This window comes from Brachybacterium sp. AOP3-A1-3 (genome assembly GCF_052378285.1).
Classification (GTDB): domain Bacteria; phylum Actinomycetota; class Actinomycetes; order Actinomycetales; family Dermabacteraceae; genus Brachybacterium.
In genome coordinates, this window is sequence record NZ_JBQSXM010000001.1 from 113,156 (window position 1) to 341,217 (window position 228,062).

The following is a 228,062-nucleotide window of genomic DNA, read 5'->3' on the forward strand; positions in this document are numbered from 1 at the left end:
GCGGATCGGGCGGCTGCCGCTCAGGCCGCCGCCGATCAGGACTCTGCACGTCGGGCGCTCGACCAGGACCCCGAGGACCCGGACTCCCTGGGACCGGATTCCCCGGATCGGGACTCCCGGGAACCGACCTCCCCGGCATCGGGCGCGGGTGACTCCCCCGACGGCTCCGGGACCGGTGACATCATCGTGGTGATCTCCGGCGGCAACAACGATGTCTCCCGGTATCACGAGGTCATCGAGCGCTCCCTCGTGCACGAGGGCTTCAAGCACTACTTCCTGGTCACCTTCCGGCAGGAGCCCGGAGCGCTGCGCCGATTCCTGGACCGGGTGCTGGGGCCGAACGACGACATCGTCCTGTTCGACTACATCAAGCGCAACAACCGTGAGCAGGGCCCTGCTCTGGTGGGGCTCGAGATCGGTGATCGCGCGGATCTCGAACCGCTCATGTCCCGCATGGCGGCCTCGAACATGGAGATCGAACGGGTCGACCCCAGCGACCCCATCTATCGCTACCTCACCTGAGTGCATGACGGGGCCCACGGACCGCCCGCCGACGCACGAGCCCACGAGCCCACGAGCCCACGAGCCCACGAGCCCACGAGCCCACGAGCCCACGAGCCCACGAAAAGTGTGGCCTGAGGACCGATGCTGAACCGCGCATCGATCCACAAACCGCATCACTCGACAGCCCGATCCATGGGCGGGACCCGGATCAGGCCTCGGGGTAGGCCTCCACGTCCGGGGCGATGCTCTGCGCGCGGGCCTCGACGGCGGAGCGCACGATGTCGTCCAGGCCATGCTCGGACTTCCACCCCAGCTGCTGGGCGATGCGGTCACCGGAGCAGATCAGGCGGGCCGGGTCACCGGCGCGGCGCTCCCCGATCTCGGGGATGATCTCGGTCCCCTGAGCGCGGGCGATCGCGTCGATCACCTCGAGCACGCTGGAGCCCTCGCCGGTGCCGACGTTGAACACACGATGCGGGCGGTCCTCGCCCCGCAGGTAGTCCAGCGCCGCGATGTGCGCGTGGGCGAGGTCGAGCACGTGGACGTAGTCGCGGACGCACGTGCCGTCGGGGGTGTCGTAGTCGTCGCCGAAGACGATCGGAGCCTTGCCCTGCTCGAGGCGGTCCAGCACGATCGGCACGAGGTTCATCACGGCGGTATCCGCGAGCTCGGGCCAGCCGGCACCGGCCACGTTGAAGTAGCGCAGGGCGACGGTGCGCATGTCGTGGGCCCGCTCGGAATCGGCCAGCATCCACTCCCCGACGTACTTGGTCGCGCCGTAGGGGTTGATCGGCTGCGGGGTGAGGTCCTCGGTCACGAGGTCCACGTCCGGTACGCCGTAGACGGCCGCCGACGAGGAGAAGACCACGTCGCGCACCTCGGCGCTCGCGCAGGCGGCCAGCACGTTGGCCAGTCCTCCGATGTTGTCGTGCCAGTACATCTCGGGGTTCGCGACGGACTCGCCGACCTGCTTGTGCGCGGCGAAATGGATCACCGAATCGGCTCCGGACGCCCGCAGGTGGAAGGCGAGCTTCTCGCTCGCATCGGACCCGGTGATGTCGAGCTCGACCAGCTCGGCGCCCTTCGTGCGCTCCAGGATCCCCGTGGAGAGGTTGTCGACCACGACCACCTTCTGCCCCTGCTCCAGGAGGAGTCGCACCACGTGCGACCCGATGTATCCAGCGCCACCGATCACGAGAGTTGTCATACCCGGAATCCTACCGGGCCGGTGCAGGTCGGAGCCGCCGCGACCACGGCCCGCAGACGCCGACCGCGGTCGCTGTCCGCGGCCGCCGACCATGGTCGCTGACCGAGGTCCGCGACCGCGGCGGCTCCGAGAGGGATCTGCGTCCGTCAGCTCCAGGAGCTGGACACGGGCCGACCCTCGGCGTAGCCCGCTGCTCCCTGCAGGCCGATGACGGCCCGCTCGCGGAACTCGGGCGTGCTGCTCGCCCCGGCGTAGGTGTAGGACGAGCGCACGCCGGCCATGATCTCGTCGAGCAGGTCCTCGACGCCGCCCTTGCCCTCGGCGAGGAACATGCGTGAGGTGGAGATGCCCTCCTCGAACAGTCCCTTGCGGGCGCGCGCGAAAGCGTCCTCGTGCGCGGTGCGATGGGAGACGGCGCGCTTGGAGGCCATGCCGAAGTTCTCCTTGTAACGCCGCCCCTTCTCGTCCGTGCGCATCTGTCCCGGGGACTCGTAGGTGCCGGCGAACCAGGAGCCGATCATGACGTTGGAGGCCCCGGCGGCGAGCGCGAGCGCGACGTCGCGAGGATGGCGCACGCCGCCGTCGGCCCACACGTGGCCGCCCAGCCGGCGCGCCTCGGCGGCGCACTCCAGGACGGCGGAGAACTGGGGGCGGCCGACGCCCGTCATCATGCGGGTGGTGCACATGGCGCCCGGACCCACGCCGACCTTGACGATGTCGGCTCCGGCCTCGATGAGCTCGCGGGTGCCCTCTGCCGTGACGACGTTCCCGGCGGCCAGACGCACCGGCGTCGACGTGCGGTCCCCGATCACGCCGCGCGCGGTGCGCAGCGCCTCGATCATCTTGTCCTGGTGGCCGTGGGCGGTGTCGAGCACGATCACGTCGGCGCCCGCCCTGACCAGCTCCTCCACCCGGGCCGCGACGTCGGCGTTGATGCCGACCGCGACGGCGATCCGCAGGCCGCCGTCCGCGTCGACCGCGGGACGGTAGATGGTCGAGCGCAGCACGCCGGTGGCGGTCAGGACGCCCCGCAGGGCACCGCCCTCGCTCTCGTCGTCGACGACGATCGCGGCCTCGTGGTGGGTGGCGGCGATGCGGGCGTGCAGCTCAGCGGGGGTGACCTGCAGATCCGCAGGGCGCAGGACGGGCACATCGGCGCTCAGCACGTCACCGACGGCGGAGAAGGAGTCGCGTCCGGCGATCTCCTCGGCGGAGATCGTACCCAGCGGGCGGCGCTGGTCGTCGATCACGACGACGATGCCGTGGGGCCGCTTGGGCAGGAGGTCCGCGGCCTGGCCGAGGGTGCCGTCGGAGGTGAGGGTCAGCGGATGGTCGACGACGTGATCGCGCTGCTTCACGGATCGGATGATCGAGTCCAGTCGTTCCGGGGAGAGATCCTGGGGCAGGACGGCGAGGCCGCCCCGACGGGCCATGACCTCGGCCATACGTCGGCCGGAGACGGCCGTCATGTTCGCGGCGATCAGCGGGATCGTGGTGCCGGTGCCGTCATCGCTGGCGAGGTCGACATCGAATCGGGACGTGATCGCCGAGCGTGCGGGCAGGAAGAAGCAGTCGTCGTACGTGAGGTCCGTCGACGGAGTATGAATCAGGCGCATGGGTCCATGCTACGGATCTCCGGCAGCGGATCGACCTCCACGAGGTTCTCACAGGCGGATGGGGGACGATTCGTCCTCGAGAATCTAGAATGGAGCATATGACGGACCCTTCCTCGGCCTCTCGGCGACGACGCCGTCGATCCGGCAGACATCAGGAGCCGGTCCGACGCGTCCAGTCCACGCCCATGCCGCCAGATGAAGCACGCCGGAACCGCGAGAGCGCGTTCGGTGCTGCGAGCCCGAAGCGCACGTGGCCCGGTGGCGCGCCGTCGGCACCGTCAGCACAGTCGGCCTCGTCGGCAGAGCCTTCGGGGTCCGCCGCTCCCCTGCCGGCGGTCCCGCCGTCGGCCGGACGCTCCGCGACTTCTGCGCCTTCCGCATCCAGCACTCCTGCCGCACCTGCTGCACCTGCTGCACCTGCTGCCCCTAGCCGGACTGCTTCGCCTGGCTCGTCTGCCTCGCCTGGCGCACCCTCCGCGTCCGACATTCCCTCCGCGCGTCGTGACGACGCAGAGCCGGTCGTGCCTGCGCAGCCGCTGCAGCCTGCTCAGCCGCTGGAGCCCTCAGAGCCGGTGGGACCTGCCGCTCCGGTCGCGCCTGCAACAGCTGCCGCGCCTGTCGACCGACCGCCACGACGCCCGCGCGGCCGCCGTGCCGCGTTCCAGCTCCCCGAGGAGGGATCCGGGGCTGCATCTGCCCAGCACCCCTCGTTCGACGAGGACGCTGCACACCAGGATGCCTGGAGCACGCAGAGCCCCGCTCCTGCGAGTCCCGTGAGCCCTGCGGCGGCCCCGGAGCGCTCGTACTCCTTCTCCGAAGCGCGACCTTTCCCGTCGTCCGCACGTCGCGCCCGCCGGGCAGACCCTGCGCGGCCGACGGCGACCCCCGATTCACCCCCTTCCGGTACCCCAGCATCGGCGGCGAGCGGTCCCGACGACCATCGAGCACCGTCGGCCGCTGCGGCCGTCGGGGCAGCCGGCATGGTCGGAGCAGCTGGCGTGGCCGGGGCAACCGCGGCGTCCGGCGCCGAGGAATCGGCGCCCTCCGCGTCTGCGAGCAGGGGCGGCGAATCCTCTGGTCCCGATCCTGATCGCCGCGCCCCCGCAGGGGCTGAGGACGGCCCCACGGGTTCCGAGGTTCCCACCGGGCCCGACGACGCACTCGCTCCCACGGGATCCGGCGGCCCTGGCGGCCCCGGCGGCCCCGGCGGCCCCGGCGACGACGAGGATCGCCCCGACGGACCTGACGATGACGGCCACGTCCCGGAAGGCTCCGACGACGAGGGGTCGCTGCCGAAGGTGGCGATGTGGACCGTCCTGACGACGATCCTCCCGGGATCCGGACTGCTCACCACGCACCGTCGTCGCCTCGGCTGGATCCTGCTGGCCGTCCTCGTCCTCACCGTGGTGCTCGTGGCGGCGTTCCTCGTGATCGGCGACCCGCTGCGCACCGGCATGATGCTGCTGACCCATCGCACCGTCCTGATCGGGATCATGGCCACGATCGGCCTGGTCGGAGTGGTCTGGGCGCTGCAGATCGTGCTCGCGAACCTCGCGCACACCAAGCGGCAGCGGCTCGAGGGGACCAAGCGCTATATCGCCCTGGCGCTGGCCGCCCTGATGGTGGTCGCCGTGGCGATGCCGTTCGGTCGCGGGGTCCAGTCGCTCTGGGCCGCTCAAGGGCTGCTCGGCTCGAAGTCCGTGTTCGCGGGCGGCGAGGGTCGCGAACACCCCTTCGTCGAGGGCAAGGATCCCTGGGCGAACACGGAGCGCGTGAACATCCTGATGCTCGGCCAGGACTCCGGCGAGGACCGCACCGGCACCCGCCCGGACACGATCATGATGGCGTCGGTCGACACCGCCACCGGCAGGACCGCCCTGTTCTCCATCCCGCGCAACCTCGAGAAGGTCCGCTTCCCCAAGGGGACCACCGCGGCGAAGGAGTTCCCGGACGGTTTCGACTACTTCGGCAAGAACCAGGACCTCATCAACGCCGTATGGACCTGGGCGGAGGACCGCCCCGACCTCTTCCCGGGCGATCCCAATCCCGGACTGACCGCGACGACCTGGGCCGTCGAGGAGACCCTCGGGCTGGAGAGCGACTACTACGCGATGGTCAACCTCCAGGGCTTCGAGGACCTCGTCAACGCCATCGACGGGGTGGACCTCGTCGTGGAACGGCGGATCCCGATCGGCGGCGGCGTCAACCAGGCCACGGGCGGGAAGTACCCGGTGACGGGCTACATCGAACCCGGCGAGCAGAAGCTCGACGGATATCACGCCCTCTGGTACGCCCGTTCCCGCGAAGGATCCAACGACTTCAACCGCATGTGCCGCCAGCAGCGCATGGTGCGCGCGGTGACCGAGGAATCGGATCCCACGACCCTGGCCATGTCGATCCCCGGTCTGGTGACCGCCACCGAGGAGAACATCCAGACCGACATCCCGGTCGCGAACCTCAGTGCGTTCGTGGATCTCGCCCTGCGCATCAAGGATGGCGGCTTCGAGTCCTACCCGATCACCCCGGACGTGACGCCGTCCGGCAATCCGGACTGGGACTACCTCAAGGAGTGGACGGCCGCCTCGATCGAGGACTCCATGGCGAAGGACGAGCCGGAGTCCGTGCTCGGAGAGACGAAGCCCGGCTCGAGCGACCCCGCCGCGACGGCGGACGACCCCGAGGAGAGCAAGGTCGCAGACGGCGAGGGCGAGGCGCCGACCGAAGAGTCCCCGGACTCCTCGGCGACGACGGACGAAGCGGAGTCCGAGAAGGCGAAGCCCGGCAAGGGCCCCACGGTCGATCAGGACCCTCTGAAGTCCTGCCTGCCGGGCGCCGAGCAAGGCTGACCCGCAGCGCACGAGGACGGGGCCGGTTCCGCACCAGCGGATCCGGCCCCGTCCTCGTGCTCGTCAGTCCAGCAGCTGCAGCAGGGCGTTCTCGACCAGCTCCGGCATCGCCGGATGGATCCAGTACTGGGTGGTGGCGATGTCGCGGGCGGTCTGCCCGGTGCTCATCGCCTGGATCAGCAGCTGGACCAGCGTGGTGGCCTCGGGGCCGATCAGATGGGCGCCGAGGATCTCGGTCGTCTCCGCGTCCGCGATGATCTTCGCGAAGCCGCTGGTGTCCTCCATCGCCCAGCCGTAAGCGATCGAGGCGTACTCCTGGACGCCGACCTTCACCGTGCGTCCGCTCTCGCGGGCCGTGGCCTCGTCCATCCCCACCCATGCCACCTGTGGGTGGGTGAAGACGCCGCTGGGGATCGGCATCGTGTCGGAGCGCCGCAGATCCTCCGGGTGCAGGACGTTGTGGCGCACGATCCGCTGCTCGTGGTTGGCGACGTGCTTGAGCTGATGCGCGCTGGAGAGGTCCCCGAGCGCCCAGATGCCCTCGAGCGTCTCCCCGCCGCCCTGGACCCGCTGGAACTCGTCGACCACCACCCGGCCGTCCTCGGTGGTGTCGATCCCGGCGGCGTCGACGTCCAGCAGGTCGGAGTTGGGCCGACGGCCGACGGCCACCAGCAGCTCCTCGGCCTCCAGCACGACGTCCTCGCCGTCGCGACGGCCGCGCAGCTCCACCCCGGCCGCGGTGCGTCGCACGGAGGTCGTGCCGAATCCGGTCTCGAGGTGGAGGCGCTCGCCGAGGATCTCGGTGAGGCGGGCCGAGACGTCGGCGTCGGCCGCGCGCAGCACACGTTCGGAGCGGGCGATGAGCGTGACCTCGACCCCGAGGGAGGCGAACACGTGCGCCATCTCCACCGCGATCACGCCGGAGCCGAGGATGGCCAGAGACGCCGGCAGCTGGTCGATCCGCATGATCGTGTCCGAGGTGTGCGGGGCGGCGTCGGCCAGGCCGTCGATGGGTGGGAGGACGGGCCGGGAACCGGCACCGAGCACGATCGTGTCGGCGGTGATCGTGCGCTCGCCGCCGTCGGCGTCGAGCACGTGGAGCGTCTTCGCCCCGGTGAAGGAGGCGGTGCCGCGCACCAGTGTCAGGTTGGCGTTGTCCTCGTGATCACGGCGGTACTCCTCGCCGCCGTGGGTGATCGGGTCGATGCGGCCGAAGATGCGGTCGCGGATCGCCGGCCAGTCCACCGCCTGGAGCTGCTCGGTCAGGCCGAAGCGGCCGGACTCCGCCGGGGTCGCCGCCAGGTTCGCGGTGTGCACGAACATCTTGGTCGGGATGCAGCCGAGGTTCAGGCAGGTCCCGCCGAAGACATGGTCCGGGCCCACCCCTCGGTCGATCTGCACGATGCTGCGGTCGGAGAGGTCAGGGCCCGGGAACGAGTTCGAAGACCCGGAGCCGATCAGGGCGATGTCGTAATGCGTAGTGTCGGTCACCGCCCCAGGCTAGCCCTCCTCCAGGTCGATGCAGGCGGCCGGCGCCGAGGGTGCCCGCAGCAGCGTGAGGATATTATCGAGGACTGCAGGAACCGACCGGAAGCGATCCTCGGAGGACCGATGACCACCGTCACCCCTCGCAGCGCCCCCGCCGACGCCCACGACGTGATCCGCGTCCGGGGTGCTCGGGAGAACAACCTGCGCGGCATCTCCCTGGACATCCCCAAGCGACGCCTGACCGTGTTCACCGGCGTCTCGGGATCGGGCAAGAGCTCCCTGGTCTTCGGCACCATCGCCGCGGAGTCGCAGCGGATGATCAACGAGACCTACAGCTCGTTCATCCAAGGGTTCATGGCGTCGCTCGCCCGGCCCGACGTGGACGACCTGCAGGGTCTGACCACCGCGATCATCGTGGACCAGGAGCGGATGGGAGCGAACGTGCGCTCCACCGTCGGGACGGTCACCGACGCCAACGCCTACCTGCGCACCCTGTTCTCCACGCTCGCCGAGCCGCACGTCGGCGGTCCGGGCGCCTACTCCTTCAACGTCCCCAGCGTCACGGCCGCCGGAGCGATGACCGTGCAGAAGGGGGCGAAGACGATCGCGGAGAGGACGAGCTTCTCGCGGGTGGGCGGCATGTGCCCGCGCTGCGAGGGCATGGGACACATCTCCGACGTGGACCTCGCCGAGCTGTACGACGAGAACCTGTCGCTGGACGAGGGCCCCTTCACGATCCCCAACTACGCCGCCGGCGGCTGGTACGTGAAGATCTTCGCGTCCTCCGGGTTCTTCCCCTCCGACAAGCCCATCGCCTCCTTCACGAAGCGGCAGCTCCACGACTTCCTGTACAAGGAGCCCACGAAGGTCACGATCGACGGGGTGAACATGACCTATGAGGGCCTGATCCCGAAGATCCAGAAGTCGATCCTCAGCAAGGACCGCGACGCCCTCCAGCCCCATGTCCGGGCCTTCGTGGACCGTGCGGTGAAGTTCGTGACCTGCCCCGAGTGCGAAGGCTCCCGGCTCGCAGAGCATGCCCGCACGTCCCTGATCGACGGCGTCTCGATCGCGGACGTCACCGCCTGGCAGATCACCGATCTGGCCATCTGGGTCGAGGAGCTGCGCGAGCGTCATCAGGGGCCGACGGTCTCCCCGCTGCTGACGAACCTCTCCGCCCTGCTGTCCTCCTTCGTGACGATCGGGCTGGGCTACCTCTCCCTCGACCGCCCGTCGGGCACCCTGTCCGGCGGCGAGTCCCAGCGCACCAAGATGATCCGTCACCTCGGCTCCGCCCTGACCGACGTCACCTATGTCTTCGACGAGCCCACGATCGGGCTCCATCCCCATGACATCGCCACGATGAACCAGCTGCTGCTCGCACTGCGGGACAAGGGCAACACGGTGCTGGTGGTCGAGCACAAGCCCGAGACGATCGCGATCGCGGACCATGCCGTCGACCTCGGTCCGCGGGCGGGCTCCCACGGCGGCGAGCTCCAGTACGAGGGCGATGTGGCCGGGCTGCGCGCCTCGGACACCCTCACCGGACGCCACCTCGATCGCCGGGCGACCCTCAAGGAGCAGACCCGCGAGCGGACCGGTGCCCTCGAGATCCGGGGCGCGGACCAGCACAACCTCCGCGACGTCGACGTCGACATCCCGCTCGGCGTGCTCACCGTGATCACCGGCGTCGCCGGGTCCGGCAAGAGCTCTCTCGTGCACGGCTCGCTCCCCCGCGACGCGGAGGTCACCGTGGTCGACCAGGGGGCGATCCGCGGCTCCCGACGGTCCAACCCCGCGACCTACACGGGTCTGCTGGAGCCGATCCGCAAGGCCTTCGCGAAGGCCAATAGCGTGAAGCCCGCCCTGTTCTCGAACAACTCCGAGGGTGCCTGCCCGGTCTGCAAGGGCGCCGGGGTGATCTTCACGGAGCTGGGGTTCATGGAGACCGTCTCGACCCCCTGCGAGGAGTGCGAGGGCCGACGCTTCCAGGCGGCCGTGCTGCAGTACACGCTCGGCGACGCCCACGGCGGCGCGAGGAACATCGCCGATGTGCTGGAGATGTCCGTCGAACAGGCGCTCGCGTTCTTCTCCTCCCCGGGAGCGTCGGTGCCCGCGGCCGCGAAGATGCTGGGGCACCTGGACGAGGTGGGGCTCGGCTATCTGACCATCGGCCAGGCGCTGACCACGCTCTCGGGCGGGGAGCGCCAGCGTCTCAAGCTCGCCACCCACCTGGGTGAGAGGACCGGGATCCTCCTGCTCGACGAGCCGACGACGGGCCTGCATCTCGCGGACGTCGACGCCCTGCTCGCCCTGCTGGACCGACTCGTGGAGTCCGGGCGGAGCGTGATCGTCATCGAGCATCACCAGGCGGTGATGGCCCATGCGGACTGGATCATCGACCTCGGACCCGGGGCCGGGACCGAGGGCGGACGCATCGTGTTCGAGGGGACCCCGGCCCAGCTGGTCGAGTCCGGGAGCACCGTGACCGGTGAGCACCTGGCGCGCGCCGTGAGCGAGGCAGATCACCTCTGAGGCCCCTGCGTGGGCGGGGTGACGAAGCAGGTCGATGGGTGCTGGTAGGTTCCGAGGCGACCCATCGGTCGACGCCTGCGGCCTCGGCCTGCGTCGACCCGCACGCCGAACGCTCCGCGGACGTACGGCGACGATCATCTGAAGTCCAACTCATCGAAGAGGCACTCCATGACCGACACCACGCTCACCGGGACCTGGGACATCGACCCGTCCCACACCCGCATCGGGTTCGCCACCCGCCATGCGATGGTCACCCGCGTGCGGGGCGCCTTCAACGACGTCACCGGACAGATCGAGATCAATCTCGAGGATCCCTCCCTCAGCCGCGCTGAGCTCACCGTACAGATGACCAGCGTCGATACTCGCAGCCAGCAGCGCGACGACCACCTGCGCAGCACGGACTTCTTCGACACCGAGACCTACCCCGAGATGGCCTTCTCCTCGACCCGCATCGAGGAGGTCGACGAGGACAGCTTCATCGTCACCGGGGATCTGACGATCAAGGACCGGACCCGCAGCATCGGGGTCCCGCTGCGCTTCATGGGCATCGACACCGATCCCTTCGGCAACGTGCGCGCCGGCTTCGAGGGCTCGCGCCGTATCGATCGCCGCGACTGGGGCATCTCCTGGAACACCCCGCTGGATTCCGGCGGACTCCTGGTCAGCGACCGCATCCAGCTCGAGTTCGAACTCTCCCTGATCAAGCAGGTCTGACCCTCAGGGCCGGACGGAGATGGCCTGACGAACCGCCCCGGCCGACAGGACCGGGCGAAGCGTAGCCCGCCCGCGGGAGAACGTACCCTTCTGAGATGTCCTCCCCCGTACCCCCGGCCCTGCTCGACGCCCTCGACGTGCTGCGCTGTCCCCAATGCGGTGACGGCCTCGAGCCGGCGGAGCACGCGCTGCGCTGCCCGCGACGGCACACCTTCGACGTGGCGCGCGCCGGGTACGTCTCGCTGCTCGGCGGCGGCGGGGCCATCAGCGGGGACGACGACGAGATGGCTCGCGCCCGGCAGCGCTTCCTCGACTCCGGAGCCTACGAACCGCTGCTCGCGGGGATCACGGACCTCGCCGCCGAGACCGTCCCGGCGCTCGAGGACAGCTCGACGATCCTCGACGCAGGCTGCGGGACGGGCTACTACCTCGGTGGATCGCTGGACCGTTTCCCGGCCGCACGGGGCCTCGGCTTCGACACGTCCTCGAGATCCCTGCGCTTCGCCGCCCGCGCCCACGAGCGCGCCGCCGCGTACAGCGGCGACGTCTTCGCCCGCTTCCCCCTCGCGGACGGCAGCGTGGACCTCCTCCTGGACGCCTTCGCGCCCCGCAACCCCGCCGAGTTCGCCCGGGTCCTGCGCCCGCAGGGCCGGCTCGTCGTCGTCCGCCCCACAGGCGCGCACCTCGCCGAGCTGCGCGAGATCGTCCCGCAGATGGTGACCGTGGACCCGCGCAAGGAGGAGCGCCTGCACGCCGCCCTGGACCCGCTCTTCGCCACCGCGGCGCAGCGCGAGGTGACCTACCAGGTGAGCGTGGACGAGGCGAGGATCCGCGATCTGATCGCCATGACGCCGAGCGCCCGTCACGTGGAGGAGGCGCAGCTGGCCGCAGCACTGGCCGCGGCTCTGGACGGGGCCCCCGGCGACACCCTCGACGAAGCCCTCGACGAAGCCCCTGACGCACAGCACTCCCCCGTGTTCTCGGTCACGGTCTCCGTCCTGGTCAGCGCGCACCGTCGGCTCTGATCCCACGGGGCACCGACTAGGCTGGTCTCTCCACATCACGACGTTCCTGAGGAGACCTCTGTGGCCGACCGCCGCTGCGTGTTCATCGATTTCGACGGCACCTTCGCCGACCAGGGCGTCGCCCCTCTCGAGCACGCCGAGGCAGTCGCCCGGGCGCGCGCGAACGGGCACCTCATCCTGCTCAGCACGGGCCGGCCGGCCTCGATCGTGGCCCCCGAGGTCGCCGCGCTCTTCGACGGCGTGATCTCCTCCGCCGGCGGCCACGTCCGCGTCGGGGACGAGGTGCTGCACGACGAGCGCTTCCCGGCCGCCCTGGGCCGACGCGCCGCCGAGGTGCTGGAGCGCCATGACGTGGCCTTCGCGCTCGAGGCCCCTGAGGCGCTGTGGTGCTCGTCGTCGGCCTCGAGGCGCATCCGTGCCCGGATGGCGGATCCCGCGCCTCACGCCGCTGCCGGCATCGGCAACGGCCCCCGCGACATCGTCGACGCCGTCCGTGTCCCCGAGGATCTCGGGGCCTGCTCCTTCGCGAAGATCTCACTGTGGGAGTCCCGGGTGCCCGTCGAGCAGCTGGCGGCGGAGATCGGTCCGGAGATCGGCGCCCTGCCCAACTCCACCACGTCCGAGGACACCAGCTCCGGTGAGCTGCATCTGCTCACGGTCGACAAGGCCGACGGGCTGCGCCGCACGGTCGAGCACCTCGGCCTGGACCTCGCCGCGACCGTCGCGATCGGGGACGGGCTGAACGACCTGGGCATGCTGCGTGCGGCCGGGACCGGGATCTCGATCGCGGGCGCCCGCGACGAGGTCCGCGACGCCGCCCTCTTCGAGGTCCCCGGCCCGTCGGAGCACGGGATCGTCACGGCCTTCGAGCGGCTCGGCCTCCTCTGACCCGACTCGTCTGACCCGGGCCCTCTGACGCGAGCTCTGGCGACCCCGCCCGAGGTGACCCGGCCCAAGGCGACCCGGCCCCTGGGACGGGAGGTGCGGGTATCGCCGCCCCTGGGACGGGAGGTGCGGGTGTCGCCGCCCCTGCTCGGCGGCACCTGTCCGTCCCTGCTCGTCCCGTCGGTCCCGCTCGTCCCCCTAGTCCCGGCGGTGCACGCCCACCAGCACGAGCCCGACGGTCGCGATGAGTGCGCCGACGCCGAGGATGATCACGCCCTGCGGCATCACGTCGGCGGCGAACTGCGTCTCGAAGGCCTGCACGATCGGCCCGAGGAAGTCCGCCTGATCGATGGAGTTCGGCACCAGCGTGCCGATCGTGCCGGCGAGCAGGCAGGTGAGCGCGCCGGCGATGATCCCCGCCACGCCGGCCAGCGCGAGCATTGCCCGACGATGGGCGGCGACGAGCAGCGCGAGCGCCGCGAGGACCAGCGCTGCGGGGCCGGCCCAGGAGAACCAGGGCGCGACCGTGTGCGCCGTGGTGAGCACGGGGACATCCGGGATCGTGGTCAGGGTGATGGTGGCGTTCTCGGGTCGAGGGATCTTGACCGGGAGCGACCCGTCGACGGCGTCGAGCATCTGCTCGATGACCGGGGAGAGATCCACCTCGAGGTCGCTCGCTCCGGGAGTGAACAGGCCCTCGTGCAGGTCTCGCATGGTGCCGTCCCACAGCGTCGCGTATCCCTGCGTGCCCGTGAGCTTCGGGGCCTGGTCCTGGATCAGCGGCGCGACCTGGTCCGCGACCCAGCCGGGGATCCTGTCGTCGTCCAGGACCTTCTCGACGGCGCTGTCGGAGATGTCGCGCTGGATCGCCTCATCGGCGGCGAGAGGCTCGGTGATGGCGAGGAAGCCGCTCTGCTCGACGACGTTCCGGTCGATCCAGGCACCGGGGAGCCAGAGGGCACCCAGGAGCAGGGCTCCGGTCAGCAGGAGGGCGGCGAGGAGATCACGGGCAGAAGACACCCTGACACGGTACCGGCGCCCTATGGGAGCGCACAGCATCCGGCCCGGAAATGGGAGCGACCCCGCACCACCTCAGTGGCACGGGGTCGCGATCAGTGCTGAACGGGTCAGCTGCCGACGCGGACGAAGGTCCAGCTGCCCGAGTAGATGTTGCGCTCGGTGGTGTCGACGCGGGAGTTCCCGGCGTCGACGAACTTGTTGCCGCCGGCGTAGATGCCGATGTGACCCGGCTTGTACACGAGGTCGCCGGGCTTCGCCTCGGAGCGCGGGATGACGGTGCCCGACGCGCCCTGGGCGTTGGCCCCGCGCGGCAGGTCGATGCCGTGCTGCGCGTAGACCCACTGCACGAAGCCGGAGCAGTCCCAGCCCGAGGTGGACGTGCCGCCGAAGACGTACGGCGTCCCGATGCCCGAACGGGCGGTGGCGAGGATGGAGCTGCCCTTGCTGGCGGAGGGTGCCGGAGCGGACTTCTCCTTCTTCTTCTCGGAGGAGCTATCGCTGGAGCTGCTGGACTCGCGGGAGCTGCTGGACTCGCCGGAGTTGTTCGAGCTGCTGGAGTCATTCGACTCGGTGGAGTCGTTCGAGGTGCCCGTGCGCTCGTTCGAGCGGTCGGCGCTGTCGTCCTCGTCGCGGGTCTCGGTCTGCTGCTGGTCCTGCGCCTCGGCTTCAGCGGCCTCGGCCTGAGCGGCTTCCTCAGCGGCGCGCTCCTCCTCGGCGGCTGCCTCAGCAGCGGCGATCTCCGCTTCCGTGGGACCGACCTCGACGGAGATCGATCCGCCGGCCGGGGCGAAGGAGGGAGCATCGGCCGTGGTCGTGGTCGTGGGCGCGGCCTCGGTCGTGGCGTCAGCGGTCGTGACGTCCGCAGCGACACCGGCGACGGGGATCTCGACGGCGGGAGCGGCCACGGGAGCGATGACGGCGGGGCCGGCCTGCGGGGCGACCGGGGCCTCGGCCTGCGGCTCGGCGGTGGCTGCAGCTGCGCCGCCGAAGAGCATCGCGGCGGTCATCGCAGCACCGGCGGTCGCGCGACCGGCGCGGACCACGGGGGTCACCGTCCGCATGCTGCGGCGGTGAGTGTTGTTCACAGTGTTCGACACGTTTCGGCTCCCAGCCCCTGGGCAGATGCCCCCGCGCTCAGCAGCGTCCCACTCCGAACCTGGTGCGCGGTGGGGCTCTCCAGGAGGAATGCCGCGGCTCGGACGCCTCGGCACGACTACGAGCGTAGGGGGAGCATGGCGGCCCGGTCAGCTCGACAGAAAGGTCTGGGGAAGAGCTTGACGCGCCCTTTACCCGGCGTCGAGCGGGGTCACATGGAGCTGACCGGCCACGATCTCGGAGACCGCCACCTCGCCTCCCGACGTGCCCCGCAGCACCACGGTCCCCGCGAGTCGCTCGGCATGCATCCGAGCTCCTGGAATCATGCCATGACGTGCAAGTTCTCCGAGCAGCTCGACGTCGCTCTGCACCCGTTCACCGATCCGTCGCAGCACGACCTCGACCGTCTCCCCGTCGGCCACCGACTCGATCAGCTCGCGGGGAGGATTGGTCGGCTCTTTACTGTCCGGGGTGTCCTGCGTCTCCTTGATGCCGAGCGCGGCGAGACCGGGGATCGGGTTCCCGTACGGGTCGATGTAGGGAGGCTCGAGCTGCTCCGCGAGCCGGCGCTCCACCTCGATGCTCATCACGTGCTCCCACCGACAGGCCTCCTCGTGGACCAGGGCGTAGTCGAGCCCGATCACGTCGAGGAGGTGCCGCTCGGCCAGTCGGTGCTTGCGCATCACGTCGGTCGCGACCTCGGTGCCCTCGGCGGTGAGCCGGATGCGGCGCTGCCCGTCGAGGTGGAGGAGCCCGTCGCGCTCCATGCGGGCCACCGTCTGGGACACCGTGGGACCGGAGTGCCCGAGTCGCTCGGCGATCCGAGCCCGCATCGGCGCGATCCCCGCCTCATGGAGCTCGAACACCGTCTTCAGATACATCTCGGTGGTGTCGATGAGATCTCCACTCACGGGGTCCCCTCCTTCGTAGGCATACGGCAGACTCCGACCAGCTTAGTCGGCGCGGCGAGGGTTCCGGGCCCTGGTCGCCGGACAGCCCCGGAATGCACAGCGCCCCGGACCCTGTGAGGGATCCGGGGCGCTGCATCAGACGGTGCGACCTCGGTCGACGTCGTCCGGGGCTCGATCTCTCAGGCCAGGCCCTTGACGATCTCGCGCATCAGGTCGGCGGTCTCGGTCGGCGTCTTGCCGACCTTGACGCCGGCGGCCTCGAGGGCCTCCTTCTTCGCCTGGGCGGTGCCCGCGGAGCCGGAGACGATGGCGCCGGCGTGTCCCATGGTCTTGCCCTCGGGGGCGGTGAAGCCCGCGACGTAGCCGACGACCGGCTTCGTCATGTTGTCCTTGATGTACGCGGCCGCGCGCTCCTCGGCGTCGCCGCCGATCTCACCGATCATCACGACGCCCACGGTCTCGGGATCGTTCTCGAACGCCTCGAGCGCATCGATGTGGGTGGTGCCGATGATCGGGTCGCCGCCGATGCCGATGGCGGTGGTGAAGCCGATGTCGGCCAGCTCGTACATCATCTGGTAGGTCAGCGTGCCGGACTTGGAGACCAGGCCCAGCTTGCCGGTGCCGGTGATGTTCGACGGGGTGATGCCCGCGTTCGAGACACCGGGGGTGATGACGCCCGGGCAGTTCGGACCGATGATCCGGGTCTCGCCCTTGGACTGCGCGTAGTTAAAGAACTCCGCGGCGTCCTTGACCGGGATGCCCTCGGTGATGATCACCAGGAGCTCGATCGCGGCGTCGATGGCCTCGAGCGCAGCATCCTTGGCGAACTTCGGCGGCACGAAGACCACGGAGACGTTCGCACCGGTGGCCTCCATGGCCTCCTTGACGGAGCCGAAGACGGGCACCTCGGTGCCACCCTCGAAGGAGACCGACTGGCCGGCCTTGCGGGGGTTCACGCCGCCCACGATGGCGGTGCCGGAGTCGAGCATGCGCTGGGAGTGCTTCATGCCCTCCGAGCCCGTCATGCCCTGGACGATGACCTTGCTGTTCTCATCGAGAAAGATAGACATGTCGGGTCCTGCTCACTTTCCTGCGGCGGCGAGCTCGGCAACCTTCGCGGCGCCGCCGTCCATGGTGTCGGCCTGGGTGACGAGGGGGTGGGCGAAGTCGGCGAGGATCTTGCGACCCTCCTCGACGTTGTTGCCGTCGAGACGGACCACGAGCGGCTTGGTCGCGGAGTCGCCGAGCTTCTTCAGCGCGCCGACGATGCCGTTGGCGACCGCATCGCATGCGGTGATGCCGCCGAAGACGTTCACGAACACTGCGGCGACCTGCTCGTCACCGAGGATCACGTCGAGGCCGTTGGCCATCACCTCGGCCGAGGCGCCACCACCGATGTCCAGGAAGTTGGCGGGCTTCACGCCGTGCGACTCACCGGCGTAGGCGACGACGTCGAGCGTGGACATGACCAGTCCCGCACCGTTGCCGATGATGCCGACCTCGCCGTCGAGCTTCACGTAGTTGAGGTCCAGTGCCTTCGCCTTGGTCTCCAGCGGGTCCTCGGAGGCGGTGTCCACGAGGGCCGCGTGGTCCTCATGACGGAAACCGGCGTTCTCGTCGATCGTGATCTTGCCGTCCAGCGCGACGATGTCTCCGGCGCCGGTCTTGACCAGCGGGTTGACCTCGACCAGGGAGGCGTCCTCCTCGCGGTAGACGTCCCAGAGCTTCTGCAGCACGGGGGCGACCTTCGCACCGGTCTCCGCGTCGAACTTCGCCGCGTCGACGATCTCCTTCGCCTTGGCCTCGTCGATCCCGACGTTGGGGTCGACAGCCACGCGGGCGAGCGCCTCGGGGCGCTCGACGGCGAGCTGCTCGATCTCCATGCCGCCCTCGACCGAGCACATGGCCAGGTAGTTGCGGTTGGCCCGGTCCAGCAGCAGCGAGAAGTAGTACTCCTCGGCGATGTCGGCGCCGGCGGCGACCATGACGCGATGCACGGTGTGGCCCTTGATGTCCATGCCGAGGATCTCGGAGGCCTTCTGCTCCGCCTCCTCAGGGGACTTGGCGATCTTCACGCCACCGGCCTTGCCGCGGCCACCGGTCTTCACCTGGGCCTTGACGACGACGACCGGGGTGCCGAGCTTCTCGGCTCCGGCCTTGGCAGTGGCAGGGTCCTCCGCGACGACTCCTCCGAGCACGGGCACGCCGTGCTTCTCGAAGAGATCGCGGGCCTGGTACTCATACAGGTCCACGGGGTTGCATTCCTCTCGATATCGGCAGAGGGCGGCAGGCCGTTGCGGCCACGATGCCACCCCTGGGAACGCAGTCAGGGTATCCCGTCCGCCACCGTTGTCGTCACCTGGCGACCTGGGTGCGCGCTGTCTCACGTCGCCGACCGGGGCGATGCGACATCCCACGGGTTGTTCAGCTCACACGGATAGGATGTCGGGATGAACCGACGATCCCGCAGCCTGGCCACGCGAGTGCGTGAGCACATCGGTTTCAGCGTCATCGCGATCGGGGTGCTGTTCATCGTGCTGCGTCTGCTCGGGGTGCGGTCCACGTTCGCCGGCTTCATGCTGTCGGTCGGGATCACCCTGGCTCTGAACGTGGGCCTGTCGTACTACAACGACCGGCGTGCTCGCAGCTCCCGCCCGCCCGCCGCCCCGCGAGGCGGCGGGGACATCCGTTGGCGCGAGGACGATCGTCCGCGCGACGACCGCTGAGGCGAGGAGACGCCATGGCCGATTGGAAGACCTACGCGAAGGCCGCTCGGAACACCGCGAAGAAGCAGGCCCCCGGTGCGCGGGAGGCCGCGCAGCGCGCCACGTCCCGCGCCGGCGGCTATGCCCGGGCCGCGGGCAGGGCTCTTGATCAGGGACGCTACGCCGACGATGCGTCCCCGTCCGACGAACGACGGGCCCCTGAGCGCCGGGGCTCCGCCCGACCGACCGAAGAACGACGGGCAGACGACCAGTTCTACGATGACGGGCCCCGTGAAGACCGCCCTCGCGACGAAGATCGCCGCCCGCCGTCGACAGCGCCCCGCTCGTCGCCCCAGTCCGCACCTCGTTCGACCACTCGTCCGGCGCCTCGGACCGAGACCCCCACCCGGTCCTTCCGCGACGAGGCCAAGATCTACGCGGTCGTCGCCAGCCGCACCGCCGAGCGTGCCGGCACCCGTGCCAAGAAGGCCGGCATCGGCGGCCGTATCGCCCGCGCCGTCCGCGATGCGCTGCTCATCGGCGGCTCGCTGCTCGTCATCTGGGGCGTCCTGTACGCGGCCGGTCTGCCGATCCCGTTCAGCGCCGTGCTCATCGTCGTGGGCATCATCGTGCTGATCGCTCTGGCGAGCGGCCTCTACGCCCAGTTCGCCCGGGACCGGAAGCACCCGGAGGCGGACCCGGCCGAGAGCTCGGACCCGCCCGAGGAGTGACCGGACTACAGGCGGCCTGGCACGGGACGCTGAACTCGGGTGACCCGGTCGGTGCCCACCGCCCTCGGGCACGCCGCCCCACCTAGACTTCCCGCATGCCCTCCACGATCCGGCCGCTGACCACGGACGATGCAGCTGCCGTCAACGCGCTGCTGCTCCGCTCACCCGAGTACACACGCACGGTGCGGGGGCGCGAGGTGGCTGAGGAGGACGCGCTGGAGATCCTCACGGCACTGCCGCCCCGGGTGGATGCTCCGGCCAAGAGCGTGATCGGTCTGATCGATCCCGAGGGGGTGCTGCGAGGCCTGTGCGACATCGTCACGCACTGGCCGGAGCCTGGCACCGCGCACATCGGTCTGCTGCTCGTGGATTCCACGGCGCACGGGCGCGGACTGGGCCGCCTGCTGCACGACAGCGTCCTCGCCCAGCTGCGTGCCGACGGAGGGGTCCGACGCCTGCGAGCCGGCGTGGTCGCCACGAACGAGGACCGGGCGCGTGGATTCTGGGAACACCTCGGCTACCGGCCGACGGGAGGGCCCGTTCCGTACTCGGCCGGGATCATCGAGTCGAGCACCACGATCCTCACCCGTGACCTGGAGCTCGCAGCCCCCGAGCTCCCGCATCTCGCGGCCTCGGCGACCGCCCCCGCTGTTCCCCCCGTGGCCGAACCGGCCGGGCACCACAGATCCGCCGTGCATCATCTGGAGCTGTGGACCGCGGACCTCATTGCTGCCGAGCCCGCCTGGCACTGGCTGCTGACGACTCTCGGCTGGGCGGCGGAGCACGTGGATGGGTGGGAGGCCGGTCGCATCTGGCGCCACGGCGACGGCTCGTACATCGTGCTCGAGCAGTCCCCGGATGTGGTGGGAGAGCGCTCCGAGCGCCGTGCCCCGGGGATGAACCACATCGCGCTCTCCGTGCAGACCCGGGCCGCGCTCGAGGCGATCCGGGACAGCGCGGCGGAGCACGGCTGGCGCGAGCTGTTCAGCGACGCCTTCCCGCATGCCGGAGGTCCGGACCACGCGGCCTGGTACGCCGAGGACCCGGAGGGGATCGAGGTCGAGCTGGTCGCGCCGTCCGCGCCTCCGAGCTCGTCGGACTCCCCTGACCCCCAAGGCAGCGCGGTGGCCCCGGTGGCCCCGGAAGCCCTGGGAGGCCCGGGAGGCCTGGGAGGCCTGTGAGCCCCGCCTAGAGCTTCGTGAGCGGGGCGTAGCGCAGCAGCAGCCTCTTCGTGCCGTGGGGCGGTTTGAACTGCACCTCCACCTGGGTCTTCTCCCCCTGGCCGGCGATCTCCGTGACTGAGCCCATTCCGAAGGAGTCATGCGTGACGCGGTCCCCGACGGTGAGCTGCGGGAGGTCCGATACCGCGGTGGGCTTGCGGCCGGATCCGAGGCTGGGCCGTTTCACATCGCTGCGGCCTCCGCCGATGCCACCGCTGAACGACGGACCGCGCTGGCTCCCGGAGCGGTAGCCGCCCCCGAAGCTGCTCCCGCCGGATCCGGCGCCGTGTCCGTATCCGCCCAGACCCGCACCGCTGAGGCTGGATCCCGCGCGGGCCACGTCGAGCACCTCCTCGGGGATCTCGTCGAGGAAACGACTCCCGGGCATGAACTGGGACTGCCCCCACATGGCGCGCATCTGGGCCCGTGTCAGGTAGAGCCGTTCGCGGGCACGGGTGATGCCCACGTAGGCCAGGCGTCGCTCCTCCTGCAGCTCATCCGGGTCCCCCAGGGTGCGGTTGTGGGGGAAGGTGCCGTCCTCCATACCGGTGAGGAAGACGACCGGGAACTCCAGTCCCTTCGCCGTGTGCAGGGTCATCAGCGTGACGAACTGGTCCTCGGAACCGGGGATCTGGTCGGCGTCGGCCACCAGGGCGACCTTCTCCAGGAACCGATCCACGAGGGTCGCCTCAGGATCCTCCGGGGCGGTGAGTGCCGCGTCCGGGGCGATGTCCCAGCCGGGGGGCGTCGGATCGGTCTCAGGAGCCGTGGCATCCTCGCCCGACGTGCCTGCTGGATCCTCCGCAGACTCTGCGTCGTCCGCGTCTTTCACACCCTCAGCGTCGTCCGCGTCGTCGGAGAGAGCCTCGAACTCGCTGGCCGCGGCGTCGGCCGCCTCGGTCTGCGCCTCGAACTCGGCGGCGACGCTGACCAGCTCGGCGAGGTTCTCCAGCCGGGACTCGTCCTGCGGGTCATCGCTCCCCTGCAGCTCGGCGTAATAGCCCGAGCTCTGCAGGATCGCTTCGAGGAGCTCCGCCGGCCCGTCGCCGCGCCGGGCCATCTCCTGCAGATCATCGAGCATCGCGACGAAGGTGCGCACCGCGTTCAGGGAGCGGGTGGCGATGCCCGGGGCGTCGTCCGCCCGGCGCAGCGCCTCGCCGAAGCTGAGGCGGTCGCGCTCGGCGAGCATGGCGATCGCGGCCTCGGCCCGGTCGCCGATGCCCCGCTTCGGGACGTTGAGGATCCGGCGCAGGTTGATCTCGTCGGCCGGATTGGCGAGCACCCGCAGGTACGCCATCGCGTCCTTGATCTCGCGGCGCTCGTAGAAGCGCGTGCCGCCCACCACCCGATAGGGCAGCCCGATCCGGATCAGCTGATCCTCGAGCGCCCGGGACTGGGCGTTGGCGCGGTAGAAGATCGCGATGTCCCCCGCGGAGCGGCCGTCATCGACCAGGGCATCGATCTGCCGGCCGATGTACCTGGCCTCGGCCTGCTCGTCGTCGGCGACGTAGAGGGTGATCTTGTCGCCCGCCCCCTGATCGGTCCACAGGTTCTTCTTGCGCCGCCCCTCGTTCTCCTCGATCACGGAGTTCGCCGCGCTGAGGATGTTCTGGGTGGAGCGGTAGTTCTGCTCGAGCACGATCGTCGCCGCCGAGGGGAAGTCCTTCTCGAACTCGACGATGTTGCGGATCGTCGCTCCGCGGAACGCATAGATCGACTGGTCGGAGTCGCCGACCACGGTGAGATCCGCCCGCGGGTCCTCCCCGATGAGCTCCCGCACCAGCTGGTACTGCGCGGTGTTGGTGTCCTGGTACTCGTCGACCAGGAGGTGGCGGAATCGGCGCCGGTAGCCCTCCCGGATCCCGGGATTGTCGCGCAGCAGCGTCACCGTCAGGCCGATCAGGTCGTCGAAGTCGACGGCGTTGGCCTGGCGCAGGCGCTCGGTGTAGTTCGTGTAGATCCGCGAGAGCGTCTTCTCGAAGGGGTTCTTCGAGCTCTCCGCCTGGTCGGCGAAGTCGATCGGATCGGTGAGGTCGTTCTTCAGCGAGGAGATGCGCGAGGCGATCCCCCGGGGCGCGTGCTTCTTCGTGTCGAGCTCGAGGTCCTTGGCGATCGTGGTGATCAGCCGGAGAGAATCGGCGCTGTCGTAGATCGTGAACGAGCTCTTCAGCCCGGCGGCCTGGGCGTCACGACGCAGGATCCGCACGCAGGCGCTGTGGAAGGTCGAGACCCACATGCTGCGGGCCACGGGGCCCACGAGCTCCTCCACGCGCTCGCGCATCTCGGCGGCCGCCTTGTTGGTGAAGGTGATCGCGAGGATCTCGCCGGGCATCGCCTCGCCGGCGCGCAGCAGATGCGCGATGCGACGGGTGAGCACTCGGGTCTTCCCCGATCCGGCGCCCGCGACGATCAGCAGCGGGCTTCCGCGATGCTCCACCGCCTCGCGCTGGGCGGGGTTGAGCCCGTCGGTCAGCTCGCTGAGCACCGCAGGATCCACGGCGGCCCATCCCCCGGTGCGCCGTGGCGCGACAGGTGGCTCGACCCGGTCGGCGGGATGCGGTGCGTCGTCGAGATCGGTCGGTGCCTGCGGCTCCCGCTGCGCGCCGTGGCCGGGCTCCTCCGCCGGTGGGGCGTCGTCCTCCTCCGGCGGGGCATCGTGGTCCTCCGGCGGGGCGTCGTGGTCCTCCGGCGGGGCATCACCGTCGAGCGGCGGGCGCAGCCCGTCGGGGTCCGTGCTCGTCGGCCCCGCGCCGGGGGTCGAGGGCGTGACCGACACACCGTCGAGGCGGCGGAAGGAGTCGGGCAGCGAGAGGTCGTCGAAGAGTGAACTCATGAGATCCCCAGGATAGGCACGGGACCCGACAGCGCGACTGCTGCCGGGCCCCGTGTGGACAACGGCCACGGTGGGGAGGAGGAGCGGCGAGGTGCACCGCCCGACCTCGACCAGGCGTGGATCAGACGAAGACGGCGATGATGACGTTCACGACGATCGTGGTCGGGATGCCGAACCAGACGAGGGAGGACGTCTCCGGCCCCTTCTTCTTCGCGATGTACGCGAAGACGGTGGCGACCACGGCGACCAGCAGCTTGATGCCGAGCTTCATGTGGTTCGCATCGCCGACGATGGAGACCAGGACGGCGAGGATGATGCCGATCACCAGAGCGCCGGCGACAGCGTGGGCCATCCCCGGGTTCGGGACGCGGGTGCGGGCGGCCGCGACCCAGGTGCCGAGCGCCACGGCCCAGCAGAGGAGGTGCAGGACGACGAGGAGCGAGATCAGGAAGGACATGCCCCCACGATACGTGGAAGGGCCTGAGAGGTCGCTCCAGGGGGCATGCGAGAATCACCGCATGTCAGCGGCTTCCGACGGCTCCCCGACCACCCCGGAACCGGTCCCCGGTCACTCCCCGGACCCGGGATCCGACGACTCGTCCGTCTGGATCCCCGCGGACGTCGACCTCGATGTCCGGCCCGGCATCCCGATCGGGAAGATCATCACCGGGGCCCTGTCGCTGCTGCTGGTCGTCGTCGTGCTCGCCCTGGCGCTCCCCTGGGCCAGCGGAGCGAGCTGGCCGCAGATCCTGCGCACCCTGACCGCGGCCCCCGCCTGGGCGCTCCCGGCCGTCACCCTGCTGGGGCTGGGCGCCCTCGCCCTCGAGGCGCTCACGGTGCGCACGGCAGTGGTCGGCTCCCGCTATTCCTCCGCGCTGCTCGGCCATACGGCCTCGAACGGGCTGGGGCTCGCCCTGCCGGGCGGCTCCGTGCTGGGCCTGGGGCTGCTGGGATGGATCATGCGCCGCGCAGGCCTGGCGGTCCCCGTGATCCTCACCGGCATCATCGCCGCGTCCCTCGTCGAGATGGTGATCACCTCGCTCCTCGTCCCGCTGGTCGGGCTCGGCGCCTATGCCGCCGGTTCCGCGACGGGCATGGCAGGCGTCCCTCTGCCCGGCGCGATCACGGCCGCAGTGATCGCACTGGTGGGCGCGTTGATCGCGCTGACTCTGCTGTCGATCCTGCTGCGCAGGTCGGTCCTCGCCCGCCTCATCACGCGGCTCGGCGACCTCGTGCCGGAACGCATCGCCACCATGGTCCTGGTGCAGCGCGATGCTCTGGTGACGATGCAGCGACGCCATCCGATCGCGCTGCTGGCTCCGACCTGCGCGGCGCGCGTGCTGCAGTGGGCGGCCCTGCTGCTGGCCATCCGGGCGGTGGGCGCCGAGATGCCGCTGCTGCTGACTGTGGCGGTGTTCGCGCTGGGCCGCCTGATCGCCCTGGTCCCGATCACGCCGGGGGGCGCGGGGATCTCGGAGACCGTCGGAGCGGCGGCGCTGGTGGCGCTCGGCGTCGGCGCGGCGGACGCCGCCGCAGCGATGCTCCTGATGCTGGTCACCACCTTGGTGGTGCCGCTGCTCGCCGGCGCCGTGTCCACCGTCGTGTCCTTCTTGCTCCCCGAGGCCGCTCGCCCCGGGCGCTGACGCGCACGCTCCCGTGCGCCCCGCGCCCCGGCGCGCGGCCGCGGCTGCCCGGGTCAGTCCTCCCTGGGTCAGCTTTCCCCGGGTCAGTCCTCGTCGTCGTAGGCAGGGGTCTCGAGGCCGAGGGTGTGCGACGGGTGCGCAGGCGCCGCCTCGGCGAGCCCCGGCACCAGGGGGAAGCCCCCGATGCTGGCGCCGTGCGTCGTCCCCACGAAGTCGGACACTGCCTCGACGTGCCGGTGAGCCTCGTCGCCACGACCCAGGAAGCCGGCCCCGGAGTATCCGCCCAGCCGACGGCCGCTGGTGCGCTCCCCCTTCACGGCGACCGCGTCGAGCAGCTTCGCGGCGGCGCGCAGGGCGGTCGCGAGACGTCCGAGCTCCGTGTACTCCCGCCGCGACCACTGCTCGTGGATCCCGGCGCCGATGCGTCGGACGCGAGGGTCCTCCGCCCGGGTGGTCTCGACGATCGCCGTCGCGAGTCGGAGCCGGAGCAGGGTGAGACGATCGGCCCCATGGCGCAGTTCGCCCGCCTGACCACGCAGCTGTCGTGGGTCCGAGATCATCCGGCAGCTCCTCCCCGACGGCTCCCGGTGCCGACGGCATCGTCCACCCGATGCCCAGGAGCGACCTCATCGTAGGCGCTCAGGAGCTGATCGTCTCCAGCCAGTCCTCCAGGTGGTGGAGGGAGCGTGCCCGGGCGTCGGCGTCGGAGAGGAAGACGTCGTGCCGGGCCCCGTCGATCGCTTCGATCCGCACGTCGGGCCCGATTCGGCGCGCGGCGTGCACGAGGGAGCGGACGTCCAGCACCGAGTCGGCGCGCCGCATCTCCTCGGTGAACTTCGCGCCGATCCGGGTGTGGGCGGAATGGAGCACGAGCACCGGGATCGCCAGCGGACCGGCAGCGCGAAGCCGCTTCTGCCCGTCGAGCACCGCCGCGAACGTGTCCGCCGGGAACCGATGCCCGCGCTCCGGCTTCCAGGCGAGGTCGTAGTCGTACAGGCCGCCGTACTTGCGATGGGTGGTGCGGGCGAAGTGGGTGGATCCCGGCGGCAGGATCGGCCGGTGCTGCAGCTTGTCCGCGAGCAGTCGCACCGGGCCGTCCGCGAGGGTCCGGGCGCTCGGACCCAGATGCATCTCGAGCCAGGGGGAGTTCAGGGCGAGGGCCCGGACCGTGCCCGGCCGACGCTGCGCCCACAGCGCGGCGATGAGTCCCCCGGTGGAATGGGCCAGGAGCACCGGCGGCGTGTCGGTCCCGATGATCCGCAGCGCCTGTCCGATCTCGCGGTCATAACGGCTGAGGTGATCGATCGAGGTGGGGGTCTGACCCGGCAGCAGGCTTCTGCCGTGCTTGCGCAGGTCCAGCGCCCAGACGTCGTGCCCCAGAGCGCCGAGGCGCTCGAGCAGACCGCGGTCGAAGACGTAGTCGGACCAGCCGTGCATCACGAGGATCGGCGGGCGGGGGGCCGAGCCGGTGGCACGCTCCGGACTGTCCGCGGCAGGCCGTTCGCGGTGGATCAGGGTGGCGATGACCGGTCCTTCGGAATCCGATCCCAGGTCGAGCTGTCGGGCTGTATAGCCGTCGCCCAGGACCTGGTCCGCGCTCACTCGCCCTCGGTGCTCTCCCGCAGCAGCTCGACGACCTCGTCACGGCTGTAGCGGCGGTGCCCGCCCAGGGTGCGCATGTACGTGAGCTTGCCGGCCTGGGCCCATCGCGTGACGGTCTTGGGGTCGACGTGGAACATCTTGGCGACCTGCGCAGGCGTCAACAGCTCAGCGCTCGGGGCAGCGCCCTCGTGCGTCTGATCCGGGGATCCATTCATGTGCGTGCGGCCTTTCCCAGCGGAACGTCGAGCAAATCGCACCTCAGGGTCTCGCCGATCTCATCCGCCCTCCCGCAGGGGGCCTCTGAGCTTCGATCTGGATTCCCAGGCACTGGATCATCAGCTTAGACGGTGACTATAGGTCAATGGCAAACTCTTGCCCTGCGCATGACCACCATCCGGAGCCGCGGAACCTACCGGACGGACACCGCAGAAGGGATGTCGGGCACGTCCGGGCCTCCAGGGTTCGCCGGAAGTGAGTGCATGCATGTACTCTTGGATTCCGAATGAATGCCATCTTCCGGGTCGACAAGAACACCCGGCAGCCGACGCACAGGGGGTCAGATCCATGGGTCGCGGCCGACAGAAAGCCAAGCACACCAAGGTGGCACGGGACCTGAAGTACTACAGCCCGCCGACGGACTTGACGGCACTGCAGCGCGAGCTGCAGTCCGAGCGGAGCGGAAGCTCCACCGACGGCGAGGACCGGGCCGAGGAGAGCGACGACTGGGCCGACGACGCCCCGTCCGCGCACCGACGCTGACAGCAGTTCGGCGAACGACGACCCTGCAGCATCCGGAGCACGTCGAACCGGCAGCGGGCCGAGAGCGCCGATACCGCATCCGGTTCGCACGGCATCAGCTGGAACCGTGACCACGATCGAGGGCCGACCCCATGGGGTCGGCCCTCGATCGTTCTGTGGCATCGTCGCACTGCGAGCCCCCAGCCTCCACAGCCACCGGGCCCGGCCGCCAGGGTCAGGCACGCAGGCCCCGCGGCCATGGCCCCGGCGTTGAGCGGAGCAGAAGGGCTCAGGCCCAGCCGGGGTGCTGGGAGGCCAGCAGCACGGCGCCGCCCTCGACGCCCTTGGCGCCCGTGATGACCTGCTCGAGCGGAGAGCCCGGTTCGGGCAGGTCCTCCTCGCCGACGACCTCGCCGATGGCCCGTGCCCCGAGACCGCGCTCCGCGAGCACTGCGAGGACGGCGTCCGCCTGGTCGGCGCTGACCAGCGCCACCATGCCGATCCCCATGTTCAGCGTGCCCTCGAGATCGAGCTGCGGCACTGATCCCCAGCGGGACATCTGGGCGAACACCGATGCCGGCTCCCAGGTCGAGCGGTCCACCCGTGCTGCGAGCCCGCGCGGCACCACCCGCGCCAGGTTGGCGGCGAGGCCGCCGCCGGTGACGTGGCTGAGCGCGTGGATCGCTCCCTGGCTCCGCGTATCGCCGAGCACGGCGAGGAGGTCGGCGGTGTAGATGCGGGTGGGCTCGAGGAGCTCCTGACCCAGCGAGCGGCCGAAGTCCTCGATATGGGTGTCCAGGGCGAGGCCCTGGGCGGCGATCACGGCCCGCACGAGCGAGTACCCGTTGGAGTGGAGCCCGGAGGCATCCATCCCGATCACGACGTCACCGTGCTGCACGCGGTCGGGGCCCAGCAGCTGATCGGCCTCGACGACGCCGACGGCGGCTCCGGCCACGTCATAGTCCTCCGGGGCCATCAGTCCGGGATGCTCGGCGGTCTCTCCGCCCACGAGCGCGCAGCCGGCGAGCTGGCAGCCCTCGGCGATGCCGCGCACGATGTCCGCGACCCGTTCGGGGACGACCTGGCCGCAGGCGATGTAGTCGGTCATGGCCAGAGGCGCCGCCCCGACCACGATGATGTCGTCGACGACCATGCCCACGAGGTCGCGGCCGATGGTGTCGTGGATATCCATCTCGCGGGCGATCGCGATCTTCGTGCCGACGCCGTCCGTCGAGGAGGCCAGCAGCGGCCGCCGGTAGTCCTTCAGCGCGCTGACGTCCACGAGGCCGGCGAAAGCGCCGATCCCGCCCAGCACCTGGGGGCCGTGCGTCGCGGCGACGGCCTCCTTCATGAGCTCCACCGCGCGATCTCCGGCAGCGGTGTCTACCCCGGAGTCGGCATAGGTGATGGCAGGGCCGGTGGAGCTGGCGGGGGCAGTGGGGTCCGTGGTGTTCATGCGTCCTTCCCGACGGCGGTGGTGTGGTGCTCACCCGAGGCGAGGATCCCCTGCGCGCGGGCGACGGGATCGGGCAGCGCCACCGGGTAGGTCCCGGAGAAGCAGGCGGTGCACAGCGCCGAGGCGGGCTGCTCGGTGGCGTCGACCATCCCCTTCTCGGAGATATAGCCCAGGGAGTCCGCTCCGAGCGAGCGGGCGATCTCCTCGGTGCCGAGCCCGTTGGCGATCAGCTCGGCTCGGGAGGCGAAGTCGATGCCGTAGAAGCAGGGCCAGCGCACCGGCGGCGAGGAGATCCGGACGTGGACCTCGGCGGCGCCGGCCTCGCGCAGCATCCGCACCACGGCGCGCTGGGTGTTGCCGCGCACGATCGAGTCGTCGACGACGACGAGCCGCTTCCCCTGGATGACCTCGCGCAGCGGATTGAGCTTCAGGCGGATGCCGAGCTGGCGGATGGTCTGACTGGGCTGGATGAAGGTCCGGCCGACGTAGGCGTTCTTGACCATTCCCTGGCCGTAGGGGATCCCCGACTGCTGGGCGTACCCGATCGCGGCGGGGGTTCCGGACTCCGGCGTCGGGATCACGAGATCCGCCTCGACGGGATGCTCCCGGGCCAGCTGGCGGCCCATCTCGGTGCGAGCCTCGTTGACGCTGCGGCCGGCGATGTTGGTGTCCGGGCGAGCCAGATACGCGTACTCGAAGACGCATCCCTTGGGCTTGGGCTCCATGACCTGCACGCTGTGCAGACCCTGCTCGTCGATGACGATCATCTCGCCGGGTGCGACCTCGCGCACGAAGCTCGCCCCACAGATGTCGAGGGCAGCGGTCTCGGAGGCGACGACCCAGCCGCGGTCCAGGCGACCGAGGACGAGCGGGCGGATCCCCTGGGGATCGCGCGCCGCGTAGAGGGTGGTCTCGGTCATCAGGGTGAAGCAGTAGGCACCGACGAGGCGCGGCATGAGCTCGCGCAGGGCCTCCTCGAGGCTGCCCTCGGTATCCAGGAGTGCGGTGACCAGAGCGGTGTCGGTGGTGTTGCCGCGGGCGAGCTCGCCGTTGCGCGGCTTGCCCTGGCGTTCCTCGACCAGGGCCAGGAGCTCCTCGGTGTTGACGAGATTCCCGTTGTGCGCGAGGGCGACCGTCCCCTCCGGCCGCGGACCGAGGGTGGGCTGGGCGTTGGACCAGACCGAGCCTCCGGTCGTGGAGTATCGGGTGTGCCCGATCGCGATATGCCCTTGGAGCGCCTCGAGCGAGGCTTCGTCGAACACCTGCGAGACCAGGCCCATGTCCTTGTAGACCAGGATCTGGGAGCCGTCGCTGGTCGCGATACCCGCCGATTCCTGTCCCCGGTGCTGCAGGGCGTAGAGACCGTAGTAGGTCAGTTTGGAGACATCCTCGCCGGGGGCGAATACGCCGAAGACCCCACAGGAATCCTGTGGGCCCTTCTCCCCGGGGAGCAGGTCATGGGAAAGTTTTCCATCGCCGCGTGCCACGTGGACATGATGCCACAGCGCGGGCTTCCCACGATCTTCCGTCCGGCGTCGGGAACCCGCGGTCCGTCGGCCCTGACGAGCCACTGGTCAGCAACGCAGAGCGCCCTGCTCAGCGACCGCGACGCTTCGAGCCGCGATGCCGGAAGGCATCGACCGCGGCGGCGACGGCCGCCAGCGGGATACCCACGAAGACCGCGGAGACCAGGACGAAGGTGAAGACTCCGCTCAGGTCGCCGAAATTCAGGAAGGGCGAGACCACGAGGGCCACCACGATCGGGATCACGAGCGCGAGCGCCACCCAGAACCCGAGGGTGGGGACCCGGCTGCGGCGCACGTAGAAGCTGGTGCTCCCGTCGCCCTCGTCGGCAGCGTCAGCGGTGTCGTCGGCGCTGCCCGCCGTGGGGGCTCCGACGTTGGTGTCCGTCGTGTCCGTGGTGTCCGTCGTGTCCGTGGTGTCCGTCGTGTCCGTGGTGTCCGTCGTGTCCGTGGTGTCCGTCGTGTCCGTGGTGTCCGGCGTGTCCGTCATGTCCGTGGTGTCCGGCGTGTCGATCGATGAATCCTGGATGTCGTCCGAGGTGTCCTGGTTGTCGTTCACAATGCTCCTGCAGCGTCGACCGCGGCGGTGACGATCGCCGGGTCCGTCGGGGTATCGGGGGCTCCGGCTTCGACCGGCGAGTCGGGGCGGCGGCGGGCGGAGAGGTGCACGTCGGCGACGCCGCTGCGCTGTGCGAGGTCCGCGATGTCCGCCGGGCGCACCCCTCCCCCGGCGCAGATGTCGAGGATGCCGTCGGCCGCCTCGACCATGGCGGCGAGGTCGTCGGGTCCGTCGAGTGCCTTCGCGGCCCCGCCCGAGGTGAGCACGCGATGGAATCCGAGACCGAGCAGGGTGCGCACGGCGTCCGCGCGCTCCTCGCGCCCGGCCAGGGCGTCGGCGGCACGATGGAAGGTGAGGGTCACTCCCCGCACGGCGGACTGCCCGGCCTGCAGCGCGGCGTCGCGGATCGTCTCGAGGGCGGGGACGTCGAGGGCGCCCTGCGGGGTGAGGGCACCGATCACGACGCCGGCGGCTCCGGCGGTGATCGTCTCCTCCGCCTGGCGGGCCATCAGCTCGATCTCGTCGGGCGAGAAGGCGAACTCCTCCGGCCGGCCCAGGAAGTCGTCCTCCCCGGCGCGGCAGCGGATCAGCACGTGGACCTCGAAGTGGGGCTTCGCGTCCCGTGCGGCGACGAGCGTCGCGGCGCGTCGGACGCAGTCCTCCACGAGCTCGGGCGGCGGGGTCAGCCCGCCCCGGGCGAGGTCCACGCAGAGCTCGACGCGGTCGGCGCCGCCGAGTGCGGCGACCTCGAGACCTGCGAGGTCCTGCACGGCGATCTCCACCTGGATGCTCATTCGGTCTCCTGTTCGCGGGCGGCGCGCACCGTGCGGCGAGGGCCGATCAGGGGCAGCAGCTCGGTGAGGTCGCTGCGCTCCCCGCTCGCCCGGACCCGACCGCCGCCGACGGCATCGGCCCAGGTCAGATCGCCGGTCACGAGGGCGAGCCAGGTCCCGGCATCGGTCTCGACGACGGCGGGCGGCGTGCCGCGGGTGTGCCGGGTCCCGGTGATCGCCTGGACGGCGGCGTAGGGCGGCACGCGCAGCTCGACGGCGCCGCCGGGATACTCCTCGGCGAAGAGCTCGAGGGTGTGCCGCACGGCCGGGGCGAGCACCGAGCGCGGGGCGTCCGGCGCAGCGGCCCATGAGGCGAGGGCTGCGCGACCGGCCTCCGGATCGGTACGACGGGTCACCACGTCAGCGGGTCGTCGCCGGCAGCAGATCGTGGACGACGATGGTGGCCGCGCGATCCGGGCCCACGCCGATGGCGCTGATGCGGCAACCGGCGAGCTCCTCGAGGCGCCGCACGTAGTTGCGGGCGTTCTCCGGCAGCTCCTCGAAGGTGCGCGCCTCGGAGAGGTCCTCGCTCCACCCCGGGAGGGTCTCGTAGACCGGCACGGCGTGGTGGAACTCGGTCTGGGTCATCGGCATGTCGCGGTGGATCACGCCGTCGACGTCGTAGCCGGTGCAGATCGGGACCTCGTCGATCCCGGTGAGCACGTCGAGCTTGGTCAGGACGATGTCGGTGAAGCCGTTGATGCGCACGGCGTGACGGATCATCAGCGCGTCGTACCAGCCGCAGCGACGGGGGCGACCGGTGTTCACGCCGACCTCGCCGCCGGTGGTCTGCAGGTACTCGCCCCACTTGTCCTCGAGCTCGGTGGGGAACGGCCCGGCGCCCACGCGGGTGGTGTACGCCTTGACGATGCCGATCACCCGGTCGATGCGGGTGGGGCCGACGCCGGTGCCGGTGCACGCGCCGCCCGCGGTCGGGTTCGAGCTGGTCACGAACGGGTAGGTGCCGTGGTCCACATCCAGGAAGGTGGCCTGGCCGCCTTCCATGAGCACGACCTCGTCGCGGTCGAGCGCGGAGTTCAGCAGCTCGGTGGTGTCCACGACCATCGGGCGCAGGCGCTCGGCGTAGGAGAGCAGCTCCTCCATGATCAGGTCGACCTCGACGGCCCGACGGTTGTACAGCTTGACCAGCAGTTCGTTCTTCTGGCGCAGGGCGCCCTCGATCTTCTGGCGCAGGATCGACTCGTCGTAGAGGTCCTGGACACGGATGCCGAGGCGGCCGATCTTGTCCATGTACGCCGGGCCGATGCCGCGGCCGGTGGTGCCGATGGCGCGCTTGCCGAGGAAGCGCTCGGTGACCTTGTCGAGGGTCTGGTGGTAGGACGCGACGATGTGGGCGTTGGCGCTGATGCGCAGGCGGGACGTGCTGACCCCGCGCGCCTCGAGCATGCCGATCTCCTCGAACAGTGCTTCGAGGTTGACCACCACACCGTTGCCGATCACCGGTGTGACCTGGGGCGACAGGATTCCGGCGGGAAGGAGCTTCAGCTCGAACTTCTCACCGTCCACGACCACGGTGTGGCCGGCGTTGTTGCCGCCGTTGGGCTTGACGACATAGTCCACGTTCTCCCCGAGGAGATCGGTGGCCTTGCCCTTCCCCTCGTCTCCCCACTGGGCTCCGACGATCACGACGGCGGGCATGGCAACTCCTGGGCGAGCGGTATCTGGACGCGTGGATCGTACCAAGCGTCACCGGGGCGCCGCCTGGACACGTCCCCCACGGTGAGGTGTGCCATGCCGGGCAGCCCGGTCGGGGCTGTCCGGCATGGCACGGTTCTGGTCATCAGGCCTGGCGGCCGGTGTTGTTCAGCCCAGCAGGCTGGGGTCCGCCTCGCGCAGGAAGGCCGTGACCCGGTCCGCCTCCTCCTCGTCGCCGAGCCGGCGCGAGGTCTCCCCCAGCATCGCCAGGGCGCGGAGGAACCCGCGGTTCGGGGCATGGGAGGCGGGGATCGGTCCCTGGCCACGCCAGCCGGCACGGCGCAGGGCATCCAGGCCGCGGTGGTAGCCGGTGCGGGCGAAGGCGTAGGCGCTGACGTCATCCCCGTCCGAGAGCGCGTCCTGGGACAGGGTCGCCCAGACCATCGGGGACTCGGGGTGGCGGGCGGCGATGACCCGGGGGTCCTCCTCCGCGAGCTCCGCGGTCACCTGGACATCGATGAAATCGTCGGGAAGCAGGGTCTCCGGGATGCCCAGGAGGTTCCCGCTGGTGAGGTTATCGGTACGATCAGCCATGCACGCATCGTAGGCGCTGTCGCCTGATGACCTCTCGGACCAGATTGAAACCACCTATGTCACACACGCAGGACGGCTCGGAGCTTCTCACCGGGCCCGGCGCCGGAGGGCTGCTCCGCTCCGCCGTCGGCAACTCCGGCGGCGTGCTGCACAGCTGGCAGCTGGACCATGTCGATCACCGTCCCGGCCGCAGCACGAAGGCGCTCTACCGCACGATGGTCGCCTGGCCGGAGCTCGACGGGCCCCAGGCCCCGGCGCGCGAGGAGCTGTTCGGCGCGAGCGCCCACATCGGCGAGCGCGAGAAGAACCTCTACGTCGCCGAGCAGACGCTCGTGATGACCGATGGCGACATCAATGTGCGCGTGTGGCGCTACCCCCACGATCCCTGGCTGCCGATGCTGCCGCTGGTCTGCTATCCCGATGTCGTGGGCCGCACCCTGCATGACCTGGGAGTCACGCTCGGCCCCGACCCCACGACGCCGATCGCCATCGACGTCGTCTCCTACCGTCCGGGCCGTCGCGCCGTGCTGCGCGCGAGCCAGGACGGCCACGCCGTGTTCCTCAAGGTCATGCAGCCTCATCGCAGCGAGGAGATCGTGGACCGCCACCAGCGCCTGCTGGCCGCGGGCGTCCCCGTGCCCGCCGTGATCGCCCACCACAACGGTCTCGTGGTGCTCGAGGAGCTGCCCGGCAGGCCGCTGGCCCGCGCCGTCATCGACGAGGGCGTCGCCGCGTGCACCGCCGAGGACCTGGTGGCCCTGCTGGACCGGCTGCCGGCGTCGATGTACACCGTGCAGCTGCGACCGCCATGGACCGATTCGGTGGACTTCTACGCCGGGATCGTCAGCTCCTCCGTCCCTGCGCTGGGCCCCCGGCTGGATGCCCTCGTGCGCACCATCCGGGACGGTCTGGCCGCGCTCGAGCAGCGCATGGACATGCGTCCGCACGACGTGGTGCACGGCGACTTCTACGAGGCCCAGGTCTTCGTCTCCGGCGGCAAGGTGGTGGGGGTGCTCGACATCGACACCGTGGGACCGGGCCGACGGGCCGACGACCTCGCCTGCCTGCTCGCCCATCTCAGCGTGCTCGCCGACTACGGCAACGCCGGCCGCATCGATCGCGCCATGCAGGAGCGCGTCGAGGAGGCCATCCGCACCTGGCACAAGACCTTCGCCGATCGGGTCGATCCCACCGAGCTCGCTCTGCGCTCCGCCGGGGTCGTGCTCTCCCTCGCCACCGGTCCCCACCGCCAGCAGGAGGCGTCCTGGGAGGCCGCCACCGAGGCGATCGTGCGGGTGGCCGAGGAATGGGTGGGGCTGGCTCGCACCGCCGAGTCCCGTCGCCTCACCACCCAGCAGCAGGCGAGCCCGGCCGGCACCCCGGTCCGTCCGTCGGCGATGAGCGCTCCGAGCGGCCCGGCGCCCCAGGGGACGACGAGCGCGCAGGGGCCGACGAGCACGCAGGGGCCGACGAGCGCCCGGCATGCCCCGCCCGCAGGATCCTCCGCTCCCGCGCAGCAACCGCTGCAGCAGCCATCCCCTCCGCAGGCACCCCCGCAGCAGCACGCCCCGCCGATGCAGGCTCCGCAACAGCAGGCCCCGCAGCAGCAGGCTCCCCAGCAGCAGACCCCGCAGCAGCACGCTCCTCAGCAGGCACTGCAGCAGGTTGCCGATCAGCGGACGCACCAGCAGCCGCCTGCCCGGCAGCTCTACGACACGCAGCCGCACCCGACGGAGCCCGGCTCGACCCAGGCACCGCGCAGCGCCCAGGCTCCGACACTCGCACCGCAGGATCCGCCCACGACCTGGCCCGAGGACAGCCCACCGCAGTCGCCACCCTCGACACAGCCGGTCCCGATCCCTCGAAGCGGTGACAGCGGGGATGACTCCCCCACCCAGGAACGCCGCATCGACTCGACCCAGCCGCACTGAACCATCCCGCTGATCCATGGCGGTGATGCGTGGCACTGATCCACGGCGGTGATGCGTGGCACTGATCCACGGCGGTGATGCACGGCGCTGGCCCACGGCGCTGGCCCACGGCGCTGGCCCACGGCCCCACGCTGCAACGCCGCAGCTGTGCCACCATCGGGGCATGCGTGCAGTGCTTCAGAGAGTCGACAGCGCCCAAGTCGAGGTGGACGGCGAGGTCGTCGGCGCGATCGAGGGCGAAGGCCTGATGGCCCTGGTCGGGGTGACCCACGAGGACGGCCCGGAGCAGGTCGCCACGATCGCCCGCAAGATCTGCGAGCTGCGCATCCTCGAGGGCGAGCGCTCGGTGATCGACACGGGCGCACAGGTCCTCGTCGTCTCCCAGTTCACGCTCTACGCCGATGTGCGCAAGGGACGCCGCCCGTCCTGGGGCGCCGCCGCCCCGGCCGAGGTGGCCGAGCCCCTCGTGGAGCAGGTCGTCGCAGCGATCCGGGAACGCGGCGTGCAGGTTGCCACCGGCCGCTTCGGCGCCCACATGCGCGTGGGCATGGTGGGCGACGGGCCGGTGACGATCCTCGTCGAGGCCTGAGCGTGCTGCCCGTCAACCCGTCAGGGACGCAGCATCGCCGACAGCGCTTCCACGGTGCCGGCGCGCGGAAGATCGGCGGCACGCTCCACCTCCCCGCCATATCCCCAGTCCACGAGCACGGCCGGCAGAGAATGCTCGGCGGCGCCCTGCGCATCGTGGAGGCGATCACCGATCATGACCGCCGGGGCGACGTCGCCCCCGTCGACCGTCCGAGGAACGACCGACCGACGATCTGGCGACCGGTGATCGACAGGCTGGTGATCGGCAGTCCGGCGATCGGCGGTGACGCCGAGCCGCTCCAGGACGCTCCCGATGACCGCCGCCTTGCCCTCTCGCCCCGCCGCCCGGTCGGTGCCGCCGATGAGCGCGAAGGCGCCGCCCAGCCCCTGACGCGCGAGAAGCCTGTTCGCGCTGGTCTCCGGCTTGTTGGTCGCGACGGCGACCGTGCGGCCGTCTGCCACCAGGGCGCTGATCAGTTCCGGCATTCCGGGGTACGGGGCAGCGGAGAGCAGCCCGTGCTCCTGGTAGTGGGCGCTGTAGGCGATCCGCAACTGCTCCGCGCGCTCCGGGCTCAGCCCCAGCGCGCCGCAGAAGGAGTCCTCCAGCGGGGGCCCGATGAAGGTGCGCAGCACGGCCGGCGGCGGCAGGGGTTCGCCGCATCGGGCGAAGGCGTGACCCAGTGCGTCGAGGATCCCCGGCCCGGAGTCGACGATCGTGCCGTCCAGGTCGAGCAGCACAACAGGGACATCGGCGAAGCGGCCGGCCGCGGGAGCAGTCGGGGACCCGACACTATCGACACCGACGGCGCCGGCGGTGGGCACGATATGCGCCGCTCAGCGGCCCCGCGTACCCTGGCTCCATGACCTACACACTCGTGCTGCTCCGCCATGGCGAGAGCGATTGGAATGCGAAGAACCTGTTCACCGGCTGGGTCGATGTGGCCCTCACCGAGAAGGGTCGGGACGAGGCCGCCAACGGCGGCGCACTGCTGAAGGAGGCCGGCATCCTCCCCGATATCGTGCACACCTCCCTGCAGCGTCGCGCCATCATGACCGCGAACCTCGCGCTCGACACCGCGGACCGTCACTGGATCCCCGTCAAGCGTGACTGGCGCCTGAACGAGCGCCACTACGGCGCCCTGCAGGGCATGAACAAGTCCGAGATCCGTGAGAAGTACGGCGAGGAGAAGTTCATGGCGTGGCGTCGTTCCTACGACACCCCGCCGCCCGAGATCGAGTTCGGCACCGAGTTCAGCCAGGACCAGGACCCGCAGTACGCCGAGCTCGGCGACCAGCTGCCCAAGTCCGAGTGCCTCAAGGACGTCGTCGAGCGCTTCCTGCCGTACTGGGAGGAGGGCATCAAGCCCGACCTCGTCGACGGAAAGACGGTGCTGATCGCCGCCCACGGCAACTCGCTGCGCGCCCTGGTGAAGTACCTCGACGGCATCTCCGACGAGGAGATCTCCGGCCTGAACATCCCCACCGGTCAGCCGCTGGTGTACGAGCTGGACGAGGACTTCCAGCCCGTCGAGAAGGGTGGCCGCTACCTCGACCCCGTGGCCGCGAAGGCCGCCGCCGAGGCTGTCGCCAACCAGGGCAAGAAGTAGTCCTCCCCGTTCTCACGAACCGGTGACCCGACGGGCCCACGATCTGCGCAGATCGTGGGCCCGTCGTCCCCTCCCCACGCTTCGTCTCGTCGCGTCGGCCCTGTGCGACGCCAAGTGCTCAGAGGACGGTCCATGCCAGATGACACCGCGCCCGGCATCGAGCCGCCGCTTCGCCACGCCGACCGCTTCACATCCCTCTGGCGTCCCGAGGAGTATGCGGGGCAGACATGGCTCGACGTCCAGGCCACCCAGCTCGAGGACTCGGAGGCGCGCACGGCGACCCAGAAGCGTCGGGTGCTGGAAGGCTGGATCGACCTGCTGTCCTCGGGCGACACTGCGATCACCCACCTGAGCCTGGGATCCCGCACGCCCCAAGCGCTCCTGGAAGCGGTCGCAGGAGTCACGCACCTCCGGTACCTCCGAGTGAAATGGGGACCTTATGAGGACCTCTCCCCCCTCAGCGGGCTGTCCCAGCTCGAGGCAGTCAAGTTCGGGAACGCTGGCCGGGTCAGAACCCTCGAACCCCTGATCGCCCTTCCCCGACTCACGGAAGCACAGATCAACGGCGCCTTCCGCCTCGAGGACATCACGGAGCTGGGACGTCTGACCGGACTTCGCCACCTTCAGCTGGGAGTCGGGATTGGAACCGACAGGTCCCTGCACCTGCCGGATCTGGAATGGGTCCGTCCCCTGACGAAGCTCACTTGGCTGCGACTGCCGGGGACGATCATCGAGAGCGGCGACCTGTCGCCCGCCGCCTCGCTCCCGGAGCTCGCAGTGCTCAGCGCTCCGCTCCGCCGGCGGTGGCGAGATCAGGTGTTCTCCCTTGCCGCGACGAATCCGGCCTTCGCGGAGCTCGCCGCGGCCTACCTGTCCTACGACGAGTACCGACGCCAGTAGCTGCCGCGGGTCACTCCGAGCACCGGCGAAAAGGTCCTCTTCCCTTCTGCGCCGACGTCCCATAGCGTCGTGGTGCCGGTCACATCCGGCAGATCCGCAGCACGATGCATCGTGACGACGCACAGGGAAAGGGCTACCGATGACCATCTCCGCACCTGACCGCCGAACCTTCTTCCGAGCCCTCGGGCTCACCGCAGCCGCCGGGCTCGGCACCGCCGCGCTCGCCCCCGCCGCCACAGCCGCGGGCGAGAAGGTGCTGCCGACGACCTACCGGGAGCAGCCGAACTTCTTCTACTGCGGGCCCACCGCTGTCTCCATCGCCCTGAGCGCGAAGGTGACGCCGCCGAGCCTGGACACGCTCGCCGCGGAGCTCGGCACCACCGACAACGGCACGAACTTCGGCGCCGTCTCCCCCGTGCTCACGAACCGCCTGGCCGGGGCCACCTATCGCGATCAGTGGATGGATTCCTCCACGGCGAGCACCGCCGACGCGGACCTCCTGTGGGACCGCGCCACCACCAACGTCGACGACGGCTTCGCGACGGTGTGCAACTGGTGGGTGGTCGCCGGGGAGTACCCGAACTGGGGCGGGAACACCTCGGACATCTTCCACTTCGTGACGATCGACGGGTACGACGCCGACGCCCGCACCCTGCGCGTGGCGGACCCGGCCGGATCGACCCTCACCGCGTCCCTCCCCTCCCATCACTGGCTCTCGCCGAAGCAGGTCGCGACGTACTGCGCGGGACGCGGCTACTTCTGGTGAGCGTCAGCGGCGGCAGGTGAACCTCAGCGGCGGCGCTTCGTGCCGAACAGGCTGCGCGTGACCTCGCGACCCAGCACCGTGCCGGCGGAGCGCAGGAACGATTTCACAGCGGGGTTGCCGAACAGGCCTCCCTCGTCCTTCTTCGAGGTGCGGGAGGATTCCTTCGTGGAGCCTGCCTGCTTCGTCGCGGAGCCCGCAGATGTCGTCGCGGCCGGCGAGCCGGAGGCACCGTCCTCCTCCGCAGCGGCATCCTTCTCGGCTCGGGCGGTGAGGATCTCGTAGGCGGACTCGCGATCCACCAGGGTCCCGTACTCCTCGGCGAGCGGGGAGGCCGCCACCGCGGCGGAGATGGCCTCTGACCCGGCCGGTTCCATCGAGGATTCCGGCGCGCGCACGGCCGTGATCGCGACGGGTGTAGGGGTGCCGTCCTCGCTCATCACGGTCACGATGGCCTCGCCGGTGCCGAGCGCGGGGATCACCTGGACCAGGTCGTGCTCGGAGGTCGGGAAGGTGCTGGCGGTGGCCTTGAGTGCCTTCGCATCGTCGGGCGTGAAGGCGCGCAGCGCGTGCTGGACCCGGTTGCCGAGCTGGGCGAGCACGTCGCCGGGGACGTCCTTCGGGGTCTGGGTGATGAAGAAGATGCCCACGCCCTTGGAGCGGATCAGCCGCACGGTCTGGACGACCTGGTCGAGGAAGGCCTTGGACGCGTCCTTGAACAGCAGGTGCGCCTCGTCGAAGAAGAACACCAGCTTGGGCACCTCGGCGTCGCCCACCTCGGGCAGGTCCTGGTACAGCTCGGCGAGCATCCACATCATGAAGGTGGAGAACAGCGCGGGCCGCGAGGCGACGCCCGGCAGCTCGAGGCAGGAGATGATCCCGGTGCCGTCCTCGGCCTTGCGCAGCAGCTTCTCGGTGTCGAAGGCGGGCTCGCCGAAGAAGACGTCCGCTCCGGAGGCCTCGAAGGAGGTCAGGCTGCGCAGGATCACGCCGGCGGTCGAGGTGGAGATGCCGCCGATGCCCTTGAGCTCGCCCTTGCCCTCGTCCGAGGTGAGGAACTGGATCAGGGCGCGGAGGTCCTTGAGGTCCAGCAGACCCAGGCCCTGGGTGTCGGCGTAGTGGAAGATCAGGCCCAGCGAGCTCTCCTGGGTCTCGTTGAGCTCGAGCACCTTGGCCATCAGCACCGGCCCGAAGGTGCTCACCGTGGTGCGGATCGGCACGCCCTCGGCCTGACCGCCGAGGCTGAAGAACTCGGTGGGGGCGGCGCGGGAGACCCACTCCTGGCCCCGCGCCGCGGCACGTGCGGAGAGCTTGTCCGACGCCTCGCCCGGCACGGCGATGCCGGAGAGGTCGCCCTTCATGTCGGCGACGAAGACGGAGGCGCCGGCGTGCGCGGCCTGCTCGGCGATCACCTGCAGGGTGCGGGTCTTGCCGGTGCCGGTGGCGCCGGCGATCAGACCATGGCGGTTCAGCATCCCCACCGCCAGGTTCACGGCCACGTCGGGGTTCGGCTCCTCGCCCTCGATCATCGCGCCGAGATGGATCCGACCGCCCTCGAAGGCGTAGGCCTCGCGCACCGCGGTCGCCTCCGCGCTGAGCTGGGAGGCTGTCTGCTGGGCGGACTGCTCGCCGGCCTGCGTCTGCTCGTCGTCCTGGGTGGTCATCATGGCGCTCCTCCCCCGCCGGTTCGGTCCGACGGGTACGTGGTCTCGACCCTGAGATCGTAGCGGTCCAGATCACAGTCGGAGGCCGCTGGGCGATACTCTGGGCGCATGACAGAACGCCTCGACGCGCGCCCCCAGATCATCGGTGACCCGCCGACCTCCGTCCGAGCATCCGACGAGCTCTCCCCCGAGGCGGTCGCGACGATACTCACCGCCCCGTCGGCCCCTGACCTGCTGGAGCGGCTGGGGATCACCGGGCAGGACCACGAGGACCTCGCGGCGCTGATCCCGCAGGCGACAGCCGACGCGGAGGTCCTCACCGCGATCACCACCGCTGCGAACCTGTTGCGCGGAGCGGCCGGGCTGGAGGTCCCGACCGTCGACCTCGAGGGCCTCAAGGCCGCGCACACGGCCTTGCAGGAGCGTCTGGTCCCCGGCGAGGGCCTGATCCCGATCCTCGCCCTGGCCGTGAGCACGAGCACCGTGCGCACCTGGCACGAGGCCCGGGAGCTCACCACGGAGCAGTCCTGGGAGGTGCTCGCGGACCTCGGCCAGCAGATGCGCGTGCACCGTCTCAGCACCGGCCGTCTCGGTCTGCATCAGGTGGGCTGGATGGCGCTGAACTGGTGCGGACGTCTCGTGCACCTCGGCCGTCTGCAGTTCGACCTGCATCGTGCCGAGCAGGGCGGCGAGCGCGAACGCTGGGTGGTCGGCACCCACATCCCCGCCCGAGGGCCGCTCGACCCGGCCGCGGTCGAGGACTCCTTCGACCGGGCGACCGCATTCTTCACCGAGAACTTCGGGGATCTTGCGGGCACCGCGGACCGCGACCGGCCGCAGGATGCTCCCGCCTTCGGCCACGAGTTCCTCTGCGACTCATGGCTCATGAACCGCGTGCTCGTCGAGGAGCTCGGCACGGGCTCCAACATCGGCGCCTTCGTGGACCGCTGGGAGATCCTGTCGACCTCGCCGGGCGCCGACGGGGCCGCGTTCTTCGTCTTCCACGCGCTGCCCCCGTACGACGCCGCCATGCTCCCGCGCACCACTCGGCTCGAGCGGGTCGTCGGCGAGCGCCTGGCCGACGGCCGGGGCTGGGACAGCGGACTCGGCCGACTGGTGCGCTGACCCGCACCGATCCCGGGGCGCGGTCAGCAGTCCTGGAGCACGCTCGCCCTGGAGGTCAGGCGTCCTGGAGGCCCGCGTCGTAGAGCTCGATCACGCGGTCGTAGGCGGTGGGCAGATCCATGCCCGTGGACATGGAGAAGCCGAATGCGCTGCGCGTGAGGGCGAAGGCCACCTGCACGACGATGACCGCGCGCATGCGGGCGTCCTCACCGTCCATGGCCTCGCCGAGCACGTCGACCAGCTCGGACTGCACCTCGATGAGGTTGCCCGAGGAGATCGTGTGCAGCCGCGGCTCCTTGGCCATCACCTGCTTCTTCAGGTCGCGCAAGGCAGGGTCCGACGGGATGCCCGCGAGCACGTCCCGCAGCACATGTCGCAGGGCGTCGCGCGGCCCGCTCACCTCGAGCTGGACCCTGAGCTTCTCGGCGATCTCCCGTGACTCCCCCGGGACCACGCCGAGGACCGCTGCGTCCTTGGTGACCCAGTGGTTGAAGAACGTCCGGGTGGAGACACCGGCCTTCCGCGCGATCATCTCGACCGTCACCGGGGTGAAGCCGTGCTCGGCGACGAGCTCGACCGCGGACCGGTGCATCGCGAGGCGGGTCTGTCGCTTCTTCATCTCCCGCAGACCGGGCCTGTCCTCTCCGGCGTCGTCGAGATAATCCGCGAGCGGGTCGGCGGGGACGAAAGGGGTCGATGCGTCGTTCACACCCCCCATCGTAGGTCCGACACATCACAGAATCTGCACCCGATGAAATAGTGCAGTCAATGCAACACGTCGCTAGGATGGCACGGTCGAGGCTCAAGGATGCGCTGCGACCGTCGGACGAGTTCTTCCCGCCCGAGAACCTCCGCCCATCCTTCCTTCTGATCCTCCGAGGAGCTCAGTGAATACAGCATCGACCCCTGCGACGGCGCCCGTCGCCCCAGCACCCGGCCCCCAGGCATTCACCGGCCTCGACCGACAGGGCAAGCTCGTCTTCGTCGGCCTCATGCTCGGCATGTTCGTCGCCTCCATGTCCCAGACCATCGTCGGACCCGCGATGCCCCGCATCGTGGCCGAGCTCGGCGGCGTCGAGCACTACAGCTGGATCGCCACCGCGGCGATGCTGGTCTCCGCCGTCGCGGTGCCGATCGTCGGCAAGCTCTCGGATCTGTACGGACGCCGCTGGTTCTATCTCGGCGGCCTCGCCGTGTTCATGATCGGCTCGATCCTCGCGGGCATGGCCACCGACTTCTGGTTCCTGGTGTTCGCCCGCGCCGTGCAGGGCCTGGGCATGGGCACCCTGATGCCGCTGAGCCAGACGATCATCGGCGACATCATCCCGCCCCGTCAGCGCGGCAAGTACCAGGGCATCATGGGCGCCGTGTTCGGCGTGACCTCCGTGGTGGGTCCGCTCATCGGCGGAACCGTCACCGACAACTTCGGCTGGCGCTGGCTGTTCTACATGATGCTCCCCGTGGGCGTGGTCGCCTTCGCCTTCATCCTGAAGTTCCTGCACCTCAGCACGGAGACCCAGCACGGCAAGGTCGACTTCCTGGGGATGCTCACCCTGACGCCCGGCATGGTCATCGCCCTGCTCGCCACCACCTGGGGCGGCGGCGACTACGCCTGGGACTCCCCGGTCATCATCGGCATGTACGCGGTCGCCGCGGTCTTCCTCATCGCGTTCGTGATCATCGAGACCCGGGTCGCCGAGCCGCTGCTGCCGATGCACCTGCTGCTGCGCCCGATCGTGGCGCTCTCGGTGGCGGCGTCCTTCGCCATCGCGGTGGCGATGTTCGGCGCGATCATCTACATCCCCGTCTACGCCCAGGGCGTCATGGGGGTCTCCGCCACCAACTCCGGCGCGATCCTCATCCCGCTGTCGGTGGCCATGATCGTCACCTCGATCCTGGTGGGCCTGCTCATCTCCAAGACCGGCCGCTACAAGGAGTTCCTGGTCCTCGGCGGCGTCGTCCTGGCGGCCGGCTACTGGCTGCTCTCCCGCATGCAGTACGGCGATTCCCAGCTGAAGCTCACGGCGGCGATGATCGTCATCGGCCTGGGCCTGGGCCTGTCGATGCAGGTCTACACGCTGGTCGTGCAGAACGTCGTCGCCCAGCGCGAGCTGGGTGTCGCGACCGCGGCGATCCAGTTCTTCCGCAACATCGGCTCCACGATCGGCACCGCCGTGCTGGGCACCGTGATGACCGCACAGATGGCCACGTCCATCCAGGCGCAGCTCGAGAAGATCCCCGCCGAGCAGATGGCCGCGCTCCAGCAGTCCGGAGGGAACATCGACAGCTCGGGCCTCGAGTCCGCGGTGCTCGACCCCTCGGCCCTCGCGAAGCTCCCCGAATTCCTCGTGGACCCGATCCGGATGGGCATGGGCGACGCCATGCACATGGTGTTCCTGACCGCGCTGCCCTTCGTGCTCATCGCCCTGGTGCTGTCGCTGTTCATCAAGCAGGTGCCCCTGCGGGACACCCTGCACACGGCCGAGGAGACCGCGGCGCAGCCCGCCACGGACGCCGCAGCGAACTTCGCCGGCACCGGCACCGAGCCGCAGGAGTCTCACCCCCATACCGGTGAGCTCGTGGCCCTCACGGCCACGGACGGCACTCCGGACACTGGCGCCGGCACGGGCACGGATGGCGACACGGACATCGACGACCAGCTGGTGCGGTCCTCGGACCGCTGACGTCTCCCGACGGATCACTGCGTCGGCCCCTCGAAAAGCCCGTACCGGATCGCCGGTGCGGGCTTCTCGGCATCGGCCCGACGTGACCTTGCTCCGCTCCCGCTCTCCTAGCGCTCTGGTCACGCTCCCATCCCGCTCTGCTCCTGCTCCCATCCCGTTCTCGTCCCGCGCGGGAGGTCCAGAACCTCTCGATCGTGTATCCCTTCTCCCGCTCCCGCCCTCTTCTCCTGACCTGATGGGGCCTCGCGTGACACCATGAACCGGTGCTCTTCGTCGATCATTTCCCGCCCGTCCTCCCGCCGTCCCTCCAGGGACGGCTGACCACGCGACTGCCGCTCGAGACGGATGTCGAGCCCGTCGCCGCGCTCGTGACGGCGGGTATCCGTCGGCACACGCCGGACGGCGCGGCCGACGTCGAGGGGCTGCGCTCACGCATGGTGGGCCTGAAGTCGTGGTCCCGCCGCCAGCTGGTGGTGGTCGCGACGGCCGACGACGGCTCTCCCAGCCTGGATCCCGCCCCCGTCGCCTGGATCGCCCTCGAAGACCGCGCCTCCGGACGCACCAACGTGCAGTTCGTGATCGACGTCGAGGTCCCGGAGCGCGACGCCCTCGCCGCTGCGCTGCTCGACTGGGCCGTCGAGGTCGGCGGCTCCTTCGCCCGCCACCGTGGGCTGGAGACGACCCAGCTCTCCTGCGACGCCAACGAGCTGGATACCGACCGCAGCCGACTGCTCGCCGCCGCCGGCTACGACATGGTGCGCACCTGGCTCCACATGCGTCGGCCCGTCACCGCCGAGGAGGCGAGCTCCACCCCGGCACCACGGGAGGGCACCCGCGTGCGCCCCGTGCACCGCCACAGCTCCGGGCTGCCCGTCGCCCAGGACGTGCGCACCGTGCACCGGATGCTCGAGGAGTCCTTCGCCGACCACTTCAACTCCTACCGGGAGTCCTTCGCCGAGTTCGTCCAGCGCCTCATCGAGAGCCCCGACGAAGCCGCCTGGGATCACTGGTGGATCGCCGAGACCGAGCACGAGGGGCAGTGGCTCCCCGCCGGCGGACTCGTCGCGGCGAAGATGCCCGCGACTGCCACCCTCGGCGAGGGCACCTACCTGGAGTACCTCGGGGTGCACCGCAGCGCTCGCGGCCACGGCATCGCGAAGTCCCTGCTGCGCGCCGCGACCCGCGACGCCGCCGAGCGCGGCCGCACCCACGTGGACCTCGAGGTCGACAACGACTCCCCCACCGGGGCCGACGGCCTGTACGAGTCGATGGGCTGGGAGACCTACGAGCGCACGCAGTCCTGGCACTCCTCCGCCGCCGCGCATCCCTCGCGCCTCCTCGAGCCGCCGACGGCCTGACGCCGGGCGGGCTTCTCGCACGAGCCGTCGCCGCTGGCGATGGCGATGGCGATGGCGATGGCGATGGCGATGGCGATGGCGATGGCGATGGCGATGGCGCGAGCATTGCGGTTGCCGAGCGTGGCAAAGGTGGGGGAATCCGAGTCGGATTCCCCCACCTTTGCCACACTCGCACTCACGCTCGGGCTCACGCGCCCTGCAGTCCCAGCGGCCCTGGGCGGGGCTGCCTGGAAGGCGTCAGCAGGAGGTCACTCCCACTCGATCGTTCCCGGCGGCTTGCTCGTGATGTCGAGCGTGACGCGGTTGATCTCGCTGACCTCGTTGGTGATGCGGGTCGAGATGCGGCTGAGCACGTCGTAGGGCACCTTGGCCCAGTCGGCGGTCATCGCATCGTCGCTGGTGACGGGGCGCAGCACGACGGGGTGGCCGTAGGTGCGGCCGTCACCCTGCACGCCCACGGAGCGCACCTCCGCCAGCAGCACCACGGGGCACTGCCAGATGGTGCGGTCCAGGCCGGCGGCCGTGAGCTCGGCGCGCGCGATCGCGTCCGCCGTGCGCAGGATGTCCAGGCGCTCCTTGGTGACCTCGCCGATGATCCGGATGCCCAGGCCGGGGCCCGGGAACGGCTGGCGCCAGACGATCTCGTCAGGCAGGCCCAGCTCGGAGCCGACGGCACGCACCTCGTCCTTGAACAGCGCGCGCAGCGGCTCGACCAGCTCGAAGGAGAGATCCTCGGGCAGCCCGCCCACGTTGTGGTGGCTCTTGATGTTCGCCGCACCGTCGCCGCCGCCGGACTCCACGACGTCCGGGTACAGGGTGCCCTGGACCAGGAACGCGGTGGCCTCGGCATGATCGCCCTCGACAACGCCCTGCTCACGCAGGATGTCCGCCTGGGCCTGCTCGAAGGAGCGGATGAACTCGCGCCCGATGATCTTGCGCTTGGTCTCGGGGTCGGTGACCCCGGCGAGCGCGGTGAGGAACTGCTCCTCGGCGTCGACCATGATGAGCTTCGCCCCGCCGGTGGAGTCGCCGAAGGCCTTCTCGATCTGCTCGGACTCGTCCTGACGCATGAGGCCGTGGTTCACGTACACGCAGGTGAGGCGATCACCGATGGCGCGCTGCACGAGGGCTGCGGCCACGGCGGAGTCGACGCCGCCGGAGAGGCCGCAGATCGCGGCGCCGTCACCGACCTGGGAGCGGATCCGCTCGAGCTGCTCCTCGATGACGTTGCCGGTGGTCCAGGACGGCTCGATGCCCGCGCCGCGGTGCAGGAAGTTCTCGAGGACCTCCTGGCCGCGGTCGGAGTGGCCGACCTCGGGGTGCCACTGCACGCCGTAGAGCTGCTTCTCGACGTTCTCGAAGGCGGCGACCGGGCTGCCGGAGGAGGTCGCGATGACCTCGAAGCCCGCGGGGGCCGCGGTCACGGAGTCACCGTGGCTCATCCACACGTTCTGGTCGACGTCCTGTGCACCGAGCAGCTGCGAGGAGCCGTCGAGCGCCTCGAGCCGGGTGGCGCCGTACTCGCGCACTCCGGTCGGGGCAACGGTGCCGTCGAGGGCCGCGGCCATCGACTGGAAGCCGTAGCAGAGGCCGAGGACCGGGACGCCGGCCTCGAGCAGTGCCGGATCCAGCCGCGGGGCCCCCTCTGCATAGACGGAGCTGGGCCCGCCGGAGAGGATGATCGCACGCGGCTGCTTGGCCAGGATCTCCTGCGCCGGCATCGAATGCGGGACGACCTCGGAGTAGACCCGGGCCTCGCGCACACGGCGGGCGATGAGCTGTGCGTACTGGGCGCCGAAGTCGACGACAAGGACGGGACGCTGGTCGGTGTCATTCACCTGGCCGAGTCTACGGGCGCGCACAGCCCGGATGCATCATCGCCCGGCTCTCGGCGAGGAAATTCTCGTCACGCCCGACGGTACGACAGAGCACGTCGGCGGGGCTCAGCAGGAAAGGTCGGCGCCTCCGACGGGCCGGCCCTGCGCGCACTCAGGCGTCTCGGCTCCTGGCAGCGGCCTCGCCGTCCTGCACGGTGGGTCGGTGCTTCAGGTCGGACTCCACGGCCTGGTGCGTCCAGCGCTCCCCGAAGAAGGACAGCACGGGGATCACGCCGAAGAACATGAGCAGAGCCATGCGGGGCAGACGCCAGCGCATCTTCACCCACAGGTCGAAGCCGAGGACCACGTAGATCATGTAGATCAGGCCGTGGATCGGGGACCAGGACTTGGAGATCGAGGCCCAGGTATCGGACGTGCTGGTGAACGGGGCGTCGCCGCCGAACACGACGTACCGCATGATCATGATCGACACGAGCACGAGCAGGGCGATGCCCTCCACGATCGAGGCGACACGGAAGCGGGCGAAGGAGGTCCTCACGGCGACCTCATCCAGGGGGCGGGTAGTGGGCACGGGTCACACGTCCTTGTCGGAAGCAGGGGCGGCCTGCGAGGAGGCCGCGGTGGACGAGCTCATGCTGGACGAGCTCGAGGCGGAAGAGCTCGAAGCGGACGAGCTCGTGGTGGACGACGCCGGACTGGGCGGGGCAGTGGCTGCAGCCGTGGCCGTATCCGTGTCCGTGTCGGAGTCGGCGGTCGTATCCGAACTCTCCAGGGAATTCTGCATGGCCGCACGCTGATCCTCGAGCTCATCGAGGTACACGCTGCGCACGCTGCGCCACCACAGGTAGAGGAAGAACGCACCGAACAGGACCCACTGCATCGAATACCCGATGTTCTGCCAGTTCAGTCCCTTGGAGAAGGCGGACTGCGCCTCCGGCATCGGGTTCAGGCCGTCGATCGGGTCCACATCGGCGAGATAGCCGGAGTACATCGGCGAACCCCAGACGTTGACCAGCAGGGGCGTGGCGATCTCCCCGGCGACGCCGTCCTCGATGCCGCCCGCTGCCGACTCGCTGGCCTCCAGGCGCCCGGAGATCTCGACCTCGCCGTCCGGCACGGGCGGGGCGAGCGCGGGGTCCAGCTCGCCGTCGGGTCCGGTGACGGTGTCGGCCTCGACCCAGCCGCGCGCCACCGGCAGCAGGGCGTCGGTGCCGTCCTCGAGCGGGACGTGCAGCGCGGCGACGATGATCACGGCGTCCTGGCCGTCGATCGACCGGCCGGGCACGATGATCTGCTGATCGGCGTCGAACCGTCCGGTCGCGGTGACGATGTCGCCGACGATCTCGTTCGTGATGGCTCCACCGATATCGACCACGTCGCGGATGTCGCCCAGCTCCTGGGCGCCTGCGGCCTGCGAGGACATCGCCCGGTGCGCGCGGTCCCACTGCCAGGTGGCGAGCAGACCGCACACGAGGGTCGCCACCACCATCAGGGCGAGCAGCCCCAGGAAATAGGGGCGGAGGGCGACGCGGAGCATGCGGGCCATCGTACGAGCCGCACCTGGGATCCGGCCCGGAACCCCGGGCCGCCAGAACGAGATCTGTGCGACGTCGTCCAGGTGCGCCGTGCCTGCCGGCGCCTCTCGACCGGCTCCTCCCGGCCGACGCCGCGCGGTGCGCGGGCCGGAGGTCCTCACCCTGCACGTTCTCGCGCGCCTATGCTGAGGGACGTGACCCAGAGTGTGTATATCGCCAGTCCGGAGGGAATGACCGGGAAGTCGATGGTGGCTTTCGGTCTGCTCGAAGCCCTCGCCTCCCGTTCCGATCGCGTCGGGGTGTACCGCCCCATCGTCAAGGCCGACCGCGCGCGCGATTACGCCGTCGACCTCCTGACCAGCCATCCAGCAGTGGATCAGGACTACGACGATGCAATCGGCGTGGACCACCAGCTGGTGCTGTCGGACCCCGACACCGCCCACGAGCGCATCCTCAGCCGCTATCGCGAGCTGACCGAGCGCTTCTCGATGCTCGTGGTCCTCGGCAGCGATTACGACGATCTCGCCAACCCCACCGAGCTGGGCTTCAACGCCGAGGTGGCCGCCAACATGGGCGCCCCCGTCGTCATCGTGCTGTCCGGCCTGGACCGCAGCCCGGATCAGATCGCCGCCCTCGCCGCCGTCTCCCTCAGCGAGTTCGCCGGCCACCACGCCTCCCCCATCGCCGTGATCGTCAACCGGGCCGAGGCCGAGTCCCTCGAGGCGATCCGCACCGCCGTCTCCGCGAAGGCCGACGCCGCTCTCGCCCCCGGCGCCCTCGTGTCGGTGATCCCCGAGAACCCGGTGATCATGGCGCCGACGGTGCAGGAGGTGAAGGATGCCGTGGACGGCTCCCTCCTCCAGGGCAACCCGGAATGGATGGACCGCGTGGCCATCGGCACCGTCATCGCGGCGATGAGCCTGCCCAATGTGCTGAGCCGGCTCACCGAGAACTGCACCGTGATCGCCCCCGGAGATCGCTATGACCTGCTGCCCGGCCTGATCATGGCGCAGCAGTCCGGCACCTTCCCGGCGCTGTCCTCGATCGTGCTGACCGGCGGTTACGACGTGCCCGAGGAGGTGGGACGCCTGATCTCGGGCGTCCAGCAGGATCTGCCCGTGATCGCCACCGACCTGTCCACCTTCGACACGGCGGTGAGGGTCGCCCGGACGCGGGGCCGCCTGAGCGTCGGCAGCCCGCAGAAGATGGATGCCGCGCGTCGCGCCGTCGCCGAGCACCTTCCCACCGCCGACGTGCTGGCCGCGCTCGAGGTGAGCCGCAGCGAGGTGGTGACGCCGATGATGTTCGAGTTCGAGCTGCTGGCCCGGGCCCGCGGGGAGAAGAAGACCATCGTGCTGCCCGAGGGCGAGGAGGCGCGCATCATCGCCGCCGCCGAGGCGATCCTGGCGCGAGGCGTCGCCGACCTGATCCTCCTCGGCGACGAGAACCAGATCCGGGCCAGGGCGTCCCAGCTGGGCCACGACATCTCCGAGGCCACGATCGTGTCCCCGCAGTCCGAGGAGCACGTCGAGCGGTACGCCGCGGAGTACGCCCGGTTGCGGGCCAAGAAGGGCGTCACCCTGGAGCAGGCTCGCGAGAAGATCCAGGACGTCTCCTACTTCGGCACCATGATGGTGCAGCTCGGCGAGGCCGACGGCATGGTCTCCGGCGCCGCGCACTCCACCGCCCACACCATCCGGCCGTCCTTCGAGATCATCAAGACCAAGCCCGGTGCGCAGATCGTCTCCTCGGTGTTCCTGATGGCCCTCGAGGATCGAGTGCTGGTCTACGGGGACTGCGCCGTGAACCCCGATCCCACGGCCGCACAGCTCGCCGACATCGCCGCGCAATCCGCGGCGACTGCCGAACAGTTCGGGGTGGCGCCGCGTATCGCGATGCTCTCCTACTCGACCGGCACCTCGGGCACCGGGGCCGACGTGGACAAGGTGCGCGAGGCCACCGAGCTGGTCCGCACGGCGAACCCGCAGCTCGATGTCGAGGGACCGATCCAGTACGACGCCGCGGTGGACGCCTCGGTCGCCAAGACCAAGCTCCCGGACTCCTCCGTCGCCGGCCGCGCCACGGTGTTCGTGTTCCCCGACCTCAACACCGGCAACAACACCTACAAGGCGGTGCAGCGCTCCGCCGGGGCGATCGCCATCGGCCCCGTCCTGCAGGGCTTGAACAAGCCGGTCAACGACCTCTCCCGGGGAGCCCTGGTGGACGACATCATCAACACCGTCGTCATCACCGCCATCCAGGCCCAGGCGGACCCGTCGCCGAACGCCTCCCCCACCCGCTGACCACCGACCTCACCGCTGAGGAGCTGACCCACCTCATGACCGATTCCTTCCCTGTGGACTCTGCCGCCGGTACGTCCGCTGCGGCGGGCACGTCCGGTGCCGCCGGTGCTTCCGACACGTCCGGCACCGCCGATGACGCCCGCATCCTCGTGATCAACTCGGGCTCGTCGTCCTTGAAGTTCCAGCTGCTGGACCCCGTCTCGGGGATCGTCGATGCCGTCGGCATCGTCGAGCGCGTGGGCCAGGAGCAGGGCACCGCGTCCATCACCGCGGGTGAGAAGGAATCCCACTTCGCGGGGCCGGTCCCCGATCATGGCGCCGGCATGAAGATCGTCGAGTCGCTGTTCACCGATGTGGGCCTCCCGCTGGCCGACGACAACATCCGCGCCGTCGGCCACCGGGTGGTCCAGGGCGGCGCCCGCTATGCGGAGCCGGTGCTCATCGATGACCAGGTGCGCTGGGACATCGAGGACCTCGGCAAGCTCGCGCCGCTGCACAACTACGCGGCGGTCTCCGGGATCGACGGAGCGAAGGCGCTGCTCCCCGACGTCCCGCACATCGCCGTGTTCGACACCGCGTTCTTCACCGGGCTCCCCGAGGCCGCCGCGAACTACGCCCTGAACCGCGAGATCGCCGCGGAGTACAAGGTGCGTCGCTACGGTGCCCACGGCACCAGCCACCAGTACGTCTCCCGGGCCGTCTCGGAGCTCCTGGCCTCCCAGGGTCGCGACGTGAGCGGACTGCGGCAGATCGTGATGCATCTGGGCAACGGCGCCTCGGCCTCCGCCGTGCTCGGCGACCGTGCCGTGGAGACCTCCATGGGGCTGACCCCGCTCGAGGGCCTCGTGATGGGCACCCGCACCGGAGACATCGACCCGACCATCTACTTCCACCTGCACCGCCGCGCAGGCATCGGTCCCGCCGAGATCGACGACATCCTCAACAAGCGCTCCGGCATGCAGGGCATGTGCGGGATGAGCGACTTCCGCGACATCACCACGGCGGTCGAAGCGGGTGATGAGGCGGCGATCCTCGCGACCGACGTGTACGTGCACCGGCTGCGCAAGTACCTGGGCTCGTACACCTTCGTGCTCGGCGGGCTGGACGTGCTGACCTTCACCGCCGGCATCGGCGAGAACGTCCCGATGGTGCGCGAGCGCCTGCTGACGGGCCTCGAGGAGCTCGGCATCGAGCTCGACCTCGAGGCGAACGCGACCCGCAGCAAGGAGGCCCGGGTCATCTCCACGCCCGCCTCGAAGACGCTCGTGATGATCGTGCCGACGAACGAGGAGCTGTCCATCGCGCAGCAGGCCGCTGCCGTGGCCAGCGGCGACATCTGACGGGCTGAAGGCTCTCCTCCCGCGTTCTTCCCCGGATGGACAGTGCTCCTCCGCTTCCCCGGATGGGCAGTGCTCCCCATCTCGGGATCGCGGCGCTCCCCGTATCCTGCTGGGGATCGACCACACGAATTCAAGGGGGAACAGATGGCGTACCAGGCGCCCTACGGCACATACCAGGCACCGCGCAAGAAGCGTGGGCTGAAGAGGATCATCTTCGGGACCCTGGGGATCATCGCCAACGGCATCGGTCTGCTCGTGATGCCCCTCGTGGCCACGTTCGCCGTCGCACTCATCGCGGTGATGACCGCATCCCCGATCTCCCTCGGCGGGGCGACCGGCACGGTCGACGCCTCCTCGACCTCGCTGTACTACGTCTACGTCCCCACCTCCGAGCTCTCATCGGCCTCCTGCACGGTCGACGGCGGATCCGACGTCGAGTGGGATCCGGAAGCGAGCACGATGCCCGCCACGATCGACGGCACCGAGTACGAGGCGGTGGGCAGCATCCAGGTGACATCCGATCAGGAGGTCACGGTCACGTGCGACGGCGCCAGCGATGTCGCGGTCGCCGACGTCGGCATCGTGGGAACACTGGTCGGCTTCGGCGTCGGCCTGGTCATCCCGATCGGCCTCGGGTTCCTCGCGTTCGTGCTGCTGATCTGGGGGATCATCGCGCGGGTGCGGTCCTGAGCGTCGCTGGTCCCGCCACAGGGCCGGCCAGCTTCGATCTGCCGCCGGCACGACCTGCCGCCGGCATGACGAGGCTCCATCTGACAACTCCGCGCAGCCATGCGGAGCAGACGATCACGGGGGAAACATGATGTACCAGACGTCCTACGCCTATGCACCGCCGCCGCGCAGGCGCCGCGGCGTCAAGCGATTGGTGTTCGGGATACTCGGCATCCTCGCGAACGGGGTCGGGCTGTTCGTGATGCCTTTCGTCGCGGCGTTCATCGCGCTGATGATCTCCGGCATCGGCTCCATGGAGCTCACTGCACTCGACCCCGGCAGCGACTCCTTCGAGGCCTCCGCCTGGAGCTCGTACACCCTGGCCGTTCCCGCGGACGATCTCGACTCCGTCTCCTGCACGATCAACGGAACGGATGTCGACGTCGAAGCCGGCGACCGCACCTATTCGCCGGGCACCGTCGACGGTGTCGCCTACTACGAGGTGCACGAGATCATGGTGAGCTCGACCCAGGACGTCACGGTGAACTGCGAGGGCACCGACGCCGTCGCCCTGTCGGAGCTCGGATTCACGAGCACCGTCGTCAGCTTCGGCGTCGGCATCGTGCTCCCGATCATCCTCGGCCTGGTGGCGCTCGTGATGGCCATCTGGGGCCTCATCGCGCTGGTGGCGTCCTCGTCCCGCTGACCGCCCGCCGCACCGTGCTGCGGTGCGGGCATCGGCACCAGGCACCCGTCCCCGACGCCTACCGACCTGCCAACGTGCCGACGTGCCGACGTGCCGGGACGGTTCAGGACCCCGCCGGCTGATCTCTCTCGGTGGCGTCGCCGACCTCGCCCTCGGCCTCACCGGCAGCATCTGGGCCGTCTACGTGCTGTGCAGGCTCCCCGGAGTCCGGGCCGAGCGCCGAGGAGCTCGTGTAGACCGAGGTCGAGGTGTACACCGACCCGATCGATGAGTAGTCGTATCCCGAGGAGGTCGCGCCCACGGCACGGGGCGTCGTCCCGAGATCGACGTCCGCGGTCATTGCCGTGGGCGACGCCGCGGGGCGCTCCTGCTCGACAACCTCAGGCGTCCGGGCGCCGTGCTCCGAGGACGCGCTGGGGGCTTCAACCACGTTTCTCGGTGGCGAGTCAGACGCGGCGTGCGCTGCAGGCGAGGCACTCGACTCGGCGTCGTCCACATCGTCCTCCCGGTACTGCGCGTGCAGCTGCTCCCGGAGCTCCCCGCGCTTCTCCACGTCGTCCCGCAGGCCGCCGAACCGGAATTCCGGGACCACCGAGTCCCGGCCCGCCGGCCCGCGCCTCGACTCGCCACTCTTCGAGTAGCTCAGCGTCTCCCAGATCTCGGGGTCGCGGGCCTGCTGCTCGGAGTCCGACGGTTGCTGGGGAGGACTCGCCGGCGTCCCCTGGGTGGTGGTGGAGCGCTGGGAGGCGGAACTCGCAGCTGCCGCTCGCCGGGGCGCCGGCCACGAGTCCTTCCGCGTCTTGCCCGTGGGCGAGGGCCGGTCCGCGGGCTTCCGCGATTCTCCGCTGCCTAACCTGCTCACGATCGTGAAGATGACGATCACGATGATCATCAGGATGACGTACTCCATGCCCCTGCCCACTCCCCCTGCTCGTCGAGACCCGCACCGCAGACACCATGATGCTCGGCAACGGATCAGCCCGTGTCAACGGCGGAGGCGCTCGGCCTCCCGGTCGATGGCCTCGCGGCATGCCGTCTCCCAGGATTCGTGGTCGAGGATCAGCTCGTCCCGCCACGGGATCCCGAGCGCCTCAGCCATCTCCCACCGCTCACCAGAGCCCATCTCGCGCAGCGCCATGGACGGCACAGCGATCTCATCGTCGGAGGCATCGCTGCTGAAGATCGGCCCGCTGCTTCTCCCCGGTCCCGCGGGGTCCGCGGGGTCCGCGGCAGTGCTCCCTCGGCGACGGTCCGCTGCCGGGCGGCTGATCCGAGCGAGCAGGAAAGGGGCCGCGAACAGGACGAACAGCCCGATCAGCAAGCCGAGGAATCCGCTCTGCAGATCAAAGAGGAGATAGCGAAGGTCCTCCAGCACCCTGGGGCGGAGACGCAGCCCGTAGAGCGGGACGTAGGTGTACAGGGTGACCACTGCGGAGAGCAGGAACGCGAGCAGGATGATCGGGAACCGCCGCGTCGTCGGGGCCTCGCTGCGCGGAACGGGGACCTCTCCGCCGTACTCGCTCATCGGTCCTCCCCCTCGTTCTCGGGCTTCGCCGCGTCGTCCTGGGGGTCTGTCCCCAGCATCGCACGTTCCGCGCGCTCGGCGTCGTAGAGGGAGGTCGGGGTGTAGACCGACCCTGACGACGTGAACCCGCTGGACCATGAGGTGGTCGAGGTCGTCGACGAGCTGAACGGTGCGGAGGTGCTGGACGGCGTGGAGCTGCCGGACGGCGTGGAGCTGCCGGCGCCTGCGGATACCGAGGCGGTGCCTGGACCGGTCGATGCCGTCTCCGGCCACGTCGCCGATCCCTCGGAGAAGTCCCCGGACGGCGCCGCGAAATCCGCGGTGACCGAGCCCGGTGCCGAGACCGAGGCCGGTGCCGGTGCCGGTGCCGGTGCCGAAGTCGAGGCCGAAGTCGAGGCCGAAGTCGAGGCCGAAGTCGACGTCGAGGCCGAAGTCGACGTCGAGGCCGAGGCCGACGTCGAGGCCGGGCCAGCGTGCACGGCCCGGAGGAGTTCCAGGAAGGCTCGCGCACCGCCGTCGGTCTCGTAGGCAGTGCTCCACGGGATCCCGGAAGCGCTGGCCATCGACCTCAGGTCCGCGACGCTGTACCGGGCGGCGCCGCCCGCAGTAGCGCCCGACCGCTCGACGCGACCGTCCTCGGTGAACTCGACCGAGGTCTCCCGTCGCTCGTGCGTGATCCCGGCCGAGACCGAGAACCCCGAGCGCGACGTGGACCGCGGCCGGGAGGACGAGCTCGAGCGGGAGGAGGACGAGCGCGATGTGGCGGCCGACGTCGCTCCTGTGCTCCTCAGCCGCTGTTGCGTTCTCTGCCGGGCGTCGGCGATGTACCAGGGCACGAGCACGATCACGAGGGCGGAGACGAGCACCAGCGCGAGGAACGCGTGATCTCCCAACCACCACTGGAACCTGCTCGGAAGAAGTGTGCCAGGACCGTCCAGGATCGACCACACCAGCAGCTGACCGGGAGGGAAGTCGAATCGGTAGAACGGCCCGAACATCACCAGCAGGAACACCGCCGTGGCGAGCAGTCCGAGCGCCAGCACCACGGGCGGGTGGCGCGAGGTCAGACGCCGCCGGGCGTCGGTGCCGCGGGCGCTCCCCGAGTTGCTGCTCTCCGCGAACAGCATGCTCATCGCGCCACAGCCTGCGTGGTCACGCGGTGGTCACGACCTCGACCCGCTGGAACTCCTTGAGGTCCAGGTAGCCGGTGGTGGCCATCGCATGGCGCAGCGCCCCGACCAGGTTGGTGGTCCCGTCGGCCGCGATCGACGGGCCGAACAGGATCTGCTCGAGAGGTGCCACCGTGCTGACCTCGACGCGGTGGCCGCGGGTCAGGGTCGGGTGGTGCGCCTCGCTGCCCCAGTGGTGGCCACGACCAGGGGCCTCCTCGGCGCGGGCGAGGGCCGCCCCCACCATGAGACCGTCGGCGCCGCAGGCGATCGCCTTGACCAGGTCGCCGGAGCGGCCCAGGCCGCCGTCGGCGATGACGTGCACGTACCGGCCACCGGACTCGTCCATGTAGTCGCGGCGCGCGGCGGCGACATCCGCCACGGCGCTCGCGAGCGGCACGGAGATGCCGAGCGTCTCCTGGGTGGTCTGCGAGGCGCCGCCGCCGAAGCCGACGAGCACGCCGGCCGCACCGGTGCGCATGAGGTGCAGTGCGGCGGTGTAGGTCGCGCAGCCGCCCACGATGACCGGCACGTCGAGCTCGTAGATGAATCGCTTGAGGTTCAGGGGTTCGCGGCCCGTGGAGACGTGCTCCGCCGAGACGGTCGTGCCGCGGATGAAGAAGAGGTCCACCCCGGCGTCGACGACGGTCTTCCAGTGCTCCTGGGTGCGCTGCGGCGAGAGCGAACCGGCGGCGGTCACGCCGGCGTCGCGCAGCTGCTGGATGCGGTCATGGATCAGTTCGGGCTTGATCGGCTCCGCATAGATGTCGCGCATGACCTGCACGACCTCGTCGTCCGAGGCGCCGGCGACCTGGTCGAACTGCGCGGAGGGATCCTCGTACCGGGTCCACAGGCCCTCGAGGTCCAGCACACCCAGGCCGCCGGCCTCGCCGAGCTGGATCGCGGTCTCGGGGGACATCAGGGAGTCCATGGGGGCCGCGAAGATCGGGATGTCGAAGCGGTAGGCATCGACCTGCCAGGCGGTGGAGACGTCTTCAGGGTCTCGCGTACGACGGGACGGCACCACCGCCACGTCATCGAAGCTGTAGCTGCGGCGTCCCCGCTTGTTGCGGCCGATCTCGATCTCGTTCATCACACGGGCAGTCTACCGTCGGCCCGAGGTCTTCCGGGCCCGGGCTCCCGGCGCGACGCGGGGAACCGGGGACCGGCCCAGTGGCGCGCTCGGGCTCAGAGCGGCCAGCTGGTGTTGACGTCGGGCGTCTTGCCCTTCTTCTCGAGGAACTTGTTGAAGTTCTCCGCCCACGTGCGGTGCCAGCTGATCTGCTCACGGTGCAGGTCCGCGAGGGAGGACGCCGCCAGCTGCGGATGCTTCGCCACGATCGCCCGCAGCACGTCCAAGGTCGCGGAGACGTCCACGTCGGCGGTATGGAGCTGGCCGTCCTGCTCGATCCCGAAGAGCGCGAGCATGTCGGTCAGGGTGCGCTTGCCCTTGCGGTAGCGGTCCACGCCGCGATCGACCACGAGCGGGTCGACGACCGGGGCGATGTCATGGCCCAGGCGCTGGGCGAGGGTGGGCAGGCCGAGACGGGTGAGCTCGTTCTCGAGGATCGCGAGGTCGAAGCCGCCGTTGAAGGCGACCAGCGGGACGTCCTTGCGCAGGGCGTCGGCGATCATCGTGACGACCTCCTCGAGCGCCTCGGCCGCCTTCATGCCGTGCGCCCGGGCATGCTCGGTGCTGATCCCGTGGACCCGCTGGGCCGGCTCGGGGATGTCCATCTCGGGGTCGATCAGCCAGGTCGCGACGGTCTCGTTCTCGCGGCCGGGACCCACCGAGTGCACGAGGGCGACGGTGACGATCCGGTCGGAGGCCACGTTGGTTCCGGTGGTCTCGGTGTCGAATCCGAGCAGAGGGGCGTCGATCCAGGACGAGGGTGCGTTCATACGACCAGCCTAGAGGTCGGGGCCGACGCTCCACGCGCTCATCCACAGCCACGAGCCCCTCCACCGTGATGCGTCCTCGACAACGCTCCGCCGCCATGGTCCGCGCGGCGGTGGGCCGGCCGCCGCTCAGAGAAGTCCGTCGGCCCCGATCGCCATCGAGCCCATCAGCGTCAGGACGGCGAGGACCGGAGCGATCACCGCGACACCGATCGCGACGATCGCGCGGACCTGACCCGCACCCCGTGTCATGCCCACGATGCCCAGCACGATCGCCATCAGGCCGAGCACCGTCCACAGCAGGAGCGAGCCGAACGCCGCCAGCACGGCCCACTGATAGGCGACGGGGGTGTCGGTGAGGTAGTAGCCCGATGCCGTCTCCAGGGGGATCACGGTGAGTCCGACCCCCGCCATCGCCGCCACCGCGCCGAGCAGGGCGACCAGCGACAGGGCGAGCGACCAGGAGGACGCCCGAGTGCTCGAGGGCGAGGGCGAGGGCGAGGGCGAGGGCGAGGGGATGATGCGGTCCGACGACGGGGCGGGTGGGGCGGGGACGGTCTGCGAGCTCATGGGATCGAGCCTACGAACCTGGGCCCGGCACATCCCACCCGGCCGCCCCGATTCCCGCACGGGGGAAATCCCCCATAGCAGTGCTGGTCAGAGCCAGATGCCGCGGGAGAGGCCGCCAGGAGCCGGCCGTGCGGGGAGCACCTCCGGTGGGGACCAGGCCTGGCACGGGACCAGGTTCAACACGGGACCAGGTCCAACACGGGGACCAGGTCCGGTGCGGAGGCCAGTGCCGGAGCGGGGACTGGCCTCAGTGCGAGGAGTAGTTCGGGGCTTCCATGATCGCGGCCATGTCGTGCGGGTGGGACTCCTTGAGCCCGGCCGCCGTGATGCGCACGAACTGCCCGCGCTCCTTGAGCTCGGGGACGGTGTTCGCGCCGACATAGAACATCGACTGGTGCAGCCCGCCCGTGAGCTGGTGGACGACGGTGCCGAGCTGTCCCTTGTAGGAGACGCGGCCCTCGATGCCCTCGGGCACGATCTTGTCGTCGGTCGGCACGTCGGCCTGGAAGTAGCGGTCCTTGGAGAAGGACTGCTTGCCGCGCGAGGACATGGCCCCGAGCGAACCCATGCCGCGGTAGGCCTTGTACTGCTTGCCGCCGACGAGCACGACCTCGCCCGGGGACTCCTCGGTGCCGGCCAGCAGCGAGCCGACCATGACGGTGTCCGCGCCGGCCACGAGGGCCTTGGCGATGTCGCCGGAGTACTGCAGGCCGCCGTCTCCGATCAGCGGGACGCCAGCAGGGCCGCAGGCCTTGGAGGCCTCGTGGATCGCGGTCACCTGGGGGACGCCGACACCGGCGACCACGCGGGTGGTGCAGATGGAGCCCGGTCCCACACCGACCTTGACGGCGTCGGCCCCGGCGTCGACCAGCGCCTGCGCCCCGGCGCGGGTGGCGACGTTGCCGCCGATGACCTGGACACCCGCGAAGTACGGATCGTTCTTGATGGTCCGGATCATCTCGAGCGAGAGACGGGCGTGCCCGTTGGCGGTGTCGACGACGAGGACGTCGACCCCGGCCTCGCACAGCGCTCCGGCCCGCTCCAGGGAGTCGCCGAAGAAGCCGACGCCCGCGCCGACCAGCAGCCGCCCCTGGGCATCCTTGGAGGCATCGGGGAACTGCTCGGACTTCACGAAGTCCTTCACGGTGATGAGACCGGTGAGGCGGCCGTCCGCGTCGATCAGGGGCAGTCGCTCGCGCTTGTTCTTGCGCAGGAGCGCGGTCGCCTCCTCGGGGGTGACGCCCTCCGGGGCTGTGAACAGCTCGGTGGTCATGACGTCGGCGACCTTGGTGGTGCCCCACTCGGCGACGGGGATGAATCGCAGGTCGCGGTTGGTGCAGACACCGATGAGGAGATCGTTGGAGTCGACGACGGGGAGGCCGGAGACGCGGTACTGGCCGCAGACCGCGTCGAAGCCCTCGAGGGTCGCCTCCGGCCCGATGGTCACCGGGTTGGTGATGCGCCCGGTCTGGGTGCGCTTGACGAGGTCGACCTGATGGGCCTGGTCCTCGATGGAGAGGTTGCGGTGGAGGATGCCGATGCCGCCGTGGCGGGCCATGGCGATGGCCATCCGCGATTCGGTGACGGTGTCCATCGCCGCGCTGGCCAGGGGGACCTTGAGCGAGATCTCCCGCGTGAGGCGACTCGTGGTGTCCGCCTCGGAGGGGATCACGTCCGTCTCCCCGGGGAGAAGCAGGACGTCGTCGTAGGTGAGTCCGATGAAACCGAAGGGATCCGCGCTCGTCATGCACCGATGGTAGCGGCGAGCAGGCTCCGCGTGCAGACCCGCTCACGGTGGGACCGTCCCGCCGCAGGCTCATGACCTGCACGGACGCACGGCGTGTGCCGTATCACCCTGCTCGGAGACCATAAGGAGCGGCAGATCACGTCGCGCCTCATCCCTGCAGGTGCCGGGAACCGGCCCCGAAGCCTCGTCCGCGGGCGAGTCGCATCGTGATCTAGAGTGACGGCGCCCCACCCTGGGGTAGATGCCCGGTGCCGAACGCCGGACCAGCCCTGACTCCTCCACACCCCGGGAGCCCGACGATGCCCCGCACGAACGTTCAGCATCCCGCCGATCCCCCCGTCACAGGGGGCCTCCTCGGCCCTGACCGCAACTGGCACCTCAGCGCGGGAGCCGTCACCGTGGTCACCGTGGTGTCCTTCGCCATCTGGTCGTTCCTCCACACCGGCCCCGGCGTGAACCCGCTCCTGCTGATCCTCGCGATCCTCTTCGGGCTGTTCATGGCCTTCAACATCGGCGGCAACGACGTCGCCAACTCCTTCGGGACCAGCGTCGGCGCCGGCACCCTCACCATGAAGCAGGCGCTCATGGTGGCGGCCGTGTTCGAGGTCTCCGGTGCCGTGCTCGCCGGCGGCTCGGTCACGGAGACCGTGCGCAGCGGCATCGTCGACATCGACGCCATGCACGTGGATCCGCAGTCCTTCGTCTACATCATGATGTCCGCCCTGCTGGGCGCCGCGGTCTGGCTGCTGCTGGCCACGAAGATGGGCTGGCCGGTCTCGACCACGCACGCGATCATCGGCGGCATCGTCGGCGCCGCCGTCACCACCGGGATCGTCACAGGGACCGGCGGTCTGGAGATGGTCCAGTGGGGCGAGATCGGCCAGATCGCGATCTCCTGGGTCCTCTCCCCGCTCCTCGGCGGCGTCGCGTCCTTCCTCCTGTTCGGTGCCATCAAGCGCCGCATCCTGGCCCCCGCGGCCCGGGCGATCGCGCTGGGCTCGCACGGCTTCGACGATGCCGAGGACGACGACGATGACGAGGAGGACGACGACGAGGACGGCGAGCTCACGGAGGAGGACCGCCGCCACATGGCCGCCTCCGAGCGTGTGAGCGAGCTGCAGCAGGCCGCCTTCGCCGAGTCCGCCGCCCTCGACCTCACCCCGGGCAGCCCGGGTGCGGAGCTCGCCGAGTTCGCTGCCGGGCTCTCCAAGAAGAAGCGCAAGGCCGCCCGGAAGATCGAGCGCAAGGCCGCGTATCACGCGCTCGAGAAGCGGGTCCCGCCGCTCGCCGCCGGTGCCGCCATGGTGATCGCCGCGATGCTCATCTTCAAGGGGCTGAAGAACGTGGGCCTGGACCTCTCCATCGGCGGCAGCATCCTGCTGCTGATCATGGTGGGGATGGCCGTGTGGATGGCCGTCACCGTCTTCGCCCGCGCACTGAAGAAGCAGTCCATCTCCCGCGCCACGTTCATCATGTTCAGCTGGATGCAGGTGTTCACCGCCTCGGCCTTCGCCTTCAGCCACGGCGCGAACGACATCGCCAACGCGGTGGGCCCGTTCGCCGCAGTGCTCGATGTCCTGAGAACGGGCACGATCTCCGCGGAGGCCGCGGTCCCCACGGCGGTGCTCGCCGCGTTCGGCGTCGCGCTGATCTCGGGCCTGTGGTTCGTGGGTCGCAAGGTGATCGCGACGGTCGGGACCGGGCTCACCTCGATGCACCCGTCCTCCGGCTTCGCGGCCGAGCTCGCCGCCGCGGCCGTCGTCATGCTCGCCTCCGTGCTGGGACTGCCGGTCTCCTCGACGCACATCCTCATCGGCGCCGTCCTCGGCGTGGGCATCGTGAACCGCGCGGCGAACTGGAAGCTCATGCGACCGATCGCCCTCGCCTGGCTGATCACCCTTCCGGCAGCGGCCGGCATCGGCGCGGTCGTGGTGCTCATCCTGCGCGCCCTCTTCTGAGCCTGAGCAGCTCCCGCACCCACGAAGGACCAGCCCCGACCGGGCTAGACAGGATCGCCCGGTCGGGGCTTCTCCTTGCCACCGAGCACTCGTCGGACCCGATCGAACTCGTCGCGGAACGCCTTCTCGTCGTGCTCGTACTCGTCACGCCACGGCATGCCGAGACGCTCGGCGAGCTCATGGTTCGCGCGGGCGATCCGCAGCCGACGGTTCTCCCGCACGAGGACCCCGCGAGGCGGGGCCGGGCGCAGACCGGAGAGCGCCTGCAGGGCACGCAGCCCGTCGAAGGACGCCGCGTCCCAGCCGATCTCCTGGACGACCCACTGCCGGGTGGTCGGCGCCTCACGACCCCGGCTGCGGGGAGGGGCGGCCGCGGCACCGGAGGCGTCCTCGTCCCGGATGCCGATCAGGGCGATGCTCCCCCGCTCGGCCTCCCCCACCGCGTAGTCGAGCTGGCCCAGCTCCGCGCGGTCGACCGTGCGCAGACCCTTGCGCAGGGTGAGCATCCCGGAGGTCTCGTCGAGATGGACCACGCGGTGCGTGAGCAGCATCGGCACGACCCCCCACAGCGCGAACAGGGCCCACAGCAGCAGCGCCCCGAGGAGCAGCTGCACCCAGGAGGGGGCGAGGACGTGCTCGAGCAGGGCGTCGTGCCCCTCACGCAGACGACCGAAGCGCCACTGCTGGAGCCCGGCGGCGGCGAAGGGCGACAGCAGCGCGGACACCAGCGGCAGCCCGATCAGGGCGCCGGGCAGGTAGCGGGCACGGATCGTGGGGCCGACGATCACGTCCCCGCCGCGCGTGCGCCGCGGGGACGGCTCGGCGAGGGCGGCATCAGGGGGCTGCGGGTCGGTCACGGCGACAGCGTACGTCGCGCGCACTCCGCTCACTCCGGTGGCGGTGACCGGGGGCGGCGCAGGTCACCCGGTCCGGTTAGTCCTGGCCGAACACGGGCCCCCGCAGAGTCCTGCTGCTCTCGAAGCGATGCTCCGTACCGGTGACCGGGTCACGGAAGGCGAGGCGGCGCGCGAGCAGCTGGAGCGGCAGGGCCGTCGGGGCCGTCGGGTCCGCCTCCGGGGCAGCGTCCGCCGGACCGTACAGGTCGTCCCCGAGGATCGGCGCACCCCGGGAGGAGAGCTGCACGCGCAGCTGATGGGTGCGACCGGTGCGCGGGTGCAGCGTCACGTGCACGGTCCCGTCGGGCTCCTCCACCAGCTCCCCCACGCGGGTCTCGGCGTTCGGTTCCCCGGGCAGCACCTGAGTGCGCAGCTCGCCCTGCCGCTTGAGCAGGTGGTCGCGTAGAACGTCCCCCTCACGGAGGAGGCACGGACGTGCCCGCACCTGCGCCCGCGCCTCGTACACCTTGCCGACCTCGCCGAGGGCGAAGAGCTGCTGGTAGGCGGCTCGCTCCTCGGGCCGGATCCCGAAGGCGAGCACGCCGGCAGTGCGCCGGTCCAGGCGGTGCAACGGCACCAGGGTGTCGATCCCCGTGTCCCGACGCAGCCGCACCAGAGCGCTGGAGAGCACATGGGCGCCGCGCGGCATCGTCGCCATGTCGTGGGGCTTGTCGAGCACGAGCAGGTGCTCGTCGCGGTGCAGGATCGGCACCTCGACGTGCGGGACCTCCTCGTCGCGCAGCTCCCGGTGGAACCAGAGCTCATCCCCCGGGCCGACGGCCGCAGCGGCCGCCCAGGGTCTGCCCGCTGCGTCCACGACCTCCCCTCGCGCGAATCGCGCGGCAAGGTCGGTCGCCTGCGGGTCCGCGAGCGCCGGGAACCTCGCCTGCAGGGCCTCGAGGGCGGGACCCGCCGACGTCGCGTCACGCGGGATCACCCAGCGCACAGCATCCAGACCCTCCCGCTGGGGCAGCGGCGGAGGACGCCTGCGGGCCCGCTTCCGGGCGGCGCGACCTGGCCGCTCGCTCGCAGGTCGCCCGTTCACAGACCCCACACGGCGAAGGTCAGCACGTTATGGAAGACGTAGAAGGCCGCCAGCAGCAGGAGGAGCAGGTTGGGGTGGCGATCCACGAAGCTCAGCGCCTGGGGCGCCTGCTCCTGCAGATCCTTCACGGTGATCGCGTCGATGTGATCGATCGTCGCGCCCGCCTCGCGTGCCCGGTGGAGAGTCATCTCCTGGGCCCGGGGGCCGAAGAACCGGCTGGAGACCGCGAGCACCCGTCGGCCCGCGCCGTCCATCACGTACACACCGTCATAGGTGGTCCCGGAGGCGTCCAGCATCTCGGCGGGAGTGGCGCCGCGGTCGATGTCCCGCACCGCGATGACCTGCCCCACCTCGTCCCAGCGCACCTTCCGGGTGCGCCGGGCCAGGCTCCGCAGCTCGAAGCCCTCCTCGTCGATCTGCAGCCAGGCGGTGATGATGCGCAGGCAGAAGATCGCCGAGCCCGCCGCGACGAGGACCCACAGCAGCAGGGGCGTCGTGAACACGAGGTCGCGCAGCAGCGCGGGGTCGTTCCACAACCGTTGGCCCACGAAGCTGATGATCACCAGGAACTCGAGGACCACGACGAAGACGAAGCCGACACCGAGGGTGCCGAGGACGACAGGCGCTGGAGGTCCGAAGGTGCGGGTGGGCCGACTGTCGTCGTCGACCCGAGGAGTGGCGTCGGGGCTGTTGCTCACCACTCACCCTCCAAGGGTCGACGTTCCAGGACGAGCCCCATACTAAGCCTCCGAGGAGGAGAGGAACCTGTCCTCGCCGCAGGTCGGACCGCGAGTCGTGCGGCTCCGTCCCCGGGGTCGTCCCGCAGCGGTTCGGCGGCCGACCCGCACGTCCGGTCAGTCGATGACGGGGCCTCCGAGGCTCCCGTGCGTGGTCGGGGTGAGCACGCTCGCCCCGCCCACCTCGGCCGCATAGGCGAGGTACTGGATGTGGTTCTCGTACCGGTCCAGGACGTCGTTGATGATCTGCTGCCGGGACAGCCCGGTGACGTCGTAGCCCTCCGCGCCGGTCTGCGTGAACACGTCCAGGCGGGGGTAGGTCGAGCGCTCCTGGGCGACCCGGGCACCGAACGTCGGCACGGGGGTCTCCACGGGAGCGACCCGGTACATGAAGTCGCGCTCCTCCCCCATCTTGATGATCAGGGTGTTGATCGCGATACCGGTCTCGTTGTCCGTGATGGACCGGGTCTGCGCCGCGTACCCCTGCTCCTGGAACTCCTGGGAGACGTCCGCGAGCGCACCCGCGACAGTCCCGGACGCGAACTCCGTGACGGCGCGGACGTTGGGGTAGGCACGGAGGTTCGCGAGGCGCTGGCGCCAGGACTTCTCCGGGGCGAAGCCGCCGTGGACGGCGGCGTCGGCGCGACGCAGCACGCGCCCCTCACGGTCGGCCCGCTCCATCCGCAGCGCCTTCGAGAAGCTCGCCATCACCAGGTACGCCACCACGGTGACGGGCAGCCCGAAGATGAGGGTCGCGTATTCCATCGTGGTCACACCACCGGCGGTGAGCATGGCGATCGTGAGCACCGCGGTGAGGATCGCCCAGAAGATGCGCAGCCATTTGGCGCCGTCCTGGCCGGGATCCGGGATCGTGGAGGAGAAGTTCGCCATCACCAGGGCTCCGGAGTTCGCACTGGTCAGGTAGAACAGGAGCCCGGAGAGGGTGGCCAGGCCCACCAGGAATGCGGCCCCGGGGAACATCTCGAGCAGCGCGTACCAGCCCTGCTCGGGGCTGTCGACGGCCAGCTTCGCGAAGGCGCGGCTGGCCGGGGTGTCCTCGAGCACGACGGACAGGGCGCTGTTGCCGAAGATGGTGACCACGAGCAGGTCGCACAGCACCGGTGCGGTGATCGCGGCGAGCACGAACTCGCGCAGGGTGCGGCCGCGGGAGATGCGCGCCAGGAACATGCCCACGAAGGGGCCCCAGGCGAGCCAGAACGCCCAGAAGAACAAGGTGGCGCCGGCCATCCAGTCCGAGCCGCCGGGCTCGTAGGCCATGGTCTGCAGGGTGCGCTCGGGAAGGGTCGCGATGAAGCGGCCGATGTTCTCCACGATCGCGTTGAGCAGGAACGACGTCTTCCCGGTGACCAGGATGTACAGGAGCATCGCGCCAGCGCTCCAGAGGTTCAGCTCGGAGATGAGGCGGATGCCCTTGTCCACCCCGGAGGTGCACGCGGCGATGGTCATCACCACGGCGACGATCACCAGGGCGATCTGCAGGCCCAGACCCTGTGGCAGGCCGAACAGGATGGAGAAGCCGACGTTGAGCAGCACCACGCCGATCCCCATCGAGGTTGCCACGCCGAACACGGTACCCACCAGGGCGAAGATGTCGATGACGTCCCCGGCGGCACCGCGCACGCGCTTGCCGAGCAGGGGGAAGAGCGCCGCCCGGATCGACAGCGGCATGCCCCAGCGGTAGGCGAAGTAGCCCATCGCCATCCCCAGCAGCGCGTACATCGACCATCCGGCGACCCCGTAGTGGAACATCGTCCACACCACGGAGTCCTGCAGGGCGGCGGCGGATTCCGGGGCCGCATCCGGTGGGGTGAGGTAGTGGGAGATCGGCCCGGTGACCGAGTAGAAGAGCATGTCGATGCCGACGCCCGCCGCGAACAGCATCGCGACCCAGGTGAAGAGCTTGTACTCCGGGCGGGCGTGGTCGGGCCCGAGCCGCACCTTGCCCTCGGACGAGAACGCCACCCACAGCACGAAGAGGATCACGAGGCTGACCGTGACGACATAGAACCAGCCGACGTTCGCGGCGATCCAGGTGACGATCTCCAGCAGAGTGCTCTCGGCCGCCGCCGGCGCGAGGATCGCCCACAACGAGAAGGCGAGGATGATCGCCGCGGAGCTCAGGAACACCACCCAGTTGACCCGGGGACCCTTGGCACCCGAGATCTCGGCGGATCCCTTCTGGAGATCGTCGGTCCTCACCGGTGCGCGCCGCGACTCCCGCTGCTCCCGTTCCTCGCGCCGCGTGGACTGCGCACCGAGCTTCCCGCGGGCGACCTGCGCGGCCTCCCGCTCGCCGCCACGTGGCATCGGGCTGCTCCCGGGCGCGGGATCCTCGGACGAGGGTGGGGTCAGGGATGGCGTCACGCAGTTCCTCCGCTTCGGTCGTCGGCTCTCGGTGGATACCGGTTGAGCGCGCTCGACCTCGGGCCCCTCAGGGCTCCGCAGTGGATCTCGGGCGGCGTGCGGGACGTCGTCGTCCCACCGGTACCCTTCCTCCGACCGTAAGTTGATAATTCGTGCAACGCCAGCATGGCACCACCTGAGAAAGGTCACCATTGTGTGACCTGCAGGTTCAAGCATCTTTGCCGTGTTGCCACGGAGATGTTGCCATGGAGGTGCCGCCACCTCGCGCAGATTTCTTGGAGGACTCTGAAGGACTCTGAAGGACTCCGAAGGTCCGAGGGACCCCGAGGGGCCCCGAGGCCCCGAGGAAAGGCCCCCGGGAATGCCGACGGGCGGGCAGCCCGGGTCTCCCCGTGCTGCCCGCCCGTCGGACGGACGCGAGCGACCTAGCGGTCGGCTCGAGGCGTGATCACGCCTCCTCGTCCTCCTGCTTCTCGATCACGAGGGTCTCGGTCGTGAGGACCAGACCGGCGATGGAGGCCGCGTTGCGCAGGGCACTGCGGGTCACCTTCACCGGATCGATGATACCTGCGGCGACGAGGTCGACGTACTCGCCGGTCGCGGCGTTCAGGCCGTGTCCGACCTGAGCCTCCTTGACCTTCTCGACGACGACGTAGCCCTCGAGGCCCGCGTTCTCGGAGATCCAGCGCAGCGGCTCGACGACGGCGCGGGCCACGGCGCGGACGCCGACTGCCTCGTCACCCTCGAGGCCGAGGCTGTCCTCGAGCACGGAGGAGGCCTGGACGAGGGCGCTGCCGCCACCGGCCACGATGCCCTCTTCGATGGCAGCGCGGGTCGCGGAGACCGCGTCCTCGATGCGCATCTTCTTCTCCTTGAGCTCCACCTCGGTGTGAGCCCCGACCTTGATCACGGACACGCCGCCGGCCAGCTTCGCGAGGCGCTCCTGGAGCTTCTCGCGGTCCCAGTCGGAGTCGGTGTTCTCGATCTCGCCGCGGATCTGCGCGACACGGTCGGACACTGCCTCGTCATCGCCGGCGCCGCCCACGATGGTGGTGGAGTCCTTGGTGATGACGACGCGGCCAGCCTGGCCGAGAACGTCGGTGTCGACGGTCTTGAGGTCCAGACCGAGATCCGAGGTGACGACCTGTGCACCGGTGAGCACCGCGATGTCCTGCAGCATCGCCTTGCGACGATCGCCGAACGCGGGAGCCTTGACAGCCGCACCCTTGAAGGTGCCGCGGATCTTGTTGACGACCAGCGTGGACAGAGCCTCGCCGTCGACGTCCTCCGCGATGACGAAGAGCGGCTTGCCGCCCTCGACGACCTTCTCCAGCAGCGGCAGGATGTCGGCCACGGCCGAGATCTTGCCCTGGTGCAGCAGCACGAGGGCGTCCTCGAGGACGACCTCCTGGCGCTCTCCGTCGGTGACGAAGTGCGGGGAGATGTAGCCCTTGTCGAACTGCATGCCCTCGGTGAAGTCCAGCTCCATCGCGGTGGTGGAGGACTCCTCCACCGTGATGACGCCGTCCTTGCCGACCTTGTCGAACGCCTCGGCCAGCAGCTGGCCGATCTCGGCGTCCTGGCTGGAGACGGACGCGACGGACGCGATCTGCTCCTTGCCATCGACCGGGGTGGCGATCTCGCCGAGCTTCTCGGAGAGCGCGTCCACGGCCTTCTCGATGCCGCGCTTCAGGGCCGACGGAGCGGCGCCCGAGGTGACGTTGCGCAGGCCCTCGTGCACGATGGCCTGGGCGAGGACGGTGGCGGTGGTGGTTCCGTCGCCGGCCACGTCGTTGGTCTTGGTCGCGACCTCCTTGGTGAGCTGAGCGCCGAGGTTCTCGTAGGGATCCTCGAGCTCGATCTCACGGGCGATGGTCACGCCGTCGTTCGTGATGGTGGGAGCGCCCCACTTCTTGTCGAGGACGACGTTGCGGCCCTTGGGGCCGAGCGTCACCTTGACGGTGTTGGCGAGCTTGTCCACGCCACGCTCGAGGGCGCGTCGTGCGTCCTCGTTGTAGATGATCTCTTTAGCCATTAAAGATTCAGTCCGCTCAGTTTTCGATGATTGCGAGGATGTCGCGAGCGCCGAGGACGAGGAACTCGTCGGTGCCGTACTTCAGCTCGGTGCCGCCGTACTTGGAGAAGACGACCTTGTCGCCGACCTTGACGTCCATGGGCACGCGCTGACCCTTGTCGTCGAAACGACCGGCGCCGACGGCGACGACCTCGCCCTCCTGGGGCTTCTCCTTCGCGGTGTCCGGGATGACCAGACCTGAGGCCGTGGTCTGCTCGGCTTCGAGCGGCTTGACGACGACGCGATCCTCGAGGGGCTTGATGGAGACCGACATGCGGCTCACTCCTTCATGAAGAGATGACTCTGTGAGTTCTGGGGTTCAGGGATCCCGGTCCCGATCGTCGTCGCGGTGCCGACCGAGGAGGATCCCTCTGCGGCAGCTTCTGGCACTCTCGGCCGTCGACTGCCAACGGGTCCCACTTTAGGACCGCGTTGGCACTCATGCAAGACGAGTGCTAGATCCGGGGCGTGTCCACGCGGTCCGACCGGCTCGCGAGGACCTGATGGACAGGCCGTGGGGGCCCGGCGGACAGGCACTGATCGCGTCCAGCGACCGCCCTCTCAGGTGCTCTCGTATCCGCCGCAGTCCGACCGCTCCCACGGTTGCCGCGGGGATAACCGCTGGCCCGGACGATGTCCCGGGGCCGCGGCCGTGCGTCCCGGCCCTCCTCCGACGAACCGGTCGGACGATCGAGGGGGGTGGCAGGGGTGCCCAGGGGTGGCCGAGGAGGGTGCCGGGAACCTCCGCCGGGAGGCCGTGATCCGCCAGTACGCCCGACGCGAACACCGCGCGGGTTTCCGATCCCGACCCGGTCCGGATCCCGATCGCCTCGAGCCCTCCAGTGAGCTCTCCAGCCACCCGCACGGACCGTCACAAGTCGTCCACATTCTCGTGATGCGCACCAGGTCACACCTTTATTGTGACTCTGGCAATGAGTCTCGACCGAAGGCGTGACCGGGCGTCCGGGCGGTGATAGATATGGAGTCATCGAACCGACTGCAGCACCTGCGATCCAGGGCGTGGTCCTCTCCCCCTCCGAACCACAGGAGCCCTCCTTCATGGCTATCTTCCGCACCCTCACCGCCGCGCTCCGCCGCCGCTCCGATTCCCGCGTCGCGCAGGACATCGTCGAGTCCGGAACCGGCCGCCGCAGCGACGCCGGAGTCACCCCGACCGTCACGACTCCCCTCAGCACCCAGGGCGTGCGTCCCTACGGCTTCGGCTACTGAGCCGTCGGCACGTCCTCATGAAGCCCTTGCGGAGATGATCCGCAGGGGCTTCTTCGTTCCCTGACGGCAGCGCTGACAGGTGCCGGCCTGAGCCGCCAGCTTGGGGTGCCAACTTCTGGCGCCGACTCCCGGCGCCAGCTCCCGGTCTCAGCGCCCGGCGGCCTCGACGATCGCGGCGACCTGCTCCGGCCCGAAGTCATAGACGGGGGTCTCTGGATCACCCAGGTCGTCCCCGAGATTGGGGAACACGGAGGTGACCACCCGGGGCGCTCCCTGGCCGAGCTGGCCGATCTCACCAGTCTCACCGATTTCGACGAGGCTCGCCCCGGACTGGGCCCGGGACTGCTCGTGGTCGCCCGCTGTCACGGGGTCCACCACGTTGGTGATGCCCGGGACCACATGCACGGGGATCCCGGCGATGGCGCCGCTCATCTCGTGGTGGTAATGCCCGGACAGCACGACCTGGACGTCCGACCCCCTGAGCACCTCGGCGAGCTCGTCGAGCCCGTCGAGGTCTAGCCCGCGCAGCAGCTTCGTCGCCCCGACCAGCGGCGGATGATGGATCGCGAGCACGGTCCCGCCGTTCGACTGATCCCCACCGGCCGGCTCCCCGAGCACCTCCCCGAGCCAGGCCAGCTGCTCGGGCTCGAGGTGCCCGTAGCCCGCCCCGGGGACGCTGGAGTCGAGCACCACGATCCTGCCGCCGCCGGGCACGGAGACCACCCTGTCCTGCACGGAGGTGCCCCGGTCACCGAGCGCGATGGTCTCCCCGTAGGTCGCGGAGACATCGTGGTTGCCCATCACCACGGCGAGCGCCGCCCCCTTGTGCGCCGCGAAGGGTTCGAGGATCTCGTGGAGCAGGCGGTAGCTCTCCGCCGTGCCGTCCTCGGAGGCGTCGCCGGTGTGGACGATCGCATCGAGGCCCGTGACCGCGTCGAAGCGGGCGAGCAGCCCGCGCAGGGCCGCCGTGGTGTCGATGCGGTCGTAGTGGCGGGCGGTGGGATCGCCGTAGAGGTGGGTGTCGCTGAGGTGGAGGATGCGCATGAGCTCACCGTAGCCATCGCAGGTGACGGGAGGGTGTCCAGCACCCGATCAGCCCAGCGCTCCCACCCATTCGTCCTCGCCGTCCGCGAAATGCTGGTGCTTCCAGATCGGCAGACGCTGCTTGACGGTGTCCACCAGGTCGTCGCAGGCCGCGAAGGCCTGCTTGCGGTGCGGGGCCGCGACGGCGCACGCCAGGGCGCTCTCGCCGATCTCCAGCGGTCCGTAGCGGTGCGCGACGGCGACCAGCGTGTCCGGGTAGCGCTCGGCGATCTCGCGCGCCACCTCGGCCATCACGTCGGCCGCGCCGGGGTGCGCCGTGTACTCCAGGCGCTCGACCCCACGGCCGCCGTCGTGGTCGCGCACCACGCCGTCGAAGGTGACGACGGCGCCGCAGCGGGAGTCGTCCACCGTCTCGATCAGGGCGGCCACGGAGATCGCGTCCTCGCCCACGGAGGCGACCATGACGCGCTCGTGCGCCGGTCCCATCTCGGGGCCCCCGGGGATCCGCAGCTCCTCGAGCGGCCCCCCGAAGGGCGTCGCGCCGCGGCGGGGATCGGCGGTCTGCGCGGACGCAGGCCCCTGGGCAGCCAGCTTCTCCTGCTGGTGCCCGTGCCCGTGCCCAGCCTGTTCCTGCTCCGGATGCCCGCCCCCGTCGCGCTGGTCCAGGAGGTGGTCGAGGATCGGATCCAGCACGACGATCCCGTCCTTCACCCCGCCGCGGGACCCGGGCAGGTTCACCACGAAGCTGTCCCCGGCCATCCCGGCCAGGCCGCGGCTGAGCAGCGAGGTGGCGGTCTTCTCGGCGCCCCGTCGGCGCACGGCCTCGAGCACGCCGGGCATCTCGCGGGTCAGCACCGGGGCGGTCTGCTCGGGGGTGACATCAGTAGGGCTGACGCCGGTCCCGCCGGAGGTGATGACGATGTCGATCCCCGCCTCGATCGCCTCGCGCAGCGCCGCGCCCACGTCGGGTCCGTCGGCGACCACGCGCTTGTCGACCTCGTCCAGGCCGCGCCCGCGCAGCCACTTCACGAGCAGCGGACCGGTGCGGTCCTCGTAGGTGCCGTCGGCCGCGCGCGTCGAGGCGATGAGCACGCGGGCCGTGCCACGCAGGGAGGGAGGGGCCGACGGGTCGTCGGTCGCCGCGCAGTCGGAGTCATCGCGCTGTGCCGGGATCGTCCTCATGCTGTGGGCTCCTGTGCTGTCGACTCCTGTGGTGTCGACTCCTGTGCTGTCGACTGCTGCGCTGCGGGCTCCGCGTCCGCTGCGATGCGCGTCGAACCGGCGGTCTCGCTCTCACGGGTCCAGTCCCCGCTCTTGCCCCCGGACTTCGCGAGCACCTGCACGCCCTCGATCACGGCCAGGTGATCCACGGCCTTGATCATGTCGAACAGGGTCAGCGCGGCGACGGTGACCGCGGTGAGGGCCTCCATCTCGACGCCGGTGACGCCCCGGGTGCGCACGCGCGCCGTGATCTCCACCCGGTCCCCCTGCGGTGCGAGGTCGAGCTCGACCCCGCTCAGCGGCAGCGGATGGCACATCGGCACAAGATCGCTGGTGCGCTTGGCGCCCATGATCCCGGCGATGCGGGCGGTCGCGAGGGCCTCCCCCTTGGGCAGGTCGCCGCGGGCGATGCGGTCGACGACATCGGCGCGGGTGCGCAGCACGCCCCGCGCCGTCGCCTCACGGGAGGTGACGGCCTTGTCGGTCACGTCGACCATGTGGGCGGAGCCATCGGCCCGCACGTGGGACAGGCCGACGGGGATGCTGGCAGCGTCGCTCATGACTCTCCTCCAGGGATCAGCAGGGTCTCCAGGGTGTCGCCGTCGCGCACGATGTCGGTGCCGGCGGGGACGACCACCAGGGCGTCGGCGGCGGCGAAGCTCCCGATCAGGTGGGAGGACGCGCCCCCGATGAGGCGCACCCTGCCCGAGGGCAGGAGCCGCGCCCGACGGTACTGCTCGAGGGCGGGCGGCGAGGGCTCGTCCGCCTCGAGCTGCACGGGCAGGCGCAGGCGGGTGCGGGGCGGTGCCCCGAGCGCCGGGCGGGCGATGAGCTCGCAGCTGATCAGGGCGGAGACGGGGTTGCCGGGGAAGGCGAGCCAGGGCACCCGACGGTCAGGCAGGTCGAGGGTGCCGATGCCCTGCGGCCCGCCCGGCTGCAGCGCGACCGTCGGGAAGGCCATCGTCACGCCTGCTCCGGCGGCGGCATCGCGCACCACCTCGAAGGCCCCCGCGCTCACTCCCCCGCTGGTCACCACCAGGTCCGCGTCGTGCTCGGCGACGAGTCCCCGCAGCTGGTCCACCAGCGCCGCGGCGTCATCGGGCACCGCGGCGCGCGCGACCACGTCGGCCCCGGCCGCGCGGAGGGCGGCGGCCACCCCCGGACCGTTCGCGTCGAACACCCCGCCGGCGACGGGAGCGGAGTCCGGTCCGGCGACCTCGCTGCCGGTGGACAGCACGATCAGCCGCAGCCGGGCCTCGACCTCCACGTCGCCGAGCCCGCAGGCGGCGAGGTGGGCGATCCGGGCGGGCGTCAGCACCTGGCCGGCGCGCAGCACGGTGTCACCACGCAGGGTGTCCGAGCCGCGCCGACGCACGAAGCGCCCTGGTTCCTTCGACGCCGGGCTCACCGTCACGCTCGATGCCGCGGCACTGGCTGCGACGAAGCGCCCGGCGGCGCTCTCCTCCACAGGGATCACCAGGTCGGCGCCGTCGGGGATCGGGGCCCCGGTCATGATCGGCCGGGCGGTGCCCGGCGCGAGGATCCCGGGAGCGTCCCCGGCGGCGATCGTCGGGCCGAGCGGCAGGGTCAGCGCATCAGCGTCAGCATCCCCTGCCGCCCCGAGATCTGCGCTCGCGACGGCGTAGCCGTCCATCTGGGAGTTGTCGACGCCGGGGACGTCGACCCGGGCCCGGTCGTCGCCGCGGGCCACCCGGCCCACGGCCTCCCCGTCCAGGGCCACCACCTCGCCGTGGCGCACGTCGGCGAGCAGCGCGATCGCGTCGGCCACGTGATCGGTCAGGGGGATGCGCTCGGTACCAGCCATCGTGTGAGGTCTCCCGTCGGGCGAGGTACGGCCGGCGAGGTCCGCGGCCCCGTCCAGGATAGGCGCGCCGAGCACGCACCCCGGAAGCACCGCCGCCCACGGGACTCCCGGACGGATACCCCGGTCTCTCCCCGGCTCCTCCCGGCCCCTCCCCGACTCCTCCCCGGCGCGGACCCCTATCCTGGGGGAAGGTGGGAGTTCTCCTGCCCCGCCGGACCATTGCGAGAGGAGGCTGCTCCATGGCATCGCGACGCATCGGCCTGGGCATCCCCAAACCGCGCACCACGGACGAGACCGCCCCTGCGCTCCCGGACATCTCGGACCGCCCCGCGACCCCGGCGCTCGCGGACCGCTTCGGCCGCGAGGCGACGGACCTGCGCTTCTCCCTCACCGACTTCTGCAACCTGCGCTGCACCTACTGCATGCCCGCCTCCGGCCTCACGTTCCTGAACAAGGAGCAGATGCTCAGCGTCGACGAGGTGGTGCGCCTCGTGCGCATCGGTGTGGAGCGCCTCGGCATCGAGCAGGTGCGCTTCACCGGCGGCGAGCCCCTGACCCGGCCGGACCTCGAGGAGATCATCGCCGGGGTCGCGGCGCTGGACCAGCGTCCGGACATCTCGCTGACCACCAACGCCATCGGCCTCGATCATCGGGCCGCGCGCCTGCGGGACGCCGGCCTGGACCGCATCAACGTGTCGCTCGACTCCGTGGTCTCCGAGACCTTCGAGCGCCTCAGCCGGCGGCCCCTGCTGCATCGGGTGCTGGCCGGGGTCGAGGGCGCCCGCGAGGCGGGTCTGGACCCGATCAAGGTCAATGCGGTGCTGCTGCCCGGCGTGAACGACCACGAGCTCCCGGATCTCCTGGACTGGTGCCTGACGCGTGAGCTGCAGCTGCGCGTCATCGAGCAGATGCCCCTGGATGCGGACCACATCTGGGACCGCGGCACGATGATCTCCGCATCCGACGTCCACTCGATGCTCGCCGACCGCTTCACGCTCACCCCGGTCGCCGAGGACCGCAACGGCGCACCCGCCGAGCTGTTCGAGGTCGAGGACCGCACCACCGGGATCCACCGCGGTCGGGTCGGGATCATCGCCTCGGTGACGCGGCCGTTCTGCGCGGACTGCCGCCGCACCCGGCTCACCGCCGAGGGCCGCGTACGCACGTGCCTGTTCTCCCGCGAGGAGACCGACCTGCGGGGCGCGCTGCGCTCCGGGGCCGACGACGAGCACATCGCGCAGATCTGGCGCGCCGCCCAGTGGGGCAAGAAGGCCGGCCACGGGATGGACCGGGACGATTTCGTCCAGCCGGAGCGTCCCATGAGCGCGATCGGCGGCTGAGACAGGAGATCCATGGCCAGCGACGACCCCACTCCCACCCTCACCGTGCGCCTGTTCGCCGGCGCCGCCGCCGAGTACGGGGCCGACTCCGCGACCGTGCACGGCGGCTCGGTGCACGAGGCGCTCACAGATCTCCTGCGCAGCGCCTCCCCCGACGCCGCCCGCGTGATCGACCGCTCCAGTCTCCTCGTCAACGCCGTGGCCTGCACCGATCGCGATCAGGAGCTTCGCGACGGGGACCGGCTCGACGTGCTGCCACCCTTCGCCGGCGGCTGATCGCGGAAGTCCCCTGAGTCGAGATCAACCCTCTGGTCTCACGACCTCCACCGCAGCACCGGACTCGCCCACCACAGCGGCGAACCCGCCCCGCAGCGACCGCACCCTGATCCCCCGCTCCGCGAGCGATCGCTGGGCGCTGGCCGAGCGGGAACCAGCGGCGCAGTAGAGCACGGCGCCCTCGAGCGATTCATCGGCTCCGGCCAGCAGCGCACCCATCGGCAGGTGCTCGGCGCCATGCACCAGGCCGTCTCCCAGCTCGGACGGCTCCCGGATATCGATCACGCGCACCCCGGCCGCCAGCAGGCCCGGCAGGTCCGCGACGGCAACCTCGTCGGTCGCCGGTCCCGTCGGCCCCGGGAGCTCGCAGGTGAGCATCACGTCCTCGATCTCGGTCACCGGGACCCTCCGCGGATCGCGGGCGATCGGGATCTCGTCCCAGCGGGCGCGCAGCGCATCGTAGAGGGCGAGACGGCCGAAGAGCACGTCACCCATGCCGGCGAGCACCTTCACGGCCTCCATCGCCATGCTCGAGCCGATCACCCCGCACAGCATGCCGAGCACCCCCGCCTCGGAGCAGCTGGGCACCTCTCCAGGTCGGGGCGGCACCGGATGCACGTCGCGGTAGGTGACGCCGCGGCCGCCGGCTCCCCAGAACACGCTGACCTGCCCGGAGAAGGCGAGGATCGACCCCCATACCAGCGGCAGGTCGAGGATCTCGCAGGCATCGGAGGCGAGATAGCGGGTGGGGAAGTTGTCGGTGCCGTCGAGCACCAGGTCGTGCCCGGCGAGCTGCTCGAGCGCCGTGGCCGGGGTGACCACGTCGACCACCGCCGTCACCGAGACCTCGGGGTTCTGGCTGTGCAGATGCTCCGCGGCGGCGACGGCCTTGGAGCGCCCGACGTCCGACGCAGTGAACAGCACCTGTCGGTGCAGGTTCGTGGCGTCGACCGTGTCCGGGTCGAACACGGTGATCCGGCCGACGCCGGCCGCGGCCAGGTAGGACAGCACCGGGGCGCCGAGCCCCCCGGCTCCGATCACGGCGACCTTCGCCGCCGCGAGACGGCCCTGTCCCAGCTCGCCCAGCTGCGGCAGCCGCATCTGGCGCGTGTACCGCTCATCGATCGACATCGAGACGGCACCTCGATCCGCAGGGATCATGAGGTCGATGATCCGAGGCGGTGCGGGAATCTGCTGCTCGTCGCGCGTCATGGCGACCAGTCTCCCCCACAGTCCGGCAGGGACCGAGGGAACCGGGCTCGACGGAGGTCCTGCGCCCGCCGGAACGTCAGAGTGCGAGCGGAACAACGGCCCCCGAAACAGCAGGAGGCCCCGAGCGTCACCGCTCGGGGCCTCCTGCTCAGGGTCGGGTCAGCCGTCCAGCTTGGCCGAACCCTTCACATAGCCGATGGTCGTCCAGTCCGGGCGCTGGAAGCCCCATGCACCGTAGTTCGCGAGGTCGTCGTTCTGCACGTAAAAGTCGTACGACTGCCACAGCGGAATGGTGCCCGCGAGCTCCCACAGCTTCGCGTCGATCGCATTGATCTGCTCGAGGCGCTTCGCAGGGTCGGTCTCGACCGCAGCCTGATCGATGAGCTTATCCGTCTCCTCGTCCCCGACCTTGCCGAAGTTCTGCTCACCCGTCGACTTCCAAATGGAGTCGCCCGAGGAGAGGAACGGGTTGCCGACCCAGCCGAACAGCGTCAGGTCGAACTCGCCGGGGATGACGTACTTGGCGAAGAGGTCTGTCGGCGGAACCTTCTGCACCTTCATCGTGATGCCCACGGCGGCGAGCTGCTCCTTGACCACGGGCACGACGGCCTCATTCGTCTTCGAGCCGTCGTTGTAGACGTAGGTGATCTCGATGGCCTTGCCGTCCTTGGTGGCCTTCGGGGCGTCCTTCTCGCCCTCCATGGTGTAACCGGCATCCTCGAGCAGCTTCTTGGCGGCCTCGGGGTCGTACTTCCCGAGGTCCCCGGCGTTGTCCTGGTACCCCTCCTGGTTGGTCATCAGGAGGTGGTTGTTCAGCGTCTCGGTGTCCTTCGGGTAGGGCATCGTCGCGTTGACCGAGAGGAACACCTCCTCGCGATCGATCGCCCGGAACATCGCCTGGCGCACGGCCTGGTCCGCGAGCGGCCGACCGTCGGCCCCGTTCAGCGTGATGTGGGTCCAGTTGGGCCCCGCTGCCTTCCGCAGGGTGGCGCCGTCCCCGATCATCGGCTCAACGACCGAGTAGGTGGCCGGCACGGTGGTCTCGATGACGTCGAGCTGACCATTCTGGAAGCTCGTCGCCGTCGCGGCCGGATCCTCGATGGTGGTGAACAGGACCTGCTCAAGCAGGGCCTTGTCGCCTCCCCAATTCTCATCAGGCTCAAGCAACACCGTCTTGTTGCCGGCGTCGATCTTGCCGACCTTGTAGGGCCCGGCAGTGACCTTCGGCTCGTCCAGCCAGCCCGTGTTGAAGGCATCTGCCGACTCCGCGAGGGAATCGGGCATGACTGCCGCGAGGCCGATCCAGTCGGCGTACTTCTCCTTGAAGGTGATGACGGCGACGAGGTCGCTGTCACCTTGCTCGATCTTCTCGACCTTGTTGTAGCCCTCGGAGGACGCGACGCCGTAGTCCTCCTTGGAGCCATCCATGGTCTTGAAGACGTTCTCGATGGACTTGTAGTCGATCGGAGTGCCGTCGGACCAGGTCAGTCCTTCATTGAGCTCGATCTCCATGACCTGCGGGTCCTCGGAGGTCAGTTCGAGACGCTTGACATAGAGGGGATTCGGCGCCACCTCGCCGGCGGCGTCCGAAGTCCAGATTTCCAGCGGGAAGATTGCCCGCAGCATGTCGGAGGTGTTCCTCTCGTTGCCATCGCTGTGGAACGGGTTCCAGTTCGCCGGGAACGCATTGTTCGCGAGACGCAGCACGCCGCCCTCGCCGAGCTCGTCACGCTTCTTCGCGTTGATGTCATTCGCATCAGCGGAGATCTGCTCGCCGCCGCCGCCGTCACTCCCGCCGGAGCCACCCCCACCGGTTCCCGGGTCCTTGCTGCACGCAGCCAGAGCCGTCATCGAGACGGTCAGAGCCGTCGCCCCCAGCATCGAACGCCTCGTCAAACGCATGTGTTTCTCCTTCAACCGCGGGCTCCGAGATCTTCGCGCCCGCTCAGTGGTCCAGTCCGGCAAGCGATCTCTGACAGCGACCACCGTGGTCGCGTCCTCGCCTGCGGTACACCCAGTCTAGGCACCAGAAGGCACCCCGGGAGAGGTTCATCAATGCCCTGTTACCCGTTCGCAACACAACGATTCACGGAGTGTTCCACGGCCATTCCGCAGACGGCCCACGAAGACATCGACGCCCTTCAACGCCGATGCCTCCACATGCATTTCCTGCAGGTCAGGAGGTTTTTTCCTGACCCACCTCCGTGCCGTCCGACCCGTCGAAACGGGACCGATCGATGATGTCGCGTCGGCGCTGACGCGCGATCTCCGGATCCGGGATCGGCACGGCGGAAAGGAGTTCTCGGCTGTATTCATGCTGAGGATCGGAGAAGACGTCCTCCGTATCCCCCAGCTCGACGATCTTCCCCTTTTGCATCACGGCGATGCGGTCCGAGATGTGCCGGACCACCGAGAGGTCGTGCGAGACGAACAGGAAGCTCACGCCGAGCCGCGCTCGCAGATCGGCGAGCATCGCCAGCACGCCGGCCTGGACCGTCACGTCCAGGGCGGAGGTCGGCTCGTCGAGCACGATCAGCTTCGGATCACACGCGAGGGCGCGGGCCACGCCGACCCGCTGGCGCTGACCACCGGAGAACTCCGTGGGGAAGCGTGCCGCATGCTCGGGCAGCAGCCCGACCATCTTCAGCAGCCAGTCCACCCGCTCGTCCATGCGCTCGTTGCTGTAGCCCTGGACGCGCATCGGCTCCTTGATGATGTCGGCGATCGGCATCCGGGGGTCGAGCGAGGCCATCGGATCCTGGAACACCATGGTGATGTCCGAGCGCAACGCGGCCCGATCCTTGCGGGTTAGAGCCCCGGTCTCCGTGCCGCCGATGCGGATCACGCCCTCCTGCGGGGTGCGCAGCTGCATGATCTCCATCAGCGTGGTGGTCTTTCCGCAGCCGGACTCCCCCACCAGGGCGAGGCACTCGCCCTCGCGGATGTCGAAGGAGATCCCGTCGACCGCCCGCTGCTCGCCCACCTTCCGGCGCACGATGGCGCCCTTGGTGATCGGGTACACCTTGGCCAGGTCCTCGACCTCGAGCACGGCAGGACGCTCCTCGCGAGGGACCACCACAGCACCGGTGTCCACCACGTCGGCGACCTTGCGCATCGCGCTGCCGGCCACGCTCTTGGAACCCTCGGCCTCGGCGATGTCCACACGGGGCACGGCGGCCAGCAGATTGCGCGTGTACACCTCCTGCGGTCGGTAGAAGATGTCGTCGACGGCGCCCATCTCGACCAGCCGGGAGTCCTTCATGACCAGGACCCGATCGGCGAAGCCGGCGACGACACCCATGTCGTGGGTGATCAGCACGGTGGCCGCACCGATCATCTCCTGGGCGGACTTCAGCAGGTCCATGACCTGGGCCTGAATCGTCACGTCGAGGGCCGTGGTGGGCTCGTCGGCGATGATCAGCTCCGGCTCGTTCGCGATCGCCATGGCGATCATCGCGCGCTGGCGCATGCCGCCGGAGTACTCGTGCGGGTACTGGCCGGAACGGCGCGCCGGTTCCGGGATGCCGACGGCGTCGAGCAGCTCGACCGCCCGCTTCTCGGCCTGCTTGGCCGAGACCTCTGGGTGGTGGATGCGCACGACCTCCGCGATCTGCTGGCCCACCCGATAGACCGGGGTGAGCGCCGACAGCGGATCCTGGAAGACCATGGAGACGGAGTTGCCGCGCAGCGCCGAGAGCTGACGATCGTTCAGCGTGAAGACCTGGTGGCCGAGCATCTCGATCTCACCGGTGATGGTGGCGGTGCGAGGCAGCAGCCCCATCACCGCGAGAGAGCTCACGGACTTGCCAGAGCCGGATTCCCCGACGATGGCGAGGGCCTCGCCCTTGTGCACCTCGTAGGAGAGGTTCTGGACGGCGTGGACGGTGCCGTACTCGGAGGGGAACGTGACGCTCAGGTCCCGGACGGACAGGATGGGTTCAGACATTCGGAGTCCCCTCAGATCCGGCCGGAGCCGCTGGTCGGGTCGAGGGCGTCACGCAGCGCTTCGCCCATCAGGTTGACGGAGATGACCAGGGCGGCGAGGATCGCCGCCGGCGGCACCCAGGTGTACGGCGCGGAGATGTTGTACCCCTGCAGCACGGTGCCGAGCGACACCTGCGGGTACTGGATGCCGAAGCCGATGAAGGACAGCCCGGTCTCGCCCAGGATCGCGGCGCTGACCCCGAGCGTGGTGTCGATGATGATCCAGCTGGCGATGTTGGGGATGATGTGGCGCGTCATCGTGATGATCGGGTGGACGCCCATGAAGCGGGCGGCCTCGACGTACTCGGTCCGCACGAGCTGCTGGGTCATGGCGCGCAGCACACGGGCCGTGAGCATCCAGGCGAAGCCTGCCAGCAGCGGGATCATCCACAGCCACGAAGCACGCTGGAGGGCGGGGCTGAACAGCATCAGCAGCAGGATGGACGGGATCACCAGGAAGAGGTTGATCAGGTTGACGAGCGCGCCGTCGCCGAGCGCGCCCCACTTGCCCTTGTGGCTGATGTAGCCGGCCACGGTGCCGACGACCAGGGCGAGGAACGAGGTGAGGAACGCGGTGCCGATGCCGATCACGAGCGAGATCCGCAGGCCCTGCATGGTGCGGGCGAAGATGTCCAGACCGTTCTCGTTCACACCGAACCAGTGGTAGCTGCTCGGGCCGGTCAGGGCGTTGCGGAGATCGCGCTCGAACGGCCCGTACTGATAGATCATCGGGCCCGCGATCGCCAGCACGATGAGCAGGCAGAAGACGATCATGCCGACCCAGGCGCTCTTGCTGCGCAGGAACCGCCGGCGCAGGAGATCGCCGCGGCCGAGGGACTCGCGCGCCGGTTCGCTCTCGGCGGGGAGCTCCGTATCGCGGAACTGAGGATCGTCCACAGCGGAGCCGAGGACGGGGTTCGCCTCGGGCTCGGTCGTCTCGCGCAGCTTCGCCGCGTCACCGGTCCCGCGGATGTCGTTGGGGTTCGTCATCGTGTCACCGGATCCTCGGGTCGAGCGCACCCTGCAGGAAGTCTGCGAAGGTCGCGGAGAGCAAGGTCAGGATGGCGCTGTAGAGGACCACGCCGGCGGTCCCGTTGACGTCTGCCATCTGGATCGCGGAGATCGCGAAGCGCCCGATGCCCTGCCAGTTGAACATCAGCTCCACGAACAGGGAGCCGGAGAAGGCACCGCCGACGGCGAAGGCGAAGTACTGGCCCATCGGGATCAGCGCCATGCGCAGGCCGTGGCGGGTCATCGCGCGACCCCTGGTCAGTCCCTTGGCGCGCGCGGTGCGCAGGTAGTCGCTGCCCAGCACGTCGAGCGTGGTGACCTTCATGTACCGCGAATAGGACGCCGCCGCCGTCAGGGCGAGCACGATCGTCGGCATGATCAGGGCCTTGATCTGGTACGAGATCGATTCCCAGGAGCCTGCTTCGAGCAGGGGGTTGATCGGGTTGATGGCCGGCAGCCCCCAGCCGGTCGTGTCCATGACCCCCTGGTTGATCTGCTGCACGATCAGGATGATCACCGGGGTGGGCAGCGAGAGCACGAAGAAGGCCAGCAGCGTGGAGACACGGTCGCCGACGGAGTCGCGGCGCACGGCCGCGATCATGCCCAGCACGATGCCGAGGACGGTGCCGATCGCGGTGCCGAGGACCACCAGCCGCAAGCTGATCGGGATGCGCGTGCCCAGCTCCTCGATGACCGGGGTCATCGATTTGTTGGTGCCGGTGGTGACACCGAGGTCACCGCGGACCAGTCCGCCGAGCCAGTTGGCATACCGCTCGAAGAGCGGGGTGTCCGGGTTGACGTTGCGCACGTCGAGGTACATCTGCGCGGTCGCGGGAGGCAGGGGCTTCGTCGCGATCGGCGGGTAGAGCACCTCCTCGGGGTGCATCAGCGACGCAGCCAGCAGGTACGCGAAGCTCGTGGCGACGAACGCCAGGATCGCGTACGTGAGCACTCTCAGGGAGACGAACCTAATCACGCTGTCTCCTCAACACACGTTCAGCCATTCCCCTGCTGTCCTCTCGTATTCCACGTAGTTCTCGTGCTCTCGTCTTTCCGCGCACGACATGAGCACCCTGCTTCGCAGCGGTTCCCTCGTACCGGGCCTTTCCTGCTGGGCTCCTCGTACTGGACCCTTCGCTCCGGGCGTTCACCGGCACCGGCCACATCGGCGTGGAGCGGCACGCGTGCAATCCCTCGATCACGGTGTGCTCCAGGTCTCCTCGTGCACACGTGGACACCTTAACGCCTCCCCGTCCACTCTTCGGTCACAAACTGACCGTCCGGTACCTGGCAGGCACGCGGCTATGCTCGAATCGTGACCTTTCTGCACCTTCTCGTGCTCATCCTCGGCGTCGTGGCGGCCGTCGTCGCCGCGGATCTGCTCGGCCATCGCGACCTCGGCCCCTGGCCGGTGGGCCTCGTGGCGCTGCTGCTGTTCCCCCTCGCCGGGTGGTTCTACAGTCCGTGGCTGGCGGCGCTCGCGCTCGGTCTCGGTCTCGGGGCCTCGGCGGTGATCTCCGTGTCCTGGGCGCGCACGATCATGCAGCGCCGGCACGCGCGCCGGAACCAGGCGCGCGACCGCGACCAGGCTCGCTCGCGTCAGCTGGAGGAGCCCCCCACCCGGAAGCTCTGATCTGTCGGAGCTGTGCCCTCAGTTCCCGCCATCAGGGCGCGGTCACAGCGGGACCACGAGCACGGTGGCCGCCTCGGCACCGTCGTCGGACACGAGCCCGTCGACTACTGAGTCGACTACTGATCGGCCAGACACCGGTCCATCAGTTACCAGCCCATTGGATACCGGCCCCTCGGATACCTTCCCGTCGGGTACCGGCCCGTCGGGTACCGGTCGGTCGGGCCCGCCGTCCAGCACGATGGCGTCGGCCCGTCCGTAGGGCGCGAGCCGTCGGCCCGGAAGCAGATCCACGACCTCCCTCCCGTCCGCGTCTCGACGCAGACGGCCCGGCAGAGCCTGCACGTGATCAGCTCGCCGCGCCGTACTCGCGGCAGTGCTCGCGGTGACGCTCGCGGCGGTGCTCGCGGCGGTGCTCGCGAGCAGTCCGTCTCCCGGGTCCACCGCCCCCCGGAGCACCCGCCGCGGCTCCGCGTCGGATCCCGCCAGCAGCGGCCGCACGAACAGGTGGTACCCCACCAGTGCACCGACAGGCGTCCCGGGCAGGTGGATGACCGGGGTGCCGTCCGGCAGGTGACCGAACCCCTGGGGGCCGCCCGGACGCAGGGCGACGTGCTCGAAGCGGGAGCTGCCGGTCCCCCGTTCGCCGAGCAGGGCCTTGACCACGTCGAAGGCTCCATGACCGATGCCGCCCGTGGTCAACACGAGGTCGTGGTGCTCGGAGGCTGCCTCCAGGGTGCTGCGCAGCTCCTCAGGGGCGTCGCCGCTGTGGAACGCCCGGGCCTCGGCGCCGTCGGCGTGGAGGGCTGCACCCAGCATCGCGCCATTGGATTCGCGCACGGTCCCCGGCTCGGGCGCCGGCACCTCGCTCGCTCCATCAGTCGGCCCGTTCGCCGTCGCACCGGTCGGGTCGTCTCCCGTGAGCTCATCTCCGGTGACGACGATCGCGACGCGCAGCGGGCGCTGGATCGGCAGCTCGCGCAGGCCCAGCGCCCGCACCAGCCCCACGAGCCCGGCGCCGACGAGGTCCCCCGGCCGAGCCAGCTCCTGACCGCGCGCGATCTCCTCGCCCGGCCGACGGATGTGCCGCCGCAGCGGCGGGACGGCGTCGAGGGTGAAGGACACGGTGCGCGGCGTCGGCCCGAAGGGATCGGTGTCGGTCGCCTCGACCTCGATCACGGCGTCGGCCCCCTCCGGCACGGGGGCACCGGTCATGATGCGGGCCGCGGTCCCCGGCGTGAGCACCGCGGGGGTGCCGGGACGGGCGGCGATCTCGGTGCCGACCGGGAGGGTGCACGTGCCGGGCGTCAGATCCGCACGGCGCACGGCGAAGCCGTCCATCGCCGCGATCGGCGCCGCAGGGAGATCCTCCGGGCTGTGGATCCCCTCGGCGAGCACGTGACCGACGGCCTCGTGCACCGGGGTGGCGACGACGGCGCGCGGCAGGTGGATCTCCTGGAGCAGAAGATCGCGCCACTGCCACGGGTCCAAGCGCGGGGCGGCCATGGTTCTCCTCGATGCGGTGCAGTGCGGTGATGCGGCGGGCCGCCTGCGGGCGGCGCTGTCCGTGCTCGACCCCCATGATCCCCCATCCACATCGCAGGGGGCGCCCTGCCATCGGTCAGCCCGGGGGTGCAGAATGGAGGCATGCGCGAGATCCGTTTCGACCGCTTCGGCGGCCCCGAGGTCCTGACCCTCCATTCCGACGCCGCTCCCCCGGAGCCGCAGCCCGATGAGGTGCTGGTCCGGGTCGATTTCGTGGGCCTGAACCCCCTGGACTACAAGGTGCGCGACGGCTCCTCGGGGATGTCCCGGGACCTGCAGCTTCCCGCCGGCACCGGCCGCGAGATGGCCGGCACCGTGGTCAGCGCCGGCAGCGACCTCGACGACGCGGAGCTCGGCTCCCGCGGCCTCATGCCCGGCACCCGCGTGTTCGGCATGCGCGCCCCCGGTGACCCGCGCGGCGTGGCCGCCGAGCTCATCGCGATCGGGGCCGATGCTCTCGCCCCCATCCCCGACGAGGTCGACGACGAGGACCTCCCCCGCTGGGCGGGCCTGGCGCTGGTGGGCCTGACCGCGATCGCCACCATCGAGGACACCGCCCGCATCGAACCGGGCCAGACGGTCCTCGTGCACGGCGGCAGCGGCGGCGTGGGGCAGCTCCTGATCCCGATGGCCCTCGAGGCCGGCGCCTCGCAGGTGTGGGCCACCGGCCGCGCGGCCAACGCCGAGCGGATCCGCGAGCTGGGCGCCGTCCCGGTCCCGTACGACACCGGCGACTGGGAGGCGGAGATGCGCCGGGCGACCGAGGGCCGCGGGGTGGACGTCGTCCTGGACACCCACTACCACTCGACCTTCCTGCCCAGTCTCGACCACATCGCCGAGAACGGCCTGCTGGTCACGCTGCCCACCCTGGCGGACCTCACCCCCGCGCACGAACGCGGCGTCGACGCGAAGGTGCCCCGCATCAAGCCCGGCCGCGACCGTCTGGACCGCCTTGTGCAGGGGATCCGGGCGGGCCGTTACCCGCTGGAGGTCTCCCGGGTGCTGCCGCTGGACCAGATCGCCAAGGCTCACAGCCTGCTCGAGGACGGCCACACGCGCGGCAAGCTCGTGCTCGACGCCCGGGCCTGATCGCTCGCGCCTGATCGCTCAGGCTGATCGGCTCGACGCCCGCGGCTAATCAGCGGGCCTCGTCGGGGTGCCCGGCACCCCGATCCGCACTCGACAGGGCCGCCCCGCGGACCCGTGATGCCCGACACATGTCCACCGGGTAGCCTGGCCCGCATGGCTTCCCCCTCCCCCGACGGCTCCGAGGTCGGCGTGCGCGCTCTCGAACCAGTTCTCCAGAGCAGCGGGTGGGCACTGCTGAACTCCCTTCCTCCGTACCGCGAGAAGGACGCCCTGCGACAGGGCGCCCAGCTGCGCGAGGCCGGCCACCCCGCCGAGCTGGTCTCCGCCGTGATGACCCAGTCCCGCCTGCGCGCCAGGGCGGTCGACAAGTTCGGCGAGTTCGCCTCCTCCATGGTCTTCACCCCGCACGGCCTCGAGCAGGCCACGCGGCTCCCGATCGCGGCGATGCACGCCGAACGCTTCCAGCGCGCCGGGGTGCAATCGGTCGCTGATCTGGGGTGCGGCATCGGCGGCGACGCCATGGCCCTGGCCGGGCTGGGCCTCGAGGTGCACGCCGTGGACCGTGATCCCCTCGCAGTCGCCGTCGCCACCGTGAATCTGCGATCCTTCCCCGCCGCCACGGTGCGGCTGGGGCAGGCCGAAGGGCACGACCCGACCGAGACCGAGGGCATCTGGCTGGATCCGGCCCGTCGTGCCCCGACCCGCAACGGGACGCGCCGGATCCATGACCCCGAGGAGTACGAGCCTCCGCTGTCGGCCGTGCTCGAGCTCGCTCGTCGGCTCGGCACCGACGGCGGCGTGGGCCCGCTCGGGGCGAAGCTCGGCCCCGGCATCGACCGGTCGGCGCTCCCGCGGGACATCGAGACCCAGTGGCTCTCGTACCACGGCCAGGTGCTCGAGGCCACGGCCTGGTTCGGGCCCCTCGCCCGTGACGGCGTGAGCTCCTCGGCCGTGCTCATCGACCGCGACGGGGCGCACCGGCTGGACCGCGGGGCGGGCGCGGACGGCGGCACGGGCTCCGACAGCGGCGTCGACGCCGATCCCACCCCCGGGCCGCTCGGCGACCATGTCTACGAGCCCGACGGCGCCGTGATCCGCGCGGGCCTCATCGGCCGCCTCGCCCACGAGCTCGAGGCCCACACCCTGGACGAGACCATCGCCTACCTGACCGGCGATGCCCGCGTGGACACCCCCTTCGCCCGGGGATACGCCGTGCGCGACGTGATGCCCTTCGGCCTCAAGCGACTCGGTGCGTACCTGCGCGAACACCGCCTCGGCGTGCTCGAGATCAAGAAGCGGGGCACCGCGGTGGAGCCCGAGGAGCTGCGGCGCAAGCTGCGTCCGCGCCGCTTCGGCGACGAGTCCGCGACGCTGATCCTCACCCGGATCGCCGGGGAGCAGTCGATCATCGTCGCGTCCCCGCACACCGGCCCTGCTCCCGGCGCACCCACAACCGGGGAGGCGCCCTGAGCACCGACGACTCCCCCGGGACGGACGCCACCGCACCGGACTCCACCGCAACGGCCCGCACCCATCGCCGACTCGTGGCCGCGCTGCTGCTGATCATGGCACTGGCCGGGATCGCACTGGTCACCCTCGGAGCCGCCGCGGATCGTGGCCCCGGCATCACCTCCAACGGCTCGGGCCAGTGGGAGTTCTCGCCACGCACCCAGGAGCCCCAGGAGGTCCCGGACATCGAGATGCCCACCGGGCTCCAGCAGCCCGTGCAGCCCGACTCCGGCCAGTCCGGCGGCGGCCCCCTCGTGCTTCTCCTCGTGGTCGGCACGATCCTCCTGATCGTGGCCATCTGGGTGCTGTATCGGATGCGGAAGCTCGCGCGCCCCGCCCCGGAGCTGGCCGAGGCCGCAGACGACGAGGAGCTCACGCCCGCCCAAGCGCGCGCCGCGCTGGACGATGCCCGTACGAGCCTGTCCACGGTGGTCGACGCGCACAATGCGGTGATCGCGGCCTGGCTCGCACTGGAGCATGCGATCGCCGAGGCCGGGATCCAGCGTCTGCCCTCCCGCACCACCCTCGAGTTCGTCGTCGAGGTGCTCGGCACCCTGGAGCTGGATCGGCCGTCGCTGGACCGCCTGGCGCACCTCTACCGTCGGGCGCTGTTCGACCCCGAGCCGCTCCGCGAAGCCGACCGCGACGAGGCCATCGGACTGCTGGACCGGCTGACCGCCGACGTCGAGGCCCCGGCCGACGGGCAGGCCCGATGAACCGCCTGCTCCCACAGCTCCCCCCGAGCCCGATCACCCGCCTGCTGGTGCGCCTCGCGATCGGGGTCCTCGTCGCGCTCGCGATCGTCGGCCTGCTGTCGCTGCTCGGGATGCGGATCCCGCTGCCGCTGCCGATCGCCGTGGGACTGGCGATCGGCGCGATCTGGTGGATGACGCAGAACGGGGCGACCCGCGACGATCCCCTCCACGCCCCCGAGCTGGACCTCGACGCCGACTACGCGCTGCCCCATGCCCGGGACATGCGCGTACGCCGCCTCGAGGACCTGATCCACGGCGCCCAGCCCACGCGGCGGATGACCGCCCGCGGCCTCGCGCGCACGCTCGGCGACATCGCCGACGAGCGAGCGCACGACCCCGCCGCCCCGCCCCTGGACGAGAAGCTCAGCCGGCTCATCGCCGACTCCCGCCATGCCGACGCGGAGAGCCATCCCGTCGGCCCGATCGACCGACGTGCCCTGCACCGCTATCTCCGAGAACTCGCTGCCGGCGAGGAGAGGGAACGATGAACCAGCCCACCCCCATGCCCCCTGCCGAGGCCACTTCCGCCACCGCCGCCGCGAAGGCCGTGCTCGACGCCGTCGAGGGCGCCGTGATCGGCAAACGCGAATCCCTCGAGCTGGTGCTGACCGGGATCCTCGCGGGTGGCCATGTGCTGCTCGAGGACCTGCCCGGCCTCGGCAAGACCCTCGCGGCGCGATCCTTCGCCCAGGCGCTCGGGCTGCCCTTCAAGCGTGCCCAGTTCACGCCCGACCTGCTGCCCGCGGACCTCACCGGCGCCGAGGTGTTCGACCAGCGCACGGGCGAATTCGTGTTCCGCCCCGGCCCGGTGTTCACCGGGCTGCTGCTGGCCGACGAGATCAACCGCACGCCTCCCAAGACGCAGTCGGCGCTGCTCGAGGCGATGCAGGAGCGCCAGGTGTCCGTGGAGGGCACCACGAGGCCGCTCCCACAGCCGTTCCATGTGCTCGCCACCGCCAACCCCGTCGAGCACGAGGGCACCTACCCCCTGCCCGAGGCCCAGCTGGACCGCTTCCTGCTGCGGCTGTCCTTCGGGTATCCGACGGCCGCGCAGGAGTGGGAGGTGGTCTCCCGGCGCATCGACCGGCGCCGCGAGGAGCAGGCCGTTCCCGAGGTGCTCGACGCCGAGGGCCTGCTCGCCGTGCAGTCCGCCGTGGAGGACGTGCACGTCGAGGAGTCCGTGGGCCACTACGCCGTCGAGCTGGTCGCCGCGACCCGCCGCCACCAGCACGCGCTGGTCGGCGCCTCGCCCCGCGGCACCCTCGCCCTGATCACCTGCGCCCGCGCGCTCGCGCTGATCCGGGGGCGCACCTATGTCGTCCCGGAGGACATCAAGGCCCTCGCGCATCCCGCCCTCGATCACCGCGTGACCGTGAAGCCCGAGCTGTGGCTGCAGAACGCGACCGGTGCCGGTGTGGTCGAATCGGTGCTGGACCAGGTCCCGGTCCCGGCCGCGGTCGACGCCGCCCCGCTGGTCACCTCGGGCGCTTCGGCGTGACCTCGATGCCTCCGGGCCGGTCTTCAAGGGTGCAGGCCTCACCAGGAGCGCAGATCTCCCCGGGGACGCGAAGGCGCCCGACGGCCGCCCTCCTGCGCGCGGCCGTCGTCGGCTGTGCCGCCGCGGCTCTGGCCGTGCTGGTGGGGAAGCCCGCGTTGATCCTGGCCGGCCTCCCGCTGCTCGTCTGGGCCCTGGTGGCGCTCGCTCTGCGGCTCACGGCGTCGGACGACCAGGAGTCGGTGCCCCCTCGGATCCAGGCGAGTCGACGCACCCTGGAAGAGGGCGGCTCGGCGATCATCTCGCTGACGACCGCGCCGGGCGTGCTCACCGCGGCGACCTTCCCGATGCGGCCCCAGACGGACTTCGCCCCGCAATATGGCTCCACCGCCGGCGACGGCCATCTGCAGCTGCGCCTCAGCGCCCAGCGCTGGGGACGGATCCGGGTCGGCCCCGTGCACGCGCTGGTCACCGACCAGCTCGGTGCTTTCCGCGACCAGCTGGAGCTCACGGCACCCGACGTGCAGGTCGTGCCCTCCGCGACCGTGCTCGATGCCCCCGTCGAAGTGCCCACGCCGATCGGTGTCAGCGGGGTTCACCTGTCACGACGGCGCGGCGACGGCACCGCGCTCTCCGAGGTGCGCGCCTTCCGCACCGGAGACCGGCTGCACCGGATCAACTGGCGCGTCTCCCAGCGCACCGGTCAGCTCCACACCAACGCCACGTTCACCGAGCAGGACACCGAGGTCCTCATCGTCACGGACACAATCGCTGACGTCGCCCCCGCGCCCTGGGCGGACAGCGAGGATCCGACCAGCCTGGACATGACCATCCGCGCGACCTCCGCCGTGGCACGGCACTATCTCACCGCCGGCGACCGGGTCTCCGTCTTCGACATCGGGCACCTGATCGGGCCCGTCCCCGCCGGCACCGGCCCGCGGCAGCTGCGCGTGCTGACCGACGCCCTCGCCCGCGCAGGCCGGGACGACGACCAGCTCCGCCCCGCCCGACGCCTGCGGGCCGTGCGAGCCGGCACCCTCACGGTGGTCTGCTCGCCGCTGCTCCGCACGGAGGTGATCACGCAGATCGGCGAGCTCGTGGCGCACGGCGCCGACGTGATCGTCGTGGACACGCTGCCACCGAGCATCGGTGACGTCTCCGTGCTGAACGGGAAGCCTCTGCGGGCCGACGGCGTCTCCCCGGACCGTTTCTGGCCCGAGGCCTGGGCGATCAGGCGGCTGCTGCGCGAGACCACCATCCGTGAGCTGCGGGAGGCCGGGGTCCCGGTGACCGCCTGGGAGGGTCCTTCCTCGCTCGCCCCTGTGCTGCTGTCGTTGTCCGCGGCGCGCACCGCACCGCGGATGCGGAGGTCCTGATGCGACTGGGACTGCTCATCGACCCGATCGCCGAGTTCCTGCTGGGGCTGCGGAGGGTCAGCGGCACACAATGGCTGCTCCGTCTCGTGGGCGTCGCGACGATGCCCTTCGCCCTGGTCGGGACCTTGCCGGGCGGGTTGTTCGTGCACATCGGCACCGGCATCATCACGCTCGCCGTGGCAGGCTCCCTGCTGGTGCAGGCTCTCCGCCCGGACAGCGACGTCGGCCTGATCGCTCCCGCGGCGATCATCCTCGCGCTCGCGGGGCAGGGTGACCTGTCGCTGCTGCGGGCAGCCGGCGTGGGGCTCGCCCTGCTGCTGTCGCACGTCGCCTTCGCCCTGGCCGCGACGATCCCCGCGCACGGGGAATTCGAACGGTCGGCCTGGATGCTGGGTGGCCGAGGACTGCTGCTCGTGCTCGCGATCAGCATCGTCGCGGGACTTCTCGTCGTCGCCCTGTCCGGGGTCCAGTTCGGTGCATGGATGCTCGTGATCGGCATCCTCGGAGCGATCGGCCTGTTCGTGACGGTGATGCCGCGCTCGAGGTGAGCGCGGCATCAGCCCTGTACGAGAGTCACCGGCAGGGCCGACGGGTCACCGGCAAGGCGTACGGGTCACCGGCAGGGCACACGACTCACCGGCCCCACTCGGGGCGCGGGGTGTCCGGACCCTCGTACGGCCTGTCCCTCACCTGTTCCTGGAGCGCCGTCAGCCTGTTCTCGAGCTCGGCACGGATCCCGGCATGGGCGGGGTCATCGACGATGTTGGTGAGCTCGGCGGGGTCGGCGACCAGGTCATACATCTCCCACTCGGCCTCGCGGATCGCGTCGGAGGACCCGGGCGCCCCCATGCCGTCCCCGTAGTAGTGGATCAGCTTGTGGGTGGCGGTGCGGATGCCGTAGTGCGCGGGGGCATTGTGCGAGGGGTCCTCGTGCTCCCAGTAGCGGTAGTACATCGCATCGGGCCAGGTGGCGCGCAGGTGGTCGTCGGCCGAGCCGTCCAGCAGCGGGAGCAGGCTGCGTCCCTGCTGATCGGGGAGGGCCTCCCCGGGGGCGATCCCACAGGCGTCGAGCAGGGTGGCCGCGAGGTCGACGTTGGTGGTGAGCTCATCGATCACCGTTCCGGCCGGGATCGTGGAGGGCCAGCGCACCATCATCGGCATCTGCAGGGACTGGTCGAACATCAGCCGCTTGTCGAACCAGCCGTGATCGCCGAGGAAGAAACCCTGGTCCGACGTGTAGACGACGATCGTGTTCTCCGCCAGGCCGCGTGATTCGAGCTCGGCGAGCACGCGCCCGGTGGAGTCGTCGATGGCTTGGATGGTCTGGAGGTAGTCGCGCATGTAGATCTGGTAGTTGCGACGGGTGCGGGCCTCACGGTTCTCCTCGCCCTGGAGCTCCGGGGGCAGGGGCTGCTTGAGGTCGTTCTCGGTGAGGTCGTCGGCGACGCTCATGCGGACCTCGCGGACCGCGCGGCTCATGGTCGCGTGATCGTCGAAGAGGGTGTCCGGCTCCGGGATCGTCTCCAGGGGATAGAGGTCCGCGTGGCGGGGGTGCGGGATCCAGTTGCGGTGCGGGGCCTTGTGGTGCAGGAGCAGGCAGAACGGCGAATCCGGATCCTCGGCCTGGGTGCGGTCCAGCCAGTCCAGTGCCAGATCGGTGACGGTGTCGGTGGCATAGCCGGGGACGACGGCATCCACCCGCTCCCCGGCACCGTCGATGCCGTACATGACCGGATCGTTGTACTCGCCCTGACCGCGGTAGATCCGCCATTCGTCGAAGCCCTGGGGGTCGTTGCGCTCCTCATGCCCCAGATGCCACTTGCCGAACAGAGAGGTGCGATATCCGCAGTCGTGGAGCACCTGGGGGAAGGTGCGAACCCGATAATCGAATCCGGAGTAGATCGTCGCGGCACCGTTGATGTGCGAGTAGGTGCCCGAGAGGATCGTCGCCCGGCTGGGTGTGCAGATCGAATTCGTGCAGTACAGCGAATCGAGCCGGGCTCCCTGCGACGCGATGCGGTCCAGGTTTGGAGTGCTGTTGACCCGGCCCGAATAGGCGCTGATCGCGTGCGCAGCGTGGTCATCGGTGAGGATGAAGACGATGTTCGGGCGGGTGCTGCCAGGGGATCCCGCGTCACTGCCCTCAGCAGGGCGGTGGGGTACGAACGGGTTCTGCGGTGTCGTCATCGGCTCCATCTCTCCATTCTGACAGGCGAGCGCATCGCGGCCGGTCAGTACGCGCGGTGTGGGACAACTGCCCGGCCTTCCCTAGAGCGGCGTCCTGACCGGGCGCGTGAGGAGTCGGGCCGACAGCTCTGCTCATGCCTGCGTGCCTGCGTGCCTGCGTTCCTGTGTGCGTGTGTGCGTGCCTGCGTGCCTGCGTTCCTGTGTGCGTGTGTGCGTGCGTGCGTGCGTGCGTGCGTGCGTGCGACTGCATCTCAGCTCGCGCGTGCGGCCGCATCGCCGGTGTCCTGGTCGTCTATGACCCGGTCGTCCATGCCCTGGTCGTCCGCGTTCTCGTCGCCCGCGTTCTCTGCAGACGCGGCGATGATGTCGTGCCCGACGCCGTCTGATCCGGACCCGTCTGCTCCGAGCCTGTCTGCTTCGAGCTTGTCCGCCTCGAGTCCGTCCGCCCCGAGTCCGTCGGCCCCGAGTCCGTTCGCCGCGAGCTCTGGCTCGATCAGTGCGGGTGCGGTCGAGGTGTATCGGTGACCGGAAGGGGTGACGATGACGAGCCGTGCCGGCTTTCCCTCGTCAGCGGCTTCGATGCTCGTCTCCCAGCCCGGGAGCTCCCGGATTAGGTTGAAGCGCTGGCAGTAGCCGATGCCATTATCGACAGTGGTCGTCCCGCCTTCGGAGTATCTGATCGAGTGGTCGACATCGTGGATGGCCGCATCGCACCAGGGCGTCCGGCATTTCTGGTCCCGCAGCAGGATGAACCGACGAACGGCTCCCCGGAACACTCGCCGACGCGGATCTGCCGCGGTCAGCTCGCCCGTGTGCGGGTCGGTGTACAGACGCCGTATCCAGCGCTTCGCCTCCTGGAGCATGCGACGCTCCGGGGGTTTCGAGGGATCATCACCGTGCGGTCCCGGGGAAGGTGGGAGCTGAGGCATCTCCGAATGATCCCGGTCAGAATCGGCATGATCCGGGTCAGCCTCGACTTTCCCCTCACGTTCCGGGGCGACCGCGCAGGGTGTCGGCGACGTGCGCTGGGGCCCAGGAGGGTCGGGCGCACCGGGATCCTCGAGAGTCAAGGAAACTTCAGGCGCACCGGGAACTTCGTGCGCTCCGGGATCCTCGGGGGCTCCAGGGACCGCAGGCGCTTGAGGCAGCTTGGCTGCTGACGTGGTCGCGACTCCGAGTGCGATATCGCGCGCCGTACCGCCTGGAATCGGGATTCCTTCGATCCACGCGGATTTGTTTTCTGTCCCGAGCAGCGTCGTATCCGTCATGAGCAGAGAGATCTCCACTGGAATGGCGTCGACATTCGCCGCTCCCGTGACACGCTCGACGAGCGCATCCGCCATGATCTGCCCTTTCCCCCGTGCATCTCCGGAGCTCTTCGCCGATTTCGATTCACGGGTCAGCGCTGCAAAACAGGCGACACCATCCTTCGTGGGCAGGATGGCATGGAGGATCGACATGCCGTCCGGCGCAGGACGTATCGAGACCCTGCGCGAGGCGACCGCACGGGACGCGCGCTTCACCGCGGCGGCAGGATCGAGCTCCTGCGCCCGAGCGCGAGTGGCGCGCCCCGAGGCCGACGCCGTCATGGCGGGGAGCCTTCCCTCGAGCTCCTGGTCGATGAGCTCTCTATCCTCGTCGCTGAGGACGAGCACGTTCTTCGCCACCTCGGCGGCCGCCCATTCGCTGATCTCACCCTGCTCGAGGAGCTTCGTGGTGCGGGGCAGCGTCTCGACCAGGATCCGATGGACGACCAGCTGGTCCGAGGCATGTTTCGGGGTGATCCTGCGGGCAAGTGCCACCTGGTCCGCGACCCCTTTGCCGAGCTGCCCCCTCGCGACCCCCTGGTGCCTCTGCACTGCGATCTGGGACTCCCGGAACGTGACCTCCGCGTGCGCCTGGCAGGCACCGAGCGCACCCTTCCCCCGTTCCAGGGTTGCGATGAGGTCGATCAGGTCATGGTCCGAGGAGCCTGCGAGATCCGCGCCCCGTGGGGCGCGCTCGAGGAGGTCTGTGAGCTCTGCGGTCCAGGCGGACGCAGGCGACGGGCCGGGCAGTGCAGTCACGATCGCCTCCATGGCCATCCCCCTCACGTCGTGTCTTCACGGAACCAGTCCGGTGCTTCTGAACCAGCCCGGTGCTTCTGAACGAGCCCAGTGCTCGAACGCCTGTCCGTTGCTGCCACTCCAGAATGACCCACGAGGCACCCCCGGACAAGACCCCCCATGAATTGGGGACAATTATGTGGATAACCACCCACTGTGGAGGAAAGAAATCACGCAGATCCACAGCTGTGAACGCACTGTGGATATCTCGAATCTGCCTCTCGAATCCCCCGAAACGTCTCCACGACACCTCGTTGCTCGCACCCTGCGGCGTCGCCCCGCCTGCCCCTCGTCTATCCCCTCGCCTACCCCCTTGTCTATTCCCTCATCGCCTCACCTCGTGAGAAGCCTCCCGCCCCTCTCCCGCTCGCCCGCGCGCAGGACTAGCGTGATGCTCATGTGGCAGATGATGGATCTCCTGTACGGGCACAAGAAGGACATGGTCACGCCGGAGAACGCGCTCCCCGGCCGGGACCGGTACCCCTACTCCCTCGCGCGCGAGCACCTCGTGCTGGGCACCGACATGCTCGGCCCCGATTCCCCGGTCGACCCGCGCCCGTGGCCGGCCGACACCGAGGAGATCATCCTGGCCGGCGGCTGCTTCTGGGGCATCGAACGCATCGCGTGGCAGACGCCCGGCGTGCACACGACCTCCTCCGGCTACGCGGGCGGCTACACGCCGCACCCCACCTACGAGGAGGTCTTCTCCGCGAAGACCGGACACACCGAGGCGGTGCGCGTCCTCTACTCCGGCGGCGACGAAACCCTGCGGGCACTGCTCACCCAGTTCTGGGAGCAGCACGACCCCACCACCGCGAACCGCCAGGGCAACGACGTGGGCACCGAGTACCGCAGCGCCGTGTACTGGACGTCCGCAGCGCAGGGCGAGGCGGTCCGAGACTCCGCGGCCCGCTACCAGGAAGCTCTCGACGCGGCAGGTCGCGGCGCCATCACCACCGAGCTGAAGCCCCTCGCGGAGGCCGGCGACGGGCGGTACTACACCGCCGAGCCCGAGCACCAGCAGTACCTGCAGAAGGTTCCGAACGGGTATTGCAACCACGGTTTCAACGGCGTGGCCTGCTCGCTCGGCTGAGTGACGGGCAGACGGGACACCCCGCTCAGCTCGGGTCGACGTCGAGGTCCGACATGTCCAGGACGAACCGGAAGCGGACGTCGCCCCGGGCAAGCCGATCGAGGGCCTCACCGACCCGTGAGGACGGGAGCACCTCGACATCGGCGACCACGCCGTGCTCTGCACAGAATTCGAGCAGCTGCGCGGTCTGCGCCATCCCTCCGCTTCCGGCCGACGTGAGCTTCTTGCGTCCGAGCAGCAGATCCGTGGTCTCGACGGTGACGGGGCCGAGGTAGCCGACCTGCGCCAGGGTGCCGTTGAGCGCGAGCAGCTCGAGATACGGGGCGAGCTCGTGGGAGACGGCCACGGTGTCGACGATGACGTCGAATCGTCCCCGCGCCGCGGCCATCGCCGGCCCGTCGCCGGAGACCAGGAGATCCGCAGCCCCGAGCTGCCGGGCATCCTCGAGCTTCCCCGCTGAACGACTGATGACGGTGGTCTCGGCGCCGAGCGCCGTGGCCAGCTTGACCGCGAGATGCCCGAGCCCTCCCAGACCCACCACGGCGACACGCACTCCCGGCCCGACCTCGAGCGCCGTCAACGGCTCCCAGACGGTGATCCCCGCACACAGCAGAGGTGCTGCGGCGCTCGGATCCAGACCCTCCGGCACGCGGTGGGCGAACTCCTCGCGCACGACGTACTCGCGCGCATATGCCCCGAGGGTGGGCCTCCCGTCCCGTCGATCCACTCCCCCGTACGTCAGCGTGGGGAACTCCCGGCAGAAGTTCTCCTGCCCGGCGGTGCACATGTCGCAGACGAGGCATGCGTCGACGATGTTGCCGACCGCGACGACGTCCCCGATCGCGAAGCGCTGGACCTCCGGACCGATCTCGGTCACGACACCGATGAACTCGTGGCCGGGGACCAGGGGGACCGAGGAGCCACCATCCGTCGCATCCGCGGTCTCATCCGCAGCCGCAGCCGCCGCCGCACTCGCGCCCGCAGCCTCATCCCCGCCCGCGCTCCTACCCCCGTGATCGCGCAGGGCGTGGAGGTCGCTATGGCAGACGCCGCAGTAGTCGACGCGCACGGCGACGTCGTCTGCCCGCAGATCGCGGCGCTCCACCGCCTCCCGGTGCAGCGTCGCGCGGGCGCCTGCGGCTGCGTGCTCCGCAGCAGACCCATCCGCCGCAGACCCGTCCGGAGCAGACCCCTCTGCGGCTGATCGGTGGGCCACCCATCCCTGAGTACTTCGCATCGCCTCTCCTAACAACAGACTGTTCGGTCTGTTTTAGTGTGCGACCCCGGGACGCCGAAGTCAAACAAACTGTTCTGTTGCGTATCGTGGAACCATGCAGACCGGATCACGACCGACCAAGGTGCTGACCGCACGAGGTGCCGCGACCCGGCAGCGCATCGTCGACGCTGCCACGGAGGAGTTCGCGCAGCACGGCATCGCCGGTGCGCGCGTGGAGCGCATCGTCGCAGCCGCCCGCACCAACAAAGCGCAGCTCTACGACTACTTCGGGAACAAGGACGGCCTGTTCGACGCGATTTTCCGGGACTCCCTGGAGCGGATCGTGGAAGTGGTCCCGATCGACTCCTCGGACCTCCCGGATTGGGCCGTGCGCCTCTACGACGAGTACGTGGAGCAGCCGTCACTCATCCGACTGGCCACCTGGACCCGCCTCGAACGTCGGCCCGAAGGTCATCTCGTCGAGGACGCCGACCGGCTGGACGACCGCAAGCTGGCCTTCATCGCCGACGGCCAGGCGGCGGGGACGATATGTGCCGGCGACCCGTTCGACATCATGGCGATGGTCATCAGCATGTCCATGGCCTGGTCGCCGGTCAGCACCGTCTATGCCGCGACCTCCGCCGAGCCGACGACGGTCCACGACGCCCGTCGCGAGCTCCTGCGCGACTGCGTCCGCAGAGCGGTCATGACCGGCTGACGGCCCCGCGGTTCCGTGGCCCGCGCCGTTCACGGCGGAATCAGCCGGCCGACGTGCTGGCGACGCCTGCGCCGGATGCGCCTCCGCCGGTTGGGGCTGTGCCCGCGCCTACGCCTCCGCCGGTTGTGCCTGTGCCTGTGCCTGAGCTAGGCAGCCCGTCCCCGATGTCGCCGCCCATCAGATTGCGCCGAGCGCCGATGTCCGGCCCTCCGGCAGGGCGAGCTGGGGCCGGCGCGGCACCCATCAGCTGGGCGGCGAACCCGCCGGCCTCGCGGGGCATCGGGGCACCGCCGGGGCCGCAGGCGGAGGCCGCTGCCGAGCTCCGCTCGCGCGCCTGCGTCCCCGCCCGGGCGAAGCGACTCATCTGCTCCGTCGTCGGGTACATCGCGCTGACCACGATGTCCAGCCCCAGCAGCGTCACGGGGAGAGCACTCTCGCCGGCAGAGTCCAGCAGCGCCCGCACCGGTTCGCACTCCTCGAAGGCCCAGGCGTCCTCGTCCTGCAAGTAGACGGTGATCGGGTGGCCGTCCAGCGCCAGGGCGGCGGCCTCGTCGAGGAACGCCTCCTGCGTCTCCGCATCCGGCGGCGGCGAAGGCAGGAAGATGTCCAGCGCCGCCAGCTGCCCGAGATCATCCGCATCGCTCATGCCGACCACGGTAGCGCTCCGGGCGGCACCGCGGAGGGCCGGTTCACGCCGCGACAGGGGCGGGGCGGGGCGGATCAGCACAGCACGCGGCGCGCCGTCCGGAGCCAGGCCTCACCCTCTGCCAGATAGCCGAGCCGGCCGAGATGGACACCCGTCGTCGCGCGTTCGAGATGCGCCCAGGCCAGGGCCCTCTCCGGATCCAGTCCGACGCGGCGCGCCAGGCGCTCGGCGAGCTCAGCGTGCCAGCGACGGCCGGCACCTGGCCCGTCGGTGCGGTCGAGATCGTCGATGTTATGCCGGTGGTCGCGCAGCGCGGCCCCGAGGTCGTACTCGGGCTCGCAGAGGAAGCCGTCGGGGTCGATGAGCACGTGCGTGTCGCCGCGTTGCAGCACGTTCGCGGGATGCGGGTCGCCGTGGACGACCACCTGATGCTGTGACGGCGACTCGATGAGATCGAGTGCGAGCATCCGGGCTCGGCCGAGCACCTCGGCGTGGAGCACGGATCCTGGAGCGCCGGCCGCGAGGGCGCCGTCGAGGATCGCCAGCAGGGAGCGCGCCTTCTGCGATGGGGCGAAGGGTCGCCCGACGTCGAGCGGGACCTCCCAGGCCTGCAGCAGCAGGCCACCGAGCACATCGGTCTGGGCGAGGGGATCGGGGACGGTCTGCGGGAGCATCGGGCCGAGCTTCTCGAGCAGCATCGCGTCTCGCTCCTCGTCATGGGCGACCAGCCGGACGTAGCCGTGACCGTCCGCCGCCGCCAGGATCCGGGCCTGCTGGGCCACATCGGCTCCCCCACCCCCGAACTTCACGACGAAACTGCCGGTCGCCTGGAGGCCGCAGCCCGTGGGGGCGTCGGAGGGTCCACGGGGGCCGACGGGTCCCGACCGACGCTCCACCTCGAGCACCGGCAGTCCGGCGCCCGCCAGATGCACGTGCCGGACCTCCAGGCCCCAGTGCGCCAGCACGCCGTGCAGGCGGTCGGGGAACTCGGAGACCAGGTCACGAGCCCACTCCTGGGAGGCCCAGGGCCGGGACCGCAGGAGCGCGACGACCTGCTGCGGGGTCGTGGCGACAGGATCCGGGGCCGTCGCGACAGGGTCCGGGGGCGTAGCGGCAGGATTCGAGGTCACGACGACACGCTCCGGGGTCACCCCGCCGAGGCCGACGCGGCCGCGCGGCCGGCGGCGTCGAGAGTGCGACCCAAGGGCCGGTAGTGCTCGTGGACGGCGTCGCGATAGGCGTCCGCGTCCCCCGCCTCGAGGGCGGTGAGCATCGCCTGGTGCGCGTCGACGGTGACCATGATGTCCTCGGACTGCACGATCTCCAGCAGCGGCACGGCCGTCGTGTGGATCTCCCAGAAGGCCTGCGCGAGCTGGCGCAGCAGGCCATTGGGCAGCCGCGAGAACAGGGCCGTGTGGAAGGCGGCGTCGGCCTCCGGGAACGGCTGGCCGGTCGTCGCGAGGCGTCGCATGTCCTCGACCAGGGCCTCGAGCTCGGAGTTCACGGTGCCGCGGTAGATCTCGACGAGCTGCTCGGCGACGGAGAGGTCGATCGCGATGCGCAGCTCCACGACCTCGCGCAAAGCCCGCAGGTCATTGCCGTCGTCCAGCCGGGCCCGGAACAGCAGACCGTTCACGAGCGGGGCGAGGGACAGCTGCCCCACGAAGGTCCCGTGGCCGTGCCGCACCTCGACGATGTCCAGAGAAGCCAGTGTGCGCATCGCCTCCCGGACGGAGGAACGGGAGATCTCGAGCCGTTCGCACAGCGCGGTCTCGGTGGGCATCGGGTCCCCCGGCACGAGCCCCTCGGTCAGGATCAGGTCCTGGATCCGTTCGACGGCGCTGTTGCCAGCTCCCTTGGTGCGAGCCATGTCGTCTCCTCCCCCGGCGCATCGTCACGGGTGTGACGCCTGCCCCATCATGCCGTGCTCGGCCCCGCAGCCGCAGGTCGGCTCGGATGGTCACTGCTGTGCATCGGTCTTCGGACGCGTGGTGGCGATCACGGATCGATTCCTGTACTGTCCCGGTCATCAGACATCATACGTCTGATCTTCGCAGTGCGGCGACCGCTCGTGACCGTGACAACCGTCCTCGGACGGGGCAACCACCCCGGACGGAGAGCAACGACTGTCGGCGGGCTGTGAGGACGACGTTCACCCGACCCCGGCGCGACACGCGGCCGGATCACCCCTTGAAGGGATGCATCAATGGCGATCACCACCTCCGCCGATCGACTCGGCCGGCGCAGCTTCCTCCGCGGCTCCGCCACCCTCGCCGGCGCCGCCGGCATCGTCGCAGGCATCGGAGCCTGCGCTCCCCAGGACGCCGGGAAGGACGCCGGATCGGATGCCGGTGGCGCCCCCGCCGACGAGGCGGATCCGGACGGCCACCTCAGCGCCGCCATCAGCTACGAGCTCGGCACGAACGGCTACGACCCGATGAGCACGTCGGCCGCTCTGACCGTGGCCGTCAACTGGCACACCCTCGAGGGCCTCACCGAGCTGCACCCCGTGACCCGTGAGGTCTACGCGGCGCTGGGCACCGAGATCCCCTCCGCGGAGGGCACCTCCGTGGACGTGACCCTGCGCGACGGCGCCGTCTTCCACGACGGCTCCCCCGTCACCACCGATGACGTGGTCTTCTCCTTCGAGCGCGTGCTGGACCCGGAGAACGCGTCGCTGTACTCGCAGTTCGTACCCTTCATCGAGTCGGTCACCGCGAAGGACGACACCACCGTCACCTTCGCCCTCACCGCCCCCACCGGCGTGTTCGCCGAGCGTCTCTCGACCGTGAAGATCGTGCCCCAGGCCGCCGTCGAGGCGGATCCCAAGGAGTTCGATGCCAACCCGATCGGCACCGGGCCCTGGAAGACGACCGACAACGGCGCCACCTCCAAGGTCGTAGAGTTCGAGCGGTTCGACGACTACACCGGCCCGATGGCGGCCCAGGCCAAGACCATGAGCTGGGAGATCATCCCGGACGCCGCGACCCGCACCAACGCCATCCAGTCCAAGACCGTGCAGGTCATCGACTCGGTCCCCTACCTCTCGATCGACCAGCTCAAGGGCAGCGGCACCGTCGAGTCCGTGGGCGGCTTCGGACTGCTCTTCGCGATGTTCAACAACGCGAAGGACAACCCGTTCAACGACCTGAGGAACCGCCAGGCGTTCCTCTACGCGATCGATATGGACAAGGTCATCGAGACCGGTCTCAGCGGTCAGGCGGAGCCCGCGAGCTGCTTCGTCCAGAAGGACCACCCGAACTACAAGGAAGCCTCCACGGTCTACTCCCTGGATGCCGAGAAGGCGAAGGCGCTGTTCGCCGAGACGGGCCTCACGTCCTTCCGCATGCTGGTCACCGACCATGACTGGGTCCAGCAGTGCACCCCGATCATCCAGGAGTCCCTCTCCGCGATCGGCATCGACGTGACCTTCGAGCAGAAGCAGTCGGCCGACGCCTACACCACGGTGGACTCCGACCCCGACGCCTTCGACGTGATGGTCGCCCCCGGTGACCCCTCGGTGTTCGGCAACGATCCCGACCTGCTGATGCGCTGGTGGTACGGCAGCCCCGTCTGGACCGAGAACCGTATGCACTGGAAGGGCCAGGACGCCTGCACCGAGACGGCGGATCTGCTCACCCAGGGTCTGGAGGCCGTGGACCCGGCGGAGCAGGAGAAGGTCTGGGGCCAGCTGTTCGATCTGCTCTCGGACGAGGTCCCGCTGTACCCGCTGTTCCACCGCAAGGCACCGACGGCCTGGGACTCCACGACCCTGGTGAACTTCCAGCCGATCTCGCTGACGGGGCTCAGCCTCGTCGACGTCGCGTCCACGCAGGCGAAGTGACTCGTGCGGGGCGGGGCAGTCCTCGGGCCGCCCCGCCCCGCCCCGGCTGGCTCGCTCCGGCGCGCACAGCCCACCCGGCTCGCACAGCCCGCCCGGCCCGCAGGCCTCTCGCACCCCTCGTCCTGACCCACCGCTCGACCCACGGAGGACCTCGTGTCCCAACTCGTCCGACTCATCGGGCGGCGCCTCGTCGCGCTGCCGCTCATGATCCTCGGCGTCACCCTGCTGGTGTTCGTCATCATGTCCCTCTCGCCCACCGACCAGGCTCGGCGCGCGCTCGGCGAATCCGCCTCGGAGGAGGCGCTGGATCTGTATCGCGAGGCCAACGGGCTCAATGACCCGCTCCTGGAGCGGTACTTCTCGTTCCTCGGGGGCATGTTCCGGGGGGATCTCGGCACCACCAGCGGCAACACCCCGGTCACCGAGGTCGTCGCCCGGGCACTCCCGATCACCCTCCAGCTCACCTTCCTGGGCCTTGCGATCGCGATCGTGATCGCCGCGGTGCTCGGCGTGCTGGCGGCCCTCTTCCGCGACCGCTGGGTCGACCAGGTGATCCGCGTGTTCACCGTCGCGTCGCTGGCCACACCGTCGTTCTGGCTCGCCCTGCTGCTGGTCCAGTGGCTCGCCGACATCCCCGGCGGCTGGCAGCTGTTCCCGGCCCTCGTCTCCGGCTGGGTCGGATTCTTCGAGGATCCCGCCACCTACGTCAACAACATCGCCCTCCCTGCCCTCGCGCTCGGGATACCGGTCGCCGGATCGCTCACCCGCGTGGTCCGCACCGCCATGGTCGAGGAGCTGGACCGCGACTACGTGCGCACCGCGATCGGTGCCGGTGTCCCCTACCCGATCGTCGTCAGCCGCAACGTGCTGCGCAACGCGCTGATCACCCCGATCACCGTGCTCGGCCTCCGCGTCGGGTACCTCATGGGCGGCGCCGTGATCATCGAGATCATCTTCAACATCCAGGCCATGGGCCAGCTCATCCTCGACGGCGTCAACCGCAACGACGTGTTCCTCGTGCAGGGAGTGACCCTCGTGGTCGCGATCTCCTTCATCATCGTGAACATCGTCGTGGACCTCCTGTACGTCGTCGTCAACCCCCGCATCAGGAGCATCTGACATGCGACCGAAGCTCGGATCCCGTCTCCAGTCCGTCAGCGGCAGCCCGCTGGCCCCGTTCACCGCCCTCCCCTGGCCCAGCCGCATCGCGGTCCTGTTCCTGGCCGGGCTCACCCTCCTCGCGATCTTCGCACCGGTCATCGCCCAGTACGGTCCCCTCGCGAGCGGCCCTCCGGTCCAGCCTCCGGGCCTGGACCACTGGATGGGGACCGACAGGATCGGGCGCGACATCTTCTCGCGCGTCGCCCACGGTGCCCGCTCCTCGCTGATCATCGGGCTCGCCGCCACCGCCGCCGCGCTCGTGGGTGCCGCCGTGCTCGGCTCCTTCGCCGCGACCGCCTCGAAGATCCCCTCCGAGATCCTCATGCGCGTGCTCGACGTGATCATGTCGTTCCCGGGCATCGCCCTGGCCGCCGTGTTCGTCGCCGTGTTCGGCACCTCGTTGCCGGTGCTGGTCTTCGCGATCGGCTTCCTCTACGTGCCGCAGCTGGCCCGCGTGGTGCGCGCCAATGTGCTCGCCCAGTTCGGTGAGGACTATGTGGCCGCCTCGCAGGTCATGGGTGCCTCCACCCCGTGGATCCTCCTCAAGCACGTGGCCCGCAACTGCATCGCCCCGATCATGGTGTTCGCGACCGTCCTGGTCGCCGACGCGATCGTGCTGGAGGCCTCGCTGTCCTTCATCAACGCCGGTGTGCAGCCTCCTGCCCCGTCGTGGGGCAACATCCTCTCCGAGGGCAAGCAGCTGCTGCTGGCCGGCTACTGGTGGCCGACGTTCTTCCCCGGCCTCGCGATCCTGCTGACCGTGCTCTCGCTGAACATCCTCTCCGAGGGGCTCACCGACGCCATGGCCAGCCCGCGGATCCGCGCGGCGGTCGACGTCGAGGCCGACGAGGCCGGCGTCGCCGCTGAGGCCACTGAGGCCACTGAGGCCACGGCTGCTGTGGACGCAGTGCCCGCGAAGTCCGCTGAGCCCGCGGCTGCTGCGGACGCGGGACAGCCCGAGGTGCTCGGGGCGACCGACGCGGAGACCTCGCAGCGCCTGCTGAACGACTCCCTCGCCGCACTGCGCGTCGCCGAGCTGGCGCGGCCCGAGCGCGAGGTGGTCGACGAGTCGGTGCCTCCGCTGCTGGACGTCCAGGACCTGCGCGTCTCCTTCCCGGGGGCGCACAACGGCACCGACATCCTCGATGGAGTCTCGTTCCAGGTGCGCCCGGGCGAGACCATGGGCCTGGTCGGCGAGTCCGGCTCCGGCAAGTCCGTCGCGAGCCTCGCGATCATGGGTCTGCTGCCCCGCACCGCCCGGATCAGCGGCACGGTCATGCTGGGCGACGTCGACCTGCTGTCGATCTCGCCCAAGGAGATGAACGCTCTGCGCGGCCACGAGATCGCGATGATCTACCAGGACGCGCTGAGCTCCCTGAACCCCTCGATGCTGATCCGCTCTCAGCTGGCGCAGCTGACCAGCCGCGGTGGCACCCGCACCGCCGAGGATCTGCTGGCCCTCGTGGGCCTGGACCCGAAGCGCACCCTGTCCGCATACCCGCACGAGCTCTCCGGCGGTCAGCGCCAGCGCGTGCTCATCGCGATGGCCCTGACCCGCGATCCGAAGCTGGTCATCGCCGATGAGCCCACCACGGCGCTCGACGTCACCGTGCAGAAGCAGGTCGTGGAGCTGCTGAACTCGCTGCGTGAGGAGCTCGGCTTCGCGATGGTGTTCGTCAGCCACGACCTCGCCCTGGTCGCCCAGCTCGCCCACCGCGTGACCGTGATGTACGCGGGCCAGGTGATCGAACAGGGCATCCAGCACGAGCTGCTGACCGACCCCCGCCACGAGTACACCCGCGGCCTGCTCGGCTCGGTGCTGTCGATCGAGGCGGGCGCCGAGCGCCTGCACCAGGTCCCCGGCACGGTCCCCTCGCCCCGCGACTTCGCCGTCGGCGACCGCTTCGCCCCGCGCTCGCTGGACCCGTCGGCCGATCCCACCCGGCGCCCGGAGCTGCTCCCGGTCGGAGACTCCGGCCACGTCGTGGCCAGCACCGGCGGCGTCCCCGCGCCCCTCGAAGGAGACCTGCGATGAACGACCTCACCACGAGCTCCAGCGGGGCGGAGACGGCCGACGGCAGGCCCGCCCCCACCATCGAGCTGCACGACGTGCACGTGGTGCACAAGCTCCGCACCGGCAGCCTGCTGCGGCCCGACACCATCCGCGCCGTGGACGGCGTGAGCGTGTCGGTGCGCCGCGGCGAGGTGCTCGGCATCGTCGGCGAATCGGGGTCCGGAAAGTCGGCCCTGGCCCGCGTGATGACCGGCCTGCAGCCCGTGACCAGCGGAACCGTGCTCTTCGGCGGGCAGCCCTTCGGTCGCTCCCGGGCCCGTCGTCGGGAGCTGGGTCGCACCGTCTCGGTGGTCTTCCAGGACCCCGCGACCGCCCTGAACCCGCGGCTTCCGGTCCGGGAGACGCTCATGGACCCGCTGCGGGTCCATGGCGTGGGCACCGAGCGGGAGCGTCTCGCCCGGGTCACGGACCTCCTGCATCTCGTGGGCCTGCCGCAGTCCGCGATGGAGGTGCTGCCGCGGCAGATCTCCGGCGGTCAGCGTCAGCGCGTGGCGATCGCCCGCGCCCTGGCCCTGGAACCGCAGATCATCGTGGCCGATGAGCCCACCAGCGCCCTGGACGTGTCCGTGCGCGCCCAGGTGCTGAACCTGCTCATGGACCTCAAGCGCGAACTCGGACTGGGGCTGGTGTTCATCTCGCACGACATCAGCACGGTCCGCTTCGTCTCGGACTCGATCATCGTCATGAACCACGGCAAGGTCGTCGAGCACGACACCGCCGAGCGGATCTTCACCGATGCCCAGGACGAATACACCCGCACCCTGCTCGCCGCCGCGCCCTCGCTCCTGTAGCGACCTGCGCGCCGACGGGCGCCCCACCACCCCCTGTACGCCTCGTGAAGGAGCACTCCCCCATGACCACCACGCAGACCTCCGCCTCGACCTCCTCGACCGATCGCCTCACCGGCGTCGTCCCCCCGCTGCTCACGCCGCTGACGCCCGAGGGCGAGATCGACATGGCCTCCCTCGAACGCCTGGTCACCCACCTCCTCGAGGGCGGCGTGGACGGGATCTTCGCCCTCGGCTCGAGCGGCGAGGTGGCCTACTCCGATGACGCCCGCCGGGCACAGGTGCTCGAGGCCGTCACCGGGTTCGTCGCCGGCCAGGTGCCCGTCATCGCCGGCGTCATCGACATGCAGACCGACCGGGTCATCCACCACATGCGCGCCGCCGAGCGCTTCGGCCTGGACGGCTATGTCGTCACCGCGCCGTTCTACTCGATCACCGGTCCGGAGGAGATCGACACCCACTTCCGCACCATCGCCGCCGCGGCCGACGCCCCGATCTGGGCCTACGACATCCCGGTGTGCGTGCACACCAAGCTCTCCCCCGCGCACCTGCTGCAGCTCGGCACGGACGGTGTCATCACCGGCGTCAAGGACTCCAGCGGCGACGACGTCTCCTTCCGCCGCCTGGCCGCCATGAACCGCGCCGCCGGATCTCCGCTGACTCTGCTGACCGGCCACGAGGTCGTCGTCGACGGCGCCTACCTCTCCGGGGCCGCCGGCTCCGTGCCCGGCCTGGGCAACGTCGACCCCGCCGGCTATGCCCGCATGCACCGCGCCGCACAGGCCGAGGACTGGGCACTGGTTCGGCGCGAACAGGACCGCCTCGCCGCACTGTTCGAGATCGTCTTCCAGCCCACGGACAAGGTGGGGCCGGCCGCCGGCATCGGCGCGTTCAAGACGGCGCTGCGCGAGCTCGGCATCATCTCCACCAACAACGTCACCGTCCCGATGTCGCCGATCGAGGGCGAGGCCGTGGGCCGGATCCGCGCGATCCTGGAGCAGACGGGTCTGCTGAGCGGCGCCGATGCCTGATCCGATCCTCGCCCTCGACCTCGGGGGCACGAAGATCCGCGCCGCCCTGGTCCACGGGGCGGGTTCGAGTTCGGGTTCGGGTTCGAGTTCGGCCGACGAGGTTCTGCCGGGACCGCAGGTCGACCGCGTGGACACGGTTCCGACCCCGGCCCGCGACGGGGCCGAGGCGATCCTGGCCGCCGCCCTCGAGCTCGCCGAGCGCGTGTGCGGCGGGGCGAGGATCGCCGGCATCGGGATCTCGTCGGCCGGGGTGATCGACAGTGCTCGAGGCCAGGTCACCCATGCCACCGACTCCCTGAGCGGCTGGGCGGGGACCGACGTCGCCGGCCCGTTCGCCGCACGCTTCGGCGTGCCCGTCACCGTGCTGAACGATGTGCACGCCCACGGGATCGGCGAGGCGCGCTTCGGGGTGGGCCGCGGCCGCGGGTCCCTGCTGCTGGTCGCCGTGGGCACCGGGATCGGCGGGTGCCAGGTGGTGGGCGGTGCCCCGGTCCTGGGCGATCACGGAGCGGCCGGGCACATCGGCCACCTGGCCGTCCCGGGGGCCGAGGGTGTGCCCTGTCCTTGCGGACGCGTCGGCCACCTCGAGGGTCTCGCCTCGGGACCGGGCATCGTGGAGCTCGCACGCCGCCTGCGGTCGGAGTCCGACACGGGCGGCGAAGAACCTGCCTCCACGATCACCGACGGTCACGGGCTCGCCCGGGCCGTCCTGGAGGGCGATGCGGTCGCGCTCGAGGCGTACCGGCAGGCGGGATTCGCCACCGGCCGGGTGATCGGCGGACTCCTCAACGTGCTCGATGTCGAGGTCGTGGCCCTGACCGGCGGGGTCTCCGAGGCCGACGGGCCGTGGGCCGATGCCCTGCGCCAGGGCATCGCGCAGGACGCGATGGACGTGGTCGCGGCGACCCCGGTGCTTCCCGCGAGCGCCGGCACTCACGCAGCGCTGCTCGGTGCGGCCGCCAGCGCGCACGACGTTCTGCCCACCCGATGAAAGGCTTCCCCATGCATCCGTTGATCGCCCCGCTCGAGGGGTCGTTGATCGTCTCCTGCCAGGCCTACCCCGGCGAAGCCATGCGCGACCCCAGCACCATGGCCCAGATCGCGAACGCCGTCCAGACCGGCGGCGCCAGCGCCGTCCGCGCCCAAGGCCTCGACGACATCCGCGCCGTCAAGAACGCCATCGACATCCCCGTCATCGGCATCTGGAAGGACGGCACCGACGGCGTGTTCATCACCCCCACCCTCGACCACTGCCGCGCCGTGGTCGACGCCGGAGCCGACATCCTCGCCCTGGACGGGACCACCCGCCCCCGCCCCGACGGCCGCACCTTCACCCAGACCGTGCACGCAGTCCGCGAATTCTTCGACGGCCCCCTCATGGCCGACTGCGACTCCCTCGACTCCGCCCTGCTCGCCGCCGACGCCGGAGTCGAGATCATCGGCACCACCCTCGCCGGCTACACCCCCGCCCGCCCAAAAACCGACGGCCCCGACCTCGACCTCCTCCACGAACTCGCCGCTCGCCTGCCCGCCTCCAGCGTCCTGGTCGCCGAAGGCAGAGTCCACACCCCCGCCCACGCCGCCGCAGCCCGCGCCACCGGAGCCTTCGCCGTCGTCGTCGGCACCGCCATCACCCACCCCACCACCCTCACCACCTGGTTCCACCACGCCGTCACCACCGCCTGACCCACCCCGCACCAGCACTGCACCTGCACCAGCACCAGCACCAGCACCAGCACCAGCAAGAAACCCCCAGCAGCCCCACGAACCGTCGACCCCACCAGCCTGTCCCCGATGAGTGGAGAACCCCATGGCTCACGATCCGACGAGCGCCCCTCGGAAGCGTCCCCTGTCCTCCCCACGCCCGGACCCCTCGTCGGGCCACGGCGCCGAGCCCGGCGCTGGTGCGGAGATCGGGCGGGGCGCCCTGCTGACGGGGCTCGGGGCGGCCTGGCTCGGGCTCGCTGCGGCGCTGACTCCGTCGGCCGCCGTGGCCGGCCCGCCGGACCCTCGTCGGACCGACAGCTCCGAGACCCTCCCGGTCCTCGCGGCCGACGCCGACTGGGCCGAGGTCCTCGCCGCCACCCCGCAGATCCAGCTCGATCCCGCACAGCGCTATGTCCTGGACGCTCCCGTGGAGCTCCCCAGCGGGACCGTGATCGAGGGGCACGGCGCGACGGTGAGCGTGTCGAGCACCGGTCACGGAGCGTTCGTCATCGACCAGGCCGAGAACGTGACGATCCGGGGCGTACGGCTGCTCGGCACCGAGTCCCCGGCTCTCGACGTCCCGCTGGTCGTCGAGCACACGGCCATCCGCGCCCGTCGGGCCAGGAACCTGCGAGTGATCGACTGCGATCTGATCGGCTGGCAGGGCGCCGGGATCGCTGCGACCGGGGACGCCGCGGACGACTACTTCTCCTACGGACTCCAGATCACCGGAAACCGTGTCGAGGACTGCTACCTCGGAATCTCCACGACCGACCGCTGCGAGTACTCGGTGCTCGCCGCCAATGTCTTCACCACCTGTCGGTTGGCGATCTGGAACTCCGCCGGGAACTGGAACCTCACCGGCAACGTCATCGTCGGCTGCTACGGCGCCTACTATTCGATCGCCGCCACCAGCGCGTTCGGTGATCACGCGACCGACAACTGGAACCACGGCTCGGTCACCGGCTGCACGATGAACCACGCCAACGGCGGCTCACCGCGCCGTTGGACCGCGGAGCTCGCCTTCCCCATCGGCGACACCGTCCGCGACCCGGGCCCCGGGGTGGTCCTCGAGGGTGTGCTGCCCCCGACTTTCACGGGCAACACCCTCTGGTACACCGATGTCACCGCTCGGGACCTGCCCGCGAGCGTCTGGACCCTGACCGGCTGCACCCTCTCGGATCTGCGGATCACGCAGGACGGCGGTGCACCGGTACGTCTGGTCGGCCACCAATCCCACGCCGGCGAGGAGCATGCGCCGGTCCTCGTCGGCGACGCCGCCGACGCACTCGCCCCGTGATCCCGAGCCCGAACCCGAACTCGAACCCGAACTGACCCACCACAGACCGCACGACCCCACCACGACGAAGGAGTCCCTGATGGATATGACCCGACGCACGATGCTCGCCGGCACCGCCGGTCTGGCCGCCCTCGGTGCCGGAGCGGGCGGCGCGCTCGCCCTGCCGCCGACGAAGGACGAGGGCCGACGCCACGGCAGCTACGACGAGCAGGTCCTGGCCGCTCCCGGCGACTGGGACGTGGCGAACTTCCGCATCCCTGCGCTGGCCGTGGCCCCGAACGGGGATCTGCTGGCGGCGTTCGACAAGCGCCCGGTGCACGGCGATGCGCCTGCCCCGAACTCCCTGTGGCAGCGCCGATCCACGGATCGCGGCCGCACCTGGGGCGAGCCGACGGTGATCTCTGCGGGCAACGAGTCCGAGGCGCCCGGGGAGAAGACCGGCTTCTCGGACCCGTCCTACGTCGTGGATCAGGAGACCGGAACCCTGTTCTGCTTCTCCGTGTTCTCCAAGGACGTCGGCGTGTGGGACAGCGACTACGGCCACGACGACGAGGACCGCGGCGTGCTCAGCGCCGCCGTCGCCGTCAGCACGGATTCCGGGGAGACCTGGGAGCACCGGCTGATCACCGACGTGGTCAAGCCCGAGGACTGCCGGGCGACCTTCGCCTCCTCCGGCGCCGGCATCCAGCTGCGCTACGGCCCCCGCGCCGGCCGCCTCGTGCAGCAGTACGCCGGGTTCTTCCGCGGCGAGGGTGACGGAGATGCCGAGGTCGTCCAGGCGTACTCCGTCTATTCCGACGACCACGGCGAGACCTGGACGATGGGCACGCCCGTGGGCACGGCGATGGACGAGAACAAGGTCGTCGAGCTCTCCGACGGCACGCTCATGATGAACTCGCGGGAGAACGTGCGCACCGGGCATCGCTGGGTGGCGCTCAGCCACGACGGCGGCGAGACCTGGGAGGACCTGCACCGTGATCCGACGCTGGTGGATCCCGGGAACAACGCCCACATCACCCGCGCCTATCCCGACTCCCCGCAGGGCTCGCGGAAGTCGAAGATCCTGCTGTTCACCCACGCCGACCATGCCCCGAACGATCGGGAGAACGGCACGATCGAGGTCTCCGAGGACGACGGCGCGACCTGGAGCCGGAAGCGCGTCTTCCAGCCCGGTGCCTGCCAGTACTCGGTGCTCATCCCCAGCGGTCGCGGCGAGTTCGCGCTGCTGTACGAGGGCGAGGGCGAAGCGATCACCTTCGCCCGTCTCGACCTGGACTGGATCCTCTCGCGGTGATCTCCCTCGGCCACAGCCCCTCCCCGGTCCCTGAGGCGCCCCTGCCCCACTCCGTGCTCGCACGAGCCGGGGAGGGGCCCTGGCCCCGATACCGCATCGTGGGCCTCGCCCACCTCGGCGACGGGATCGTCCTCGCCGCCTTCGACGGCCGCGAGACCGGCCAGGACGTCCCCGATCCCACGGGTCTCGTGCAGCGTCGGTCCCTCGACGGCGGCCGCACCTGGGGCCCGTTCGAGAGCCTTCGGGAGGCGGACCGCGAGGGTCGCCAGTGGTTCTGCGACCCCAGCTATGTGGTCGATGCCGTCACCCGCGCGGTGCATGTGTTCCACACCCACGCCAAGGATCGCGGGGTGTGGGATGCGGCCGCCGGCACGGACGACTCGGACCGCAACGTGCTGGGCTCCGCGGTGAGCACGAGCACCGATCAGGGCCGTACCTGGACGCACCGCTCCGTCACCGCGGTCGCCTCCCCGCCGGAGCTGCTGCGCACCGCCTTCCCCACCTCCGGCGCCGGGCTGCAGCTGCGCCGCGGTCCTCATGCCGGGCGTCTCGTACAGCCCTACGCCGGCTGGTTCTGGGCCGACGGGGTCCCGAGCGATGACCAGGTGGTGCGCTCGTACTGCCTGGTCTCGGACGATCACGGTGCGACCTGGCAGCGGGGCGATCCGGTGGGCGAGGACACGGACGAGACCACGATCGCGGAGCTCTCCGACGGACGCGTGCTGCTGAACTCGCGCGACCATGCCCGCGGCGGTCATCGCCGGATTGCGGTCTCGGCGGACGGCGGCATGACCTGGGAGGACCTCGGCGTCGACGAGCAGTTCGTCGATCCCGGCAACAACGCCCAGCTGGCGCGCCGCTTCCCGGACGCGTCGCCTGAGGATCCGCGCGCGACAATGCTGCTGTTCAGCAACGCGTGGGACCGCTTCGCGCGGGTACGCGGCACCCTGCACAGCTCGGCCGACGACGGCGCGACCTGGCAGGAAGCACTCGTGTTCGAGCCCGGGCCGCTGGACTACTCGGTGGTCCAGGCACTGGACGACGACGCGATCGGGATCCTCTGGGAGATCGAGTCGCGCGAGATCCGCTTCGCCCGGATCGAGGCGGAGCAGCTGGACGGCTGAAGGCACGACGGCGAGGGCGAGGGCACGACGGCGAGGGCGGTGGCACCCCGGGATCGGGTGCCACCGCCCTCGCAGTGTCCATCCGGGCATCACGCCCGTCGGCGCCGTCCCTGCCGAGGGACGGCGCCGTTCTCGGTCAGCGGGCGTCGTCCTTGCCGCGTGCCGGGTTGTCGATCGTGAACTGCGGAGACGTGTAAGTCTCCCAGTGATCCGGGTTGGCCGGGTCGCCGAGGGGCCTGAGCACCCGCATCTGCAGCACGTAGTCGCCGTCCTTGACGGTCCGCACCCGCTCGTTCTTCAGGGTGTAGGTGCCGTCCCAGCCGTAGACCTCGGGCTCGGCGGAGCGACCGAGGTGATCCTCGGAGTCGATCAGACCGATGCTCGGGTTCACGACCCGCAGCTTCCCTGCCGGGTTGACCGAGTAGGCCTTCATCTCGAGCCGCTCGGCGGGGTAGGAGAACGCGTAGGCGAGGTACGGGATGTCCCCGTCCTGCATCGTGTACGTGCTCCCGCCCTCCGGGTCCAGCAGCACGCCGCCGTCGCCGTCGCTGACGCCGAGGGAGGGCAGGCCCATCCCCTGGTCGCTGAGGACGGGAAGCGCCTGGTAGTCACCGGAGAGGCCCGCGAAGGGAACCACGAGATCATCGTCGGCGCCGGTGAACGTCACCCAGCCGCCGTAGATGAGACCGTCCTCGCCGAAGTCCTCGCCGAGGGTCACCTCGACCTCCGAGGTGCCGCCGGCCGGGACGGTCACGCTCGACGCGGACGGCTCGGCGGTGCCCTCGGCCGTGTAGAACTCCGGATTCTCCGTCGGCGCGCCGGTGGCGACTCCGTGCTGGACGCCGATGTCGTAGGTCCTGTCGTCCTCGGAATCGTTGGTGACCTTCAGGGTGACCGTCTGCAGACCCTGCTCGCCCTCGCCGAGCGAGATCGAGGGGACCGAGATGCTGGTCGTGGTGTGCACGGCCTCGACCAGGTCGAGCAGGCCGGCGCCCTGCCGGTGGACCGGCTCGAGGTATCCCTGATCAGGCGCGAGAGACCAGGTCAGCGGATCCGCGGTGTTCATCATCGCGGTCTTCACGTCCTGCGGTGCGAGGTTGGGATGCGCCTGCAGGAGCAGCGCCGCGGCACCGGCGACGTGGGGAGCCGCCATCGACGTCCCCGACTTCGCGCCGTGCCCGCCCTGCTCGAGCGGGATGGTGGACCAGATCGAACCGCCCGGGGCGGCGATGTCCGGCTTGAGCTCCAGCTCGGCGGTGAGGCCGTAGGAGGAGAAGTCCGAGACGAGTCCGCCGGTCTCGTTCTCGACGACGGTGGTGCCCTCCTGCCAGGCCCAGGTGACGTCGCCCGCGGCGGCCGCCTCCTGGAGCGCGGTGCCGTCGGCCTGGGAGATCATGACCACGGGGATGGTGATCGCCGGGTCGCCCTCGACCGTGGGGTTCACCGTGCCGGGCGAGTTGTTGTACAGGATCACGGCGTCGTAGCCGGCGTCCTGGCCGGCGAGAGCCTTCTCGTAGAAGGAGCAGACGCCGCGCTCGACGAGCAGGGCCTGGCCGGCCCCGGCGGCGGGCGGGACCGCGTCGGCGGTGCAGCCCTGCCCGGCCTCGGTGCCCGGTTCGCCGGCGGAGATCAGCGCGAGCTCCCCCTCCGTGGGGGCGGCCGGGCCACCGGTGGCGGCGGCGTAGGCGCGATCGCCGTCGGCCGCGATGCCGAAGGGCGTGCGCATATGGGTGTTGTCGACCGAAGCGACGGTGATCGCGTCGGAGGCGACGCCGGGGGCGCCGCTCGAGAAGGTCCCGGCCGCGCCCTCGTTGCCGGCGGAGATGACCACGGTGACGCCGTTGGCGGTGAGGGAATCGGCCAGCTGCGCCGTGGGGTAGTCCTGCCAGGTCATGAAGCTCGCGCCGAGGGACATGTTCACCACGTCCGCGCCGTCGGTCAGCGCCTGCTCCATCGCCGCGAGGATCACATCGGTGCTGCTGGTGCCGTCGCAGCCGAAGATCCGGTAGGAGAGGAGGTCGACGTCGGGGGCGGCACCGATGACCTCGCCGTCCGCTCCGATGATGCCGGCCACGTGCGTGCCGTGGCCGCCGCAGTCGTCGGGGTAGGCATCGGGCACCGGGGGCTTCCCGGTCCGGGAGTCGTAGTCGTCGCCCACGTAGTCGTAACCCCCGACGACGCGATCGCCGGGGAAGTCGACCGTCTCGTCGTTCACGCCGGAGCCGCCGAGGTCGGGGTTGTTGTAGTCGATGCCGGAGTCGATCACGGCGACGGTGACGCCCTCACCGGTGAGGCCGTCCACCTCCTGCACCTGGTCCACACCGGTCATGGCGTTGCCGAACACGTCCTCCGGGCCGGCGTCCGCCGGCTCGGGCTCGGGCTGGGCCACCTCGAGCACCGGGTACACGGCCTCGACGCCGTCGACGGCGCGCAGCTTCGTCACGTCCGCATCGTCCATCGTCACCGCCATGCCGTTCCAGCCCTGGACGTAGGTCGCCTCGACCGTCAGCGGGATCGACGCATCGGCCGCACGGGTGCTGACCGTGTCCTGGGCGGAGACGTTCGCCGAGCGGCTGCCGCCGCGGAGCACGGGGTCGCCGGAGACCTCGACGAGCCACCGCCCCGGGATCGCGTCGGGCGAGGCATCGAGGACGTCGTTCGGCGTCGGGGCGGTCACGCCGAGGTCGGACGCGGAGCCGAGGGACTCGGGACCGCCGTCGGCGAGCGCCGGCGAGGCCACGAGGAGGCCTGCGACGAGGCTCGCGCCGGCAGCGGCCGCGAGCACTCCGCGCGGTCTGGGCAGGTGAGCGTGGGTGAGGGGCATCGAAGATTTCCTCCGGGGATGGGATGGGCGGTGCGCAGCGCATCATCGCGCCCGGTATCCCGGCGCGCACCAGCACCTGGCATCTCATCACGGCTGAGGCATCGGCGTGACCCCTATCACCGAAGTGATCGGACTGTGACAGTGCGCCTCGGGCCGCCGCACCGGCCGAGGGGCGGCCTGCGACGGATCCTGCAGTGCGATCTCCCGGGGATCCTGCGACCGATCACCGCCCGCGGAGGTGGTCCGGACGCTCCTCGTGCTCGCTCTCGTGGTGCAGGGTGATCTCCTGGAGCTCCGGCAGCTCGTAGTCCGGGCGGTCGAGGAGCTCGAGGGCCTCGTCCGTGCGCTCCTCCTCGTCCGCCACCATCACGCTGAGCATCCCGAGCCGACCCCCGTCGACCTGCAGCTCGAGCGAGAAGCGGAAGCCGTCCTCTTCGAAGCGGGCGGTGACCGGCCAGGTCTGATTCCGCGGCACGGCGAGACGCTCGGTCTGCTCGACGACGAGCGTCACGTCCCCGGGCCCGCTGTCGACCTCGACGATGCGGGCCGAGTCCAGCTGCGTGCGCAGCGCGGGGGCGCCGGGATGGTCGCCACCGTCGAGCGGAGGCTCGAGCAGCGCCGCGATCAGTGCTCTGACCTGCTCGGGCATCTCTGCCGGCTCCTGGTCGTCCTCGAACTGCCCGAGGTCGCCACCACGCTCGGTCCGCGCCGACGAAGGCACCAGGTACAGCGCCGCGGCGCCTGCCGCCCCGATCCCGGCCAGCAGCACCCGAGGTCGTGCCACCCCGAGACGGCGGAGCCCGTCCACGATCCTGCGATCCGCGTGCTCGGACAGGTCCATGAGACCCAGGGTGGCCCCTCCGGCGAGGAGTCCGTCGCGCGCCGGGTCGAGCAGCGCGCCCTCCTCGGTCGTGGTGTCGGCGACGAGCAGCCCGCTCACCACCGCCGTTCCCAGCCGGTAGGCGGCCCGGGTCCAGGGGCCGAGCCGACGGGGTTCGACGAGGCTGAGAGCCCCCACGGCGCCCGCCGCAGCGGTGAGTCGGAGCATTCGGCCAGCACAGTGCGAGGTCATGCGCGGATTCTATGGTCTGCACGGGGTTCGGCTGACGGGCGCTCACGAGGTGGCGGCGGATCCCTTGTCGGCACCTTTGATGTCCGCCCCGCACGCGCGTGCCCGATACCCTCGCCCCGTGACCCCCGACGCCGCTCCCCCGCCCGCGCGCCGCCGCGCCGCGGGGCCGCAGGGGACGACCGCGCCGCGGGGGAAGCGCGTGCCGCCAGGGGATGGGGCGCCGGAACGAGGCCGGGGAGCACGCACCCGCGCGATCATGCCGCCGCTGCTCGCCGTGCTCGCGACCCTCGCCTACGGGGTGCAGGGCACGCTGCAGTTCCGGAACCTCACGGCACGGTCATGGGACCTGGGGATCTTCACCCAGCTCGCACGCGCCTACGGGGAGCTGCGCGCGCCGATCGTCCCGATCAAGGGCGACGACGTGAACCTGCTCGGTGACCACTTCCATCCGATCCTGGCGCTGCTCGCCCCCGTGTGGTGGGTGTGGCCGTCGGGCGAGGCGCTGCTGTGGACCCAGGCGCTGCTGCTGGGGATCTCCGCGATCCCGCTGACCCGCCTCGCGATCGATCGTCTCGGTCCCGGGCTCGGCATCCTCGCGGGCGGGGCGTATGTGTTCTCCTTCGGGCTGCAGTCCGCCGCGTCCGTGCAGTTCCACGAGATAGCGTTCGCCGTGCCGCTGCTGGCGATGTCGCTGACGGCCCTGCTGCGCGGCCGGGTCCCCGCCGCGGTGCTGTGGGCCGCTCCCCTGGTGCTGGTCAAGGAGGACCTCGGCCTCACCGTCGCCCTGCTGGGAGTGATCATCGCGCTGCGGAACCGGGGCGACCGGGAGCATCGCCTGCTCGGATACGCCCTCGCCTGCTGGGGCGCGGGCTGGTTCATCCTGTCGACCTTCGTGATCCTGCCGGCGCTGAACACGGCCGGGCAGTACGACTACACCGGCAACCTCGGCTCGCCGCTGGATGTGTTCTGGCCGGGGGCGAAGTGGGGGACGGTGCTGATGCTGCTGCTCGCCGCCGGGGTCATCGGCGCCCGCTCGCCGCTGATCGCCCTCATGCTCCCCACGCTGGCCTGGCGCTTCACCGGCACCGTCGAGTTCTACTGGGGTTGGGGATGGCACTACGACGCCGTGCTCATGCCGATCGCCCTGGCCGCGCTGCTCGATGCCCTCGGTGACCGCCGCAGCGGCCGGGCCACCGCCTGGCTGCGGCGCGACGCCCCGGTCCCGGTGCGGCGCATCCGGGTCACCGCGGTCGCGGCCTCCGCGGTCGTCACGCTGATGCTGGGCGGGACGATGCCGGTGCTGGACGTCGTGCGGCCCGAGAGCTGGGAGCCGACCTGGCGGGCCCCGTACGCCGCCGCCGCGCTGAACGCCGTGCCCGATGGCGACGTGCTCGCCGTCGACATCACCCTCATGGCCCAGGCCGTGCCCGACCACGACGTGCAGTGGATCCACGGCCCCAACACCAGAGTCCCGGACTGCGTGCTCAGCGACGTCTACGCGTTCTCCTGGGCCGATCAACCGCCCGCGGACATCGCCGACTGGTCGCAGGAGACCTGGGGGAACGCCTTCGAGACCGTCTACGACGACGGCGGGTTCAGCGTGGCGTGTCGGGTGTAGCGCTGCCACGCATCAAGAGGTCGGCCGCCGCGTTCGGTGCACGGTGACGAACGGAGTCCATGGGCTCGCCGTCCGTTCCCGCACCCGGGCACGAGTATTCGATCGCCACCGAGTCGGTGCCCGCATACGCTCGGATCCTGGAGCCGACGCAAGCTCCCTGAGCCCGAAGCACGTCCCCCCGAACGGAGAACCTGTGGCCGACGAATTCGTCTCGGTGACCTCGAAGAGCGTGTCGCGCGATCGGCGGGACTGGTCGGCCACCGTGCATCGGCTGCTCTCCCATCTCGCCGGCGCGGGACTCGACGGCCTGCCGATCCCGCTCGCAGAGCAGTCGCCCGAGCTGGACGAGGTCAGCTATGTGGAGGGCGCCACGGCGATCGATGTGGTGCTGAGCCGCGCTCAGGTCGAATCCTTCGGCCGCCTGCTGCGCTCGCTCCATGACGCCGGCGCAGACTTCGACGCTCGGCCCACCGATGTATGGCAGCCGTTCGAGTTCCGGGCATCCGCCCCGGACCCGTTCAGCGAGAGCACCTTCCTCTCCGAGATCGTGATCGGGCACGGAGACACCGGGCCCTGGAACGTCCTGGTGACCTCGGCGGAGTCCGTGTCCTTGATCGACTGGGAGTTCGCGGGGCCGATCGTGCGACTCGACGAGATCGCCGCCACCTCCTGGCTGGCCCTGCGATTCCACGATCCCGAGGTCGACGCGGTCGCTCCGCTGACGAACCTCGAGGAGAAGGTCGAGCTGCTGTCCGCCTTCCTCGACGGCTACAGGCTCGATCGCACGCTCTGGCCCGCCGTCGTGCGAGGCATGAGCGACTACGCGATCCGCGATACGGCGTACGAGGCCATACGCCTGAGCATCTCGGCGAACGATGCCCCGGCGGATGATGCCCCGGCGGACGATTCTGCGCAGTGGCGGCTGGCCTGGCGTTCACGCAGCGCCGCATGGATCATCCGGCACCGTGCCGAGATCCTTCATCTGCTGGGGGTCTGACGGCCCCTGGCCGCAGCGCCCTGTGTCGAGCTGACCTCAGCCGCAGCCGTCGCTTCGACTGGCGGTGCTCGATCAGGTCGCCGAGGTGGAGGAGCTATCGGTTGCGGTGGGTTGATCCGAATCGGGCGGGCTGGAGGTCGTCGGCCCCTCGATGGGCGTTGTCTGTTCGGGGTCGTCCGTCGCCGTCGTCGAATCGGTCGGCGAATCTGTCGTCGGTTCCGTGGGCGGATCAGTCGCCGGATCGGTGGTCGGGTCTGTCGCAGGATCCGTGGTCGGCTCCGTCGTCGGGTCAGTGGTCGGGTCGGTCGGGCCGGGTGTCGAGCCGCCGCCGCTGCCCTCATCTCCGTCGTCCTCACCGCCGGAGCCGCCGCTCGGAGGCGAGTCCTGGTGGTCGGTCGGTGGAGCAGGGTCGACGGGACCGGGGTCGACAGGAGCGGAATCTTCCGTCAGCTCCTGCGTTGTGGGCTCGTCCGCAGTAGGTTTCTCCGACGTCGGGTCCGGGTCTTCGTCATCCGGCGCCTCGGACGTCGGCTGCTCCGTCTCCGGGGCCGGCGAGTCCGACTCGGAGGTCGGCTCAGCGGTCGTCGGCTCAGCGGTCGTCGTCTCGGGGGTGACCGTCTCGGGCGTCTCCGTCGGGGCGCTGTCGGCGCCGCCGCCGTCGGACGCCATGACCGCGTGGACACTGGTCGCGTTGCTCTGCCCGTCCCCGGCGAGCGCGGCCAGCGGCCCGACACCGGCGATCCCGAACCCGGTGAAGGCAGCTACGGCGGCGACGCTCGCAGCGGCCAGGGCGATCGACACCCGAGGCGTCGAGGCCTGCGGTTCCGTGCTGCGCACGCCCGTCACCCGTCGACGCATGATTCCCCCTGTGCAGATCCGCAGTGCAGCGCACCAATGCCGTGCATCTGTGCAGTCACGATCGGTCGCGCTCCCCTGCTCGCGACCGGCCTCCAGGATATGCGCCCCCAGGGTCGATCGGCAGGCCGTCCGACAGGAATCCTTCGCTGCCAGGGCATCCCTCCCGAGTGCCGGGCTGGGCCGAGCCGAGCCGAGCCGAGCCGGGCCTGACAGCCCGGACGAGGAACGCTCAGTCGAGCTTCACGTGCCGAGTGCGGCGGGACCGGGGGTCCACCTGGGCCTGCTCCCGCTTCGCCCGGGCGGACTCCACACGGATCCGCCACGGGGAGTACCGTTCCGCGGCCAGTGCGATCTGGAGGCCGCGGGAGAGCGCCTGATCCGTCGGGGTCGCCGGAAGCGCCGCGAGCTCGTGCGCGTGCTCCGGCAGCAGATGAGCCGCCCCGCAGGCGCTCCAGCGGGCCGCGACCTGCGTGATCTGGCTGCGGGTGTCGAGCATCGAGTGGCCGGCCCCGGGGACCTCGAGCAGTCGCGCCCCGGGGATCCGTGCCGTGAGCTCCCGGGCGATCCGCGGCGGGGAGATGAGGTCCTGCGACCCGGTGATCACCAGGGTGGGGGCGGTGATCGCCGGGGCGAGCGCATGCAGATCGAGCACTTCGCCGGTGAACGGCGGCACCGTACGGGACTTCTCGCCGGAGATGACCAGCGGATCCAACGGCCCGCCATCGGCATGGTGCCCCACCCCTAGCTCGGTGTGAAGGATGCGCGCGGTCAGGTCGTACTCCATGACGTACGGCGTGGACTGCAGCCAGTCCCGGTTCAGCACCTGCCGCACGCTGTTCCAGGTGAGCTGGCCGCGACCCACCGCGAGCAGGTCCACGAGGTCGCGCACGGCCGTCGGTCCGCCGTGCTCGTGCACGGCCAGCACCACCGGGCCCGCCCGATGACCGTCCACGACGCCCTCCGCCACGAGCCGGCGCAGCGTCGACGCGGTCGTCGAGGTGGCCGGCACGGTGCCATCCCAGTACATCGCCCGCAGCGTCTCCTGCGCGATCCTCTCGTCGTCCGCGCTGGTCAGCGGGGAGTCCAGGACGAGGGAATGCACTCGTTCGGGGTGCAGCACGGCGAACGCCTGGGCCAGGTAGGCGCCGTAGCCCACGCCGTACAGCGCGACCTGCGGGGCCCGGGCGTGGTCCAGCACCGCGAGCAGGTCACCGAGCACCTCGCGCAGGGTCATGGCATGGGGCGGGAGGTCATGGCCCTCCGCGTCGAGGCGCGAGAGGCCCACGCCCCGATGCTCCATCATGAGCACGTCGAGTCCGCGCCCGGCGAGGCCGCGACGAAAGACGTCATAGGGCAGCACCGAGGCCCGGTCCGGCCCGTCGGGCAGCAGCAGCACGGGCACGTCCGGTCGTGCCGCCGACGGCCGCGGGGCACCGGCCGATGCGCCGTCGGACGCACCGTTGGACGCACCGACCGTCTCACCGGCCGCCGCCCTCCGTCGCCGCGAGATGCGACGGGGGACGGTCCGCGCATAGCGCAGCGGGAACAGGCGGTCGTCGTCGGACGAGATCTCGCGGTAGACCGTCATCAGGTCGTTGCGGATCTGCAGCAGATCGTCCTGCGCCGGACGATCGAAGAGGTCGCTGGAGCGCACGCCGGGGAGCTTCACGAGCCGATCGTGCTCCACAGGAAGGTGTACAGCAGGGCGTTCATCCGAGCCGCCTGCTCGTTGGTGGCCGCGCCGCCGTGCCCGCCCTCGGTGTTCTCCCACGAGCGCACATCCGCCCCGAGGGACTCCATCGCGGCCGCGAACTTGCGGGCGTGGCCGGGATGGACCCGGTCATCGCGCGTGGAGGTGAGCAGGAACGTCGGCGGGTACTGCCGCTCCGGATCCTCGCGCAGCAGGTGGTACGGGCTGAAGGTGCGGATGTACTCCCAGTCCTCGGTGTCCGGGTCACCGTACTCGGCCATCCAGGAGTAGCCGGCGAGCAGATGGTTGTAGCGCTTCATGTCCAGCAGCGGCACCTGGATGATGACCGCACCGAACAGCTCAGGGTACTGGGCGACCATGTTCCCGGTGAGCAGGCCGCCGTTGGAGCCGCCGCGCACCGCGAGATGGTCCCGGTCGGTGACGCCGCGCTCCACGAGGTCCCGCCCCACCGAGGCGAAGTCCTCGTACGCACGATGCCGGTTCTCCTTGAGCGCCGCCTGGTGCCAGCGCGGCCCGTACTCGCCGCCGCCGCGGATGTTCGCCAGCACGTAGGTGCCGCCGCGCTCCAGCCAGGCCTTGCCGATCGCCCCGAGGTAGCTCGGCGTCAGGGAGATCTCGAAGCCGCCGTACCCGTACAGCAGGGTCGGCGAGGGCTGCTCGGATTCCACGGCGTCGGTGCTCGAGATCTCGAAGTACGGGATCCGGGTGCCGTCATCGCTCGTCGCGAAGTGCTGGCTGACCTCCAGGCCCGTGGTGTCGAAGCGGGCCGGCGTCGACTTGATGATCTCGAGCTCGCTGGGCTCGCCACCCTCGGCGACCTCCGAGAGGTCACCCAGATGCAGCGTCGTGGGCTCGATGAAGCCGGTCACGGTCACCCAGATCCGATCATCGACGTCCGAGTCCACGGCCGCGACCCCGATCGAGCCCTGCAGCTCGGGGTAGAGGTCCCGGCTCACCCAGGCGCCGTCCTCGTCGCGGGTGTGGACCTCCAGGCGGTGCACGACGTCCTCGAGGATGGTCAGCACCACCGCGGACTTCGTGATGGTCATCCCCTCCAGCGAGGTGCTCTCGGTGGGCTCGAACAGCACGTGCAGCTCGGGCTCGCCGCGCTGGAAGCTGTCGAAGTCGCCGACGACGAGCGACCCCGAGAGGTACGTCGTCCCGTCGAACTCCCAGTCGCTGCGCGGGGCGAAGATGCCCAGGTCGCGATGCGCGGTGGCGTCGAGGTCGTGGGGCACATCGAGGGTGGTGAGCGCCGGCGGCTCCTGGGCGCGGTCCACGAGATGGACCGTGTTGTCGTAGAAGGCGTGCGCCTCGATCACCCAGTCGCGCTCCCAGCCGGGGGTGGAGTCGTGGGCGGCGAACACGGCCATGTCGTTCTCGGCGACCTCGTGCACCAGGAGCGCCTCGTCCAGCGGGGTGCCGCGGCTCCACAGGCGGGCCTGGCGCGCGTAGCCCGAGCTGGTCAGTGTGCCCTCTCCGAAGTCGGTCGACGCCCAGACCGTGTCCACGTCGATCCAGCCCAGGCTCCCCTTGGCCTCGGGGCGGTAGAACCCTCCCTCGGCCTCGGGCACGAAGGAGAGGGTCTCGAGGTCGAACTCGCGGGTGACGTCGGCGTCGGAGCCGCCGTGGGAGAGGTCGATCAGCGCGTGCCGGTAGGGCTCGCCGTCCTCGAGGCCGACGGGGCGCAGCAGGCTCGCGCCGTGCCACACCCAGTCCTCGCCCTCGGCCTCGTTGAGCGCATCGACGTCCAGCAGGATCTCCCAGTCGGGGGCGTCCGTGCGGTACGACTCCAGCGTGGTGCGGCGCCACAGCCCGCGCTCGTGCTCGCCGTCGGTCCAGAAGTTGTAGAGGTGCTCACCGCGCAGCACCACGCCCGGGATCCGGTCCGTCGCGTCGAGGATCTCGAGGATCTCGCGCTGCAGGGTCTGCGCGAGCGGTGCGTCGTCGGCGGCGTCGGATCCGACGGGATCCCGCACCGCGTCGAGCTCGGACTCCGCGGCGGCGTTGTGCTCACGCACCCAGGCCAGGGCCTTCTCCCCGGTCACGTCCTCGAGCCACTCGTGAGGGTCGGTCGAGCCGTCGGGGGCGGGGAGCTGGGCGGCGTTCGTGCTCTGCGAGGCGGCGGGTGTGCTCTGCGAGGCGGCGTCGGTCATCGGGTCTCCTTCAGGAGGTCGTCAGGGGAGGACAGGAAGTCTGTGAGGATCCGGCTCCAGGCGGATTTCCAGGCGTCGCGCGCGGCCTCGGTCTCGAGGCCCTTGTGCCCGATGCCCAGCGTGCTGCGCGGCCCGGTCGCGTTCGCCCCGGTCGAGGCAGTCGTGGTCGACGTGGTCGTGGCCGAGGTGGTCGTGGTCGACGTGGTCGTGGCCGGGCTGCTCTTCGCCGTGATGTTCACGGAGGCCCGGCTCCCGTCGGTCACCCCGGCGCGCCAATAGCGCCAGGTCGCGGTGTCGCTGAGGCGGGGGTCCTCGAGACCCAGCTGCTCGCGCCGCGCGGGCGTCATGAAACGCGACCAGCGCTCCCGCACCGCGTCAGGGTCCCCGGGGACGGTCCGGGAGGCGGAGACGGAGAAGTCGCCGTCGCCGCTCTGCCCCACCACCCGCCGACCGATGACCTGCTCGTACGCCACCGTGACGCCCTGTGCCCACCACTCGGTGATGTCCCAGCGCTCGGGCAGCAGGCGGGCGATGGCGGCGTGGTCGAGATCGGGACCACCGGCCTCGGCGATCCGCTGCACCCAGGTCTCCAGCGCGGTGCCGGTCCCGGCCTCGATCGAGGCAGCCCGGGGGTGGTCCCGGGGCGACGTCTCGGTGTTCATGGGGCCACCCTACGGGGCGTCCGGTGCGCCACATCACAGCACTCTGAGTGACGGTCCGACATGGAACACTGGCGCCATGCGACGACGTCATCTCCTGGCTCTTGCCCCCACGGCCGCGCTCGCCGCCTGCACCGCGCCCGGCGGGGACTCCGGGACCGATCCGGCGACGGACGGGTCCAACGATTCCGGCGGCTCCTCGGACGACGGGACGGGCTCGTCCGCGGGGAAGGATCCCTCCGACGACCCGACGACGGACCCCACCCCGGAGCCGACGGCCGCCGAGCTGCTGCTGGAGGAGCTGGAGCCGCGCGAGCTGGCCGGGCAGCTGGTCATGGTCGGCATCCCGGCCGGCACCGAGATCCCCCGGGACGTGCTCGAAGAGCACCATGCCGGCGGGATCTTCCTGCTGCAGGTGTGGGAGAGCGCCGACGAGGTCGATGCCACGGTGGCCGCCGCCCAGGAGGGCTCGCGCTCCGACCTGCCCCCGCTGATCGCCGTCGACCAGGAGGGCGGGCAGGTGAGGATGCTGCGCGGGGACGCCGCCCGCAAGACCCCGTCGGCCGAGACCCTCGGGCGGGACGGCACGGACGCCGTCGCCGAGGCGTACACGAGCATCGGCGAGGATCTCGCCGCACGCGGCATCCAGGTGGCCTTCTCCCCCGTCGCCGACGTCGTGGACCCCGCGCTGGGTGACGACAACGCGCCCGTCGGCGCGCTGGGCCGCGGCTTCGGCACGGATCCCGAGCAGGTCGGCGAGTGCGTGGCCGCCGCGGTCGAGGCGCTCGACGGCCAGGGGGTCGCAGCGACCCTCAAGCACTTCCCGGGCCTGGGCCGGGTCCGCGAGAACACCGACTTCTCGGCGGAAGGCATCGAGGACCCCGTCACCGGACCCGACGACCCGTTCCTGGACTCCTTCACCGCCGGGATCGACGCCGGCGCGCAGCTGGTGATGATGTCCTCGGCGATCTACCCGCAGCTCGAGGAGGGTGTGCCCGCGATGTTCTCGCGCGCCGCGATCCAGGACCTGCTGCGCGACCAGCTCGGCTTCACCGGACTCGTGGTCACGGACGACATCGGGGCCGCGAAGGCCGTCGCCGACGTCCCCGTCGCCGAACGGGCCACGCGCCCGCTCGCCGCCGGCGGAGACGTGGTGATCACGGCCGATGCCTCGCTCACCGGTCAGCTGGTCGACGCGCTCGAGGAGTGGGCTGCGGAGGACCCCGCGAACAAGGAACGCGTCAAGGAGTCCGCCCTGCGGGTCCTCACCCTCAAGGAGCAGCTCGGGCTGCTCACGAGCTGACGATCACGCCTTGTCGAGTGTGATCAGGTGGTTCAGCGGGCTGTAGCCGGTACCGCCGTGGCGGGAGACCTTCCAGCCCTGCGCGTTCTCGATGGCGCTCGCGAGGAACTCCCGGGCCGAGGCCACGATCGTCACGAGGTCGTCCTGGCTGCCGGCGTCACCGATCTCCCCGAGCTCCCCGGCACGGCTGAACTCCTCGATCCGGGCGAGCTGCGCCGTGATCGCGGCGGAGAGGGTCGACCCGGCGCCGCGCACGAACCGTCCGGACACGCGCTCGGCTCGCAGCAGATCGGTGCCACCGGGATGGACGAGGACGTCGACCGCGTCGTCGTGCTCCAGGCGTCCGCCGGTGACCAGCACGGCCTGCGGTCCCAGCGCCTTCAGAGCCAGCGCCTGCTCCCGCATCTCGTCGATCGAGGTGGCCACCGGCCTGCCCAGCAGCTGGGCCGCCTCGGCCATGTTCGGGGTGAGCACGTCGACCAGCGGCACCAAGGACTCACGCAGCGCCGTCGCACCCTCCGCGGAGATCAGCGCCGAGCCGTCGCTGCCCACCATCACGGGGTCCAGGACGAGACGGCCCAGCGCACCGCGGTGCTCCCGCACCGCGGTCGCGACGGACTCGACGACGGCCGCACTGCCCAGGGCGCCGATCTTGGTGGCGTCCAGCAGGAGGTCCGTGGCGACGGCGTCGATCTGGCTGCGCACCACCTCACCGGGCAGGTAGTGGATGCCCTGGAGCCCCTGCGAGTTCACCGTGGAGACCATGGTGACGGCGCTCGCCCCATAGGCGCCGAGCGCCGTGAAGGTCTTCAGATCCGCCTGGAGGCCGGAGGCCCCATCGGAATCGGAGCTGGCGATCGTCAGGACGAGGGGTGGGCGCATGCGGACTCCATCTATCGGTGCCGGGACCGGAGCGAGGTCTCCGTCGGCCAGTGCCCGGAGAGTATCAACCGCACCTGCTCCCGGTGACCGGGACCTGCTGGTGGCCCCGCCGGTCGTGACGCTGGGCCCCGGCTGGCCGTGACGCTGTTCCTCCGGCTGGTCATGACACCGTCCATCCCGCTGGTCGTCCCTGTGCTGGAGGGGCGGGCGTCGCATGCGAGAATCACCCGGGGACACGGGGTCCTCTTCAGGGATCCCTCGACGGGGCAGGGGCCCTCCGCGCCGGGGAGGTGGCGATGACTCAGGATCCGCACAGCGGCGATCAGCGAACACCGAGCTCCGGCCTGCCCGACTTCAGCGATCACGATCCGCATGCCCTGTCCGGGTCTGGGCCCGCCGAGAACGGCGTGACCCTGGGCGAACCCGGCGAACGGGCCCGCCACCGGACCCTGACCACCGTGCTGGCCGTCGTCGGCTCCGGTGTCGTGCTGCTCGCCGTGGTCGCTCTCGTGCTCTCGCAGACGGTGCTCCGCTCCGTGCTCGAGGAGCACGATCCCACCGCCTTCAAGACCGGCGAGCGGACCGGCAGCGGCCAGTCGGAGTACGTGCCCGATCCCGAGGATCCCGACCTCGCGCCTCCCCCGCCGATCTTCACGGAGAAGCCGACCACGGACTGCACCTTCCCGAGCGACCCCGGCACGCCCCCGCCCGCCGACCCCGGCACGATCCGCGGCGGCGATCTCCAGTACACGATTCCCGACACCTGGGACTACCCGTGGGGCTCGAGCGCTCTCCCCTACATGTCCGAGGTCAATGCCCAGGGACGCCAGGTCGAGGACTCCTGGTTCAGCGTCGTGAACCTCGGTCGTGTGGTCTGGCCGAAGGAGGAGGGCGGCTATCCCGGACTGGAGAAGGCCGCGGTCGCGATCTTCCAGTGCTATGCGACCACGTCCGGGGTCGTCGCCTATTTCGGGGATCACCCGAAGGTCACCGACTACCGGTCCGAGGTCATCACGGTCGACGGCCATCAGGCGTGGATCGTGCAGGCCACCTACTACTTCGAGGACCCCGAGATCCTCGCGACCACGAACTCCTCGGTGGTGACCGCCATCGTGGTCGAAGGACCTGACGGGCCCAGCGCCCTGGCCAGCGACGTCGCCGCCGACCAGCCCGAGCACGTGCAGGAGCTCGAGGACATCATCGCGAGCCTCGAGGTCGTCGGATGACGACCCGTCGGGCCGGCGGAGGTCGCGGCAACGCCCTGCTGCTCGGCGGGCTCGCCTTCTCCCTCGTCTTCCTGCTCATCGTCGGCGCCACCGTGGCCTACCTGGTGCTGCGGCACGGTCCGAGCAGCGGTCCCGACGGGCAGAGCGCCTCCTCCAGCGCCTCCGCGACCTCGACGGACTCCGAGCCGCCCACCCCGACGGACGTCGTCGAGGAGCGCTGCTACGCCCCCGAGTACGAGCGGACCTCGACCAATCCCTCGGGGAAGCTGCGCGGCGGAGGCCTCCAGTTCATCCCCCCGGCCGTGTTCGACGGGCGCAAGAGCGAAGGGCCCGCGTTCTTCCTGAACGACACCCAGGTCGCGTCCGCGCTGGTCGAGGAGGGGTGGATCTCGACGATCACGGTCGGATCGGTCGACTGGCAGTCCGGGGTCGAGTACCCGGGCAACGAGATCGCCTCCCAGAAGATCGCGAAGTGCTTCTTCACCAACGGCGACTGGGGGGACAACCGTGCCCGCGAGCGCACCTGGGACGAGGAGACCACCACCCCGGTGACCATCGCCGGGATGCCCGGCTACACCACGCGGGCCGTCGTGAACTTCGGCTCCGATGACCTCAAGACGACCGACGCCACCGAGATCGTCGTGGTAGTGCTCGAGACCGAGCAGGGCCCCAGCGCCCTCGCCCTCGAGACCGCCATCGGGGTCACCGACCACGAGGAGGCGGCCGATGCCGCCCTGGAGTCCCTCACCGGGCTGGGCAGCTGACCGCCTCCGCTCCCCCGCTCAGAGCACTCCGGCTCGGAGTTGCCCTGCTCGGAGCTCTTCTGCTCAGACCACCGCCGAGGCGAGCCGGCAGAGGTTGTCCAGCAGCCGCATCGGCACGGGCCGCTGCTCCCATTCCTCGAGCGTCAGCTGCCGGCTGCGCGAACGGTAGACGTCCTCCACGTCGTACACCTTCTGGATGAAGTCGGAGCCGCCGACCATCATCGAGCTCTCCATGTCCAGCAGGAACGAGCGGATGTCCATGTTGGAAGAGCCGATCACGCTCACCGAGTCGTCGATGGTGACGTGCTTGGCGTGCAGGATCGTCGGCGCCCGGTAGAGCCATATCTTCACCCCGGCCGCGAGGAGCTCGGAGTAGTAGGAGCGCTGGGCGTGGAAGACCAGGAACTGGTCGCCGATCTCGGAGACGAACAGCTCGACCTCGACGCCGCGGCGCGCCGCGGTCACGATCGCCGCGAGCATCGACTCGTCCGGGACGAAGTAGGGGCTGACCGCGCTGATGCGTCGGTCCGCCGAGTAGAACAGCTGGTTGAACAGGGCGAGGTTGTTCTCGAACACGAAGCCCGGACCGCTCGGGACCAGCTGGCATTCGTAGGTGCCGGAGGTGTCGACCGGGGCCTGGACCAGATCGGCCTCGGTGAGCATCTCGGTGGACTCGTAGTACCAGTCCGTCGCGAACAGCAGGTTCATCTCCGAGACGATGGGTCCGCGGAAGCGGGCCATCGTCTCCTGCCAGTGCAGACCCCGACGGATGTTGGCGCGCTTGTTGTAGTGCGGGGCGATGATGTTCTGGCTTCCCATCCACCCGATCTGGCCGTCGACCATGAGCAGCTTGCGGTGGTTGCGCAGGTCGGGCCGCTGGAAGGCTCCGTCGCGGAAGGGTTTGACCGGCATCATCGGGTAGTGCTCGATGCCGTGGGCGTCGAGGTGGCGACGCATCGCCCGATAGACCGAGCCGTGGGTGAGCGAGGCCCAGTGGTCGTACAGCACCCGGACCTTCACGCCACGAGCGGCGGACTCCGCGAGGGCATCGAAGAAGTCCTGGGTGGTCGTATCCAGAGCCATCGCGAAGAACAGGACGTGCACTTCGCTCTCGGCGGCGCGGATGTCCTCGGCCATGCGGGACAGCGAGGTGTCGTAGTCGATCTCGAGATCCGCGGAGTTGTTCCCGGTGAGCGGGAACGCGCCGAGCTCGCGGTTCAGGTTCACCGCGGACTGCAGCCAGCTCGGCGAATCGGCATCGAGCTCGCTGTCGGGGATGTCGTGCGCCCGCACATGCATCAGACGGTTGATGATCTTCTGCTTCTCTCGTCGCTTCCGCGGCAGCTGCGCCTTGCCCAGCAGCTGGTACTGCGGGATGCCGAGGAGCGGGAAGATCATGATCGCCATCAGCCAGGCGAGGGCTGATCCGGGCCGACGGTTCCGCGGGACCACCACGAGGCCGAGGATCCGCAGGATCACGTCGATCGCCAGAAAGATGTACGTGATGACGACGACGCCGTGGTCGAGCACCCACTGCCACAGCTCGGCCATCGGGAACACCTCTCTGTCGGGAACGGAACGGCGGGCCCCCGAGGAGGGGACCCGCCGTTCCAGCATACGGGCGGCGCACGGAGCGCTCGCCGATCGACGCTGTCAGTCGCCGCGGAGGATCGCGAGGATCCGCAGGATCTCGACGTACAGCCACACCATGGTGGCGGCGAGCCCGAAGGCGCAGCGCCAGGCGTAGTTGCGCGGCGCGCCCGAGTTCGCGGCGCGCTGGACGTCCTCGAAGTCCATCACGAGGCAGTACGAGGCCATCACGACGGCGAGGCCGCCGATGATCAGGCCGATCAGCCCGTTGCGCAGGCTCTGCCCGGTCATGAGCAGGTACCCGATGTTCACGACGCCGAAGATCAGGTAGGCGACCATCGCCACGGAGACGATCTTGGTGAGCTTCGGGGAGGTGCGCAGGATGCCCATCCGGAACAGCACCAGGACGGTGCCGGCCACGGCGAGCGTGCCGAGCACGGCCTGCAGGGCGATGCCCGGGTAGGCGAGCTCCATGATGCCGCTGATGCCGCCGAGGAGCAGACCCTCGAACACGGCGTAGGCGAGCACCGCGATCGCCGAGGGCTGCTTCTTGAAGATGTTGATCATCGCGGTGACCAGGCCACCGATGAGGCCGACGACCAGGGCGGCCCCGGCGATCAGGGTGCCCAGCTGCTGACCCTCGGGGCCGGCGACGGCGCCGAGCACCGCCGGGGCGATCCCGACGGCGAAGCCGACGACGACGATGAGGCCCAGGGTCGCGGTGATCGCGTTCAGGGCGTCGCGCATCGTCATGCGGCCGGTGTCGTGGCCGGTCGCGGCCGGCCTGCTGTACATGGCCTCGAGGTTGTCGGGGCTCTGCTGGTCGAAGCCCTGGGACCATTGGGTCCCCGGGGCCGGGCCGCTCTGCGACTGACCGAACTGGGGGGCGCTGTAGTTCTGCCCCTGCACGGCCTGGTCACGGCCGAACACGATGTTGTGGCGTGCCATGGCGCTCCTCACGAGAGAGATGGTGGGCCGACGTCAGGGACGGAGGGCACCGTTCCCTGGCGCGCCGACTCCCTTACTGTATCGGCGTTTCCCGTGCCTGGGCTGGAAGCCCGCTCCGCCCTCAGCGAGATGTGCCCCCGCGGGAAGTGCACCTCAGCGGGAGGTGCCCCTCAGCGGGCGGCGGCGAGCGCCTGGTCGAGGTCCTCGAGGAGATCGGCCACGTCCTCGATGCCGACGGACAGCCGCAGCAGCTCGTCGGAGATGCCTGCGTTCTCCCGGGCCTGCGGCGTCATGGCCTCGTGGGTCATGGTCGCCGGGCGGCAGATCAACGACTCCACCCCGCCGAGGCTCACGGCATAGCCGGGATAGCGCAGGGCGCGCAGGAAAGCGACGCGGTCCAGCGCGGGGGCGAGCTCGAAGGAGAGCACCGCGCCGGTGCCGGTGGCCTGCCCGGCATGGATGCGGGCCTCGTCCTCGCTGTGGGAGCCGGGGTACCAGACCTGGGCGATGTCGTGGTGGGCCCGCAGATGGTCCACGATCGCGACGGCGTTGGCCTGCTGGCGCTCCAGACGCAGCGGGAGGGTCTTGATGCCCTGGATCAGGCGGAAGGAATCCCCCGGGGAGAGCACCCCGCCCTGCGCCTTCTGGGCCAGGGCGTAGGCCTCGGCGAGGCTCTCGTCGTTCGTGGTGATCGCGCCGGCCAGGAGGTCGGAGTGCCCGGCGAGGTACTTCGTGGCGGATTGGACGACGACGTCGGCCCCGAGCTCGAGCGGGCGCTGCAGCACGGGCGTCATGAAGGTGTTGTCGACGATCACGATCGCCCCGTGGCTGTGGGCGAGCTCGGTGAGGCGGCGCAGGTCGGTGATCCGCAGCGTCGGGTTCGCCGGGGTCTCCATGAAGATCGCCCTGGTGGCGGGGGTGAAGTCCTCGTCGGTGAGCGCGTCGAGGTCGTCCACGAACTTCCCGGTGATGCCGCGGCCCGGGAGCACGAGGTCCACGAAGCGATAGGTGCCGCCGTAGACGCTCGCCGGCAGGATCACCTCGTCACCCACCTCGAGGGTGGACAGCGCGGCGGCCGTGGCGGCCATGCCGGAGGCGAAGGCGAAGCCGTGGGCGGCGCCGTCGAGCGTGGCCAGCACGGTCTCGAGCTGGGCCCGGGTGGGGTTGGCGCCGCGCTGGTAGGCGTAGCTGCCGTCCTCGCGGCCCGGGTCGAGCTCGAACGTCGAGGCGAGGTGGATCGGCGGGACCACGGCACCGTGCTCATGGTGCCGGAGGGTCTGCACGGCGGCGGTCTGGATATGCACGGGGCCTCCACGGTCTCTGCGTCACGGTGTCTGCGTCGGTCCGGGAACCCCGGCGCGGGATGGCCCGGGCGCCGCCGGACGGCGCTCCTCCACTGTAGGCACGCGGGGGTCCCGCGCCGGGAGCCGGATGACCGAGTATGACGAGCTCCGGGGCGGACGTCGGGGCGCAGATCGGCCGACCGGATGCGCAGGGGCCCGGCCCTCCCGAGGGAGTGGCCGGGCCCGGTCGAGTGGTGGTGGTTCTCAGACGGAGACGGGCTCGACGACGGGGAGCGAGCCGGTCATGGTGTCCTCGTGCTGGCTGAGGACCTCGAGGGTCCGGCGGGCGCGCACCCGCAGGCCCACCAGGGTCCCGACCACGAGGGTGAAGCCGACGCACGCGAGCGCGATCGCGACGACCATCGGTGCCTCGTAGCCGAAGCCGGCGGCGATCACCGCGCCGCCGAGGGAGGCGCCGAGGGCGTTGGCGACGTTGAAGGCGGCGTGGTTCAGCGAGGCGCCGAGCACCTCGGAGCGGTGTGCCACGCGGATCAGCCAGGTCTGCATCGCCGGGTTGAGGGACGCGTTCGCGGCGTTGACGAGGAAGAACCCGACCAGCAGGGCGACCAGCGAGGTGTGCGCGACCAGGAACAGGCCCACGAGTGCGGCGATGTAGATCGGGAAGCCGATCATGAGGGTCCGGTTCAGGGAGCGGTCGGTGGCGGCACCGCCGACGAGGTTGCCGACGGTCATGCCGAGCCCGGCGGCGGCGAGCACCCACGGGACGGCGGTCGCCGGGGCGCCGGTGACCTTGGTGGTGATGTCGGCGACGTAGCTGAACACGGCGAACCCACCGGCGAAACCCACCGCGGCGATGCCCATGATGATCCACAGCTGCAGCCGCTTCAGTGCCACGACCTCCTCGACCATGCGCCGGCCGACGACCTTCGGCTCATGGGGGATGGTGCGCTTCAGGGCCACCACGGTGGTCACGAAGACCAGGGTGATCAGGAGGTAGACCGCGCGCCAGCCGGCGACCTGGCCCACGGCGGTCAGCACGGGCACGCCGAGCAGGTTCGCGACCGTGAGGCCCGACAGGGCGAGGGCGACGCCCTTGCCCTGATTGCCGGGACCCATGAGGGAGGCGGCCAGGAGGGAGGCGACCCCGAAGTAGGCGCCGTGCGGGATGCCTGCGACGAAGCGGGCGAGCACGGTCAGCTCGAACGTGGGCATGACCGCCGAGAGCACGGCGCCGGCGGCGAGCGCGGCGGCGAGCGCGATGATCATCGAGGAGCGGCTCCAGCGCACGGAGAGCACGGCGAGGATCGGGGCGCCGACCACGACGCCCAGGGCGTAGGCGGAGATCGCGATGCCGGCCTTGGCGATGCCGCCCTCGGGGTCGGCGGCCATCTGGTCGCCGAGCAGGCCGTGCGCGATCCCGGGCAGCAGGCCCATGGTCACGAACTCGGAGGATCCGATGCCGAACCCGCCGAGCGCGATCGCGAGCAGTGCCAGCCGGCGTCGGGCGGGGGTCAGCGGGGGCGGTGCGGTGCGGATGTCGTCGATGGTGGTCATGGGTGCCTCGACCTTTCGGATGCGGGTGTTCAGGGGCGGGCTCCATCGACCCGGCATCCAGAGTAAGGCAACGCTGTTGCGTTACGTCAAGGGGGAGGGTTCCGGATCTGGATCACACCTCGGCCACGTGCGAGGATGACCGGCGTGAGACCGACAACTCCGCTGGACCGCGTCGCCGGCGCCCATGACGCCGCCGTGCTCGCCGTCGCCCGCCGCGGTGACCCCGTCTCCCGCGCCGAGCTGGCGGAGGCGCTCCAGGTCACACCCCAGGCGATCTCGAAGATCATGGCGCGCCTGATGGGCCGCGGGCTGATCGCCGAGGCCGGCACGCTCACCGCGGGACCCGGCAAGCCGACCACCCTCTATCGCATCGTGCCGTCCTCACGCAGAGCGATCGGCCTGCACCTGACCCGCTCCCGGGTGCACGGCGTGGTCGTGGACCTCAGCGGAGAGATCCTCGAACGCCGCGAGCTCGAGATCGGCCGCCTGCAGCCCGTGCCCGAGCTGATCGCGACCCTCGCCTCCGAGGCACGCGCCCTCGCCGAGGTGGGCCCCGGAGTGCTGCTGGGCGCCGGAATCGGCATGCCCGGCCCGGTCGACTGGGCCGAGGGCGTCTACCGCGGGACCTCCGAGCCGGATCCCTGGCGCGGGGCGGAGATCCGCCGCCTGCTCCTGGAGGAGCTGGGGCTCCCCGTGCTCCTGGACCATGATTCCCGCGCCGCACTCGTGGGCGAGACCTGGTCCCAGCCGGGCCTGCTCCACGACGCCGCCCTGGTGCTGGTCGAGGACGGTCTCGGGGCGAGCTTGTGCCTCGACGGCACGATCATCCGCGGCGCCCACTCCCATGCCGGCGAGGCCGGCCACACGGTGGTGCGGATGGGAGGGACCCCCTGCACCTGCGGCCGACGCGGCTGCGCGCAGGCCGAGTACCAGGCCGCCCTCGCCGCCGACGACGAGGAGCTCGCCGCACAGGTGCTCGCCACGATCGTCGTGGACATCGTGCGCCTGGTCGACGTGGACCGCGTGGTCCTCGGCGGCCGCACCGTCTACTCCCACCACGAGTCGTCCATGAATGCGATCCGCGCGGCGCTGGCCGAGGGCCTGCACGCCGAGCCCTGGGTCCACGTCGAGGTGATGCTCTCCACGCGCGGCACGGACCTCATCGCCGTCGGCGCCGCCTGCGAGGTCCTCGAGCACGAGTACGGGATCCCCCAAGCACTCGTCGGCCCCGGATCCTGACATGGTGACCACGGCGCCCGTGGGCGATCCGGCCGAGAGCGATCCGACCGAGGGCGAGCCCGCCGCCGATCCGGCGCTGCTGAGGACTCTGACCGCTGCCGGGCTGCCGGCTCGGGGTCGCTTCCGCTCCCAGGGCGGCTGGGTCAGCCGCGCATGGGTCGGCGAGGACCATGTGGTCCGGCTGAGCGACGGACGGTTCCGCGACGCCTATCCCCACGAGGCCGCGGTCGTCGGCCTGCTCGAGGGCACCGAGGTCCCTCACGCCCCGCACATCGCGCACGGGGACGGGCCCGACGGGCCGTGGTACGTCTCCGAACGGCTGCCCGGCCGCACCTTGCATGCGGCGTGGCCGCAGGCGGATCCGTCCACGCGCCGCGCCCTGATCGAGAGCCTCGGCTCGGCGCTGCGAGCCCTGCACTCGGTGCCTGCCCCGGAGGACCTGCGTCCACCTTGGCTGATCGACGCGCTCGCCGGTGAGCCATGGCCCGCGTACCACCCGCCGATGGTGAGTGCGGCGCAGGAGCAGGTCGAGGCCGCCCGGCGTCGACCCGGTCATGACGCGCGCCTGCTCGCGGACGTCGCCGCCTGGCTCGAGGACCGGGTGGGGCTGTTCGCGAACGATCCCCACGTTCTCGTCCACGGCGATCTGCACGGGTCCAATGTGATGGTCGATCAGGGGCGCGTCACCGGGCTCATCGACTTCGCCGAAGCGTCGGCCCAGCCGGCGGACGCCGAGCTCGACACGCTCCTGCGCTGGTGCGCGCGGGCCGAGGAGTTCCCGCCCACGCCCGGTGGGCGAGGGCTCGAGGGAACCACGCTCGCCGAGGTCCCCCGGTGGCTGCACGGCGCCTATCCGGAGCTGTTCGAGCGGGAGCACCTGCGCGACCGGCTGAACGTCTACGACCTGTACATGGAGCTCGCGATCTACGCGCACCATCCGGAGCCCGGCCCGCGCCGCACAGCACACACACGTCTCACCGATCTGCTCCGCGGCCACAACCATCTGGACGGGCTCCTCGAACAGCTCTGAGGTCAGGAACGAGCGCCGAAGATCGCCGAGCCCACGCGCACGATGGTCGCGCCCTCCTCGACCGCGATCTCGAGATCCCCGCTCATCCCCATCGACAGCTGCTCGAGCCCGGGCACATCACGCTGCTCGCGGGCCTGGTCACGCAGTTCTCGCAGCCCGCGCAGGGAGGCTCGCACCTGGTCGGCGTCGCTGGTGTTGGCGCCGATGGTCATCAGGCCCACGGGCCGCAGATGCTCGCTCGCCCGCAGGCGATCCAGGATCGGGCCGACGGACTCCAGCGTCGGGGCGAACCCGCCCTTCGACTCCTCCCCCGAGGTGTTGACCTGCACGAGCACTTCACGCACCAGTCCGGCCAGGACGGCACGGCGCTCGAGCGCGTCGGCGATGTCCTCGCGGTCCACGCTGTGGATCAGCTCGGCGAAGGCGACCACGTCACGAGCCTTGTTGGTCTGGAGGCGGCCGATGAAGTGCCGTGGCACCCCGTTGTCCACGAGCAGCGGATCCGCATGCTTGGCGATCTCCTGGGCCCGGTTCTCCCCCACCGCGATCTCGCGACCGCGCTCCCGCAGCATCTCGATCACCGTGGCGATCTCCTGCGGCGTGCGAGTCTTGGTGGCCAGCAGCAGGGTTATCGATCGGCCGTCGCGCCCGCTGCGCTCGGCGGCCTCGTCGATGCGGGCGAGCACCCCGTCGAGACGGGAGGAGAGCTGATCGGAGGAGGGCTGGTCAGAGTCGGACGGGTCGACGGTCATGCCCTCCATTGTGGCCCGGAACGACCGGTCACCGGGAATCGGGCGGGAACCGTCGGCGACTGCACCGGACACCACGTGCCCCCAGCGGGACTCGAACCCGCACTGTGCCGCTTTTAAGGCGGCCGCCTCTGCCGATTGGGCTATGGGGGCTGGCCCGCGCGATCCGTCCGGACCGCGTGCACCCAGCACTGCGGAATCACTTTATGCTGGATCGCACCATGACCGCTGTGATCCGGTCCCTCGCGGACTCCCTGCGACGGTTCGGCGATGACCGCCTGGAGGCGCTGCTCCTCGCCCGACCGGATCTCGCCTCGCCCGTTCCCAAGGGGCTGGGCCCCCTCGCAGCCCGTGCCGCCGGTGCCACGTCGGCGCGTCGGGCGCTCGGGGCGCTCACCCTCCCGGAACTGCATCTGGTCGAGGCCCTCGCCGTGCTCGAGGACGGCGTCGCCCCGGCGGACCTCGCGGCGGCGGTCTCCTCGGATCCGGCCACCATCTCCCCCGCCCTCGAGCGCCTGACCACCCTCGCCGTGGTCTGGGGCGAGGACGAGCTGCACCTGATCCGCCCATTGCGCGAAGGACTCCGCACCCCGGCGGGCCTCGCCCCCGCCACCCCGGACGATCCGACAGCGGCCGAGGCGGAACGCCGGGTGGTCGCCGCCCGCGAGACCCTGTCCGAGGTCCTGGAGACCCTGGCCTGGGGCCCGTCGACCGTGGAAGGCAGGGGCCGTCTCGCTGCCGCTCTGCAGGGAGCCGGCATCGTCGTGGCCGATGGCGAGGGCACGCTGCACATCCCCCGCACCGTCCAGCTGGCGCTCCGCGACGGCCGTGTCCGGCGCAGCCACGCCGCGCTGCGACCCTCCCCCAGCGGCTCCCCGCTCACCGAGCGCATCCCCGGCTCCCGCTCCGCCCAGGCCGTCGAGCGGGCCTTCGAAGCCCTACGGCTGCTGGGGACCGTGCGCGGATTCGACGAGGATCCACCGGGGGTGCTGCGCAAGGGCGGGCTGCCCCAGCGCGACCTGCGCCGCCTCGCCGACCGCGCTGGCACGACCACCATCACCTACGCCACCGTGCTGCAGTCCGCCTGGCAGGCCGGGCTGATCGGCCATGACGGGCAGGAATGGCATCCCACCCGGGACTGGGACGCCCACCGCGTCCAGGCCGCCGAGCAGCGTTGGGCGGAGCTTGTCCTGGCCTGGGCGCTCGGCCACCACCTCGCAGCCGTGGTCGGCACGCCCGACGCCGCGGGCGCGAACCGCTCCCTGCTCTCGGACCTCACCCGGCGTGACGGCGTGCGCACCCGTCGCGGCAGCCTGCTGCGCACCCTGCGCACCTGCCCCGGTCTCAGCATCGACGAGGACTCCCTGGCGCTCTCCCTGGCCTGGGCGTTCCCCCTCGTCCCCGCCGACGTGATCGAGGAGGAGACCGCCGCGCTGCTCGTGGAGGGCGAAGCGCTCGGCGTGCTCGATGACGGGGCGCTGACCGTGCTCGGCCAGGAGCTGGTGCTCGCGCTGGACGAGGACGTCACCCAGGCCGATGCCCGCCTCGCCGGAGCACTGCGCACAGCGGCCCCCGCCCCGGTGGACGAGGTGCTGCTGGACGCGGATCTCACCGTCGTCGTCCCGGGACGGCCCGCAGAGCGTCTGCTGCCCCTGCTGGACTGGGCGGAGGTCGTCTCCCGCGGAGGCGCGCTCACGCTGCGGTTCAGCACCGCCTCCGTCCGCCGGGCCCTGGGGTCGGGGCGTGATGCGGAGGCCCTGCTGGCTCTCCTGAAGAGCTCCTCGCGATCCCCGATCCCGCAGGGGCTGAGCTACCTGCTGCAGGACGAGCAGCGTCGTCACGGACGGATCCAGATCTCCCGAGCCACCACGGTGCTCACGGCAGACGCCGAGGTGCTCGATCTCCTGCAGGTCGCTCCCGAGGCTGCGGCGCTGTCGCTGCATCGCCTCGCCCCGACCGTCGCCGTGACCCTCTCCGACCCCGGCTTCGCCCTGCAGATGGCGCGCGCGGCCGGGCTCTCCCCGCAGGCGGTGGGTCCCGACGGCAGCGCCGCCGGCCCCGAGCTCGCGCACTCCCTGCCCGGCGGCCCGGTCGACCCGGACCTGGTCACCGTCGACGGACCCGATCTGCGGGTCCCGGCGTTCGAGGCCGTCGGCAGGATCCGGGCGGCGGAGGCCGGCGCGACCGACCTGTCGGTCACCGACCGTGTGCTCGAGGCGATCGCGCAGGAGAGCGAGATCGCGATCGGGATCGTCGACGGACGCGGCGGAGTGGTCGTGAAGCAGGTGCATGCGCTGTCCCTCGAGGGCGGCCGGCTGCGGGCCCGCGAGACGGGGAGCCCCGAGGAGTTCACCGTGCTCGTGCACAGGGTGACGCTGGGCTGACCTGACCGGCAGCCCACCGAACCGACCCATGGGGACTATTCCCCATAGCGGCGCCCCTCCTCCTTCACGTTAGAATTCGCTCGCCAGGAACGGAATGTCGAGAACATCCGGCCTGGGGAACGGGCGCATCTGCGGGCCCGGGATAGTGATCATCAGGAAGAAGGAATCCCATGACCATGCCCACCTCGAGCTTCGACATCGAGAAGATCAAGAAGAGCGCGCTCATCGCGACCATCGTCGGATTCGTCTGCGGCGGCGCGATCCCTGGGGTCCTCGGCCTCCTCGGCTACCTCAAGGCTGACACCGAGCCGGACACGGCGAAGAAGTTCACCAAGTGGGCCTGGATCGCCTTCATCATCATGTGGATCATCGCGATCATCATCATCGTCATCAACGTGATCGCCGCGATCGCACTGGTCAACAGCGCACCCACCACATACTGACTGATCAAGAATTCATCGATCTGCCCGTTCTGAGAGATTGCTCGACAACCCGGCGGATCCACGGACGTGGGGACTGCTCCCCATAGCGCATCAGGGTCTTCTCAGGGTTATGATTCCTCCCGACGTCGAGCGGGATCTCCGCGGCGACTGATGACACGTTCAGGGGACTCAACCCTTAGGAACCTCGAAGGGACCACCATCATGACCAACCCGAACTTCGCTCCTGCCGCGCCGACCGGAGGCGCCCCCGTCAAGAAGACCAAGTGGATCGTCCAGCTGATCGTCTCGATCCTCTGCGGCGGCAACATCATCACCCTGGTCCTCGCGATCGTCGGACTCGTCAAGGCGGATACCGACCTCCCGCTGGCGAACAAGCTCTACAAGTGGGGTTGGATCGTCTTCGCGATCATCTGGATCCTCTACATCATCCTGATCGTGATCGTGATCGCCACCGGGGGACTCTCCGCGAGCGTCAACACGTACTGATCTGCGGATCGAGGCGCGGAGGAGTCACCGCTGGCCCGCCAGCAGCATGAGGAAGGCCCGGACCGAAACGGTCCGGGCCTTCCTCATGTCCCTGTACGGAGCGGACGACCAGTCCCGACCGGTCGTCCGCTCCGAGGCGGATCAGTCCTGCTTGGTCTCGCGACGATCCTCGGACCACTCCACGTGGAAGGTGCCCTCGGCGTCGACGCGCTGGTAGGTGTGCGCACCGAAGTAGTCGCGCTGGGCCTGGACCAGGGCGGCGGGGAGGCGCTCGGAGCGCACCGCGTCGTAGTACGACAGGGTCGAGGCGAACACCGGCACCGGGTAGCCGCTGGCGGCCGCGAAGGCCACCACACGACGCCACGCCGGGATGCACTTGGCGATCTCGGTGGTGAAGTACTCGTCCGAGAGCAGCAGCGGCAGCTTCGCGTCGCGCTCGTAGGCCTCGGTGATGCGGTTGAGGAAGCGGGCGCGGATGATGCAGCCCCCGCGCCAGATGCGGGCCATCGCGCCGAGGTCGATGTCCCAGCCGTACTCTGCAGCGCCGGCCGCGATCTCGTCGAAGCCCTGCGAGTAGGAGACCAGCTTCGCGGCGTAGAGCGCCTTCTGCAGGTCGTCGATGAACTGGGCCTCGTCGGCGATCTCGAGGGTCTGCGCCTCGGCGGGGAGCACCTTGCGGCCGGCCTCGCGCTGCGGCGTGGAGCCGGAGACGGAGCGGGCGAAGGTGGCCTCGGCGATGCCGGTGACCGGGACGCCGAGGTCCAGGGCCGTCTGCACGGTCCAGGCGCCGGTGCCCTTCTGGGCGGCGCGGTCGAGGATGACGTCCACGAACGGCTTGCCGGAGGTGACATCGGTGTGGTGGAGCACCTCGGCGGTGATCTCGATGAGGAACGACTCGAGGTCGCCCTTGTTCCACTCGGCGAACACGTCGCCGATCTCGCCGGCGTTCTTGCCCAGGGCCTTGGACATGAGGTCGTAGGCCTCGGAGATGACCTGCATGTCGGCATACTCGATGCCGTTGTGGACCATCTTCACGAAGTGGCCGGCGCCATCGGCACCGACGTGGGTGCAGCAGGGGTCGCCGTCGACGTGCGCGGAGATCTTCTCGAGCATCGGGCCGAGGCGCTCGTAGGACTGCTTGGTGCCGCCGGGCATGATCGAGGGGCCGTTGAGGGCACCCTCCTCGCCGCCGGAGACGCCGGAGCCCACGAAGTGCAGGCCCTTCTCACGCAGATCGGCCTCACGACGACGGGTGTCGCCGAACAGAGCGTTGCCGGCGTCGACGATGATGTCGCCCTCGTCCATCAGACCGGCGAGCTCGTCGATCACGGCGTCGGTGGGCTTGCCGGCCTTGACCATGATGATCGCGACGCGCGGCTTCTGCAGGGAGGCGACGAAGTCGGACATCGACTCCGAGGGGTAGAACTCGCCGTCGGTGCCGTGATCGGCCATGACCTTCTCGGTCTTGCCGACGCTGCGGTTGTGGAGCGCGACCTTGAAGCCGTTGCGGGCGAAGTTGCGGGCCAGGTTGGAGCCCATCACCGCCATTCCGGTGACACCGATGTCCGCGACATCGGCGGGGGACGGAGCGAAGCTAGCCATGGGTTCTCCTCAGATCAGGTGACTGTCGGGCCGGGCCGGACCGCATCGTCGAAGACGTCGACGGGCTGCGGGGCCCGGTCCATCGCCACCCATTCTAGTGAAAAGCCCACGGGGGTAGCCCCACGTGCCAGGGCTTGCCGTGGTGCGGTGCCTGGGACGCACCGGGGAGCACGTCGTGGGGCGCTTCGTACTCCACGGATTCGAGGCGGTCGACTCCCTCCGTCCGTCGACCGGGATCGTCCGATCGTCGGGTATCGCCGAGGGCGGCCCCGCCCGTACCGTGTACCTGCGTGCGCCGCGGAACGGCGCCGCGAGCCGAGCCGCTTCGGCCCCTGAGGACCGGCCTGCACGGGCCGGGACGCCGCGACCGTGAGAGAGACCCGACACATGACAGTCCCCCCGCCCCCGCACGAACCCTCCCCGTACGGACAGTCCGCCCAGCCGGGAGGGGCGAGCCCTCATGGACAGCCCTCCCCTGCCGGCGACTACGGCCAGCCGTCCCCAGCCGGGTCCTACGGCCAGCCCTCCGCAGCAGACCCTTACGGACAGGCGTCGCCCGCGGCGGCCTACGGCCAGCCGTCTCCCGCCGGGGCCTACGGGCAGCCGGCGCCTGCGGGCCAGGCGGGCCAGCCCGGCCCCTCGCACGATGCCGCGTGGGGGCTGCAGGATGGCCAGGTCGGGTCGGGCGTTCCCGCTCCTGGGCAGGACCTCGGCGCAGATCTGGGGGCCGCCCTCAAGTTCGCCGGCAACGGGTTGCTGCGCAACTGGGTGACCTACCTGGTCAGCGGGCTGATCTTCTGCCTCATCTACCTGGTGCTCATCGGCGGCGGGCTCGGCGTCGGGATCGCACTGATGATCCCGCAGCTCGACGGAGCAGCGACTTCCGACACCGCCGAGTTCGGCGCGATCATGACTCTGTACGGAGCACTTTTCGTGGGCGCTCTGCTGTGCATGCCCTTCTCCCTGCTCTGGCAGTCGGGCGCGGCCCGCTCCGCCGAGATCGTCCGTGAGGGCGGTCGCCCGTCGATCGGCCAGGCGATGATCGGGCCGGGACGGGTGATCCTCACGGCTCTCCTGTACGGCGTGATCGTGTTCGTCGGCATGCTTCTGCTCTACATCCCCGGCCTCATCGCCGCGGTGCTCTTCATGTTCGCGGTCCCCGCTGCGCTCCGCGGCGCGTCCCCCGGGAACGCGCTCAAGGAGAGCATGACGCTGGTCCGCGCGAACCTGGGCACGTCGATCGTCGCCTACCTCGTGCTCATGGTGATCACGTCGGTCGCCTCCGCGGTCATGCTCCCCCTCCTCGTGCTCACCCCGTTCATGCTGCTCTTCGAGCTCGGGATGTACGAGCGGCTGAACCGCCGAGAGCTCCCCGAGCCCGCGAAGGCCTGAGCCCCGCGCCGTCGACGGCCCTGCGGTCCGGCGGGCCGACCGACTGGCAGGCCATCTGGCCGACAGGCCGACGGGCCGACGGGCCGACGGGCCGACGGGGAGTGTCCCGGCACACCCCGTCGGCCCGTCGCCGTCCCGCCCCTGCGGCGTAGCCTGAGGGGATGACCGACGGCCCCCTCATCGTCCAGAGCGACAAGTCCCTCCTGCTCGAGGTGGGACACCCCGGAGCGCAGTCCGCCCGCGCCTCGATCGCCGCCTTCGCCGAGCTCGAACGGGCCCCCGAGCACGTCCACACCTACCGCATCACCGACCTCGGCCTGTGGAACGCGCGCGCCGCCGGGTACGACGCGGAATCCGTGGTCGCGGCCCTCGTGGACAACTCCCGCTACCCGGTCCCCCATTCGCTGCTCATCGATGTCGCGGACACGATGGACCGCTACGGCCGGCTGCAGCTGCGAGCAGACCCCACCCACGGACTCGTGCTCCACGCCCTGGACCGTGCGGTGCTCGAGGAGGTCTCGCGGGCGAAGCGGATCCAGGGCATGCTGGGCGACCGTCTCGACGAGTCGACCGTGCTCGTGCACCCCTCCGAGCGCGGAGCCCTGAAGCAGGCGCTCCTCAAGCTCGGCTGGCCGGCGGAGGACCTGGCCGGGTACGTCGACGGCGAGGCGCATCCCATCGCGCTGCGCGAGGACGGCTGGCAGCTGCGGCCCTATCAGGCCGAGGCCGTGGACGGCTTCCGCCATGGCGGCAGCGGAGTCGTCGTGCTCCCCTGCGGCGCCGGCAAGACCCTGGTGGGCGCGGCCGCGATGGCGGCGATGCAGCGCACCACCCTCATCCTCGTCACCTCCACGGTCTCCGCACGGCAGTGGAAGAGCGAGCTGCTGCGCCGCACCGACCTCACCGAGGACGAGATCGGCGAGTACTCCGGAGCCACCAAGGAGATCCGTCCCGTCACCATCGCCACCTACCAGGTGCTCACGATGAAGCGGAAGGGCATCCATCCCCACCTCGAGCTCATGAGCGCCCGCGACTGGGGACTCATCGTGTACGACGAGGTGCATCTGCTGCCCGCGCCCGTCTTCCGCATGACCGCCGATCTGCAGGCCCGTCGGCGGCTGGGGCTCACGGCGACGCTCGTGCGCGAGGACGGCCGCGAGGGCGAGGTGTTCTCCCTGATCGGCCCCAAGCGCTACGACGCCCCCTGGAAGGACATCGAGGCCCAGGGCTACATCGCCCCCGCGGACTGCACCGAGGTGCGGGTCGCGATGCCGGCCGACGACCGCATGGCGTACGCGATGGCCGAGGCCGCCGATCGACCCCGGCTGGGGGCGGCCCATCCGGCCAAGAACGCCGTCGTGGAGCGGATCGCCGCTCGGCACGAGGGCGAGCCGATGCTCGTGATCGGGCAGTACATCGACCAGCTGGAGGAGCTCGCCGCCCATCTCGACGCCGAGCTCATCACCGGCAAGACCCCGGTGCGGCGCCGCCAGGAGCTGTTCGACGCCTTCCGCGCCGGAGAGCTCACCCGCCTGGTGGTCTCGAAGGTCGCGAACTTCTCGATCGACCTCCCCGAGGCATCTGTCGCCGTGCAGGTCAGCGGCGCCTTCGGTTCTCGTCAGGAAGAAGCCCAGCGGCTGGGTCGCCTCCTGCGCCCGAAGGCCGACGGCCGCACCGCACACTTCTACACGGTCGTCATGCGCGACACGCAGGACCAGGACTTCGCGGCGCACCGCCAGCGCTTCCTCGCCGAGCAGGGCTACGCCTACACGATCCTGGACGCCGACCAGCTGGACGCACCGGCCGCTACGAACTGAGGACTCCCGGACTGAGCGTTCCCGGAGCGGACGCTCGGAATCGCTAGAGTGTGCTCAGCGGCGACCTTCCTCCGAAGGCCGCTCGGGACACTTCCCCAGGACCCGACATCGAGGAGCGACCATGAGCACCGGACCTGAGAACACAGGACACCCCCTCGACCGCGAGCCGGTCGATCGTGCACCCGAGGCTGCGCAGCCCGCCGCCGCGGACCGTGCCCCGGAGGACCCGGCCGCCGGCCGCCGCGCCGCCGATCCGGCTGGCGGGGTGACCGATCCTGTCCGCGACGCCCCGCGCGAGAGCACCGGCCGCCGCGCCTCCCAGACGCCCACCGAGCGCACCTCTGCTGATCGGACGCCTGCCGAGCGGACGCTGGCCGAGGAGCCGCTGGAGGCTCCCCGCTCCGGCGGCAAGACCGCCGGACTGTGGATCTCCCTGATCCTCGGCGCGATCGTGCTGGTGCTGCTGCTGATCTTCGTGATCCAGAACAGCCAGAGCGCGAGCTTCGAGTACTTCAACGCCACCTTCGACCTGCCGCTCGGTGTGGCCATGCTCCTGGCCGCCATCGCCGGCGCGCTGGTCATGGCGCTGGTGGGCTCGGTGCGGATGTTCCAGATGAGCTGGACGATCCGCAAGATGCGCAAGCAGCAGGAGAAGATCCAGCGCGCCGTCCGCTGATCTCGCCCAGGAGACGTCCAGCTGATTCCCACACTGCAGGAGCACGGTAGGGGCATGAACACGACTGCAGAACAGGACTACGAGGCTCGGCTCCTCGTCGTCGACGACGAGCCGAACATCCGCGACCTCCTCGCCACCTCCCTGCGCTTCGCAGGGTTCGAGGTGTTCACCGCCTCCACCGGCAACGAGGCGATCCGTGAGGCCACCGAGCATCAGCCCGATCTCGTGGTCCTCGACGTGATGCTGCCGGACATGGACGGCTTCACCGTGACGCGGCGCCTGCGGGATCGGGGGGAGCAGTACCCGATCCTCTTCCTCACTGCGCGGGACGAGACCCAGGACAAAGTGGCCGGGCTCACCGTCGGCGGGGACGACTACGTCACCAAGCCGTTCAGCCTGGAAGAGGTCGTCGCCCGGATCCGGGCCGTCCTGCGCCGTACGCACGGCGGCCACGCCGCGACCGTCGACAGCTCCCTGGTGGTCGGCGACCTCCGCCTCGACGAGGACTCCCACGAGGTCTACCGGGCAGACGTCACGATCGAGCTCTCCCCCACCGAGTTCAAGCTCCTGCGCTACCTCATGCTCAACGCGGGCCGTGTGGTCTCCAAGACGCAGATCCTCGATCACGTCTGGGACTACGACTGGTCCGGCGAGGTGGGGATCGTCGAGTCCTACATCTCCTACCTGCGTCGCAAGATCGATGTCATCGGCGATCCGATGATCCACACCAAGCGGGGCATCGGGTACGTGCTGCGCGCCTCCGAAGGCAGCTGACGATTGGCGCTGCCGACCCTGCGCGCTGAACGGCCCGTGTCCCTGTGGACCCGGATCGTCGCTCTCATCTCGCTGCTGCTGGTCGTCGGCGTCGTCATCACCGGGAGCCTCTCGCTCTTCCTGCTCAACCGCACCCTCATCGAGTCGGTCGACAACAACCTCCATGCGAGCACCCGCGAGATGATCGCCCTCGCCCAGGAGGCGCTCTCCGGGAAGGAGGAGGCGGCCGCGCCCAGCAGCGCGTACACGCCCGTCGAGTACGCGGTGGAGATCCGCGACGCGCACGGCGAGGTGGTCCATCGCGACGTCATCCGCTACGAGAACTCCCCCGTCACGGTTCCTTTCCCTGATCTGAGCGAGGAGCAGATCGCTGCGCGTGACGGCCAGCCGTTCACCGTCCTGGACTCCTCGGAGAACCGCTGGCGGGTGGTCGCCCTAGTCACCCCCGGACCCGACAGCGGCGCCGTCTACGTCGCCCTGCCCCTGACCGGGGTGGACCGCACGATGCACGAGATGGCGCTGGTCATCGTGCTGGTGGGGACCCTCGTGGTGCTGGTCGGCATGGGCCTGGGCGGCTATGTCACGCATCGCTCTCTCGAACCCCTGCACGATGTGGAGGCCACCGCGTCGCAGATCGCCGGCGGCGACCTCTCGCGGCGCGTCCCGGTCACCGACACCAGCTTCGAGGTGCATGCCCTCGCCCTGTCGCTGAACGAGATGCTGGTGCGGATCGAGCAGTCCTTCGCCGCGCAGGCAGCCTCCGAGGAGCACGCCACCCTCTCCGAGGCCAAGATGCGGCGCTTCGTCGGCGACGCCTCCCACGAGCTGCGCACGCCGCTCGCGGCGATCCGCGGATTCGGCGAGCTGTACCGGATGGGGGCCCTGGGCACCGACGAGGACGTCGCCTCGGCGATGCGCCGGATCGAGGACGAGGCCCGACGGATGGGGTCCCTGGTCGAGAACCTGCTGCGCCTCGCGCGCCTGGACGAGAACCCCGACCTCGCGCTCGAACCCGTGGACCTCACCGATGCCCTCTTCGACGCCGCCCAGGATCTCCGCGCCCTGGACCCTCAGCGCCAGGTCATGGTGGTATCCCTGTCCGGGACTCCGGTCTCGGTGCAGCCCCACCTGTCGATCGGGGTACTCGGCGACGAGGCCTCGCTGCGCCAGGTCATCCTCAATCTCGTGGGCAACGCGAACCGGCACACCCCCAAGGGGTCACCGGTCGAGATCGCCGTCGGCTACACCGACCCCGAGACCGTGCGGATCGAGATCCGTGACCACGGCCCCGGCATCGACGACGCCCAGCGCGAGAAGGTGTTCGAGCGGTTCTACCGCACCGATTCCTCGCGCGTGCGCTCGGCGACCCAGGGCGGCGGCGCGGGCCTGGGCCTCTCGATCGCGGCGACGATCGTGAAGCAGCACCGCGGCAGCATCGGCGTGACGGAGACGCCCCAGGGCGGATCCACCTTCTGGGTGGAGCTGCCGGGCACCGAGATCGAGGCGGCGCGGCAGAGCCGGCCCGATCAGGTCCGCGCGGTGACCGACCCCGAACGGGACGACCGGCGAAGGTAACCAATCCCGGGCTGGCTGTCGGGTCAGCGGCCGTCGGCGAGCACCTGGCCGACGAACCCCTCCCCGCCGCGGCTCCGGGCCAGGCTATCGAGACGCTCGAGGAGCTCTGCTGCGGCGCGGCGTCCCGCCTCCTGATGCGCTTCGATGCGGGGCGGCGCCGCCAGGTCGTCACGGGTCATGCGGAAGGCCGCGGGCGCGGCGTCGGTCGCGGGCGGCAGCGGATCGACGTGCCCGCGGAGCCCCACGATCAGATCCCGCGGGACGAAATCCAGGCCGAGCTGCGCGGCGTGCTCGGCGCTGCGGCGGGCCCGCGCCGCGGGGCGGCCGACGAGAGGGATGCGCAGTCCCGAGCGGATCAGGATCCGCGTCAGCTCCCCGTTGTCGACGAGCTGGACACCGGCCTCGACCAGGCGGGGCTGTCCCGCCTCCGGCCAGTCGTAATGGTCGAGGTCGAAGGACCGCGGCGGCAGGCCGGCGAGCTCGGCGACCTCGTGCAGCTCGGCCAGGGACGTGTCGGAGATCAGGTGACCCCAGAAGGTGCCGTGCCGGGGCCAGCGCGGGGTGTCGGCGTAGACGCTCATGAGCGACCTCCGGTGGGGCTCGGGTGCGAGGACCGGTCGGGGACGACGCGGGGTGAGGCCGAGCCTGCCAGACGACGCAGCACCACCTCGAGCGGGCCCCGTCGGCCCCGACGTTTCAGGGCCACGGCACCCGGGATCATCGCCAGCCACACGGCCATCACGATCGCCGCGGCGCCCGCCGTGCCGAGCCGGGCTCCGAGGTCCAGCGTGTAGGGCGGGAACAGGGCGAGGAACACGAGTGACTGGCCCACATAGGCGCTCAGCGAGACGGCGCCCAGGGCCTCGATGCCCTGCACGAGACGGTCGGAGACGGGGCGGGCGACACGGACGGGACGGGCGGAGACCGGTCCGGCATCGCGCACGAGGTGACCGGACGGATCGGCCCCGTCGGCCCCGGAACTCCGTCGGACGCGATCGGAGACGAGGGCGGCCGCTGCGGCGAGTCCGAGGGCTCCGAGCAGCCCGGTGTACTGGTGCAGGACCCCGAGGCTGCCGAGCACGATCTCGGAATCCAGGTGCTGATGGGCGGGATCGAGCACGAGCACGGTCACCAGCGGCACCGCACCGAGGAGGCCGAGGCCGAGGCCCCAGCGGGCGATCGGCACGAGCACGTCGCGGTTCGCGGCGACCTCCTCGAACAGGCGCAGCCGCGCGGCGATCGCCCCGATCGCCATCGGGGTCAGCAGCCCGATGTCGGAGACCAGCGAGGTCGCGACCTCGGCGCCGGCCTCGTCGGTGCGCAGGCGCAAGCTGGTCAGATAGTCGGGGGCGGCGGCCGAGGGATAGCCGTCGGAGCCGAACAGCCCGATGGTCCCGTCGACCCAGCCCCACACGCCCAGCGCCGGCAGGGCGAGGAGGGCGGCGAGCGGCAGGACGGCGCGATGGCGGGTCGCGAGCAGCACGCAGAGCATCCCCACCATCGCGTAGGCGATGAGGATGTCGCCGCTGAACAGGAGGATCGCGTGGGCGAGGCCGATCACGAGCAGGGCGACATGGCGCCGCAGCATGCGCAGCACGACGTGCCCCGAGCGCTCCCCGGCCTCGCGCGAGCGGCGGAGGATGATGCCGATCCCGTAGCCGAAGAGCATCGCGAACAGCGGGAAGCCGCGGTTGTCCGCCGTGAGCCCGATCAGTGCGTCCACGATCCGGTCAGCCACGGTGGCGTCGAGCTGCTTGAGCAGCACGGTCCACGGGGAGCCGTGCAGCCAGCCGATCGTGTTGGCCAGGGCGATGCCGAGCAGGGCCAGGCCCCGTGCGAGGTCCGGTCCGCCGGCACGGCGGGCCAGGGGCACGGAGCCGACGCCGGCGACCTGGGTCATCAGGCCCCGTCGGCCGGGGTGCCCTGGTGGTGCCGCAGCAGCCAGCGCCCCTTCTCCCGCACCCATACGGAGCTGCGGGCGACAGCGCCCGAGCGGCCCGTGGTGCGGTACCGCAGCAGCACGACGCCGGGGGTGAGCTCGTCGGCGACGAACTCGTCGGCCTCGAGCCCGGGCACCGGGGCGAGATGGGCGAGGATCTCCTCGCGGTCATAGCTGCGACCGCTCGCACCGATCTCGGTGAAGTCCGGGTGGAGCAGCTCGGCGGCGCTGGGGGCGTCGGCGCGCAGCAGGTCCGACAGCAGCGCCTGCTCGCGCGCGGTGATCTGCTCGAAGTCGGTGGCGCCGGGGGCGTCGGCGGCGAGGACCGTGTCCTCACCGGCGGTGTTGCAGGAGCTCCGGCCACGAGAGGCCGAGGCGGGTTCGGGGGCGCTCTGGTCCAGCAGGCTGAAGAGGTCGTCCTCGGGCATCGAGCTCGGCGCGGGGCGGGACGGGGCGACCTGTGAGGACACCGCGGAGCTGCCCGTGTACCCGGGGCCGACCTGCGGGTCCTGCTTCTTGGAGAAGGCGGTCGCGGCGGCGTTGGCGCGCACATCGGCCGCTTCGTTCATCGCGTGCCCCGAGTGGCCCTTGACCCACTCGAACTCGACGCTGCGGCCGGCGAGGGCGCGGTCGATGTCCTGGAGCAGCTCGACGTTCATCACCGGCTTGCCGTCCTTCTTGCGCCAGCCCTTGCGCTTCCAGCCCGGCATCCACTTCGTCACCGAGTTGATGACGTACTGGCTGTCGCACAGGATGTGCAGGTGCTGGTCGGCGTCGACGGCGGTGGCCTCGAGCAGGTCCAGCACGGCCTTGAGCTCGCCCATGTTGTTGGTGCCGTGGGGCCAGCCGCCCGCGCGCCAGGTGGAATCGTCGATGTACCAGGCCCAGCCGGCCGGGCCGGGATTGCCCAGGGCGGAGCCGTCGGCGGCAGCAGTGATGGTCATGGCCCAATCGTTCCACAGCGGGCCGACGTCCCTGCACGGGACCGCGCCGTGCGCCGCCCGATGCGGGGTTCCTCTCGTGGCGCGTCGTCGTGCTGCGGCGTCGCCGCTCGTCAGCGCAGGCGGGCCACGGTCATCCCGGCGGTGGTGGGCGGCTGGTCCATGGCGAGCATCGCCGCGGGCAGGTCCTCGAGGTCCAGGATCCGGCCGACGGTGCGACCGAGGTCCAGGCGTCCGCTCGCGATGTCGGCGAGCAGGTCGCGGTACTCGGCGACGGCGAGGCCGTGGCTGCCGAGGATCTGCAGCTCCTGCCCGATCACCTGCCCCATCGGCAGGGCGGGGTCCGCGTCCTCGCCCAGCAGCAGCCCCACCTGGACGTGCCGGCCACGGGGGCGCAGCGAGCTGATCGCGGTGCGGGCTGTCGCCGCGGAGCCCAGGGCATCGAGGGTGACGTGGGCGCCGCCGCCGGTGGCCTCGCGCACCCGCTCGACGATGTCAGGACCGGACGCGAGGGCCGTCGCGCCGAGCTCGGCGGCGGCCGCGAGCGCGTGCTCGGAGACGTCGATCGCGACCACGTCGGCGCCCGCGGCGAGGGCGACCATCACGCAGGCGAGGCCCAGTCCGCCGCAGCCGAACACGGCGACGCTCTCCCCGGCGCCCACACGGGCCTGGGTGAGCACGGCGTGATAGGCCGTGCCGACGCGGCAGCCGAGGCCGGCGGCGAGGGTCATGTCGATGCCGTCCGGGAGGGCGACGAGGTTGTGGTCCGCCTCGATCACCACGACCTGCTCGGCCCAGGAGCCGGGCAGGTCGAAACCGGGCTGGTGCTGGTCCGGGCACACCTGGGGCGCTCCGGCGAGGCACTGCTCGCAGCGTCCGCAGGAGAGGATGAACGGTGCGGTGACCCGGTCCCCCGGCGCGAACCGCGTGACGTCGGCGCCGACCTGCTCGACGACGCCGGCGAACTCGTGGCCGGGGATGTGCGGCAGCTGCACCGAGTCGTCGTGCCCCTGCCAGGCGTGCCAGTCGCTGCGGCACACCCCGGTGGCGTGCACCGTGATCACGGCGCCGCGGGGCGGGCACTCAGGGTCGGGGACCTCGACCAGGGACGGCTGCTCGCCGAAGGCGTCGTAGCGCACTGCTCTCATGGGTCCATCATGACGCAGGTCAGGTGATCGACTCGAGTCGCTGCTGGACTCCGGAATCCAGCTGGCGGATCCACGTGCGCATCCTGGACCGGAGCACGACGGTCAGCACGACGAATGCTCCGAGGAGGACCGCAATAGCAAGGGCCGCTCCGACGAGATCATCGACTCTGCTCCACGTGAGCAGCATGAGAGGCAACATCATGACGAATGCACCGAGCAGCCCCGCCAGGAAGTAGATCAGGACGCTGAGGACTGCCGCGTCCCATCCCGGCCGGCGTGTAAGGCAGTCTGCACCCATCAGGATTCCGGTCAGCAGAAGCGCCAGGCCCGCGTACAGCACGGCGATCACCGTCGTCACCAGCGTGGAAACCCCTGGTCCGGTCGACACTTTGAAGGTTGGCCCAGCACCCGTGCTGTCATGGCCCAGTGCGACCGTGATCAGGGTCGCGGCGCCCATGGCCAGGAGGATCACCACGGACTCGGCCGCGATCAGCGCGACTCTCCCTCGCACCCGGTCCGCCCGGGTCGTCCCTAGGCTCGCCCGCAGCTCTTGGCGATCGATCGTGTCCCCGCGACCGTAGCGGTACCAGGCCAATGCGGCCCAGATCGGGAGGAGCCCTGCGAAGCCGTCTGTGAAGAAGGCTGCGAGGACGAGGCTGATCGCGCACGTGAAGAGTGTCGCTGTGGCAGTTCGAATGTTCAGACGCAGGTCGACGAGGAATGCGCGACGTAGCGCGCCCGGTTGCGGTGCTGTGACGGAACCTCCTGCCGGCGTTACCGAGGAGTTGTGTGTCGTCATGAGGTCCTCCTCCGGGATTTTCCCTTCTCGGCATGTGCCCCACGGAGCCAATGCGTCACGAGCTCGCTCAAGCCGGGTCGGCGCAGAGCCGCCTCGGGGGACAGCCCGGCGGCGTCCTCCACGGCGATGAGAGCTCGAGAAGTGCCACCGGCGGTGGCCGACCCGATCAAGGGTGAGCCGGGGCCGTCGAGCTCGGACGCCTCCCCAGGCAGTTCGATGAGGAGGAACTCCTCGCACAGCGACTCGACGTCGCCTTCGAGGGCATCCTGTCCCTCGACGATGATCACAAGGTGATCGACGAAACGGTCCATCCCGTCGAGATCGTGGGTGGCCAGCAGGATCGAGCGGTTCTCGCGGGCCATCATGCTGCGCAGCTCATCCAGAAGCTCTGTCCGTGCCAGCGGGTCGAGGTGAGCCAGGGGCTCGTCGAGGATCAGCAGATGTGGATCCTGTGCGAGGGCGGCGGTGACACCGAGCTGGGTGACCTGCCCTCGCGAGAGCTCGCTGCGGCGCCGTGTGAACGGCACGTTCCGTGCTGCAAGTCGGGTTTCGAAAACACGAGCGTCAACACCGCGACCGATCCGACTCTGAAGGCGCAGTACGTCCTGCGCCGTCCAATGCCCGGGATAGGCGGGGACATCCGGTACATAAGCGGCAGGCGGCGGGAACACCACGTCGGCTGGCCCCATGGCGGTGCCGAGCACGTTGACCGATCCTTCCGCAAACGGCAAAGTGCCGGTGACGGCACGCAAGGCTGTGCTCTTACCCGCTCCGTTGGACCCGACCAAGGCGGTCACTTGACCAGCAGGGGCGGTGAACGTGAGCCCACGAAGCGCCTCGAGCGGGTCAGCATAGGGCTTCGACCATGCCGGTACCCGAACCCGGAGATCACGAACAGAAACTGCGTTGGGCGTGTTCATACCGATCGTGTCAGGGACGTTCATCGCTGCCCTCCTCCTCGATCAACTGCGTAAGGCGGGCGCGGATCTCGTCCGCACCGATACCGGCGGTGCGGGCGGTGCGAACCGCTTCGGCGAGGGCGCCGTCGATGCGCTCCAGGGCGCGGCTGCGCACCTGGTCAGGCTGCTGGGCTCGGACGAACACGCCCTTGCCGCGCACGGCATCGACGAGCCCGTCGGCCACCAGCTCGTTGTAGGCGCGGGTGGTCGTGATGACGCTGACCCGAAGATCACGGGCGAGGACCCGGATCGAGGGCAGGGCCTCACCGACAGAGAGGTCGCCCCGCAGGATCGCCTCGGCGAGGCGGGCACGGATCTGCTCGTAGATCGGTTCGGGAGCGGACGGGTCGAGCGGGATGTGCATGCTCCCCACTCCCCTTCGTCCAGAACGACCAACTGCCCCTACTGTCCATATTCACTATGAACAGTAGGGGCAGTGGTGTCAAGCGGGCGGGGTCAAGCCGGTGGTGCCACAAGGAGCCGTCGATGTCCGGAGGCCGAGCGCGGCGAGGGCAGCGGTCAGGCGACCGGCTTCTCGTAGGTCGCGTACACGCTCTCGCGCACGAAACCGAGGGCGTCGTAGAGACGGGTCGCACCGGTGAGCGATTCGGCGTCGACTTCGAGCTCGGCACTCGAGTACCCGGCCTGCGATGCCGCCTCGAGGGTCCGCGCGAGAACTGCGCGGGCGATGCCGCGACCGCGGGCCGATGGCCGCGTGCCCACCAGGGCGATGTGCAGCACCCCGGGCTTGTCCTCGGAGGTGATCACGTAGCCGAGCACGGTCCCGTCCGCGTCGATCGCGATGCTCGAGAGCTCGCGGCGGGAGGTGTGGGAGGACCACCAGATGTTCCAGCGCTCCGCGGTCACCGGGGCCGATCCCCAATGGTCGGCGAACGCATCGAGGTGGGCGAGGCGGGTGGCCTCTCGCTCCGAATCCTCCGGGGCGCTGACCCGCACCCCCGGCAGATCGACCGTCGGGAGAGCCGCTCCGGGCAGCTCGCGCACCATGGTCAGCCAGCTGCGGGCGCGCTGGTAGCCGCGCTGGGCGAGGAGCGGGCGCACCTCTGCGCCGCCGATGAGCGGGGCGACCGTCGGTGCGTTCGCCTGTGCTTCCGTCGCGGCGTCCGCCTGTCCGTCGACCTCGGGATCCCGGCCTCCGGAGACGCGGAACACGGCGACCTCGACGTCGGGGTGACGCTCGGCGGCCAGCTGGGCGGCGCGGGCCTCGGCCCAGGTGAACAGTTCCGTGCCCAGCCCCTGGCGGCGGCGAGCGGGGTCGACCGTGCCCATGAGCTGGCAGCGCACCCGCCCCTCCGAGTCCGGGGCCGTCGAGACGTCGACGGCGCAGAAGCCGAGCAGCTCCTCCCCCTCGCGCACCGCCACGGAATCGCGGGCGAGGTCGAGGTCGGGCATCGAGAGCCATTCGCGGATGCTCGGCTCCTCGGCCGGCTCGCCGGACTGCTCGACGGCGTCCACGCGGTTCAGCAGGGCGGTGAGGGCCGGGACGTCCTCGAGGGTCAGCGGGGTCCGGGTCAGCGCGGCCGAGGTCAAGGTGTTCGTCGTCGTGGTCACCGCTCCAGTGTAGGGAGCCGGTAGACGCTCACGTGGCTGCGGGACTCCGCCGTGAACTCCGTCCGATCCCAATCCGCCCAGCGGCTCTCGAGCGTGAAGCCGGCCAGCTGCGCCATGAGGTCGAGCTCGGAGGGCCAGATGTAGCGCTGCGGGGTGCGGCCGATGCTCGCCTCGCGGGAGCCGTCCACCTGAGGATCGAAGCGCACGTGATGGGAGACGAGGATCTGGTTCAGGGTGTCGTAGGTGTCCACCAGGAGGTAGCCGGGCTCAGAGACTTCGAGGGTGCCGCCGGTGCCCGGGGTGAGGGAGCGCAGATCCGGCACGTGGAGCTCGATCACGAAGCAGCCTCCCGGGGAGAGGTGCCGGGCGGCGTTGCGGAAGCACTGGACCTGCTGCTCCTGGGTGAGCAGGTTCCCGATCGTGTTGAACACGAGGTAGACGAGGGAGTAGCCCTCCCCCGCGCTCGTCGTGGTCATGTCGCCGGCGATGACGGGGATCTGCTGCTCGTCGGCCTTCTCGCGCAGCCGGGCGATCATCGCCTCGGACAGCTCGATGCCGGTGACCTCGACCCCGGCCTTCCGCAGTGGGATTCCGACTCGACCGGTGCCGATCGCCAGTTCGAGGGCCCGGCCCCCGGCGGCGAGCGACCTCAGGACGTCGATCGTCGGCCCCAGCACTTCTGGGGCGAACATGCCCTCGCCAGGGGTGTCGTACTCGGCGGCGGTGCGGGCGTCCCACAGGCGTGATTGATCGACCATGTCCCCATCGTGGAGCAGAGCGCCCGGGGCGTCACGGGAATATCCGTGGCGCCCCGGGCGGATCCCGGCCTCAGCCGGCGGGCGGGCGGGTGGGGATCTGCTGCGGGATCAGGCGTCCTGCTCGTAGGCGGCGGTCTTCTCCTGCACGGCGCGGAGCCGGGCCAGATCGAGCTTGCGGCCGCGCTCGAAGTCGACGATGCCGTTCTTCTCCTGGAACACGTCGGTCATCTGCGTGTAGCAGTAGGCGAACATCAGCGGGTCCTCGAGCAGCACCCGGGTGAGCCCCTCGAACCGCGTGTAGAGCTCCTCCTCGCTGCGGATCCGCTGGCCGTAGCCCCAGGACTCGGCGGCATTGTTCCCGGCACGGTCCGCCTCCTCGGCCTTCCTCGCCTCCTCCTCGTTCCACCAGATGCCGCCGTACTCCGAGACGAAGTAGGGCTGACCGGCGTAGGGCAGCGAGAAGGCGCCGTCGGCGAAGGGCATCTCGTCGGGCCCGAGGTCGCGCCGGTTCGCGAAGGGCTCTCCGGCGGCGAGGCCGGACTGCTCCTCACGGAAGCGCTCCGGATCCTGCTCGTAGGAGTGCGAGTCGTAGATGTCCGCCCCACGCACCCGGTGGGAGTAGCCGGAGGCGTCCAGCACCGGGCGCGTGGGGTCGGCGAGCTTGGTCGCGTCGTACATCGCCTGGGTGACCGCGTCGAGCTGGGTGATGCGGTCGTGCATCAGCTGATGGGTCTCGTTCAGCGGGCACCAGCCGATGATCGAGGGGTGGTTCAGATCGCGCTGGACCGCCTCGACCCACTGGCCCACGAAGGTCGCCGGGGGCTGCTGGTTGTCGCCGTCCGGTCCGAAACCGTGCACGCCCCAGTCGCCGAACTCGCCCCAGGTGAGGTAGCCGTGCAGGTCGGACCAGAAGTGCATGCGCTGCTCGAAGACCTTCTGGTGCAGGCGCGCGCCGTTGAAGCCGGCTTCGAGGGAGAGGCGGATGTCGGTGGTCATCGCCTCGTCGGTCGGGGAGGTCATGAACGACTCCTCCCAGTAGCCCTGGTCCAGCACGAGTCGCTGGAAGACCTTCTCGCCGTTGATCCGGAACTCGTGGTCGCGCAGCGAGGTCGAGCGCAGGCCCGCGTAGGAGCGGACCTCGTCGAGCACGGAGTCGTCCGCGTCGAGCAGCCGCACCGTGAGGGCATAGAGCTCGGGAGCTCCGGGGCCCCACATGCGCACGGCGTCCTCGGGGATCACGAGCTCGAGGTGCGGGGCCAGGTCGAGGTCGGCGCGTACGGCGGCGCGGGCCACCTCGTCGCCGCCGGGCACGGAGGCCACGACCTCGAGGCGGGAGCCGGGTGCGGTGCGGGCCAGCGGCACGTCGAGCGCGAAGGAGCGCCCGCCGAGCGAGGGCAGGACGCGCAGGGAGCGGATCTCGTCGGCCGGGACGCCCTCGAGCCACACGCTCTGCCAGATGCCGGTGGTGCGGTGGTAGTTCGCGGCCGTGGGCTTGAACTCGTGGGACTGCTTGCCGCGGGCCTGCGGGACGCCGTGCGGGTCGCGGGCGCGCACCACGATCTCGACCTCCGCGCCAGGGCCGACGGCGGGGACGGCCGAGAGATCGGCCGAGAATCCGGTGAAGCCGCCGCGGTGGCGGGCCACCTCGAGGCCGTTCGCCCAGACGGTCGCATCCTGATCCACGGCCTCGAAGCGCAGGATCGGGCGCAGGCCCTCCCAGTCGACGGGGATGGTGACGGTGCGGCGGTACCAGACGGCCTCGAGGTAGTCGCGGTTCCCGATCCCGGAGGCCTCGGTCTCCGGGGCGAAGGGCACGAGGATCTCGGAGTCCAGCTCACGCTCGAGCAGGCCGCGGTCGCGCCCGGAGTCGCCCTGGTCGATCTCGAACTGCCAGGTGCCGTTGAGGGTGAGCCAGTTGGGGCGGTGCAGCTGGGGGCGCGGGTGCTCGGGGCGGGGCACGTCGGTCACCGCGGACAGCGGGGCGTCGAGCTGGGCGGCGAGCTCGTCGGCGCGGGAGAACAGGGAGCTCAGGTGCTCCGGGAGTTCGGGGGTCTGGGCGTTCACGAACGGCTCCTGGGATCGGTGGTGCTCGGCGCTGAGTCTCCGACGCGCTCGAGGCGCCGGTACGGATCGGTCAGAAGCCAGTCAAGCGCACCCTCCCCATGATTGCAACGTGGGAAAGCAGGTTTTTCAGGGCGTTCTCGCGGCCGACGGTCACGACCGGGTGGACTCCCGCTCGATCAGACGGTGGGCGATCACGGTCTCCGCCCCACCCGTGCGTCCCGCCCCACCCGTTCGGCTCGCCGCGCCCGGTTGTCCCGCCCCACCCGTTCGGCTCGCCGCGCCCGTCCCGCCCGCGTCGGCGCCCACCGTAGCCTGGCCTGCGTCCCGCTCGGCACCCCGCTCCGCGCCGGAGATCGCGGCGGCGAGGGCGGCCGCGACGAGGGAGTCGAGGTCCGGGGCGACCGAGGTCAGCGTGGGCACGGACCAGGTGGCCTCGACCATGTCGTCCCAACCCACGACGGCGACGTCCTCCGGGACCCCGATCCCCCGCTCACGCAGGGCCGCGAGTGCGCCGATCGCCAGCAGGTCGTTGCCGGCGACGACGGCGTCGAAGGCGATGCCCTCCTCCAGCGCACGGAGCACCTCGTCGCGCCCGGACTCCCGGTCCCACGCGGCGGTGGCCCGGATCAGGGCGCGCTCCTGCGGCAGGTCGGCGAAGCGGCTCGCCGCTGTGAACCCGGCCAGGCGGTCCGTGCCGGTTGAGCGCACCGCGCCCTCCGCGCCGAGGAACAGGAGCCGACGATGGCCGGCGCCGACGAGGTGGCGGACCACGTCCGCTGCGGAGGAGACGTTGTCGATCGCCACGTGCACGACGTTCGGGGCGGCCGTGAGGCTCTCCCCCAGCAGCACCACCGGTGGTCCCGAGCGGCGATCCAGGAGATCGGAGGGCTCGAGCGCGGAGGGCGAGATGATCACCGCGTCGACCGGGCGCGCGGTGCGGCCGCGCACATGGGCCCGCTCCACCTCGGCGCTGTGGAGCGACACCTCCACGCTCACCGTGTAGCCGCGCTCGCGGGCGGCGGCCTGCATGCGCTCCGCGAGGCGGGCGAAGTAGGGGTTCTGGAGCTCGGGGACCACCAGGGCGATCGACTTCGTGGGGCCGCCGCGCAGGTCACGACCGATGTGGTTGGGCACGTACCCGAGGTCGTCGATCGCCGCGAGCACCTTCTCCCGGGTGTCGGCGCGCACCACAGGGCGTTCGTTGACGACGTTCGAGACCGTCTTCCAGGACACCCCGGCGCGCTGGGCCACGTCCTTGATGCTCACTCTGCGTGCCATCGCTCGCTCCTCGTCGATCCTGTCAGCCCTGTCGACCCTGTCGATTTGCCGGGTCGCTATCGGACTCCGACCATCTCACGTGGGAAGGATACCGGCTCCCACCAGCCCTCCGAGGCGGTTCCACGCGACACCGGGCAGTGCCGATCGACACCGGGTGGTGCCAGGGTCGGGCGGTGCCGGGAAGCCCCGGGGTCGGGCGGTGCCCGCCCCGGGCGGAAACGACGCGGGGCGGCGTCGACGCGGGGGGATCCTCGCTCCGCGTCGCGCACGTCACCTGCGGCGGGGCCGACGGCCGCGCGCGGACAGTGGTATCTCACATCCTGCGCGTCGATCATTCCCCCTGGACGGAGGCGGGTCTACCGTTGCTGCTGCGTGCCGTCATCCCGCCGCGGCACAGGTCCCACCTCACGGTGGTGACAGCGCAGCCTCTGAGCCGCTGCCACGGCAGCGCCCGGGCACCGGACGCATCGGGCGGGATCTGCATCTTCAGAACGGATCACCTTTCGTGACCTCCCCCGATTTCGCACGCCTCGGCGTGCCCGCTGTCCTGGTCGACGCCCTCGCGCCCCAGGGCATCACCCAGCCCACCCCCATCCAGGCCGCGACCCTGCCGGACTCCCTGTCCGGACGCGACGTCCTGGGCCGGGGCCGCACGGGCTCCGGCAAGACCTACGCGTTCCTGCTGCCCCTGGTGGCCCGTCTGATCGCCGAGCCCCGTCGTCGGGTCTCCCGTCGGCCGCGCTCGCTCATCCTCGCTCCCACCCGTGAGCTCGCCTCGCAGCTCGCCGAGTCCCTCGTGCCGCTCGCGGAGGCCACCGGCCTGCGCAGCACCGTCGTCTTCGGCGGCGTCGGCCAGAACCCTCAGGTCAAGGCCCTGTCCAACGGTGTCGACGTGCTCGTCGCCTGCCCCGGGCGTCTGCTGGACCTGATGGGCCAGGGCCACGTGGACCTCGGCGGCGTCGAGATCACCGTCATCGACGAGGCCGACCACATGGCCGACATGGGCTTCCTGCCCATGGTTCGCAAGATCCTCGACAAGACCCCGCCGAAGGGTCAGCGGATGCTGTTCTCCGCCACCCTCGACTCGGGCGTCAACAAGCTCGTCAAGCAGTTCCTGCACGAGCCCGTCACCCACTCGGCGGACCCGGCCTCGAGCCCCGTCGGCACCATGGAGCACCACGTGCTCGAGGTCGACGGCAATGCGCGCTTCGACGTGCTGCGTGACCTCGCCGCCGCTCCCGGTCGCACGATCATGTTCACCCGCACCAAGTACGGCGCGAAGAACCTCGCCCGCAAGCTCGCCGCCCGCGGCGTGGACGCGGTGGACCTCCACGGCAACCTCTCGCAGAACGCCCGTACGCGGAACCTCGAGGCCTTCGGCTCCGGCACCGCGACCACCATGGTCTGCACCGACATCGCCGCTCGCGGCATCCACGTCGACGAGGTGGCCCTCGTGGTCCACGCCGACCCGCCCGTCGAGCACAAGGCATACCTGCACCGCTCGGGCCGCACGGCCCGCGCCGGCGAGTCCGGCACCGTGATCACCGTGCAGACCTCGGATCAGAAGCGCGATGTGAGCGATCTGATGCGCAAGGCCGGCATCAAGCCGACCTACCACCCGCAGGTCAACCCCTCCTCTGCCGTGCTCACGCAGCTCGCCCCCGGCGAGCGCACCGAGATGCATGAGCCCCGTGCCCCCGAGCCGGCCGAGCGCCCCGAGCGCACCAGCGGCGGACGCGGCGGCCAGGGTGGTCGCGGCGGACGCGGCGGCCAGGGCGGTCGTGGCGGCCAGGGCGGCGGCCGTGGTGGTCAGGGCGGTCGTGGCCAGGGCTCCGGCGAGCAGGACGCCCGCTCCGAGAGCGGTCAGCGCTCCGGTGGCGGTCAGCGCTCCGGTGGCGGCCGACGCGGTGGCCAGGGCGGTCGTGGCCAGGGCGGCGAGGGTCGTCCCGCACGCAGCGGCGGCCGTCGTGACAGCGCCCCCGCGCGCTACACGACCAGCTCCGAGGGCTCCGGGAACGGCTCCGCGAGCGGTGGCCTCGCGGCCTTCTCCTCGGGACGCAACCGGTGACCGAGGCCGGCGCCGGTCGGCGCCGGGCCGAGGCTCCTGCGTCCCACACGATCGAGGAGATCCTCGACGCCGCCCGTCTGGGCGTGGAGCGCATCGAGCCGGCCGCGCTGTCTGATCTGGTCGAGCTGGATGCCCACGTGATCGACATCCGCCCTGCGGCGACCCGGGAGTCCGAGGGACATATCCCCGGGGCGACCGTCATCGATCGCCTCGTGCTCGAGTGGCGGCTGGATCCCAGCAGCGCGCACCGGATGGACAGCGGCCCGGAGCACGACGACACGATCGTCGTGGTCTGCAACGAGGGGTACTACTCCTCGCTCGCCGCTCGTGACCTGCGGGATCTCGGGTTCGAGAACGCCACCGATCTGATCGGCGGCTTCCGCGCCTACCGCGACGCAGGCCTGCCCACGGACACAGAGGCGACGCGCGTCGTCGTCTGACGTCGAAGGACATCAGGGCCGGGATCGGCACCCTCACGGGTGCCGATCCCGGCCCGTTCGCTGTCAGGTCGGAGTCAGCTCAGCTCGCGCTTGAGGATCTTGCCCGTCGCGGTCATCGGCAGCTCCTCGAGGAGCACCACCTCGCGGGGGTACTTGTAGGACGCCATCTGCTCCTTGCCCCAGGCGCGCAGCTCCTCTGCGGTGACGGAGGCGCCCTCCTCGAGGATCACGAAAGCCTTGACCTCCTCGCCGTGCTCCTCGTTCGGCACGCCGACCACCGCGGCGAGCGAGACCTGCGGATGGGAGATCAGCACCTCTTCGATCTCCCGCGGATACACGTTGTAGCCGCCGCGCACGATCATGTCCTTGGAACGGTCCACGATGAAGTAGAACCCGTCCTCGTCGCGCTTGGCGAGGTCGCCGGTGCGGAACCAGCCGTTGCGGATGGCGGCCTCGGTGTCCTGGGGGCGACCGAGGTACCCGGTCATGATGTTGTGGCCGCGGACGGCCAGCTCCCCGACCTCCCCGACCTCGGTGACCTCGGCCCAGTCCGGGTCCGCCGGATCGATGAGCTTGGCCTCGATGCCCCAGATCGGCAGACCGATGGACCCCGGCCGCGGCCGGTCGGGCAGGGAGAAGAAGGCCACCGGTGAGGTCTCGGACAGCCCGTAGCCCTCCCGGATCGAGATCCCGAGCCGCTCCTTCGCGCCGTTGAGGATCTCGAGCGGCAGGGCCGCGCCCCCGGAGATGCCCAGCGTCAGGGTCTGCGCGAGGGTCTCCGCCGCGGCGCTGCCCTCGAGCGCGTGCAGCAGTCCCCACCACATCGTCGGCACCGCCGCGAAGAGGGTGACCTCGTGCTGGACCAGCAGGTCCAGGGCCTGCTTCGCCTCGAAGCGCGGCAGCAGCACCAAGGTGGCGCCCATCGAGAAGCCGGCATTGAGGTTCACGGTGGCACCGAAGGTGTGGAAGAGCGGGAGGGCCACCAAATGGGTGTCCTTGCCCGGCACGGTGCCGAACAGCCGGTTGCAGGTGAGCGCGTTGATGAGCTGGTTCGAGTGGCTGAGCTCGGCGCCCTTGGGCTTCCCGGTGGTGCCCGAGGTGAACAGGACCACCGCGGTGTCGGTCTCCCGGGCCTGCACGGTCTCGAAGGTGGGAAGCATCCCGGCGACGGCTTCGGTGAGCGTGGGCACGCCCTCGTAGGGGCTCGTCGCAGCAGGGTCCGCCGTCATCAGCACCATACGGGGCGGGGTCTTCGCGGCGAGGGCGCCGTCATGGCAGTACTTCCCGATGGGCAGGTCCTCAGTCCCCTCGAAGCAGAACAGTGCCTTCACGTCGGCGTCGTCGAGGTAGTACGTGACCTCCCGAGCCTTGTTCAGGACGTTCAGCGGGACCACGACCGCGCCGGCCTTGAGGATGCCGTAGTAGACGATCGGGAACTGGGGCAGGTTGGGGCAGCTCAGCGCCACCCGGTCGCCGGGCACGATGCCTTGCGATACCAGCAGGTTCGCGACCTGGTTCGCGGCGGCATCGACCTGCGCGTAGGTCAGGCTCAGCGGGCCCAGCACCAGTGCGGGGCGATCAGGGAAGGTACGGGCGCTGTCCTCCAGCACCACGGAGAGGTTGTACATGTGCAGTCTCCTTCGGACGACGGTGTCTCGACGATCGCTCACGATACGGGACCCCGGGTGCCGCTCAACCCACCTCCCCGGCCGCCCTGTCCCGTCGGCCCCGACGAACGGATCACCTTCCACACTTCGCTACTTGCGCAACTGACGAACTCGTATCAGGATCGATGCCGCACCCGGCACGCGGGAACCGCCCGAGAAGCGGTCCGGGGCCGACGTACTCGCACCCAGCACCAGTACCCAGTACCCAGTACCCAGTACCCAGTACCCAGTACCCAGGAGACATCGATGGACGGACCCCGCTCGCCCGGCCAGCAGGACCCCACCGAGCTGCAGCTCGCCGCCGCAGCGGACACCTTCGCCCTGCTCGCCTCCCCGGCACGCCTGCACCTGGTCAGCCTGATGAGCACCGGCCGGTTCGACGTCGGCGCCCTGGCCGCGAAGGTGGGGCTCAGCCTCCCCACGATCAGCCAGCACCTCAGCAAGCTGCGGCTGGCCGGCATCGTCTCCGCGCATCGCGAGGGCCGCCACAGCTTCTACACCGTGGAGGACCCGCACGTGCTCTCGCTCGTCGAGCAGATCTTCGAGCACATCGCCCCGGACGGCACCCTCGCCCCCGATCCCCCACTGTCCGGATCACCCGCTCAGCCCGACCCCTCCGACAAGGATTCCCGCTCATGACCGTCCCACCCCCCGACGCCGCCCCTCAGCGGTCGACACCCGGCCCGACAGTGGACCTGCGGAAGTTCGCCTGGCTCTCCATCGTCACGGCGATCATCACGATCGTGCTGAAGACCGGCGCCTGGGCGATGACGGACTCCGTGGGGCTGCTCTCCGATGCCGCCGAGTCCACCGTGAACCTCGTCGCCGCCGTCGTCGCCCTGATCGCCCTGACCGTCGCCGCCCGCCCCGCCACCGAGCGCTTCCTCTACGGCCGGGCGAAGGCCGAGTACTTCTCCGCCGCCGTCGAGGGTCTGATGATCTTCGTGGCCGCCGCGGTCATCATGGTCACCGCCGTCGAGCGCTTCGTGAACCCGCGCCCGCTCGAGAACCTCGGCATCGGCCTGGTCATCGTGGTGATCGCCTCCGTGCTCAACGGCGGCGTCGCCCTGGTGCTGCTGCGCGCCGGCAAGACCCACAACTCGATCACCCTGCGTGCCGACGGCAAGCATCTGATGACCGATGTCGTCACCAGCGCCGGCGTCCTGGTGGGCGTGGGACTGGTGGCGCTGACCGGCTGGGAGCGGCTCGATGCGCTCGTCGCCTTCGCCGTGGGAGTCAACATCATCGTCACCGGCATCAGCCTGCTCACCGAGTCGGTGTCCGGACTCCTGGACAAGGCCCTGCCGGATGAGGACCACGAGGTCACCACCGAGATCCTGCGCCGCCGCACCGATGGCATGCGCACCACCTTCCATGGCCTGCAGACCCGCGAGGCCGGCCGGGAGCGCTTCATGACCGTGCACGTGCTGGTGCCCGACGAATGGACCGTCAAGCAGGGCCACGACTACATCGAGGACCTCGAGGACGAGCTCAAGGGCGCTCTGCCCGGCCTCACCGTGCTCACCCACCTCGAGCCCATCTCCGATCCGGCAAGCTACGAGGACATCCCCGAGGCGCACGTGCCGATCCACGGTGATGACCACGACCCCACCCGTCCGCCGCGGGTCTGAGGAGTCCAGGCAATGCTCAGGGCTCAGGGCCGACGGAGGCGTCCGACGTGGAGGACCGGCGAGGATCGTCCGCCCTCGGGCCTACGATGTGCCCATGAGCCGGCCGACGAGGAGGACGCATGAGTCAGAACCCGTACGACGCGCAGAGGCCTGACGGCCGCACTCCGCCCACGCTGTCCGGCGAACTGGTTCCGTTGGGATACGTGGATTCCGGCCAGGTCGGGACGGGCGCCCGCAGCTACGATCCGCTCGCCGGGTCCCAGCATCAGGCGTACGCGCCCGTGCAGCCCTACGGTCCGCCGCCCGGACACCCCGGCATGGTCATGCCGCCGGCGTACCTTCCAGCACAGAAGAGCGTGGGCGTGGCCTTCGTGCTCACCTTCTTCTTCGGCCCGCTGGGAATGCTGTACTCCACGGTGGGCGGCGCCCTGGTGATGATCGGGATCGACCTGGTCCTGGCTGTGCTCACCGGCATCGTCGTCTTCTTCATCTCACTGATCACCCTCGGCATTGGCTCCGTCCTCGTGATCCTCGCGCCGCTGGTCGGCATCCCGACCTGGATCGTGAGCATGATCTGGGGCTGCGTCGCCGCCTCGAAGCACAACGAGCACGTGCGAGCCCAGCTCGGCATGCAGTTCGCCGCCGGCGCGCAGTCTGCATCCGCCGGGCAGTTCGCGCCCGGAGGGCAGCAGGGACCGGGCGGGTACGGCCACTCCGGGTACTGACCCCGTCGCCGACCTGCCGCCCCGCGGCCTGTGCACCTCGCCCAAGGAGCATCCGTGACCAGCACCGAACCATCCGGCCCCTCGACCTCGCTCGACGAGCTCGCCGCTCGCCTGCGTGACCAGCTCGGCGAGGACGCGGTCCCCCGGGTCCCCGACGCGAGCTACGGCGCGGATCGCGGAGTGCGTCCCGCGGCCGACGCGCGGTTCGTGCTGGTCCTCCCCCGAGATGTCGAGGGGGTCCAGGCCACGATGCGTCTGGCGAGCAGCACGGGCACTCCGGTGGTGCCGCGAGGTGCGGGCTCCGGGCTCTCCGGCGGGGCCACCGCCACCGACGGCGTGATCGTGCTGAGCCTGGAACGACTGACGACGATCCGCGAGATCGATCCCCTCGACGAGGTCGCCGTCGTCGAAGCGGGCGTGATCACGGCGGATCTCTCCACTGCCCTCGCCCCGCACGGCGTCTTCTACGCCCCTGACCCGGCGAGCGCCCGGATCTCCACGATCGGCGGCAACATCGCCACCAACGCCGGCGGGCTGCACTGCGCGAAATACGGGGTGACCCGCGAGTCCGTGCTGGCTCTCGAGGTCGTGCTCGCCGACGGCACCCTGCTGCGCACCGGGCACCGGTCGATCAAAGGCGTCACCGGCCTCGACCTCACCCAGCTGCTGATCGGCTCCGAGGGAACCCTCGCCGTGGTGGTGGCGGCCACGGTGCGGGTCCATCCGCTCCCGGTGGCCCGCCGCACCGTGCTGGCCCGCTTCCCCTCGGCCGCTCAGGCAGCCGCGGGGGTCGGGGCGATCTCCCGCAGCCCTGTGCGCCCGGCGGCGACCGAGCTGCTGGATGCCGGAACTCTCGCCGACATCGACTCCTACACCGGAGCGCAGATCGCGGACGCCGACAGCGCGATGCTGCTGCTCGAGCTCGACGGCTACGGCATCGAGGAGCAGGCGGGCGACCTGGTTCGAGTCCTCACCGACGCCGGGGGGACCGTGCGGGTCATCGAGGACGAGACGGAGGCGGAACAGCTCTGGGAACTGCGCCGCTCCAGCCGAGCCGCGGGAGGCGGCCGGGCACGCCTGGGCGAGGACGTGGCGGTGCCGAAGTCCCGACTGCCGGAGATCCTGGCGGAGCTGGAGGCCATCGGCCGCCGCCACGGGGTGCGCACCTCCGTGGTCGCCCATGCAGGCGACGGCAACCTCCACCCCGCCTTCTCGTTGCCCGGCGTGCCCGAGGATCCTGCCGCCGAGCTGCCGGACGCGATCCTCGACGCGGCCGACGACCTGGTCCGGACTGCTCTGGACCTCGGCGGCACGATCAGCGGCGAGCACGGCATCGGCACCGCGAAGCAGCGCTGGCTGGGCCTCGAGCTCTCAGCCGACTCCCGGGCCCTGCAGCGCCGGCTGAAGGACGCCTTCGACCCTCAGCACCTGCTCAATCCCGGCAAAGCGCTGTGAGAGCGCGAGTCCGTCGATCTCGCATGTCCCGCTGGAGCAGTGGCTGCGGGCCGCACCCGTCGGCCGACGCAGGATACTCAGCCCCTCAGGACACGTGCCAGCGCCTGGTCCGAGGCGCTCAGCGCCTCCCGGTCGTAGGTCGACCCGGTCGCGAGGACCTCGTGCGCGCCGGTGCGCTCGAGGATCTGCTCGATCCGTCGGCGCACCGTGCCCGCCGAGCCGGCGACCGTGGTGGCGAGCCCCTGCTCCACGCGCCGCGACTCCGAGGCGCTCCAGCTCGTGGCGCGGATCCGTGCGACCGGCTCGAGGGCCTCGAACAGGCCCGTGGAGCGGGAACGGGCCATCGCCCAGATCTCGGGCAGCGCCAGCTCCCGGGCCTCGTCGTCGGTGTCGGCGATCAGCGCATCGAGGGACACGAGGATCTGCGGGGCGCTGCCGCGGTGGGCGCGGAACGCGCGGCGGTAGGAGGCGAGGCGTTCCGGCAGCTCCGGGGAGTCCAGGATCGGTCCGCCGATCACCACGGGAAGTCCGAGGTCCGCGGCGGTGTCCATCCCGGTGCCCGTCGCGAGCACGAACAGGGGCACGTCGCCGACGTCGTCGGGCCGGGCGGTGAGCGGCGCTTCGCCCTCGAGCTGGTCACGCACCTCGGTGATCTCCTGCGCGAAGGAGTCGGGGCCCGCCTCGAGCCGGCCCAGGGCCTGGCGGACGGGCTCGGTGAACCCCAGCGACCTGCCCACGCCGAGGTCGATGCGCCCCGGGTACAGCGCGGCCAGCATGCGGAACTGCTCGGCGACCACGAGCGGGCGGTGGTTGGGGAGCATCACGCCCCCGGAGCCGAGCCGGATCCGGGAGGTGCGGGCACCGATCGCCGCGAGGAGCACGGCCGGGGACCCGCTCGCGATCCCGGGGACCGTGTGGTGCTCGGCCACCCAGAACCGTTCGTACCCGGCGCTCTCGGCCGCGATCGCACGTTCGACCGAGTGCCCCAGCGCGGCCGCCTCCGGCTGGCCGTGGCGCGTGCGGGAGCGGTCGAGCAGGGAGAGCCTCATGCCGTGGTCAACGTGGAGCACCGGCAGGATCTTCCCGATTCCGCGGTCGAGAACGTCTCATCCGCTCCCCCGCCATGTCCGATGCACCATGGCTAGGCTCGAGACATGAACGCTCCCCATGTGCCGCTGTCGCTGCTCGATCTCGTCCCCATCTCGGAGGGCATGTCCACCCGGGAGGGCATCGAGGCCTCCATGGCCGGGGCGCAGGCCGCCGACCGCCTGGGCTACGAGCGCTACTGGTTCGCCGAGCACCACAACACCAACTCCCTCGCCTCGAGCGCCACCTCGCTGCTGATCGACCGTGCCGCGTCGTTGACGCAGCGGATCCGCGTGGGATCCGGCGGCATCATGCTGCCCAACCACTCCCCGCTCGCGGTCATCGAGCAGTTCGGCACCCTGGTGCAGTTCCACGGGGATCGCATCGACCTGGGGCTGGGCCGCGCGCCGGGCACCGATCAGCTCACCGCGCAGCTGCTGGCCCGCACCTCCGCGGAGCCGCAGGCGTTCATCGCCGCCGTCGAGCAGATGCGGGACTGGTCCCGCGAGGAGGCGACCTCCGGCGGTCTGCCGATCTCGGCGGATGTCGCCCGCGGCACCGAGGTGCCCATGTGGATCCTCGGCTCCACCGCCAACGGCGCGCGCCTGGCGGCCCAGCTCGGCATGCCCTTCTCCGTCGCGTCCCACTTCGCGCCGTTCCAGCACCTCAAGGCGCTGGAGACCTACCGGGAGAACTTCAACCCGCGCGCCGAGGCCGCCCAGATCGAGGCACCGCACACCATGGTCGGGGTGAACCTCGTCGTCGCCGAGACCGACGAGGAGGCGCAGCGGCAGTTCACCACGCTGCAGCAGATGTTCCTCGGTGTGGTCACCGGTCAGCGTCAGAAGATCCAGCCGCCGCGTCCGATCGACGAGGTCGCCGCGCCACACCTCGTCCAGCAGGTCGACCAGACCCTCTCGATCCGCGCCGTCGGCTCGCCGGCGACCGTGGTCCGTCAGCTCGAGGAGATCGTCGCGACCACGCAGGCCGACGAGCTCATCCTCACCGCCTACTCCTTCGACCCCGCCGATCGGCTGAAGGGCCTCGAACTCCTCGCCGAGGCCTGGGGGCTCTGACCTCAGGCTCTGCTCCACAGAGCGTGCCCGGCACCCTCTCAGGAAGCTGCCGGGCACGCGGCTCACGGAACGGCTCAGGCGACAGCAGGGCGCACCACTGCGGCGACCGCGGCGTGGTCGCTCGGGGCACGGCCCTCGAGCAGATGCCGGTGCGTGGTGGTCCACTCCACGTCCATCCCGCGGGTGAGGATCCAGTCGATCCGGGTCTCCCCCACCACCGGCTCCCCGTAGTCGGGGAAGGTGCCGATGTCCTCGCCCTCGAAGGTGTCCGCGACATCGTGCGCGTCCGCGAAACCCGCGCCCTGCAGCACGCTCCACGGCGCGCTGCTGCCACCGGCGGCGTTGAAGTCGCCCATCAGCACGGCCGGCGCCCCGTCAGCCGCCTCCTGCAGGCGCCGGGCCACCAGCTCGGCCCCCTGCTCGCGGGCGCGCTCCCCGGCATGGTCGAGATGGGTCACGGCGAGCACCAGCTCCTGGCCGGTCCCCCGGTCCCGGACCCGAGCCCAGACGGCGATGCGGGGGCAGTGGCCGTCCCAGCCCACGGAACCGATCAGCGCGGGCTGCTCGGAGAGCCAGAACTGGTCCCAGTCCAGCAGTTCGAGACGGTCCCGCCGCAGGTAGAGCAGGTTGTGCTCGCCGCGCCCGCCGCCCTCACGACCGATGCCGAGGCGCTGATGGGTTCCTGCCAGTGCCTCGTCGAGCACCGGGATCTGGGAGGCGAGGACCTCCTGGACGCCCACGACGTCGGCGTCGGCGGCGGTCAGCAGATCCGTGAGCACCGGAGCCCGATCACCCCAGTGGTCCGGCTCCCCCGGCAGCGTCCCACTCCCGTGATAGCGGATGTTCTGGGTGAGGATCGTCAGGGCGGGCGGCTGGACATCAGGGAGGATCATCCCTCCATCCTCGGTGATCCGAGGCTCATCCGTCAGGCCGATCACGAACCCGATACCTGCCAGATGGCGGCGTATGACGCGGTCGCGGGCCGTCGGGCACGACCTCGTCGCATACTTGCCCCATGCGAGCTCTGGTCCTGCAATCCGATTTCGGCCTCGACGACGGCGCGGTCAGCGCGATGTACGGCGTCGCCGTGGGCGTCGATTCCGCTCTGCGGATCCACGACGTCACCCACAACATCCCTCCGTACGACATCTGGGAGGGCTCCTACCGGCTCGCCCAGGTGCTCACGTACTGGCCCGAGGGCACCGTGTTCGTCTCCGTCGTCGACCCGGGCGTGGGCTCGGACCGACTCTCCGTCGTGGCCCGCACCGGGACCGGCCACTACATCGTGACCCCGGACAACGGCACCCTGACCCATCTCGAGAACATCTTCGGCGTGACCGAGCTGCGGGAGATCGACGAGACGAAGAACCGTCGGCCCGGGTCCGAGGAGTCCTACACGTTCCACGGTCGCGACATCTACGCCTTCACCGGGGCCCGCCTCGCCGCCGGGGCGACGAGCTTCGAGGACGTCGGCCCCGTCGTCGAGCTCGAGCAGATGGTGCGCCTGCCCGTCACCGAGCCCGAGCTGCGCGAGGGCGGCGTGGTCGGCATCATCGACACGCTCGACGTGCGCTACGGATCCCTGTGGACGTCGATCCCCCGCACCCTTTTCCGCGAACTCGACGTCGCTCCCGGCGACCGGGTGACGGTGCGGGTCCACCACCACGACACGGTCGTGCACGCCACCCAGGTCACCTATGCCCGCAGCTTCGCGGCCGTCGAGGTCGGCGAGTCGCTGCTGTACGTGAACTCCCTGGACCGGATGGCGATCGCCATCAACCGCGGTCACTACGCCCGCGCCTTCTCCCTCGGCACCGGCGCCTCCTGGCACGTCACCCTCGTGCCGGTGCGCTGACGCCCCTGCCCCTCCACCCCAAGGACACCTCATGATCCGTTCCCACTCCCCCGTGACCCAGGTGGTCGCGATCGGCATCGGCGCCGCACTGTTCTTCGTGCTCGGACGCTTCGCCGCGATCCCGACGCCGATCCCCAACACCTCGATCAATATCCAATACGCGATCCTGGCTGTGTTCGCTGTGCTCTACGGGCCCCTCGTGGGAGCGCTGGCAGGTTTCATCGGCCATCTCCTCATCGACGTCACCGGCTACGGGATCTGGATCAGCTGGGAGCTCGCCTCGGGCGTCTTCGGCCTGGTCGTGGGCGTCCTGATGCTCAAGCACGCGATCGCCGACGGCGAGTTCGGGAAGCCCCTGGCGATCCGGTTGAACCTCTCGATCCTCCTCGCCAACGCGGTGGCCTGGTTGCTCATCGCTCCGCTCGGCGACGTGCTGATCTACTCCGAGCCGGCGAACAAGGTGTGGGCGCAGGGAGCGCTCGCCTTCGTCGCGAACTCGGTGACGGCCTGCGTCCTGGCCACGATCATCGTGTCGGTCTACGCCCGCACCCGCACCCGGAGCGGATCGCTGAGCCGCGACCAGTGACGGCACCGCACGCCCCGGGCCCACCTGGAGAAGGCCCGCTGGAGAAGGCCCCGCTGCTCGAGCTGCGCGGCTACACCTTCCAGTACCGCGCCCAGGCCGAGCCGACCCTGCACGACATCGACCTCACGGTGCGTCGCGGCGAGAAGATCGCGATCGTCGGCGCTTCGGGGTCGGGCAAGTCCACTCTGCTCCACGCCCTGAACGGGCTGATCCCGCACCACCACCGCGGCACCGCGAGCGGCACCGTGAGCGTGGGCGGCACGGACCCTGCCGAGGTGCCCATCGTGCGGACGGCCTCCGTGGTCGGCACCGTGCTGCAGGACAGCAACAGTCAGTTCGTGGGCCTCACCGTCGCCGAGGACATCGCCTTCAGCCTCGAGAACCAGCAGGTCCCCCGCGCGGAGATGCCCGCACGGATCGCTCGCGCCGCCGAGCTCGCCGGGATCGGGGACCGCCTGGAGGACGCCCCGCAGGCGCTCTCCGGCGGGCAGAAGCAGCGCGTGGCCATCGCCGGGGTGCTCGTGGACGACGTCGAGGTGCTGCTGCTGGACGAGCCGCTGGCGAACCTCGACCCCGCCTCCGGTCGTGCTGCCGTGGAACTGCTGGACGACCTGCATCGGGACCACGGCCGCACCATCGTGATCGTCGAGCACCGCCTCGAGGACGTCCTGCACCGGGACGTGGACCGAATCGTGCTGATGGCCGACGGCCGCATCGTCGCCGATGCCGCCCCCGACGAGGTCCTCACCTCGGGCCTGCTCGAGGAGCACGGCATCCGCCCGCCCCTGCATCTCACCGCTCTGCGCTATGCCGGGACGCCGGCCACCGCCGCGCAGCATCCCGCGCGCAGCAGCGACATCGCCCTGACGGACGAGCAGGTCGCCGCGGTGCGCGACTGGGTCGGCGACGAACCGGCCGACGGCGCACGGTCCGGCAGCTCGCGGTCCGAAGTCGTGCCGGCCGACGGCGTGCCGTCCGACGGCCCGCCGTCCGACGTCCCGCCGTCCGACGGCCTGCGATCCGAGAGGGGCCGGACCGAGCAGCCCGGGACCGCCCTGGACCTGCGGGACGTGCGCTGCGAGATTCCCGTCGGCCCTGAGCGCGCCACCGTGGCGCTCGACGGGATCACCGCGCGCGTGCAGCGTGGGGAGATGCTCGGCGTGCTCGGCTCCAACGGCGCCGGCAAGTCGACCCTCGCCCGGGTGATCTGCGGCTTCGAGCGCCTCAGCGGCGGGGAGCTGCGGATCGGCGCCGTCGACGCCCGCGGCTGGAGCCTCGCCGAGCGCGGCGAGCACATCGGCTTCGTGCTGCAGGAGCCCGGCCAGATGCTCTCGCGGCCGCTGGTCACCGAGGAGATCGCCCTGGGTCTGCGGGCCCGCGGCATGGCGGAGGAGGAGATCGCCCGACGCATCACGACGGTGCTCGAGGCCTGCGGGCTCGCCCCGTTCCGTTCCTGGCCGGTCTCGGCACTCAGCCACGGCCAGAAGAAGCGCGTGGCCATCGCCAGCGTGCTCGCCCTCGAACCCGAGATGCTGATCCTCGACGAGCCCACCGCTGGGCAGGACTTCGCGCACTACACCGAATTCATGGACTTCCTGCGCACGCTCCACGACTCCGGCACCACGGTCCTGCTCATCACCCACGACATGCACCTCGCGCTGGAGTACGCCGACAGGGTGCTCGTGCTCTCGCAAGGGCATCTGCTGGCCGACGCCGACCCGGCCGTCGTGCTCACCGATCCGGCGCTCAGCGGCCGCGCCGACCTCGTGACCACGGGGCTGTACGACCTCGCCCGTCGCTGCGGGATCGAGGACCCCCACCGCCTCGTGCACCGCTTCGTCGCGGTGGACCGGGCCGCGAGGGCAGCGCCGACGGAGCGGGCCTCACAGGAGGACGCCGGATGAGCAGTCCGCTGCTGGGATACGTCGACCGCACCGGCCCCCTCCATGCCCTCTCCGGGGTCTCGAAGCTCGCCCTCGCTCTCGGAGTCGTGCTCGGAGCGATGATCGGGTTCGACGTGCGCTATCTCGCCGCGGTCGCGGCCGGTTCCGTCGTGCTGTGGGCGGTCTCCGGGGTGCGACTGCGGGACCTCTCCGTGGTGCTCTGGCTGATCACGATCTTCATGGCCCTCAACAACATCGGGATCTTCCTGTTCGCCCCGGGCTACGGCACAGAGCTGTTCGGCACCCGGCACGTCCTGCTGGACGGGCCCTGGCACTGGGACGTGACCACCGAGCAGCTGTTCTACCAGCTCGCCGTCACGCTCAAGTACCTCGCGGTGCTGCCGGCCGTGCTGCTGTTCGTGGCAACCACCCGGCCGCCGGAGTTCGCCTCCTCGCTCGCCCGGCTCGGGGTGCCCTACCGGTTCTCCTACGCCATCTCCCTCGCCCTGCGCTACATCCCCGACGTGCAGCGGGAGTTCCGCACGATCTCCCAGGCCCAGCAGGCGCGCGGACTCGACACCTCCCGCGGAGCCGGCCTCCGCACCCGGCTGCGGAATCTCAGCGCGGTGCTGATGCCGCTGCTGCTGGGCACCTTCGACCGCATCGAGTCAGTCTCCGCCGCGATGGAGCTGCGGGGATTCGGGCGGGGGAAGGGCCGCACGTGGCTGGTCAGCACCCCCGTGCGCGGGTGGGACGTGCTGGTCATGCTCCTCGCCGTGGTGCTCGTGGCGGTGCCGATCGTGCTCGTGATGGTCAACGGCGGGCGGTACTGGAATCCGTTCGTGTGACGCGGCCTGACGCGGAGAGGGCCACGGCGTGATCGCCGTGGCCCTCTCCGTCCCGTGGTCGACTCGGTCCTGTGGTCGACCCCGTCCTGTGGTCGACCCCGTCCTGTGGTCGACCCCGTCATGCTGCCGATCTCCCGCTCAGCGGGCGGCCTGTGTCATTCGCTGGACATGCCCAGCAGGTTCGGGATGAACATCGAGATCTGCGGGACGAAGACGATCAGCAGCAGGCCGGTCACGAGCGGCACGTAGAACGGCAGCAGACGCCTGATCACCGGCTCGACCTTCATCCGACCCACCCGGGCCCCGACGAACAGGATCACTCCGACCGGCGGGGTGATCGTGCCCAGGCACAGGTTGAAGGTGATCATGAGGCCGAAGTGGATCGGATCCACGCCCAGCTCCAGCGCGACCGGGAGGAAGATCGGGGTGAAGATCAGGATCGCCGGCGTCGGATCCATGAACATGCCCACGACCAGCAGCGCCAGCATCATCAGCAGCAGCACGATGATCGGGGAGCTCGAGACCCCCAGCAGCGCCGTGGCGATGAACTGCGGGATGGTCGCGTAGGCGAGCACCCAGCCGAGCACCCCGGAGACCGCGATCAGCAGCAGCACCACGGCAGTGGTGCGCGTGGCCGAGAGGATCACCGCGGGCAGCTTCTTCACGGTCAGCTCGCGGTAGATGAAGCCCAGCACCAGCGAGTAGACCACCGCGATCACCGCGGACTCCGTCGCCGTGAAGAACCCTGCCACCAGACCGCCGATGACGACCACCATCATGAAGATGGCGGGCACGGCGGCGAGCAGAGTGCGCAGTGCGGTCGCGAGGGTGAGCTCGCCGCGTGCGGCGCCGTCGTCGGACCCGACCAGCGCGGGGTTGCGCTTGGCGGCCAGCCAGACCATGACGACGCAGGCGAGCATCCACACCAGGCCCGGGCCGTAGCCGGCGGCGAACAGCGTCGCCACCGAGGTCGATGACACGAGCGAGTACACGATCAGCGTGTTCGACGGCGCGATCAGCATGCCCGACGGGGCGGAGGCGACGTTCACCGCTGCGGAGAAGGCCGGGTCGTAGCCCTCCTTGCGCTGCCGAGGTCCGAGGATGCCGCCCACCGCCGCGGCCGAGGCCACGGCCGCACCGGAGACGGACCCGAACAGGGCGTTGGCGACCACGTTGGTCTGGGCGAGGGAGCCGGGCATCCGGCCCACCAGCACCTTCGCCGCGTCGATCAGTCTGGCGGCGACGCCGCCGGTGTTCATGAGCTGCCCTGCCAGCACGAAGAACGGGATCGCGAGCAGGGAGAACGAGTTCGCGCCGGTGAACATCTGCTGGGCGGAGACGAACACTGCGGGCTCGAAGCCGATGACGGCGATGAGCGCCACCACGGAGGGCAGCCCGATCGCGATGGCGATGGGGGCGCCGATGGCGATGAGGACGAGGATGCCGATGATCAGGATGATCCCGGCGAGCATGGCGGGATCCATGATCAGTGCTCCTTCTCGGTGTCGGTGCGAGAACCGGGACGTGCGGTGGTATCGGTCCCGCCGCCCTGGTCGAGGTGAAGGTCGTGGCCCGGATCGACGTCCAGGTTCTCGACGACCGCGGCTGCGGCGCCGGAGCTCTCGGCCGCCTCGTCGTCGGTCTCCTCGAGCGGGGCGAGCTCATCGCCGCGCAGTGCGAGAACGAGGTCCTCGAGAGCCAGGAAGGCGATCATCGTTCCGGTGACGGGCAGGGCGAGATACATCAGCCCCACGGTGAAGGGAAAACCAGGGATCACCTGGTCCCAGGACATCGACATCCCGCGGATGCCTCCCCACACCATGACCAGCACGGCGAAGGCGAGCGTGCATCCCTGCACGAGGACGATGAGCACGTGACGGGCGACGCCCGGGGCGCGCAGCGCCAGGAAGTCGACGGCGATGTGGCCGCGCTCCCCGAAGACCAGCGTGGCGGCGAAGAGGCTCAGCCACACGAACATGTACTGCGCGGTGACGGTGGTCCAGGGGCTCGGTGCGCCGAGGACCTGGCGGGTGAACACCTGCCAGACCACGACCAGCACGAGCACCGAGAACAGCACGATGCACAGCACCTTGAGGACGTTGAGCAGTCCTTCACGGATCAACAGCATCAGGCACCTTCCTTCTCGCTCACGGCGCGGATCGCGTCGTACAGGGCGATGTCCGCGGGATCCTCGAGGATCGACAGCCCGGTCTCCTCGATGATCGGCAGGAACACGTCAGGATCGGGCTCGGTGATCACGACACCGCGGTCGAGCATCTCCTGGGTGGCGTCGGCGGTCTGCTGCTTCCAGATCTCGACGAACTCGCTCTGGGTGACGGCCCAGGCCTCGCGCAGGGCGTCGGCGTCCGCCTCGTCCATCCCCTCGAGGAGGTCCGTGTTCGCGAGCATGAAGTCGTAGCCGACGAGGTGGTTGGTCATCGTGAAGTGCTTGGCGACCTCGTAATGGCGCTGGGTGACGTAGGAGATCTCGTTGTTCTCCGCACCGTCGAGCACGCCGGCCTGCAGGCCGGTGTACACCTCGCTGTAGGCCATCGGGGTGGGCACCCCGCCCATGTTGGTGATCAGGCGCAGGAAGATCTCGGACTCCTGGACGCGGATCTTCATCCCGGCGAGGTCCTCGGGGGTCTCGATGGGACCCTTCGTGGTGTAGAGGTGCCGACCTCCCTGCGTGTATCCGCCGAGCACGGAGAGCCGCTTGTGCGGCTCGAGCGAGGCGAACAGCTCGCCGACGATCGACTCGTCGAGCATGACGCGGTTCTGGTGGTCGATGTCGTCGAACACTCCCGCCACGTTCATCGGGAGGAAGCGGGGCGAGGAGTTCTCGATCTGGGTGCCGGAGATGACGGCCATGTCGATCGCGCCGTCGGAGACCAGCTGGACCGTCTCCTGCTGATCGCCCAGCGAGTTGTTGGCGTAGACGCGGGCGCCGTAGCGGCCGTCGGTGGCCTGGGCGATGCGCTCGCCGAAGGAGATCAGCGAGTCATAGCTGGGGTGCGATTCCGCTTGTCCGAGCGAGATGGACAGGACCCGGTCCACGTCGGTCACGGCGCCTTCCTGGGTGGCGCAGCCGCCCAAGAGGGCGGCGCCCGCGCCAGCGACGGGAAGGGCCCTGAGGAATCCTCGTCGGCCCACCCCCCTCGTCGCACCGTGGCCGGCGACGGAGCGGTCGGCTCCTCGACGGCGGGGCAAAGGTGTTCGCACTGCATTCCTCCTCGAATGGGACGCTCCTGGTCCGGCGTCACGCGGTGGAGCGGTACCGCGTGCGCGATCTGCCTCGGCGGCGGAGCCGGGCTCGCGTCGTCCCCCGCAGATCCCGGGGGCCGAGACCAGGCGCGATACAGGGGATTCGGGCCCTGGGAGGCCCGTCGTCCTGGGCTGCCCCGCCCGAGGGCGGCAGCGCCCGGTCGCATCGCGTGGTCGACCTCGACCAGGTTGTCAGTGCTCGGGAAATCGGTCTCATCGCTTGCCGAGAGTTGCCAGGTGCGATCGGGCACGAGGCATCCCACGTCGCTGACCAGGCAGACGGCTGCCACCGCCGGGTCGCCGGTGTCGACGACCTCGCGCCTCCTCGCCCCAGCCGGTGTTGACGAGGATCGCCTCGCGCTTCATCAGCGCGAGCTGGTCGGCGCTGGTGAGGTGGTGCGTCCGCAGCCTGAGCAGCGTGTGCAGAGAGGACGCGTCCGCGGCGAACGCCTTGTCGCATCGGCCGTGTCCGTGCCCTGCCGCATGGGACCCACGCCGCCCTCAGCACGCAGGATCCTTCTCGGCACCGCGCGGACCGACCGCTACGCTCCTGGACATGAACCTCCCCGAGGACCTCACCTGCCCGGACCCCGGGATCACCGCGGCGGGCCAGATCGCATGGTCACCCCATCCGACCTGGGGCAGTGCCTTCACCGCGTCGAAGGTCATCGGTACCGGACAGAGCTGCTGGGATCGAGCCTCCCGCGACGTCCTTCAATGGGCCGTGAAGACCCGCAGCGGTTTCGCTCTCGCGCCGTCCACAGCGGCCCCCTTTCCGGGGCAGACGCTGACGATCATCGCGTCGCTGGGGCCGTTGCGCGTCCGTGAACCGGCGGTCGTCCTCGACGTGATCGGCGAGCAGAACCGAGTGGCGCTCTCCTACGCCACCCGTCGGGGCCACCCGGTGCGCGGGGAGGAGGCGTTCATCGTCCATCGCGATGAGCGAGGCACCGTCACGTTGACGCTGCGTTCAGTCACCGCGGCCGCCCCCGGATGGCGAGGTCTCCTGTTTCCCGCAGCGCTCGTCCTGCAGCGCCGGTACCGACGGCTCTACCTGCGCTCATTGCGCTGACCCAGACCTGGCCCCGACCCCGGCTCTGTCCGCGCCCTGACGACGCCGGTTCCCGGGAGTTCCCTGGGGCAGCACTGGGGCAGGCCCCGGGAAGCACCTGGGGACAGCAACGGGCCCCGACCCTCCGGAGAGGATCGGGGCCCGTGACGCTCAGGCGAGCGGAGGGTGATCAGCCGTGAGGCTGGATCACATCATGCCGCCCATACCGCCCATACCGCCCATGCCGCCCATGTCGTCGCCGCCACCGGCCGGGGCCTTGGGCTCCGGCTTGTCGGCCACGACGGCCTCGGTGGTCAGGAACAGGCCCGCGATGGACGCCGCGTTCTGCAGCGCGGAGCGGGTGACCTTGACGGGGTCGATGATGCCGGCGGCGAGCAGGTTCTCGTACTCGCCGGTGGCAGCGTTCAGGCCCTCGCCGACGGGAAGGTGGATGACCTTCTCCGCCACGACGCCACCCTCGAGACCGGCGTTGACCGCGATCTGCTTGAGCGGAGCCTGGATGGCGACCTTGACGATGTTCGCACCGGTCGCCTCGTCGCCGACGAGCGAGAGCTTGTCGAAGGTGTCCTTGCCGGCCTGCAGCAGCGCGACGCCGCCACCGGCGACGACGCCCTCGTCCACAGCGGCCTTGGCGTTGCGCACGGCATCCTCGATGCGGTGCTTGCGCTCCTTGAGCTCGACCTCGGTCGCCGCGCCGGCCTTGATGACGGCCACGCCGCCGGCCAGCTTCGCGAGACGCTCCTGGAGCTTCTCACGGTCGTAGTCCGAGTCCGAGTTCTCGATCTCGGCACGGATCTGGGACACACGACCGGCGATGCGCTCGGCGTCGCCGGTGCCCTCGACGATGGTGGTCTCGTCCTTGGTGACGACGATCTTGCGCGCCTGGCCGAGCTGCTCGAGACCAGCGGTCTCCAGCTTGAGGCCGACCTCCTCGGCGATGACCTGGCCACCGGTGAGGATGGCCATGTCCTCCAGCATCGCCTTGCGGCGGTCGCCGAAGCCCGGGGCCTTGACGGCCACGGACTTGAAGGAGCCCTTGAGCTTGTTGACGACGAGGACCGCGAGGGCCTCGCCCTCGATGTCCTCGGCGATGATCGCGAGGGGCTTGCCGGCCTGGATGACCTTCTCCAGCAGCGGCAGCAGGTCCTTGACCGAGGAGACCTTGGAGGACAGCAGGAGGATGTAGGGGTCCTCCAGCACAGTCTCCTGGCGCTCGGCGTCGGTCACGAAGTAGGGCGAGATGTAGCCCTTGTCGAACCGCATGCCCTCGGTCAGCTCCAGCTCGAGGCCCATGGTGTTGGACTCCTCGACCGTGATGACGCCTTCCTTGCCGACCTTGTCCAGCGCCTCGGCGATGAGCTCGCCGATGGCCGGGTCAGCAGCGGAGATGCCCGCGGTGTGAGCGATCTGGTCCTTCGTCTCGATCTCCTTGGCCTGCTTGAGCAGGGTCTCGGAGACCGCGGCGACGGCCTGGTCGATGCCGCGCTTGAGCGCGATCGGGTTGGCGCCGGCTGCGACGTTGCGCAGGCCTTCCTTGACGAGGGCCTGGGCGAGGACGGTGGCGGTGGTGGTGCCGTCGCCAGCGATGTCGTCCGTCTTCTTGGCGACCTCCTTGACGAGCTCGGCACCGATGCGCTCGTAGGGATCGTCGAGTTCGATCTCCTTGGCGATCGACACGCCGTCGTTGGTGATGGTGGGCGCGCCCCAGGACTTCTCGAGCACGACGTTGCGGCCCTTGGGACCGAGGGTGACCTTGACGGCGTCGGCGAGCTGGTTCATTCCGCGCTCGAGACCGCGCCGGGCCTCTTCGTCATAAGAGATGAGCTTGGCCATTATGGAATCTCTCCCGTGTGGTGTGGTGTCCACCCGACCCTGTGCCCGCGACGGACGAGACCCCGCACCGTGTTCATGTCCCACGGCGCAGAGCCCCTCACGGGGCCGGAATGTTCGTGGCCGGTCAGCAGTGTTCTGCTGTCCGATCAGGCCCACGACTCCCGAGCGCGACGACACCCTGAGGCGTTGTCACTCTCGATCATCGAGTGCCAGAACATCATAAGCACTCGGAGCCGGAGAGTGCTAACTCCAGAGGTCCGGATCCCACCTTTCCGCTCTGGGCCGACGGGCAGCGGCCGACATCGGGACGACGGCGGAGTCACGACGCAGGCGCAGCAGAACGCGCGCCGCCCGTCCCCGTCGGGGAGGGCGGCGCGCGTCAGCTGCTCTGCGTGCGGCGGCGATCAGCCCTCGTCGCCACCGCCATCGCCGTTGCCGGAGTCCGGGTCGGAGACGGCCACGTAGGTGATGCGGGCCTCGTACTCGTCGCTCTGTCGGGCCTCTCCGGCGTCGACCTCGTCCGCGAGGGCCTGGGCCGTCTCCGCGTCCGCCTCGTCGCGGTAGAAGACCACTGCCTCCTGCTGGACGTGATCCGCGGTGCCTACGTTCACCTTCTCCCACTTCGAGTCCTCGAGAGTGGACTGCCACCGGCCGGCCAGGCCGTTGATCCCCCCGGCGTTGACCACCTGGATCGGGATGGACTTGTCCGCCTCGGCGGCGGGCTCCTCCTCGGTGGTCTCCTCAGCAGGTGCATCGCTGGTCTCGCTCGCGGCTGGCGTCGTCGGATCCTGAGCACGCTCGTCACCGTCGCCACCTCGGCCTCCGATGAGGAAGAGCAGCACGATCAGCATCACGAGCGCGGCTCCGATGATGATGATGTAGAGCAGGTTCTGGCGCCAGAACGGCTCCTCGGCGCGATGCGCGCCGTGGAAGGACACGGAGTCGGCCTCGTCATCGAATCGGTCCGGCGGGAAGGGATACTGGGAATCAGCCACGGCCCCATTAAACCTGCTTCATGCGGTGAGGGTGTGGAGCACACGCCCCGTCGGCCGCTCCGTCGGGCGGCGAAGGCCGTTCCTCAGGCGACGCGACCGGAGTCGCGGGTCGGCGCGGAACCGTCCTCGGAGGTGCGTCGGCCGCGCAGCCGGTTGACCACGGACGGCGCCGCCCGGAGGGCCGCCGGATCATCGAGCAGCGAGTTCAGACGCACGTAATAGGCCACTTTGGAGATCCCGATCTCCTCGCGGATCGCACGCTCCTTGGCGCCGATGTACCGGAAGGTGCGGGACTCCAGCGCGAGGATCATCCGGTCGCGCTCGGCCAATCCGCCCTGCGGGCCCGGAAGTGACTGGTCGCTCACCTCGCCCGGCGCGTCACCGCGGCCGGCTCCGAGTTCGGAGCCGCCTGCGGGGCTCTCCCCCGGGCCGGACTCCTCCATCCCGCGTCCCACGTCACGCCCTGATCCGCGCACGGCGCGGTCGCGATCCGGGGCGGTATCTGGCGGCATAGCTCGAGGTTACGCGGCAGCGGGCCTCTCCCGAACCCGGCTCGCCGCACCACCCCGGCCGGTGGAAGACTGCTCACATGCCGACCCCGCTCACCGAGACCCTCAGCACCGACTGGGCCCGCGCCCTCTCCCCCGTCGAGGACCGCATCCATGCGCTGGGCGAGTTCCTGCGCGCCGAGGTCGACTCCGGCCGCGGATACCTCCCCGAGGGCGATGCGGTGCTGCGGGCCTTCACCCGGCCGATGTCGGAGGTGCGGGTGCTCATCGTGGGCCAGGACCCCTACCCGACCCCGGGCCATCCCCTCGGGCTCTCCTTCGCCGTGCACCGCGACGTGCGGCCGCTGCCCCGATCCCTCGCGAACATCTACACCGAGCTCGAGAGCGACCTCGGGATCCCGCGGGCCGTGCACGGCGACCTCACCGCCTGGCAGGACCAGGGCGTGCTGCTGCTGAACCGGGTCCTCACCGTCACCCCGGGGGCTCCTGCCTCGCACCGTCGACAGGGCTGGGAGCAGGTCACCGAGGCCGCCATCCAGGCTCTGGTCGCTCGCGGTGGGCCGCTCGTGGCGGTCCTGTGGGGGCGCGATGCACAGACCCTGATCCCGCTGCTCGGCGAGGTGCCCTACGTCGCGAGCCCGCATCCCAGCCCGTTGTCCGCGTCCCGCGGGTTCTTCGGATCTCGCCCGTTCTCCCAGGTCAACGAGCTGCTCGAGGCGCAGGGCGTTTCCCCGATCACCTGGCAGATCCCCGAGTGACGGCCGGATCCGGGGACACGACGCACATCGCGACGGCATCGGGACAGACCTCGGCCCCGGTGGGTCGACCGCCCACGGGCCGTCGGCCCCTGATCGCGGCATGGGTCTGCGCGGGAGTCCTGTGCCTCGTGCTGGTCCTCGTGATCGGCGGCGGGGTCACCTACCTCGTCGTCCAGCGCGATGCGCAGGAACAGATGGAGACCGTTCCGCTCGAGCTGGAGGGCATCAGCACGGTCGCCCCGGCGGGATGGACGGCAGGAGAGGACCCCCGGATCCCCACGACGAGGCTGCTCGCCGCCCTGGTGTCCCCGGATTCGCAGCAGAGCGTCACCATCGCCCGTGAGACGGACGATGTCCTCGAGCCCGACGATCTCTGCGCGCTCATGCTCGACCTCGCGGAGGCGAAGGGCCTGGCGACGGTGTCCGCCGAGGTCCTGGCCCCCGTCACGGTCGACGGCGTGGACGCGATCCACCAGCGGTGGGTCTCCTTCGCCGACGGGCAGTGGCACCAGGGCGACATGTACTGCATGGCGGAGGGCACGACCTCGCTCCTCGTCCTCGCCGAGAACTCCTCCGATGAGCAGGCCACCCAGAGCCCGGCCGCCGAGATCGTGCTCCAGAACTGGACCTGGCGCCCCGAGGCGGAGGCCACGGACCCTCAGGGGTGAGCGCTCACTCCGGCGAGGTCCACTTCCAGCTGTCGATGACCTTCTGCGCCTCGGAGATTCCGGCGGCTTCGGCCTCCGGGCCGCTCGTGCGACCCAGGACGACGACGATATGGAGATGCCGCGGCAAGCACCAGAGGTCCTCCACGACCGTCTCGCCGGATTCCGGATCCTCGCTGATGCTCTGGTAATGCAGGCTGACGCGGCCATCGACCTCGACCTCGGGCATCTCCTGATAGCGGAGGCGCTCCGCCTGGGACGCGCATTCCTCCTCGATGCCGTTCTCGACCACGTAGTCCATGACGGCCATCTTCGAGTTCTCCGCCGCATCGAGCGTGGTGAGCACGTACTCGAAGGATGAGATGTCCTCCCCCGGAGCCTGGGGCTTCCAGCTCTGCGGGTAGGAGAAGCTGTAGTCGTCGGTCTCGACCTGTGTCATCGGGCTCGGCGCCTCATAGGTCGCGTAGGCGGGGCCGCGGCCGGCTCCGCCCGGCGGCTCAGCACCAGGTAGCTGACCGTACCGACGGCCAACAGGGTCAGGAGCAGGGCGCTGATCAGGAGGGCGATGATCAGGAGGATCACCGGTCGGCGGCTGCGCGGTCCGGCCGGTGGCTGGTTCGTCATGGGGTCTCCGGACGGTGAAGGGGCCGACGGAAGGGCACGGGAGGATCGCACCGGGCTCAGGTTCCCTCCTCGAACGTCCACTGCCAGCTGTCCAGGACGTCCTTCGTATCCGGCATCGGGACGGGACGGGCATCGCCGCTGAACGTCTGGGCGACGAAGAGGACCACCCCGTCGGGCTTGGTGATGCACCAGGTATCCACCACGCTGGAGGTGAAGTCGCCCTCGAGAGCAGTGGTGACGGCCCGGTGGTGGAGCGCGTCGCGACCGTCGACCTCCCGGGTGCCGATCACCTCGTTCTGCTCGGTGCCCAGGCCTTGCTGGTCCGCGATGACTCCGACCTCGGCGCAGGCGTCCTCCGGCGTGATCGGCCCGGTCCGATCGAGCACGGTCACGTACTTCGTCTCGTCGGAGCTGCGCAGCTCGAGCACCTGGTCCGGATCGGGCAGCTCGGCGCCGGTCGTGGTCTCCGCCCAGTCGACGGGGTGCTCGAAGGTGTAGGTCGCCCCGTGGAAGGTGGTCGTCGCTTCGGCGGCGCGCTTCTCCAGCACGAGGTAGGTGATGCCGCCGGCCGTGGTGGCCAGCACCAGGAGCACCGCGGCGGTGAGGCAGCCGATGGCCACGAGCAACGGGATCCTGAGAGCCCGGGTGCTGCCGGCGCTCGTCGGTGCCTCCGTCTCCTGAGCGCCCATCGTGTCCTCGTTCCGTGCTCCGCTGTGCCGTGTGCTGCTGTGTCGTGCCACGGGGCGAGTTACGCCAGGCCGCAGATCGACCGCGGTCGACGCGGGAAGTCTACTGTCCGGCGCTGCGTGCGGCCGTCGGCCCGTCGTCGCGCGCCATGCCTCCGGGACGGGCCCCACGGCGCCTGCGGAAGCGCACTACTGTGGGGGCACGCCGAGCGACCGGCCCATCGTCACTGCTGCCGCGGAGGATCCGATGCCCCTGAACCCCAGCCAGTTCTCGCCCCAGGGCCCCGGGGTCGACTACGACCCCCACTGGTACCGCAAGGCCGTCTTCTACGAGGTGCTCGTGCGCGCCTTCGCGGACGGCAACGGGGATGGCACCGGTGACTTCACCGGCCTCATCGAGCGCCTCGACTACCTGCAGTGGCTGGGGATCGACTGCCTCTGGCTGCCGCCGTTCATGGCCTCCCCGCTCCGTGACGGCGGCTACGACATCGCCGATTACGAGGCGGTGCTGCCGGAGTTCGGGTCGATCACCGACTTCGAGCGGCTGGTCTCCGAGGCCCATCAGCGCGGCATCCGCGTGATCATCGATCTGCCGATGAACCACACCTCGGACAAGCATCCGTGGTTCCTGGAGTCCCGCTCGGATCCCGAGGGCCCGTACGGCGACTTCTACGTCTGGTCGGACACCGACGAGAAGTACTCCGAGGCCCGGATCATCTTCGTGGACACCGAGGAGTCGAACTGGGCGTTCGACCCGGTGCGCCGCCAGTTCTTCTGGCACCGCTTCTTCTCCCACCAGCCGGATCTGAACTTCGAGAACCCGAAGGTCCGCGAGGCCATGTTCGAGGTGGTGCGGTTCTGGATGGACAAGGGCATCGACGGCTTCCGGGCCGACGCGATCCCTTACCTCTTCGAGGAGGAGGGATCCGACGGGGAGAACCTGCCGGCCACCCACGACTTCCTCGCCGAGCTGCGCACCTTCGTCGACGAGCACTGGCCCGGCCGGGTGATCGTCGCCGAGGCGAACCAGTGGCCCAGCGACGTCGTGGACTACTTCGGGACCGACGACAAGCCCGAGTGCCACATGTGCTTCCACTTCCCGGTGATGCCGCGCCTGTTCTACGCCCTGCGCGAGGGCAGCGCCCGCCAGATCATCGACATCCTCGAGGACACCCCGGAGATCCCCTCGGGAGCCCAGTGGGGCACCTTCCTGCGCAACCACGACGAGCTGACGCTGGAGATGGTCACCGGCGAGGAGCGCTCCGCGATGCTCGGCTGGTATGCGCCGGACTCCCGGATGCGGGCCAACGTCGGCATCCGCCGGCGCCTCGCCCCGCTGCTGGACAACTCCCGCGGCGAGCTCGAGCTGATCCATGCCCTGCTGCTGTCGCTGCCGGGCTCCCCGTTCCTCTACTACGGCGACGAGATCGCGATGGGCGACAACATCTGGCTCACCGACCGCGACGCGATGCGCACCCCGATGCAATGGACCCCGGACCGCAACGCCGGGTTCAGCGAGATCACCGATCCCGGGAAGCTGTACCTGCCGGTGATCCAGTCGCTCGTGTACCACTACGCCACCGCCAACGTGGAGGCGCAGATGGCGCACTCGAGCTCCCTGCTGCACTTCGTGCGCTGGATGCTCGCAGTGCGCAAGGAGCACGAGGCGTTCGGCATGGGCGCCTACCGCAACGTCCCCGCGGATTCCGACCGGGTGCTGGCCTTCACCCGCACCTACGACGGCGCCGAGCACGGCGAGGAGGCGTCCTTCCATGCGGAGACCCTGCTGTGCGTGTTCAACCTGTCCGGCCAGCCGGTCACCGCGAGCCTCGATCTCGGAGGGCTCGCACGACGCACCGTCCGCGACCTGTTCGGAGGCCACGAATTCCCGCCCATCACGGAGGACGGCTCGCTGACCGTGATGCTCGGCGCGCACGGCTACTACTGGCTGAAGGTGCGCGAGCTGCATCCCGACGGGGAGCCGATGACCGTCACCACGACCATGCCGGTGATCTCCGGGGAGGACGCCCGGCCCGCGTCGGACTGAGGCCCACTGTCCGGCGGAGCCCTCCGTCATCGCGCCGGACGGAGCGCCCGGTCAGGCCGTGAGACCGCTGATGAGGTTCACGGCGGCGACGGCGACGCCGGCGATCATCCCCAGGATCCCGATGGCCCGACGGCCGTCGGCGATGACGGACTCGATCATCTGCGCTGCCTCCTCGGGGCTGCGAGGCTGCGTGTTGCCCACCACGAGGGACCCGCGATCCGCCGCCTCCTCGAGGCGGGGCCGTTCGACCGCCTCCCACTGGTTCGCCCGCTTCCGCGGTCCGATCACGTTGAGGTACCACCCGTGGACGGTCGCGAGCGCGACGCCGATGAGGATCCCCAGGCCGGCCAGCACTCCCGCCGCGGTCGAGGACTGGAGGATCGAGGCGCCGAGCAGCCCTCCCAGGAGGGCCGCGCACAGGGCGATGTACACGATGGCCAGGACTCCCCAGCCGCGCCAGATGATCATGGGGTCCCTTTCGTCGGTGCACGGCCGCTCGGTGTCGTGCCGGTGCCTGCCTGGCGAGTGCCTGTCAGGCGAAGTGCGATGCAGTGCGATGCAGTGCGGTGCACGTCGAACCCGCGAACAGTGCCCCAGCACGCACCCCCGGAACCCGTCGAACCGAGCGGCGGGATCACCGTGCGGGGGCCGACGCAGAGCGCGCGCGAGCATGCTGTGCGTCACGCAGGACCCGGATCATCGAGCCGTCCCGACCCTCACCGGACGATCTGGGCAGGAACGCTGGTCATCCGGCGCACGACCGTTCTGCGTCGGCCGTGCGGGCACGGCGTCGACGCGGTCGAGGTGGACCCTCGCGGTGCGTGGTGTCAGACTCTCGGGGGTTCTCTGCGCGACCATCCGCGCTCGAACCAGTCCTGGGCGCCCCCGTGAGCCCGTGTCGACACAGAGGGAGTGGGATGTGGCAGAGCCACGATCAGCCGCCGAGGAAGCACGCGATCCGAGCACCACGCCGGAGCGCCTTCTCGAGCTCACCGAGAAGCATCCCCAGCTGCAGAAGCTGATCGTGCTGAACCCGTCGTGCCCCGACGTGGCACGGCAGTGGATCCTGGCCACGAACCCCTGGGCCAAGTCGGCCTATGACGAGTCCACGAGCGGAGCGGACGGGTCAGCGCACAGCGAGCTGCCCCAGGCGGAGGACGGGCACGAGCAGCCCGCCCAGCAGGACCAGAACGACGACGAGCAACCCTCCCAGCAGAACGCGCACGCTGAGAACGACGAGCAGAACGAGCCCGACGAAATCTCCGTGTGGGGCGATTTCTCCGAGGACGGGCTCTGGGGTGATGCCGCCCAGAACTCCGACGGCGCATCCCAGAACGCCGACGGCACGAAGAGCGCCGCGGCCAGCGGGCCTGCCGGAACTGCCGGAACCGCGGGCTCGGCAGGATCCCGACCAGTGACCGTGCGTGTGGCGGAGGACCGTGGCGTGGTTCCGCTGGGTCCGGTGAACTCCGCAGCGAGCTCGCCCGCAGCGCCCGCCTCACCTCCTGCTGCTCAGGCTCCGTCTCCGGCCGCGCCGAGCTCGTCCCGACCAGCTCCGTCCGGACCGGCGTCAGCACCTGTTCCCTCGCCGACCACGGCGTCGGCCCCGCCGTCGGCCGGGCCGGATGCCCCGGCACCGGCGCTCGCAGCGTCTGCCGGGCAGGGCCCGTCGCAGCAGCAGTACCCCACGGAGCAGACCCCGACAGCCGCGTACGGTCTGCCGGCGTTCTCCGGCCCGGCCGCAGCGCAGTACGGTGCGGCTGCTCCGCCACCTCCCCCGGAGTCCGAGAAGCCCGACGGCTCCGATCCGTCGCGGCGCCGCCTGTGGTTCGCCTGCGGCGGCTGCCTGCTGCTGACGCTCATCCTGCTGATCGTCGGCGGCTTCGGTGCTCGCGCCCTGCTGGCCGGCAACGACGACGAGTACCAGCGCGACAGCACCACCACCGCCGAGGAGGCGCCCTCGTCCGCTCCCGAGGAGTCGCCGGCCACCACGGAGGACACCCCGTCGAAGGACCCCGTCTCCCCCGCACCCGATGGTGCGCACGAGATGACCGAGCTCCGCTCGCCCTCCGGGAACATCACCTGCCAGCTCGAGAAGGACACCGTGGCCTGCTCGATCGTGGACCGCAGCTTCTCCGGGGCCGGGCTCGAGGACTGCGCCGACGGTCCCTTCTCGATGAAGGTCAGCAAGGGCACGGCTGTCCGCGCATGCGGCTCGTCGCACCTCAGCGATACCGCCGAGACGCTCGAGTACGACGAGAGCGCCACGCACGGCAACACGGCCTGCACGAGCCGTTCCGAGGGCATGACCTGCTGGAACACGAACACCGGCCACGGCTTCTCCGTCAACCGGGCGTCGTACGAGACGTTCTGACCCGCTGACGCCCGGGCGACGGGCGAGCACGACGGATGGCGCGCCCCGGACGACGGACGACGGACGACGGACGACCGACAACGCAAGACAGACGACGAGGACCCCCTCGGATCGATGATCCGAGGGGGTCCTCTCACGAGCTGGAGACGGGAATCGAACCCGCAACCACCTGTTTACAAGACAGGTGCGCTACCGTTGCGCCACTCCAGCGGGCGGGTGCGGCCGATGCCTCGGCCGCACCCGGAAGTCTAGAGGACCCCTGAGGGCCCTGCAGACAGTCCGATCAGCCCTGACCGGCGTCCGAGGCGCCACCGGCGTCGGAGGCCGCGGACTTGCCGCCTGCGGCCAGCACGGCCTCGCGCAGGGCGCCCGGGGTGACCCAGTCCTGGAACTGGGTGCCGTCGATCTCGACGTAGGGCGTGCCTTCTGTCTTGTCCTTCGCGTACGGCTCGGCGACCTTGCGAACCCACGGCTGATAGGTCTTGGCGTCGATCGTGGCCTTGACGTCCTCCGACGCTCCGGCCTCCTTCGCATAGGCCCAGATCTGATCATCGGTGAGACCGGCCGAGTTCTCCGCCGGCTGGTTGGCGAAGAGGAGCTGCATGAAGGCCATCGCCTGGTCAGGGTCCTCCTCGTACACGGCGACCATCGCGGCCGCGGTACGGGTGGAGTAGTCACCGGTGGTCGACGCCGAATCCAGCAGGCGCCGCGGCACGAGGTGGAGGGTGACCTCCTCGTCGTCGACCATCTTCTGGACGTCCTTGCCGTTGATCTCCTCGAACTGGCCGCAGATGGGGCACATGAAGTCCAGGTGCATCTCGAGCACCGGCTTCCCGGAGTCCTCCGGGGCGCCGAACGTGAGGTACGGCTGGTCCTCGCTCATGCTCTGCGGCACCGCGACGGGACCTTCGGGCTGCGCGGAGCGGTAGATGAGGACCCCGAGACCGGTCGCGATGGCCAGCGCCACCACGACGATCACGGCGATCACCACGGTGCGCACGGTGCGCTGGCGGCGCAGCTCGTTCTGGCGCTGCTGGCGGAGGGCCTCCCGCTGCGCCTCGCGACGCTCCTGCGTCGACTTCGACGGCGTGGACTTCGACGAACCGGACGCGGCCATGAATGCTCCTAGCCCCCGATCCGGGGCTGCGGTGGGTAACAGGTCGGTGAGAGTTTAACTGTCGATCCCTGGGTGGGAACGGGATGGATGGGCCACTTCACGATGCCGGGATCCGTCGGCTGGGGCGAGGCGGTTCGTGTCGCACCGGTCTCAGCGGGCACCGCGCACCGTTCTCGGCGGGCAGCGCACGCCGCCTCAGCGACGCCAGATGGCGATGTCCGCCAGGGTGGGAGCATCGGGGAAGGGGAAGTAGTCGACCATCCCCTCGCGGGCGAGCAGGGTGAAGACCACAGCGCCGACCAGCAGCACGAGCAGCACGAGCACGACGGCGGTCCAGACTCTGTCCGGGGCGGCCGAATCGAGCATCCGGTGCGCGCCGTTGCGGGTGGTCCGGCTGCCGATCCCGACCCACGTGATCAGCAGCGTGACCGCCATCGCGGTCGCATACGCGGCCCCGTCCGGCGGCGCGGCCCCCTGGAGCAGCGTCCAGGCGGCGTCGAGGGCGATCCCGACGAGCACCCCGAGGATGAGTGGGAACAGTGCCTGCAGCGCGATCTCGAGCAGACCGAGCAGGAAGCGGAAGGGGCTCGCGAACCCGGCCGCCCAGGTCGGGCCGGAACCCGTCGAGCCTCGCAGACGCTTGCCGGCGACCGCGTTGTGCGACCGCTCCCAGGTTCGTGCGAGCGCACCGAGCAGGAGGAACACAGCCAGCGCCGCATAGGGGGCGACGCCGGCGAGCGTGACGATCAGCAGGTGGCCGATCCACACCAGGAATGGCCGCCGCGGCGGCATCGGGGAGGCCCAGGCACCCAGCGGGCGCTGGCCGCCGTCTGCACCCGGGACACCCTGCCCCGGCACGAACTGCTGGTCCGCGTACTGCTGGGGGTGGGGCTGCTGCGACGCGAGCTGCTGCGGAGTCGGCTGCTGGAGCGCCTGCTGCGGGGGCATCGCCTGCTGCACCGGAGGATGCTGCTGGACCGGCGGGTACTGCTGCACCGGCCCCGCGGAGGGCGGGTAGGGGCTGCGCTGGACCGGGTGCTGCGAGGGTCCGGGGAAACCGGTGCTCTGCTGCTCGGCCGGGGCCGGCGGGATGACGGGAAGCTGCTGCGTCGGGGCGGCGACCACCGGGAGCGCCTCCGTGGGCGCGTCGACCGGCGAGCTCTGCCGTGGCAGCGCCTCCGTGGGGGCGTCCACCGGGGCGTCCTGCGCAGTGGTCACGCGGGGCAGCGCCTGGGTGGGCTGCTCGGTCGGCGTGCCGGTCACCGGGAGCATCTCCGTGGGCGGGTCGTCGGCCGCCGGGCCGGCGCTCATCGCCTCGGTCCGCGCCTCGCCGGCGGCGGCCGCGTCCGCGCCGGCGGCCGACGGCAGCGCGGCAGTGGACCCGAGCGCAGCGGCGGACCCCAGCGGCGCGGTCGACCCGTCGGCCCGCAGGGCCTCCGTCGGCCCGGCGTCCTCGAAGCGCGTGAGATCGAGCTCTGCCAGACGTGCGAGCAGATCCTGCGGCGCAGGTCGCCGCTCCGGATCGGACTGCAGGGCCGAGCGCAGCCAGTCGGCGAGCTCGACGGGGAGCCCGTCGACGTCGAGCTCGCCGCGCTCGGCGCGCAGGAACACCAGATCGGCGCGCCCGCTGCCGAAGGGATCGCGGCCGGTCGCCGCGAAGGACAGCAGCGCCGCCCACGACCACCAGTCCCCCGCCTCGCCGGTGTGGTCGGTGCGGATCACCTCGGGATCCAGATACGCGGCCGTCCCCATCACCAGCCCGGTCGATGTCAGGCGGGACTCCTCGGCGGCGATCGCGATCCCGAAGTCGATGATCACCGGGTCGAGCCGGTCGCCGTCGGGGTCGAAGACCGCGAGATCCTCCTCGGAGCTCCCCCGCAGCATGATGTTGCTGGGTTTGAGGTCGCGGTGGATCACGCCGGAGCGGTGGATGGCTTGCAGGGTGTCCCCCATGACCAGGCCGATCTCCCGCACCGCCTCCGGGTGCAGACCGCCGTTGACCCGCACCGCGTCCTCGAGCGTGGGGCCCGGGACGAACTCGGTGACGACGAAGGCGTCGGAGGATTCGAGCTCCGCATCGAGGATCCGCACGATGTTGTCGTTGCGCACGAGCTTCTGCGCGGTGACCTCGCGGGCCAGGCGCTCGCGCGCTCGGGGGTCGTCGGAGATCTCGTGGCGCAGCAGCTTGATCGCGACGTCGTGGCCGTCCGCGTCATGGGCCCGGTAGACGATCCCCATGCCCCCCGCACCGATCCGACCCAGGATCTCGTAGCCGGAGTCCTCGGCGAGCGCCGTCAGGCGCGGATCCTGCCGCGCGCCGCGCGACGTCTTCGACGATCCCGACGCCCCGGAGAGCCCAGAGGGCCCGGGGGAGCCGGCAGACGGATTCTCGACCATGACTGCCATGCTACGAGGCACCGGACCCCGATCGCGCCGACTTCACCGCTCCCCCACACGGTCCCCACCGCGGATGCGCAGGCCTCAGTGCGGATGCGCAGGCGCAACCCGCGCCGCGTCGACCCGGATCTGCTCGTGCGCTCCCGTGGCGCGGGCACCTCGTGAGAAGATCCCGGAGCGGTGCGGTGGGCACCGCGATGACCGCGGCCACGGCCCGGCATCCGAGAGGAAGGGCTCCCATGCGCTCCAATTTGTTCGACGCCGGCAATCAGGAACGACAGACGACCGACCGATGGGCGCTGCAGTCCAACAAGATGCTGCGCTGCTCGCTGACCCCCGACGCCCCCGAGATCATCTCGGCCGCCGGCGCGATGGTCGCCTACCAGGGGCAGATGGACTTCTCGTACCAGGGCTCCGGCGGCGGCATGAAGCTGCTCAAGAAGATGGCCACGGGCGAGGGCGGCAACATGATGCGCACCCGCGGCCAGGGCGAGATCTTCTACGCACGCCAGGCCGATGAGATCTTCCTGATCCAGCTCGAGGGCGAGGCCCTCACCCTGAACACGAGGAACATGCTCGCCTTCGACAGCTCCATCCAGTGGGACATCAAGTCCCTGGGCGGGGCAGGCTTCATGGCCGGGGGGCTGTTCAACCTGTTCCTGCAGGGACAGGGCATGGTCGCCGTCACCTCGGACGGTCCGCCGATGCTCCTGGACTGCTCCCAGCAGCCCACCTTCGTGGATCCGCAGGCGGCGGTGTGCTGGTCGGCGAACCTGCAGCCCCAGATCAAGAACGACTTCAAGATGGGCTCGCTGATCGGGCGCGGCTCCGGCGAGTCCTTCCAGCTGGGCTTCCACGGCCCGGGCTTCGTCGTAGTCCAGCCCTCCGAGGGCATCCAGGTCTCCAGCGGTTCCTGACCGCCGCATCCAGCATCGACCCGCACCGGATGCCTACGATGGTCCGGTGAGCATCGCAGCACCTGGAGCACTGGTCGACGAGCTGGCCGCGCTCGGCCCTCGAGGCCGGCGCCTGGCTGCGACGTCGGCGGCGAGCATGTTCGCCGCCGACGTCTCCGCCCCGACCCCCGTGATCGACCCCGTCCCGGTGGTCCTGGACGCCGAGGACTGGGACACGCTCTCCGCGGGGCTGATCCAGCGGGTGCGCCTGCTCGACGCCCTCTACGCGGATCTCTACGGCCCCCGCACCGTGCTCGGCACGGACGTCGCACCGGCCGCCGAGCTGCTCCAGGACCCCGCCTATCTGCGCTCCGCGATCGGGATCCCCTCCCGGGGCGCCACCCACCTGTTCGCGGTGACCAGCACCGTCGCCCGCCAGGCCGACGGCAGCTGGGTCGTGCTCGAGGACAGCGTGGACGTCCCCGACGGGGCAGGTTTCACCCTCGAGCTGCGGCGGGTCCTCTCGAGGTGCGCGCCGACGCTGTACCGGACCACGGAGCTCCGCCGGCTGCATCCCTTCTTCGACACGGTGCGCACGGCGCTGCACCGGCGCACCCGCACCGACGGCCGCGCGGGGAGGACGGTCGTGCTCACCGACGGCGACGCGGACGATCCTCTGCGCGCGTTCGATCAGAGCTGGCTCGCCAACCTCCTGGGCTCCCCCGTGGTCTCCGTCGGCGATCTGCAGACCGGGTCGGGCCCGTTGACGCTGCGCCTGCCGGGCGTGGACTCCGATCCCGGCGACACGGTCGACGCGCTGGTCCGTCTGCTCCCCTCCACCCAGCTGGATCCGCTGGATCTGGGCCCCACCCCGTACGGCGGGGTCACCGGACTGGTCGAGGCCGCTCGCTGCGGGGACGTCGAGATGCTCAACCCCTTCGGTGCCGGGCTGCTCGAGAATCCCGCCCTGCGCGCCGCTCTCCCGGACCTGTGCCGCCAGATCCTCCACGAGGACCTCCAGCTGCGCCCCGCCGCCCCGAGCTCCGACGCCTCCCCCGGGTCGGAATCGTCCCGCTGGCTGTCCTCGGATCCTGCCGGGGGTGACGAGCTGGTGGAACGTCCGGCCCGGTTGCGCCTGATGGTGATCACCTCCGAGGACGGCTACGAGGTGCTGCCCGGCGGCGTCGCCCACACCGACGACGAGGCCCCCGAGGCGCTCAAGGACGTCTGGGTCACGGTCCCGGAGACCTTCGCCCTGCCCGAGGGGCCCGACGGGAGAACGAACGGCGAGTGCTCCGTGCCCGGGCAGGCGAGCGGTTCCGCACCCGAGTCGAGCTCGGCGAACGCCTCCGGGACAGACCTCGGGGCGGATCTCGGGGTGGACCTCGGGGTGGACCTCGGGGTGCTCACCGCATATCCGGCGATGACCCGATCCATCGGCTCGGACCTGTTCTGGTTCGGCCGCTATCTCGAACGGGTCGATTCCACCGCGAGGCTGCTGCGCACCGTCCTGGACACCTCGAACGATCTGGGCTCGGAACGGAGCGCCTCCGCCGGCACCGCGCAGGCCGTGCTCCTGGGTGCGGTCACCGACGTCACCACCACCTATCCGGGGTTCCTGGACCTCGATCCCCAGGACCCGGAGTCGGTGCGCAGCGAGCTCGCCAGCCTGCTCACGGACGGCGGCCGGCCCGGTTCCCTCGCCCAGTCCTATGCTTCCCTGGCACACACCACCCGGACCCTGCGCGATCTCATCTCGGATGACGTCTGGCCCGTCATCGCCCGCATGCGTGGCAGCTTCCACCAGCTGTCCAGCAGCGACAACCGGCCGCTCGAGCAGGGTCTGACGGACATCGTCGACGGCTGCCTGACCCTGTCCGGGGCGGTCGCCGACTCGATGCCCCGCAACCTCGGCTGGGATCTCACCGAGGTGGGCCGGAAGCTCGAGCGGACCATGGGGCTGCTGTCCCTGCTGCGAGCCACCCTGGGACATCGCCGCACCCGCGCCGCGGAGGCCCGGATCGCCGGCGCAGTCGCCCTGATCACGGAATCCGGGGCGTCCTACCGGCGCACGTTCCACGCTGCCGTGCAGCCCGAGCTCCTGCTCGAGCTGCTGCTCCACGACACCACGCTGCCGCGCTCGATCGCCTTCCAGCTGGACCGGTTGAACTCCACCCTGGACCGGTTGCCGGAGGTGACGCCGTCGCCCGAGCTGCGCGCGCCGCTGACCGCCCTGCGTTCACGCATCGGCTCCTGGCAGCCGCAGGAGCTGCTGCGGCCGGTGCCGGCCTCGGGAATGGCTCCCGGCGCCCCGTCGGCCGCAGCTCCGGCGGCGCGTGGTGGCGCCCCGACCTCGATGCTCGAGGAGGCCGACGCCGCGATCGCGTCCCTGCGCGAGCTCGCCACGGCGCTGGAGAACCGCTTCTTCCAGCCCTCGGAATCCACCTCCAGATGGGGGATCGATGATGTCTGACCACCAGCAGGCCCGCCCGCAGACCCGCCCGCTCGCGCCCGAGATCCCGCTGCGCAGCGAGGGCGACCCGTCGGCCGACGCGGTCGACTATCTCGTGCACCACCTGACCAGCTACCACTATGCGAAGCCGGTCTCGCGGAACTACGGGCGCGCCCACGTCGAGCCCCGCGCCACCCCGTACCAGCGGGTGCTGTCCCACGAGGTGATCGTGGACCCGGTGCCGGCCCGGCTCACCGCCCACACCGACTTCTACGGCAACTCCTCGACCTATCTGCTGGTGGACGGCCCGCATTCCCAGCTCGACGTGCACTCGCACGCCCGGGTGACCGTCTCCGAGCGGCGCTACCCCGTCGAGGCGATGTCCCGCCCCTGGGAGCAGTGCGGACCGGATCATTGGGGGCCGCTCCTGCCCGCCGAGAGCATCGACTTCGTGCACCCCTCGCCACGGATCCCCGACCAGGTCGAGGCGCACGAGATCTCGGCGAACGTGTTCACGCCCGAGCGCCCCATCGGGGAGTGCCTCGCGGAGCTCACCGGCTGGATCCACGCGAACTTCACCTATGACTCCCGAGCGACCACCGTGACCTCGACGCTCGAGGAGGTCCTCGCGGCGCGGCACGGGGTCTGCCAGGACTTCGCGCACGTGGGGGTCGCCGTCGTGCGAGCCGCGGGCCTCGCCGCCCGGTACGTCTCGGGCTACCTGCGCACAGCGCCGTCCTCCGAGGGCACCCTGGTCACCGAACCGGCCGACGAGATGATCGGCTCGGCCGCCTCCCATGCGTGGCTCAGCGTGCTCGTGCCCGGCATCGGCTGGGTGGACATCGATCCCACCAACCGCACCTTCGTCGACCAGCGCTTCGTCACCACCGCCTGGGGGCGGGACTACGCGGACGTCCCGCCGCTCAAGGGCATCGTCGTCGGCCCGCCCGGAGCGACCAGCACTCTCGATGTCGCCGTCGGCGTGGTGCCGGTGGCACCCGGGGCGCCCGGGGTGTCCGGGTCGCCATGACGGGCGGCCGGCAACGGCTGTGAGCGCGTCGGCCCGCTCACACGGACCGGGGCCGGGACGAATTTCGCGTATATGGTTGTGCGGAAATCAACGTGCGTTCGACGACGCACCGACCAGGCGCCCCGCGCCACGAGACCGAGGTGAGATGTCCTTCTCCCAGCAGCCCTTCCGTCTGGCCGTGATCGGCTCCGGCCCCGCCGGCGTGTACGCCGCCGAGACCCTGCTGCGCAACGAGCGCGTCAAGAACGGTGACCTCGAGGTCGCGATCGACCTCTTCGACCGCCTCCCGGCACCCTTCGGCCTGATCCGGTACGGGGTCGCGCCCGACCATCCGCGTATCAAGGGCATCATCACCGCCCTGCACCGCATCCTCGGCCGCGGCGACATCCGGTTCCTCGGCGACGTCCAGTACGGCACCGACCTCACGGCGGAGGACCTGCGCACCCACTACGACGCGGTCATCTTCGCCACCGGCGCCCTCAAGGACGCCGATCTCGACATCCCCGGCATCGAGCTGGACGGCTCCCACGGCGCCGCCGACTTCGTGGCCTGGTACGACGGCAACCCCGACTACCCCCGCACCTGGGAGCTCGACGCCGAGTCCGTCGCCGTGATCGGCAACGGCAACGTCGCCCTCGACGTGGCCCGCGTGCTCTCCAAGAGCGCCGACGAGCTGCTGCGCACCGAGATCCCCGCCAATGTGTACGAGGGCCTGCAGTCCGCCGCGACCACCGACGTGCACGTCTTCGGCCGCCGCGGCCCCGCGCAGACGAAGTTCTCGCCGCTCGAGGCGCGCGAGCTCGCCCACCCCAAGGGTCTGCAGGTGGTCATGGACCCCCGCGACGTCGAGCAGATCACCGAGACCCAGTGGGCGGCCATCAAGGCGGACAAGCGCACCGACCAGGTCACGCAGACGTTCGTGGGCTGGCTCGAGGAGCAGCAGCGCCGCGAGGCGGCCGGCGAGGAGCCGACGGACAAGAACGGCGGCCCCGTCCAGCGTCGCCTGCACATGCACTTCTGGCACCGCCCCGTCGAGGTCCTCGGCGAGGACGGGAAGGTCACCGGCATGCGTTTCGAGCGCACCCGCCTCGACGAGGAGGGGCGCCTCGAAGGCACCGGCGAGTTCGTCGACTACGAGCTCGGTGCCGTCTACCGCGCCGTCGGCTACCACGGCTCCGAGCTGCCCGGCATGCCCTACGACGCGAAGCGCGGCGTGATCTGCAACGTCGCCGGGCGCGTCACCGAGGCCGATGGCACGCTCGTGCCGGGCGTCTACGCCAACGGCTGGATCAAGCGCGGCCCGGTGGGCCTGATCGGCGCCACGAAGTCCGACGCGATCGAGACCATCTCGAGCCTGCTCGAGGACCTCGATGCCGGCCATCTGTCCGCCGCGCGCGAGCGGGACAACGAGGCGATCCTGCGCCTGCTCGAGGACCGGGGCGTGCAGTACACGACCTGGGACGGCTGGATGGCCCTGGACGAGCACGAGAAGACCCTCGGTGCCGCCGCGGTGGACGCCGACGGCGAGCCCCGTGCCCGCGTCAAGGTCGTCGAGCGCGACGAGATGGTCTCCGTCTCCCGCGCCGGGATGCCCGAGCACTCCCGCGCCTGATCCGCAGGACGCGGGGCGCTGGGCGCTAGGCGCTAGGCGCTAGGCGTAGGACGCACTACGCGAGACGCAGTTCGATGTCCCGTTCGTTGACCAATGTATTCGGAGGCTGCTGTGCTCGTTCTCGGTTCGATCCTGGCTCTGGCCGCGGCACTGCTCCATGGGTTCATCTTCGCCCTGGAGTCGCTCCTGTGGGGAACGCCCCGGGCCCAGAAGGTGTTCGGGCAGCAGAGCGCTGCCGAAGTCTCCACGACCCACGACCTGGCGTTCAACCAGGGGTTCTACAACCTGTTCCTCGGGGTGCTCGCCGCGCTCGGCGCTGTTCTCACGCTCGCGGGCGTGACCACTGTGGGCGTCACGCTCATGCTCGCCGGCACGGGGTGCATGCTCGCCGCAGCGGCCGTGCTCCTGCTCAGCTCCCCGGCACATCGGGGAGCTGCGGTGAAGCAGGGCGCACTCCCCCTGCTCGCCGTGGTCGCTCTGCTGATCGCCCTCGCCCTCTGACCGGAGGCACGTCGGAGGGGTACCGATGTCGTGCCCGAGGGTGGTGCCGGAGGGGTGCCGGAGGGTTGCCGACGGGGTGCACAGCCTCACCCACTCGCCGATGGGCAGACACTCCCCGCCCCGCTTGCCGAGTCCCTCGATACGTCCCGCATTTGAAGCGAATCAAGGGAATCGGGGCATCCTGCCGGGGATCCGATCCCTTATGGCACGAGACCTCACGACCACTGGGCACCTCGCACCGATCCGGCACCTCGCACATCGGATCTGTCACCTGGCACCGGGCACCAGTGGCCGGCTCCGCAAGGATCACGTCGGCGGCAGTTGAGCGACAGCCTCGCGATGAGTCCTGATCCGCTGGTCGGCTGTTCGGATGCTCGCGTCCAGCAGCGCGAAGAAGTCCTTGGAGTCCTTGTGGTCCTCCACGGTGATCCGCAGTACCGCCCACCCTTCGCGGTGCAGCAGCTCGTCCTTCGTATGATCCTTCCGAGCCTGCTCTGCCGTGAAATGCCGCTTGCCGTCGTACTCGATCGCGATCTTCCACGCGGGGTACGCGAGATCGATCCAGTACTCCTTGCCGGTCACCGGGTCGCGGAGGGGCCGGTTCGTCTCAGGTTCGGGGTACCCGGCTCGGACCACCATCAGCCGCGTCATGGTCTCGCGCGGAGAGTCGACCCGATCCCTGGCGTCACGCACGGCCGCCCTCACGGCACGGATACCGCGTGCACGTCGTCCCCGGCACGCTGTCCGCACCGCGTCCACCGTGAGCCCTCCCGCGACACGAATCCGTGAACCGAGGGAGTCGATGCAGGCCACGAGCTCGTCATGGCTGAGCAACGGTGCAAGGTCCAGCAGTACGTGGAACGGATGCTCCACCCTGACTCCGTCCACGACGAGGGAGGGTGGATCCTCGCGCACGTGGACCCTGAGCCTTCGGGCTGAGCCCCGCTTCTGCTCCGGCTGCACCGTGCAGTGGATGTCCGCACCGCCCTCCCAGGTGAGCTTGTCCGGCAGCGGGAGGCCGAGGAGCTCGGCCGCCGTGACGTGGCAGATGAGACTGCCCGGGACCACTCTCCTCTGGAGGATCCGCGCCACTTCCCGAACTCCGGCCGGCTCAGCAGCCACGGTGTAGCACCCGGGAAGCACGCGCAGGAACTCGGGGCTCGACAGTCTTCGGATGCTGACCCCCATCTTGAGCATGCCGGCGCGCGTGAACACCCGACCCGTCGGAATGCTCGCTCCGTTGCTGTCCTGACCGCTGCTCATCCCCCGACAGTAGGAACGTGATGGGTCGCGGAGACTGCTGCAGCCCTCGCAGTGGAAAAGATCCACTGGGGAGGAGAGACGCGAGCAGAGCACGCCCGCCACGCCGACGCGCGCCAGATCAGGGGCGACGCGCCGAACGAATCCACGAGAACGTCCCACCAGCGGGACGAATCAGTGGACTCGGCGAACGAGGGAGGCGGAAAGGGTCCGAGGGGCAACCTAGCGGACCAGCGGACCAGCGGACCATCGGACCAGCGGATCAGCGGACCAGCGGACCAGCGGATCAGCGGATCAGCGGATCAGCGGCGGATGCTTGCGAGGTAGTCGCCGATGCGGTCCACGGCGTTCGCGAGCATCTCCGCGGGCGGCAGCGTCACCAGGCGGAAGTGGTCCGGGGTGTCGAGGTTGAAGCCGGTGCCGTGGGTGACCAGCAGCTTCTGCTGGCGCAGCAGGTCGTAGGCGAACTGCTCGTCGTCCTCGATCGCGTACATCTCGCGGTCGAGCTTGGGGAACATGTACAGCGCTCCCTGCGCCTTGACCACGCTGATGCCGTCGATCGCGCTGAGGCCCTCGTAGGCGACATCGCGCTGCTCGCGCAGACGCCCGCCCGGCAGCAGCAGCTGGTTGATCGACTGGTGCCCGCCGAGCGCCGTCGCGACGATGTGCTGGGCCGGGACGTTCGGGCACAGGCGCATGTTCGAGAGGACGTCCAGGCCCTCGATGAAACTGGTCGCGTCGTCCTTGGGTCCGTACAGCGCCATCCAGCCGGCCCGGAACCCGGCCACCCGGTACGCCTTGGAGAGCCCGTTGAAGGTGATCGACAGCAGGTCCGGGGCGAGCGAGGCGATCGAGGTGTGGACCGCGTCGTCGTAGAGGATCTTGTCGTAGATCTCGTCGGCCAGGATCATCAGGCCGTGGGTGCGAGCCACCTCGACGATGTCGCGCAGCACGTGCTCGGGGTACACCGCGCCGGTGGGGTTGTTGGGGTTGATGACCACGATGGCCTTGGTGCGGTCGGTGACCTTCGAGGCGATGTCCTCGACGTCGGGCCACCACTGCTGCTCCTCATCGCAGCGATAGTGCACGGCGCGGCCGCCGGCCAGCGACACCGAAGCGGTCCACAGCGGGTAGTCCGGCTGCGGCACGAGCACCTCGTCGCCGTCGTCGACGAGTCCCTGGCACACCATCTGGATCAGCTCGGAGACACCGTTGCCGAGGTAGACGTCGTCGAGGTCGATGCCGGGCATGTCACGCATCTGGTAGTACTGCGCGACGGCGCGACGGGCCGCGGGGATGCCCTTGGAGTCGGAGTAGCCCTGCGCGGTGGGCAGGTTCTTGATCATGTCCACGAGGATCTCGTCGGGCGCCTCGAAGCCGAACGGTGCGGGGTTGCCGATGTTCAGCTTGATGATCTTGTGACCCTCGGCCTCCATGCGAGCTGCTTCTGCGGGCACGGGACCGCGGATCTCGTAGCAGACGTCGCGCAGCTTGGAGGACTGGGTGAAGATCATTCGGGGGCTCCTGGCCTGGTCGGGTGGGCACAGGATATCGCCGCCCGACGGGCCGCCGATCCCGTGACCGCACTGCAACCCCGAGACACCCTTGACGTCAGCCCAAGTATTTAGTTTCATGGTTTCAGTTAAGGCGGCTCGCAGGGCGACGGAACGCTCGACGGGTACCGCATCTGCGGCCTCCTCCCGGGCGATCCGGCCGGATCGGCGGCCCTGTCGGCACCATCCGCTGTCCCGCCCGTTCCGTCTCACCTCGTCTCGTCCCGCCCTGTCCCGTCCCCTCCCGTCCCAGAGGTCATCGATGTCCCCACGCAGGTCCTCCGTCAGCACCGCCGTCACGGCGCCCAGTCCGGGCTCCACGCAGCGGGTCCACCTGACGGCGTCCGGGGTCTCCGTGGTGCTGGACGTGACCGACGGCCGCTCCCCCGCCATCGCCCACTGGGGCGCGGCCCTGGGTACGCTCGACCCGGAGGGTCTGGAGGCCGTCTGCGCGGCGGCCGTCGAGCCGGTCCCCCACAACGCCGTCGACGTGCCGCTGCGGATCGCGATCATCCCCCAGCAGGCCGACGGCTGGATCGGCCGGCCGGGACTGACCGGTTCGCGCCCCGACGGCTCGGGATGGGCGCCGCGCCTGGTCACGCGCGCGATCTCCCTCGACAGCAGTCCGCTGACCGCCCCGCACGCCGAGGCGGGGGCGGCGCTCGTGCGGATCGATCTGGACGACGAGGAGCTCGGGCTCGAGGTCGCGCTCGAGGTCGAGCTGCTCCCGTCGGGGCTCCTGCGCCAGCGCGCCACCTGCACGAACACCGCCCAGTGCCCGTACGCGCTGGACGAGCTCACCGTCTCCGTGCCCGTGCCCGGCGACGCCGACGAGCTGCTGGACTTCGCCGGCCGCTGGTCCAAGGAACGCACCCCACAGCGCAGCGCCTTCACCGTCGGCACCCACCTGCGCGAGAACCGTCGGGGCCGCACCGGGGCCGACGCCGCCCACGTGCTGCACGCCGGGCGGCCCGGGTTCGGCTTCCGCCACGGCGAGGTCTGGGGCGTGCACACCGCGTTCTCGGGCAACCACCGCCATCTCGCGGAGCAGATCAACACCGGCAGCCGGATCCTCGGCGGCGGCGAGCTCCTGCTGCCGGGCGAGGTGGTGCTCGATGCTAACGAGTCCTACGCGAGCCCGTGGCTCTACGCCTCCTACGGCGAGGGGCTCGACGCGGTCGCCTCCCGCTTCCACCGGCACCTGCGGGCGCGTCCGCACCATGTGGGAACTGACCGGCCCGTCACCCTGAACGTGTGGGAGGCCGTCTACTTCGACCACGATCTGGCCCGGCTCACCGACCTCGCCGACCGCGCCGCCGATCTCGGCGTGGAGCGGTTCGTGCTGGACGACGGCTGGTTCGGGTCCCGCCGCGATGACACCTCCGGCCTCGGCGACTGGATCGTCTCGGCGGATGCCTGGCCGGGTGGGCTGGGCCCGCTGGTCGACCACGTCACCGGCCTCGGTATGGAGTTCGGCCTCTGGTTCGAGCCCGAGATGGTCAACGAGGACTCCGACGTGGCCCGGGCGCATCCGGAGTGGATCATGGCCCCCTCCCCCGACCGGATCCCCCTGGAGTCCCGCCACCAGCAGGTGCTGAACCTGTCGATCCCCGAGGCCTTCGCCCACGTGCGCGAGCAGATGGGCGCGGTGCTGGATGCGCACGACATCGGCGACATCAAGTGGGACCACAACCGTGACCTGCTCGAGGCCGCCACCCGCGGCACCGGCCGCGCCGCCGTCCACGCCCAGACCCTGGCCACCTACCGGCTGATGGATGAGCTGAAGGAAGCCCACCCCGGGCTCGAGATCGAGTCGTGCTCCTCCGGCGGCGCCCGCGTGGACCTCGAGGTGCTCGAGCGCACCGATCGGGTGTGGGTCTCGGACTGCATCGACCCCCTGGACCGCCAGCAGATGAACCGCTGGACCTCGCAGCTCGTCCCGCTCGAGCTCATGGGCAGCCACATCGCCTCGGGCCGCTCCCACACCACGGGACGTCTGCACACCCTCGACTTCCGCGCCGCGAGCGCCCTGTTCGGACACCTCGGCATCGAATGGGACCTCACGCAGGCGGACGCGGAGGAGACCGCCTCGCTGCGCTCCTGGATCACGCTCCACAAGGACCACCGCGAGCTGCTGTTCACCGGCGACCTGGTGCGCGCCGATCGCGGCGACAGCCCGCTGTGGCTGCACGGCGTGGTCTCCCCGCAGCGTGACCGCGCCCTGTTCACCCTGGTCGCCGTCGGCCGCTCCGACCGGTCCCAGCATGACCGGCTCCGCTTCCCCGGGCTCGACCCCGAGGCCCACTACCGCGTGCTGCCGCTGGCGACCGGTGCCCGTACCAGCAGCCTGATCCCGCCGCGCTGGATGCAGCAGGCCCAGGAGTCCACCGACGACGGCGGTCTCCTCCTCCCCGGCGCGGCCCTCATGGTCTCCGGCCTCGCCACCCCGCTCCTCGACCCCGAGCAGGCGCTCCTGGTCGACATCACCCGCGCCGAGGCCTCCTGACCTCCACGCGCAGTACGCACGGAGCCGGGACATCCGGCTCCGTCCGACGAAAGAAGGTAGCCATGTCCACCGCGACGACGTCGACGCGGTCGGCCCCGAGACGCCGACGGAAGGACGACACGAAGCTGGCACTGCTGTTCATCGCGCCAGCGACCGTCGGCCTCCTGGTGTTCCTCGTGTGGCCGCTGCTGACCGGCCTGTACTACTCCTTCACGGAGTACACGACTCTCACCCCGCCCCAGTGGATCGGGCTGGAGAACTATCAGAGGCTGATCGCCGATCCGATCTTCTGGAAGTCCCTGAAGGTCACGGTGCTGTACGTGCTGATCAACATCGGCGTGCAGACGGTCGTGGCCCTGCTGATCGCGGTGCTGATGCAGCGCCTGACCCAGTCCACGATCCTGCGCTCCCTCGTGCTGACCCCGTACCTGGTCTCCAACGTGGTCGCGGCGATCACGTTCCTGTGGATCCTCGACACCCAGCTGGGCATCTTCAACATCTTCTTGACCTGGATCGGCTTCGATCCGGTCTCCTTCTGGTCCAGCGAGACCTGGGTGATCCCGACCGTCGCGCTGGTGAACGTGTGGCGCCACATGGGCTACACGGCGCTGCTGCTGTTCGCGGGCCTGCAGTCCATCCCCACCTACCTCTACGAGGCGGCTCGCACGGAAGGGGCGGGAGAGATCGCCCAGTTCCGTCGCATCACCCTGCCGCTGCTGCGCCCGATCCTGGCGCTGGTGCTGATCATGACGATCATCGGCTCGTTCCAGGTGTTCGACACGATCTCCGTGACCACCCAGGGCGGACCGGCCGACGCCTCGAAGGTGCTGCAGATGTACATCTACGAGAACGCCTTCGCCCAGTACGAGTTCGGCTATGCCTCGGCGCTGTCCGTCGCGCTGCTGATCATCCTCATGGTCATCACGTTCACGCAGTACTGGCTCACCAAGGCCGGACAGTCGGACCTGGACTGACGGGAGAGAGAACACCATGACCACCACATCGCATCCCGTCACGGGCAGCCCCGGCACCGCCGGCACCACGAATTCCCACGACCCCACCGGTCGCACCATCCATCGGCCGAAAAAGCCGATCCCCTGGGGGAAGATCGTGGCCTGGGCCGTGATGGTGATCTTCCTGCTGATCACCCTGTTCCCCTTCTACTGGATGCTCCGCACGGCGCTGTCCAGCAACAACGCCCTGGCCACCGACCCGGGCAGCCTGCTGCCGGTGGGGATGAACTCCGGCGGCTTCGAGCGCGTCTTCGGCCTGCAGGACGTCGAGACCGCGATCTCCCAGGGCGGCAGCGGCGCCTCGATCAACTTCTGGCGCTACCTGCTCAACTCCGTCATCGTCGCGACCGCGGTGACCGTCGTGCAGACCTTCTCCTGCGCGATGGCCGCCTACGCGTTCTCGCGGCTGCGCTGGCGCGGCCGCGAGACGGTGTTCCTGATCTTCCTGGGCTCGCTGATGATCCCGCAGATCTTCACCCTGCTGCCCAACTTCATCCTGATCAAGAACCTCGGCCTGGTCGACACGCTGCTGGGCATCATGCTGCCCACGCTGTTCATCTCGAGCTTCGCGATCTTCTTCCTGCGGCAGTTCTTCAACAACATCTCCCGCGAGGTCGAGGAAGCCGCCCTCATCGACGGGGCGAGCAAGGCGCGGGTGTTCTTCACGCTCATCCTGCCGATGTCCAGCGCCCCGCTGGCCACCCTCGCCCTGCTGACCTACATGTCCGCGTGGAACGAGTACTTCTGGTCGCTGATGGTGTCCTACACCGATCAGTCCCGCGTGCTCACCGTCGCGCTGGGCGTCTTCCGGGCGCAGGCGCCCGGAACCGGCCCCGACTGGTCGGGCCTGATGGCCGCGACGCTGGTCGCCGCCGCCCCCATGCTGATCCTCTTCGCCCTCTTCGCGAAGAAGATCGTCAACTCCATCGGTTTCAGCGGGATCAAGTGAGGTGCCCCAGATGAACTCCCCGATCCACCGAGCACACACTGCTCGCGCCACCCCGTCCGACACCACCCCTCCGACTGCCCCGCCGCGGGCCGACGGATCGTCTCTGTCCCGTCGGCGCCTGCTGCAGGGATCCGCCGCTCTCGCCGCCGGCGCCACCGCGGCCGGAGCGCTGTCCGCCTGCGGAGGTGCCTCCGCCCCCGCGGGGGCCACCCAGATCGACTACTGGCTGTGGGACGCGAACCAGCTGCCCGCCTACTCCGCCGCGATCGATCTCTTCATGGAGAAGAATTCCGACGTCTTCGTGCGCGTCACTCAACTGGGCTGGGACGACTACTGGACGAAGCTCACGGCGAGCTTCGTCGCGGAGGCCGGGCCCGACGCGTTCGCGGACCATCTCGCCCGCTATCCGGAGTTCCTCAAGCTCGGGGTGATCGCCCCGCTGGACGGCCTGGGACCGCTCGACGACATCCCGGCCACCCAGTTCCAGGACGGTCTGCAGGAGCTGTGGACCGGCCAGGACGGCAAGCGGTACGGGATGCCCAAGGACTACGACACGATCGCGGTCATGTACGACAAGAACATGCTCGAGGAGGAGGGGCTCGCCCCCGAGGACCTCGAGGACCTGGACTGGAATCCGGAGGACGGCGGCACCTTCGAGAAGATGCTGGCGCGGCTCACCCTGGACGCGAACGGCGTGCGCGGCGACGAGGACGGCTTCGACCCCAAGAACGTGGCCCGCTACGGCATGGCCGCCGACGGCGGGATCGACTACACGGGCCAGACCAGCTGGTCCGCCTTCGCCTACTCGACCGGGTGGACGTTCACGGATGCGGACACCTGGGGAACGCATTTCAACTACGACGACGAGCGCTTCGCGGCCACCATGGACTGGTACTTCGGCCTCGTCGACAAGGGGCTCTTCCCGCCCTTCGGTGTGTTCGGCGACTCCAGCCCCACCCAGACACAGGTGCAGTCCGGCAAGGCGGCGCTGTCGCTGGCCGGCTCGTGGATGATCACGACCTTCAACAACATGGAGGGCATGGAGCTGGGCATCGCCCCGCTCCCCTCGGGTCCCATCGGCACTCCGATGTCGATGTTCAACGGGCTCGGGGACTCGATCTCCGCCCAGTCGGACAACAAGGAGGCGGCTGCCCGACTGATCGCGTTCCTGGCCTCTGACGACGCCCAGCAGGTCATCGGGGAGCGCGCCCCGTTCTTCCCGTCGACCGATGTCGGCACCGAGGCGGCGATCCAGGCGTTCGCCGACGAGGGCTTGGACGTCACCCCGTTCACGGACCGGGTGGCGAACGGTGAGACCGGGCTGTATCCGCTGGTGGAGAACTCCGCGGCGATCATGCAGATCATGCAGTCGGCCTTCGACCAGTGCTGGATGCGGCGAATCGACGGGGCGGACTTCGCCTCGTACAACGACCGGGTCAACGCCCTGTTCGAGTGATCGAGTGATCGAGTGATCGAGTGACAGAACGGCCGACGCCTGCGAGGGCGTCGGCCGTTGTGTCGTCAGTGATTCTGTCGTCTCTCAGGGGACGCCGACGAACTCCTGGATGCCGATCACGGCGGCACCCCGGGCCCACTCGTCGAAGTCCCCGCTGAGGGTGCGCACCACGAGGCCCTGCTGCCCGCGGGCGACAGCACTGCCCAGAGCCTCTTCGAAGACGGGGAACACTGCCCTGATCAGGTCCACGTTCTCACCACCGAGCACGATCGCCTGGGGGTCGATCACGGCGACCAGGCTGCCCGCGCCGAGCGCGACGGCCCGGGCCAGGTCCTCGGCGATCTCCCGTGCGGCGCGATCACCCGAGACGACCAGGGCGCGCAGCGCGTCGATCCCCTCGTCGGCGGCGAGCACGCCTCGCGCCCGGGCCGCCCGCACGACGGCCTCGGTGCTGGCCACGTCACGGATCGCCAGCGGCTCCCCCTGGGCGTCGTGGCCCACGGCGAGCCGGCCGGTGAGGCCCGCCATGTGGTTCCGGCCCTCGACGACCCGCCCGTCGATCACGGTGCCGAAACCCACGCCGGCACCGATCGTCAGCACGACGAAGGAGCTGTAGGCACGGCCGATGCCGAACCAGTGCAAGCCGTTGATCATCGCGACCAGGTCGTTCTCGACCACGACGGGCAGATCCACCCGGGCCTCGAGCACGGCGGCGAGCTCGACCGGGCTCTGCCATCCCAGGAGGTGCGCGGTGACCACGGTGCGCCGCCCGGCCACCAGGCCGCCGAGGCTCACCCCGATCCCGGCGACGTGCGGATGCGCGTCGAGGAGGGCCTCGACCGGGGTGAGGATCGCCTCGACCAGCTCGTCCGGGGAGCTGTCCTCGAGCGGGATCACGAGCTCCTCGAGCATGTTGCCGCGCACCGTGGTGACCACGGCGTGGACCTCCTGCGCAGTGACCTTGACGCCGATGAAGCGCGGGCCCCGGTTCTCCACGATGTCGAGCGGCTCATGGGGACGGCCCTTGGGGCGCACCACCGCGGTGAGCGGGTGCAATCTGTCGTGATCCAGCAGATCGCGGGTGACCCTGGTGACGGTGGGCGCCGACAGGCCCAGCCGTTTGGTGAGTTCGCTGCGGGAGCGGGGACCGAAGCGCAGCAGATCGCGGTAGACGGCGCGCATGCTCTCGGTGCCGAGGTCGGCGACGACGTCCGGCCCTGCGCTGTGCTCCTCGTGACTGCCCTGCATAGCGCGAGCTTATCCGCCGCGGACCGCTTCCCGAGTGCGGTCCGGGGTTGCCGTCAGGACCGAGAGATGAACAACCACGGCGTCATCCGGGACAGGAGGCGCGCCAGCGCTGCCCGCGCGGCTCCCGCTGAGGCGATCAGGGCAGGGCCCTCACCGTCCAGCGGCTGCTCGGAGACGGCGACATACAGGCTCGCGCCGGTGGCGTAGGCGTTGTGCCACCACGCCGGGGGCCGATCAGGCGTGCGGCCAGCAGGTCCAGCACCTCCCGACCGGTGGCGATGCCCGTTCGGGCGCATTCGCCGAGGTAGTCGGCACCATGGGCGACAGCATGGAGCCACCCGAAGTCGTCGTCGTACCCACGGGTGTCCGACTCGGCGGGGTACCACCGCACGACAGCCTCGAAGGCCTCCCGATCCCCGGCATCGACCACCCAGGTCAGCATCAGGGGTGCGAACGTGCGCGCCTGCACCTCGGCGGAGGCGGTGGAGTGGGGCAGCCAGATCTGACATGCTTCCTCCCAGACCAGCGGGCCCTCTGGCGAGGTCCCGCGACGAACCCACGACATGCAGCAGGGGAGCCCCATGAGCGAGATGCCGGCGGACGCCGCGACGGACGATCAGCCCACGATCTACACGGCCTACGAGATCGACTTCATGCTGGCTCTGCGCCCCACGCAGAGCGGGGCGATCACCCGCGAGCAGGTGGGCCTGCGCCGCGCCCCCGAGGACGCGCAGGAGTTCGTCACCGCAGCGGTCACCTCCGGGCTGCGGGCACGCGGGAAGGTGAAGCGCTCGGACGACGGCCAGTGGCTGCTCGGCGAGGAGGGCCAGATCGTGGCGAGCGCGCTGACCTCCGCCGATCGCTGGCTGGGCCTCGCCCTGGCCGAGGGCGAGGCCATGCGGATGGCCTTCGTCATCAAGGCGGACGACGCGGTCCTCATGCTCACCCAGGACGAGCTGGACTCCTTCGTGGTCTCCGCCCTGCCCGATCCGGAGCATGTGCCGACCTCGGTGGCCGACATCGTCACCGCCTTCCTCGACGACGGGCGCGAGCGCACCGTCTCGCTGCGCCGCAAGGACATCGCGACGCCCGAGGACGAGACCCCGATGATGCTCCACGTCGAGGCCGACGGCACCTGGCGGTCCGGGCACCTCCCGCTCGACGACGACGGGATCCTCGCCGTCTCGGACATCTCCCGGGACGCGGTCGCCGAGGCCGTGCGCCTCCTGTGGGCCGACGGCACCAGTTCGGCGCTGGCCGCTCCGGCCGTCTGAGCCCGCGGTTCAGGACCGACCATCTGAGCCTGCGGTTCATGAGCCTGCGGTTCATGAGCCTGCGGTTCGAGACCGACCCCCTGAGCCCGCGGTTCACGACCGACCACCTGAGCCCGCGGTTCAGGAGGCGGGGCCGAGCCCCGTCGTGCGCCCGGCGCGAGCGGTGCGCAGCCTGCCGCGCAGGTTCCGGTAGAGCTTGTGGACCCGATAGATGAGGTAGATCCCCGCGGCGAGCAGGACGAGCGCCACCACGGCGGCGACCGCGGGCAGCAGGAGGGTCAGGCCGCCGACGACCAGCGCGGCGACGTCCTCCCCGGTCGAGACCACGGCGTTGGAGACCGGCTCCGGTGACACGTTGACCGCAGCTCGCGCGGTGGACTTCGCCGCATGCGACCCGAAGGCGGCCACCGCGCCGATCACGGCCATGACGATCGCCGTCGTCGTATCGGTCTCTCCGCCCAGCAGGAAGCCGATGGCGCCGCCGGCGATCGGCCGGATCACCGTGTGCAGCTGGTCCCAGAAGGAATCGAAGAAGGCGATCTTGTCGGCCGCGAAGTCGACCAGCAGCAGGATCGCGGTGATGACCAGCAGATCGGTGCGCTGCAGAACCTCAGGGACCTGCTCGAGACCGAAGATCCGCCCGGCGAGCCCGAGCAGGAAGACCATGAAGTAGGGCCTGATCCCGCTGACCCAGCCGGATCCCACCGTCATCAGCAGTGCTTCCATCACCGTCTCCCGGTTCCGTCGTGTCGGCCTCTCAGCGTTTGCCCCGTGCGGCCCGTTCCCGCCGGCGCAGCTCTGCGCGCAGTGCCCGGATGGTCTGTCCGGAAGGTCGAGTGTAGGTCCAGATGTGGCGATCCAGGGCGGGAACGACGATGCGGGTCCCGTCGCGCAGCCGCAGGCCGACGGTCAACCAGTGCACCGGGTGGATCACCCGGGACTCGATCGCCACGATGCTGCTCCACGGCACGTGCCGGGTCCGCAGCGCGCCGACCACCCGCAGCCCCTCCTCGGAGATCTCCAGGCGCGACCTCGCGGTGCCCAGGGCGACCAGGCCGAAACGGATCCCGAGCAGAGCGCTGAGCGTCGCCGCGAGGAGGAGCGCGAGCAGCACCAGCAGCAGGCCGACGCCCGGGGCATGGCCGTCCGCGGTCGTCGCCCACAGGAGCACGGCCGCCACCGTCATCACCAGCGAGCCGCCGAGAGCGAGGGCGGCGACCACCGACCGCAGCAGCGTGTCCTGCACCGCGTCGGCCGGACGCACCGTCCTGACGATGCTGCGGCCGGCCCGCCCCCGCACCGCCCGCTGCTGCTGGAGGTTCGCCACCATCCGTTCCACCGTCGCCGCGCTGCGCGAGTAGTCGGGCAGGAGAGTACGGACCCCCGGCTCGGGGTCGAGGTGCCGCGGAATGGTCATCTCCGCAGACTATTTCGGGCTCTGTGCAGGGTCGATGGGCTGAACTCCCCACGTTCGGAGCCTCGCAGCGCGAGCCGCGGTGTCGAGCGGAGGACGACGGTGACCACGGCTGTGCGGTGCGGTGCGCCACCGCGTCGATGCGTGCCCCCAGGTGCCCGCCGTAGAGTTCACGGCATGTCCTCCTCTGGATCCAGCTCTCCCCGTTTCCGTCGTCCGGCGTCGTTGTTCCCCTCGACCGCGGAAGCCATTCCCGGCGATCCGGATCCCTCGACCTCGACGGATCTGGCCCACGACTCGGCGCAGGCCCTCCTGGACGGGGTGTTCCACAGCTCGGATCCCGAGGTCGTCGAGCGGGTCCTGCATCTGGCCGCTCAGGACGGGCTCTCGGACCTGGCGGCCCTTTGGTCGGGATCGCCCGCGAGCACGCTGCCCGGCGCCCTGTGGCGCCTCTACGTGCTGCACACCTGGGTCCAGCACAGCGGCGAGGACGTCGTGCACCGCTACCGTGCCGGATCGCGCACCATCCCCGGGCTGCGCTACCTCTCCGGGTTCGCCGAGCCGCCGGACGTGCAGCAGGTCCAGCGCACGATGGACGACATCCTGCGCGGGGCGTTCACCGGAGACCTCGCCATCGCACTGACCCGCGCCGGGGCGGTCGCCACGATCCTCGCCCACGGCACCGCCCACCTGGCCGATGAGGATCCCGGTCCCCATCGGACCCGGCAGGCGGAGCGGCTGCTGAGCACCGGCGAGGAGCTGGCGATGGCCGGCCGCCATGCCGAGGCCGGCCGGTTGGACTGAGCTCCGAGCCGCGCAGCGGGGCTGAACGTCACACAGCGGGGCTGAACGTCGCCGCGGACGTGGCACATGCCATTCCTGCCCGGGTCACGGGTGGATGCCCCGGGCGTCAGTGCCCTACGATGTATGGGCGCCGGGCCGCGGTTGCCCCGGGCTCCAACATTTGCCGCTTCGAGCGGCCTTCGCGCCGACAGGCGCATCCCGGTCCGGCGCCCCAGCATCTCGAGCATGTCGACACCTCCCACCAGCGGTGATCGGCACCGGGTACAGCGCCCCACGGCGCAAGGAGGAGACCTGAGGTGGTGCAGCTCTTCCCGCGTCGCGTCGAACGCTCGATGACTGATCTGTTCAGCGAACTCGCCGAGCTCCTGGTCCAGGCCACCGACACCCACTCCCGGATGCTCGGGCACGGGTACCGCGAGCGCACTCGCATCGCGCCCGTGCTGCACGACCAGTCGACCCGCGCCGAGGAGCTGTGCCTCCGGATCGCGCAGCGCCTGGCGCAGTCGCTGATCACGCCGTACGAGGCGGAGCTGCTCTACGACCTCGCCCTCACCCTGGCGGACACCGTCGCGTCCCTGGAGAACACGGCCGAGCTGCTGGTCCTCTCCCCGGATCGGTGCCCTCCCCACGCCCCTGCTCGAGGCGGCCAAGGGCATCGAACGGGCGGCCGAGCTGACCGTCGTCGCGACCTGGACGCTGAACCGCGTGCGGGACATGGGTGACTACTACCCGCAGATCCGCAAGCTCAAGCGGCAGGGAGACCGGCTGGTCCGCCAGTCACTCGGCGAGCTCTACCAGCGCGGCGGGGCGTCCACCGATCTGCTCCCCCTGCGCGACATCACCGCCTCCGTGGCGAGCACGATCGAGCTGCAGGAGCACGCCGGGCGCCTGGCCGATCTGCTGCGCGTCAAGGACGCCTGAGTGACCCCGGCACTGCTCGTGCTGGTCGTCCTCCTCGCGCTCGCGATGGCGTTCGTCAACGGGTTCCACGACGCTTCCAACGCGGTCTCCACCGCCATCACCACCCGGTCGCTGCGAGAGTCGACGGCCCTGGGGATGGCCGCCATCTTGAACCTGCTCGGAGCCCTGCTGGGGATGTTCCTGCTGGCGGTGACCGCCCAGTGGGCGCTGCACCTCCTGGGACTGGGGCAGCTCGCCGCCACGACCGCCGGGACGCCTGACGTGCTCGGGGCGGGCCTGGTCGCGATCCTGCTCGCCACCCTGTGCTGGGAGCTGCTGACCTGGTGGATCGGCATGCCCTCCTCCACCTGGCACGCCTTCTACGGGAGCGCGATCGGGGCGTCCCTGGCCATCGGCGCGGCCGCCGCCTGGGATCGCCTGGTGGTGATCGTCGTCGGCTCGATCGTCGGCCCGCTGCTCGCGGTGCTCGTGTCCTATCTGGTGATGCAGGGGATCCTCGCCCTGGCGCGCGACGAGCGCCTGCGCGTCGCGCATCTGCGATTCGCCCAGACGGTCACCGCCGGTGCGGTCGCGACCGGGCACGGCCTCAGCGACGCGCGTCTGCCCCTCGCCGTGATCGTCGTCGCGGCCTCGGTCTCCGATCTGTCCTTCGGCGCCGCCCTGCCGATGATGGTGGCCGTGGCGGTCGCCGTCGCGGCCGGCACCTTCCTGGGCGGGCATCGGATCATCCGCACCATCGGTCGCCGGCTCACCGATCTCTCCGTCGCCCAGGGCCTGGCCGCGGAGGCCTCCTCGGTGCTGTCGATGTCGGTGGCGATCTTCGGGCTGGAATCCCCTGTCTCCACCTCGCACGGCCTCGCCTCGGGCGTGGTCGGCGCCGGGGTCGCCGTGGGCCGTCGCCAGGTGCGCTGGCGCGTGGCCCGCACGATGGTCGCCGTGTGGCTGCTGACGCCGATCGTGGCGGCGGTGCTCGCAGCGGCGCTGGCCGGCGTGATGCTCGAGCTGAGCTGACCGCGAGGAAGGCGTCGTCCGCCCGCATCGGACCGGACCGCACCGCACCAGACCGCTCCGCACCGGACGCCGAGGGTTCTCGGAGGGTCGACGGCTATCCTGTGCAGGCCCGATCGCGAAGGAGACCCGATGCCCGACGGCGAGTCCACCACTCCCGCCCCGAGGAAGCGTCCTGTCTACGGGCGCCCTGCGCCGGCGTCCGCCGGAGCCGCCTCCGGGCCGGATTCCGCCGCGCACAGCGGCTCTGCGCACAGCGGGTCAGCACAGGGCGCGTCCGTACAGGGCGGATCCGCACACAGCGGGTTCACGCACAGCGGGTTCGCTCAGGATCCCTCTTCTCAGGGGTCGTTCGCTCACGAGCCCTACCCCGATACTCCGGCCACCGGGCCGTTGCCGGCCCAGCCGCCCCGCTCATCCGGCGGGTCCTCGCCGTCCACGCGCCGCGGGCTGGCGCCGCTGATCATCGGTCTCGTGCTGCTGCTCATCATCGGCCCGGCCGCGACCATCGGCGGGCTCGTGTGGTCGTTCAGCTCGCTGGTGGGCGACGCCACGACCGGCCCCACCGTGGTCGAGGGCGGGACCGGGGAGCTCGAGATCGGCAAGAACGAGATGCTGATCCTCTATGTCCCCGCGGCGGACGCCGACAGCGCTCAGTGCACCGCCGAGGGCTCCTCCTCCGGCGCGGTCACCGAGTTCCCGACCTCCGGGTCGGTGACCTTCGGCAACGGGACGTCGTACGAACAGGTACTCGGCGTCGCCGCGACCGCGGACACCACAGTGACGATCTCCTGCACCGGCACGGACTCCCCGGCCTATCTCGGGCCGTACAGCGTGACGAAGATGGCGGCCCCGATGCTGATCGGCCCCATCATCGGCATCATCGCGGGATTGATCGGACTGATCCTCACGATCATCGGCATCGTCCGCCTGGTGCGGAGCCGTCGCGCCTGACGGCGTACCGGACGTCGCGCCTGGCGGCACAGCTGGTTACCACTGGATGCCGGCTGCACGTCGGGCGGCCGACGGCGCTCGTCCGACGGCGATCGTCCGACGCACACCGCGCCGCGTCTCAGGGATCGACCCTTCCGAGCATGTGCGCGGCGCCCCTGATTTAGAGTGGCGGCATGCCCACAGCTCAGGATGGAGTGATGATCATGCACCCCCGTGCAGGCCAGAAGGCCCTTCCGGAGGATCTCGTCGATGTCGACGCTCTCCTTGACGCCTATTACGACCTTCATCCAGACCCGTCGGACCCGGACCAGGCCGTCGCCTTCGGCACCTCGGGCCATCGCGGCTCGTCGCTGGACACCGCGTTCAACGAGGACCACATCGCCGCGACCACCCAGGCGATCGTCGAATATCGTGCCGGCCAGGGCATCCGCGGCCCACTGTTCATCGGCCGAGACACCCACGCCCTGTCCCGACCCGCCTTCGACACCGCTCTCGAGGTGCTCGCCGGCAACGACGTCGCGGCGCAGGTCGACGCCCTGGACAGCTACACCCCGACCCCGGCGGTCTCCCACGCGATCCTCGTGCACAACCGCGGTCGCGCCACGAACGATCCCGGCCGGGCCGACGGCATCGTCGTCACCCCCAGCCACAATCCGCCGCGTGACGGCGGCTTCAAGTACAACCCGCCCCACGGCGGCCCGGCGGATTCCGACGCCACCACCTGGATCGCGGATCGCGCCAACGAGCTGCTGGCCGCGGGTCTGAACGGGGTGCGCCGCCATGGCCGGCAGAAGGCCCTGCAGGATGCCGGCCGCTACGACTACCTCCACACGTACGTGAAGGATCTGACCGACGTGGTGGACATCGACGCGATCCGTCGCGCCGGGATCCGGATCGGAGCCGACCCGCTGGGTGGGGCCTCCGTGGACTACTGGGCCGAGATCGGCGAGATGCACGACCTGGATCTCACCGTGGTCAATCCCGAGGTGGATCCGCAGTGGTCGTTCATGACCCTGGACCGCGACGGCAAGATCCGGATGGACTGCTCGAGCCCGTGGGCGATGGCTTCCCTGCTCGAGAAGCGCGACGAGTTCGACATCGCCACCGGCAACGATGCGGACTCCGACCGCCACGGCATCGTCACGCCCGATGGCGGGCTGATGAACCCCAACCACTACCTCGCCACGGCGATCCAGTACCTCTTCGCCCACCGCCCCGAGTGGCCCACCGGGGCGAAGGTCGGCAAGACCGTCGTCTCCTCGAGCCTCATCGACCGGGTCGTGGGGTCGCTGGGCCGCGAGCTGTACGAGGTCCCCGTCGGCTTCAAGTGGTTCGTGCCGGGCCTGATCGACTCGTCGGTCGGCTTCGGCGGCGAGGAGAGTGCGGGAGCGTCGTTCCTGCGCCAGGACGGGTCGGTCTGGACCACGGACAAGGACGGCATCATCATGGCGCTCCTGGCCTCCGAGATGCTCGCGGTCACCGGCCGCTCCCCCAGCGCGCTGCACGCGGAGCTCGTCGAGGAGTTCGGCTCGAGCGCCTATGCCCGCATCGACGCCCCGGCCGACCGTGCACAGAAGGCGAAGCTCAAGGCTCTGAACCCTTCGCAGGTGACGGCCACCGAGCTGGCTGGCGAGCCGATCGTCTCGGCGATCACGGACGCTCCCTCGGGAGGTGCGATCGGCGGCTTGAAGGTCTCCACCGAGTCCGCCTGGTTCGCGGCTCGCCCGTCCGGCACCGAGGACGTCTACAAGATCTATGCCGAGTCGTTCCGCGGCGAGGACCATCTGGCCGAGGTCCAGGAGGCCGCGAAGGCTCTGGTCGACGGCGCACTGGCCGACTGATCCTCTCGGCGCCCCGCCCTCCGGCTGCCACGGCTCCGGAGGGCGGGGCTCCGCGTGGAGGCGCGGCACGCAGCGCGGAGCTGCTGAAAGCGGCACGGAGCGGAGCATGGAGCCGCTGCATGCAATGGCGGACTATCGCGAATCGTGTCGCCCGTCACCGTGCAGGGGAGACGACCTGTCTAAGCGGCCTCGACGAGATCGCCCGGGAGGGACGCCGGCGGGGCGTGGAACCGGCGTTCATCCCGACGGTGTCCGCCCCTCCGGGAGGAATGCCCTCCGCGGTGCCCTCAGGGCTAAATGACCCCTGCGTCATCTGGGCATTCACGGCTCCTCCCCATCGCTCTCGCTCGCCTCGACGCGGAGGCTCTAGCTGGACATTCGGGGTATAGCGCCAGGTCGCTGGTCAAGGAATCACCAAGTCCCGGTCAACATTGCGTGCGTCACGTGGGGGTGTCTCCGTCCACACCCCCTTGCGCCGACCCCCGTCTGCGCTGGAGCATGGAGCCCGAGGGTAAAGGTTCGGTAGGGTAATATGCTTCGTCGAGCCACCCAAGATGACGCCGACCACACCCGTCGGAAGAGCGTCCGAGAGAGGGGGAATTGCGCCTATGCGGTTACGAACACGTCTGTACGCCTGCTCCGCTGCCGTCACTCTCGCCCTCCCCGCGGCCGCCGCCCCCGCCCTCGCCACGCCCCCCGAACTCACCGACCAGGCCGACCGGTCGACCGCCGAATCCGCTGACGGCACAGCCACAGTGCCCGCCGATTCCACACAGGCCCCCGACTCGACACAGACTGCCGAGTCCGAAGAGTCCGCCACCTCCCCCGACGCAACCGCGACCGCGACCGCGACCGACGAGTCCACAGAAACCGACGGCTCCACCGCGTCCGAGAAGCCCGCCGATCCCAACAATGCTGACGAGCCCGCTGAGGGCGCCGGCTCCGGCGAGGGCGCGGACCAGACAACCGGCGGTCCGGCCGACGGCGAGTCCGCATCTGACACCCCCGATCCCGGCAGCGAGGACCCGTCCCAGCCCGCACCGGGCCCGGACGACGAAGCCTCCGACGACGATGATGATCAGAATGCCGGGGATGACCCCGCGGATCCGTCGGACCCGGAAGTAGAACCTCCGGCCGACTGCGCGGGGGTCGTTCTCGTGGTCTCCGACCTCCTGGCGACCGTGCGCGGTGAAGCCGAGGGCTGCGAGGGGTCCGAAGTAACTGAGTCCGATGGCGCAGAGAACACGGATTCGACGACGCCGTCGTTGCCGTCGACTTCAGCTCAAGGGTCAACTCCGCCGCCGCCGCCGACACAGACACCGACACCGACACCGACACCGACGGACGGGGCCACCACGCCCGCGGAGACTCAGACCCCCAGCGGGCCGTCTACGGGCGAGGAGTCGACGGAGCCGCCCGCGACCGAGAAGCCGGGTGGTGGGTCAGACGGCGAGACGAACCCGGCCACCCCGTCGGCCGGGAAGCCTGCCGAACCGGAGAAGCCCACAGAACCGGAGAAGCCAGTCACCCCGGAGAAGCCCGCGGAGACGGAGAAGCCTGCAGAGCTGGAGAAGCCCGCGGAGACGAAGAAGCCGAGCGTCATCGCCCCGCAGGTGAAACCTGACGCCGAGCCCGAGACCCGGTCAACGGCAGAGGCGCCGGAAGCCCCTGCCGCCGACGACGGTGCGACGACCCAGGCCGACGAGACCGAGCAGGCCAGCAGGACCTCCGAGCGCACGTCGCCCGAGACGAGCAGCACCACCGAGGAGACCACCTCGGAGGAGACCACCTCGGAGGCGCCGGCAGCGCCCCCCGAGGACCCCAGCCCGTCTGTGCAGCCTCAGCCGGTCGCGAGCACGCAGGAGGGCGGCCCGATCGTCCAGCTCCTCAACGCCGTGTCCTCGCAGGACCCCGATTCAGCGTTCGGCCGCATGCAACAGGTGCTCGCGATCGCGCTCGGCATCGGCTTCCTGACCACAGCCGGCTTCGCCGGTGCCACCTGGCACAGCCGGCGTACCGCGAGCGCGAGAGCACCCAAGGAATAAGCCGTCGTCAGCGGGCGCTCAGCGCGTCCTGCACACGGGCGATGATCGCGGGCAGGCTGCGCTGCATCTGCACGATGGTGCGATTGAAGGCGCCCTGCCCCTCGTACCAGGGGTCATCCACCGCCATCTCGGTCTCCGGGGTCTCCGCCGGCGTCTCCGGATCGAACCTCCGCCACAGCGCGACCTCCGGGACACTCTTCCCCTCAGGCGCCTGCTCGACCATCCGGCGCAGAGCCTGGGCGTGCTCGATCGTCATCGGGAGCACGAGGTCCCAGGTGAGCAGTTCCGTGAGATGGATGGTCTGCGCCGTGTGCTCGAAGGGCCGCGCATATCCCGCACGGACGAGAGCGAGCTCGGTGCGGTCGTCCATCGGCATCCCCTCGGCCTCCCAGCTGGTGCCGGCGGACCCCACCTCGACACGGTCGGCGAGACCCGCCTCCAGGATCGCCTCGCGCAGCATCACCGCTGCTGCGGGAGACCGGCAGACGTTGCCGGTGCAGACGGTGAGGACACGGAAGGGCGACATCTCCCCATTGTGTCAATGATGCCGAGGTGGCGAGCGCAGAATCGCCAGGCCCCGTACAATACTGAGGGAAGCGCGTGCGGTGCCCACCGTGCCGTTCGCGCATATTCGCCAGGGTAAGGTCACGAGTACAAGATGGCAGTGACCATGCCACGACGGCTCAGGAGGACAGCCATGGCCGAAATCATCCGCGCCCACGACGACGACTGGTCGCTCGTGCGCGAGATCCGTCTCCGGTCTCTCAGCACCGACCCCTCGGCCTTCGGGCAGAGCTGGGAGAAGGAGTCGACCTACGAGGACTCCATCTGGAAGAAGCGCGTTCGTGAGGCCGCGTGGTTCCTCGCGGTCGAAGCAGGCCAGCCGGTCGCGGTCGTGGCAGTTCGCCACGAGGGCGACTCCCCCGCCAACGAGCGTGAGCTCCAGGCGATGTGGGTGCTGCCGAGCGCACGTAAGGGCGGTATCGCCGGAAAGCTCGCCGACGCGGTCTTCGACTGGTCCCGTGAGGACGAGGCGGACACCGTCACGCTGTACGTCGGCCCCAAGAACGAGGTTGCGCAGTCTCTCTACCAGGCCCTCGGATTCGAGGACACCGGGGACCGCTGGGAGATCATCGAAGATGATCCCGACGGTGCCTGGCTGAAAATGGCCCGAGGCCTCTGAGACCAGGTGCCCTCCTCCCGTCGAGCCGCCTCCGGCCTGGCCTCCTCCCGATCCGCGTCCCGCGCGGCCGGTGGAGGTCCGGGCCGGAGGCGTCCTCATTGGTCGGCCCGTTTCGAGGACGTCAAGAACGCCACCGTGGGCAGAGCACTGCAACGGTTGCACTGGGATCTCCGGCTCCAGCCGTTCCACGGATACGGCTCTCCGACGCAGGTCAGGGTGCTGGCGAAGGTCCTCTACGCCTCACCCGGTGCTCCGGCCGACTTCCATGACCAGCCGGTCCACGACATGCGCACCATGGCCGTGCGGGGGTGGCGCAACTTCGCGAGCCAGGTCGCACCCTTCCGCACCGTCACCATCCGGATCGGTGGTCAGCAGTTCAGCGCGCGTGCGGACCGCACCGGGATCGTCGACGTCCAGCTCGACGTCGACCTCGAGCCCGGTCAGCACGAGGCGCTGCTGTGGACGGTCTCCGGCAACGAGGTGGCCGCCGACGTCACCATCTTCGCCCCCGAGGCCACCGTGGGCCTGGTCAGCGACATCGATGACACGGTGATGGTGACGTTGCTGCCGCGCCCGCTGCTGGCCTTCTGGAACGCCTTCGTGGTCCACCAGTCCTCCCGCCAGGTCGTGCCGGGCATGCCGATGCTCTACCAGCGCCTCGCCCGGCAGTACCCCGAGATGCCGGTGCTGTACCTGTCCACGGGCGCCTGGAACGTGTTCCCGGTGCTCAAGAGGTTCCTCTACAAGAACGGGTACCCCGACGGTCCGCTGCTCCTGACCGACTGGGGACCCACGAACACCGGGTTCTTCCGCTCCGGCCGGGAGCACAAGGAACGGGCGCTGCGGCGCCTGGCCGAGACCTTCCCGGAGCATCGCTGGCTCCTGGTCGGCGATGACGGACAGCACGACCCGTCGACCTACGCCGATTTCGCCGCCGAGCGTCCCGAGCTCGTCGAGGCGATCGTGATCCGTCAGCTGACAGAATCCGAGCAGCTGCTCGCCCACGGCACTCTGCGCCCCCTCGAGCGGCGCAGCCACGGAGACCTCACGCCGCTGGTCGTGAGCGCGCCCGATGGCCACACCCTGCTCTCCGCCCTGCAACGCGCCGAGGTGATCCGATGACCGTCCCCAACCCTGTCACCACCCTGACCTCCACGATCGCGATCCGGCCCGCCCGTGAGGACGACGTCGAGCACATCGTCGCGCTGGCACAGGCCGCCTATCGCGGCACCGGCGGCTGGACCACGGAGGCGCACCTGGTCACGGGCACCCGGACGGACTCCACGGAAGTACGCGACATGGTCGCCGATCCGGCCGTCACCCTCCTGGTCGCCGTGCGCACCCCGTCCGGGACCGCGCCGTCCGACGCTGACCCCGGCGCCGAGGGCGAGCAGAGCACTGCCCGCGAGGGCGAGCAGAGCACTGCCCGCGAGGGCGAGCACGGCACCGCCCGCGAGGGCACAGCGGAGGGCGCGGACGAGGGCATCCACGAAGACGAGATCGTCGGGTGCTGCTACACCCGTCGAGAACCGGCCGACGCCGACGGGCTCGTCCGTGCGGAGCTGGGGCTGTTCGCCGTGCATCCGTCGGCCCAGTCCCGCGGGCTCGGGCGCAGCCTCCTCACCGCCCAGAGCGATCACCTGCAGCGCGACGGGGTCGACGTGCTCATGATCCGGGTCCTGCAGTCCCGGCCGGAACTGCACGCCTGGTACGAGCGGCACGGCTTCGTGCGCACCGGCGTGGCCGTGCCCTTCGCGGGCGATCCCGCGGGGCTGCAGATCGCGGGACTGGGCATGGACGTCATGGAGCGTCCTCTCCACGAGCTCTGACCTGCACTCGTCGTCGTGTCATGTGACCGGGGCGACTAAACTGCCGGCATGAGCACCGACGCCTTCACCCCGTCCCCCCATCGCTACGAGAACGTCCCGTATCGGCGGGTGGGCCGTTCCGGGCTGCGCCTGCCCCCGGTCTCGCTGGGCTTCTGGCAGAACTTCGGTGAGGGCCGCGACCTGCAGGTCCTCCGCGCCATCGTGCGCCGTGCCTTCGACCTCGGAGTGACCCACTTCGACCTGGCCAACAACTACGGTCCGCCTCCGGGCAGCGCCGAGACCCATGTGGGCCGGATCCTCGAGCAGGATTTCCGCCACCATCGCGATGAGCTCGTGATCTCCACCAAGGCCGGCTACGGGATGTGGGACGGCCCCTACGGCGACGGTGGCTCGCGGAAGTATCTGCTCAACTCCCTGGACCAGTCCCTGCGACGGATGGGCCTGGGCCACGTCGACATCTTCTACCACCACCGCGAGGACCCCGCGACCCCGCTCGAGGAGACGATGGGGGCGCTCGACCACGCGGTGCGCAGCGGCAGGGCCCTGTACGCCGGGATCTCGAACTACTCCCCCGAGAAGACCCGGGAGGCGACGGAGATCCTCGCCGACCTCGGCACCCCGCTGCTCATCCACCAGCCCTCCTACTCGATGTTCAACCGGCACATCGAGAACGGGCTGCTCGAGACAGTCGAGGACCTGGAGATCGGCCTGGCCGTCTTCTCGCCGCTCCAGCAGGGGCTGCTGACCAACAAGTACATGTCCGAGGTGCCCCACGGATCCCGGGCCAGCGGGACGGGCGGGTCGCTCACCTCGCGTCAGGTCCACGACACGACCTACCAGACCCGCATGCGCGCCCTGACCGAGATCGCCCACGAGCGCGGCCAGAGCCTCGCCCAGCTCGCCCTGTCCTGGGTCCTGCGCCACCAGGCCGTGGCGACCGCACTGGTCGGTGCCTCCTCGGTGCGTCAGCTCGAGCAGAACATCGGCGCCACCGAGAACCTCACCTTCACCCCGGAGGAGCTCACCCGCATCGACGAGTTCGCGGTCGACGGCACCGGTCGCTGAGCCGCCGGGCTGCGCTCCCGAGACGCGCTACCGAGGCGCGCTCCTGGGACGGGCTACCGGGTCCGGGTCTGGTCCCGGATTTCTGAGGTCTACCCGCCACGCTGATCGAGTGCGACGTTGGCGCTGCCCTCGGGCACGAATGACGGCTCCAAGGTCGCACTCGCCGCACGGAAGAGGAGCGACCGACCGGGCCGTGGGGCGCAGCTCACCGTCGGGCGCAGCTCACCGTCGGGCGCAGCTCACCGTCGGGCGCAGCTCACCGTCGGGCGCAGCTCACCGTCGGGCGCAGCTCACCGTCGGGCGCAGCTCACCGTCGGGCGCAGCTCACCGTCGGGCGTAGCTCACCGTCGGGCGCAGCTCGCCGGCACGCACACATCGACGTCGGGCGATGCTCGAGCCGGGTAGCGCACAGGGAAGGGCCCCGACGATCCTCAGGATCGTCGGGGCCCTTCCCTGTGGCACGGGACGGCTCAGCCGGTGTTCTTCAGACCGGCGGCCACACCGTTGATGGTGGTCAGCAGCGCACGCTGCAGCTCCGGGGAGAGCTCCTCACCGCGGGCCGTGGCGGCCCGGGCACGCTGCAGCATCGCGACCTGCATGTAGGAGATCGGATCCAGGTACCGGTCGCGCACGGCGAGCGTGCGCTTGAGCACCGGCTGGTTGTCCAGCAGGTCCAGCACCCCGGTGAGACGCTCGATCTCGGCGACCGAC

201 protein-coding genes, 2 tRNA genes and 2 pseudogenes (2 of these 205 running past the window's edge) are annotated in these 228,062 nt (G+C 70.4%); 101 read left to right on the forward strand and 104 right to left on the reverse strand.

Translation table 11 applies throughout. The annotated features are described in order from the left end of the window. Positions 1–522: the 3' end of a pyridoxal-phosphate dependent enzyme gene (locus tag ACT3T5_RS00535; protein WP_444593276.1), read on the forward strand. It extends 963 nt beyond the left edge of the window; the window shows 522 of its 1,485 coding nt (coding positions 964–1,485); its start codon lies beyond the left edge, outside the window; it ends in the stop codon at positions 520–522. 190 nt (positions 523–712) lie between these two features. On the opposite strand, the gene galE is transcribed toward ACT3T5_RS00535, so the two are convergent. Both galE and ACT3T5_RS00545 read right to left on the reverse strand, forming a co-directional pair. Next, positions 713–1,711 (reverse strand): UDP-glucose 4-epimerase GalE, encoded by a 999-nt coding sequence (gene galE, locus ACT3T5_RS00540; RefSeq protein ID WP_444593277.1) that lies wholly within the window; start codon positions 1,709–1,711, stop codon positions 713–715. A 146-nt stretch (positions 1,712–1,857) separates the two neighbouring features. After that, entirely contained in the window at positions 1,858–3,327 is a 1,470-nt protein-coding gene (locus ACT3T5_RS00545; RefSeq protein ID WP_444576181.1) for a GuaB1 family IMP dehydrogenase-related protein, read from the reverse strand. Positions 3,328–4,325: 998 nt separating this feature from the next. Here ACT3T5_RS00545 and ACT3T5_RS00550 point away from each other — a divergent pair. Continuing rightward, the gene (locus ACT3T5_RS00550; RefSeq protein WP_444576182.1) at positions 4,326–6,173 is read left to right on the forward strand and encodes an LCP family protein; all 1,848 of its coding nucleotides are present in this window, start codon (positions 4,326–4,328) and stop codon (positions 6,171–6,173) included. A gap of 63 nt (positions 6,174–6,236) precedes the next feature. Here the strand turns inward: ACT3T5_RS00550 and ACT3T5_RS00555 are convergent, their stop codons facing one another. Then, positions 6,237–7,664 (reverse strand): mycothione reductase, encoded by a 1,428-nt coding sequence (locus ACT3T5_RS00555; RefSeq protein WP_444576184.1) that lies wholly within the window; start codon positions 7,662–7,664, stop codon positions 6,237–6,239. A 120-nt stretch (positions 7,665–7,784) separates the two neighbouring features. On the opposite strand from ACT3T5_RS00555, the gene ACT3T5_RS00560 reads away from it, so the two are divergent. The 4 genes from ACT3T5_RS00560 to ACT3T5_RS00575 all read left to right on the forward strand — a co-directional run bounded on the left by ACT3T5_RS00560 (position 7,785) and on the right by ACT3T5_RS00575 (position 12,823). After that, on the forward strand, positions 7,785–10,196 hold the full coding sequence (locus ACT3T5_RS00560; RefSeq protein ID WP_444593278.1) for an ATP-binding cassette domain-containing protein: 2,412 nt from the start codon (positions 7,785–7,787) through the stop codon (positions 10,194–10,196). Positions 10,197–10,364: 168 nt separating this feature from the next. Continuing rightward, on the forward strand, positions 10,365–10,910 hold the full coding sequence (locus ACT3T5_RS00565) for a YceI family protein (protein ID WP_444593279.1): 546 nt from the start codon (positions 10,365–10,367) through the stop codon (positions 10,908–10,910). Between the two features lie 95 nt (positions 10,911–11,005). After that, on the forward strand, positions 11,006–11,935 hold the full coding sequence (locus tag ACT3T5_RS00570; protein WP_444576189.1) for a putative RNA methyltransferase: 930 nt from the start codon (positions 11,006–11,008) through the stop codon (positions 11,933–11,935). Between the two features lie 60 nt (positions 11,936–11,995). After that, complete coding sequence (locus tag ACT3T5_RS00575) at positions 11,996–12,823, forward strand: HAD hydrolase family protein (protein ID WP_444593280.1); 828 nt, start codon at positions 11,996–11,998, stop codon at positions 12,821–12,823. A 195-nt stretch (positions 12,824–13,018) separates the two neighbouring features. On the opposite strand, the gene ACT3T5_RS00580 is transcribed toward ACT3T5_RS00575, so the two are convergent. From ACT3T5_RS00580 to sucC, 5 genes are all read right to left on the reverse strand, one after another. After that, on the reverse strand, positions 13,019–13,840 hold the full coding sequence (locus ACT3T5_RS00580; protein WP_444593281.1) for a hypothetical protein: 822 nt from the start codon (positions 13,838–13,840) through the stop codon (positions 13,019–13,021). Between the two features lie 107 nt (positions 13,841–13,947). Beyond that, positions 13,948–14,937 (reverse strand): C40 family peptidase, encoded by a 990-nt coding sequence (locus ACT3T5_RS00585; protein WP_444593282.1) that lies wholly within the window; start codon positions 14,935–14,937, stop codon positions 13,948–13,950. A 189-nt stretch (positions 14,938–15,126) separates the two neighbouring features. Then, a complete protein-coding gene (locus ACT3T5_RS00590; protein ID WP_444593283.1) occupies positions 15,127–15,846 on the reverse strand; it encodes a metal-dependent transcriptional regulator in 720 nt (239 codons plus the stop codon). Positions 15,847–16,025: 179 nt separating this feature from the next. Continuing rightward, positions 16,026–16,916 (reverse strand): succinate--CoA ligase subunit alpha, encoded by an 891-nt coding sequence (gene sucD / locus ACT3T5_RS00595; protein WP_441447877.1) that lies wholly within the window; start codon positions 16,914–16,916, stop codon positions 16,026–16,028. 12 nt (positions 16,917–16,928) lie between these two features. Next, positions 16,929–18,098 carry an ADP-forming succinate--CoA ligase subunit beta gene (gene sucC / locus ACT3T5_RS00600; RefSeq protein WP_343925380.1) on the reverse strand — a complete coding sequence of 390 codons (1,170 nt, stop codon included), beginning with the start codon at positions 18,096–18,098 and terminating at the stop codon, positions 16,929–16,931. Positions 18,099–18,296: 198 nt separating this feature from the next. On the opposite strand from sucC, the gene ACT3T5_RS00605 reads away from it, so the two are divergent. From ACT3T5_RS00605 to ACT3T5_RS00615, 3 genes are all read left to right on the forward strand, one after another. Continuing rightward, complete coding sequence (locus ACT3T5_RS00605) at positions 18,297–18,572, forward strand: hypothetical protein (RefSeq protein WP_444576195.1); 276 nt, start codon at positions 18,297–18,299, stop codon at positions 18,570–18,572. Positions 18,573–18,586: 14 nt separating this feature from the next. Beyond that, positions 18,587–19,282, forward strand: a complete 696-nt coding sequence (locus tag ACT3T5_RS00610) for a hypothetical protein (protein ID WP_444593284.1) — start codon at positions 18,587–18,589, stop codon at positions 19,280–19,282. A gap of 95 nt (positions 19,283–19,377) precedes the next feature. Further along, positions 19,378–20,463, forward strand: a complete 1,086-nt coding sequence (locus ACT3T5_RS00615; RefSeq protein WP_444593285.1) for a GNAT family N-acetyltransferase — start codon at positions 19,378–19,380, stop codon at positions 20,461–20,463. A 7-nt stretch (positions 20,464–20,470) separates the two neighbouring features. Here ACT3T5_RS00615 and ACT3T5_RS00620 read toward each other — a convergent pair whose 3' ends face one another. Continuing rightward, positions 20,471–23,335, reverse strand: a complete 2,865-nt coding sequence (locus tag ACT3T5_RS00620) for a UvrD-helicase domain-containing protein (protein ID WP_444593286.1) — start codon at positions 23,333–23,335, stop codon at positions 20,471–20,473. A 121-nt stretch (positions 23,336–23,456) separates the two neighbouring features. Beyond that, complete coding sequence (locus tag ACT3T5_RS00625) at positions 23,457–23,792, reverse strand: hypothetical protein (protein WP_443416558.1); 336 nt, start codon at positions 23,790–23,792, stop codon at positions 23,457–23,459. 61 nt (positions 23,793–23,853) lie between these two features. Here ACT3T5_RS00625 and ACT3T5_RS00630 point away from each other — a divergent pair, with 61 nt between their 5' ends. Next, positions 23,854–24,978 (forward strand): lysylphosphatidylglycerol synthase domain-containing protein, encoded by a 1,125-nt coding sequence (locus ACT3T5_RS00630; protein ID WP_444576204.1) that lies wholly within the window; start codon positions 23,854–23,856, stop codon positions 24,976–24,978. 83 nt (positions 24,979–25,061) lie between these two features. Here ACT3T5_RS00630 and ACT3T5_RS00635 read toward each other — a convergent pair whose 3' ends face one another. From ACT3T5_RS00635 to ACT3T5_RS00645, 3 genes are all read right to left on the reverse strand, one after another. Continuing rightward, entirely contained in the window at positions 25,062–25,538 is a 477-nt protein-coding gene (locus ACT3T5_RS00635) for a hypothetical protein (RefSeq protein WP_444593287.1), read from the reverse strand. A gap of 79 nt (positions 25,539–25,617) precedes the next feature. Continuing rightward, positions 25,618–26,580 (reverse strand): alpha/beta hydrolase, encoded by a 963-nt coding sequence (locus tag ACT3T5_RS00640; RefSeq protein ID WP_444593288.1) that lies wholly within the window; start codon positions 26,578–26,580, stop codon positions 25,618–25,620. Then, a complete protein-coding gene (locus ACT3T5_RS00645; protein ID WP_444576208.1) occupies positions 26,577–26,795 on the reverse strand; it encodes a BldC family transcriptional regulator in 219 nt (72 codons plus the stop codon). Before ACT3T5_RS00645 ends, ACT3T5_RS00640 begins: the two co-directional genes overlap by 4 nt. A 349-nt stretch (positions 26,796–27,144) precedes the next feature. Here ACT3T5_RS00645 and ACT3T5_RS00650 point away from each other — a divergent pair, with 349 nt between their 5' ends. Further along, positions 27,145–27,339, forward strand: coding sequence for a DUF3073 domain-containing protein (locus ACT3T5_RS00650; RefSeq protein WP_444576209.1), 195 nt, complete (start codon positions 27,145–27,147; stop codon positions 27,337–27,339). 268 nt (positions 27,340–27,607) lie between these two features. Here ACT3T5_RS00650 and purM read toward each other — a convergent pair whose 3' ends face one another. The 7 genes from purM to ACT3T5_RS00685 form a co-directional block, all read right to left on the reverse strand. Then, on the reverse strand, positions 27,608–28,774 hold the full coding sequence (purM, locus tag ACT3T5_RS00655; RefSeq protein ID WP_444576211.1) for a phosphoribosylformylglycinamidine cyclo-ligase: 1,167 nt from the start codon (positions 28,772–28,774) through the stop codon (positions 27,608–27,610). After that, the gene (purF, locus tag ACT3T5_RS00660; RefSeq protein ID WP_444576212.1) at positions 28,771–30,261 is read right to left on the reverse strand and encodes an amidophosphoribosyltransferase; all 1,491 of its coding nucleotides are present in this window, start codon (positions 30,259–30,261) and stop codon (positions 28,771–28,773) included. The genes purM and purF overlap by 4 nt, the downstream gene beginning before the upstream one ends. Positions 30,262–30,370: 109 nt before the next feature. Beyond that, positions 30,371–30,856, reverse strand: a complete 486-nt coding sequence (locus ACT3T5_RS00665) for a hypothetical protein (RefSeq protein WP_444593289.1) — start codon at positions 30,854–30,856, stop codon at positions 30,371–30,373. Beyond that, positions 30,853–31,650, reverse strand: coding sequence for a copper homeostasis protein CutC (locus tag ACT3T5_RS00670; protein WP_444576216.1), 798 nt, complete (start codon positions 31,648–31,650; stop codon positions 30,853–30,855). The genes ACT3T5_RS00665 and ACT3T5_RS00670 overlap by 4 nt, the downstream gene beginning before the upstream one ends. Next, entirely contained in the window at positions 31,647–32,048 is a 402-nt protein-coding gene (locus ACT3T5_RS00675) for a sterol carrier family protein (RefSeq protein ID WP_444576217.1), read from the reverse strand. The genes ACT3T5_RS00670 and ACT3T5_RS00675 overlap by 4 nt, the downstream gene beginning before the upstream one ends. A gap of 1 nt (position 32,049) precedes the next feature. Next, complete coding sequence (locus tag ACT3T5_RS00680) at positions 32,050–33,348, reverse strand: adenylosuccinate synthase (protein ID WP_444593290.1); 1,299 nt, start codon at positions 33,346–33,348, stop codon at positions 32,050–32,052. Between the two features lie 165 nt (positions 33,349–33,513). Beyond that, the gene (locus ACT3T5_RS00685) at positions 33,514–33,939 is read right to left on the reverse strand and encodes a DUF3151 domain-containing protein (RefSeq protein ID WP_444576220.1); all 426 of its coding nucleotides are present in this window, start codon (positions 33,937–33,939) and stop codon (positions 33,514–33,516) included. Between the two features lie 56 nt (positions 33,940–33,995). Between ACT3T5_RS00685 and ACT3T5_RS00690 the strand changes: the two genes are divergently transcribed. Together ACT3T5_RS00690 and dtd are read left to right on the forward strand one after the other, a co-directional pair. After that, the gene (locus tag ACT3T5_RS00690; protein ID WP_444593291.1) at positions 33,996–35,870 is read left to right on the forward strand and encodes a phosphotransferase; all 1,875 of its coding nucleotides are present in this window, start codon (positions 33,996–33,998) and stop codon (positions 35,868–35,870) included. A gap of 163 nt (positions 35,871–36,033) precedes the next feature. Continuing rightward, complete coding sequence (dtd, locus tag ACT3T5_RS00695; protein ID WP_444576223.1) at positions 36,034–36,459, forward strand: D-aminoacyl-tRNA deacylase; 426 nt, start codon at positions 36,034–36,036, stop codon at positions 36,457–36,459. A 20-nt stretch (positions 36,460–36,479) separates the two neighbouring features. On the opposite strand, the gene ACT3T5_RS00700 is transcribed toward dtd, so the two are convergent. Continuing rightward, positions 36,480–37,280: an HAD hydrolase-like protein gene (locus tag ACT3T5_RS00700; protein ID WP_444593292.1), complete on the reverse strand. Its 801-nt coding sequence runs from the start codon at positions 37,278–37,280 to the stop codon at positions 36,480–36,482. 38 nt (positions 37,281–37,318) lie between these two features. Here ACT3T5_RS00700 and ACT3T5_RS00705 point away from each other — a divergent pair, with 38 nt between their 5' ends. From ACT3T5_RS00705 to ACT3T5_RS00715, 3 genes are all read left to right on the forward strand, one after another. Then, positions 37,319–38,065 carry a phosphoglyceromutase gene (locus ACT3T5_RS00705; protein ID WP_444576225.1) on the forward strand — a complete coding sequence of 249 codons (747 nt, stop codon included), beginning with the start codon at positions 37,319–37,321 and terminating at the stop codon, positions 38,063–38,065. Between the two features lie 132 nt (positions 38,066–38,197). Further along, the gene (locus tag ACT3T5_RS00710; protein WP_444593293.1) at positions 38,198–38,965 is read left to right on the forward strand and encodes a hypothetical protein; all 768 of its coding nucleotides are present in this window, start codon (positions 38,198–38,200) and stop codon (positions 38,963–38,965) included. A gap of 139 nt (positions 38,966–39,104) precedes the next feature. Beyond that, positions 39,105–39,731, forward strand: coding sequence for a C39 family peptidase (locus ACT3T5_RS00715; RefSeq protein WP_444593294.1), 627 nt, complete (start codon positions 39,105–39,107; stop codon positions 39,729–39,731). A gap of 23 nt (positions 39,732–39,754) precedes the next feature. Here ACT3T5_RS00715 and ACT3T5_RS00720 read toward each other — a convergent pair whose 3' ends face one another. Next, positions 39,755–41,392: a helicase HerA-like domain-containing protein gene (locus tag ACT3T5_RS00720; RefSeq protein ID WP_444593569.1), complete on the reverse strand. Its 1,638-nt coding sequence runs from the start codon at positions 41,390–41,392 to the stop codon at positions 39,755–39,757. Positions 41,393–41,500: 108 nt separating this feature from the next. Here ACT3T5_RS00720 and ACT3T5_RS00725 point away from each other — a divergent pair, with 108 nt between their 5' ends. Beyond that, complete coding sequence (locus ACT3T5_RS00725; protein WP_444576230.1) at positions 41,501–42,517, forward strand: acyltransferase domain-containing protein; 1,017 nt, start codon at positions 41,501–41,503, stop codon at positions 42,515–42,517. A 55-nt stretch (positions 42,518–42,572) separates the two neighbouring features. Here the strand turns inward: ACT3T5_RS00725 and ACT3T5_RS00730 are convergent, their stop codons facing one another. After that, entirely contained in the window at positions 42,573–43,226 is a 654-nt protein-coding gene (locus tag ACT3T5_RS00730) for a TetR/AcrR family transcriptional regulator (RefSeq protein WP_444576232.1), read from the reverse strand. 283 nt (positions 43,227–43,509) lie between these two features. On the opposite strand from ACT3T5_RS00730, the gene ACT3T5_RS00735 reads away from it, so the two are divergent. Then, on the forward strand, positions 43,510–45,201 hold the full coding sequence (locus tag ACT3T5_RS00735; RefSeq protein ID WP_444576553.1) for an MDR family MFS transporter: 1,692 nt from the start codon (positions 43,510–43,512) through the stop codon (positions 45,199–45,201). A gap of 263 nt (positions 45,202–45,464) precedes the next feature. After that, the gene (locus tag ACT3T5_RS00740) at positions 45,465–46,559 is read left to right on the forward strand and encodes a GNAT family N-acetyltransferase (RefSeq protein ID WP_444593295.1); all 1,095 of its coding nucleotides are present in this window, start codon (positions 45,465–45,467) and stop codon (positions 46,557–46,559) included. A gap of 248 nt (positions 46,560–46,807) precedes the next feature. Here the strand turns inward: ACT3T5_RS00740 and guaA are convergent, their stop codons facing one another. The 3 genes from guaA to ACT3T5_RS00755 all read right to left on the reverse strand — a co-directional run bounded on the left by guaA (position 46,808) and on the right by ACT3T5_RS00755 (position 49,934). Next, the gene (guaA, locus tag ACT3T5_RS00745) at positions 46,808–48,397 is read right to left on the reverse strand and encodes a glutamine-hydrolyzing GMP synthase (protein WP_444576236.1); all 1,590 of its coding nucleotides are present in this window, start codon (positions 48,395–48,397) and stop codon (positions 46,808–46,810) included. A 151-nt stretch (positions 48,398–48,548) separates the two neighbouring features. Beyond that, complete coding sequence (locus ACT3T5_RS00750) at positions 48,549–48,968, reverse strand: DUF3817 domain-containing protein (RefSeq protein WP_444576237.1); 420 nt, start codon at positions 48,966–48,968, stop codon at positions 48,549–48,551. 3 nt (positions 48,969–48,971) lie between these two features. After that, on the reverse strand, positions 48,972–49,934 hold the full coding sequence (locus ACT3T5_RS00755; protein ID WP_444593296.1) for an SURF1 family protein: 963 nt from the start codon (positions 49,932–49,934) through the stop codon (positions 48,972–48,974). A gap of 180 nt (positions 49,935–50,114) precedes the next feature. On the opposite strand from ACT3T5_RS00755, the gene pta reads away from it, so the two are divergent. From pta to ACT3T5_RS00775, 4 genes are all read left to right on the forward strand, one after another. After that, positions 50,115–52,235: a phosphate acetyltransferase gene (gene pta, locus ACT3T5_RS00760; protein ID WP_444576241.1), complete on the forward strand. Its 2,121-nt coding sequence runs from the start codon at positions 50,115–50,117 to the stop codon at positions 52,233–52,235. Between the two features lie 35 nt (positions 52,236–52,270). Next, positions 52,271–53,575, forward strand: coding sequence for an acetate kinase (locus ACT3T5_RS00765; RefSeq protein WP_444576243.1), 1,305 nt, complete (start codon positions 52,271–52,273; stop codon positions 53,573–53,575). A gap of 144 nt (positions 53,576–53,719) precedes the next feature. Then, on the forward strand, positions 53,720–54,265 hold the full coding sequence (locus tag ACT3T5_RS00770) for a hypothetical protein (RefSeq protein WP_444576245.1): 546 nt from the start codon (positions 53,720–53,722) through the stop codon (positions 54,263–54,265). 127 nt (positions 54,266–54,392) lie between these two features. After that, positions 54,393–54,950: a hypothetical protein gene (locus tag ACT3T5_RS00775; RefSeq protein ID WP_444576247.1), complete on the forward strand. Its 558-nt coding sequence runs from the start codon at positions 54,393–54,395 to the stop codon at positions 54,948–54,950. 103 nt (positions 54,951–55,053) lie between these two features. Here the strand turns inward: ACT3T5_RS00775 and ACT3T5_RS00780 are convergent, their stop codons facing one another. Then, complete coding sequence (locus ACT3T5_RS00780; protein WP_444576249.1) at positions 55,054–55,860, reverse strand: hypothetical protein; 807 nt, start codon at positions 55,858–55,860, stop codon at positions 55,054–55,056. Between the two features lie 75 nt (positions 55,861–55,935). Beyond that, positions 55,936–56,475 (reverse strand): hypothetical protein, encoded by a 540-nt coding sequence (locus ACT3T5_RS00785; protein WP_444576251.1) that lies wholly within the window; start codon positions 56,473–56,475, stop codon positions 55,936–55,938. Between the two features lie 120 nt (positions 56,476–56,595). On the opposite strand from ACT3T5_RS00785, the gene ACT3T5_RS00790 reads away from it, so the two are divergent. Beyond that, complete coding sequence (locus ACT3T5_RS00790) at positions 56,596–57,003, forward strand: hypothetical protein (protein WP_444593297.1); 408 nt, start codon at positions 56,596–56,598, stop codon at positions 57,001–57,003. Between the two features lie 111 nt (positions 57,004–57,114). Next, entirely contained in the window at positions 57,115–57,360 is a 246-nt protein-coding gene (locus ACT3T5_RS00795; protein WP_444593298.1) for a hypothetical protein, read from the forward strand. A gap of 267 nt (positions 57,361–57,627) precedes the next feature. Here ACT3T5_RS00795 and ACT3T5_RS00800 read toward each other — a convergent pair whose 3' ends face one another. The 4 genes from ACT3T5_RS00800 to guaB form a co-directional block, all read right to left on the reverse strand. Then, positions 57,628–58,737 carry a GuaB3 family IMP dehydrogenase-related protein gene (locus ACT3T5_RS00800; protein ID WP_444593299.1) on the reverse strand — a complete coding sequence of 370 codons (1,110 nt, stop codon included), beginning with the start codon at positions 58,735–58,737 and terminating at the stop codon, positions 57,628–57,630. A gap of 95 nt (positions 58,738–58,832) precedes the next feature. After that, entirely contained in the window at positions 58,833–59,546 is a 714-nt protein-coding gene (locus ACT3T5_RS00805; RefSeq protein WP_444576255.1) for an exonuclease domain-containing protein, read from the reverse strand. Positions 59,547–59,672: 126 nt separating this feature from the next. Continuing rightward, positions 59,673–60,113 carry a hypothetical protein gene (locus ACT3T5_RS00810; RefSeq protein WP_444593300.1) on the reverse strand — a complete coding sequence of 147 codons (441 nt, stop codon included), beginning with the start codon at positions 60,111–60,113 and terminating at the stop codon, positions 59,673–59,675. A 247-nt stretch (positions 60,114–60,360) separates the two neighbouring features. After that, complete coding sequence (gene guaB, locus ACT3T5_RS00815; protein WP_444593301.1) at positions 60,361–61,860, reverse strand: IMP dehydrogenase; 1,500 nt, start codon at positions 61,858–61,860, stop codon at positions 60,361–60,363. Positions 61,861–62,159: 299 nt separating this feature from the next. Between guaB and ACT3T5_RS00820 the strand changes: the two genes are divergently transcribed. Continuing rightward, positions 62,160–63,818: an inorganic phosphate transporter gene (locus tag ACT3T5_RS00820; protein WP_444593302.1), complete on the forward strand. Its 1,659-nt coding sequence runs from the start codon at positions 62,160–62,162 to the stop codon at positions 63,816–63,818. 44 nt (positions 63,819–63,862) lie between these two features. On the opposite strand, the gene ACT3T5_RS00825 is transcribed toward ACT3T5_RS00820, so the two are convergent. The 6 genes from ACT3T5_RS00825 to groES form a co-directional block, all read right to left on the reverse strand. Further along, complete coding sequence (locus tag ACT3T5_RS00825; protein WP_444576263.1) at positions 63,863–64,675, reverse strand: hypothetical protein; 813 nt, start codon at positions 64,673–64,675, stop codon at positions 63,863–63,865. Positions 64,676–64,751: 76 nt separating this feature from the next. Further along, positions 64,752–65,651 (reverse strand): pseudouridine synthase, encoded by a 900-nt coding sequence (locus tag ACT3T5_RS00830; protein ID WP_444576264.1) that lies wholly within the window; start codon positions 65,649–65,651, stop codon positions 64,752–64,754. Positions 65,652–65,755: 104 nt separating this feature from the next. After that, positions 65,756–66,457, reverse strand: coding sequence for a hypothetical protein (locus tag ACT3T5_RS00835; RefSeq protein ID WP_444576266.1), 702 nt, complete (start codon positions 66,455–66,457; stop codon positions 65,756–65,758). Between the two features lie 156 nt (positions 66,458–66,613). Next, positions 66,614–68,824: a choline BCCT transporter BetT gene (gene betT, locus ACT3T5_RS00840; RefSeq protein WP_444593303.1), complete on the reverse strand. Its 2,211-nt coding sequence runs from the start codon at positions 68,822–68,824 to the stop codon at positions 66,614–66,616. Between the two features lie 505 nt (positions 68,825–69,329). After that, positions 69,330–70,916: a chaperonin GroEL gene (gene groL, locus ACT3T5_RS00845; protein ID WP_444576270.1), complete on the reverse strand. Its 1,587-nt coding sequence runs from the start codon at positions 70,914–70,916 to the stop codon at positions 69,330–69,332. A 16-nt stretch (positions 70,917–70,932) separates the two neighbouring features. Then, complete coding sequence (groES, locus tag ACT3T5_RS00850; protein ID WP_343926041.1) at positions 70,933–71,229, reverse strand: co-chaperone GroES; 297 nt, start codon at positions 71,227–71,229, stop codon at positions 70,933–70,935. A gap of 785 nt (positions 71,230–72,014) precedes the next feature. On the opposite strand from groES, the gene ACT3T5_RS00855 reads away from it, so the two are divergent. Continuing rightward, positions 72,015–72,185 carry a hypothetical protein gene (locus ACT3T5_RS00855; protein WP_444576272.1) on the forward strand — a complete coding sequence of 57 codons (171 nt, stop codon included), beginning with the start codon at positions 72,015–72,017 and terminating at the stop codon, positions 72,183–72,185. 147 nt (positions 72,186–72,332) lie between these two features. Here the strand turns inward: ACT3T5_RS00855 and ACT3T5_RS00860 are convergent, their stop codons facing one another. The 4 genes and pseudogenes from ACT3T5_RS00860 to ACT3T5_RS00875 all read right to left on the reverse strand — a co-directional run bounded on the left by ACT3T5_RS00860 (position 72,333) and on the right by ACT3T5_RS00875 (position 76,275). Beyond that, positions 72,333–73,229: a metallophosphoesterase family protein gene (locus ACT3T5_RS00860; protein ID WP_444576274.1), complete on the reverse strand. Its 897-nt coding sequence runs from the start codon at positions 73,227–73,229 to the stop codon at positions 72,333–72,335. A 48-nt stretch (positions 73,230–73,277) separates the two neighbouring features. Next, the gene (locus tag ACT3T5_RS00865) at positions 73,278–74,411 is read right to left on the reverse strand and encodes a molybdenum cofactor biosynthesis protein MoaE (protein WP_444593304.1); all 1,134 of its coding nucleotides are present in this window, start codon (positions 74,409–74,411) and stop codon (positions 73,278–73,280) included. A 110-nt stretch (positions 74,412–74,521) separates the two neighbouring features. After that, positions 74,522–75,010 (reverse strand): annotated as a pseudogene (gene moaC, locus ACT3T5_RS00870) (cyclic pyranopterin monophosphate synthase MoaC); the annotation flags it as partial. Further along, positions 75,007–76,275, reverse strand: a complete 1,269-nt coding sequence (locus ACT3T5_RS00875; protein ID WP_444593305.1) for a molybdopterin molybdotransferase MoeA — start codon at positions 76,273–76,275, stop codon at positions 75,007–75,009. The pseudogene moaC and the gene ACT3T5_RS00875, both read right to left, overlap by 4 nt. Positions 76,276–76,514: 239 nt before the next feature. On the opposite strand from ACT3T5_RS00875, the gene moaA reads away from it, so the two are divergent. Both moaA and ACT3T5_RS00885 read left to right on the forward strand, forming a co-directional pair. Next, a complete protein-coding gene (moaA, locus tag ACT3T5_RS00880) occupies positions 76,515–77,615 on the forward strand; it encodes a GTP 3',8-cyclase MoaA (protein ID WP_444593306.1) in 1,101 nt (366 codons plus the stop codon). Positions 77,616–77,627: 12 nt separating this feature from the next. Then, positions 77,628–77,891, forward strand: a complete 264-nt coding sequence (locus tag ACT3T5_RS00885; RefSeq protein ID WP_444593307.1) for a MoaD/ThiS family protein — start codon at positions 77,628–77,630, stop codon at positions 77,889–77,891. A 24-nt stretch (positions 77,892–77,915) separates the two neighbouring features. On the opposite strand, the gene ACT3T5_RS00890 is transcribed toward ACT3T5_RS00885, so the two are convergent. The 5 genes from ACT3T5_RS00890 to ACT3T5_RS00910 all read right to left on the reverse strand — a co-directional run bounded on the left by ACT3T5_RS00890 (position 77,916) and on the right by ACT3T5_RS00910 (position 85,074). Further along, positions 77,916–79,103, reverse strand: a complete 1,188-nt coding sequence (locus ACT3T5_RS00890; protein WP_444593308.1) for a ThiF family adenylyltransferase — start codon at positions 79,101–79,103, stop codon at positions 77,916–77,918. 159 nt (positions 79,104–79,262) lie between these two features. After that, entirely contained in the window at positions 79,263–81,005 is a 1,743-nt protein-coding gene (locus ACT3T5_RS00895) for an ABC transporter family substrate-binding protein (RefSeq protein WP_444593309.1), read from the reverse strand. A 274-nt stretch (positions 81,006–81,279) separates the two neighbouring features. After that, the gene (locus ACT3T5_RS00900) at positions 81,280–83,049 is read right to left on the reverse strand and encodes an ABC transporter ATP-binding protein (RefSeq protein ID WP_444593310.1); all 1,770 of its coding nucleotides are present in this window, start codon (positions 83,047–83,049) and stop codon (positions 81,280–81,282) included. An 11-nt stretch (positions 83,050–83,060) separates the two neighbouring features. Further along, positions 83,061–84,077: an ABC transporter permease gene (locus ACT3T5_RS00905; protein WP_444593311.1), complete on the reverse strand. Its 1,017-nt coding sequence runs from the start codon at positions 84,075–84,077 to the stop codon at positions 83,061–83,063. Between the two features lie 4 nt (positions 84,078–84,081). Further along, complete coding sequence (locus tag ACT3T5_RS00910; protein ID WP_444593312.1) at positions 84,082–85,074, reverse strand: ABC transporter permease; 993 nt, start codon at positions 85,072–85,074, stop codon at positions 84,082–84,084. 339 nt (positions 85,075–85,413) lie between these two features. Here ACT3T5_RS00910 and ACT3T5_RS00915 point away from each other — a divergent pair, with 339 nt between their 5' ends. Beyond that, a complete protein-coding gene (locus ACT3T5_RS00915) occupies positions 85,414–85,731 on the forward strand; it encodes a hypothetical protein (protein WP_444593313.1) in 318 nt (105 codons plus the stop codon). Positions 85,732–85,773: 42 nt separating this feature from the next. Here the strand turns inward: ACT3T5_RS00915 and ACT3T5_RS00920 are convergent, their stop codons facing one another. Then, the gene (locus ACT3T5_RS00920; RefSeq protein WP_444593314.1) at positions 85,774–87,234 is read right to left on the reverse strand and encodes a molybdopterin molybdotransferase MoeA; all 1,461 of its coding nucleotides are present in this window, start codon (positions 87,232–87,234) and stop codon (positions 85,774–85,776) included. 141 nt (positions 87,235–87,375) lie between these two features. Between ACT3T5_RS00920 and ACT3T5_RS00925 the strand changes: the two genes are divergently transcribed. From ACT3T5_RS00925 to ACT3T5_RS00955, 7 genes are all read left to right on the forward strand, one after another. Continuing rightward, a complete protein-coding gene (locus ACT3T5_RS00925; RefSeq protein ID WP_444593315.1) occupies positions 87,376–88,362 on the forward strand; it encodes an NADP-dependent oxidoreductase in 987 nt (328 codons plus the stop codon). Positions 88,363–88,515: 153 nt separating this feature from the next. Next, positions 88,516–89,832, forward strand: a complete 1,317-nt coding sequence (locus ACT3T5_RS00930; RefSeq protein ID WP_444593316.1) for a THUMP-like domain-containing protein — start codon at positions 88,516–88,518, stop codon at positions 89,830–89,832. A gap of 74 nt (positions 89,833–89,906) precedes the next feature. Continuing rightward, complete coding sequence (locus tag ACT3T5_RS00935; RefSeq protein WP_444593317.1) at positions 89,907–90,587, forward strand: DUF4129 domain-containing protein; 681 nt, start codon at positions 89,907–89,909, stop codon at positions 90,585–90,587. After that, the gene (locus ACT3T5_RS00940; RefSeq protein ID WP_444593318.1) at positions 90,584–91,114 is read left to right on the forward strand and encodes a hypothetical protein; all 531 of its coding nucleotides are present in this window, start codon (positions 90,584–90,586) and stop codon (positions 91,112–91,114) included. The genes ACT3T5_RS00935 and ACT3T5_RS00940 overlap by 4 nt, the downstream gene beginning before the upstream one ends. After that, positions 91,111–92,124: an AAA family ATPase gene (locus ACT3T5_RS00945; protein WP_444593319.1), complete on the forward strand. Its 1,014-nt coding sequence runs from the start codon at positions 91,111–91,113 to the stop codon at positions 92,122–92,124. The genes ACT3T5_RS00940 and ACT3T5_RS00945 overlap by 4 nt, the downstream gene beginning before the upstream one ends. Positions 92,125–92,153: 29 nt before the next feature. Then, on the forward strand, positions 92,154–93,497 hold the full coding sequence (locus ACT3T5_RS00950; protein ID WP_444593320.1) for a DUF58 domain-containing protein: 1,344 nt from the start codon (positions 92,154–92,156) through the stop codon (positions 93,495–93,497). Then, complete coding sequence (locus ACT3T5_RS00955; protein ID WP_444593321.1) at positions 93,497–94,045, forward strand: hypothetical protein; 549 nt, start codon at positions 93,497–93,499, stop codon at positions 94,043–94,045. Before ACT3T5_RS00950 ends, ACT3T5_RS00955 begins: the two co-directional genes overlap by 1 nt. An 85-nt stretch (positions 94,046–94,130) precedes the next feature. On the opposite strand, the gene ACT3T5_RS00960 is transcribed toward ACT3T5_RS00955, so the two are convergent. After that, the gene (locus ACT3T5_RS00960) at positions 94,131–95,684 is read right to left on the reverse strand and encodes a sulfatase family protein (RefSeq protein WP_444576303.1); all 1,554 of its coding nucleotides are present in this window, start codon (positions 95,682–95,684) and stop codon (positions 94,131–94,133) included. 251 nt (positions 95,685–95,935) lie between these two features. After that, positions 95,936–97,750, reverse strand: coding sequence for a DUF222 domain-containing protein (locus tag ACT3T5_RS00965; RefSeq protein WP_444593322.1), 1,815 nt, complete (start codon positions 97,748–97,750; stop codon positions 95,936–95,938). A gap of 436 nt (positions 97,751–98,186) precedes the next feature. On the opposite strand from ACT3T5_RS00965, the gene msrA reads away from it, so the two are divergent. Further along, positions 98,187–98,882 (forward strand): peptide-methionine (S)-S-oxide reductase MsrA, encoded by a 696-nt coding sequence (gene msrA / locus ACT3T5_RS00970; RefSeq protein WP_444593323.1) that lies wholly within the window; start codon positions 98,187–98,189, stop codon positions 98,880–98,882. A 25-nt stretch (positions 98,883–98,907) separates the two neighbouring features. Here msrA and ACT3T5_RS00975 read toward each other — a convergent pair whose 3' ends face one another. Then, the gene (locus ACT3T5_RS00975) at positions 98,908–100,119 is read right to left on the reverse strand and encodes an NAD(P)-dependent alcohol dehydrogenase (protein ID WP_444593324.1); all 1,212 of its coding nucleotides are present in this window, start codon (positions 100,117–100,119) and stop codon (positions 98,908–98,910) included. A 94-nt stretch (positions 100,120–100,213) separates the two neighbouring features. Here ACT3T5_RS00975 and ACT3T5_RS00980 point away from each other — a divergent pair, with 94 nt between their 5' ends. Then, positions 100,214–100,816, forward strand: a complete 603-nt coding sequence (locus ACT3T5_RS00980; protein ID WP_193119006.1) for a TetR family transcriptional regulator — start codon at positions 100,214–100,216, stop codon at positions 100,814–100,816. A 40-nt stretch (positions 100,817–100,856) separates the two neighbouring features. Here ACT3T5_RS00980 and ACT3T5_RS00985 read toward each other — a convergent pair whose 3' ends face one another. The 3 genes from ACT3T5_RS00985 to ACT3T5_RS00995 form a co-directional block, all read right to left on the reverse strand. Beyond that, positions 100,857–101,462 carry an arsenic metallochaperone ArsD family protein gene (locus ACT3T5_RS00985; protein ID WP_444593325.1) on the reverse strand — a complete coding sequence of 202 codons (606 nt, stop codon included), beginning with the start codon at positions 101,460–101,462 and terminating at the stop codon, positions 100,857–100,859. 74 nt (positions 101,463–101,536) lie between these two features. Next, positions 101,537–102,592, reverse strand: a complete 1,056-nt coding sequence (locus ACT3T5_RS00990; protein ID WP_444593326.1) for an aminoglycoside phosphotransferase family protein — start codon at positions 102,590–102,592, stop codon at positions 101,537–101,539. A gap of 17 nt (positions 102,593–102,609) precedes the next feature. After that, positions 102,610–103,332, reverse strand: coding sequence for a FadR/GntR family transcriptional regulator (locus tag ACT3T5_RS00995; protein WP_444576314.1), 723 nt, complete (start codon positions 103,330–103,332; stop codon positions 102,610–102,612). Positions 103,333–103,668: 336 nt separating this feature from the next. On the opposite strand from ACT3T5_RS00995, the gene ACT3T5_RS01000 reads away from it, so the two are divergent. The 10 genes from ACT3T5_RS01000 (at position 103,669) to ACT3T5_RS01045 (ending at position 115,785) form a co-directional block, all read left to right on the forward strand. Beyond that, positions 103,669–105,306, forward strand: coding sequence for an ABC transporter substrate-binding protein (locus tag ACT3T5_RS01000; protein ID WP_444593327.1), 1,638 nt, complete (start codon positions 103,669–103,671; stop codon positions 105,304–105,306). Between the two features lie 153 nt (positions 105,307–105,459). Continuing rightward, positions 105,460–106,425 carry an ABC transporter permease gene (locus ACT3T5_RS01005; RefSeq protein WP_444576317.1) on the forward strand — a complete coding sequence of 322 codons (966 nt, stop codon included), beginning with the start codon at positions 105,460–105,462 and terminating at the stop codon, positions 106,423–106,425. A 1-nt stretch (position 106,426) separates the two neighbouring features. Further along, on the forward strand, positions 106,427–108,502 hold the full coding sequence (locus tag ACT3T5_RS01010) for a dipeptide/oligopeptide/nickel ABC transporter permease/ATP-binding protein (protein WP_444576318.1): 2,076 nt from the start codon (positions 106,427–106,429) through the stop codon (positions 108,500–108,502). Further along, positions 108,499–109,332 (forward strand): ABC transporter ATP-binding protein, encoded by an 834-nt coding sequence (locus tag ACT3T5_RS01015; RefSeq protein WP_444593328.1) that lies wholly within the window; start codon positions 108,499–108,501, stop codon positions 109,330–109,332. The genes ACT3T5_RS01010 and ACT3T5_RS01015 overlap by 4 nt, the downstream gene beginning before the upstream one ends. 62 nt (positions 109,333–109,394) lie before the next feature. Continuing rightward, positions 109,395–110,360: a dihydrodipicolinate synthase family protein gene (locus ACT3T5_RS01020; RefSeq protein ID WP_444576322.1), complete on the forward strand. Its 966-nt coding sequence runs from the start codon at positions 109,395–109,397 to the stop codon at positions 110,358–110,360. Beyond that, positions 110,353–111,351 (forward strand): ROK family protein, encoded by a 999-nt coding sequence (locus ACT3T5_RS01025; RefSeq protein WP_444576324.1) that lies wholly within the window; start codon positions 110,353–110,355, stop codon positions 111,349–111,351. The genes ACT3T5_RS01020 and ACT3T5_RS01025 overlap by 8 nt, the downstream gene beginning before the upstream one ends. Before the next feature lie 11 nt (positions 111,352–111,362). Further along, the gene (locus ACT3T5_RS01030; RefSeq protein ID WP_444593329.1) at positions 111,363–112,046 is read left to right on the forward strand and encodes an N-acetylmannosamine-6-phosphate 2-epimerase; all 684 of its coding nucleotides are present in this window, start codon (positions 111,363–111,365) and stop codon (positions 112,044–112,046) included. A 124-nt stretch (positions 112,047–112,170) separates the two neighbouring features. Next, complete coding sequence (locus ACT3T5_RS01035; protein ID WP_444593330.1) at positions 112,171–113,367, forward strand: hypothetical protein; 1,197 nt, start codon at positions 112,171–112,173, stop codon at positions 113,365–113,367. A gap of 79 nt (positions 113,368–113,446) precedes the next feature. Continuing rightward, a complete protein-coding gene (locus ACT3T5_RS01040; RefSeq protein WP_444593331.1) occupies positions 113,447–114,661 on the forward strand; it encodes a sialidase family protein in 1,215 nt (404 codons plus the stop codon). Beyond that, positions 114,658–115,785, forward strand: coding sequence for a sialidase family protein (locus tag ACT3T5_RS01045; protein WP_444593332.1), 1,128 nt, complete (start codon positions 114,658–114,660; stop codon positions 115,783–115,785). The genes ACT3T5_RS01040 and ACT3T5_RS01045 overlap by 4 nt, the downstream gene beginning before the upstream one ends. 136 nt (positions 115,786–115,921) lie before the next feature. Here ACT3T5_RS01045 and ACT3T5_RS01050 read toward each other — a convergent pair whose 3' ends face one another. Both ACT3T5_RS01050 and ACT3T5_RS01055 read right to left on the reverse strand, forming a co-directional pair. After that, complete coding sequence (locus ACT3T5_RS01050; protein ID WP_444593333.1) at positions 115,922–118,609, reverse strand: S8 family serine peptidase; 2,688 nt, start codon at positions 118,607–118,609, stop codon at positions 115,922–115,924. A 223-nt stretch (positions 118,610–118,832) separates the two neighbouring features. Beyond that, a complete protein-coding gene (locus tag ACT3T5_RS01055; protein ID WP_443350104.1) occupies positions 118,833–119,681 on the reverse strand; it encodes a hypothetical protein in 849 nt (282 codons plus the stop codon). Between the two features lie 118 nt (positions 119,682–119,799). Here ACT3T5_RS01055 and ACT3T5_RS01060 point away from each other — a divergent pair, with 118 nt between their 5' ends. Next, positions 119,800–121,299, forward strand: coding sequence for a DUF2079 domain-containing protein (locus tag ACT3T5_RS01060; protein ID WP_444593334.1), 1,500 nt, complete (start codon positions 119,800–119,802; stop codon positions 121,297–121,299). Positions 121,300–121,492: 193 nt separating this feature from the next. Further along, entirely contained in the window at positions 121,493–122,296 is an 804-nt protein-coding gene (locus tag ACT3T5_RS01065) for a phosphotransferase (protein ID WP_444593335.1), read from the forward strand. Between the two features lie 72 nt (positions 122,297–122,368). On the opposite strand, the gene ACT3T5_RS01070 is transcribed toward ACT3T5_RS01065, so the two are convergent. From ACT3T5_RS01070 to ACT3T5_RS01085, 4 genes are all read right to left on the reverse strand, one after another. Further along, positions 122,369–123,133: a hypothetical protein gene (locus tag ACT3T5_RS01070; RefSeq protein ID WP_444593336.1), complete on the reverse strand. Its 765-nt coding sequence runs from the start codon at positions 123,131–123,133 to the stop codon at positions 122,369–122,371. 250 nt (positions 123,134–123,383) lie between these two features. Then, entirely contained in the window at positions 123,384–124,823 is a 1,440-nt protein-coding gene (locus ACT3T5_RS01075; protein ID WP_444576341.1) for an alpha/beta fold hydrolase, read from the reverse strand. Next, entirely contained in the window at positions 124,820–127,021 is a 2,202-nt protein-coding gene (locus ACT3T5_RS01080; RefSeq protein WP_444593337.1) for a prolyl oligopeptidase family serine peptidase, read from the reverse strand. Before ACT3T5_RS01080 ends, ACT3T5_RS01075 begins: the two co-directional genes overlap by 4 nt. Then, positions 127,018–127,683, reverse strand: a complete 666-nt coding sequence (locus ACT3T5_RS01085; protein WP_444593338.1) for a hypothetical protein — start codon at positions 127,681–127,683, stop codon at positions 127,018–127,020. Before ACT3T5_RS01085 ends, ACT3T5_RS01080 begins: the two co-directional genes overlap by 4 nt. Before the next feature lie 76 nt (positions 127,684–127,759). Here ACT3T5_RS01085 and ACT3T5_RS01090 point away from each other — a divergent pair, with 76 nt between their 5' ends. Then, positions 127,760–128,983, forward strand: coding sequence for a glycoside hydrolase family 3 N-terminal domain-containing protein (locus ACT3T5_RS01090; protein ID WP_444593339.1), 1,224 nt, complete (start codon positions 127,760–127,762; stop codon positions 128,981–128,983). Between the two features lie 3 nt (positions 128,984–128,986). Here ACT3T5_RS01090 and thiD read toward each other — a convergent pair whose 3' ends face one another. Next, positions 128,987–129,865 (reverse strand): bifunctional hydroxymethylpyrimidine kinase/phosphomethylpyrimidine kinase, encoded by an 879-nt coding sequence (thiD, locus tag ACT3T5_RS01095; RefSeq protein ID WP_444593340.1) that lies wholly within the window; start codon positions 129,863–129,865, stop codon positions 128,987–128,989. A 296-nt stretch (positions 129,866–130,161) separates the two neighbouring features. Between thiD and ACT3T5_RS01100 the strand changes: the two genes are divergently transcribed. Both ACT3T5_RS01100 and ACT3T5_RS01105 read left to right on the forward strand, forming a co-directional pair. After that, positions 130,162–131,091, forward strand: coding sequence for a hypothetical protein (locus ACT3T5_RS01100; protein WP_444593341.1), 930 nt, complete (start codon positions 130,162–130,164; stop codon positions 131,089–131,091). Next, the gene (locus tag ACT3T5_RS01105; protein ID WP_444593342.1) at positions 131,088–131,855 is read left to right on the forward strand and encodes a hypothetical protein; all 768 of its coding nucleotides are present in this window, start codon (positions 131,088–131,090) and stop codon (positions 131,853–131,855) included. Before ACT3T5_RS01100 ends, ACT3T5_RS01105 begins: the two co-directional genes overlap by 4 nt. Before the next feature lie 63 nt (positions 131,856–131,918). On the opposite strand, the gene cls is transcribed toward ACT3T5_RS01105, so the two are convergent. The 4 genes from cls to ACT3T5_RS01125 form a co-directional block, all read right to left on the reverse strand. Continuing rightward, positions 131,919–133,406, reverse strand: a complete 1,488-nt coding sequence (gene cls / locus ACT3T5_RS01110; protein WP_444593343.1) for a cardiolipin synthase — start codon at positions 133,404–133,406, stop codon at positions 131,919–131,921. Positions 133,407–133,508: 102 nt separating this feature from the next. After that, positions 133,509–134,393 carry a Bax inhibitor-1/YccA family protein gene (locus tag ACT3T5_RS01115; protein ID WP_444593344.1) on the reverse strand — a complete coding sequence of 295 codons (885 nt, stop codon included), beginning with the start codon at positions 134,391–134,393 and terminating at the stop codon, positions 133,509–133,511. 170 nt (positions 134,394–134,563) lie between these two features. Continuing rightward, positions 134,564–135,697 carry a trans-sulfuration enzyme family protein gene (locus tag ACT3T5_RS01120; RefSeq protein WP_444593345.1) on the reverse strand — a complete coding sequence of 378 codons (1,134 nt, stop codon included), beginning with the start codon at positions 135,695–135,697 and terminating at the stop codon, positions 134,564–134,566. A gap of 243 nt (positions 135,698–135,940) precedes the next feature. Further along, on the reverse strand, positions 135,941–137,251 hold the full coding sequence (locus ACT3T5_RS01125) for an MFS transporter (RefSeq protein WP_444593346.1): 1,311 nt from the start codon (positions 137,249–137,251) through the stop codon (positions 135,941–135,943). A gap of 135 nt (positions 137,252–137,386) precedes the next feature. Between ACT3T5_RS01125 and ACT3T5_RS01130 the strand changes: the two genes are divergently transcribed. Both ACT3T5_RS01130 and ACT3T5_RS01135 read left to right on the forward strand, forming a co-directional pair. Continuing rightward, positions 137,387–138,490, forward strand: coding sequence for an ROK family protein (locus tag ACT3T5_RS01130; RefSeq protein ID WP_443343439.1), 1,104 nt, complete (start codon positions 137,387–137,389; stop codon positions 138,488–138,490). Between the two features lie 4 nt (positions 138,491–138,494). Continuing rightward, complete coding sequence (locus ACT3T5_RS01135) at positions 138,495–139,520, forward strand: phosphotransferase family protein (RefSeq protein ID WP_444593347.1); 1,026 nt, start codon at positions 138,495–138,497, stop codon at positions 139,518–139,520. Between the two features lie 2 nt (positions 139,521–139,522). Here the strand turns inward: ACT3T5_RS01135 and ACT3T5_RS01140 are convergent, their stop codons facing one another. Both ACT3T5_RS01140 and ACT3T5_RS01145 read right to left on the reverse strand, forming a co-directional pair. Continuing rightward, positions 139,523–140,272 carry a YggS family pyridoxal phosphate-dependent enzyme gene (locus tag ACT3T5_RS01140; protein ID WP_444576360.1) on the reverse strand — a complete coding sequence of 250 codons (750 nt, stop codon included), beginning with the start codon at positions 140,270–140,272 and terminating at the stop codon, positions 139,523–139,525. A gap of 76 nt (positions 140,273–140,348) precedes the next feature. After that, positions 140,349–140,422, reverse strand: a tRNA-Leu gene (locus tag ACT3T5_RS01145). A 68-nt stretch (positions 140,423–140,490) separates the two neighbouring features. Here ACT3T5_RS01145 and ACT3T5_RS01150 point away from each other — a divergent pair. The 3 genes from ACT3T5_RS01150 (at position 140,491) to ACT3T5_RS01160 (ending at position 143,582) form a co-directional block, all read left to right on the forward strand. Further along, positions 140,491–142,653, forward strand: a complete 2,163-nt coding sequence (locus ACT3T5_RS01150) for a helicase-associated domain-containing protein (protein WP_444593348.1) — start codon at positions 140,491–140,493, stop codon at positions 142,651–142,653. A 170-nt stretch (positions 142,654–142,823) separates the two neighbouring features. After that, a complete protein-coding gene (locus tag ACT3T5_RS01155; RefSeq protein WP_443343431.1) occupies positions 142,824–143,096 on the forward strand; it encodes a hypothetical protein in 273 nt (90 codons plus the stop codon). Between the two features lie 201 nt (positions 143,097–143,297). Further along, positions 143,298–143,582, forward strand: a complete 285-nt coding sequence (locus ACT3T5_RS01160; protein WP_443343429.1) for a hypothetical protein — start codon at positions 143,298–143,300, stop codon at positions 143,580–143,582. A 141-nt stretch (positions 143,583–143,723) separates the two neighbouring features. Here the strand turns inward: ACT3T5_RS01160 and gndA are convergent, their stop codons facing one another. Continuing rightward, positions 143,724–145,184, reverse strand: a complete 1,461-nt coding sequence (gene gndA, locus ACT3T5_RS01165) for an NADP-dependent phosphogluconate dehydrogenase (protein ID WP_444576362.1) — start codon at positions 145,182–145,184, stop codon at positions 143,724–143,726. Between the two features lie 387 nt (positions 145,185–145,571). Here gndA and ACT3T5_RS01170 point away from each other — a divergent pair, with 387 nt between their 5' ends. The 5 genes from ACT3T5_RS01170 (at position 145,572) to ACT3T5_RS01190 (ending at position 151,418) form a co-directional block, all read left to right on the forward strand. Further along, positions 145,572–146,576 carry a hypothetical protein gene (locus ACT3T5_RS01170; RefSeq protein ID WP_444576363.1) on the forward strand — a complete coding sequence of 335 codons (1,005 nt, stop codon included), beginning with the start codon at positions 145,572–145,574 and terminating at the stop codon, positions 146,574–146,576. Between the two features lie 161 nt (positions 146,577–146,737). Further along, positions 146,738–148,393 (forward strand): DNA repair helicase XPB, encoded by a 1,656-nt coding sequence (locus ACT3T5_RS01175; RefSeq protein WP_444593349.1) that lies wholly within the window; start codon positions 146,738–146,740, stop codon positions 148,391–148,393. A gap of 121 nt (positions 148,394–148,514) precedes the next feature. After that, positions 148,515–149,069 carry a LapA family protein gene (locus tag ACT3T5_RS01180; protein ID WP_343923847.1) on the forward strand — a complete coding sequence of 185 codons (555 nt, stop codon included), beginning with the start codon at positions 148,515–148,517 and terminating at the stop codon, positions 149,067–149,069. A 54-nt stretch (positions 149,070–149,123) separates the two neighbouring features. Further along, positions 149,124–149,843, forward strand: a complete 720-nt coding sequence (locus tag ACT3T5_RS01185) for a response regulator transcription factor (RefSeq protein WP_444576365.1) — start codon at positions 149,124–149,126, stop codon at positions 149,841–149,843. Positions 149,844–149,846: 3 nt separating this feature from the next. Beyond that, positions 149,847–151,418, forward strand: coding sequence for an ATP-binding protein (locus tag ACT3T5_RS01190; RefSeq protein WP_444576366.1), 1,572 nt, complete (start codon positions 149,847–149,849; stop codon positions 151,416–151,418). Positions 151,419–151,441: 23 nt separating this feature from the next. Here the strand turns inward: ACT3T5_RS01190 and ACT3T5_RS01195 are convergent, their stop codons facing one another. The 11 genes from ACT3T5_RS01195 to ACT3T5_RS01245 form a co-directional block, all read right to left on the reverse strand. After that, on the reverse strand, positions 151,442–151,999 hold the full coding sequence (locus tag ACT3T5_RS01195; RefSeq protein ID WP_444576367.1) for a DUF4031 domain-containing protein: 558 nt from the start codon (positions 151,997–151,999) through the stop codon (positions 151,442–151,444). Further along, entirely contained in the window at positions 151,996–153,318 is a 1,323-nt protein-coding gene (locus ACT3T5_RS01200; RefSeq protein WP_444576368.1) for a DUF418 domain-containing protein, read from the reverse strand. Before ACT3T5_RS01200 ends, ACT3T5_RS01195 begins: the two co-directional genes overlap by 4 nt. Further along, positions 153,318–154,301, reverse strand: coding sequence for an RNase H family protein (locus ACT3T5_RS01205; protein WP_444576369.1), 984 nt, complete (start codon positions 154,299–154,301; stop codon positions 153,318–153,320). Before ACT3T5_RS01205 ends, ACT3T5_RS01200 begins: the two co-directional genes overlap by 1 nt. A gap of 110 nt (positions 154,302–154,411) precedes the next feature. After that, the gene (locus tag ACT3T5_RS01210) at positions 154,412–155,446 is read right to left on the reverse strand and encodes a zinc-dependent alcohol dehydrogenase family protein (protein ID WP_444593350.1); all 1,035 of its coding nucleotides are present in this window, start codon (positions 155,444–155,446) and stop codon (positions 154,412–154,414) included. A gap of 19 nt (positions 155,447–155,465) precedes the next feature. Next, complete coding sequence (locus ACT3T5_RS01215; RefSeq protein WP_444593351.1) at positions 155,466–155,903, reverse strand: hypothetical protein; 438 nt, start codon at positions 155,901–155,903, stop codon at positions 155,466–155,468. Positions 155,904–156,241: 338 nt separating this feature from the next. Further along, positions 156,242–157,189, reverse strand: coding sequence for an ATP-binding cassette domain-containing protein (locus ACT3T5_RS01220; RefSeq protein ID WP_444576372.1), 948 nt, complete (start codon positions 157,187–157,189; stop codon positions 156,242–156,244). Beyond that, positions 157,176–157,568: a GntR family transcriptional regulator gene (locus ACT3T5_RS01225; RefSeq protein WP_444576373.1), complete on the reverse strand. Its 393-nt coding sequence runs from the start codon at positions 157,566–157,568 to the stop codon at positions 157,176–157,178. The genes ACT3T5_RS01220 and ACT3T5_RS01225 overlap by 14 nt, the downstream gene beginning before the upstream one ends. A 155-nt stretch (positions 157,569–157,723) precedes the next feature. Continuing rightward, positions 157,724–158,776 carry a GNAT family N-acetyltransferase gene (locus ACT3T5_RS01230; RefSeq protein ID WP_444593352.1) on the reverse strand — a complete coding sequence of 351 codons (1,053 nt, stop codon included), beginning with the start codon at positions 158,774–158,776 and terminating at the stop codon, positions 157,724–157,726. Further along, positions 158,773–159,534 (reverse strand): class I SAM-dependent DNA methyltransferase, encoded by a 762-nt coding sequence (locus tag ACT3T5_RS01235; protein WP_444576375.1) that lies wholly within the window; start codon positions 159,532–159,534, stop codon positions 158,773–158,775. Before ACT3T5_RS01235 ends, ACT3T5_RS01230 begins: the two co-directional genes overlap by 4 nt. 108 nt (positions 159,535–159,642) lie before the next feature. Next, a complete protein-coding gene (locus ACT3T5_RS01240; protein WP_444593353.1) occupies positions 159,643–161,598 on the reverse strand; it encodes a glycoside hydrolase family 2 protein in 1,956 nt (651 codons plus the stop codon). 150 nt (positions 161,599–161,748) lie between these two features. Continuing rightward, a complete protein-coding gene (locus tag ACT3T5_RS01245) occupies positions 161,749–162,876 on the reverse strand; it encodes a LacI family DNA-binding transcriptional regulator (protein WP_444576377.1) in 1,128 nt (375 codons plus the stop codon). A 505-nt stretch (positions 162,877–163,381) separates the two neighbouring features. Between ACT3T5_RS01245 and ACT3T5_RS01250 the strand changes: the two genes are divergently transcribed. Continuing rightward, positions 163,382–164,944, forward strand: a complete 1,563-nt coding sequence (locus ACT3T5_RS01250) for a DEAD/DEAH box helicase (RefSeq protein ID WP_444593354.1) — start codon at positions 163,382–163,384, stop codon at positions 164,942–164,944. Beyond that, on the forward strand, positions 164,941–165,384 hold the full coding sequence (locus ACT3T5_RS01255; RefSeq protein ID WP_444593355.1) for a rhodanese-like domain-containing protein: 444 nt from the start codon (positions 164,941–164,943) through the stop codon (positions 165,382–165,384). The genes ACT3T5_RS01250 and ACT3T5_RS01255 overlap by 4 nt, the downstream gene beginning before the upstream one ends. A gap of 74 nt (positions 165,385–165,458) precedes the next feature. Here ACT3T5_RS01255 and ACT3T5_RS01260 read toward each other — a convergent pair whose 3' ends face one another. Then, positions 165,459–167,012 (reverse strand): long-chain-fatty-acid--CoA ligase, encoded by a 1,554-nt coding sequence (locus tag ACT3T5_RS01260; protein ID WP_444576380.1) that lies wholly within the window; start codon positions 167,010–167,012, stop codon positions 165,459–165,461. Between the two features lie 285 nt (positions 167,013–167,297). Here ACT3T5_RS01260 and ACT3T5_RS01265 point away from each other — a divergent pair, with 285 nt between their 5' ends. From ACT3T5_RS01265 to ACT3T5_RS01280, 4 genes are all read left to right on the forward strand, one after another. Continuing rightward, a complete protein-coding gene (locus ACT3T5_RS01265; RefSeq protein ID WP_444576381.1) occupies positions 167,298–167,690 on the forward strand; it encodes an ArsR/SmtB family transcription factor in 393 nt (130 codons plus the stop codon). Then, entirely contained in the window at positions 167,687–168,682 is a 996-nt protein-coding gene (locus ACT3T5_RS01270) for a cation diffusion facilitator family transporter (RefSeq protein ID WP_444593356.1), read from the forward strand. The genes ACT3T5_RS01265 and ACT3T5_RS01270 overlap by 4 nt, the downstream gene beginning before the upstream one ends. A gap of 119 nt (positions 168,683–168,801) precedes the next feature. After that, positions 168,802–169,407 (forward strand): hypothetical protein, encoded by a 606-nt coding sequence (locus tag ACT3T5_RS01275; protein ID WP_444593357.1) that lies wholly within the window; start codon positions 168,802–168,804, stop codon positions 169,405–169,407. 54 nt (positions 169,408–169,461) lie between these two features. Further along, positions 169,462–170,862, forward strand: coding sequence for an FAD-binding oxidoreductase (locus ACT3T5_RS01280; RefSeq protein ID WP_444593358.1), 1,401 nt, complete (start codon positions 169,462–169,464; stop codon positions 170,860–170,862). A 77-nt stretch (positions 170,863–170,939) separates the two neighbouring features. On the opposite strand, the gene ACT3T5_RS01285 is transcribed toward ACT3T5_RS01280, so the two are convergent. Then, complete coding sequence (locus ACT3T5_RS01285; RefSeq protein WP_444593359.1) at positions 170,940–171,911, reverse strand: MsnO8 family LLM class oxidoreductase; 972 nt, start codon at positions 171,909–171,911, stop codon at positions 170,940–170,942. Positions 171,912–172,016: 105 nt separating this feature from the next. On the opposite strand from ACT3T5_RS01285, the gene ACT3T5_RS01290 reads away from it, so the two are divergent. Next, positions 172,017–173,024, forward strand: coding sequence for an LLM class flavin-dependent oxidoreductase (locus tag ACT3T5_RS01290; protein WP_444593360.1), 1,008 nt, complete (start codon positions 172,017–172,019; stop codon positions 173,022–173,024). Between the two features lie 74 nt (positions 173,025–173,098). Here the strand turns inward: ACT3T5_RS01290 and ACT3T5_RS01295 are convergent, their stop codons facing one another. Beyond that, positions 173,099–173,917, reverse strand: a complete 819-nt coding sequence (locus ACT3T5_RS01295; protein WP_444593361.1) for an endonuclease/exonuclease/phosphatase family protein — start codon at positions 173,915–173,917, stop codon at positions 173,099–173,101. A 122-nt stretch (positions 173,918–174,039) separates the two neighbouring features. On the opposite strand from ACT3T5_RS01295, the gene ACT3T5_RS01300 reads away from it, so the two are divergent. The 4 genes from ACT3T5_RS01300 to ACT3T5_RS01315 are packed head-to-tail and all read left to right on the forward strand — an operon-like array spanning position 174,040 to position 178,196. After that, entirely contained in the window at positions 174,040–174,879 is an 840-nt protein-coding gene (locus ACT3T5_RS01300; RefSeq protein ID WP_444576388.1) for an SAM hydrolase/SAM-dependent halogenase family protein, read from the forward strand. A gap of 31 nt (positions 174,880–174,910) precedes the next feature. Beyond that, complete coding sequence (locus tag ACT3T5_RS01305) at positions 174,911–175,465, forward strand: ECF-type riboflavin transporter substrate-binding protein (protein ID WP_444593362.1); 555 nt, start codon at positions 174,911–174,913, stop codon at positions 175,463–175,465. Then, positions 175,462–177,369, forward strand: a complete 1,908-nt coding sequence (locus ACT3T5_RS01310; protein ID WP_444593363.1) for an ABC transporter ATP-binding protein — start codon at positions 175,462–175,464, stop codon at positions 177,367–177,369. Before ACT3T5_RS01305 ends, ACT3T5_RS01310 begins: the two co-directional genes overlap by 4 nt. Continuing rightward, on the forward strand, positions 177,366–178,196 hold the full coding sequence (locus ACT3T5_RS01315; RefSeq protein WP_444576391.1) for an energy-coupling factor transporter transmembrane component T family protein: 831 nt from the start codon (positions 177,366–177,368) through the stop codon (positions 178,194–178,196). The genes ACT3T5_RS01310 and ACT3T5_RS01315 overlap by 4 nt, the downstream gene beginning before the upstream one ends. 155 nt (positions 178,197–178,351) lie before the next feature. Here ACT3T5_RS01315 and ACT3T5_RS01320 read toward each other — a convergent pair whose 3' ends face one another. From ACT3T5_RS01320 to ACT3T5_RS01335, 4 genes and pseudogenes are all read right to left on the reverse strand, one after another. Beyond that, positions 178,352–179,680 carry a TRAP transporter large permease gene (locus ACT3T5_RS01320; RefSeq protein WP_444576392.1) on the reverse strand — a complete coding sequence of 443 codons (1,329 nt, stop codon included), beginning with the start codon at positions 179,678–179,680 and terminating at the stop codon, positions 178,352–178,354. Positions 179,681–179,682: 2 nt separating this feature from the next. Beyond that, complete coding sequence (locus tag ACT3T5_RS01325; RefSeq protein ID WP_444593364.1) at positions 179,683–180,324, reverse strand: TRAP transporter small permease; 642 nt, start codon at positions 180,322–180,324, stop codon at positions 179,683–179,685. Then, on the reverse strand, positions 180,324–181,262 hold the full coding sequence (locus ACT3T5_RS01330) for a TRAP transporter substrate-binding protein (RefSeq protein WP_444576394.1): 939 nt from the start codon (positions 181,260–181,262) through the stop codon (positions 180,324–180,326). Before ACT3T5_RS01330 ends, ACT3T5_RS01325 begins: the two co-directional genes overlap by 1 nt. 411 nt (positions 181,263–181,673) lie before the next feature. Then, positions 181,674–181,889, reverse strand: a pseudogene (locus ACT3T5_RS01335) (NAD(P)-dependent oxidoreductase); the annotation flags it as partial. A 127-nt stretch (positions 181,890–182,016) separates the two neighbouring features. Between ACT3T5_RS01335 and ACT3T5_RS01340 the strand changes: the two are divergent. Next, the gene (locus tag ACT3T5_RS01340; protein ID WP_444576395.1) at positions 182,017–182,532 is read left to right on the forward strand and encodes a DUF1990 family protein; all 516 of its coding nucleotides are present in this window, start codon (positions 182,017–182,019) and stop codon (positions 182,530–182,532) included. 186 nt (positions 182,533–182,718) lie between these two features. Here the strand turns inward: ACT3T5_RS01340 and groL (ACT3T5_RS01345) are convergent, their stop codons facing one another. From groL (ACT3T5_RS01345) to ACT3T5_RS01355, 3 genes are all read right to left on the reverse strand, one after another. Then, the gene (gene groL / locus ACT3T5_RS01345) at positions 182,719–184,365 is read right to left on the reverse strand and encodes a chaperonin GroEL (protein WP_444593365.1); all 1,647 of its coding nucleotides are present in this window, start codon (positions 184,363–184,365) and stop codon (positions 182,719–182,721) included. Positions 184,366–184,769: 404 nt separating this feature from the next. Beyond that, on the reverse strand, positions 184,770–185,360 hold the full coding sequence (locus tag ACT3T5_RS01350; RefSeq protein WP_444576397.1) for a LytR C-terminal domain-containing protein: 591 nt from the start codon (positions 185,358–185,360) through the stop codon (positions 184,770–184,772). Positions 185,361–185,443: 83 nt separating this feature from the next. Beyond that, a complete protein-coding gene (locus tag ACT3T5_RS01355; protein WP_444576398.1) occupies positions 185,444–185,872 on the reverse strand; it encodes a DUF3263 domain-containing protein in 429 nt (142 codons plus the stop codon). A 77-nt stretch (positions 185,873–185,949) separates the two neighbouring features. Between ACT3T5_RS01355 and ACT3T5_RS01360 the strand changes: the two genes are divergently transcribed. Together ACT3T5_RS01360 and ACT3T5_RS01365 are read left to right on the forward strand one after the other, a co-directional pair. Next, positions 185,950–186,627 carry a uracil-DNA glycosylase gene (locus ACT3T5_RS01360; RefSeq protein WP_444593366.1) on the forward strand — a complete coding sequence of 226 codons (678 nt, stop codon included), beginning with the start codon at positions 185,950–185,952 and terminating at the stop codon, positions 186,625–186,627. Beyond that, on the forward strand, positions 186,624–187,295 hold the full coding sequence (locus tag ACT3T5_RS01365; protein WP_444593367.1) for a hypothetical protein: 672 nt from the start codon (positions 186,624–186,626) through the stop codon (positions 187,293–187,295). The genes ACT3T5_RS01360 and ACT3T5_RS01365 overlap by 4 nt, the downstream gene beginning before the upstream one ends. Before the next feature lie 4 nt (positions 187,296–187,299). Here the strand turns inward: ACT3T5_RS01365 and ACT3T5_RS01370 are convergent, their stop codons facing one another. The 3 genes from ACT3T5_RS01370 to ACT3T5_RS01380 are packed head-to-tail and all read right to left on the reverse strand — an operon-like array spanning position 187,300 to position 188,605. Then, positions 187,300–187,731: a hypothetical protein gene (locus ACT3T5_RS01370; RefSeq protein WP_444593368.1), complete on the reverse strand. Its 432-nt coding sequence runs from the start codon at positions 187,729–187,731 to the stop codon at positions 187,300–187,302. Then, positions 187,728–187,916: a hypothetical protein gene (locus ACT3T5_RS01375; protein ID WP_444593369.1), complete on the reverse strand. Its 189-nt coding sequence runs from the start codon at positions 187,914–187,916 to the stop codon at positions 187,728–187,730. Before ACT3T5_RS01375 ends, ACT3T5_RS01370 begins: the two co-directional genes overlap by 4 nt. A gap of 56 nt (positions 187,917–187,972) precedes the next feature. Beyond that, complete coding sequence (locus ACT3T5_RS01380; RefSeq protein ID WP_444593370.1) at positions 187,973–188,605, reverse strand: hypothetical protein; 633 nt, start codon at positions 188,603–188,605, stop codon at positions 187,973–187,975. 244 nt (positions 188,606–188,849) lie between these two features. Between ACT3T5_RS01380 and treS the strand changes: the two genes are divergently transcribed. Continuing rightward, on the forward strand, positions 188,850–190,649 hold the full coding sequence (gene treS / locus ACT3T5_RS01385) for a maltose alpha-D-glucosyltransferase (RefSeq protein ID WP_444593371.1): 1,800 nt from the start codon (positions 188,850–188,852) through the stop codon (positions 190,647–190,649). Positions 190,650–190,700: 51 nt separating this feature from the next. Here treS and ACT3T5_RS01390 read toward each other — a convergent pair whose 3' ends face one another. After that, positions 190,701–191,117 (reverse strand): hypothetical protein, encoded by a 417-nt coding sequence (locus ACT3T5_RS01390; RefSeq protein ID WP_444593372.1) that lies wholly within the window; start codon positions 191,115–191,117, stop codon positions 190,701–190,703. Positions 191,118–191,568: 451 nt separating this feature from the next. Between ACT3T5_RS01390 and ACT3T5_RS01395 the strand changes: the two genes are divergently transcribed. Further along, complete coding sequence (locus ACT3T5_RS01395) at positions 191,569–193,023, forward strand: variant leucine-rich repeat-containing protein (RefSeq protein ID WP_444593373.1); 1,455 nt, start codon at positions 191,569–191,571, stop codon at positions 193,021–193,023. Between the two features lie 138 nt (positions 193,024–193,161). Here ACT3T5_RS01395 and ACT3T5_RS01400 read toward each other — a convergent pair. The 3 genes from ACT3T5_RS01400 to ACT3T5_RS01410 form a co-directional block, all read right to left on the reverse strand. Next, a tRNA-Thr gene (locus tag ACT3T5_RS01400) sits at positions 193,162–193,233 on the reverse strand. Between the two features lie 73 nt (positions 193,234–193,306). After that, complete coding sequence (locus ACT3T5_RS01405) at positions 193,307–194,140, reverse strand: DsbA family protein (RefSeq protein WP_444576406.1); 834 nt, start codon at positions 194,138–194,140, stop codon at positions 193,307–193,309. A 195-nt stretch (positions 194,141–194,335) separates the two neighbouring features. Continuing rightward, positions 194,336–196,537 carry a protein kinase domain-containing protein gene (locus ACT3T5_RS01410; protein ID WP_444576407.1) on the reverse strand — a complete coding sequence of 734 codons (2,202 nt, stop codon included), beginning with the start codon at positions 196,535–196,537 and terminating at the stop codon, positions 194,336–194,338. A gap of 239 nt (positions 196,538–196,776) precedes the next feature. Between ACT3T5_RS01410 and ACT3T5_RS01415 the strand changes: the two genes are divergently transcribed. The 5 genes from ACT3T5_RS01415 (at position 196,777) to ACT3T5_RS01435 (ending at position 203,028) form a co-directional block, all read left to right on the forward strand. Beyond that, positions 196,777–197,454 (forward strand): AIM24 family protein, encoded by a 678-nt coding sequence (locus ACT3T5_RS01415; RefSeq protein WP_444576408.1) that lies wholly within the window; start codon positions 196,777–196,779, stop codon positions 197,452–197,454. A 46-nt stretch (positions 197,455–197,500) separates the two neighbouring features. Beyond that, positions 197,501–199,906, forward strand: coding sequence for a circularly permuted type 2 ATP-grasp protein (locus ACT3T5_RS01420; RefSeq protein WP_444593374.1), 2,406 nt, complete (start codon positions 197,501–197,503; stop codon positions 199,904–199,906). Then, positions 199,899–200,915 carry a transglutaminase family protein gene (locus ACT3T5_RS01425; protein ID WP_444593375.1) on the forward strand — a complete coding sequence of 339 codons (1,017 nt, stop codon included), beginning with the start codon at positions 199,899–199,901 and terminating at the stop codon, positions 200,913–200,915. The genes ACT3T5_RS01420 and ACT3T5_RS01425 overlap by 8 nt, the downstream gene beginning before the upstream one ends. A 145-nt stretch (positions 200,916–201,060) precedes the next feature. Further along, on the forward strand, positions 201,061–202,527 hold the full coding sequence (locus ACT3T5_RS01430; RefSeq protein ID WP_444576411.1) for an FAD-dependent oxidoreductase: 1,467 nt from the start codon (positions 201,061–201,063) through the stop codon (positions 202,525–202,527). A 111-nt stretch (positions 202,528–202,638) separates the two neighbouring features. Continuing rightward, entirely contained in the window at positions 202,639–203,028 is a 390-nt protein-coding gene (locus ACT3T5_RS01435; RefSeq protein WP_444576412.1) for a DUF1304 domain-containing protein, read from the forward strand. A gap of 306 nt (positions 203,029–203,334) precedes the next feature. Here the strand turns inward: ACT3T5_RS01435 and ACT3T5_RS01440 are convergent, their stop codons facing one another. After that, complete coding sequence (locus ACT3T5_RS01440; protein WP_444576413.1) at positions 203,335–204,291, reverse strand: endonuclease domain-containing protein; 957 nt, start codon at positions 204,289–204,291, stop codon at positions 203,335–203,337. A gap of 299 nt (positions 204,292–204,590) precedes the next feature. Beyond that, positions 204,591–205,802, reverse strand: coding sequence for a pyridoxal phosphate-dependent aminotransferase (locus ACT3T5_RS01445; protein WP_444576414.1), 1,212 nt, complete (start codon positions 205,800–205,802; stop codon positions 204,591–204,593). A gap of 301 nt (positions 205,803–206,103) precedes the next feature. On the opposite strand from ACT3T5_RS01445, the gene ACT3T5_RS01450 reads away from it, so the two are divergent. The 4 genes from ACT3T5_RS01450 to ACT3T5_RS01465 all read left to right on the forward strand — a co-directional run bounded on the left by ACT3T5_RS01450 (position 206,104) and on the right by ACT3T5_RS01465 (position 211,765). Further along, a complete protein-coding gene (locus tag ACT3T5_RS01450) occupies positions 206,104–208,347 on the forward strand; it encodes an alpha-galactosidase (RefSeq protein ID WP_444593376.1) in 2,244 nt (747 codons plus the stop codon). 62 nt (positions 208,348–208,409) lie between these two features. Then, entirely contained in the window at positions 208,410–209,321 is a 912-nt protein-coding gene (locus ACT3T5_RS01455; RefSeq protein ID WP_444576416.1) for a carbohydrate ABC transporter permease, read from the forward strand. Positions 209,322–209,337: 16 nt separating this feature from the next. Then, on the forward strand, positions 209,338–210,309 hold the full coding sequence (locus ACT3T5_RS01460; protein ID WP_444576417.1) for a carbohydrate ABC transporter permease: 972 nt from the start codon (positions 209,338–209,340) through the stop codon (positions 210,307–210,309). Positions 210,310–210,319: 10 nt separating this feature from the next. Continuing rightward, complete coding sequence (locus ACT3T5_RS01465; protein WP_444576418.1) at positions 210,320–211,765, forward strand: ABC transporter substrate-binding protein; 1,446 nt, start codon at positions 210,320–210,322, stop codon at positions 211,763–211,765. 84 nt (positions 211,766–211,849) lie between these two features. Here ACT3T5_RS01465 and ACT3T5_RS01470 read toward each other — a convergent pair whose 3' ends face one another. Both ACT3T5_RS01470 and ACT3T5_RS01475 read right to left on the reverse strand, forming a co-directional pair. Continuing rightward, positions 211,850–213,013: an ROK family protein gene (locus ACT3T5_RS01470; protein ID WP_444593377.1), complete on the reverse strand. Its 1,164-nt coding sequence runs from the start codon at positions 213,011–213,013 to the stop codon at positions 211,850–211,852. 136 nt (positions 213,014–213,149) lie between these two features. Then, complete coding sequence (locus tag ACT3T5_RS01475) at positions 213,150–213,578, reverse strand: DUF2785 domain-containing protein (protein WP_444593378.1); 429 nt, start codon at positions 213,576–213,578, stop codon at positions 213,150–213,152. 16 nt (positions 213,579–213,594) lie between these two features. On the opposite strand from ACT3T5_RS01475, the gene ACT3T5_RS01480 reads away from it, so the two are divergent. Continuing rightward, positions 213,595–214,287, forward strand: coding sequence for a hypothetical protein (locus ACT3T5_RS01480; protein WP_444576421.1), 693 nt, complete (start codon positions 213,595–213,597; stop codon positions 214,285–214,287). Positions 214,288–214,407: 120 nt separating this feature from the next. On the opposite strand, the gene ACT3T5_RS01485 is transcribed toward ACT3T5_RS01480, so the two are convergent. Both ACT3T5_RS01485 and ACT3T5_RS01490 read right to left on the reverse strand, forming a co-directional pair. Further along, the gene (locus tag ACT3T5_RS01485) at positions 214,408–215,013 is read right to left on the reverse strand and encodes a DUF4126 domain-containing protein (protein ID WP_444576422.1); all 606 of its coding nucleotides are present in this window, start codon (positions 215,011–215,013) and stop codon (positions 214,408–214,410) included. Between the two features lie 31 nt (positions 215,014–215,044). Beyond that, the gene (locus ACT3T5_RS01490; RefSeq protein WP_444576423.1) at positions 215,045–215,704 is read right to left on the reverse strand and encodes a PH domain-containing protein; all 660 of its coding nucleotides are present in this window, start codon (positions 215,702–215,704) and stop codon (positions 215,045–215,047) included. A 174-nt stretch (positions 215,705–215,878) separates the two neighbouring features. Between ACT3T5_RS01490 and ACT3T5_RS01495 the strand changes: the two genes are divergently transcribed. The 7 genes from ACT3T5_RS01495 to ACT3T5_RS01525 all read left to right on the forward strand — a co-directional run bounded on the left by ACT3T5_RS01495 (position 215,879) and on the right by ACT3T5_RS01525 (position 223,274). Next, the gene (locus ACT3T5_RS01495; protein WP_444593379.1) at positions 215,879–216,505 is read left to right on the forward strand and encodes a hypothetical protein; all 627 of its coding nucleotides are present in this window, start codon (positions 215,879–215,881) and stop codon (positions 216,503–216,505) included. A 296-nt stretch (positions 216,506–216,801) separates the two neighbouring features. After that, positions 216,802–217,227 (forward strand): hypothetical protein, encoded by a 426-nt coding sequence (locus tag ACT3T5_RS01500; RefSeq protein WP_444593380.1) that lies wholly within the window; start codon positions 216,802–216,804, stop codon positions 217,225–217,227. Beyond that, a complete protein-coding gene (locus tag ACT3T5_RS01505) occupies positions 217,220–217,426 on the forward strand; it encodes a hypothetical protein (RefSeq protein WP_444593381.1) in 207 nt (68 codons plus the stop codon). The genes ACT3T5_RS01500 and ACT3T5_RS01505 overlap by 8 nt, the downstream gene beginning before the upstream one ends. Next, positions 217,427–218,437 (forward strand): anion permease, encoded by a 1,011-nt coding sequence (locus ACT3T5_RS01510; RefSeq protein ID WP_444576426.1) that lies wholly within the window; start codon positions 217,427–217,429, stop codon positions 218,435–218,437. It begins immediately after the preceding gene. A 471-nt stretch (positions 218,438–218,908) separates the two neighbouring features. Next, positions 218,909–219,388 (forward strand): hypothetical protein, encoded by a 480-nt coding sequence (locus tag ACT3T5_RS01515; protein ID WP_444576427.1) that lies wholly within the window; start codon positions 218,909–218,911, stop codon positions 219,386–219,388. 203 nt (positions 219,389–219,591) lie between these two features. Beyond that, positions 219,592–221,229: a phosphoglucomutase (alpha-D-glucose-1,6-bisphosphate-dependent) gene (gene pgm, locus ACT3T5_RS01520; RefSeq protein ID WP_444576554.1), complete on the forward strand. Its 1,638-nt coding sequence runs from the start codon at positions 219,592–219,594 to the stop codon at positions 221,227–221,229. A gap of 608 nt (positions 221,230–221,837) precedes the next feature. Continuing rightward, complete coding sequence (locus tag ACT3T5_RS01525) at positions 221,838–223,274, forward strand: hypothetical protein (protein ID WP_444593382.1); 1,437 nt, start codon at positions 221,838–221,840, stop codon at positions 223,272–223,274. 7 nt (positions 223,275–223,281) lie between these two features. On the opposite strand, the gene ACT3T5_RS01530 is transcribed toward ACT3T5_RS01525, so the two are convergent. Then, positions 223,282–223,800: an arsenate reductase/protein-tyrosine-phosphatase family protein gene (locus ACT3T5_RS01530; protein ID WP_444576429.1), complete on the reverse strand. Its 519-nt coding sequence runs from the start codon at positions 223,798–223,800 to the stop codon at positions 223,282–223,284. A 171-nt stretch (positions 223,801–223,971) separates the two neighbouring features. Between ACT3T5_RS01530 and ACT3T5_RS01535 the strand changes: the two genes are divergently transcribed. The 4 genes from ACT3T5_RS01535 (at position 223,972) to ACT3T5_RS01550 (ending at position 227,351) form a co-directional block, all read left to right on the forward strand. Beyond that, positions 223,972–224,457 (forward strand): GNAT family N-acetyltransferase, encoded by a 486-nt coding sequence (locus ACT3T5_RS01535; protein WP_444576430.1) that lies wholly within the window; start codon positions 223,972–223,974, stop codon positions 224,455–224,457. Positions 224,458–224,592: 135 nt separating this feature from the next. Next, positions 224,593–225,579 (forward strand): App1 family protein, encoded by a 987-nt coding sequence (locus ACT3T5_RS01540; RefSeq protein ID WP_444576431.1) that lies wholly within the window; start codon positions 224,593–224,595, stop codon positions 225,577–225,579. Beyond that, positions 225,576–226,286, forward strand: a complete 711-nt coding sequence (locus ACT3T5_RS01545) for a GNAT family N-acetyltransferase (protein WP_444593383.1) — start codon at positions 225,576–225,578, stop codon at positions 226,284–226,286. Before ACT3T5_RS01540 ends, ACT3T5_RS01545 begins: the two co-directional genes overlap by 4 nt. Positions 226,287–226,334: 48 nt before the next feature. After that, complete coding sequence (locus tag ACT3T5_RS01550; RefSeq protein WP_444576433.1) at positions 226,335–227,351, forward strand: aldo/keto reductase; 1,017 nt, start codon at positions 226,335–226,337, stop codon at positions 227,349–227,351. Between the two features lie 470 nt (positions 227,352–227,821). Here the strand turns inward: ACT3T5_RS01550 and ppc are convergent, their stop codons facing one another. After that, positions 227,822–228,062, reverse strand: the 3' portion of a protein-coding gene (gene ppc, locus ACT3T5_RS01555) for a phosphoenolpyruvate carboxylase (RefSeq protein ID WP_444576434.1). Its footprint extends 2,588 nt past the window's final position; the window shows 241 of its 2,829 coding nt (coding positions 2,589–2,829); its start codon lies off the right edge, out of view; its stop codon occupies positions 227,822–227,824.

Coding starts and splice junctions, on each gene's coding strand:
- galE (WP_444593277.1), bottom strand. CDS start 1,711: ATGACAACTCTCGTGATCGGTGGCGCTGGATACATCGGGTCGCACGTG.
- ACT3T5_RS00545 (WP_444576181.1), bottom strand. CDS start 3,327: ATGCGCCTGATTCATACTCCGTCGACGGACCTCACGTACGACGACTGC.
- ACT3T5_RS00560 (WP_444593278.1), top strand. CDS start 7,785: ATGACCACCGTCACCCCTCGCAGCGCCCCCGCCGACGCCCACGACGTG.
- ACT3T5_RS00565 (WP_444593279.1), top strand. CDS start 10,365: ATGACCGACACCACGCTCACCGGGACCTGGGACATCGACCCGTCCCAC.
- ACT3T5_RS00570 (WP_444576189.1), top strand. CDS start 11,006: ATGTCCTCCCCCGTACCCCCGGCCCTGCTCGACGCCCTCGACGTGCTG.
- sucD (WP_441447877.1), bottom strand. CDS start 16,916: ATGTCTATCTTTCTCGATGAGAACAGCAAGGTCATCGTCCAGGGCATG.
- ACT3T5_RS00605 (WP_444576195.1), top strand. CDS start 18,297: ATGAACCGACGATCCCGCAGCCTGGCCACGCGAGTGCGTGAGCACATC.
- ACT3T5_RS00610 (WP_444593284.1), top strand. CDS start 18,587: ATGGCCGATTGGAAGACCTACGCGAAGGCCGCTCGGAACACCGCGAAG.
- ACT3T5_RS00615 (WP_444593285.1), top strand. CDS start 19,378: ATGCCCTCCACGATCCGGCCGCTGACCACGGACGATGCAGCTGCCGTC.
- ACT3T5_RS00620 (WP_444593286.1), bottom strand. CDS start 23,335: ATGAGTTCACTCTTCGACGACCTCTCGCTGCCCGACTCCTTCCGCCGC.
- ACT3T5_RS00625 (WP_443416558.1), bottom strand. CDS start 23,792: ATGTCCTTCCTGATCTCGCTCCTCGTCGTCCTGCACCTCCTCTGCTGG.
- ACT3T5_RS00630 (WP_444576204.1), top strand. CDS start 23,854: ATGTCAGCGGCTTCCGACGGCTCCCCGACCACCCCGGAACCGGTCCCC.
- ACT3T5_RS00635 (WP_444593287.1), bottom strand. CDS start 25,538: ATGATCTCGGACCCACGACAGCTGCGTGGTCAGGCGGGCGAACTGCGC.
- ACT3T5_RS00645 (WP_444576208.1), bottom strand. CDS start 26,795: ATGAATGGATCCCCGGATCAGACGCACGAGGGCGCTGCCCCGAGCGCT.
- ACT3T5_RS00650 (WP_444576209.1), top strand. CDS start 27,145: ATGGGTCGCGGCCGACAGAAAGCCAAGCACACCAAGGTGGCACGGGAC.
- purM (WP_444576211.1), bottom strand. CDS start 28,774: ATGAACACCACGGACCCCACTGCCCCCGCCAGCTCCACCGGCCCTGCC.
- ACT3T5_RS00670 (WP_444576216.1), bottom strand. CDS start 31,650: ATGAGCATCCAGGTGGAGATCGCCGTGCAGGACCTCGCAGGTCTCGAG.
- ACT3T5_RS00680 (WP_444593290.1), bottom strand. CDS start 33,348: ATGCCCGCCGTCGTGATCGTCGGAGCCCAGTGGGGAGACGAGGGGAAG.
- ACT3T5_RS00685 (WP_444576220.1), bottom strand. CDS start 33,939: ATGGCTGATCGTACCGATAACCTCACCAGCGGGAACCTCCTGGGCATC.
- ACT3T5_RS00690 (WP_444593291.1), top strand. CDS start 33,996: ATGTCACACACGCAGGACGGCTCGGAGCTTCTCACCGGGCCCGGCGCC.
- dtd (WP_444576223.1), top strand. CDS start 36,034: ATGCGTGCAGTGCTTCAGAGAGTCGACAGCGCCCAAGTCGAGGTGGAC.
- ACT3T5_RS00705 (WP_444576225.1), top strand. CDS start 37,319: ATGACCTACACACTCGTGCTGCTCCGCCATGGCGAGAGCGATTGGAAT.
- ACT3T5_RS00710 (WP_444593293.1), top strand. CDS start 38,198: ATGCCAGATGACACCGCGCCCGGCATCGAGCCGCCGCTTCGCCACGCC.
- ACT3T5_RS00715 (WP_444593294.1), top strand. CDS start 39,105: ATGACCATCTCCGCACCTGACCGCCGAACCTTCTTCCGAGCCCTCGGG.
- ACT3T5_RS00720 (WP_444593569.1), bottom strand. CDS start 41,392: ATGACCACCCAGGACGACGAGCAGACGCAGGCCGGCGAGCAGTCCGCC.
- ACT3T5_RS00725 (WP_444576230.1), top strand. CDS start 41,501: ATGACAGAACGCCTCGACGCGCGCCCCCAGATCATCGGTGACCCGCCG.
- ACT3T5_RS00735 (WP_444576553.1), top strand. CDS start 43,510: ATGCTCGGCATGTTCGTCGCCTCCATGTCCCAGACCATCGTCGGACCC.
- ACT3T5_RS00755 (WP_444593296.1), bottom strand. CDS start 49,934: ATGCTCCGCGTCGCCCTCCGCCCCTATTTCCTGGGGCTGCTCGCCCTG.
- pta (WP_444576241.1), top strand. CDS start 50,115: ATGCTGAGGGACGTGACCCAGAGTGTGTATATCGCCAGTCCGGAGGGA.
- ACT3T5_RS00765 (WP_444576243.1), top strand. CDS start 52,271: ATGACCGATTCCTTCCCTGTGGACTCTGCCGCCGGTACGTCCGCTGCG.
- ACT3T5_RS00770 (WP_444576245.1), top strand. CDS start 53,720: ATGGCGTACCAGGCGCCCTACGGCACATACCAGGCACCGCGCAAGAAG.
- ACT3T5_RS00775 (WP_444576247.1), top strand. CDS start 54,393: ATGATGTACCAGACGTCCTACGCCTATGCACCGCCGCCGCGCAGGCGC.
- ACT3T5_RS00780 (WP_444576249.1), bottom strand. CDS start 55,860: ATGGAGTACGTCATCCTGATGATCATCGTGATCGTCATCTTCACGATC.
- ACT3T5_RS00785 (WP_444576251.1), bottom strand. CDS start 56,475: ATGAGCGAGTACGGCGGAGAGGTCCCCGTTCCGCGCAGCGAGGCCCCG.
- ACT3T5_RS00800 (WP_444593299.1), bottom strand. CDS start 58,737: ATGAACGAGATCGAGATCGGCCGCAACAAGCGGGGACGCCGCAGCTAC.
- ACT3T5_RS00805 (WP_444576255.1), bottom strand. CDS start 59,546: ATGAACGCACCCTCGTCCTGGATCGACGCCCCTCTGCTCGGATTCGAC.
- ACT3T5_RS00810 (WP_444593300.1), bottom strand. CDS start 60,113: ATGAGCTCGCAGACCGTCCCCGCCCCACCCGCCCCGTCGTCGGACCGC.
- guaB (WP_444593301.1), bottom strand. CDS start 61,860: ATGACGAGCGCGGATCCCTTCGGTTTCATCGGACTCACCTACGACGAC.
- ACT3T5_RS00820 (WP_444593302.1), top strand. CDS start 62,160: ATGCCCCGCACGAACGTTCAGCATCCCGCCGATCCCCCCGTCACAGGG.
- betT (WP_444593303.1), bottom strand. CDS start 68,824: ATGCCACGTGGCGGCGAGCGGGAGGCCGCGCAGGTCGCCCGCGGGAAG.
- groL (WP_444576270.1), bottom strand. CDS start 70,916: ATGGCTAAAGAGATCATCTACAACGAGGACGCACGACGCGCCCTCGAG.
- groES (WP_343926041.1), bottom strand. CDS start 71,229: ATGTCGGTCTCCATCAAGCCCCTCGAGGATCGCGTCGTCGTCAAGCCG.
- ACT3T5_RS00855 (WP_444576272.1), top strand. CDS start 72,015: ATGGCTATCTTCCGCACCCTCACCGCCGCGCTCCGCCGCCGCTCCGAT.
- ACT3T5_RS00860 (WP_444576274.1), bottom strand. CDS start 73,229: ATGCGCATCCTCCACCTCAGCGACACCCACCTCTACGGCGATCCCACC.
- ACT3T5_RS00865 (WP_444593304.1), bottom strand. CDS start 74,411: ATGAGGACGATCCCGGCACAGCGCGATGACTCCGACTGCGCGGCGACC.
- ACT3T5_RS00875 (WP_444593305.1), bottom strand. CDS start 76,275: ATGGCTGGTACCGAGCGCATCCCCCTGACCGATCACGTGGCCGACGCG.
- moaA (WP_444593306.1), top strand. CDS start 76,515: ATGGCATCGCGACGCATCGGCCTGGGCATCCCCAAACCGCGCACCACG.
- ACT3T5_RS00885 (WP_444593307.1), top strand. CDS start 77,628: ATGGCCAGCGACGACCCCACTCCCACCCTCACCGTGCGCCTGTTCGCC.
- ACT3T5_RS00890 (WP_444593308.1), bottom strand. CDS start 79,103: ATGACGCGCGACGAGCAGCAGATTCCCGCACCGCCTCGGATCATCGAC.
- ACT3T5_RS00895 (WP_444593309.1), bottom strand. CDS start 81,005: ATGCGTTTGACGAGGCGTTCGATGCTGGGGGCGACGGCTCTGACCGTC.
- ACT3T5_RS00900 (WP_444593310.1), bottom strand. CDS start 83,049: ATGTCTGAACCCATCCTGTCCGTCCGGGACCTGAGCGTCACGTTCCCC.
- ACT3T5_RS00905 (WP_444593311.1), bottom strand. CDS start 84,077: ATGACGAACCCCAACGACATCCGCGGGACCGGTGACGCGGCGAAGCTG.
- ACT3T5_RS00920 (WP_444593314.1), bottom strand. CDS start 87,234: ATGGCCGCCCCGCGCTTGGACCCGTGGCAGTGGCGCGATCTTCTGCTC.
- ACT3T5_RS00925 (WP_444593315.1), top strand. CDS start 87,376: ATGCGCGAGATCCGTTTCGACCGCTTCGGCGGCCCCGAGGTCCTGACC.
- ACT3T5_RS00930 (WP_444593316.1), top strand. CDS start 88,516: ATGGCTTCCCCCTCCCCCGACGGCTCCGAGGTCGGCGTGCGCGCTCTC.
- ACT3T5_RS00940 (WP_444593318.1), top strand. CDS start 90,584: ATGAACCGCCTGCTCCCACAGCTCCCCCCGAGCCCGATCACCCGCCTG.
- ACT3T5_RS00945 (WP_444593319.1), top strand. CDS start 91,111: ATGAACCAGCCCACCCCCATGCCCCCTGCCGAGGCCACTTCCGCCACC.
- ACT3T5_RS00955 (WP_444593321.1), top strand. CDS start 93,497: ATGCGACTGGGACTGCTCATCGACCCGATCGCCGAGTTCCTGCTGGGG.
- ACT3T5_RS00960 (WP_444576303.1), bottom strand. CDS start 95,684: ATGACGACACCGCAGAACCCGTTCGTACCCCACCGCCCTGCTGAGGGC.
- msrA (WP_444593323.1), top strand. CDS start 98,187: ATGTGGCAGATGATGGATCTCCTGTACGGGCACAAGAAGGACATGGTC.
- ACT3T5_RS00975 (WP_444593324.1), bottom strand. CDS start 100,119: ATGCGAAGTACTCAGGGATGGGTGGCCCACCGATCAGCCGCAGAGGGG.
- ACT3T5_RS00980 (WP_193119006.1), top strand. CDS start 100,214: ATGCAGACCGGATCACGACCGACCAAGGTGCTGACCGCACGAGGTGCC.
- ACT3T5_RS00985 (WP_444593325.1), bottom strand. CDS start 101,462: ATGAGCGATGCGGATGATCTCGGGCAGCTGGCGGCGCTGGACATCTTC.
- ACT3T5_RS00995 (WP_444576314.1), bottom strand. CDS start 103,332: ATGGCTCGCACCAAGGGAGCTGGCAACAGCGCCGTCGAACGGATCCAG.
- ACT3T5_RS01000 (WP_444593327.1), top strand. CDS start 103,669: ATGGCGATCACCACCTCCGCCGATCGACTCGGCCGGCGCAGCTTCCTC.
- ACT3T5_RS01010 (WP_444576318.1), top strand. CDS start 106,427: ATGCGACCGAAGCTCGGATCCCGTCTCCAGTCCGTCAGCGGCAGCCCG.
- ACT3T5_RS01015 (WP_444593328.1), top strand. CDS start 108,499: ATGAACGACCTCACCACGAGCTCCAGCGGGGCGGAGACGGCCGACGGC.
- ACT3T5_RS01020 (WP_444576322.1), top strand. CDS start 109,395: ATGACCACCACGCAGACCTCCGCCTCGACCTCCTCGACCGATCGCCTC.
- ACT3T5_RS01025 (WP_444576324.1), top strand. CDS start 110,353: ATGCCTGATCCGATCCTCGCCCTCGACCTCGGGGGCACGAAGATCCGC.
- ACT3T5_RS01030 (WP_444593329.1), top strand. CDS start 111,363: ATGCATCCGTTGATCGCCCCGCTCGAGGGGTCGTTGATCGTCTCCTGC.
- ACT3T5_RS01035 (WP_444593330.1), top strand. CDS start 112,171: ATGGCTCACGATCCGACGAGCGCCCCTCGGAAGCGTCCCCTGTCCTCC.
- ACT3T5_RS01040 (WP_444593331.1), top strand. CDS start 113,447: ATGGATATGACCCGACGCACGATGCTCGCCGGCACCGCCGGTCTGGCC.
- ACT3T5_RS01050 (WP_444593333.1), bottom strand. CDS start 118,609: ATGCCCCTCACCCACGCTCACCTGCCCAGACCGCGCGGAGTGCTCGCG.
- ACT3T5_RS01055 (WP_443350104.1), bottom strand. CDS start 119,681: ATGACCTCGCACTGTGCTGGCCGAATGCTCCGACTCACCGCTGCGGCG.
- ACT3T5_RS01080 (WP_444593337.1), bottom strand. CDS start 127,021: ATGACCGACGCCGCCTCGCAGAGCACACCCGCCGCCTCGCAGAGCACG.
- ACT3T5_RS01085 (WP_444593338.1), bottom strand. CDS start 127,683: ATGAACACCGAGACGTCGCCCCGGGACCACCCCCGGGCTGCCTCGATC.
- ACT3T5_RS01090 (WP_444593339.1), top strand. CDS start 127,760: ATGCGACGACGTCATCTCCTGGCTCTTGCCCCCACGGCCGCGCTCGCC.
- thiD (WP_444593340.1), bottom strand. CDS start 129,865: ATGCGCCCACCCCTCGTCCTGACGATCGCCAGCTCCGATTCCGATGGG.
- ACT3T5_RS01100 (WP_444593341.1), top strand. CDS start 130,162: ATGACTCAGGATCCGCACAGCGGCGATCAGCGAACACCGAGCTCCGGC.
- ACT3T5_RS01105 (WP_444593342.1), top strand. CDS start 131,088: ATGACGACCCGTCGGGCCGGCGGAGGTCGCGGCAACGCCCTGCTGCTC.
- cls (WP_444593343.1), bottom strand. CDS start 133,406: ATGGCCGAGCTGTGGCAGTGGGTGCTCGACCACGGCGTCGTCGTCATC.
- ACT3T5_RS01115 (WP_444593344.1), bottom strand. CDS start 134,393: ATGGCACGCCACAACATCGTGTTCGGCCGTGACCAGGCCGTGCAGGGG.
- ACT3T5_RS01125 (WP_444593346.1), bottom strand. CDS start 137,251: ATGACCACCATCGACGACATCCGCACCGCACCGCCCCCGCTGACCCCC.
- ACT3T5_RS01130 (WP_443343439.1), top strand. CDS start 137,387: ATGACCGGCGTGAGACCGACAACTCCGCTGGACCGCGTCGCCGGCGCC.
- ACT3T5_RS01140 (WP_444576360.1), bottom strand. CDS start 140,272: ATGACCGTCGACCCGTCCGACTCTGACCAGCCCTCCTCCGATCAGCTC.
- ACT3T5_RS01150 (WP_444593348.1), top strand. CDS start 140,491: ATGACCGCTGTGATCCGGTCCCTCGCGGACTCCCTGCGACGGTTCGGC.
- ACT3T5_RS01155 (WP_443343431.1), top strand. CDS start 142,824: ATGACCATGCCCACCTCGAGCTTCGACATCGAGAAGATCAAGAAGAGC.
- ACT3T5_RS01160 (WP_443343429.1), top strand. CDS start 143,298: ATGACCAACCCGAACTTCGCTCCTGCCGCGCCGACCGGAGGCGCCCCC.
- gndA (WP_444576362.1), bottom strand. CDS start 145,184: ATGGCTAGCTTCGCTCCGTCCCCCGCCGATGTCGCGGACATCGGTGTC.
- ACT3T5_RS01170 (WP_444576363.1), top strand. CDS start 145,572: ATGACAGTCCCCCCGCCCCCGCACGAACCCTCCCCGTACGGACAGTCC.
- ACT3T5_RS01175 (WP_444593349.1), top strand. CDS start 146,738: ATGACCGACGGCCCCCTCATCGTCCAGAGCGACAAGTCCCTCCTGCTC.
- ACT3T5_RS01180 (WP_343923847.1), top strand. CDS start 148,515: ATGAGCACCGGACCTGAGAACACAGGACACCCCCTCGACCGCGAGCCG.
- ACT3T5_RS01185 (WP_444576365.1), top strand. CDS start 149,124: ATGAACACGACTGCAGAACAGGACTACGAGGCTCGGCTCCTCGTCGTC.
- ACT3T5_RS01195 (WP_444576367.1), bottom strand. CDS start 151,999: ATGAGCGTCTACGCCGACACCCCGCGCTGGCCCCGGCACGGCACCTTC.
- ACT3T5_RS01200 (WP_444576368.1), bottom strand. CDS start 153,318: ATGACCCAGGTCGCCGGCGTCGGCTCCGTGCCCCTGGCCCGCCGTGCC.
- ACT3T5_RS01205 (WP_444576369.1), bottom strand. CDS start 154,301: ATGACCATCACTGCTGCCGCCGACGGCTCCGCCCTGGGCAATCCCGGC.
- ACT3T5_RS01210 (WP_444593350.1), bottom strand. CDS start 155,446: ATGAGAGCAGTGCGCTACGACGCCTTCGGCGAGCAGCCGTCCCTGGTC.
- ACT3T5_RS01215 (WP_444593351.1), bottom strand. CDS start 155,903: ATGGGCGCCGCGACCCTGATCACGGTCGCACTGGGCCATGACAGCACG.
- ACT3T5_RS01220 (WP_444576372.1), bottom strand. CDS start 157,189: ATGAACGTCCCTGACACGATCGGTATGAACACGCCCAACGCAGTTTCT.
- ACT3T5_RS01225 (WP_444576373.1), bottom strand. CDS start 157,568: ATGCACATCCCGCTCGACCCGTCCGCTCCCGAACCGATCTACGAGCAG.
- ACT3T5_RS01235 (WP_444576375.1), bottom strand. CDS start 159,534: ATGGTCGATCAATCACGCCTGTGGGACGCCCGCACCGCCGCCGAGTAC.
- ACT3T5_RS01245 (WP_444576377.1), bottom strand. CDS start 162,876: ATGGCACGCAGAGTGAGCATCAAGGACGTGGCCCAGCGCGCCGGGGTG.
- ACT3T5_RS01260 (WP_444576380.1), bottom strand. CDS start 167,012: ATGTACAACCTCTCCGTGGTGCTGGAGGACAGCGCCCGTACCTTCCCT.
- ACT3T5_RS01265 (WP_444576381.1), top strand. CDS start 167,298: ATGGACGGACCCCGCTCGCCCGGCCAGCAGGACCCCACCGAGCTGCAG.
- ACT3T5_RS01270 (WP_444593356.1), top strand. CDS start 167,687: ATGACCGTCCCACCCCCCGACGCCGCCCCTCAGCGGTCGACACCCGGC.
- ACT3T5_RS01275 (WP_444593357.1), top strand. CDS start 168,802: ATGAGTCAGAACCCGTACGACGCGCAGAGGCCTGACGGCCGCACTCCG.
- ACT3T5_RS01285 (WP_444593359.1), bottom strand. CDS start 171,911: ATGAGGCTCTCCCTGCTCGACCGCTCCCGCACGCGCCACGGCCAGCCG.
- ACT3T5_RS01290 (WP_444593360.1), top strand. CDS start 172,017: ATGAACGCTCCCCATGTGCCGCTGTCGCTGCTCGATCTCGTCCCCATC.
- ACT3T5_RS01295 (WP_444593361.1), bottom strand. CDS start 173,917: ATGATCCTCCCTGATGTCCAGCCGCCCGCCCTGACGATCCTCACCCAG.
- ACT3T5_RS01300 (WP_444576388.1), top strand. CDS start 174,040: ATGCGAGCTCTGGTCCTGCAATCCGATTTCGGCCTCGACGACGGCGCG.
- ACT3T5_RS01305 (WP_444593362.1), top strand. CDS start 174,911: ATGATCCGTTCCCACTCCCCCGTGACCCAGGTGGTCGCGATCGGCATC.
- ACT3T5_RS01315 (WP_444576391.1), top strand. CDS start 177,366: ATGAGCAGTCCGCTGCTGGGATACGTCGACCGCACCGGCCCCCTCCAT.
- ACT3T5_RS01320 (WP_444576392.1), bottom strand. CDS start 179,680: ATGGATCCCGCCATGCTCGCCGGGATCATCCTGATCATCGGCATCCTC.
- ACT3T5_RS01325 (WP_444593364.1), bottom strand. CDS start 180,324: ATGCTGTTGATCCGTGAAGGACTGCTCAACGTCCTCAAGGTGCTGTGC.
- ACT3T5_RS01340 (WP_444576395.1), top strand. CDS start 182,017: ATGAACCTCCCCGAGGACCTCACCTGCCCGGACCCCGGGATCACCGCG.
- groL (WP_444593365.1), bottom strand. CDS start 184,365: ATGGCCAAGCTCATCTCTTATGACGAAGAGGCCCGGCGCGGTCTCGAG.
- ACT3T5_RS01355 (WP_444576398.1), bottom strand. CDS start 185,872: ATGCCGCCAGATACCGCCCCGGATCGCGACCGCGCCGTGCGCGGATCA.
- ACT3T5_RS01360 (WP_444593366.1), top strand. CDS start 185,950: ATGCCGACCCCGCTCACCGAGACCCTCAGCACCGACTGGGCCCGCGCC.
- ACT3T5_RS01370 (WP_444593368.1), bottom strand. CDS start 187,731: ATGACACAGGTCGAGACCGACGACTACAGCTTCTCCTACCCGCAGAGC.
- ACT3T5_RS01375 (WP_444593369.1), bottom strand. CDS start 187,916: ATGACGAACCAGCCACCGGCCGGACCGCGCAGCCGCCGACCGGTGATC.
- ACT3T5_RS01380 (WP_444593370.1), bottom strand. CDS start 188,605: ATGGGCGCTCAGGAGACGGAGGCACCGACGAGCGCCGGCAGCACCCGG.
- treS (WP_444593371.1), top strand. CDS start 188,850: ATGCCCCTGAACCCCAGCCAGTTCTCGCCCCAGGGCCCCGGGGTCGAC.
- ACT3T5_RS01390 (WP_444593372.1), bottom strand. CDS start 191,117: ATGATCATCTGGCGCGGCTGGGGAGTCCTGGCCATCGTGTACATCGCC.
- ACT3T5_RS01405 (WP_444576406.1), bottom strand. CDS start 194,140: ATGGCCGCGTCCGGTTCGTCGAAGTCCACGCCGTCGAAGTCGACGCAG.
- ACT3T5_RS01410 (WP_444576407.1), bottom strand. CDS start 196,537: ATGGTCGAGAATCCGTCTGCCGGCTCCCCCGGGCCCTCTGGGCTCTCC.
- ACT3T5_RS01415 (WP_444576408.1), top strand. CDS start 196,777: ATGCGCTCCAATTTGTTCGACGCCGGCAATCAGGAACGACAGACGACC.
- ACT3T5_RS01425 (WP_444593375.1), top strand. CDS start 199,899: ATGTCTGACCACCAGCAGGCCCGCCCGCAGACCCGCCCGCTCGCGCCC.
- ACT3T5_RS01430 (WP_444576411.1), top strand. CDS start 201,061: ATGTCCTTCTCCCAGCAGCCCTTCCGTCTGGCCGTGATCGGCTCCGGC.
- ACT3T5_RS01440 (WP_444576413.1), bottom strand. CDS start 204,291: ATGAGCAGCGGTCAGGACAGCAACGGAGCGAGCATTCCGACGGGTCGG.
- ACT3T5_RS01445 (WP_444576414.1), bottom strand. CDS start 205,802: ATGATCTTCACCCAGTCCTCCAAGCTGCGCGACGTCTGCTACGAGATC.
- ACT3T5_RS01450 (WP_444593376.1), top strand. CDS start 206,104: ATGTCCCCACGCAGGTCCTCCGTCAGCACCGCCGTCACGGCGCCCAGT.
- ACT3T5_RS01455 (WP_444576416.1), top strand. CDS start 208,410: ATGTCCACCGCGACGACGTCGACGCGGTCGGCCCCGAGACGCCGACGG.
- ACT3T5_RS01460 (WP_444576417.1), top strand. CDS start 209,338: ATGACCACCACATCGCATCCCGTCACGGGCAGCCCCGGCACCGCCGGC.
- ACT3T5_RS01465 (WP_444576418.1), top strand. CDS start 210,320: ATGAACTCCCCGATCCACCGAGCACACACTGCTCGCGCCACCCCGTCC.
- ACT3T5_RS01470 (WP_444593377.1), bottom strand. CDS start 213,013: ATGCAGGGCAGTCACGAGGAGCACAGCGCAGGGCCGGACGTCGTCGCC.
- ACT3T5_RS01475 (WP_444593378.1), bottom strand. CDS start 213,578: ATGTCGTGGGTTCGTCGCGGGACCTCGCCAGAGGGCCCGCTGGTCTGG.
- ACT3T5_RS01480 (WP_444576421.1), top strand. CDS start 213,595: ATGAGCGAGATGCCGGCGGACGCCGCGACGGACGATCAGCCCACGATC.
- ACT3T5_RS01485 (WP_444576422.1), bottom strand. CDS start 215,013: ATGGAAGCACTGCTGATGACGGTGGGATCCGGCTGGGTCAGCGGGATC.
- ACT3T5_RS01490 (WP_444576423.1), bottom strand. CDS start 215,704: ATGACCATTCCGCGGCACCTCGACCCCGAGCCGGGGGTCCGTACTCTC.
- ACT3T5_RS01495 (WP_444593379.1), top strand. CDS start 215,879: ATGTCCTCCTCTGGATCCAGCTCTCCCCGTTTCCGTCGTCCGGCGTCG.
- ACT3T5_RS01505 (WP_444593381.1), top strand. CDS start 217,220: ATGGGTGACTACTACCCGCAGATCCGCAAGCTCAAGCGGCAGGGAGAC.
- pgm (WP_444576554.1), top strand. CDS start 219,592: ATGCACCCCCGTGCAGGCCAGAAGGCCCTTCCGGAGGATCTCGTCGAT.
- ACT3T5_RS01525 (WP_444593382.1), top strand. CDS start 221,838: ATGCGGTTACGAACACGTCTGTACGCCTGCTCCGCTGCCGTCACTCTC.
- ACT3T5_RS01530 (WP_444576429.1), bottom strand. CDS start 223,800: ATGTCGCCCTTCCGTGTCCTCACCGTCTGCACCGGCAACGTCTGCCGG.
- ACT3T5_RS01535 (WP_444576430.1), top strand. CDS start 223,972: ATGGCCGAAATCATCCGCGCCCACGACGACGACTGGTCGCTCGTGCGC.
- ACT3T5_RS01545 (WP_444593383.1), top strand. CDS start 225,576: ATGACCGTCCCCAACCCTGTCACCACCCTGACCTCCACGATCGCGATC.
- ACT3T5_RS01550 (WP_444576433.1), top strand. CDS start 226,335: ATGAGCACCGACGCCTTCACCCCGTCCCCCCATCGCTACGAGAACGTC.